The organism is Streptomyces sp. LS-MS-L19, from assembly GCF_058382285.1.
In genome coordinates, this window is record NZ_JBYCLL010000001.1 from 8078435 (window position 1) to 8309120 (window position 230686).

A 230686-nucleotide genomic window follows, 5' to 3' on the forward strand; every position below is an offset into this window, starting at 1 on the left:
GTCCCCCTTGAGGATCGCGGCGGCCGTGGCCTCCAGCTGCTCCCAGGTCGCGTGCGGCGGGATCGGCGGCACGGCCGGATCGGTCAGGAACTCCAGGACCGCGGGCCCGTCCGCCGCGAGACCGGCCCGCCAGGCCGCCTCGACGTCCTCCGGCTTCTCCACCCGGATCCCGGTCAGCCCCAGCGAGCGGGCGAACGCGGCGTACTGCACGTCCGGCAGCTGCTGCGAGGGCAGGAACGAGGGGGCGCCCTCCATGGCCCGCATCTCCCAGGTCACCTGGTTGAGGTCGTGGTTGTTCCAGATGGCGATGACCAGCCGCGGATCCTCCCACAGCTCCCGGTACTTGGCCGCCGTGATCAGCTCCGCCATGCCGTTCATCTGCATCGCCCCGTCCCCGACCAGGGCGATCGCCGGCCGGTCCGGATGCGCGAACTTCGCGCCGATCGCGTACGGCACCCCGGGGCCCATCGTCGCCAGCGTGCCGGAGAGCGAGGAGCGCATCCCGGGCCGCATGGTCAGGTGCCGGGCGTACCAGTTGGCGGTGGACCCGGAGTCGGAGGTGACGATCGCGTTGTCCGGCAGCAGCGGGTCCAGCGCACGGGCCACGTACTCCGGGTTGATCGGGTCGGCCGACTGCTGCGCCCGCCGGTCCATCACGTCACGCCAGCGCTTGACGTTGTCGCACACCGTCGCGTACCACTCGCGCTCGCCGCGCTCCGCGTCCAGCAGCGGGATCAGCCTCTGGAGCGTGGCCTTCGCGTCGCCGACGAGATTCACCTCGTACGGATAGCGCATCCCGATCATGTGCGGGTCGATGTCGATCTGCACGCCCCGCGCCTTGCCGAACTCCGGCAGGAACTGCGTGTAGGGGAACGACGACCCGATGGTCAGCAGGGTGTCGCAGTCCCGCATGAGCTCGTACGACGGACGCGTGCCGAGCAGCCCGATCGAGCCGGTGACATACGGGAGTTCGTCGCTCAGGGCGTCCTTGCCGAGCAGCGCCTTGGCGACACCCGCGCCGAGCATCTCGGCGACCCGCTCCACCTCGGCCCGCGCCCCGGCCGCGCCCTGGCCGATCAGGATCGCGGGCTTGTCACCGGAGTTGAGGATCTCCGCGGCCCGCTGGAGCGACTCCTCGGAGGGCACCGCGGTCCAGGCACTGCGGTCCAGGCTGGACGGCACCATCTTGAACTCGTGGGTGGGCGGCGAGTAGTCCAGCTCCTGGACGTCCCCGGGCACGATGATCGCGGTGGGGCACCGGCGGGCGTACGCGGTGCGGATCGCCCGGTCCAGGACGTTCGGCAGCTGCTCGGGAACCGTCACCGTCTCCACGAACTCCGAGGCGACGTCCTTGAACAGCGTGTGCAGGTCGACCTCCTGCTGGTACGAGCCGCCCATCGCGGTGCGGTGCGTCTGGCCGACGATCGCCAGCACCGGCACATGGTCCAGCTTCGCGTCGTACAGGCCGTTGAGCAGGTGGATCGCGCCGGGTCCCGACGTGGCCGCGCACACTCCGATGCGGCCGCTGAACTTGGCGTAGCCGACCGCCTCGAACGCGGACATCTCCTCGTGCCGGGACTGCACGAACCGCGGCTTGTTGTCGGCCCGTCCCCAGGCCGCCAGCAGGCCGTTGATGCCGTCGCCCGGATAGCCGAAGACGTGCTCCACACCCCACTCGCGCAACCGTTCGAGGATGTGATCGGACACCTTGGTGCTCATGGGCTGACCTCCCGGACATGGATGGCACAGGCAGCCCTACGAGTCACCCTGCGGGCGCGCGGAAAACCTGCCCCCGGTGTTCGGCGCCTGCTCCCGGTGTTTGGCGCGCGGGGCCGGGGGCAGGCGCAGTCCCAGTGCTTCGGACCGGAGGCACGTCCGTGGGAGCGGCCCCCTGCCGCCACGGTCGCGTCTGTCCGGTCCCCCTCGCGGACGCGCTCCCACACCGATCGTCCAACCCAGAGCACGATCTAGGGAGTTGCGACGCACATGCCCACTTCAGTGAGCGCGAAGCACCACCCGCACGACGATGCCCCCGACACCGCCGAGGCCTTCCGCCGGCTCGCCGCACTGCCCCCGGGGCCCGAGCGCGACACCCTGCGCGGACAGGTCGTGGAGGCCTGGCTGCCCATGGCCGACCGGCTCGCAGGACGCTTCCGCAGCCGCGGCGAGAGCCTGGACGACCTGCGCCAGGTCGCCGCGCTCGGCCTGGTCAAGGCCGTCGACCGCTACGACCCCGCACGCGGCAACGCCTTCGAGAGCTACGCCGTGCCCACCATCACCGGTGAGATCAAGCGGCACTTCCGCGACCACATGTGGACGCTGCACGTGCCGCGCCGGGTCCAGGACCTGCGCAACCGGGTCCGGTTCGCCGTCCAGGACCTCACCCAGACGATTCCGGGGCGCAGGCCCACCGTCGCCGAGATCGCCGCGCAGGCGAACATGAGCGAGGAGGACGTCCTGGTCGGTCTGGAGGCACTGGAGAGCTTCACCGCCCTCTCCCTCGACGCCGAACTGCCCGGCAGCGAGGACGGCTACTCCCTCGCCGACGCCCTCGGTTCGCTCGACCCCGCGCTGGACACGGTCGTCGACCGCGAGGCCGTCAAACCCCGCCTCGCCGCGCTGTCCGAGCGGGAGCGGGCGATCCTCTACATGCGCTTCTTCGCCGACATGACCCAGAGCCGCATCGCCGAGCAGCTCGGCATCTCCCAGATGCACGTCTCCCGCCTGATCAGCCGCTGTTGCGGCCGACTGCGCGAGCAGATCATGCGGGACGCGGCCGTCTGAGGGTGGGGCGGGCCCTGTCCGCCGGATCCCCTGTCACCCGCTCGGCCCTCCCCGTCCCGCCAATGGCCTCGGCCGCGCGCGGCATGGGGAGGGGCGGGGTGTGATGGCTGTGGGTGCGACCGTCGTGCCCCCGGTCCGGTCGTCGTGGTCCCGATGCTCGACGGCGGGCCCCGCAGCCGTCGTCGGCCGAAGGAGTCCACCCCATGCGCCGCACCGCCCGTCTCCGGGCCCTGTCCGTCGTCCTCCCCGCGCTCGGGATCACCCTGGGCGTCGCCGCACCGAGCGCCTTCGCCGATCCGGCCGCCGAGGTCAGCCCCAGCAGTGTCCAGCCGGGCGGCAGCGTCACCGTGTCCGTCTCCTGCGATCCCGGTGGCGGTACGCCCCCCGCCACCCTCGACGCCACCTCCGAGGCCTTCGAGACGGAGACCGTACGGCTGCAACTGGTGACCGGCAACGAGGACGCGGTCTCCGGCCCCGCCTACAGCGGCACCGCGCGCGTCTCCACCGACCCGGAGCTCCAGGACGGCGCCGGAGGCGTCGGCCCGGACTCCGCGTGGACCGTCGACGGCACCTGCCCCACCGCCGACCGCGCACCGGGCAAGGCCTGGAGCGCCACCTTCACCGTCACCCGCGGCACCGGCACCGGCACTGGTACCGGCACGGGCACCGACAGCGGCGGCCGCCGCCCGTGCGCCGAACCGAGCGTCGAGCCGTACACCGAGCCGCGTACCGAGACCCGCAGCGAGACCTGCGCCACCGCCGTCATCCAGCGCCCGGTCCGCGCGGGCCAGGGCGGCTCCTTCACGGACAGCGTGCCCGCCCTGGTCACCGGCGGCCTGCTGATCGCGGGCGCCGCGGCCGGCGCCGTGTACCGGCTGCGCCGCCGGACTCCCGCAGCTCCCGCAGGTCCCGCGGGGGACGGCTGAGGCACATCGGCCGGGCCGGCGACCAGACGCCCGCACCGGCGCGAAACGTCAGGCCGGTGTGACGGGTGCAACCCGCACGGGTGGCCATGGGCCCACGACACCGTGGGTACTCAGACCGCGAGGAGTGTGCCGGCAGTGCCAGGCGTGGCAGAACGAGACGGCGAACCGGACCAGCCACCGCGGAGCGGCTGACGGAGGTGACCATGCGGACCGACCCGGAGGGCCACGGCCCCGTCCGCTACGGCCCCCCGCTCCCCGACGACGGCCTGCCCGTCCTGCCCGAGCTCACCGCCGTCCTCGCCGCCGCGGCCGCCCGCCCCCACGCCGAACCGGTCGGCGGCGGCACCCCGCTCCTGGAGGCCGCCTGCGACTTCGGCGCCCGGCGCGGCCTGCCCGCCCGGCCCGACCACGTGGCCGCCGCCCCCGGTGCCCCCGCCCTGCTGCTCGCCCTGACCGCCGTGCTCGGCGGCGACGTCCTGGTGCCCCGGCCCTGCGCCGCCTGGTGGGCGCCGTACGCACGCCTACTGGGACGACCCGTCTTCCATGTGGCGACGCCGGCCGAGTGCGGCGGTGTCCCGGACCCGTACGCCCTGCTGGAGACCGTGCGCCGGGTGCGCGCCGAGGGCGGTGACCCGCGGCTGCTGGTGCTGTCGGTCGCCGACGACCCCACCGCCACCGTCGCTCCGCCCGAGGTGCTGCACGAGACCGTCGAGGCCGCCGCGGGCGAGGGCCTGCACCTGGTCAGCGACGAGACCTGGCGCGACACCCTGCACGCGCCGCACGAGACGGTGCTGCTCAGCCCCGCCGACATGCTGCCCGACCGGGTCACCGTCGTCACCGACCTGGCCGGCGGCCTGCTGCCCACCGGCTGGCCGGCCGCGATCGCCCGCTTCCCGGCCAACGGCAGCGGCGACGGCCTGCGCGCACGCGTGCTGGACGTCCTCACCGCGCTCGGCGCCCGCATCGCCGCCCCGATCGCCGCGGTCGCCGCCCACGCCCTCACCGAGCCCGGACCGGTCACCGCCCACCGCGCGGCCGTCGTGGACCTCCACGCGCGCGTGGCCGCCGCCGCGCACGCCGCCGTCGTCGGCGCGGGCGCCCTCTCCCTGCCCCCGCGGGCCGGCCGCCACCTCTACGTCGACCTCGGCCCGCTGCGCCCCGCCCTCACCGCGCAGGGCGTCGGCGACGCCCAGGACCTCGAGGACCTCCTCACCGCCCGGCTGGGCATGCCCGCGCCCGGCGGCCACCGCTTCGGCGACGACCTCGGCGCGCTACGGGTACGGCTGGCCACCGGCCCGCTGCTCGGGGACTCCGACGAGGAACGCGCGGAATGCCTCAGGTCACCCACACCGTTGGAACTGCCACACGTGCAACGCGCGTTGACCACCTTGCAGACGGTCTTCGACGACCTCCGCGACGACGCTCAGCGATGGGAGCCTCCTCGATGACGCAGCAGTCCGAGTCGACCAGCACCCGCGTGGCCGACGAGTCCCCGGCCCCCTCCTCCGTCGCGCCCGTCCCCCCGCCGCCGCTCGCCGAACCGCGCCCGCTGGGGGAGCGCAGAGTGTGGCCGCGGTCCTTCCACGACCGGCTGACCGCCCCGCTGCCCGGCCTGAAGGCCATGGCCCGCTTCGCCCGCGAGGGCGCCGTACGCCCCGGCCCCGAGGGCCTCGCCGACATCCCGAACCTGCCCTACGCACCCGGCCCGTTGCCCGCCGTCGACGCCCGCACGGTCGCCGTCTCCTGGGCGGGACACGCGAGTTGGGTCGTGCGGATCGGCGGCCTGACGGTCCTCACCGACCCCGTCTGGTCCCGCCGCATCCTCGGCACCCCCGCCCGCATCACCCCGGTCGGCATCGACTGGCACGCGCTGCCGCGCATCGACGCCGTCGTCATCAGCCACAACCACTACGACCACCTCGACGCCCCGACCCTGCGCCGGCTGCCGCGCGACACCCCGGTCTTCGTCCCGGCCGGACTGGCCCGCTGGTTCCACCGCCGCCGCTTCACCGCGGTCACCGAGCTCGACTGGTGGGAGGCGGCCGAACTGAGCGGTGTCCGCTTCGACTTCGTCCCGGCCCACCACTGGTCCAAGCGCTCCCTCACCGACACCTGCCGCACCCTCTGGGGCGGCTGGGTCCTCACCGCCCAGGACGGACAGCGCGTCTACTTCGCCGGCGACACGGGCTACGGCCACTGGTTCTCCCGCATCGGCGACCGCTACCCGGGCATCGACCTCGCCCTGCTCCCCATCGGCGCCTACGACCCCCGCTGGTGGCTCAGCGACGTCCACTGCGACCCGGAGGAGGCGGTCCGGGCAACCCAGGACCTGGGCGCGAAGCGGATGGCCCCGATGCACTGGGCCACGTTCGTCCTGTCGGCGGAACCGGTACTGGAGCCACTCACGCGAGTGCGGGCGGCATGGGAGAATGCAGGCCTCGACCGCGAGAACTTGTGGGATCTGCCGGTAGGTGGTTCCAGGGTGCTGTCATAGCGCAGGGTGAGTGAGCCAACTCAGGGGCGCGGGGAACTGCGCGACAAGCCACGACGCACCCGCACCCCGCGACGAGACCTCACCCGGCAGAACGAACCCGCTTCCACACACTCGGCGCCGCACTGATCGCCACGGTCAGCACCACCGCCGCCAACACACCCTCCCAGGGCTCCTCGAACAACGAACCCCCAAGAATCCCGATCAACTGATACGTCACCGCCCACGCCAGACAAGCCGGCAGATTCCCCCGCACAAACCTCCGCAGCGGCCACTCCGCCATCAGACAGGCCAGCATCACCGGAATCCGCCCGGCCGGCACCAGGCGGGACAGCACCAGCACAGCCACGCCGTGGTCCGCCAACTTCCCCTGCGCCTGCGACAGCCGCTCCTCCGGCGCCCGGGACCGGATCGCCTCCAGCCACCGCGAGCCGTTCTTCGACTTCATCCCGCGCCGCCCCAGCCAGTACAGGGCGATGTCCCCGAGGAACGCGGCGAGCGAGGCGGTGACGAACACCAGCGTCAGACTCAGCGGCTCCGTCCGGTGGAAGGCCACCACGGCGGCCGAACTCACCAGCGCCCCCGTCGGCACCACGGGCACCAACGCCCCCAGAAACACCAGCAGGAACAGCGTCGGATAGCCGATCGCCTGTCCCGCCGCCCCCGTCGCCGCCCCCGTGGAGGCGGCTGCGAGCCACCTCACCGCGCGACCTCCAACCGCACACTCTCCCCGTGCCCCAGCCGGTGCACGTCCACCCCCGGCGCGAACTCCGCGGCCCACCGCACGAACTCGGCGCCCGGCGCGTGGAACTCGTGCGGCCGCACCGCGTCCATCCCGATCGGCCAGTACGTCCCGTAGTGCACCGGCACCGCGCTGCGCGGCGAGAGCTGCGCCAGCGCCCGGGCCGCGCGCCCCGCGTCGAGGTGCCCGTCCCCGAGATACGGCCCCCACCCGCCGACCGGCAGCAGGGCCACGTCGACCGGGCCGACCTCCTTGGCCATGTCGTCGAACAGCCCGGTGTCCCCGGCGAAGTACGTCCGTGCCGAGCCCTCGACGACGTAACCGAGCGCGGGGGAGCGGTGCGGGCCGACCGGCAGCCGCCGTCCGTCGTGCAGGGCGGGCACCGCGCGTATGAGGAGGTCGCCGACGCGCCGCTCGTCCCCGGGCGCCACCTCCTCCACCCGGAGATGGGTGAGCCGGCGCAGCCCCGGCACCTGGCGTGGTGCGCCCCGGGGCACCAGCAGGCGCGTGCCCGGCTCCAGCCTGGCCAGCGAGGGAACGTGCAGGTGGTCGGCGTGCAGATGGGAGACGAGCGCGACGTCCGCGTGCCAGGCGGCGGGCGGCGGAACCGCCCCGCGGCGCCGGCGCAGATGCGCGAGCCGGCGTGCGAACAAGGGGTCGGTGAGTACACGTACGTCCGAATCCGTGACCGTGCACGTCGCGTGACCCCACCAGGTGATCTCCACCGGCACCTCTTTGCCTCCTTCGCGCGACTCCCCGAAGCCTACGGGCTGGAGTAGGGTCGGCGGCGAAACCCGGAGGTGAGGGGGACACCATGGGACCGGTCCGTGTCACGGCGATCGCGAGTCTGACGCCGTTGGAAGAGCTGGACGCCGACCCCTTCCTGGTGGACTCCCGCAGCCAGCACGCGATGTGCGCGCGCTGGGCCGCGGAGCGCGGGTACACCGTGCGGCGGGAACTGCTGGTGCGGGGGCTCAGGGCCGACCACTGCGTGCTGTGGGACGGGGTACGGGCCGGCAGCGACCTCTTTGTCGCGCCGAGCCGCCGGGTCCTGGAGAGCGCCCTGTCCTCCGTGGACGAGTTCGTCGCCGAGTGCGCCCGGCGCGGGGTGCGGGTGGAGACGGTGGGCTTCGCCGAGCCCCGGTACGACGCCCAGATGAAGGCCAGCGTGCACCGCAGGCTGTCCATGCCCACGGCGGGATACGACGGACGCTGACTGTCCGACCCGTATGACACGCTGGTCCCAGCGCCCGCACCGACGACGGGCCAGGACGTGAGGTGTACGGGGCGTGGTGGCGGGGCGTTGGCGGCGGGTGGCCAGTCAGGTCGGGCGGAGCGTCACGGTGTGGGCCGTCTCGACGCTCACCATGCTCGTGCTGGCCGGCATCCTGCCGGACTTCCAGATCCAGTCCCCCGACGGGGACAGCGCCACCCGGATCGCCGTGACGGCCGCGTTCGGCGCGGGCGCCTTCGGTCTGCTGTCCGCCCTGGTGTGGCCGCTGCTCGTACGGCTCTTCCTGCTCGTGCCCACCCTCGTCCTCGGGCTGCTGGTCTTCGTGCTCAACGGCTCCCTGCTGCTGCTCGCCCTGCGGATCAACCCGTCGGGGCGGGGCGAGGTGGCCCCCGAGACGGCTGTCGTGGTGGCCGCCGTGATGTCCGCGGTGGCCTCCGCCACCGGCGGTGCGCTGGCCGTGCGCGACGACGACGCCTACCGGCGCCGGCTCTACCGGCTCGCCGACCGCCGCCGCAGAAACCGCCCGCCCGGCCCCGCCACCCCCGGCACGCTCTTCCTCCAGCTCGACGGCGTCGGCCACGACGTCCTGCTCGCCGCGGTCGACAAGGGCCTGATGCCCACCGTCGCCCGCTGGCTGGAGCGCCCCACCCACCGGCTCACCTCCTGGCGCACCGACTGGTCCAGCCAGACCGGCGCCAGCCAGCTCGGCATCCTGCACGGCAGCAACCACGACGTCCCCGCCTTCCGCTGGTACGAGAAGGACCGCGGCGAGGTGATGGTCTGCAACCGCCCCACCAGCGCCGTCGAGCTCCAGCGCCGGGCCGTGGAGCAGGCGGGACACGGCGGGCTGCTCGTCGTGGACGGGGCCAGCCGCGGCAACCTCTTCTCCGGCGGCGCCGAGGAACAGGCCCTCGTCCTGTCCATCGCCACCCGCCGCCGCAGCCGCGAGACCCGGTCCCGGGCGGGCTACTTCGCCTACTTCTCCGACCCCGCCAACGCCGTCCGCACCGCCTTGTCCTTCTTCGCCGAGGTCGGCCGCGAGATCGGCCAGTCGACCCGCGCCCGCGTCCGCAAGGAGCGCCCGCGCGTGGGCCGCGGGGGCCTGTACCCGCTCGTGCGGGCCTTCGCGACCGTCGTGGAGCGGGACGTCGTGGTCGCCGCCGTCATGGGCGACATGCTCACGGGGCACACCGCGATCTACGCCGACCTCGTGGCCTACGACGAGGTCGCCCACCACTCCGGGCCGACCAGCCGGGACGCCGCGAAGGTCCTCCAGCGCCTGGACCGCTCGCTCGCACTGATCGAGAACGTCGCCGAGCACGCCCCGCGCCGGTACCGGATCGTCGTTCTCTCCGACCACGGCCAGAGCCCCGGCGAGACCTTCCGCACCCGCTACGGCCTCACCCTCGGCGACCTGGTCCGGGCCGGCTGCGGACTGCCCGTGCCGCGCAAGGCCGACCGCACCCACAGCGGCGCCGAGGCCCGCGCCGCCGTCCGGGCCGCGCTGCGCAGGCCGGGCAAGGAGGGCCGCGAGCAGTACCGGCCCGCGCGGGACTCCGAGCCCATCGTGCTGGCCTCCGGGAACCTCGGGCTGGTGTCCTTCCCCGATGTGCACCACCGGATGAGCAAGGAGGAGATCGACGCGCGGCACCCGGCCCTGCTGACCACGCTCGCCAACCATCCCGGCATCGGGTTCCTCCTGGTGCGCAGCGAGGAGCACGGCGGGGTGGTCCTCGGACCGTTCGGCACGGAGATTCCGCTGGACCGACTGGACGAGAATCCCGGGCCGTTGGCCGACTTCGGGCCCGGCGCGGTGGAGGCGGTACGGCGTACGCACTCCTTTCCGCACACCGCCGACATCATGGTCAACTCCTGGTACGACCCGGCGGAGGGGGAGGTGCTGGCGTTCGAGGAGCAGATCGGGTCGCACGGGGGGCTGGGGGGTGCGCAGGGGAAGCCTTTCCTGTTGTCTCCGCTCGCTTTGTCCGCGCCGCCGGAGGGGCTCGCCGGCGCGGAGCAGGTCCACCGGGTGCTGCGTGGCTGGCTCGACGAAGCGGGGGGCCCTCAAGTGCCGGTGACTGCGCAAGAGGAGAAGGCCGCGTAGTTGTCTGGCCACGGGCCGGTGCGGGCTGGTCGCGCCGTTCCCCGCGCCCCTGGGTGGGTGCGGGCACCCCTGGAAAATCAGCTGCGCCTGTTTTGCCTGAGGCACACACTGTTCGAGCACCCTTTCTCGAACACTCCCTGGAGCCACCGCTTTGCAGGCTGCCGTCACCGTTTCGCCCTCCCGTATCCCCGAGCTTCTTCTCGGCCTCGCCACCGTGCGGCCCGTCTTCGTGTGGGGTGCCCCCGGCATCGGGAAGTCCTCCCTCGTCCGGGAGTTCGCCGCCTCGCTGGGACTGGAGTGCGTGAGTCTCATCGGTACGCAGCTCGCCCCCGAGGACCTGATCGGGGTGCCGCAGATCCGGGACGGCCGCTCGGTGTTCTGCCCGCCGGAGTCCATCGCCCGCGACGAGCCGTACTGTCTGTTCCTGGACGAGCTGAACGCGGCCACCCCGGATGTGCAGAAGGCGTTCTACTCGTTGATCCTGGACCGCCGGATCGGCGACTACGAACTCCCCAAGGGCTCCATCGTCATCGGCGCCGGCAACCGGGCCACCGACAACGCGCTGGCCCGCCCCATCGCCTCCGCCCTCGTCAACCGCCTCACCCACGTCCACCTGGAGGCCTCCGCGAAGGACTGGCTGGTCTGGGCCGGCGAGCACGGCATCCACCCCTGGATCGTCGACCACCTCACCGACCGGCCCGACCACCTGTGGTCCAAGCCGCCGAAGACCGAGGAGCCCTTCTCCACGCCCCGCTCCTGGCACATGCTCTCCGACGCGCTGCACTCCTTCGGCCGGGACCTCGACGAGGAGACCCTGAAGGTCCTCGCGCACGGCACCCTGACCCCCCGGCACGCCACCGCGTTCTGCGGCTACGTCAAGATCGTGCGCAGCCGGTTCGGCATCGAGGCGATCATCAAGGGGGAGGCCCGCTGGCCGAACCGCCTGGAGGACCGCGACCTGCTCTACTACCTCGCCGAGTCCTTCCGCGGCCGCCTGATCAAGGAACTCCCGGTCAGCAAGGAGCACATGTCGGCGAACGGCCGGCAGACCGCGTACCGCGCCAAGTCGCTGCTCGTCCAACTCGCCGAGATCTCCGTCGAGGTGGCCCAGACCGTCATCGCCTCCGACGCCGACGGCAATCCCGTCCTGCCGTCGTGGTTCCTCGTCGAGGCGGCCCGGGACATGCCCCGGCTGGTGGAGGCGCGGCGGTGAAGCAGCAACCCGCCAAGAAGAAGCGGGACCTCGCCGCCGAGGCCTTCGCCGAAGGGGTGCGGCTGCTGAAGGCCAACCCGGCGCTCGCGGCGGTCGAGTTCGACATCTGCCGTGACGAGAAGTGCGAGTACGCGCCCCGGGACGGGCTCGTGGCCGTCGACTCCCACGGCGAACTGCACGTCCACCCCCACCGGTTGGCCGAGCCCGCCGCCTGGGCCTGGGCCCTCGCACACGCCGTCCTGCACCTCGGCTTCGGACACGTGCCCGCGGCGAAGGGCGCGCGGGTCCAGCCGGACCGGTTCGAGCTCGCCGCCCGCTGCGTCGTCGTCAACCGCTTCCTGCTCGGCTTCCCGGTGGGCGAGACCCCCGAGCACCTGCCCGCCTCCTACCCCGACGGCGACGAGGAGCAGCTCGCCGCGCGCTGGCGGCGGGACGGGCTGCCCGTCGCGTACGAGCGCTGCGGCACCGCGCACGACCGTCCCGACCAGGTGCTCATGCCGTGGTACGGCTACTCCGTACCGCCCCCCGACCACCAGCTGGCGTTCGCCACCGCCCTCACCCGGACCGTCTCGGCCGCGATGGACATGGCCGGCGGCCGCCGGGACTCCCTGACCGGCGAACGGCCGCCGCGCCGCCCCTGGGAACGGGCCCTGAGCTGGTTCATCTCCTCCTACCCCCTGCTCGGCGGCATCGCGGCCGGCATCAAGCTGGTCGCCGACGCCGAACTCGCCCGCGCCCACGGCATCGCGATCGCCGCCGTCGACACCGGGGCCGCCGAGATCTACATCAACCCGCTGCGCCGCTTCGACGACGAGGAATGGCGGTTCATCCTCGCCCACGAGATGCTGCACGCCGCCCTGCGCCACGGCGACCGCTGCGGCCCCCGCGACCCCTACCTCTTCAACATCGCCTGCGACTACGTCATCAACGGCTGGCTGACCGAGATGCAGATCGGCACCATGCCCGAGGGCCTGCTGCACGACCCCGGGCTCAGCGGACTGTCCTCCGAGGAGGTCTACGACCGCATCGCCGGCGACCTGCGCCGCATGCGCCGCCTTGCCACCCTGCGCGGCAAGGGCGCCGGCGACATCCTCGGCGGACCGCTCGGCCCGCCCCGCGACTACGTCGACCTCGACGAGTTCTACCGCCGCGGCCTCGCCCGGGGCCTCGACCTGCACCAGCAGCAGGAGCGCGGCTTCCTGCCCGGCGGGCTCGTCGAGGAGATCCGCGCGCTCAGCCACCCGCCCCTGCCCTGGGACGCGCAACTGGCCCGCTGGTTCGACGAGTTCGTGCCGAGCCCGCAGCCCGTGCGCTCCTACGCCCGTCCCTCGCGCCGCCAGTCGGCCACCCCCGGCATCCCGCGCGCCGGACGCTACTTCCCGCCCGAGGAGCTCGCCCGCTGCACCTTCGGCGTCGTCCTGGACACCTCCGGCTCCATGAGCCACACCCTGCTCGGCAAGGCGCTCGGCGCGATCGCCTCCTACGCCGAGTCCCGGGACGTACCGGCCGCCCGGGTCGTGTTCTGCGACGCGGCCCCGCACGACGCCGGCTATCTGCCGGTGACCGAGATCGCCCAGCGGGTCCGGGTGCACGGCCGGGGCGGCACCGTCCTCCAGCCCGGCGTCGACCTGCTGCACCGCGCCGACGACTTCCCCGCGGGCGCGCCCGTACTGGTGATCACCGACGGCTGGTGCGACGTCCTGCGGGTCCGGCGCGAGCACGCCTACCTGATCCCGCAGGGCGCCAGACTTCCGTTCACCGCACGCGGGCCGGTCTTCCGGGTGAGCTGAGTCGTAGAGTGATCGAATGGATCCCGCACCCCCTACGCGGGACCATACGAAAGGACTGATCGTGGCTACCACGCGCTCCGCACACACCGTCTGGGAAGGCAACCTCCTCGAGGGGAGCGGTGTCGTCAACTTCGACTCCTCCGGTGCCATCGCGGCACAGCCGGTCACGTGGGCCTCGCGCTCCCAGGACGCCAACGGCAAGACCAGCCCCGAGGAGCTGATCGCCGCCGCGCACTCCAGCTGCTTCTCCATGGCGCTGTCGCACGCCCTGAACGGCGCGGGCACCCCGCCCACCAAGCTCACCACCTCGGCCGACGTCACCTTCCAGCCAGGCGAGGGCATCACCGGGATCCACCTCACCGTCGAGGGCACCGTGCCGGGTCTCGACGAGGAGGGCTTCGCCGCCGCCGCGGCCGACGCCAAGACCAACTGCCCGGTGAGCCAGGCCCTGAAGGCCGTACCGATCACCCTGGACGCGAAGCTCGCCTGAAAAACCCCCTCGCGCAGACCGCCCGTCGGGGCGGTCTGCGCGAAACGCGGTTCGGGCACCGGTGCGGTGGTGTGGGAGGCGGCACGATGATTCCGGGAACATCCGGCGGTACGGCGGCACTCGACTCCGGCACCCGTGAACGGACGCGTGTCGTGGTGCTGTTCAGCCTGACCGGACGGCTGGATCCGCGCGATCCGCACCTCCCCTCGCCGGGCAGCCTCGTCGACACCTTCGACTTCGGCCGCTTCGCCCTGCACCTGGCGTCCAGCGAGGCCGTCCTGCCCGTGCCGGTGCTCGTCGAGGACGTGGCTCCCGGGGAACTGCGGCTGCCGCACGGTGACCACGGCCTCGACCTCGTCTCCGTCCAGATCGCCGTCGTCGCCACGCCGCGCGGGGACGTCACCCTGGCGCTGGACTGCGGATTCGCGGGGCGGACGGCTCCCGAGGCCCTCGCGGCCTGGCTCGCCGACACCTGCTTCGACCGGGACCGGATCACGCTCGGCGAGAGGGGTCTGCTCGACGCGCTGGGCGGCCGGCTCGCCCCGCGCGAGCCGCTCGGCTTCGGCCAGAACGTCCACCAACTCGTCTTTCCCGGCGGGGACGTGAAGAGCGACCTGCTCGACGCCGACGAGACCCGGCTGCACAGCCTGCTCAACGAGATCGTGTACCGGGGCCGGCCGTCCCCGTCCGAGCCGCCCCACCTCCGGAGGAACGGCCGCACCCTCTCCGCGCACGGCCGCGGGGTCTCCGTGCACGCCGGCTGGGCCGAGCACGTGGAGAACGGCCTGACCCTGGTCGCCGTCGGCATGATCTCCGCGCTCGCCGTCCTCCAGCGCACCCGGCTGGCCGCCTTCGAGACCATGCGCGCCAACGAACGGGCCGCGGCCGAGTCGCCGTACGAGATCCGCAGGCTGATCTCCCGGCTCTCCGACGGGGTCAACGAACTCCAGCTGGACCTGGCCTTCGGTGTCGAGGCGTACGTCGACAGCCTGCTGATCCCGGAGACGGTCATGGAGACCTTCCAGTCCTCGCTGCGGGACGCCCTGGGCATCCCCGCCAGCCTGGACAACTCCGCCCGCATGGTCGAGCGACTCACCTCGGTGATCAGCGCCCGTTCCGCGGCCCTGGACGCCCAGCTCGCCGAGCGCGACGACCGCAGGGACCGTACCGTCTCGGCGCTCGTCGCCGTGGCCACCGGGATCGCGCTGCCGCCGACGCTGCTGCTCGCGTTCTTCGGGGCCAACGCCTCCAACGTGGACAACCGGCGCTCCATCTTCGACGCCCACTACCTCCCGGCCTACCTGCTGGCCTGGCTGCCCTTCATCGCCCTCGCCGTGATCGGATACCTGCTGCTCAGGCGGGTCAGCAGACGCTCCGGCCCGCTGCGGGTCACCCCGCCGGCGAACGGGTCCGCGCCGCTGCCGGCGCCCCGGTCGCCGGACGGGCGTCGCGAGGAGCGCCCGTCGGGGTACTCGTTCCCCTGAGCGGGGCCCGACGCGCCATTGACAAGAACGCACTCAAGTTTTGTGCTGGAGTGCGGGAAGGCTCCCTGGCGGAACTCCTGGGCGAAACTCCTGGACGGAACTCCTCGGCGAAACTCCGGGCGGAAGGGGACAGCGATGGGACGTGCGGTCGGGATCGATCTCGGGACCACGAACTCGGTGGTGGCCGTGCTGGAGGGCGGTGAACCCACAGTCGTCGCCAACGCGGAGGGGGCCAGGACCACACCGTCGGTCGTGGCCTTCGCCAAGAACGGCGAGGTGCTGGTGGGCGAGGTCGCCAAGCGGCAGGCCGTCACCAACGTCGAGCGCACCGCGCGCTCCGTGAAACGGCACATGGGCGACGGGAGCTGGCGCTTCCCGGACCAGGGCTCGATCGACGGCACCCGGTACCGGGCCCAGGAACTGTCCGCGCGGGTCCTCCAGAAGCTGAAGAGGGACGCCGAGTCGTATCTCGGCGAGGACGTCACCGACGCGGTGATCACCGTCCCCGCCTACTTCGACGACACCCAGCGCCAGGCCACCAAGGAGGCCGGGGAGATCGCCAGCCTCAACGTGCTCAGGATCATCAACGAGCCCACGGCGGCCGCGCTGGCGTACGGCCTGGACCGGGGCGAGGAGCAGACGGTCCTGGTCTTCGACCTCGGCGGCGGCACCTTCGACGTGTCCCTGCTGGAGATCGGCGACGGGGTCATCGAGGTCAAGGCGACCAACGGCGACACCCACCTCGGCGGCGACGACTGGGACCACCGGATCGTGGAACACCTGGTCAAGCGCTTCAAGGGGCAGTACGGCGTCGACCTCGGCAACGACAAGATGGCGCTCCAGCGGCTCCGCGAGGGCGCCGAGAAGGCGAAGATCGAGCTGTCCTCGTCGTCCGAGACCACGATCAACCTGCCCTACATCACCGCCTCCGCCGAGGGCCCCCTGCACCTCGACGAGAAGCTGACCCGGGCGCAGTTCCAGGAGCTCACCGCCGACCTCCTCGACCGCTGCAAGACGCCCTTCCACCAGGCGGTGAAGGACGCGGGCATCAAGCTGGACGTGATCGACCACGTGATCCTCGTCGGCGGTTCGACGCGGATGCCCGCGGTGACCGACCTGGTCAAGGAGCTCACCGGCAAGGACCCGCACAAGGGCGTCAACCCGGACGAGGTCGTGGCGGTCGGCGCGGCCCTCCAGGCGGGTGTCATCCGCGGTGACGTGAAGGACGTGCTGCTGCTCGACGTCACCCCGCTGTCCCTGGGGATCGAGACCAAGGGCGGCATCATGACCAAGCTCATCGAGCGCAACACCACGATCCCCACCCGCCGTTCGGAGATCTTCACCACCGCGACCGACAACCAGCCCTCCGTGGGCATCCAGGTCTACCAGGGCGAACGGGAGATCGCCGCGTACAACAAGAAGCTCGGCGTCTTCGACCTCACCGGTCTGCCGCCCGCGCCCCGGGGCGTCCCCCAGATCGAGGTGGCCTTCGACATCGACGCGAACGGCATCATGCACGTCTCGGCGAAGGACCTGGCCACCGGGCGCGAACAGAAGATGACGGTGACCGGCGGCTCGGCGCTCCCCAAGGAGGACATCGACCGCATGATGCGGGAGGCCGAGCAGTACGCCGAGGAGGACCGCAACCGCCGCGAGGCCGCCGAGACCCGCAACCAGGCGGAGCAACTCGTCTACCAGACCGAGAAGTTCGTCCGGGAGAACGGCGACAAGGTCCCCGCCGACACGAAGACGGAGGTCGAATCGGCGGTGGCGGACCTCAAGAGGCTGCTGGAGGAGAACGCCGACACCGCCCCGCTCCGCGACGGCGTCGAGAAGCTCGCCTCCGTCAGCCAGAAGATGGGCCAGGCCATGTACGCCCAGGCCCAGGCCGATCAGCAGCAGCCGCCGCCCCAGGACCAGCCGACGTCATCGCCCCAGGACGAGGAGGGGGTCGTCGACGCGGAGATCGTGGACGACGACCGGAGCGAGGGAGACGCGAACGACCGCAAGGGCGGGGCCGCCTGAGGAATCGGGGACCCAGAGCCTGTCCGACGATTCCCTAGCGCACCCTCGTCGGCAGTGCGGCGCACACGGCGTCCAGGACCGACGCGTACGGGGTGCCGACCGCGGTGAGCCTGGAGCGCAGTCGCTCCAGGCCCTCCCGGTGTCCGGTGAGAAGGTCCGTGTCCCCGGTCCGGGCCGTGAACTCCAGCACCGCGGGCAGGAAGTCCGGCACCTCCTCACCGGTCAACTCCAGCCCGGCCGCGCGGAACACCTCCTTGAACCGCTTCCGGGTGCCCCCGTCCTGCCACCAGCTCAGGTACAGACTGTGCCCGTTCCCGGAGCCGAAGACGTGGTCGTAGTGCGCCGCCAGTTCCCGCGCCGGCGTCACCGCCGCGTGGTCGACGAACGCCCGCAGCTGCGGGGCCGCCTCCCGCAGCAACGGCAGCCGGGCGCGGAAGTCGTCGTCGGGATACGTCAGGCAGAGCGCCGCCGCCTGGTACAGCACTGCGTCCGAGGGCATCAGGCCTCCTCAGCGTCGTCGGGGTCCTCTCCAGGCGCCCACCCGCCGCCGGCCGGTGTGGGGGTGCCGGTCACGTGCGCTCCCTGTCCGCCGGCCCACGGCTCCTTCGAACCTAGGGCGGGACGCGGGAGCGCACCCGTTCACGGCACCCGTACGGGTCAGACCTTGCGGGCGACCCCCGCGTACACCGGCACGATGCCTTCCGCCTGCGCCGCCACGTCCTCCGGCTCGGGACGCCAGCCGTGGACCGGGATCACCCCGGGGCCGAGCAGCTCCAGGCCCTCGAAGAACCGGGAGAACTCGGCCAGCGACCGCGGGAAGAACGGGGTACCGCCGGCGCGGAACTGCTGGGCGGCCTTCGCGATCGCCTCGGGGCTCAGATCGGGGGTGACCTGCGACAGGATCAGGTAGCTGCCCGGGGCGAGCGTGTCGACGTACCGCCCGACCAGCCCGTACACGTCGTCGTCGAGGTAGTGGGTGAGCGCGACCAGGGACAGGGCGACCGGCCGGGTGAAGTCCAGGGACTCGCGCGCCCGGCCCAGCAGGGTGTCGACGTCGCGGACGTCGGCCTGGACGTAGTCGGTGCTGCCCTCGGCGGAGCCGTGCAGCAGCGCCTGCGCGTGCCGGAGCACGATCGGATCGTTGTCCGCGTACACCACCTTCGCCTCGGGGGCGACACCCTGGGCGACCTGGTGCAGGTTGGGCTCGGTGGGGATGCCCGTGCCGATGTCCAGGAACTGCCGGATCCCGGCCTCCGCCGCGGTGCGCACGGCCCGGGTCATGAAACGGCGGTTGGCCCGCGCCCCGCGCAGCACCGTGCCGTCCACCTCCAGGATCCGGCGCGCCAGCGCCTCGTCCACCGGGTAGTTGTCCTTGCCGCCCAGCCACCAGTCGTACACCCGCGCCGGATGCGGGCGGCTCGTGTCGATTCTGGGCGCGTCGGATCCGGTCATACGGTGTGGTCTCCCCTGTGTCGTGGTGGTGCTCAGAAGTCCTCGCGGCGCTCCCGCAGCAGCTTCTTCGTGCGTTCGGCCGACGCGGCCCGCGCCGACATGTGGTCCAGGACCTCCAGGTGCGTGGCGACCTCCTGGCGGGAGTCGAGGTACAGCGCGCCGGTCAGGTACTCGGTGAAGACCATGTCGGGCAGCTCCGGTTCGGAGAAACGGAACAGCGAGAAGGGCGCGTACGTCCCCGGGTGCGGGCCCTCCTCGAACTCGCACACCTGGAGCGTGACCCGGTCCCGCTCGGCGAACTCCAGCAGTTTGTCGAGCTGTTCGCGCATCACGTGGGCGCGGATGCTCACCGGGCGGCGCAGCACCGTCTCGTCCATGATCGCCCACAGGTGGGGCGGGTTCGGGCGTTCGAGGAGCTTCTGGCGGGCCATGCGCAGCGACACGTGCCGCTCGATCGCCTCCGTACCGGACTGTCCGATCGTCCCGGCCTCCATGACGGCACGCGCGTAGTCCTCGGTCTGGAGCAGACCGGGCACGAAGTGCGGTTCGTAGGAGCGGATGATCCCGGCCGCGCCCTCCAGGCTCACGTAGAGGCTGAACCACTCCGGCAGCACGTCGTGGAACCGCTGCCACCAGCCCGGCCTGTTCGCCTCCTCGGCCAGCTGGACGAACGCCTCGACCTGGTCCACGGGGACGCCGTAGGTCTCCAGCAGCACCTGGACGTACGGGATCTTCAGGGCGACCTCGGCCATTTCCATCCGCCGTACGGTCGCCGGGGCCACCCGAAGGACCTGTGCGGCCTCCTCGCGCTTGAGGCCGGCGGCCTCCCGCAGTTCCTGAAGCCGTCTGCCGAGCACCACCTGGCCCACGGTCGGCGCAGGCCGCCGCTCACTCACGCCACGCCTCCCCTACGCGTCGAAGCTTGCGTGCAGTGTGCCATGTTCCGGTGGCGGGCTCACCGGTCACGCTCGCTTCCTCCTTACCTCCCGCGTCATCGACGGGCGGGCGGGGGAGCGGGATCGTGGTGCCCACGGGTCCCGGGCCGGCGCACTCCGGCCCGGGGCGCGCTCAGGGCAGCAGCGCGTGCAGGTGCTTGACCGTCGCCGGATCCGCCGGGAGGAAGGTCTCGATGGCCAGTTCGGCGACGGTCACGTCCATGGGGGTGTTGAAGGTGGCCGTGGAGGAGATGAAGGACAGCGTGCGGCCCTCGTGCTCGATCCGCATCGGGAGGGCGAAGTAGGGGACGGAGCCCGCCGGTTGAGGCTCTTCGTCCTCCGACGCGTCCGGCACCGGATAGACCGCCACCTCCTCGTACAGCGCACGCAGTCGCTCCGACCGGCGCAGGGCGATCTGCCGGCGCATCTGTTCCAGCAGATGCCCGCGCCACTCCCGCAGATTGCGGATCCGCGGGGCGAGGCCCTCGGGGTGCAGGGTGAGCCGCATGGTGTTGAGCGGGGGCCGCAGCAGGGACTCCGGGACGCCGTCGAGGAGCATCGTGATCCCGCGGTTCGCGGCCACGACGTGATAGGAGGCGTCGAACACCAGGGCGGGGTACGGCTCGTAGCCCTGGAGCAGCCGCTCGATCCCCTCGCGTACGGCGTTCAGGGCGGGGTCGTCCAGCGGGGTCTCGGGGAAGCGCGGGGCGTAACCGGCCGCCAGCAGCAGCGCGTTGCGCTCACGGACCGGCACTTCCAGATGCTCGGCGAGCCGCAGCACCATCTCCTCGCTCGGCCGGGAGCGTCCCGTCTCGACGAAGCTGATGTGCCGGGCACTGGAATCCGCCCGCAGCGCCAACTCCAGCTGACTGACCCGCCGTTGCTCACGCCAGGCACGCAGGAGGGGGCCGACGCCCTGGTCGGCGGGGGTGGCTGCGGCGGAGGGGGCGATCGACATACGGACGACCGTAGTCGAGGAGTGGACGCACGGAGTGGTGAAGGACGGGGCGGCTCAGTGCCGCGCCCGGGTGCGGGGCAGCCTCCTGGGAGGGGCGATCGGTGACGAGTGACCGACGCGGTGCCCGGCCCGCGGGGCGCGATCGGCCGGACCAGCGACGACACCCGGACGACCCGGCGGTCAACCGTTCCGGGGCACCGGGTCCGGATCGCCGTAGTCGCCGAGGTCCTCGCGGCCGTAAGGGTCGCCGGCCGGTTCTTCGGCCCGACGTGACCCGGCCGGGGCCGTGACCGAACCGGGCCCGGGCGGGGTCGCTGTGGCACGCTGAGGACATACCCGAATCTCAGGAAGGACCGAGGTCATGCCCGTCGAACCGCTGTCGCAGAAGGAGATCGAGGACCGGCTCGCGGAGCTGCCCGGCTGGTCGGTCGAGGACGGCCGCCTCGCCCGCTCGTACCGGCTCGCGGACCACTTCGCCGCGACCGCGATGGTCGTGCACGTCGCCCAGGTCCAGCAGGAACTCGACCACCACTCCGACCTCACCCTCGGCTACAACACGGTCGCGCTGTCCGTGCACACGCACAGCGCGGGCGGTGCCCTCACCGAGAAGGACTTCGAGCTCGCGCGGCGGGTGGACGCCCTCGCCGCCGGTCACGGAGCCCAGTGAGGCCGTGCTCGACTACGACAAGGAGGCCGACGCCTACGACGCCAGCCGCGGCGGTGAGCCCAGGGCCGCCGCGGCCGCCGACGCGGTGCTCGGCCTGATCCCCCCGGGCACCCGGCGCCTCCTCGACGTGGCCTGCGGCACCGGGATCGTCACCCGGAGGCTCGCCGCCGCCCGGCCCACGACCCGGGTCACGGGCGCCGACCTGACGTACGGCATGGCCCGCATGGCCGCCGTACGGCTGCCCGGCGCGGTGGTGCTGGCGGACGGGCGTGCGCTGCCGTTCCCCGACGGGGCGTTCGACGCCGTCACCAGCGTGTGGCTGCTGCACCTCCTCGACCGGGCCGAGGACGTCCGGGCCGTGGTCGCCGAGTGCGCCCGGGTGCTCCGACCGGGCGGGGTGTACGTCACCACCGTCGACAAGGCCGCCGCGCACGACGTCGGCAGCGACGTCGACGCCGTCCTCGCCCCCCGACCGCGCCGCCCGGCCCCGGACGCGGCACCGCTCGTGGAGTCGTACGCCGCCGCCCACCTTCTGCACCCGGTCGGACAGGCCCGTTTCCCGGGCCGCGGTCAGGGCCGCAGCCCCCGCCGCACCGCCGCCGACCTGCGCCGCGGCTGGTTCACCCAGCTACCACCCGGCACCCCCCTCACCGAACGCTTCGCGCAGCGCCTGGAGGCACTCCCCGACCAGGAACTCCCGCGCCCGGACCCGGTGTTCACCGTCAGGGCGTTCCGCAAGGCCGGGTGAAGTCCATGGTCCAGTTGGTCACCCAGGTCTCCCCGTGGTCCACGGAGAAGGCCTGCTCCCAGCGGGCACCGGCCGACGAGATGTCCGACCACACGAACCGCACCCGCACGTCCTTCCCGTCGTGCGTGTCGTCGCCGTAGAACTCACCGCGTCCGCCCTCGAACTGCCCGATCACCGGCGGGAACAGCGTCCCGGTGCGGCTCGCCGCCCAGTTCAGGGACCACTGCTCCGTCCCCCGGTCGAAGAGCCGCAGCGTGGCGCCCTTCGCCCCGAGGTGCGGCAGGTCGATCTCGTCGATGTTCGCCGCCCCGTCGAACAGCGGCCGGCAGCGGCTGGTTCCCGGGAACTCCTCCCAACTGCCCACCGGATCCAGGAAGTCGGTGCGGCGACGGTTCACGACGGCCCATGCGCCGTGGAAGAAGTCGAAGTCGTGCGGGCTGCTCATGAGCGGTCCCCCGTGGTTCCTTCGGGCAGCGAGTCGGTCAAGTAGGCGTCCAGGTCCGGGACTTCGGGCGTGAGCAGATGCCGTACCCAGGCGTCCCGTTCGTGCAGGATCGGCGGGAGCTCCCAGACGCAGCCGATCCAGGGCAGGTCGGGCCTGACGAAGTGCGTCGGGTCGAGGTCGGGGCAGTGGAGCGCCGGCTGGCCCGCCGATGCGCCCCGGAAGTGCAGCACGTTGTCCCACACCCAGCTGTAGGCGTTGAGGTAGGCGCCGGTGTCCGTGCCGCGGTGCAGCACGACGAAGGTCGCCGGCGGAGTGCCGTCCGGCTCCGGCAGCAGCGACGGGAGGATCTCGTACGCCGCCTTCTCGACGGCGGGTTCGATGCCGGCCGGGTCGGCGGTGACGTGGTAGCGCTTGACGTGCCGCCCGGCGACCTCGACGGGCGGCGGCACGGTGAGGAGTTTCTCGGTGAAGCTCATGACCGGACGCTAGGCCCGCTCCACTGACATCCTGTGGCAGTGAACTCTGGGATTCTGGGGCGGTGAGGTCCAGCCGTCTCGTCTCGATCCTGCTGCTGCTCCAGACCCGGGGCCGGATGACCGCCGCCCAGCTCGCCCAGGAGCTGGAGGTGTCGGTGCGCACGGTCTACCGGGACGTCGAGGCGCTGAGCACGGCCGGAGTCCCGCTGTACGGCGACGCGGGCCACGCGGGCGGCTACCGCCTGCTCGACGGCTACCGCACCCGGCTGACCGGTCTCACCGCGGCCGAGGCCGAGGCGCTGTTCCTGGCCGGAGCACCGGGGCCCGCCGCCGAGCTGGGCCTCGGTCCGGTCCTCGCGGCCGCCGAGCTGAAGGTGCGGGCCGCGCTGCCGGTGGAGCTGCGGGCGCACGCGGACCGGATCAGCGGACGCTTCCACCTCGACGCACCCGGCTGGTACGCGGCGGGCGAGGAGGTGCCGTATCTGCCGGAGGTGGCCGAGGCGGTGTGGGACAACCGCGTCCTGGATGTCGTATACCGGCGCTGGCGTGCGCCGACCGACGTCCGGCGCCGACTGGAGCCGTACGGGCTCGTGCTGAAGGCGGGCCGCTGGTACGTCGTCGCCGGTCCGGGACCGCGCACCTATCGTGTCGACCAGATCCTGGAACTCGCCGTCGTGGACCAGGAGTTCAGCCGTCCCGAGGGTTTCGACCTGGCCACGTACTGGACGGCGTACCAGCGGGACTTCCACGACCGGCTCCACCAGGGCGAGGCGGTCGTACGGCTGGCGCCGGGGGTGAAGCTGCCCGGAGCGGTACCGCACCCCACAGATCCGGACTCAACGGATCCGCACTCCACGGATCCCGACGGCTGGACCGTCGCCCGCGTCCCCATCGAGTCCATCGAGCACGCGCAGGGCGAGTTCCTGCGCCTGGGCACGGACGTCGAGGTGCTGGAACCGCCCGAGCTGCGCGCCCGGATGGCCCGAACCATCGCCGAACTGGCCGAAAGATACGGCAACTCGACCTCGTCCAGCGGCGACTGAGGGTGCGGAACCCGTCCGTCCCCACCGTTTCGGAGGTTCACCCCGTGCAGCACCCGCAGCCGCACCTGCCCCCACACCCGCCCGCCCATCGCAGACGCCGAGTCCTCCTGTCGGCGACCACCGCCGCCGTCGCCCTCGTGGCCGCCGGTCTGACCGCCCTGTCGCCCGGCACGGCCGAGGCCGCCACCGCCCGCCAGGTCGAGAAGCTCGACCGGGGCGTGGTCAGCGTCCACACCGACGCCGGCAACCTGGTCAGCTGGCGCTGGCTCGGCACCGACCCGAACGACGTGTCCTTCAACGTCTACCGGGCCGGCACCAAGGTCAACTCGACCCCGGTCACCGGCTCCACCAACTACTTCCACTCCGGCGCGCCCGCCCAGGCCGACTACACGGTCCGTGCGATCGTCGGCGGTGTCGAGCAGTCCGACTCGGTGCACGCGGTCCAACTCCGCACCGGCTACACGGACGTGCAGATCAGCCCGCCGGCCGGCGGCACGACCCCCGACGGGGTGGCGTACACCTACGAGGCCAACGACGCGTCCGTGGCCGACCTCGACGGGGACGGAGCCCTGGACTTCGTCCTCAAGTGGCAGCCCACCAACGCCAAGGACAACTCCCAGTCCGGCTACACCGGCAACACGATCCTCGACGGCGTCAAACTCGACGGCACCCGGCTGTGGCGCATCGACCTGGGCCGCAACATCCGCTCCGGCGCGCACTACACGCAGTTCCAGGCGTACGACTACGACGGCGACGGCAAGGCCGAGGTCGCCGTGAAGACGGCGGACGGCACGGTCGACGGAACGGGCGCGGTGGTCGGCAGTTCCTCGGCCGACCACCGCAACTCCAGCGGCTATGTCCTGTCGGGCCCCGAGTACCTGACGATGTTCAACGGCCTGACCGGCAAGGCGATGCAGAGCGTGGACTACGTCCCGGCCCGCGGCACGGTGTCCTCGTGGGGCGACTCGTACGGCAACCGCGTCGACCGCTTCCTCGCGGGGACGGCCTACCTGGACGGCGCCCGCCCCTCCCTGATCATGGCCCGCGGCTACTACACCCGTACGGTGATCGCGGCCTGGGACTGGCGGGGCGGCGCCTTCACCCGCCGCTGGACCTTCGACAGCAGCTCCTCGACGAACTCCGGCAAGGGGTACGACGGTCAGGGCTCGCACAGCCTGTCGGTCGGGGACGTCGACAACGACGGCAAGGACGAGATCGTCTACGGCGCGATGGCGGTCGACGACAACGGCAGCGGGCTGTGGACCACGAAGACGGGCCACGGCGACGCACAGCACCTCGGCGACCTCGACCCCGCCCACGCGGGCCTGGAGTACTTCAAGGTCTCGGAGTCGACCTCCCAGCCCGCGGAGCTGTACATCAACCCGGCCAACGGCACGGTGAACTGGAAACTGGCCGCGTGCTGCGACAACGGGCGGGGCGTCGCCGGTGACATCTGGGCCGGCAACGACGGCGCGGAGGTCTGGTCCGCCTCGGACTCCTCGATCCGCGACGAGGCGGGCGCGACGAAGGGCCGCGAGCCGTCCTCGGTGAACTTCCTGTCCTGGTGGGACGGCGACCCGGTCCGCGAACTCCTCGACGGCACCCACATCGACAAGTACGGCACCGCCTCGGACACCCGCCTGCTGACCGGCGCCTCGGTCCACTCCAACAACGGCACCAAGGCGACCCCGTCGCTGTCCGGCGACATCCTCGGCGACTGGCGCGAGGAGGTCGTCTGGCCGACCTCGTCCAACACCGCGCTCAGGATCTACTCGACCCCCGTCGAGACGACGACCAGGATCACCACGCTCCTCCACGACACGATGTACCGCACCGGCCTGGCCTGGCAGAACACCGCCTACAACCAGCCCCCGCACCCGAGCTTCTTCATCGGCGCCGGGATGCCCACGGCACCCAGGCCGACGGTGTACACGCCCTGAACACCGGTGGGTGCGTGCCCCTTTGGGGGGTCCTCTGGAACTCCTCGGCGCACGCACCCACCCGCGCGGCCAGCTGAAGCCGCCGCTGGAATCGCTGTTGAGCTGAGCGGTCACCTGGTAGGAGAAGGCGTCCTCGTCGACGCTCAGCGTCTTGTTCATCGGCAGCCCCTTGCCCTGGAGGTTGGTGCCGTCGCTGCCGTACGTGATGCCGACCCCGGCGGGAGCGGAGCCCCACACCTCGAACACCGCCTTGCCGCTGGGGGCGTTGTCGGAGTCGTCGGCCGTGTCCGCGGCCTTCTTCCCGCCGTCACCGTCACTGTTAGGCGGGCCGGGGAGCAGGCGGAACGGCCTCCGCCGCCCGGTTTCGGGTCCCCAGGGTGATCCAGTTGTGACGTGAACTTTCGTGGCGCGGGAGAGGGCGCGCACCCGGACAGGGGTGCGCGCCCTCGGTGTTCGGCTCAGGCGACCGTGCAGTTCTGGTCGCCCACCTTGAACGCGGCCGGCTTCCCGTTCGTCCCCGACCAGCTTCCCGTGAAGCCGAAGCTCACGGACGAGCCCGCGGCCACGTTGGCGTTCCAGCCGACGTTCTTCGCCGTCACCGCCGAGCCGGACTGGGCGGCCTCCGCGTTCCAGGCCTGGGAAATGGTCTGGCCGTTGGGGAAGGTCCAGCCGAGTGACCAGCCGGTCCAGGCACTTGACCCCGTGTTGGTCAGCTGGACGTCCGCCTGGAAGCCGCCCGACCACTGGTTGGTGATCTTGTACGTCACCGCGCAGGCGCCCGTCGGGGCCGGATCGGTCGGATCCGTGGGGCCACCGCCCCCACCCCCGGTGTCGGAGGTGTCGCCGTACACGACCCCCCGGCCGTTGGTCGAGACGTACACGCGCCCGTACACCCGGGGGTCGCCCGTGATCGCCCCGCCGGTCCAACCCCACTGGTGGGCGTCGTCGTTGATACGGGTCCAGCTCGCGCCCTTGTCCGTGGAGCGGAAGATGCCCCGGACCCCGCCGATCTTCGCGCTGGTGTAGAGCGTCTGGTACGACGCCCCCGGCGCCGCCTTCCCGAAGCCGATCGTGTCGGCCTGGCCGACGTTCGAGAGCTTGGTCCAGCTCGCACCGGAGTCGGTCGAGTGCCACAGGCCGTACGCCCCGTCGGCGGCACCGCCCGCGAGCCACACATCGCCCTTCACCCCGGGCAACGCCTTGAAGCGCACGGTGTCACCGCTCGGCAGACCCGTCGCGGCCGACGCCGTGAAGGTCGCGCCGCCGTCCGTACTCACGTAGAACTTCCCGGACTTGAAGCCGTAGAAGGTCTTGGCGTCCACCCGGTCCGACTCCACGATCGCCCCGGCCGGGATGCCGCTCGACGCCGACCACGACGAACCGAAGCCCGTTGCGTACTGCACCCCCGTGCCGTCCGGGCTCCACACGAACCGGCTGCCGTCCGACGCGGCGGCCACCGTCCCGCCCCCGCTGACGCCCGAAGGGTCGGTCCCCGCGAACCAGTTGGCCCCGTTGTCGGTCGAGAACGCGATGTGCGGTCCGGAGTCCAGGTTCCCCACCCGCACGACCGTGTTCGGGTTGGTCTCCGCGAAGTCCAGGCTCGTGGTCGTGGTGAAGTTCGGCTGGGTGTACATCATCGGCGGGACCTTGGTGAGGTCCGTGTGCCGGAAGCCGCCGATGTCCCCGAGCGCGCTCAGCAGCGGGGCTCCCGACGGCGGCGACGCCAGGTCCTGGACAGCTGTCTCCTCCAGGCCCTGCACCATCGGCCTGATGGTGAACTGGCTGCCGGAGTCCCAGTTCGTGAGGTTCTCCGTGCCGTAGACCGTCGCCCCCGTCCCGTACATCATCCGGTTCGAGTTGAACGGGTCGATCTCCAACGCCTCGGTCATCCAGCCGAGTTTGGGCGTCTGCTCGGGCGGCGACGGGTTCGCGCCCCAGGTCAGCCACGGGGAGGAGGAGACGTCCATGGTGTAGCGGTTCGCCCGGTTGGGGTACGACGTGTAGTCCCACGCCCGCGTCCAGGTCGCCCCGCTGTCCGTGGAGCGGAAGATCTGGGTGTCGGGCCACCAGGAGCTGTAGGCGGTGGCCATGACGGTCCCGGGCTTCTGCCGGTCCACCGTCAGACCGCTGAAGCCGTAGTAGGTGTCCGCCTCCGCGACCGGGCTGATGTTCGTCCAGGCACCGGTCGCCGTCGTGTACCGCCACACCTGGCCCTTGCCGCCGTCGTACGGCCCGCCCTTGTCGCTGTACGTGAGATACAGATAGCCGTTCACCGCGTCCAGGACGCCCTTGTGCGCCAGGTACCCCGTCGGCTGCCCGGCGAGCCTGCTCCAGGTCGCGCCGCCGTCCGTCGACCGGTACACCGAGTTCTGGAGGTCGGCGACGCCGACGTAGATCGTCTGCGTCGCGCTCCCGGACGTGCCCGTCCTCTCGTCGAAGGTGACCCAGACGACGCCCTGGTTGTCGCTCGCGTAGCCGCTGGTGTCGCTCGGATCCTGCTGGTAGTTGCCGACGTTGGGGAAGTTCGCCACCTGCGACCAGTTCACGCCCGAGTCGGTCGACCGCCACAGTCCCTTGCCGCTGGGCGCGCCCAGGTACAGCACGCTGTTCCTGTTCGGGTCGACGGCGAGCCGCTCACCCATGCCCCGCCCCGGCATGTTGCCGCCGAGCTTGAAGGGCAGCACGGTCTTCTGCCAGCTGGCACCCCGGTCCGAGGACCGCATGACGGCCCCGTTCTTCGGGTCCCAGCTGTTGGTGTACGTCCCGACGGCCGCGTACACCTTGTTGGGATCCACCGAGTCGGAGGCCAGGCTCACGACGCCCGTGTGCCCCCAGTCGTCCCACCCCACGGAGTCCAGCAGCGGCGTCCAGGTCTTCGAGGACTCCTGCCAGCGGTACGCACCGCCGATGTCCGTGCGGGCGTAGGCGAGGTTCTTCTCCTTGCGGTTGAAGACGATGCCCGGCACGAATCCGCCGCCGTCGATCCGGGCGTTCTTCCAGGTGTACGTGTCGGCGGCGAGCGAGACCTTCGCCGCGCCGCCGGCCGCCAGCGCGGGCGGTGTACCGGCGAGCAGCCCGGCCGCGAGCGCGAGCACGGCCGTGAGGATGCGGGTTCTTCGCACGGGGGGTCCTTTCCGGAAAGAGGGGAGAGAGCGTGGGGGGTAAGCGCTTTCCGAACGGCGCAAGAGGTGCCGGGCGACCCCAGTGCGGGAGGGGGCCGCCCGGCAGTTCGGCCCCGCCGTCAGGTGACGGGGCCTCGTACGCGGAGGCTTTCAGGCGGTTCCGGAGAAGGACGGGTGCCTGTAGCGCTTTTAGGGGCGCGGGGAACTGCGCGACCAGCCACAACGGACCCGCAGACGACAACCGGCCTTCTCGCGGAGCGCCCGGCGGGGGCTATTCCAGAAGCTCCGCGTACGAACCCATGGCCAGGGCGATGTCCGCCTGGGCCCAGAACCGGTGATACGTGAACGACGGCACCGCACCCCCGGCCAGATACGCCTCGATCTTCGACCAGGCAGGATCGTCCTCGTAGAACGACCGGATGGACTCGAAGGTGGAGGAGGAGCTGATGGCGTCGCCGTTGGGCATGGTCCCGGTCCACCCGCTCGGCACGTACACCGCGTCGTCGAACCGGTTGTAGTCCGCCCGGTTCTCCGGCACCGCGATCCCCAGCGCGTCCTGGTAGTTGTTCCACATGCCGTCCAGCAGGGACTTCGCGGTCGTGGCGGCGGCCGTGTCACCGGAGCGGTCCGCGTAGTACGTCAGCGTCTTGGCGTACGCGGCGGTCACGCCGACGTCGTTGGTGTAGTCGGCGACCGTGACGTGAAGTCCGCTGTTGGCGCCGGGACTCGACGCGTTCCAGGTGTCGGGCTGGCCCGACCACTGGAGGGTCGACGGGATCCGGTAGGTGCCGTCCGGGTTGATCGTGGTCTTGGACAGCGCCCACTTGACCCACTTGTCGAGGACGGCCTTGGCCTGCGCGTTCCCCGTCTGCTGGTACAGCTCGGCGACCCGCTCCATCGACCACGCCTGGAAGCCGAACCACTGGTTGGACGGCGGGTCGTGGTAGACGGGCTGCTGGTCGTAGTACATGCCGTAGAAGGTCGACTTCCCGGCCGGGGGAGGCGCGTAGCGGCCCGCCCAGCTGTTGGTCGCACCGCCCGCGATGGCGCCCTCGTCGGACTGGAGCCAGCGGTAGAACTCCAGCTGCCGCCCGAGGGACTTGGCCCAGTCCGCCTGCCCAGTCGCCGACTTCGGCTTCAGGTCGGCAGACGAGCTCAACGCATAGGCCGCGAGAGGGTTCTGATAGCCGCCGTGTGCGTGACTGGACCCGATGCGCCAGGCCCAGCCCGCCGAGGTGTCGGTCGCCCCGCCCCAGGCGTAGTACCAGGACAGCAGGTACATGGAGGCGTCCTTGCCGGTGCCGGCCTGGCAGGTGGACGGACCGACGCAGTTGCCGATCTTCTTGAAGTACTTGTCGTACATGGCGTAGCGCAGGTAGTCGCCCATCTTCGCGGCCTTGCCCACGGTCGCGGAGACGTCCGAGCCCTTGCCCTGCTCCTTCGCCCACTTGTCGGCCCAGTACGCGGCCTGCACGGCCCGCGCGTCGGCGTCGGGGGCGTTGGTGAACTTCCACTGCTTGGCGTAGGAGGCGTCACCGGTGAACAGGTCCAAGTACCCGTTCTTGCCGCCGTACTTGAAGGCGTCACAGGTCGGCTGCGGCACCGTCTCCCACACCGACTCCTGCGCGCCGCGCTGGAAGGTGTTGATGTACGACGGTCCGGTGTCCGCAGGCCCCGCCTCGCACTTGCCTGGCGAGTTGCCGTAGCCGTAGACGTTGTCGACGTCCTGGAGCCAGTGCATGCCGTAGACGTCGTCCGTGCCGTACGCGCTCTTCAGCTCACCGGCGATCGGGTCCGATCCCACCGACACCCCGGTGTCCAGCTTGGCCGGGTACTCGTTGGGGGTGTCCAGCTCGGGCGCGTAGGTGGCCGGCTTGGAGGCGTTGTAGAAGGAGTTGGTCGGCTGGTCGGCGTGCGTGGGGATCATGTACTTCTCCATGATGTCCCAGGCACCGTTGAACTTGGACCAGTCGCCGGTCACCTTGCCGTACATGGCCTGGAGCCACAGGAGGTAGCTGTACGCCTCCGACGTGGTCTCGTGGCCGTGGTCCGGCGCCTCGACGATCAGCGTCTCGACCGAGTGGTAGGGGATGCCCTCGGGGGAGAAGTAGCCGTTCGCCGGGTTGGTGATCTTGCCGTAGAGGTCCAGGAAGCGGGCGTTGTACGTGCCCGTCGCCGCGATCTGGGTGACGTTCACCGAGGCCTTGGCGTGTCCGGTGGCCGTCGACTCGAAGGTCGCGGCTCCCGTGCCGGAGGCGTTGGCGGTGATGGTCACCGTCTGCGCGGTGTTCCAGTTCGACGGCGTGAAGGTGAGCGAGGCGCCGCCGGTCACCGAGAGACCGGTGTTGCCGCTCGTGCGGGCGGTCGTGACGGTCACGTTGGCCGAGGGCTGCGTCGACAGCTTCACGGTGTAGGTGCCCGTCTTGCCCTGCTGGACGGCCAGTTGGGTGGCCGAGGCGACGATCGCGGGACCCGAGGCGACGGTGATGCCGACCGGGGTCGACTCGGCGGACGCGCCCAGACTGTCGTAGGCCTTCGCCAGCAGCGAATGACTGCCCACGGTCAAGCCAGAGGCCGAGAGTGAGTACGGCGATGTCGTGTCGGTGCCGAGCAGCGTGGTGTTGTCGTAGAACTCCACCTTGCTGATCGTCGCGTTGTCCGCGGCGGCGGCCGTCGCGGCGAGCGGCACCGCGGTGCCCTGGGTGTAGACCGCGCCCGCGGCCGGACTGGTCAGCACGGTGATCGGCGGCTGGTGCGCGCCGGTACAACTGGTGCCGTTGATCGCGAAGTTGGTGGGCGCGGCATTGGTGCCGCTGTAGGTGAACTGCGCCCCGGTGGAGACGGCGGCGCCCGCGGCGATCGTGCCGTTGTAACCGGCGTCCTTGACGCTGATGTTCTGGCCGGACTGGGACCAGGTGCCGTTCCAGCCGTTGCTCAGCTTCTGGTTGCCGGCGTAGCCGTACGTCAGGGTCCAGCCGTTGATGGCGTCCGTGCCGCGGTTGGTGATCGTCAGGTCCGCGGTGAAGCCGGAGCCCCAGTCATTGGTCTTGTAGTCGACACTGCACTGAACTGCCGCTGCCTGTGCGGGAGTTGAAGCCGCACTCAGCATCGCGAACGGCAGTGCCATGGCCGCCACGACAGCGGTCCACAATCGCCGGACGGCCCGGCGTCTCCTGGTGGGGGGCATTGCTGGTTCCTCCTTGTGCGGCTCGGAGAAGTCAAGGCTTGAACCAGTGGGAGCGCTCCCATAGTGAGGATGGGGGTACAAGGGGTCAAGGCTTGTGAACAGTCGAAAAGATTCGACGAACGGGGGTTGAGTAAAAGTCAGTGACCCCTCTGTTCTTTGCCGTCACTTGGCGCTACCTTCCTTGACACCAGTGGGAGCGATTCCATCAGTCGACGCGTCCGTCACGGCGCGCTGATCTGCAAGGAGTCGCTCATGCGACACCCCCCGCGTTCAGTACTTTTAGCCGTAGCCGGCGCGGTCGCCCTTGTGGGGTCCGTGATGGTTCCGGCGGTCACGGCGTCCGGCGCCGCACCTGCCTGCTCGGTGGAGTACACCGTCACCAGCCAGTGGGACAGCGGCTTCCAGGGGGCCGTGAAAATCACCAACAACAGTGCCGCCGTGAGCAGTTGGAGCCTCTCCTTCGGCTTCGCCGGCGGTCAGAAGCTCACCCAGGGCTGGAACGCGAAGTGGTCCCAGTCCGGTACGACGGTCACCGCGGCCAACGAGAGCTACAACGGCTCCCTGGCCACCGGAGCGAGCGTCAGCGCCGGATTCATCGCGTCCTGGTCCGGGAGCAACGCCGTACCCACGTCGTTCAAGCTCAACGGCACGGCCTGCAACACGGACACCGAACCCGCACCGGACCCCACGGACCCCCCGCCGGGACCCGGTGACGGCACACCCCCCGCACTGCGCGTGTCCGGCAACAAGCTCGTGGACGCGGGCGGCACCACCCGCCGGCTCCTCGGCGTGAACCGGTCCGGCGGCGAGTTCATGTGCGTCCAGGGCCGCGGCATCTTCGACGGACCGGTCGACGACGCCTCGGTGAAGGCGATCGCCGACTGGAAGGCCAACGCGGTCCGCATTCCCCTGAACGAGGAGTGCTGGCTGGGCCTCGCCAACATCAACCCGGCCTACGCCGGGGCGAACTACATCAACGCCGTCAAGGACCTGGTCGCCAAGGTCAAGGCGCACGGCATGACCCCCGTGGTCGAACTGCACTGGACCTACGGGCAGTACACCGGGAACTCCGCCGGCTGCACCGACGTGCACGCCACCTGCCAGAAGCCGATGCCCGACATGCAGTACACGCCCTCCTTCTGGGCGTCGGTGGCCAACACCTTCAAGAGCGACCCCACCGTCGTCCTCGACCTGTTCAACGAGCCCTACCCGGACCGCGCCACCACCACGACCACCCAGGCGTGGCAGTGCTGGCGGGACGGCGGCAGCTGCCCGGGCATCGGGTACGAGGTCGCCGGCATGCAGGATCTCGTCGACAGCGTCCGGGGCACCGGCGCCACCAACCTGATCCTGGCCGGCGGGATCACCTGGTCGAACGACCTCAGCCAGTGGCTGACGTACAAGCCCACCGACCCGGCGGGCAATCTCGCCGCCGCCTGGCACGTGTACAACTTCAACGCCTGCTCGAACGAGAGCTGCTGGAACTCCACGCTCGCCCCGGTGGCCGCGCAAGTGCCGCTGGTGGCGGGGGAGATCGGCGAGAACACCTGCTCCCACGGATTCATCGACCAGGTCATGAAGTGGTTCGACGCCCGCGGCCTGTCGTATCTCGGCTGGACCTGGAACACCTGGGACTGCTCCTCCGGGCCCGCCCTGATCAGCGGCTACGACGGCACACCCACAGCGTTCGGCACCGGGTTGCGTGACCATCTGCGTGCCCTGAACGGATAGCACCGCTCAACCGCACAGCACCCGCTCGACGCACAGCACCCGCTCGACGGACAACACCCGCGAACGAGAAGGAAACCCGCACTCATGAGTCGTACGAGAACAGCGCTCCTCGCTGCCATGGCGCTCGTCGCCGGGGCCTCCGGGACCGCCCTCGCCGTGGCCCCCGGGGAGGCCGGCATCGCCGCGATCCCCTGCACCGTGGACTACAAGGTGCAGAACCAGTGGGACACCGGCTTCACCACCGCCGTCACGATCACCAACAACAGCGCCGCCAAGTCGAGTTGGTCGCTGAAGTGGTCGTACGCCGGAAACCAGAAGGTCACCAACTTCTGGAACTCCAAGATGAGCCAGAGCGGTACCGCCGTCACCGCCACCAACGAGAGCTACAACGGCACGCTGGCCACCGGTGGTTCGGTCAGCTTCGGCTTCCAGGGCACCTACAGCGGCAGCAACGCCGTCCCGGCCACCTTCACCCTCGACGGCGTGACCTGCAACGTCGACGACGGCGGCAGCGGACCGACGAACCCACCGGACCCCGGCGGCGGCACCAAGGTCGACAACCCGTACGCGGGCGCCAAGGTGTACGTGAACCCCGAGTGGTCCGCGAAGGCGGCCGCCGAGCCCGGTGGCAGCAGGATCTCCAACCAGCCCACCGGCGTGTGGCTGGACCGGATCGCGGCAATCAACGGTGTCAACGGCGGGATGGGGCTGCGCGCCCACCTCGACAAGGCCCTGGAGCAGAAGGGCAGCGGCGAGCTCGTCGTCCAGCTGGTCATCTACAACCTGCCCGGCCGTGACTGCGCGGCGCTCGCCTCCAACGGCGAACTCGGCGCCACGGAGATCGACAAGTACAAGACGCAGTACATCGACCCGATCGCCGCGATCCTCGCCGACCCCAAGTACGCCTCGCTGCGGATCGTCAACACGATCGAGATCGACTCGCTGCCCAACCTCGTCACCAACGTGTCGCCGCGGGCCACCGCCACCGCCAACTGCGACACGATGAAGGCCAACGGCAACTACATCAAGGGCGTCGGCTACGCCCTGAACAAGCTCGGTGACGCCCCCAACGTCTACAACTACGTGGACGCCGGGCACCACGGCTGGATCGGCTGGGACGACAACTTCTCGGCGACCGTCCAGACCATCAAGCAGGCGGCGACCGCCGAGGGCGCCACCGTCAACGACGTGCAGGGCTTCATCACCAACACCGCCAACTACAGCGCGCTGAAGGAGCAGTACTTCACCATCAACGACTCCGTGGCCGGCAAGTCGGTGCGCGAGTCGAAGTGGGTCGACTGGAACCGCTACACCGACGAGCTCTCCTTCGCCCAGGCCTTCCGCCAGGAGGCCGTGAACCAGGGCTTCGCCTCGGGTGTCGGCATGCTGATCGACACGTCCCGCAACGGGTGGGGCGGTTCCGCCCGTCCGACCGGGCCCGGCGCCACGACGGACGTGGACACCTACGTCAACGGTGGCCGTATCGACCGGCGCATCCACGTCGGCAACTGGTGCAACCAGGCCGGAGCCGGTCTCGGTGAGCGTCCCAAGGCCTCCCCGGCCGCCGGGATCGACGCCTACGTGTGGATCAAGCCTCCGGGTGAGTCCGACGGGTCCAGCTCCGCGATCCCGAACGACGAGGGCAAGGGCTTCGACCGGATGTGCGACCCGACGTACACCGGCAACCCGAGGAACAACAACAACATGTCGGGTGCGCTGCCGAACGCTCCGCTGTCGGGGCACTGGTTCTCGGCGCAGTTCCAGGAGCTCATGAAGAACGCGTACCCCGCGCTCTGAGTGGATGCGGGGGGCTGTGCGATGTCGGCCGCGGGTCCGTTGTGGCTGGTCGCGCCCACGCGGCGGAGCCGCACATTGATACAGCCCCGCGCCCCTGAAAGCACTACGCCGCCCGGGGTCTGGTCAGTTCTCCTCGGCCAGGCCCCGGCGGATCGCGAACTCCACCGCCGAGTAGTCGCCGTCAGCGCGATCCAACTCGTAGGGCTCTGCCGGAAGAAGCGGAGGCTGCGCCATGAAGCGGGGCCTCGTGCCGTGGTGGGGCTGGGCCGCGTGGACCAGGAAGGGGTGGCAGAGGTAGACGTCGCCCGGGACACCGGTGGCGTGGGCGAGCGGACGGTGGGCCGAGGCTTGCTCCACCTTCGGGCCCAACTCCAGGAAGGACGCGCCCTGTTCGCCGTACGGCTCCAGGACCGGCGGTACGTCGAGATGGGAGCCGACGCGGATGCGGGTGGGGGCGTCCTGCTCGGTGACCTCGCTGAACAGGAACAGCATCAGCAACGCGCGGTCCCTGGAGCGCAGGTTGGTGTGGTACATCCCCGGCTGTGCGTCCTCGGGGAGATAGCTCCCCTCGATGTGCCAGCCCGCGTCGTCCGGTTCCTGCGCGTGCGGAAACCGCAACGGGAACGTGCCCAGGGAGTAGCGGGGCTGCCAGCGGTTCTCACCGACCAGGAGGTCGAACGCCTCGTGCAGGGCGGGTGAGTTGGCGGCGGCCGCGAACGGCCCCTGGGCCATACCGGGCACCCAGACCACCGGGTCCTTCCAGGAGGCCGGATCCTCACGGTCGTAGCCCGTCTCCCGCCACAGCAGCGACGCGCAGTGCTGGGCGACGCGGGGCGGGAAGGCGCCCTCGATCTTCACGAAGCCGTCTTCGAGGAAGCGCTCCACCAGTTCGTCGTGCATGCGGGTCATGGTGGTGGATGTGCCGCACCGGCGCATCCCATTTTCTTTGCGCCCGCTTTGCCGTCATTTTTGCTGTCACGGCAACATCGCTGGCTCTTCGCGGTGCGTCGGCGCACGCTGGTCGCATCCCGAGGAGAGGCTGGCCCCATGGCGCACAACCACCACCACAACGGCACCCACGACCATGGTCACGACCACACCGACATCGACTGGTCCAGGATGGCCGAGCACCTGGAGACCCAGGCGGAACTGTTCACGCCCCTGTACGAGCGGGCCCTGGCGTGGCTCGGGCACAAACAGACCGAGCCGGGGCTGATCGTCGACGCGGGGAGCGGGCCCGGGGTGCTCTCCTGTCTGCTCGCGGAGGCGTTCCCCGGGGCCCGCGTCGTCGCCGTGGACGGGGCCGAGCCCTTGCTGGAGCGGGCCCAGGACCGGGCCGCGCGACTCGGCCTCGCCGACCGCTTCGGCACCCTCGCCGGTGAACTGCCCGGGATCCTCGACCAGTTGGACTACCCCGCCGACCTGCTGTGGGCCAGCAGGAGCCTGCACCACCTGGGTGACCAGCGGGCCGGGATCGCCGCGTTCGCCTCACGGCTGGCGCGCGGGGGCACGTTGGCGCTGATGGAAGGCGGTCTGCCGGCCCGGTTCCTGCCCCGGGACATCGGCCTCGGGCGCCCTGGGCTCCAGGCGCGGCTCGACGCGCTGGAGGAGGAGTGGTTCGCCGGCATGCGGGCGGGCCTCGCCGACTCCGTCGCCGAGGTCGAGGACTGGCCCGCACTGATGGCGTCCGCGGGCCTCCGGCACACGGGCACGCGCAGTTTCATGCTGGACCTCCCGGCACCGACGACGGACCGGGCCCGGGCCTACATCGCCGCGTCGCTGGGACGGCTGCGGGAGGTCTTCGCGGAGCAACTGGACCCGGACGACCGGGAGACGCTCGACCGCCTGCTGGACCCCGAGGACGCGGCGAGCGTGCATCGGCGGGCGGACGTGTTCCTGCTGGCGGTGCACACGGTGCACACCGCTGTGCGGACCGGGTGAGGAGCGCACTCAACCCCTCACCTCCGTGGGGCGCGGAGGTACTCGGTGATCAGAGCGCCGTGGACCTGTCGGACCCGGACGGGCACGAAATGGTCCGCCAGGACCCGTCGTTTCGTCTCCTCCTGCGGGGTCTCGTCCAGCGGTTGGCCCACTGGGTCCGATACGGCGACGATGCGTTTCGTCGCCAGCATGCGGGTGCGGATCACCGAGGCCGGGACCTCCGTGCCGTACAGGGTTCCCGAGGCCGCGGGGGCGCGGTCCAGGGCCAGGTCGCGCAGGTGCGCTAGCGCCTCCGGGGTGGCCAGGGACCACACCCTGCGGCGGGACGGCAGGTAGAGGATGCCGTCGGACTGCGTGGCGCTGACCGCTCGGGTGACGGCCGTGGCGTCGTCGGTACGGCTCTCCGGGGTGCGCAGGTGGAGGGTGACGGGGAGCAGGGCGAGCGCGGCCGCTGCCACGGCCAGGGTTCGGGTTCGGCCCAGTCGGTCGAGGGCCGCACCGATCAGGAGGGCCGTGCCCGCGTGGCCGTAGAGGACGTAGCGGTCGACGTAGAGGGGCTTCAGGGGGGTCAGGAGGATCAGGGTCAGTGCGGGCAGGACGGTGAGGGGGAGGGCCAGGCGGGGGAGGGGGCCGTGGCGGAGCGGGGCGGTGCACGCCAGGGCCAGGGCGGTCACGCCGACGAAGCCGAGCAGCGCTCCCGTTCCCGGGCCGCCGATCCAGGACACCTGCTCGGACTGGCGCATGCTGACCGCGGCCAGGGGCGTGAGGGCGGCGCAGACCGCGAGCGCGACGCGGAGAGCCGGGCGGCGCGCCGGGCGCGGCAGGGCCCACAGGTGCGCGGGCAAGGCGAGAACCGCGAACTCGTGGAGCAGACAGGCGGTGAGCAGGACCGTCCCGTACGCCGTCCAGGCGCCGGGCGTCTGCCGGTCCGCCGCCCGTATCAGCAGGTAGGTCGCCCAGACGACCAGCGCGCAGACCAGCGCGTAGGAGCGGCCCTCCTGTGCGTACCGCTGCACCGGGGGGAGCAGTGCGAAGGCGATGCCGGCCGGCAGGCCCGCACGCGGTCCGGCGAGGCGGTGGCCCAGGAGGGTGAGGGCTCCGGTCGCCGCCGCGGTGGCGAGCACCGAGGGGAGGCGGAGCACGAGAAGCGGGTCTGCTTCGTCGAACACCCGGAACAGGACGTGCATGAGCAGGTAGTACAGGCCGTGGACGGCGTCGGCGTGCCCCAGTGCCGTCCACAGGTCGGGCAGGGAACGCCCCGCCATGTCGTACGTCACCACCTCGTCCCGCCAGATGCTGCCGCCGCGCCGCACGCCCCACAGACCGAGGGCGAGCGACAGGATGACCGGTGCGGCCGTGTGCCAGGGAACGTGCGTGGGCGTCGGGGCGGGTGGCAACCGGACCGGGCGCAGCAGGGGTCCTGATGAGTGTGTGGCGGTGATGGTCGACTCCGGTGCTGGGCGGGAGCACGGGCCCGTAAGTGGGCGTGCACCGACGAGTCCACGGGGCGGCGGATTGATGGGCAGCCCCGATCCGGCGGGCCAATCAATGCGCGAAGCCGGTGGCCGGCGCCTGGGACGGTCGCGAGTGAAGGGGGAGACGCACATGGGGCGCCGGGAGAAGCCGCTCGATCCGGGGGCGGGGACCGTGCAGCGGTTCGCGTACGGGATGCGCAGGCTGCGCGTCGAGGCGGGCAGTCCGACCTACCGGGCCATGGCGGCCCGCGCGGGCTACTCCGCGCCCACCCTGTCCGCCGCCGCGGCCGGTGAACGACTGCCGACCCTGCCGGTGCTCCTCGCCTACGTCACCGCGTGCGGCGGGGATCCGGGGGAGTGGGAGCGGCGCTGGCGGGAGGCCGTCGCCGGGTCGGCCGACGCCCGGGGCGTCGAGGAGCCCGGGGAGAGTCCCTATCCGGGGCTCGCCCGCTTCGGGACGGGGGACGGGGAGCACTTCCACGGGCGGGACGAACTGATCGCCGAACTCGTCGGACTCACCGCCAGGAAGCGGTTCGTGGCGGTCGTCGGCGCGAGCGGAAGCGGCAAGTCGTCCTTGGTGAGGGCGGGGTTGATTCCCGCGTTGCGGGGAGGGGAGGGCGCGCCGGCGGGGCCCGGTGGATCCGCGTCACGGGGAGGAGGGGGTGAGGCGGCGGGGTCCGGTGCGCCGCCCGCCGTCCCCCGTCTCGCCGCCATCCGCCTTCTCACCCCCGGCCCGCACCCTCTGCGCACCCATGCGGCCCTGTTCGCCCCGCACGACGGGGCCGGTGACACCCTTCTCGTCGTCGACCAGTTCGAGGAGGTCTTCACGCTCTGTTCCGACGTCGAGGAACGCGTCCGGTTCCTAAGGGAGTTGACCGCCGCGGCGGACCCGGCGTCCGGGCTGCGCGTGGTGATCGCCGTGCGGGCCGACTTCTACGGCCGGTGCGCCGAACACGGGCCGCTCGCCGAGGCGTTGCGGCACTCCGCGCTGCTCGTCGGGCCGATGCCGGCGGCCGCGCTGCGGGAAGCCGTGGTACGTCCGGCCGCCGCTCGACGGCTCGTGGCGGAACGGGCGTTGACCGCGCGGATCGTCGCCGACGTGGCCGGTGAACCGGGCGGACTGCCCCTGATGGCGCACGCGTTGCGGGAGGTCTGGCGCCGTCGCAACGGCAAGACCCTCACCCTCGCCGCCTACGAGGCCGTCGGCGGGGTCCGGGGAGCCGTCGCGCACACCGCGGAGGCCGTGCACGCCCAGTGCACCCCCGCCGAGGCCGCCGCCCTGCGTCGCCTGCTGCTGCGGCTGGTCAACCCCGGCGACGGCACCGAGGACACCCGACGGCCCGTGGACCGCGCGGAACTGGCCGCGGACCCCACGACGGCCCATGTGCTGGAGCTGATGGTGCGCGGCCGACTGCTCACCGTCGACGGCACCACCGTCGACCTCGCCCACGAGGCCCTGCTCGGCGCCTGGCCCCGGCTGCGCGCCTGGTTGGACGCGGACCGCGAGCGGCTGCGCCTGCACCGCGCACTCACCGAAGCGGCCCTCGGCTGGGACGCGTTGGGGCGGGACGCGGGCGCCCTGTACCGGGGCACGCGGCTGACCCTGGCCAGGGCGGCCTTCGGTGCGGAGCCCACTCGTGAGGGCGGTGAACTGAACCAGCTCGAACGGGACTTCCTGACGGCAAGCGTCGAGACGTACGAGCACGGTCGCCGTACCGCCGCCCGCGCCGCCCGTCGGCTGCGGGCCCTCACCGGTGCGCTCGCCGTCCTCCTGGTGCTCGCCCTGGTCGCCGGCGCGGCCGCCTGGCGGCAGAGCGGGGTCAGCGCACAGCAGCGCGACGAGGCCGAGGCCCGGAGCGCTGCTGCCCTGGTGGACACCCTGCGCCACAGCGATCCGCGCACCGCGATGCGTCTGGCCCTCGCCGCCTGGCGGACCGCCGACCTGCCCGAGACCCGCCAGGCGCTGCGGACGGCCGCCGCGCAGAGCGAACGGGACGTCTTCACCGAGCCCGAGGAGGGCGCACGGTCCCTGAACGCGCCCTCCTGGCTCAGCCGGAACGGGCGGATCCTGACGACGGTGGTGCACGACAAGGTCGTCCAGTGGGACGTGCCCGCACACCGTCGGCTGCGGACCGTGGCGCGCCCGGGGGTGTCCGAGGGGGTGGTGGACGTCAGCGGGGACGGCCGCTTCGTCGCCTACACGGCTCCAGGGGGCACGGGTCTGCTGGTCGTCGGGCTCGCGGACGGCAGGACGTACCGGCTGCCGGTCGGCTCGTGGCGGGACGTCGACGCGGAGTTCGCCCCGGACGGGCGCACCCTGCTCGTACGGCGGCTCGTCCACGGCGGGGGCGACTCACGGGCCACGCTGGAGGTGTGGGACGTGCCGCGGCGGCAGGTGCGGTTCCGCTACGAACGGGGCAGCGGCGACGGGGCGTTGCCCGCGCGGAGCCCGGACGGCCGCTATCTCGCCTGGTGCACGGACCACGGCGGCCGGCTGCGGGTTCTCGACACCGGGGCGCCTGCGGCCGACGGGACCGGCCGGGGGCACCCCGTCCTCACCCGAGTGCCCGCGGCCACCGGTGGTGCCCTGTGCCGGGGTGACGCACTCACCTTCACGGCGGACAGCAGGGCCGTGGCGAGTGCCACCTCCACCGGTGTCGTCACCTGGGACGTCCGGACCGGCCGGGAACGGCCCAGGCTGCCGCCGACCGGAGGTGGCCTTCGTGTCGAGTTCGCCGGTGACTACGCCCTGACCTGGACCCCCGGCTTCCTCGCCCTGTGGCGGCCCGGACTGCCGGACCCCGCGGACGACGGCACCCGTGAGCCGCTGCTGACCTTCCCCGTCGACTCCTCGGCGCTGGGCGACCTGCGTCTGGACCTCGACGCGGGCGTGCTGCGCTACCGCGAACAGGGACGGACCGACTCGGTGTACACCGTCTCGCTCCAGGGGCTGACCGGCGATGCCTGGCGGGACCGGGCGGCGGGGAACGCGGCCTTCGACGGTCGGGGGCGCCCGGCGAGGGCCGTACCGGCTCCGGTGGTCGGCGGGGAGCGGGCCGTGGCCGTCGACCCGGCCGGGCGCACCGCGCTGACCTCGGAGGGCACGCTAGTCGACGTCTCAACCGGCAAGCGGATGAGGGGAGTCGGGGGAGTCAAGGGCGAGGACTACCTCACCCGTGGCGTCTTCAGTTCCGACGGCCGGTACCTCGCCGCCGCCGACGCCCAGGGCCGCCTCACCCTGTGGGACGCGCGCACCTGGCGCAGACTGGCCGTCCTGCGGACCGGGGGCTCCAACCGGCACGATCCGGCGCTCGACTTCTCCGCCGACGGGTCCCTGCTGGCCGCGAGCGACCCGGAGGGGGTCGTGCACGTCTGGGAGACCGCCACGCCCGCGCTGCCCGCTGCCGCCCTGCCCGCCGGGGACGCCCCGGTCCTCGCCCTCGGATTCACCGCCGACGGCGGCGAGTTGCACATCGCCACACCCCATCTGGCCGACCGGACCCTCCTGTCGGCACCGGACCGCAGCGCGCGCCGGGTGTGTGCCCGGGTGTCGGCGGGCCTCACCGAGGCACAGTGGCGGCGCTGGTTCCCCTCCGCCGACCACCGCCGGACCTGCGGCACTTGACTTCGAGAACGCTCCAACTGATGTACTCCCCGCCATCCACAGGAGCACAGCGGAACACAGGGGGAAACCATGTCCGACGCACCGGTCGCGCTCATCACCGGCGGTGGCAGTGGTATCGGCGCCGCGGTCGCGCGGCAACTGCTCGACGCGGGGCACCGGGTGGCCGTCACCGGCCGGGGGGAGGCGCGGCTCAGGGGCTTCGCCGAGGAACTCGGTGAGCCGGACGGTCTGTTGACCTTCGTCGGCAACGCCGCCGAGTACGGGGACGTCAAGGCCGCCGTCGACGGCACGCTCAAGGAGTTCGGGCGGCTGGACACCGTCATCGCCAACGCCGGCTTCGCCACGCACGACACCGTGGCCGCCGGCGACCCGGCCGGCTGGAGCGAGATGGTGCTGACCAACGTCCTCGGCCCCGCGCTCCTCATCCGCGCCTCCATCGACGCGCTCAAGGAGACCCGCGGCCGGATCGTGCTGATCGGCAGCGTCGCCGGGTTCGTCCACGGGCCCGGCAACATCTACGGGGCGACGAAGTGGGCCGTGACCGGGCTCGCCGAGAACGCCCGGCGTGAGGTGACGGAGTTCGGCGTCGGGGTCACCCTGGTCGCCCCGGGGCGCGTGGAGACGCCGTTCTGGGACAGCTACGGCAGCCTGCCGCCCGGCCACCTGCTCACCGCGGACCAGATCGCCGACTCGGTGGTGTGGGCCGTACGGCAGCCGGAGGGCGTCGACGTCAACACCGTGGTCGTACGGCCGATCGGGCAGCCCGTCTGACCCGCGGGGTCATGCACAGGCCGGCTGACGCCGGACACACAACGGCCGGCGGTGGGCCCCTGGCACAGGGGCCCACCGCCGGCCGAACCGCTGTGCCGTCAGGCGGCGTTGAACGTCGACGGGTCCGGGCCGAGGCGCCGGTCCTCGTTGAGCGCGCTGATCGCCGCCAGGTCCTCGGTGTCCAGGCTGAAGTCGAAGACCTCGATGTTCTCCTTGATCCGCGAAGGGGTCACGGACTTCGGGATCACGACATTGCCGAGCTGGAGATGCCAGCGCAGCACGATCTGGGCCGGGGTGCGGCCGTGCTTCTGGGCGATGGCCACGATCGCCGGGACCTCCAGCAGGCCCTTGCCGGAGCCGAGCGGCGACCAGGCCTCGGTCGCGATGCCCTGCTCCGCGTGGTACTCGCGGGCCGCGTGCTGCTGGAGGTGCGGGTGCAGCTCGATCTGGTCGACGGCCGGGACGACGGACGTCTCCTCGATCAGCCGCCGCAGGTGTTCGGGCTCGAAGTTGGAGACACCGATCGCCTTGATCCGGCCGTCGGCGTGCAGCTTCTCGAACGCCTTGTAGGTGTCGACGTACAGGTCGCGGGAGGGCGTCGGCCAGTGGATCAGGTACAGGTCCAGATAGTCCAGGCCGAGCTTGTCCAGCGAGGTGTCGAAGGCGCGCAGAGTCGCGTCGTAGCCCTGGTCGCTGTTCCAGAGCTTGGTGGTGACGAAGATGTCCTCGCGGGGCACCCCGGACGCCGCGATGGCCTTGCCGGTGCCCTCTTCATTGCCGTAGATCGCCGCTGTGTCGATGCTGCGGTACCCGGCCTCCAACGCCGTGCTGACCGCGCGCTCCGCCTCGTCGTCCGGCACCTGCCAGACGCCGAAGCCCAACTGGGGCATCTCGACGCCGTTGTTGAGGATGATCGGGGGGACCTTGCTGCTCACGAGCTCTTGATCCTTACGGTTGTCGTCAGGTGGTACTCCCATCGTCAACGATCACGGGCCGTGATGCATTCCTGACCGCGGAATCCGTCCGAACTGACCCGCCGGTCAGCAGCCGATGGCTGAAATTGGCCGGAAATGCATCCGACCTCTTCGGTACAGACCATTGACCGCCGACGATCCTGCCGCGACTCTGGATCGCGCCAACCGAGCGGAATTCTGAACTCAGTTCACGTACATGAATCCGCGTTGGCTTTCATCCGATGTTTCCCGTGTCTCCTGACTCACGGAGAGGGAGGAACATGAGACGCCGTCGTCTGCGTACGGCACTGACGACCCTCGCGCTCGCCGCCGTGACCCTGGTCACCGTGCCGGCGGCCGCACCCCCGCCCACCGGCCCCTCCACCGCCCAGGGCCCGGACCGGGACTGGTCCGTCGCCATGGTCGACTCCACCATGGCCCGCTACACGCCGAGCACCATCGGAGGCTGGTCCTACCCGGTCGGCCTGTATCTCTACGGCCAGTACCTCACCTACCGGCGCACCCACGACGCCCGCTACCTCGGGTACATCAAGAGCTACGTCGACCGGTTCGTCGGCGCCGACGGCTCCATCGGCCAGTCCTTCAACAGCCTGGACAGCATGCAGGCGGGCCGGCTGCTGGTGATCCTCCACCACGAGACGGGCGAGGCCCGCTACCGGACGGCCGCGCGCAAGATCCTCGACCGCCTCGCCACCTACCCGCGCACGGACGACGGCGGCTTCTGGCACGCCGACACCGCGAGCCGCGCCCACCAGCTCTGGTCGGACGGCGTCTACATGGTGAACCCGTTCCTCGTCGAGTACGGCGCGGAGTTCGGCGGAAGCGCCGGCACGGACGCCGAGGCAGCGCGGCAGCTCGCCGTCTACGGCGGCCGGCTCCAGGTCGCGAACGGGCTGCTGCGACACGCCTACGACGAGTCGAAGAGCGTGAGCTGGGCCGATCCGGAGACCGGGCTCGCCCCCGAGCACTGGTGCCGGGCGGTCGGCTGGTACTCCATGGCGCTCGTGAATGTCCTCGACGCCGTCCCGGCGGACCAGCCGCGTCGTCCCCGGCTCCTCGCGATCCTGCGGAAACTGGCGGCCGGTCTGGAGAAGTACCAGGACCCGGCGACCGGCCGCTGGTTCCAGGTGATCGACAAGGGCGGCCGGAGCGACAACTGGACCGAGACGTCCTGCTCCAGCATGTTCACCTACGCCCTCTCGCGCGGCGCCGAGCGCGGCTATCTGGCCCCGCGCTACGCCGCCGTGGCCCGGCGCGGCTACCAGGGCGTGCTGGCGAAGCTGTCGGTCGGCTCCGACGGCCGTACCGAACTCGCCGACATCTCGGTCGGCACCAACGTCGGCGACTACGCGTACTACGTCGCCCGCACCCGGGCCGTCAACGACTTCCACGGCCTGGGCGCCTTCCTGATCATGAACGAACAACTGCGAGGTGATTAGTGTCATGAGCACATCACGAAGGGTGCTGTTGGGTGCCGCGCTGGGCGGAGCCACGGCCGCCGCGGTCGGTCTGCCGACCGCGACCACCGCCCACGCCGCCTCCTGGCAGCAGAAGTGGGCCCCGTCCGCGAGCGGTGACGGCCTGGGCGCCTTCGAGACGATCGAGGACGACCGCGCCGACTCGCACCCCGGCGGTCAGCCGCACATCTACGCCACCGGCAACAACTGGCGCTTCGACATGCACACCGTCGACCGCGACACCTCCACCGACCGCCAGCGCCAGGAGGTCACCGGGCTGCGCAACGGCAGCGGCAGCAACTACCTGAAGTGGACCAAGGGCCAGACCTGGCGGCTCACCTACTCGATGTACATCCCGAGCTCCCTGAAGGCGACCACGACCTTCACCCACATCATGCAGATGAAGCAGCCCGGCAGCGGCACCTCGCCGATCGTCGTGCAGTCCCTGCGCCGGGTGAACGGCAAACAGACCATCGAGCTGAAGCTCGCCATCGACGACATCCTCGTCGGCCGCACCGACCTGGACCCGCTGCACGACAGGTGGACCGACGTCGACTTCCAGATCAAGGTCGGCGACGGCTCGGCCGGTTCGGTCCGCTGGATCCTGAAGTCCGGCGGCTCGACCGTCATCGACGCGTCCAAGACCGGCGTCGACACCTTCCTGGCCGACCGCGTCCGCCCGAAGTGGGGCATCTACCGCTCCCTCGGCGACACCTCCGGCTCCCTCCAGAACACCTACCTGCTGCTCACCAACCTGCGCGGCTACCAACTCGTCTGAGGAGCCGGCACCTTGACACCCCCCACCACTGCTCCACGCGCGCGAGCGGCGGCGATCGTCCTCTTCGTCGTCGCCCTCGTCCTCGGACTCGGCCACCCTGCGGCCCCGGCCACCCCGCGGGACCCGTCCCGGGGCGCCGCCGTCTTCGACGTACGCGACTACGGCGCCAAGGGAGACGGCTCCGCCAATGACACCCCCGCCGTCAACAAGGCGATCACCGCGGCGAGTTCGGCGGCGGGCGGCGGAGTCGTCCGCTTCCCGCCCGGTGACTACACGTCGAAGAACACCATCCACATGAAGAGCCATGTGACGCTCCGGCTCGACAAGGGCGCCACTCTTCAGGGCTCCGGCGCCGACACCTACGACAAGGCCGAGTCCAACCCGTACGACGCCTACCAGGACTACGGGCACAGCCACTTCCGCGACGCGATGATCCACGGCGACCGGCTGACCGACATCGGCTTCGTCGGCGAGGGCGTCATCGACGGCATGGGCAACCTGATCACCGGCAACCCCAAGTCCGGCGAGGCCGACAAGATCATCTCGCTGACCCGGTGCGACGGACTCACGATCGGCGACGGCCTCACCCTCCGCCGCGGCGGCCACTTCGCGGCGCTCGTCAACGGCTGCACGAACGTGACGTCGGACCGCCTGACCATCGACACCGCGAGCGACCGCGACGGCTGGAACATCATCTCCACGACGAACGTCACGGTGACGAACGCGACCATCAGGGCCAACGACGACGCCCTGGTCTTCAAGAGCGACTACGCCCTCGGCGCCAAGCTCCCCAACGGCCACGTCCGCGTCGACGACAGCTTCCTGTCGGCCCGTTGCTGCAACGCCCTCATGTTCGGCTCGGAGACCTGCGGCGACTTCTCGGACTACCGGTTCGAGAACATCCGTATCGACGGCGCCGACAAGTCCGGCCTCGGCATGGTGTCGATGGACGGCGCGAAGATCTCCGACGTCCACTACCGCGACATCACCATGACGAACGTGCACTCGCCGATCCTGCAGAAGATCGGTACGCGAAAGCGGTGCGGAAACAGCCCCGGGGTCGGATCGATCAGCGACATCACGTACGACAACGTCACGGCCACCGGCAGCAGCCCGTCCTTCAGCCCGACCCTGTGGGGCGAGACCGGCCACCGCATCAAGGGCGTGACCTTCACCGACGTCGACATCACGGTCCCGGGCGGCAGCGGCACCATGTCCACCGGCGTGCCGGCCAACGACCCGAACGACTACAACCCCAAGGCCATCGGCACCCGTCCGGCCTACGGCTGGTACCTCCACAACGCCGACGACGTCCGGTTCACCGACAGCTCGGTGAAGTTCGCCGCGGACGACGGCCGGCCCGCGTTCATCGCCAACGCGGCCGACGGCATCCGGCTCACCCGCTTCACCGCGCAGAAGGGCTCCGGCTCCCCGTACGACGTGGGCCTCCAGGACGCCACCGGCGTCTGCCTGACGGACAGCCACACCACCTCCGGGGGCGCCCTGCGGGTCTCGGGAAGCCAGGACTGCGGCAGTACGGCGGTGAAGCCGCTCGACCTGGAGAACCCCCGCCAGGACTTCCTGCGCGACTCCGTCGGCGGCCTCTTCCTGCACTGGGGCCTGCGCACCGCACCCGCCCACACCAGCTGCACCGCCTGGGAGAACGATGTCACGAACGGGGGCTGGACACCCGACTACTGGGTCAAGGAGGCCCAGAAGCTGCACACCCAGTACCTCGTCCTCGCCAGCTTCCACAGCCGCCTGGGCTACGCCCGACCCTGGCCCTCCAAGATCCCCGGCTCCTGCTCCACCAAGAGGGACTTCCTCGGCGAGCTGATCACGGCCGCCAAGGCCAAGGGCATGAAGGTCATCCTCTACATGACCAACGACCCCCAATGGCACGCCGAGGGCGGCCACGAGTGGCTCGACTCCGCCGCGTACTCCTCCTACAAGGGCAAGAACGTCGACCTGACCACCAACGACGGCTTCGGGCAGTTCAGTTACGACAACTTCTTCGAGGTCATGGACCGCTATCCCGAACTCGGCGGCTTCTGGATCGACAACGACAGCTCCTACTGGGAGAGCCACGACCTCTACCGGCAGATCTACGACAAGCGTCCGAACTACACGCTCAGCAACAACAACGAAGACACGCCGATCATGGACATGATCAGCAACGAGCAGAAGACGGGCATGACCCCGGCCTACGACTACCCGCAGGCCGTCTACACCGCCCAACCCCGCCTCACCGAGGCCGACTTCAAGCTGCCCTCCACCGGCGCGTGGTGGTACGACGGCTCGAACCCCTCCGTCGACCGCGCGCTCACCCTCGGCCGCCTGATCACCAACGCGGGCTCCTCGGTGAAGGCGCTGATGGCCGAGACCGCCCAGGTCGACGGCACATTCCCGGCCAACCAGGCCGCCTTCAACACCTTCGCCGACTCCTACCTCGACCCCATCTGGGAGTCCCTGCACGGCACCGAGGGCGGCGGCTACCTGTACGGCGGCCTCAAACCCGGCGCCTGGAACGACGGCGCCTACGGCGTCACGACCATCGCGAAGGCCGACGCCGACCGGCAGTACGTGCACGTCCTGACCCCGCCGAGCACCAGCACCCTGCGCGTGCGGGACAACGGCTACCGCATCGCCTCGGTCACCAACCTCCGTACCGGCAAGGCGATTTCGTGGTCCCAGTCCGGTGGCGTACTCACCCTGACCGGCCTGGGTGACTGGGACCCGTACGACACCGTCTTCAAGGTCACCACCGCCGGCCGTCAAGGCATTCTCAGCGGCGTCAAGGTGAGCGCGAGCGCCTCGGCGAGCGGGCACACGGGCCAGGCCGCCGGTGACCGCGACTACCTCACCTACTGGGACAGCAACAAGACGCTGCCGGTGAACCTCACCTTCGACCTCGGCTCGGCGAAGAAGGTGCAGTACCTCGGCCTCAACCAGCGCGAGGACTCCGTCGCCTACGCCCGCTCGGACACCGAGCAGTCCGCGCGGATCAAGGACTACAAGGTGTACCTGAGCAACGACGGCTCGACCTGGGGGAGCGCGGTCAAGACCGGTCAGCTGCCAAGTCGCCGCGGAATCCAGGGCATTGACCTCACCGCGGCCAACGCCCGGTACGTCCGCCTGGAGGTCGACACCACCTGGGCCGCCGCCACCGACACCACCCGCTACAAGCGCCTGCGTATCGACGAGGCGTGGATCGGCACGTCGTACGCCACACCCGCGAACGGGGGACAGTCATGATCCGCATCAGATCGCTCACGGCCACGGTGGTCGGCCTGCTCCTCGCCGCGACGGTGCCGCTCATGAGCAGCGCCCATCCGGCGGCCGCCTCCGACAACGGGCAGTCCGTCCGGCCCGCCATGGGCTGGTCCAGCTGGAGTTTCGTGCGCCGCACGCCCACCGAGGCGAAGATCAAGGCGCAGGCCGACGCCCTGGTCGCCAACGGCCTCAAGGACCACGGCTTCGTGTACGTCAACCTCGACGACTTCTGGCAGAAGTGCGACTCCAACGGCTTCGTCGTCGACTCCTACGGCCGCTGGACCGTCGACTCCGCCAAGTTCCCCTCCGGCATCAAGGCCCTCGCCTACTACGTCCACTCCAAGGGCCTGAAGTTCGGCTTCTACGTCACCCCCGGCATCGCGAAGAACGCCGTGCTGAAGAACACCCCGATCGAGGGCACGCCGTACCACGCCAAGGACATCGCGGACACCTCGAAGACCGAGAAGAACTACAACTGCAAGAACATGTACTACATCGACTACTCCAAGCCGGGCTCCCAGGAATTCGTCAACTCCTGGGCCGAACAGTTCGCGTCCTGGGGTGTCGACTACCTGAAGATCGACGGGGTGGGCAGTGCCGACATCCCCGACGTCCAGGCCTGGGACAAGGCACTGCGCGCGAGCGGACGGCCGATCAACTACGCGCTCTCCAACAACCTCCCGATCGCCGACGCCACCACCTGGCGCAAACTGGCGAACAGTTGGCGCACCCAGGGTGACGTCGAGTGCTATTGCGGACCCGGCTCCAACGGCAGCGGCTATCCGCTCACCGACTGGTCCCACGTCTCCAAGCGCTTCGACTCGGCCGCCTCCTGGCAGCCGTACGCCGGACCGGGCGGCTGGAACGACCTGGACTCACTGGAGATCGGCAACGGCGACCAGGTGGGCCTGACCGCCGACCAGCGGCGCTCCCACTTCACCCTGTGGGCGATGGCGGCCTCGCCGCTGCTGCTCGGCACCGACCTCACCCACCTCGACTCCGTCGACAAGGCGATGCTGACCAACGACCGGCTGATCGGCGTCGACCAGGACGGGGTCGCGGCCAAGCGGATCGTCAACAGCGGTGTCCGGCAGGTCTGGAGCAAGAAGGAGAGCGACGGACAGTACGTCGTGGCCCTGTTCAACACCGGCACCTCGGGCAACGCGACGGTGAGCGTGGACTGGTCGCAGGTCGGCTTCACCGGCTCCGGTGACGTCACCGACCTGTGGTCCGGCGCGCACAAGGGCGTGATCGCGGACTCCTACAGCGCGACCCTGCGCCCGGGCGAGACCCGGCTCATCCGCGTCAAGCCCGTCAACTCCGTGAAGGCGGCGGCTGCTTCACCGGGCATGGCCGTCGCTCCCTACGAGTACCTCGGCTGGGGCAGCCCCCAGAATCCCACGGCCGTGATGTCCGCGACCGGCGTCAAGTGGTTCACGCTCGCCTTCATCCTCTCCGACGGCACCTGCAACCCGAAGTGGGACGGCTCCCGCCCGCTCACCGGCGGCGACGACCAGGCGAAGATCAACGCGATCCGAGGGGCCGGCGGGGACGTGATGGTCTCCGTGGGCGGCTGGAGCGGCGCGAAGCTCGGCGAGAAGTGCTCCAGCGCCTCGGCCCTCGCCGGCGCCTACCAGAAGGTGATCAACGCCTACCAGTTGAAGGCCCTCGACATCGACATCGAGAACACCGAGTGGTCCAACGCGACCGTACGGCAGCGGGTCGTCGACGCGCTGAAGACGGTCAAGGCGAACGACCCGGGCCTGAAGACCGTCATCACCTTCGGCACCACGACCAGCGGCCCCGACTCCACCGGCGTCGACATGATCAAGCGGGCGGCGAACTCGGGCCTGGCGAACGACGTGTGGTGCATCATGCCGTTCGACTTCGGCGGTGGCACCACGAACATGGGCACCCTCACCACCCAGGCCATGGAAGGCCTCAAGGCCCGCGTCAAGTCGGCCTACGGCTACGGCGACACCACCGCCTACGCCCACATCGGCCTGTCGTCGATGAATGGCAGGACCGACGACTCCGGTGAGCGTGTCCGCGTCGCCGACTTCAAGACCATGCTCGCCTACGCCCAGCAGCACCACATCGGGCGCCTCACCTACTGGTCCGTCAACCGCGACCGCCCCTGCGGCTCGGGCACCGACGGCGACGCGTGCAGCGGCGTGACGCAGCAGCCGTACGACTACCTCAAGGTCTTCACCCAGTACACGGGCTGAGGGGAACATCCGTGAAAAACAGCAGACTTCTGCCCTACGGCCTCGCCGCCGCCCTCGCTCTGCCGCTCGCCGGCCTGAGCCAGGGCAGCGCGCTCGCGGCCACCGACTACCAGGCCGAGGACGCGGCCGTCGTGCAGGGCACGGTGGCCACCAACCACACCGGTTACACGGGCACCGGCTTCGTCGACTACACCAACGTCCAGGGCTCGTACGTGGAGTTCACGGTGAGCGCGGCCTCCGCGGGCACCACGGCCGTCACCTTCCGCTACGCCAACGGGACCACCACCGACCGCCCCATGGACATCTCCGTGAACGGCACGGTCGTGTCGCCGGCCGTCTCCTTCCCGGCCACCGCCGACTGGAACACGTGGGTCACCAAGACCGTCAACCTTCCCCTCACCGCGGGCTCCGCGAAGATCCGCGCGACCGCCACCACCGCCGCCGGAGGCCCCAACCTGGACCGCATCGGCGTCGACGCGGCCACCGACTCCCAGGCCCCGAGCCGCCCCGGACAGCCCAGTTGCTCCGAGATCGGAGAGAACGCGCTCACGCTGGCCTGGGGCGCCGCCACCGACAACGTGAGCGTGACGGCGTACGACCTCTACGAACACGGCAACAAGATCGGTGAGGCGCCCGGCAGTTCGACCAGCAAGACGCTCACCGGCCTCACCCCCGGCACCACCTACAACCTGACCGTCATCGCCCGTGACGCGGCCGGCAACACCTCACCGGCGAGCCCCGTCGTCGACTGCACCACCGAGCCCAGCTCCGACACCACCCCGCCGACCAGACCCGGCACCCTGTCCGCGGCCGACGTCACGGCGAACAGCGCCGCACTGAGCTGGGGCGCCGCCACCGACGACCGGGCGGTCGCCGGCTACGACGTGCGCAGTGACACCACCGTCTACAAGTCCGTCACCGGCACCTCGACCACACTGACCGGGCTCGCCTGCAACAGCCCGTACAGCCTGAACGTCGTCGCCCGGGACGCGGCCGGCAACGTCTCCCAGCCGAGCAACACGGTCACCTTCACCACCAAGGCCTGCGCCACCGACGGCGGCGTCCCGTCCTCCGTCGCCACCCTCTCCTCCGGCTGGACCATCCCCTGGGGCGTCTTCTGGCTGCCCGACGGCAAGACCGCACTGGTCACCGAGCGGGACGACTTCCGGGTCTGGAAGGTGACCAAGGACGGCACGAGGACGCAGGTCGGAACCGTCCCCAACGCCGTCACCACCAACGGCGAGGGCGGACTGCTCGGCGTCGCCGTCGACCCGAAGTGGGAGACCAACCACCACGTCTACTTCATGCACACCGCGTCCGAGGGCAACCGCGTGGTCCGCATGACGTACGACGGGACCGCCCTGAGCGACTACACGGTCCTCCTGCAAGGCATCAAGAAGAACCGCTACCACAACGGCGGCCGCCTCGCCTTCGGCCCCGACGGCTACCTCTACGTCTCCACCGGCGAGGCACAGACCCCGGACCTGGCGCAGGACAAGAACTCCCTCAACGGCAAGATCCTGCGCATGACGACGGACGGGAAACCGGCCCCGGGCAACCCGTTCGGCAACCTCGTCTACAGCCTCGGCCACCGCAACCCGCAGGGTCTCGCCTTCGACCGCAACGGCCGTCTGTGGGAAGCGGAGTTCGGCAACAGCTCCAAGGACGAACTCAACCTGATCAAGCCCGGCGCCAACTACGGCTGGCCGACCTGCGAAGGCACCTGCTCCACCGCGGGGATGACCAACCCGAAGGCCACCTGGAACGTCTCGGAGGCCTCGCCGAGCGGCATCGCGATCGTGCGCAACGTCGTCTACATGGCCTCCCTGCGCGGGGAACGGCTGTGGCGCATCCCGATCAACGGGGACAACGAGAGCGTCGGCACGCCGACCGCGTACTACGTGGGCACCTACGGCCGGCTGCGCACGGTCACCAAGGTGCCGGGCGCCGACCAGCTGTGGCTGTCGACCACCAACTGCGACAACAACGGAGGAGCGGCGGACGGAGCGGACAAGATCTTTCGCGTGACGATCAGCTGACCGGACCGTCAGTGCAATCGCTGACAGGTCGTCGGAGTGCGGCAGCCTGACGACCCGTCAGGCCCGGTACAGGGCCTCGACCTCGTCCGCGTACGCCGCCTCGATCGCCTTGCGCTTCAGCTTCAGCGACGGCGTCAGCAGTCCGTGCTCCTCGGTGAAGGGCTGCGCGAGGATACGGAAGGTGCGGATCGACTCGGCCTGCGAGACCAGGGTGTTGGCGGCGACCACCGCGCGCCGCACCTCGGTCTCCAGGTCGGCGTCCCGCACCAGCTGGGCCGGGGACATCCGCGGCTTGTCGCGCATCCCCAGCCAGTGCTCGACGGCCTCCTGGTCGAGGGTGACCAGGGCGGCGACGTAGGGCCGGTCGTTGCCCACCACGATGCACTGCGAGACCAGCGGATGGTCGCGCACCCGCTCCTCCAGCACCCCGGGGGACACGCTCTTGCCGCCGGAGGTCACGAGGATCTCCTTCTTGCGGCCGGTGATGGTGAGATAGCCGTCCTCGTCGAGGGAGCCCAGGTCACCGGTGGCGAGCCAGCCGTCGTGCAGGGTCTCGTCGGTGGCCTTCTCGTTGTTGAGGTAGCCCTGGAAGATGTTGTTGCCGTACAGCCAGATCTCGCCGTCGTCCGCGATGTGCACGGTCATGCCGGGGATGGGCTGGCCGACCGTGCCGTAGCGGGTGCGCTCGGGCGGGTTGGCGGTGGCGGCCGCCGTGGACTCGGTGAGGCCGTACCCCTCGTAGATGTGCACACCGGCGCCGGCGAAGAACAGTCCCAGCTTGCGGTCCATGGCCGAACCGCCGGTCATGGCCTGCTTGATACGGCCGCCCATCGCCGCCCGCATCTTGGAGTAGACGAGCTTGTCGAAGAGCTGGTGCTGCATCCTTAGCCCCGCCGACGGGCCGGGCCCGAGCCCCCAGGCCTTGGCCTCCATGGCCTCCGCGTACTTCACGGCCACGTCGACGGCCTTCTCGAACGGCCCCGCCTTGCCCTCCTTCTCGGCCTTGCGGCGGGAGGCGTTGAAGACCTTCTCGAAGATGTACGGCACCCCGAGGAAGAACGTCGGCTTGAATGCGGCGAGGTCCGGCAGCAGGGCGGCCGCGTTCATCTGCGGCTGGTGGCCGAAACGCACCCCGCCGCGGATCGCGGCCACCTGCACCATCCGCCCGAAGACGTGCGCGAGCGGCAGGAACAGCAGGGTCGCCGCCTCGTCGCCCTTCTTCGAGTGGAACACCGGCTCCCAGCGGTCGATGACGGTGTCCGCCTCGTACATGAAGTTGCCGTGGGTGATCACACAGCCCTTGGGGCGGCCGGTGGTGCCCGAGGTGTAGATGATCGTGGCGACCGAGTCCGGGGTGACCGCCTGCCGGTGCCGGTGCACCACGTCGTCCTCGATGGCGGCCCCCGCGTCGTACAGCTCCTGCACCGCGCCGGAGTCCAGCTGCCACAGCCGGTGCAGCTGGGGGAGCCGGTCGATGACGGTGGCGATCGTCATCGCGTGGTCCTCGTGCTCCACGATCGCGGCCGTGCACTCGGCGTCGTACAGCGCCCAGAAACACTGCTCGGCGGAGGAGGTCGGGTAGACGGGGACGACCTGCGCCCCGATCGTCCACAGCGCGAAGTCGAACAGCGTCCACTCGTAGCGGGTGCGGGACATGATCGCGACCCGGTCGCCGAAGCGGATGCCCTGGGCGAGCAGTCCCTTGGCGAGGGCCATGACCTCGTCCCGGAACTCCGCGGACGTCACGTCCCGCCACTGGCCGGTTTCGTCCTTGCGGCCGAGGGCGATGTGCAGGGGATGGTTCTGGGCATGCTCGAAGACGACGTCGGCCAGTCCGCCCACGGGGGGTGCCAACGCCAACGGAGGGTTGGTGAACTCGCGCAAACCCCGCTCCCCGCTCTCCTTGGCGCTCAGTGACGCTCCGCACAGCGCCGTGAAAGCTACCCCACCCGGACAGACGGCGGGAGGGGGGCCGAAGCCGAGCGGTGCTCAGGTATGGCCTGGTCAGTACCGGAAAATGCGCTCACATAGGGAAGGGTCGGACACAGAACTGACGGTTTGAGAAAGGTTCGGAGCCGTAATCTCCACTGAATCTGTACGACCCGACTACGGCTCGCGATCTTGGTGAAACGGTTATGCCCTGGGCGCCGCCCCCTCTTCCCTCAGCGTCACCGGCGCGGAATCCGTCACTCCGATCCGTGTCGCGCGATCCGTCCGGACCAGGGCCAGCACCAGCGCCCCGGCGACCGTCGCGGTCAGTCCCGCGACCACGGCCGCGGAGTTCAGGCCCGAGGCGAACGCCGTCCGCAGCGTGTGTTCGGAAAGGGCGCCGCGCAGCGCGCCGGCCGCCCCGCCCGCCAGCGCGTGGGCCGCGTCCGGCGCCAGCGTGTCCCGCATCCGCGCGGTCACCACCGTGCCGTACCCGGCGATCCCGAGCGCGAAGCCGAGCTGCCGGAAGGCGTTGACGGCGCCCCCGGCCATCCCGGACCGGTCCTGCGGTACGGCGGCCAGCGCGGCGCCCGCGATCCCGGGCGCGACCAGCCCCGTACCGACCCCCAGCAGCACCATCCCCGGCACCAGCGCGGACGCCGTCGACCCCGCGTCCAGGCCCGTCATGCAGAACTGCCCCGTGCCGATCAGCAGCAGACCGCCCCCGACGGTGATCCGCGCCGGCACCCCGTGCAGCAGCCGCCCGCCGACGGCCGCCACCACGAACGACGACAGCGACAGCCACAGGAAGACCAGCCCGCCGCGCACCGGACTCATCCCGAGCAGCGTCTGCATCCAGATCGAGTCGTACGCCATCAGGCTGAACGCGGCCGCGTTGAAGGCGAGCGCACCCACCATCACTCCGGAGAACGCCGGCTTCAGGAACAGCCGCGGATCCAGCAGCGGGTCGGCACCGCGCCACTCCACGACCACGAAGGCGACCAGCGCGAGGAGGGCCGCGGCGAGCACCAGGAGGGTGCCCGTCTCGCCCCAGCCGTGCTGCCCGGCCCGCACCGCCCCGTAGGTCAGACCGCCCGCGAAGGCCGCGAAGGCCGCCGTGCCCGCCCAGTCGATCCGCCGCTCGCGCGAGCCGTGCGACTCCGGTACGACCCTCAGCGTCAGCCACACCGCGGCCACGCTCACCGGCAGATTGACGTAGAAGATCCACCGCCAGCCCGGCCCGTCCGTCAGCACCCCGCCGAGCAGCGGGCCCACCGCGGCCGCGGCGCCGCTGACCGCGCCCCACACGCCGATCGCCACCGAGCGCCGCCGGTCCCGGTAGACGGAGCCCAGCAGCGGCAGCGTGGTCGCGAGCATCGCGGCCGCCCCGAGCCCCTGGACCGCGCGCGCGGCGACCAGCAGCAGCGGACCGCTCGCCAGCCCGCACAGCAGCGAGGCCGCCGCGAACACCACGACCCCCACCACGTGCACGCGACGCCGCCCCAGGATGTCGGCCGCGGCGCCCGCGCCGAGCAGCAGCGCGGCCAGCGTCAGCGCGTACCCGTCCATCACCCACTGCAGATCGCTCAGCGACGCGTCCAGCGACCTCGCCATGTCCGGCAGCGCGACCACCGCGATCGTCACGTCCAGCAACAACATGAACGTGCTCAGACAGACGGCCGTGAGCGGCCCCCATGTGCGCATGTCCTCAACTCCTCACACTCTTCGTACGACGGATGCCGATGACTTCGTACGATGGGGCAGACCGGCCGATCAGCACGGCTGACCGCGCCCAGGTGCCGGAATCCGATACCGGAAGGCCGTATGCAGACGAAATCCCCCACCACGTCGCCCGGCTTCGACGGACTCGACCTGCGTCTGCTGTCCGCGCTGGCGCTCGACGGCCGGGCCTCCTTCAGCCGGATCGCCGCGGTGCTCGGCGTCTCCGACCAGACCGTCGCCCGCCGCTACCGCAGGCTGTGCGCCGAGGGCGGGCTGCGGGTCGTGCTGATGCGGGACGCCCACCGGCTCGGCGAGGACCAGTGGATGCTGCGGGTGCGCTGCGCCCCGGACAGCGCACCGGCCATCGGGGAGGCCCTGGCCAAGCGCTCCGACACCTACTGGGTGGGGCTCGCCTCGGGCGGCACCGAGGTCCTCTGCCTGACCCGGCCGCGAAGCCCCTTGGACCACGACGACCTCCTGCTCGGCAGGCTCCCGCGCACCCCCAGCGTGGTGGAGATCCGCGCCCACCAGCTGCTGCACCGCTTCTACGGCGGCGCGCAGAGCTGGGTCTCCAAGCTCGACGCGCTCACCGCCGCGGAGACCGAGGCGCTACGGCCCCGCCGCGCACCGGACCCGGCGCCCGCCCGGATCACCCCGCAGGACGGGCCGCTGCTCGCCGCGCTGGAGCGGGACGGCCGCGCCACCTACCCCGAGGTGCAGCGGGCCACGGGCCTCACCGAGTCCGCCGCCAAACGCCGGCTCACCGCCCTGCTCGCGTCGGGCGCCGTGTTCGTCGACTCGGAGTGCGACCCGGGGATCCTCGGCCGTCCGGTGGCCGCGATCCTGTGGATCACCGCGGCACCGGCCACGCTGCACTCCGTGGGGGAGGCGTTGGCCGGGCACACCCCGATCGCCCACGCGTCGGCGGCGACCGGACCGTGCAACATCATCGCCACCGCGCTGGCCGAGAGCACCGCCGACCTGTACGCCTACCTCAGCGGCCCGCTCGGCCGGCTGGAGGGCGTGCAGCACGTGGAGACCACGGTGTTCCTGCGACGGATCAAGCAGCTCACTTATCCGGCGCCGATGCGGTAGGGGGCAGCGGCGGTGGGTTCAGCGCCTCCGGTGGTGGGTGGGGTCACTGTCGGTGCAGGCGGTCACCGGCCGCCAGGATCGCCGCGGTCAGCGCGTCGGCCGCGCTCTGGGCGGGCGTGCGGCGTCGGCCGTGCACCAGTACGAAGTCCACCTGTCCCAGCTCCGGCAGCCCGAAGCGGTCCGGCACCCGCGCCAACCCGGGCGGCACCAGCCCGCGGGAGTGCGCCATCACTCCCAGTCCCGCCCGGGCCGCCGCGATCAGTCCGTTCAGGCTTCCGCTGGTGCAGACGATCCGCCACTCCCGCCCCTGCCGCTCCAGTGCCTCCAGGGCGAGCGCCCGGGTGATCCCCGGCGGCGGATAGACGATCAACGGCACGGGACGCTCCGCGTCCAGACGCAGCCGCTCCGCCCCGATCCACACCAGCCGGTCGTGCCACACCAGTTCACCGCGCGGGTCCTCGGGCCGCCGCTTGGCCAGCACCAGATCCAGCTTCCCGGCGGCGAGTTGCTCGTGCAGGGTGCCCGACAGCTCGACCGTCAGCTCCAGGTCCACCTCGGGATGGTCGTACCGGAAGCCCTCCAGGATCTCCGGCAGCCGGGTCAGCACGAAGTCCTCCGACGCCCCGAACCGCAGCCGCCCGCGCAGCCGGGTCCCGGTGAAGAACGCCGTCGCCTGGTCGTGCACCTCCATGATCCGGCGCGCGAAGCCGAGCATCGCCTCGCCGTCCTCGGTCAGCTCCACGGAGTGGGTGTCCCGGCTGAACAGCTGCCGGCCCGCGGCGTCCTCCAGACGCCGGACGTGCTGGCTCACGGTCGACTGGCGCACCCCGAGCCGCCGGGCGGCCTGCGTGAAGCTCAGCGTCTGCGCCACCGCCAGGAACGTACGCAACTGCGACGGGTCGTACACGCCCGTCAGGCTATCGCGAAACGTGATGACAGTCAGAGTGGTATGCGGGATTCCCGATCAAGAGGTGAAGGAGGACGATGGAGGGGGACCCCCCGTCCTGAGGGGAGGTGCCCTGCATGTCCGTACCACCGTCAACACGAGTAAGTGGAGCACCGTGAAGCGCCTGAAGTGGCCGGCCTGGATGCCGGTCGACCCGTACATCCTGTTGCTGCTCGGCACCGTGGGCCTGGCGGCCCTGGTACCGGCGCGAGGGACCTCGGCGGACGTGGCCTCCGGAGCCTCCACGGCGGCGATCGCCTTCCTCTTCTTCCTGTACGGCGCCCGCCTCTCCACCCGCGAGGCCCTGGACGGCCTCAGGCACTGGCGGCTGCACGTCACCGTCCTCGCCTGCACCTTCGTGGTCTTCCCGCTGCTGGGCCTGGCCGCCCGAGGACTCGTCCCGGTCTTCCTGACGGACCCGCTCTACCAGGGCCTGCTCTTCCTCACCCTGGTCCCCTCCACCATCCAGTCCTCGATCGCCTTCACCTCGATGGCCCGCGGCAACGTGCCCGCCGCGATCTGCGCCGGCTCCTTCTCCTCCCTGGTCGGCATCGTCGTCACCCCGCTCCTCGCGGCCGCCCTGCTCGGCAGCAGCGGCGGCGGGTTCTCGGCCGACTCGCTCCTGGAGATCGTGCTCCAGCTGCTCGTGCCGTTCCTGGCCGGGCAGTTGACCCGCCGCTGGATCGGCGGCTTCATCACCCGCCACAAGAAGGTCCTCGGGCTCGTCGACCGCGGCTCGATCCTGCTCGTCGTCTACACCGCGTTCAGCGAAGGCATGGTCCAGGGCATCTGGCACCAGGTGAGCCCGCTCAGGCTCGGCGGACTGCTGGTCGTCGAGGCCGTCCTGCTCGCCCTGATGCTCGCCCTGACCTGGTACGGCGCCAAGGCGCTCCGCTTCGGCCGCGAGGACCGCATCGCCATCCAGTTCGCCGGCTCGAAGAAGTCCCTCGCCTCCGGACTGCCCATGGCCAGCGTCCTGTTCGGCGCGCACGCCTCACTCGCCGTGCTGCCGCTGATGCTGTTCCACCAGATGCAGCTGATGGTGTGCGCGGTGATCGCCAAGCGCCGCTCCCACGACCCGGTCCCGGAGGACACCGCCGAGGAGACCAGGGGCGTCAGCGGCGCGGGACCAGCCGCAGCGTCACGAACCGCGGTCGGTACAGCGACACGTTCCGGTTGAGCTGCGCCGAAGCCCCCGCCGTCTCCAGCCAGTTGACGTCGTAACTGAGCACCAGCCGCCCGTCGCCGCCCCTGGACACCGCCGGATGCGCCTGCGGATTGTAGGCGGCGACCTGGCCCGCCGGCAGGGACGGGGTGAAGTCCCCCTCCGGGCCGTGCCAGGGACCGGCGGGGGAACACGCCCAGTAGGAGGTCACGGCCGCGAGTCCCTTCGTCCCCGCGGCCATGGTGAACAGCACGTACGTCCCGTCCTGCCGTACGACGGAGAAGGCGCTGCCGACCCCGGTGCGCCGCCCGTCCCCGAGCACCGGGCGGGGCCGGGCGCCCGTCGTCCAGGCCGAGCCGTCCCAGTACTCCCAGGCACCCGGCTCCGCGAGGCCGCCCACCGGCACCCGGGCCACATAGGCGGAGGAGGCGTCCCGGGACGCGGCCTGGCCGTCGTCGCCCCCGAAGACGTACGTCCACTCGCCCTGTTCGACCAGCGTGGTCCCGAACAGCACCCGCCGGGACGGGTCCTCGACCCGCTGCTCGTCCAGGACCTTCGTGATCGACTCGACGCGCAGGTCGGGCAGGGACAGCGTGGCGACCTCGGTGGCGGTCGGCACGCCGTAGATCCAGGGGTACTGGCCCGTCGTACGCACCCACAGCAGCACCCGGACGACCTGCTCGTCGGAGCCGGGGGAGCGGGGCTCGACGCGGGCCGCGACCGGCCAGCGCCACTGGTCCGGGGCCGGGTCCGGGAACAGCGGGGCGGGGAGGGTGGACTCCAGGCGGCCGTCGCGCATCAGCACCGCCGAGTTGCGCACCAGCGGGGCGGTGGTGTCCCGCCAGCTGTGCGGCTCCCCGAGCGGGTTGGGCGGGCCGTACACCGCGCCGAGGTAGGTGTCGGAGAACAGCCACAGCAGGCGGCCGTCCGGCAACCGCACCGAGTGCGTCCCGTCCCCGCCGGTCCAGTCGTCGCCGCGGCCGGCGTCGTCGCCGTAGCGGGCGAACTCGGCGGTGAGCCGGTCGTCGGCCGACCAGGAGCCGATGGTGCGCGGGGTGCAGTCGCCCTCGTCGCCGTCGTCGCGGCCGGGCAGCACGGTCACCACGACGGCCGCCAGCACCAGCGCCAGCAGCAGGCCGACACCGGTCCCGCTCCGCCGGCGCACTCGTCCGTCCTCGGGCACGGTTCGCGACGTTAGCGGCTGCCGCTCGGCTGGTCCATGGGGGGCCGGGGGGTGGTGGGGCGGAGGCGGGGACACCGGGGTCTCGGAAGCGATGTTCGTGGAGGCGTCGGGGCGGGGATCACGGATCTCCGGCACGGAGGGCTGACGGCGGATAACGTTCCGTCATGACCGCACCTCTCGCGCTCGACCCCGCCCGCACCGCCCTCGTGCTCGTCGACCTGATGGACCGCATCGTCGCGCTGCCCCTGGAACCCCGCAAGGGCACCGAAGTCCTGTCCGCCGCGGAGGAGTTGGCGACCGCCTTCCGGGCGGTCGGCGCACCCGTCGTGCTGGTGCGCGTGCAACGGCCCGGCGTCGCCGACCAACCGCCCGGCAGCGGACTCGTGGCCGGACTCGCGCAGGACGGTGACATCGAGATCGTGAAGCGGACCATCGGCGCCTTCCAGGGCACCGATTTGGACGCGCGACTGCGTGAACTCGGCGTCACCACGCTGGTGTTCGGCGGGATCGCCACCAACCTCGGTGTCGAGTCGACGGCCCGTGCCGCGGGGGACCTCGGCTACGACCTGGTCTTCGTCGAGGACGCCATGGCCGCCTTCACCGCGGCCGAGCACGAGGCGTCGACGCGGCTCGACTTTCCGCGCCTGGGCACGGTGGTGACGGTGGATCAGGTGCGCTTCACGACGGACTGAGCGGTGGACGTGGTCAGTTCGTGGCGGCCGTGGCCCGCAGGGCGAGCCGGTGTTCGCCCGCGTACACGTTCATGGAGCTGCCCCGCAGGAAGCCCACCAGCGTCAGTCCCGTCTCCGCCGCCAGGTCGACCGCCAGCGACGACGGCGCGGAGACCGCGGCGAGCACCGGGATGCCGGCCATCACGGCCTTCTGCGCGAGCTCGAAGGACGCCCGGCCGGAGACCAGCAGAATCGTGCGGGACAGCGGCAGGTCGCCGTTCTGCAGGGCGCGGCCGACCAGCTTGTCGACCGCGTTGTGCCGGCCCACGTCCTCCCGTACGTCGACCAGTTCGCCGTCCTCGGTGAACAGGGCGGCGGCATGCAGCCCCCCGGTCCGGTCGAACACCCGCTGGGCCGCGCGCAACCGGTCGGGCAGGGTCGCCAGCAGGTCCGGGTCCACGCGGACCGCGGGGGTGTCCGCTATCGGCCAGCGGGCCGTCGTGCGGACCGCGTCGAGGCTCGCCTTGCCGCACAGGCCGCAGGAGGAGGTCGTGTAGACGTTCCGCTCCAGCGTGATGTCGGGGATCACCACGCCCGGCGCGGTCTTCACGTCCACGACGTTGTACGTGTTCGAGCCGTCGACGGTGGCGCCCGCGCAGTAGACGATGTTCTGGAGGTCGCCCTGCTCGGCGAGCACCCCCTCGCTCACCAGGAAACCGGCGGCGAGCGCGAAGTCGTCGCCGGGGGTGCGCATGGTGATCGCGAGCGGCTTGCCGTTCAGCCGGATCTCCAGCGGTTCCTCGGCGACCAGGGTGTCCGGCCGGGACGAGACCGCCCCGTCGCGGATGCGGATCACCTTGCGTCGTTCCGTGACTCGTCCCATATGTGTCTCAGTCCCGGTTCTGTACGTGCTGGTGGCGACCTTCACGATCTCATTGTCCTGCACATGGAGTGTGAACTCACAGCCCATACTGTCTACAGTATGAAGCCTGGCTGAGGCGGAGCAAGAGGTCTGGTCCACCGGTTCGACCGTTCGTCGCGTGCTGGATACCGCTCATCGCATACGGTCGACGCGCCGCCTTTTCAACTTCCTTGTCAGTTCCTACCGTTCGGGATCATGAGTCCCCCTGTCGCGCCCCCGGGCTGGAGCCGCTGGCTCGTCCCCCCGGCCGCTCTCTCGGTCCATCTCTCCATCGGCCAGGCCTACGCCTGGTCCGTGTTCAAGCCGCCGCTCGAGTCCGCGCTCGGCCTCAGCGGCACGCAGAGCGCACTGCCCTTCCAGCTCGGCATCGTGATGCTCGGCCTGTCCGCCGCGTTCGGCGGCACCCTGGTCGAGCGCAACGGGCCCCGCTGGGCGATGACCGTGGCGCTGATCTGCTTCTCCTCCGGCTTCCTGCTGTCCGCGCTGGGCGCGGCCACCGAGCAGTACTGGCTGATCGTCCTCGGCTACGGCTTCGTCGGCGGCATAGGCCTCGGCATCGGCTACATCTCCCCGGTCTCCACCCTGATCAAGTGGTTCCCCGACCGGCCCGGCATGGCCACCGGCATCGCCATCATGGGCTTCGGCGGCGGCGCGCTCATCGCCTCGCCCTGGTCGGCGCAGATGCTGGAGTCCTTCGGCTCCGACAGCTCCGGGATCGCCCTCGCGTTCCTCGTGCACGGGCTGTCGTACGCCGTCTTCATGCTCCTCGGCGTCCTGCTGGTGCGCGTGCCGCGCAGCGAGAAGCCGGTCGAGAGTGCGCCGAGCGCCTTCGAGGGGCCGCAGGTCTCGGCGCGCAACGCCGTGCGCACGCCCCAGTTCTGGTGTCTGTGGGTCGTGCTCTGCATGAACGTGACCGCGGGCATCGGCATCCTGGAGAAGGCCGCCCCGATGATCACGGACTTCTTCAAGGACACCTCGACCCCGGTCTCGGTGTCGGCCGCGGCCGGCTTCGTCGCGCTGCTCTCGGCGGCCAACATGGCGGGCCGGATCGGCTGGTCCTCCACCTCCGACCTGATCGGACGCAAGAACATCTACCGCGTCTACCTGGGCGTCGGCGCGGTGATGTACGGGCTCATCGCGCTGTTCGGCGACTCCTCCAAGCCGCTGTTCGTCCTGTGCGCGCTCGTGATCCTGTCGTTCTACGGCGGCGGCTTCGCGACCGTACCGGCGTACCTGAAGGACCTCTTCGGCACCTACCAGGTCGGCGCCATCCACGGCCGGCTGCTCACCGCCTGGTCGACGGCCGGTGTCCTCGGGCCGCTGATCGTGAACTGGATCGCCGACCGGCAGGAGGACGCCGGCAAGAGCGGGTCCGCCCTCTACGGCCTCTCCTTCATGATCATGATCGGGCTGCTCGTCGTCGGCTTCGTCGCCAACGAACTGGTCAGGCCCGTCAACGCCCGCCACCACATCCCCGCCCCGAGGGAGGCCGCCGATGTCACAGCCCGACAGCAGCCAGAGTCCGCCTGACCGGCGCCCGCTGATCGCCCTCGCCTGGGTCTGGGTGGGCGCGCCGCTCGCCTACGGGCTCTACGAGCTCGTCCAGAAGGCGACCCAGCTGTTCACCGGGTAACTGTTCGGCAGGTGTTCGGGCGTCCGAGGGTGTGAGGGAAGCCGACAACTCGGGCGCCCGATTCCTGTGGCCTTACGTGCCCGCGTACCCGTGAGTCACTGATCAGACTGGTGGATCCCGCTACCCAAGGCAACGAGGGGGACCCCCATGAACGGCTCGCGGATCGCCGCAGTCGGCCACTACCAGCCCGCCAAGGTGCTCACCAACGAGGACCTGGCGGCTCTGGTCGACACCAGCGACGAGTGGATCAGGTCCCGGGTGGGCATCCGTACCCGCCACATCGCCGGTCCCGACGAGCCGGTCGACGAGCTCGCCGCGCACGCCGCCGCGAAGGCGTTGGCCGCGGCCGGGCTGGCGCCCGCCGACATCGACCTGGTCCTGGTCGCCACCTCGACGGCCGTGGACCGCTCCCCGAACATGGCCGCCCGGGTCGCGTCCCGGCTCGGCATCCCTTCGCCCGCCGCCATGGACGTCAACGTGGTGTGCGCCGGTTTCACCCATGCGCTGGCCACCGCCGACCACACGGTCCGGGCCGGTGCGGCGACCCGGGCGCTGGTCATCGGCGCCGACAAGATGTCCGCGGTGACCGACTGGAGCGACCGCACCACGTGTGTGCTCGTCGGCGACGGGGCGGGCGCGGCGGTCGTCGAGGGGGCCGACGTCCCCGGTATCTCGCCGGTGCTGTGGGGGTCGGTGCCGGAGATGGGGCACGCCGTGCGGATCGAGGGCGAGCCGGCACGGTTCGCGCAGGAGGGGCAGAGCGTCTACCGCTGGGCGACCACCAAGCTCCCGGCGCTGGCCCGGCAGGCCTGTGAGCGGGCGGGGCTCACCCCCGCCGACCTGGCCGCGGTGGTCCTGCACCAGGCCAACCTGCGGATCATCGAACCCCTCTCGGAGAAGATCGGCGCCGTCAACGCGGTGGTCGCCCGCGATGTGACGGAGTCCGGCAACACCTCGGCGGCGAGCATCCCGATGGCCTTCTCCAAGCTGGTCGAGCAGGGCGAGATCTCCACCGGGGACCCGGTCCTGCTCTTCGGCTTCGGCGGCAACCTGTCGTACGCGGGTCAGGTCGTCCGCTGCCCATGACCCACGGGATGTGAGGGGTCCTGGGGAGCCCTGGGGAGTCCGACGCACGGTTTACCTGTCGTCGCAACGCCGTAGACTGTAGACAAAACGCAATGGACAAGTCCGCCTGTCGAGGAGGGGGACCGCGATGCTGTCGACAGGACTGCCGCAGGGATCCGTGCCGAAACTCGAACGCCCCGGTCCGTTGCGGGATCGCGTGTACGAGGCGTTGCTGGAGCTGATCACCACGCGTGCGCTTCAGCCGGGTCAGCATCTGGTGGAGAGTGAGCTGGCCGGTCATCTGGGGGTGTCGCGGCAGCCGGTGCGGGAGGCGTTGCAGCGGCTGAACACCGAGGGGTGGGTGGATCTACGGCCCGCCCAGGGTGCGTTCGTGCATGAGCCGACGGACGAGGAGGCGGACCAACTCCTGACGGTCCGCACCTTGTTGGAGGCGGAGGCGGCCCGGCTGGCTGCCGCGAACGCGGGCAGTGCCGGGATCGCCGCCCTGGAAGCGCTGTGCGCGGAGGGCGAGGAGGCTGTGGCCGCGGATGACGTGGATGCCGCGGTCGCCCTGAACGCCCGCTTCCACGCGAAGGTCATGGAGTTGGCGGGCAACGCGGTCCTTGCCGAGTTGGCGGGGCAGGTGGATCGGCGGGTGCGGTGGTACTACACGCCGATCGCCCGGCAGCGTGGCCGGCAGTCCTGGATCGAGCACCGCGCGCTGATCGCCGCGATCGCCGACCGGGACCAGCGCCGCGCGACAGAGCTGATGCGGGAGCACACCGAGCACACACGGACGTCGTATCACGCGCGTCAGCGGTCGTAGCGCCTAGAACGCGTCGGCGTGGGCCTGCGCCCACTGGCTGAACGTGCGCGGCGGTCGACCGGTGACCTGCTCCACCGTGGGCAGCACCACCGACTCGTCCAGAGTGCCGTCGACGAAGAAGCTGAAGAAGGCGTCGACGTACGGCTTCGGCATGCCGGACGCCTCCAGTTCCGTGCGGGTCTCCTCGGGCGTCAGCCCCACGGCGCGCAGGTCCCGGCCCAGTGCCGCACCGAGGATCCGGACCCGGTCGCCGGGCAACAGCGCCTCGGGGCCGGTGAGTTCGAGCACGCGGTCCGCCCAGTCGTCCGACAGCAGTGCGCGCAGGGCCACCTGGGCGATGTCGTAGGGGTCGATGTCGGTGGTGTACACGTCGGGGAAGGGCACCCGGACGGTGTCGCCCTTGGCGATCTGGTCCGCCAGCCGGAACGCGTTGGACATGAAACTCGTGCAGCGCAGCGACGTCCAGCGCAGCCCCGACGCGCGTACCGCGTCCTCCGCGTCGATCAGATAGCCGGCGACCGCGTTGTCCCGGTCACCCGTGCCCGCGGACCGTCCCGACAGCAGGACCACCCGCTCCACCCCCGCGTCCCGCGCGTCCGCCAGGACCTGCCGCTGCCCGCCGTAGCCGGGCATCAGGAACAGCCCCTTCACGCCGTCGAGCGCGGCCCGCAAGGACTCCGGCCGGTCGAGATCTCCCGCTACGGCCGCCACGCCCGCCGGTAACCCCTCGATCCGTCCGGAACGGCTGACCGCCCGCACCCGCTCGCCGGACCCGGACAGCGCGCGCACCAGCTCGGTCCCCACGTTCCCCGTCGCGCCCGTCACCAGAAACATGTGCTCCCCCTTCGCCGGGCCCCTCTTTGTCGGGTGTGGGCGTCCGTGGCCCATCCTGCGGGGGCGGGCGTCGGGGCGCCAGTGGGCGAGGCGTCTTTGTCCTGTGAGTGGGGAAAGTCGGCATCAATCTGTGCACAGCTTCTTCCCAGGTTGGGCAGCCACTGCTACGTTCCCCTCGAAAGCAAGCCAACGGTGGCCGAATGAGGCGGGGAGGGGCTCGTGAGACGTATGACGGCTCGACCTGCGAACGCCCATCAGGCCAAGCTGCTCAAGCTGCTGCGCGACGGAGGTCCCAACTCCCGCGCCCAGCTGGGCGACCAGATCGACCTGTCACGGTCCAAGCTGGCCGTGGAGGTGGACCGGCTGCTGGAGACGGGCCTGATCGTGGCCGACGGACTCGCCGCCTCCCGCGGTGGCCGCCGCTCCCACAACATCCGGCTCGCCCCCGCCCTGCGGTTCCTCGGCGTCGACATCGGCGCGACCTCGGTCGACGTCGCCGTCACCAACGCCGAACTGGAGATCCTGGGCCACCTCAACCAGCCGATGGACGTCCGCGAGGGCCCGGTCGCGGTCTTCGAGCAAGTGCTGTCCATGGCGGCGAAGTTGAGGGCCTCGGGGCTCGCGGAGGGTTTCGACGGCGCCGGCATCGGCGTGCCGGGACCGGTCCGCTTCCCCGAGGGCGTACCGGTCGCTCCGCCGATCATGCCCGGCTGGGACGGCTTTCCCGTACGGGAGGCGCTCAGTCAGGAACTCGGCTGTCCGGTCATGGTCGACAACGATGTGAACCTGATGGCGATGGGGGAGATGCACGCGGGTGTCGCACGCTCCGTGGGCGACTTCCTCTGCGTCAAGATCGGCACCGGTATCGGCTGCGGCATCGTCGCCGGCGGTGAGGTCCACCGCGGGGTGACGGGCAGCGCGGGCGACATCGGGCACATCCAGGCCGTGCCCGACGGCCGCCCGTGCGCCTGCGGCAACCGGGGCTGCCTGGAAGCCCACTTCAGCGGCGCGGCCCTCGCCCGGGACGCCGTGGAGGCGGTCGAGCAGGGCCGGTCGGAGGAACTCGCCGCCCGGCTCGACGCGAACGGCGCTCTGACGGCCGCCGACGTCGCCGTCGCCGCTGCCGCCGGTGACGCCACCGCCCTCGACCTGATCCGCGAGGGCGGCAACCGGACCGGCCAGGTCATCGCCGGACTCGTCTCCTTCTTCAACCCGGGCCTGGTGGTGATCGGCGGCGGGGTGACCGGCCTCGGCCACACCCTCCTCGCCGCGATCCGCACCCAGGTCTACCGCCAGTCGCTGCCGCTGGCGACCGGCAACCTGCCCATCGTGCTGGGGGAGTTGGGACCCACCGCCGGAGTCATCGGCGCGGCCCGGCTCATCAGCGACCACCTCTTCTCACCCGCGTAAGCGCTCGCCTCGTCCACGGTTCACCTCCGCAAGACCCGGCTCACCAAGACCCGTCTCTTCCACGGCTCACCTCCGTAAGCACTCGCCTCCACCACGGCTCACCCGCACAGCGCCCTGCTTCGCCCTGCCCTGAAACCGGCCCGCACGCCCGCCAAGGGGACCTCATGGCACCAGAACCACCGCTGCTCAGCATGTCCGGCATCACCAAGTCGTTCCCCGGAGTCCGGGCCCTCGACGGCGTCGACCTCGACGTCCAGGCCGGTGAAGTGCACTGTCTGCTCGGTCAGAACGGGGCCGGCAAGTCCACCCTGATCAAGGTGCTGGCCGGCGCCCACCAGCCCGACACCGGCACCATCCGCTGGCGCGGCGAGGAGGTCACCCTCCGCTCGCCGATCGCCGCCATGCGCCTCGGCATCGCCACCATCTACCAGGAACTCGACCTGGTGGAGCACCTGTCCGTGGCCGAGAACGTCCACCTCGGCCATGAACCCACGGCCGCCGGGTTCGTCGTACGGGGAAAGCAGGCGAAGGCCGCAACCGCCCAGCTGCTGAAGCGCCTCGGTCACGCGGAGATCGATCCGGCGCGCCTGGTGGGGGAGTTGTCGGCGGCGCAGCAGCAGATCGTGTCCATGGCGCGGGCCCTCTCCCACGACGTACGGCTGATCGTGATGGACGAGCCGTCCGCCGCCCTCGACCCGGACGAGGTCGACAACCTGTTCCGGATCGTCGGCGACCTCACCGCCGAGGGGGTGGCCGTCGTCTACATCTCCCACCGCCTGGAGGAGATCCGGCGGATCGGCGACCGGGTCACCGTCCTCAAGGACGGGCGGGCCGTGGCGGTCGGGCTGCCCGCGAAGTCGACGCCGACGCGTGAGGTCGTGTCGCTGATGACCGGGCGCAACGTCGAGTACGTCTTTCCGGAGCGGCCTGTCGCGGCACCCGGTGGTCCGGCGGTTCTGGAGGTCCGAGGGCTGGCCCGCGACGGCGAGTTCGACGCGCTGGATCTCGCCGTCCACCCGGGAGAGATCGTCGGCCTCGCCGGACTCGTCGGCTCGGGACGCTCCGAGATCCTGGAGACGATCTACGGCGCCCGGAAGGCCACCGCCGGTCAAGTCGTGGTGGACGGAAAGGCGTTGAAGCCCGGCAGCGTCCGCGCCGCCGTCCGTGCCGGGATCGGGCTCGCCCCCGAGGAACGCAAGGCGCAGGCCCTGCTGATGCTGGAGTCGGTGACCCGCAATGTCTCCGTCTCCTCCATGTCCCGCTTCTCGCGCGGTGGTTGGATCGACCGGGGTGCCGAACTCGGCGCGGCCCGGGCGGCGACCCGTGAACTGTCGCTGCGCCCCGACAACCCCGCCGTACCGATCCGCACCCTGTCCGGCGGCAACCAGCAGAAGGCCGTCCTGGCCCGCTGGCTGCTGCGCGGCTGCCGGGTCCTGCTCCTCGACGAGCCCACCCGGGGCGTCGACGTCGGCGCCCGCGCCGAGCTGTACGCGGTCGTCCGGCGCCTCGCCGACGAAGGGCTCGCCGTGCTGCTGGTCTCCAGCGAGGTCCCCGAGGTGCTCGGCCTCGCCGACCGCGTCCTGGTGCTCCGCGAGGGCCGTGTCGTGCACACCGCGCCCGCCCGCGAGCTCGACGAACACCGCGTACTCGACCTCGTCATGGAAGGAAGCCCGGCGTCATGACGCAGCCCGTGTCCCCGCCCAGGGGAAGCGCCGACAAGGTGCCCTCGGTGAGCCAACCGTCCGCGTGGCGAGGGGTGTTCGCCCGCGCCGACGTCCGCACCCTCTCCCTCCTCGGCGTGCTCGCCGTACTGATCCTCATCGGCGGCATCACCAAGCCCGACGAGTTCCTCGACACCCGCAACCTCCAACTCGTCCTCACCCAGGCCTCGGTGATCGGTGTCGTCACCGTCGGCATGACCTTCGTCATCACCTCCGGCGGCATCGACCTCTCCGTCGGCGCGATCGTCGCCCTCGCCTCGGTATGGGCCACCACGGTCGCCACCCAGGAGTACGGCTTCACCGGCATCCTCTTCACCGCGGTGCTCGTCGGAGTCGGCTGCGGCCTGGTCAACGGACTGCTCGTCGCGTACGGCGGGATGGTCCCCTTCATCGCCACCCTCGCCATGCTCGCCTCGGCGCGCGGACTCGCCCTCCAGATCACCGACGGCCGCACCCAGATCGTCACCGTGCCCTCCGTGCTCGACCTCGGTGAACGCGACGCCTATGTCCTCGGCGTCCCGCCGCTCGTCATGGTCTTCGCGGTCGTGACGATCATCGGCTGGCTGGTGCTGAACCGCACCACCTTCGGCCGGCGCACCGTCGCGGTCGGCGGCAACGCTGAGGCGGCCCGCCTCGCCGGCATCGACGTCCGCCGCCAGCGCCTGTACCTCTACCTGCTGTCCGGGCTGTGCTGCGGCATCGCGGCCTTCCTGCTGATCATCCTGTCCGGCTCCGGCCAGAACACCAACGGCAACCTCTACGAACTCGACGCCATCGCCGCCGCGATCATCGGAGGCACCCTGCTCAGCGGAGGCCGCGGCACCATCACCGGTTCCGTGCTCGGGGTCCTGATCTTCACCACGATCACCAACATCTTCGCCCTGAACAACCTGCAGAGCGACGTCCAGCAGATCGCCAAGGGCGCGATCATCGTCGCCGCCGTGCTGGTCCAGCGCCGTACCGCAAGCACGACCTGAGGAAAGGGTTCACCGCCATGCCACAGCTCCCCACTCGCAGAGGACTGCTCTTCGGTACCGCCGCCGTCGGGGCCGGTGCCCTCCTCGCAGGTTGCACCAGCAACGACTCCGGTGACGACGAGCCGGCCGCGAACGACCAGCCGGCCGCCGACGACAAGCCCGGCAAGGCCGTCACCATCGGCTTCGCCGGACCCCAGGCCGACCACGGCTGGCTCAACGCGATCAACGACAACGCCAAGAACCGGGCGAAGAAGTACTCGGACGTCACCCTGGAGATCACCGAGGGCTCCAACGACACCGCCCAGCAGATCGGCCAGATCGAGACCCTCATCAACAAGAAGGTCGACGTCCTGGTCGTCCTGCCCGCCGACGGCAAGGCCCTCACCCAGGTCGGCCTCAAGGCCATGCGCGCCGGCATACCGGTGGTCAACCTGGACCGGATCTTCAACACCCCGCAGGCGTACCGCTGTTGGATCGGCGGCGACAACTACGGCATGGGCCTCAACGCCGGCCACTACATCGGCGAGAAACTCAAGGGCAAGTCCAACGCCAAGGTCATCGAACTGGCCGGCCTGGACAACCTGGAACTCACCAAACAGCGCACCCAGGGCTTCGACGACGCCCTGAAGAACTACCCCAACATCCGCAAAGTCGCCCGCCAGGCAGCCGAGTTCACCGTGGAGTCCGGGCAGGCCAAGATGGCCCAGCTGCTCCAGGCCCAGTCCAGCTTCGACGCGCTGTGGAACCACGACGACGACCAGGGCGTGGGCGCGCTGCGCGCCATCGACCAGGCCGGGCGCGACGACTTCCTCATGGTCGGCGGCGCGGGCGCCCTGTCCGCGTTCCAGGCCATCAAGCAGGACAACGGTGTCCTCAAGGCCACCGTCCTCTACCCGCCGACCATGGCCGCCTCCGCGATCGACCTCGCCCGCGCCCTCGGCCAGGCCAAGGGGGTCAGCGGTCTCGCCGAGTTCGAGATCCCGGCCTCCCTCACCCTCTACTCGGCCGTCGTCGACAAGACCAACGTCGACCAGTACATGTCCACCGGCTTCAAGTGAGGCGTACCGACCCAGGGCCGGTCCTCGCGACCGGACCGGCGGCGGCCAGCGATGCGCCGCGGCCGGTCCGGTCCACGGGACAGGCCCCAGGAGCCCGGTTCGTCGACGGACCGGGCTGCACCCCCCACCGCGCCACGACGACGAGGAGGACATCGCGCATGGCACAGCCGCAGCAGTCAGAAGAGGCCGAGGTGCCGCCTCTGCGGGTCGGCATGGTCGGCTACGCCTTCATGGGCGCCGCCCACTCACAGGGCTGGCGGACCGCCGGACGCGTCTTCGACCTGCCCCGCCGCCCGGTGCTCGCCGCGATCTGCGGCCGGGACGCGGACGCCGTGCGCCGGGCCGCGGACCGGCACGGCTGGGCTGCGGCCGAGACCGACTGGCGGGCCCTGATCGAGCGGGACGACGTCGACCTCGTCGACATCTGCACCCCCGGCGACAGCCACGCCGAGATCGCCGTCGCCGCGCTCGCCGCGGGCAAGCACGTGCTGTGCGAGAAACCCCTCGCCAACACCGTCGAAGAGGCCGAGCTCATGACCCGGGCGGCCGAAGAAGCGTACGAGCGCGGCCAGTTGGCGATGGTCGGCTTCAACTACCGCCGGGTGCCCGCCACCGCACTCGCCCGCCGCATGGTGGCCGAGGGACGGCTCGGCACGCTGCGCCACGTGCGGGTGACGTACCTCCAGGACTGGCTCGTGGACCCGCAGGCCCCGCTGACCTGGCGGCTGCGCAGGGAGAAGGCCGGCTCCGGCTCGCTCGGCGACCTGGGCGCCCACATCATCGACCTCGCCCAGCACCTGGCCGGAGAGCCGCTCGCCGGAGTGTCCGCACTGACGGAGACCTTCGTACGGGAACGCCCGCTGGCCGGCGCCGTCAAGGGCCTCGCCGCCGAAACCGCCACCGGCACCGGCCAGGTCACCGTCGACGACGCCGCCCTCTTCACCGGCCGCTTCACCTCCGGCGCCCTCGCCTCCTTCGAGGCCACCCGCTACGCCACCGGCCGCAAGAACTCCCTGCGCATCGAACTCAACGGCGAACGGGGCTCGTTGGCCTTCGACCTGGAGCGGCTCAACGAACTCGCCTACCACGACGGCACCGAACCGGGCACGCACGCCGGCTTCCGCCGCATCCTCGTCACCGAGCCCGAGCACCCCTACCTGGAGGCGTGGTGGCCGCCGGGCCACGGCCTGGGTTACGAGCACACCTTCGTCCACCAGGCCCGTGACCTCGTGCACGCCATCGCGTCCGGCACGGAACCGCGGCCGTCGTTCGCGGACGGGCTCCAGGTCCAGCGGGTGCTCGCGGCGGTGGAGGAGAGCGCGGAGAAGAACTCCGTCTATACGCCGATTGCCGTCTGAGGAGGTTTCGACACATGCCGCGTCAGTTCACGCTGTTCACGGGTCAGTGGGCCGATCTGCCGTTGGAGGAGGTCTGCCGCCTGGCCGCCGAGTTCGGCTACGACGGTCTTGAACTCGCCTGCTGGGGCGATCATTTCGAGGTCGACAAGGCGCTCGCGGACCCGTCGTATGTGAAGTCCCGGCATCAACTGCTGGAGAAGTACGGTCTGAAGTGCTGGGCGATCTCCAACCATCTGGTCGGGCAGGCGGTGTGCGATGCCATCATCGACGAACGCCACCAGGCGATCCTGCCGTCCGTGATCTGGGGCGACGGTGACCCGGAGGGGGTGCGGCAGCGGGCGGCGGACCGGATCAAGGACACCGCGCGGGCCGCGGCCGCCTTCGGTGTCGAGACCGTCATCGGTTTCACCGGCTCGGCGATCTGGCACCTGGTCGCGATGTTCCCGCCCGCGCCGGAGGCGATGATCGAGCGCGGCTACGAGGACTTCGCCGCCCGCTGGAACCCGATCCTGGACGTCTTCGACGCCGAGGGTGTGCGGTTCGCGCACGAGGTCCATCCCAGCGAGATCGCCTACGACTACTGGACAACCCAGCGCGCCCTGGAGGCCGTTGACCATCGTGCGGCGTTCGGGCTGAACTTCGACCCCTCGCACTTCGTGTGGCAGGACCTGGACCCGGTCGGCTTCCTCTACGACTTCCGTGAGCGGATCTACCACGTCGACTGCAAAGAGGCCCGCAAGCGCCTGGACGGCCGCAACGGCCGCCTCGGCTCCCACCTGCCCTGGGGCGATCCGCGCCGCGGCTGGGACTTCGTCTCCGCCGGCCACGGGGACGTGCCCTGGGAGGACGTCTTCCGCATGCTGCGCTCCATCGACTACCAAGGTCCGATCTCGGTGGAGTGGGAGGACGCCGGCATGGACCGGCTCCAGGGCGCACCGGAGGCGCTGAAGAGCCTGAAGCGCTACGACTTCGAGCCGCCGTCGGCCTCCTTCGACGCCGCCTTCGGAGGCGGCGAGTAGCCCCCACCGGCCAGTTCCGGGATGACAGCACATCCCCGCGTACCCGCACCCACCCGTACGACCGGCCCCACTCCGGAGGCATCCGTGCACGGGAACACAACTGGACGATGGACGACGGCTGTGGTGGGCACCGCCCTGCTGCTCGGCTGTGTCTCGCAGCCCGCCGCGTCCCACAGCTCCGACGACAGACGAGTCCTGGTCTTCTCCAGGACGGCGGGCTTCCGCCACGACTCCATACCCGAAGGGGTCGAGGCGATAAGGGACTTGGGCACGAGCAACGGCTTCACGGTCGACGCGACGGAGGACGCGAACGCCTTCACCTCGCGCAACCTGCGCCGGTACGACGCGGTCGTGTTCCTCTCCACCACCGGAGACGTCCTCGACCCCGCCGGACAGCGGGCCTTCGAGGGCTACATCCGGCACGGCGGCGGCTACGTCGGCATCCACGCGGCCGCCGACACCGAGTACGACTGGGCGTTCTACGGCGGCCTCGCCGGCGCCTACTTCCAGTCCCACCCGGCGATCCAGCCCGCCACGGTGGTCACCGAGGACCGTGCTCACCCGTCCACGTCGGGGCTGCCGCCGACGTGGAACCGGACCGACGAGTGGTACAACTACCGCTCCAACCCCCGCGAGCGAGTCCACGTCCTGGCCTCCCTCGACGAGTCCTCGTACACCGGCGGCACCATGAACGGCGACCATCCGATCGCCTGGTGCCAGGACTACCAGGGCGGCCGCGCCTTCTACACCGGCTTCGGCCACACGAAGGAGTCGTACACGGATCCGGCCTTCCGCGGACACCTGTTGGGCGGGATCCGGTATGCGATCGGTGACGCACAGGCCGACTGCCGACCGGAGAACGGCTACCGTCCCCTCTTCGACGGCACGGCGGCCTCGTTGGAGGGCTGGAAGCAGGCGGGCCCCGGCTCCTTCACCCTGTCCGACGACGGCACGCTCACCTCGTCCGGCGGTATGGGGATGCTCTGGTACGCCGGTCAGAGCTTCCGGTCGTACTCCGTGAAGCTCGACTGGCGCCTCGCCGTAGACGACAACTCCGGTGTGTTCGTGGGCTTCCCGCCCTCGGACGACCCCTGGTCCGCCGTGGACCACGGCTACGAGATCCAGGTCGACGCCACCGACGTACCGGAGAAGACGACCGGTTCCGTCTACGGCTTCCGCTCCGCCGACCTGAAGAAGCGCGACCGCGCGCTGAACCCGCCGGGGGAGTGGAACACGTACGAGATCCGCGTGGAGGGCGAACGGCTCCGCGTCTGGCTCAACGGCGTGAAGATCAACGACTTCACCAACACCGATCCGGCGCGGAGCCTGCGTGACGGACATGTCGGCATCCAGAACCACGGAGCCGACGACCAGGTGTCCTTCCGCGACATCCGGATCAGGGAACTGCCCGCCAAGGGCGACTGAGCGACGGCGGGCGGGGGACGCCGGACCTCCGCCCGCCGTCTTCACCCCCTGCCACGGCGCCGCGCACACCACGCGCTCGACCGTCCCAGGGGTCTGCGTACCACGCGTTCGACAAGGAGGCTGTCCATGTCCGCGTCCGTTTCCGTACCGCGGGTCGGTGTCTGGCTGATCGGGGCTCGCGGTTCCGTCGCCACGACGGTCGTCGCGGGCTGCGCCGCGCTCACCGCGGGGCTGCACCCGCCGACCGGCCTGGTCACCGAGACACCCCCCTTCACCGACAGCGGTCTGCCCACCCTCCCCTCCTTGGTCTTCGGCGGCCACGACACCGTGGACTGCCCCCTGCCCAAGCGGGCGGAGGCCCTGGCGGCCGGTGGAGTCCTGCCCCACGACCTGCCGCCCGCCGTGACCGCCGAACTCGCCGCCGCCGAACGGGAGATCAGACCCGGCGGTCCCCTTCCCGGCGACACCCGCACCGAGGAGGACCTCATCACCGCGTTCGCAGCGGACATCCAGTCCTTCGTACGACGGCGACGGCTGAGCCGCGCGGTGGTCGTGAACGTGGCCTCCACCGAGCCCGCCCCGACCGGCGACGCGCTGCCCCCGAGCAGCCTGTACGCCGCGGCGGCCCTGCGCGCGGGCTGCCCGTACGTGAACTTCACCCCCTCGACAGGCCTGCACCACCCCGCCCTCGCCGGGCAGGCCGAGTCCGTCGGTCTCCCTCACGCGGGCCGTGACGGCAAGACCGGCCAGACCCTGCTCCGCTCCGTCCTCGGCCCGATGTTCACCCAACGCGCTCTGGAGGTCCGCGCCTGGTCGGGCACCAACCTGCTGGGCGGCGGTGACGGGGCGGCCCTGGCCGATCCGGGCGCGGCCGCGGCGAAGAACGCCGGCAAGGAACGCGTCCTGGCCGACTCCCTCGGGCACACACCGCAGGGCGAGGTCCACATCGACGACGTCCCGGTGCTCGGTGACTGGAAGACCGCCTGGGACCACATCGCCTTCGACGGGTTCCTCGGCACGCGGATGATCCTCCAGACGACTTGGCAGGGCTGCGACTCGGCCCTCGCCGCGCCGCTCGTCCTGGACCTGGCCCGGCTGGTCGCCCGCGCCCACGAGGCGGGCCTGTCGGGGCCGCTGAGCGAGCTGGGCTTCTACTTCAAGGATCCGGTGGGGGAGGGGCCGTCGTCACCGGGGGAGCAGTACGCGGCGCTCGTGGGGTTCGCGGAGCGCCTGCGGGGGCGTGACGCTGCTGGTCGCTCCGGGGAGCAGCGGTGAAGGCGCGGGGGGCAACGGCGTCGCACGGCTCGTCCGAAGGCGGCGGCTCGGGAACGTCGTCGCCGAAGCCCACCGCACCTCCGTCGCAGGTGACTTCACACAGCCCAGTGCCGCAGAGCCGGGCCCGCAGGGACAGCACTGATCGCGCCGACCGCGCTGACCGAGCCCGGGCATGGGCCGAACTCCTGCGCCTCCCAGCCCTGTTCACGGTGCCCGGCGACGCCCTCGCCGGTGCGGCCGCGGCCTCCGCCCGCCCCACCCCCCGTACCTTCCTCGCCATCGCCTCCTCCCTCTGCCTGTACGAGGCCGGCATGGCCCTCAACGACTGGGCCGACCGCGAGGTGGACGCCGTGGAACGCCCTCACCGTCCCCTCCCGTCCGGCCGCATCCACCCCGCGGCAGCCCTCGGCGCGGCCTGCGTCCTGACCGGCGCGGGCCTCTCCTTCGCGGCCTGCGCGGGCCGCCCCGCCCTCACCGTCGCGGCACCCCTGGCGGCCACCGTGTGGGCGTACGACCTCGCCTTGAAGAACACCCCGCTGGGCCCGGTCGCGATGGCGACGGCAAGGGGCCTGGATCTGTTGTTGGGGGCGACGGCGACAGCCGGGGGAGGGGCAACGGCGCGCAGGAGGGGCGGCGGTGGTGCCGGGCGGGTGGTGGACGCCGGCGCCGACGACGTGCGTCGGGTGGGGGGTGCTGGCCGTGTGCGTCGGGTGGTCGGTGGGGGCGGCGGCCTGAGCCGGGTAGTCGGAGTGGGCGGTCTGAGTCGGGCGGTCGGCGTCGGCGACGTGGGGCGGACGGTCGGAGGCGTTGACGGCAGTCGGGTGACTGGAGTCGTCGGCACCGGCCGGCAGGTCGGCGTGGTCGGCTCTTCGGCCGCAGCTGTCGCCGACGAGGTGCGGGCGGCCCTGAGAGCGGGACGCACGCCGACCGCCTTCCACGGCATCCGACACGCCCTCCCCTCCGCCGCACTCCTCGGCGCCCACACCCTCGCGCTCACGACCGTGTCCCGCAGGGAGGCCCAGGGCGGAGCACCCCTGGCCCCGTTGACGGCGCTGGCCGCGACAGCCGCACTGACCCGGCTCGTGGCCCGCGGGCGCCCCCTCCCGACGGACCAGCTCGACGAAAGCCCAAGCCACACCGGAGGGCTCTCGGCCATACGGGGGATCGCTGCGGCTTTGTCCCGCTCGCCAGGTCCCTGCCCGCCCACCGGCGACCACACCTCGCAGCGCGGCTTCGGCCTCACGCTCCCGGCCCCGTCCGCCGCTCTGCGCATCGCCCTCGCCACGACCTACGCGGTCACCGCCGCCCGCCCCTACTTCCACGCCGCCCTCAACCCGTCACCCCCACTCACCCAACGCGCCGTCACCGGCGGCATCCGCGCCACGATCCCCCTCCAGGCCGCCCTCACCGCCCGCTCGGGCACGAAGGCAGCGACGCTCACCGCCCTCCTCACCACCACCCTCGCCCCACTGGCAGCCCGCTTCGCGAGAAAGGTGAGCGTCACATGACCGGCGCCCTCCCCGCCCCCCACCACGGCACCGACATGCCCGCCCCAGCCCCACAGCCCGAACCCACCTCCAGCACGACCGGCACTGCGCCCGCCTCCCACCCCTCCGGCAGGGCGCCCGCCCCCAGCACCACCGGCAGCGCGCCCACCCCGAACGCCTGCGACACCGGGCCGGCCTCCAACACCTCCAGCACCGCACCCACCCCCCTGGCCCACCCCCTCCCCACCCCACCCCCGCACACCCCGCAGACCCCCCAACTCCGCTTCGGCTACGGCACCAACGGTCTTGCCGACCTCCGTCTCGAAGACGCCCTCGCCCTCCTCGCCGACCTCGGTTACGACGGTCTCGGGCTGACGCTCGACCACATGCACCTGGACCCCCTCGCCCCCGACCTCGCCGCCCGTACCCGCCGACTCGCGCGGCGGCTGGACGTGCTCGGTCTGACGGTCACCGTCGAGACGGGGGCCCGCTATGTGCTCGACCCGCGTCGCAAGCACGGCCCCTCCCTGCTCGACCCCGACCCGGACGACCGCGCCCGACGTGTCGACCTGCTCGTCACGGCCGTCCAGGTCGCCGCCGACCTGGGTGCCCACGCCGTGCACTGCTTCAGCGGTGTCACACCGGAGGGCACGGATCAGGACACGGCGTGGAAGCGTCTCGCCGAAGCCCTCGTCCCGGTGCTGGACGCGGCCACCGCCGCCGGCGTCCCCCTCGCCGTCGAACCGGAACCGGGGCACCTGCTCGCCACCCTCGCCGACTTCCACCACCTCCGCACCACCCTCGGCAGCCCCCCGGCCCTCGGCCTCACCCTCGACATCGGTCACTGCCAGGTCCTCGAAGACCGGTCACCCGCCGAGTGCGTCCGCGCCGCGGGTCCCTGGCTGCGCCACGTCCAGATCGAGGACATGCGACGAGGTGTGCACGAGCACCTCCCCTTCGGTGACGGCGACATCGACTTCCCGCCGGTCCTCGCCGCCCTGGCCGACACCGGCTACCAGGGCCTGACCGTGGTCGAACTGCCCCGCCACTCCCACGCGGGCCCGCACTTCGCCGAACTCTCCCTCCCCTTCCTCCGACAGGCAGTGGCGCTCTCACAAGGAAGCACTCCATGACCCACCCCCAAGCCCACCAGGCAACCTCCGTGGCGGCCACCCCGGCCACCCCGGGTACCCCGGTCACCCCGGCGACCCCGGCCCCGGACACCGCGACCCCGAAAACCCCGGCCCCGAAAACCCCGGCCCCGGACACCGCGACCCCGAAAACCCCGGCCCCGGACACCGCGGGTCCAGAAACCCCGGCCCCGGCCACCCCGGCCCCCAACACCCCGGCCCCCAACACCCCGAACATCCCCCTCGCCCGCACCCCACCCACCACGCTGCACCGCCACCTCACCGCCCAGCTCGGCGAAGCCGCCCGTGCCTGGCTCGACCGGGCCCTCGAAGAGGCCGCCGCCCACCCCGGCGCCCACGGTCCCATTTCCGTATGGGAGTTGCGCCTCGCCGAGGCAGGGCGCCGGTGCGGGCCCGAACACGCCGACGCCGTCCGCGTGCTGATCCTGCACGCAGCCCGCGCCGACACCGACGCCCTCACCCGGGTCTACGCCCAGGGCACCGCCGCCGAACGCCGAGCCGTCCTGTACGCCCTGCCGCACCTGGTGCCCGGCCCGCAGGCACTCCCCCTGGTCGAGGACGCCCTGCGCACTAACGACACCCGGCTCCTGGCCGCCGCCGTCGGCCCCTACGCCGCCCGCCACCTCGCCGCCCACCAGTGGCGCCACGCCGTCCTGAAATGCCTGTTCACCGGCGTGCCCGTCACCGAGGTCGCCGAACTGGACCGGCGTGCCCGCGCGGACGCCGAACTCGCCCGCATGCTCGGCGACTACGCCGCCGAACGCACCGCCGCCGGCCGTCCCGTGCCCCAGGACCTGCACCGCGTCCTGACCCTGACCGACCCCGAGGCCACCCCACCCGCACCGGCCGCCGACCACGGCCCGAGCGGCCCCGACGGCGCCCCCGGCGTCGACGGCACCCACGGCAAGGAGTCCTGATGCGCATCTTCGACCCCCACATCCACATGACGTCACGGACCACCGACGACTACCAGGCCATGCACACCGCCGGAGTGCGCGCCGTGGTCGAGCCGGCCTTCTGGCTGGGCCAGCCCCGCACCTCGCCCGCCTCCTTCCTCGACTACTTCGACGCCCTGCTGGGCTGGGAACCCTTCCGGGCCGCGCAGTACGGCATCGCCCACCACTGCACGCTCGCCCTGAACCCCAAGGAGGCGAACGACCCCCGCTGCACCCCCGTCCTCGACGAACTGCCCCGGTATCTCGTCAAGGACCAGGTCGTGGCCGTCGGCGAGATCGGCTACGACTCCATGACCCCCGCCGAGGACACCGCCCTCGCCGCCCAGCTCCAGCTCGCCGCCGACCACGAACTGCCCGCGCTCGTCCACACCCCGCACCGCGACAAGCTCGCCGGCCTGCGCCGCACCCTCGACGTCGTGCGCGAGTCCGCCCTGCCGACCGAGCGGGTCCTGGTCGACCACCTCAACGAGACCACCGTCAAGGAGGCCAAGGACAGCGGCTGCTGGCTCGGCTTCTCCGTCTACCCGGACACCAAGATGGACGAGGAGCGGATGGTCGCGATCCTGCGCACCTACGGCCCCGAGCAGGTCCTGGTGAACTCCGCCGCCGACTGGGGCCGCAGCGACCCCCTCAAGACCCGCAAGGTCGGCGACCTCATGCTCGCCGAGGGCTTCAGCGAGGACGACGTCGACCGGGTGCTGTGGCGCAACCCCGTCGCCTTCTACGGACTCAGCGGCCGCCTGAACCTCGACGTCCCGGCCACCGACGTCACCCACGAGGGCAACTCCATCCTCCGCGGCCCGCAGAAGACGGAGGCGTGAGCCATGCGCTTCCGCCACCCCGACGGCACCATCGTCCACCTCGCCTACTGCACCAACGTCCACCCCGCCGAAACCCTCGACGGCGTCCTCGCCCAGCTCCGCGACCACTGCGAGCCCGTCCGCCGCCGCCTCGGCCGCGACCGCCTCGGCATCGGCCTGTGGCTCGCCCGCGACGCCGCCCACGCCCTGGTCAGCGACCCGTCCGCACTGCGCGACCTGCGCACCGAACTCGACCGCCGCGGCCTGGAGGTCGTCACCCTCAACGGCTTCCCCTACGAGGGCTTCGGCGCCGAGGAGGTCAAGTACCGCGTCTACAAGCCGGACTGGACCGACCCCGAACGCCTCGAACACACCACCGCCCTGGCCCGCGTGCTCACCGGACTCCTGCCCGACGACGTCACCGAGGGCAGCGTCTCCACCCTCCCGCTCGCCTGGCGCACCGGCTACGACGACGCGGACGCCGAGAAGGCCCGCACCGCCCTGCTCACCCTCGCCGAACGCCTCGACGCCCTCCAGGAACTGACCGGCCGCTCCATCCGCGTCGGTCTCGAACCCGAACCCGGCTGCGTCGTCGAGACCACCGGCGACGCCATCGCCCCGCTGACCGCGATCGCCCACGACCGCATCGGCGTCTGCGTCGACACCTGCCACCTCGCCACCTCCTTCGAAGACCCGCACACCGCCCTGGACGCGCTCACCACCGCCCGCGTCCCCGTCGTCAAGTCCCAGCTCTCGGCCGCCCTGCACGCCGAACACCCCCACCTCCCCGAGGTCCGCGAGGCACTCGCCGCCTTCGACGAACCCCGCTTCCTGCACCAGACCCGCACCTCCACCGCCGCGGGCCTCCGCGGCACCGACGACCTCGGTGAGGCCCTCGCCGGCGACGCCCTGCCCGACGGGGCACCCTGGCGCGCCCACTTCCACGTCCCCCTGCACGCGGCCCCCGCCGCCCCCCTCACCTCCACGCTCCCCGTGCTCAAGTCGGCCCTCGCCCGGCTCGTCGGCGGCCCGCACCCCCTCACCCGCCACCTGGAGGTCGAGACCTACACCTGGCAGGCCCTCCCACCCGCACTGCGGCCCCGCGCCCGCACCCAGCTGGCCGACGGCATCGCCGCCGAACTCACCCTCGCCCGTGACCTGCTGACCGACCTCGGCCTGAAGGAGCTGCCATGAGCGAACAGCCCCCGCGGACAGGACCGACGCCCCTCCTCGTCCTCGACGTCGTCGGCCTCACCCCCCGACTCCTGCACCACATGCCCCACCTCAAGTCCCTCGCCCAGTCCGGCTCCCACGCCCCGCTCGGGACCGTCCTGCCCGCCGTCACCTGCGCCGCCCAGTCCACCTTCCTCACCGGCACCCATCCCAGTGAGCACGGCATCGTCGGCAACGGCTGGTACTTCCGCGACCTCGGCGACGTACTCCTGTGGCGGCAGCACAACGGACTGGTCGCCGGCGACAAGCTCTGGGACGCCGCCCGCCGCGCCCACCCCGGCTACACCGTGGCCAACATCTGCTGGTGGTACGCCATGGGCGCCGACACCGACTTCACCGTCACCCCCCGCCCGGTCTACTACGCCGACGGCCGCAAGGAACCCGACTGCTACACCCGGCCCCCGGCCCTGCACGACGAACTCACCGACAAGCTCGGCACCTTCCCCCTCTTCCACTTCTGGGGCCCCGGCGCGGACCTGGTCTCCAGCCAGTGGATCATCGACGCCACCCGACACATCATGGGCACCCGCCACCCCGACCTGACGCTCTGCTACCTCCCCCACCTCGACTACGACCTGCAACGCTTCGGCCCCGACGACCCACGCTCCCTGAAAGCCGCCGCCGACCTGGACCGGGCACTGGCCCCGCTCCTGGACGACGCCCGCGCGGAAGGTCGTACCGTCGTGGCGCTGTCCGAGTACGGCATCACCCGCGCGGACCGACCCGTCGACATCAACCGCGCTCTGCGCCGCGCCGGACTCCTCGAGGTGCACACCCAGGACGGCATGGAGTACCTGGACCCGATGGCCTCACGGGCCTTCGCGGTCGCCGACCACCAGATCGCGCATGTCTATGTGCGCCGCCCCGAGGACCTGGACGCCACCCGCGCCGCTCTCGAAGGCCTGCCCGGCCTCGAACAGCTCTTCGACGACGAGGGCAAGAAGGCTCACCACCTCGACCACCCGCGCTCCGGCGAACTCGTCGCCGTCGCGGAACCGGACGCCTGGTTCACGTACTACTACTGGCTCGACGACGACCGCGCGCCCGACTTCGCGCAGCTGGTCGAGATCCACCGCAAACCCGGCTACGACCCGGTCGAACTGTTCATGGACCCGCTCGACCCCTACGTCAAGGTCAAGGCGGCCGGCGCGCTGGCCCGCAAGAAGCTCGGCATGCGCTACCGCATGGCGGTGGTGCCCCTCGACCCGTCACCTGTTCGCGGCAGCCACGGCCGCCTTCCCGAGAGCGACGACGACGGTCCGCTTCTCATCTGCTCCACCCCCCGCGTCGTCGGCGACCGCATCGAGGCCACCGACGTGAAGTCGCTCCTGCTCCGACTGGCCGGACTTTCCTGACTGGTCCCCAGTGAAGCACCCAGCACTGACAACGCCCTCCGACACCGAGGAGTCCCCGGCATGAGCCGCACCTCCCAGCCCGACCCCGAACTCACCCACCGCCTGACCAGACGAGGCATGCTCGGCGTGGCCGCGGGCGCCACCGCCGCCGCACTGCTGGGCGCGGCGGCCTCCCCGGCAGGCGCCGCCACCGACGCCGCGACCGGCACCACCGGCCACGGCCACGGCCGCGGCCGCCCCGTGCTGCCCCCCGGCCGCCTCGGCATCCAGCTCTACAGCCTCCGCGACAAGGTCTCCACTCTCGGCTTCGCTCCCGTCTTCGCCGAACTGGAGAAGTACGGCTACGACGAGGTCGAGTTCGCCGGCTACACCCAGGGCTCGGCCGGACCGATCACCCTCGCCCAGCTCAGGCGGCTGGCCCGCGACCACGGCCTGAACCCGATCGGCAGCCACGTCGGCTACTACTCGGACGACCCGAACGCCTACACCTTCGCCCAGAACCTCACCAAGGTCCTCGACGACGCCCAGGCCCTCGGCCTCAAGCACATCGGCACCGCCTCGGGCCCCTTCCGCTACGGCTCCACCGTCGACGCGTGGAAGCGCGCCGCCGAGGAGTTCAACACCTACGGCGCGGCGGCGAAGGCGCGCGGGATGAAGTTCTACCAGCACAACCACTCCGAGGAGTTCTCCTTCGCCACCGACAACCCCAAGGTCCGCCTCTACGACGTGCTCCTCAGGGAGACCGACCCCGACCTGGTGTTCCTGGAGATGGACATCTTCTGGGCGTACTCGGGCCAGTTCCGCTTCTCCAAGCGGCCCGACGGCACGCCGGCCCCCTTCGAACCCCTGAACTACGTCCTCAGGCAGCCGCACCGCTACCCGCTCTTCCACGTCAAGGACGGCGTGAGCGACCCGTCGAACACCTACGGCTACCGGATGACCGACGTCGGCGACGGAGACATCGACTACCAGAAGTTCATCTCCGCCGTGACCCGGCTGCGGGGCGAGCGCCTGGCCCACCACTGGCAGGCCGAGCACGACCAGCCCACCGAGTCCTTCACGTTCGCCCGGCGCTCCAGCGCCCACCTGCACTCACTGCGGGAGAAGTGCTGACCGAGCAGCACGACTGAGGCGGGACCCCGAGGGCGCAGGGGGCGCTCCCCGCCGGTCGGGGTCCCGCCGTCGTGTAAACGGGCTGACCGGTCGCCCCCGGCCGCCGCGGCGACCGTCGGGACGAGCCGGCGTACGCCCGCGTACACGTTCATGGAGCGCCCGCGCGCACAGCCGCGCGGGGGAAGGAGGCCCGGTCCGACACCCGAAGCGGTCGCCGGCGCACGGGCCCCCGGCCCGGTCGAAGGCCCGTGCCGCCAAGCGGACCCGGTCGGGGAGGCACGCGAGGAGACCGGTTCCGACACGGACCGGGGGAGTGTCGAGGGCGAGTCGCCGAAGCGTCGCGGGAACCGCGGGTACCGCGACGGCTACGGGTCCCGCGAGGGCTACGGGGACCGCGTCAGGACTCGCCCCACCCGCAGGGCCGCAGGGGGAGGCAGCCGTACGACCGCCCCCCAGCCGGCCCCCGGCCATGAGCGGATCCGGGTGAGACGAGCCGGCTCTGCCAAGAATGAGTCCCGCGGTCACCGACGCGACCGCGCCGCCGCGTCCGCGGATCACCCCACACGGCTCCGCAACTCGTCCCATCCCGGCTTCAGCCCCCCATCGCGCCGACGGGCGACTTCTCGATGCGGATCGCGGCCGCCTCGAACTCCACGGCACCCGCGATCGGACAACGGGCCCTGGCCGCCCACCCGTTCGCTCCGTCCGCGGCGTCCGACGGGCGCCCGGTCATGAACGCCAGGCCCGGCCGCAGCGCCGGATCGACCCACACCGGTGCCGTCGTCGCTGCGAGCCGGGTCACGACCCGCACCTCCTCGCCGACCACCACCCCGAAGCGCTCGGCGTCCTCCGGACTCAGCTCGACGCACTCCGCGCGCCGCAATGACGAGCCCGAACCGCCTCTCCGCGGCGGGGTGTTGTACGAGTCGAGGCGGCGCCCTCTGCTCAGCCGGACCGGATACCGCTCGTCCGTCAGATCGACGGGAGGTGCGTGCGCCACGAGCTGGAACGGCGTAGGACTGTCACGATCGCCCTGCCGTCGCCCGGTGAGCAGCTCCAGATTGACCCACGCCCGGACCTCGCCCGCGCCGTCCCCGGCGGCCCCCAGGGGCAGGCACGGTTCCCCGAGCGCCCAAGCCCTGGCCGACTCCCTTATGTACGCGGCCGGTACGCCCGTCACCTTCGCCGTGAGCGACAGCGTCCACGGCTCGACGAGCCTGCGGTACTCCTCGAAGCCCGAGGTGGCTCGCTCGACGAACTCCAGGTCGGCCAGGCCCGTTTGGATGATGTCCCGGCCGATGGCGTGAGCCATCGGGACCGCGGTGCCGGTGTTCGGCCGGACGCGTCCGCCGGATGCCAGGGTGTGGGCGCTCGGTTCCGTCATGCGGCGGACCGGAGGGCGAGGAGGTCGGACAGGGCGTGGACCGTGCGCAGGGTGGGCACGTCCACGCCGGTGATCTCCGCCAGCTCGATCACGGCGGTGAGCAGGACGTCGAGTTCGAGAGGCTTGCCGCGCTCCAGGTCCTGAAGGGTGGAGGTGCGGTGGTCACCGACGCGTTCGGCGCCGGCCAGTCGGCGCTCGATGGAGACGCCGACCGTGCAGCCCAGGGCCTCGGCGACGGCGAGCGTCTCGGCCATCATGGTCTCGATGACCTTGCGGGTGCCGCCGTGCAGGCACATCTGCCGCATGGTGGCTCGGGCCAGGGCGCTGATCGGGTTGAAGGAGATGTTCCCGAGCAGCTTGAGCCAGATGTCGTCGCGGAGATTCGCCTCGACCGGAGCCTTCAGGCCGCCCAGCCGCATGGCCTCACTGAACGCGAGACACCGCTCGGACAGGCTCCGGTCGGGCTCGCCGATGGAGAACCGGGTGCCTTCCAAGTGCCGTACGACGCCCGGGGCTTCGAGCTCGGTGGCGGCGTAGACGACACAGCCGATGGCCCGGGAGGGCGCGAGCACCGCACTGACCGCACCTTCCGGGTCGACGCTTTCGATGCGGTGGCCGTCGTAGGGGCCGCCGTGCCGGTGGAAGTACCACCAGGGGATGCCGTTCTGGGCCGCGATGACGGCGGTGGTGTCGTGGAGAAGGGGCTCGATGAGCGGCCCGCACGCCGCGTACGAGTTGGCCTTCAGTCCGAGGAAGACGTAGTCGACCGGGCCGATCTCGGCCGGGTCGTCGGTGGCGTGCACCTGGGCGGTGAAGTCACCGCGGGGGCTGAGGACTTGGACGCCCTGTCCGCGCATCGCCGCGAGATGGGGTCCACGGGCGACGAGATGCACATCCGCGCCGCCGCGGTGCAGTGCCGCACCTACGTAGGCGCCGATCGCACCGGCGCCGAGAACTGCGACTTTCATGATGAGGAAGCTCCGTTCGGTGAGGGTGACCGAGGAACTGTCGACTTTGTCGACTGGATATTGTCTACAGGATGGGATGAGTGCTCAGCAAGGGTCGTGACGTCACCAACCCCCGTGAGCTGCTGCTGAGCGCCGGTACGGACCGCGCTCCGGCGGTTGTGCGCCGTAGACTGTAGGCGAAAGCCAATTCGCCCTCGGCGCTCAGTTGCAGCGACGACGCTGTACAAGAAGGGACCGCGATGTTGCCGACCACAGGACTGCCGTACGGCACCGTGCCCAGGCTCGAGCGCCCCGGACCCCTGCGCGACCGTGTCTACGGGGCGTTGCTGGAGCTGATCACCACGCGTGCGCTTCAGCCGGGTCAGCATCTGGTGGAGAGTGAGCTGGCCGGTCATCTGGGGGTGTCGCGGCAGCCGGTGCGGGAGGCGCTGCAGCGGCTGAACACCGAGGGGTGGGTGGATCTACGGCCCGCCCAGGGCGCGTTCGTGCATGAGCCGACGGACGAGGAGGCCGACCAACTCCTCACGGTCCGAACCTTGTTGGAGGCGGAGGCGGCCCGGCTGGCCGCCGCGAACGCGGGCAGTGCCGGGATCGCCGCCCTCGAAGCGCTGTGCGTGCAGGGCGAGGAGGCTGTGGCCGCCGACGACGTGGATGCCGCGGTCGCCCTGAACGCCCGACTCCACGCCAAGGTCATGGAGTTGGCGGGCAACGCGGTCCTCGCCGAGTTGGCGGGGCAGGTGGATCGGCGGGTGCGGTGGTACTACACGCCGATCGCCCGGCAGCGTGGCCGGCAGTCCTGGATCGAGCACCGTGAACTGATCGCCGCCATCGCCGACCGCGACGAACAGCGGGCCACCGCCGTCATGCGGCAACACACCGAACACACACGGAAGATGTACCAGGAACGCGAGAAGTAGCCCGCCACGCACCCTGGTTCACCGAAGCGACCGCATGCCGGATGAGGCGGCCCTTCCCGGCCAACGGCACGGGGAAGGGCCGCCTGATGTCCGAACGGCCCTGCTCAGGCCGCGGCTTGCGGTTGCGGCGCCGCCACCCCGCTCCGGGGCCGCCCCGGCTGCCGTAGCAGCAGGGCGATCGCCGCCGCCAGCATCGAGGTGGCGCCGGCCAGGGCGTACGCCCCGTCGTAACCCCAGGCCGCGACGACCATGGAACCGAGGCCGCCGCCGAACAGACCGCTGATCAGCTTGCCGCTGTACACCAGCCCGTAGTTGGACGCGTTGTAGTTCTCCCCGAAGTAGTCCGGGGTGAGCGCCGCGAACAGCGGGTAGAACGCGCCGCCGCCGAACCCGGACAGGAACGCGAAGAACAGGAACAGCGACTCGCTCTTGACGTCACCCGCCCAGATCACGCCGAACTGCGCGAGCCCCAGGACGACGATCACGAACACCAGCGTGGACTTGCGGCCCCACTTGTCGGACAGCCAGCCCACCACTCCGCGCCCGATGCCGTTGATGACCGCCATGACACCCATCGAGGAGGCCGCCACCAGCGGGCCGAAGCCCACCTCCTTCGCGTAGTCGACCTGGAAGGAGATGCCGAAGATCGACACTCCCGCGGTCATCACGAGGGCGACCCACATGAGGGGAAGCATGCCGGTCCTGACGGCCTCCTTCGGCGTGAACTGCCGTACCGCGGGAGGGTTCTTGGCGAGCGCGACGGCACCCTTCCCGCTGCCGCCGTAGGTCAGCGGGTCGATGTCCGCGGGCCACCAGTTCTTCGGCGGGTCCTTGAAGAAGAACGCGCAGCCCACGACCACGATCAGGATGTAGCAGCCGATGAGGTCCAGGACACGGTGGTAGTTCGCCGTGTCGAAGCCGTAGTTGAAGATGAAGATGAAGGGCAGAGATCCGTACGCGAAGCCGCCGTTGACGAACCCGGTCCTGGCGCCCCGGCGTTCGGGGAACCATTTGCCGACCATGTTGATGCAGGTCGCGTAGACCAGTCCGGCGCCGATTCCCCCGATGACGCCGAATCCCAGGATCGCCAGCAGGACGTTGCTGAGGTGCGACAGGGCGAGGAACCCGACCAGACACATGCCCGAGCCGATGTACATGGCGCTGCGGGCGGTCAGGATGCCCTTCTCCCGGAGCCAGCCCGCGGGGAAGGCGATGCCGGCCTGGAAGAAGACCCAGACGCTGAGGATCCAGAAGGTGTTGCTCTGCGTCCAGCCGTGGGCGTGGGACAGGGTGTCCTCGGCCGAGCCGTACGCGTACTCGAAGACGCTGATGGCCATCATGGTGATCCACGGGAGGTACACCATGAGCTTGCGTGAGTGGCCGAGGATGTCCCGGTCGGTCTCACCGATGCGGTAGACGCGGCCGCCTGCGTCGGTCACTTCTCGGTAGGGACGTGGTGCGGCGGTGGAGTGTGCGGTCTTGTCGGTGTCGCTGCGTGCTGCGTACGGATCTGCCGTCATGTCAGGCCATTTCCTCGCCGAGCGGTTGCGGGTTGGGTACGGTCCGACGGCTGGTCTGGGGCCTGCCGGGGGCCTTGAGGAACAGCGCGAGCACCGCGGAGCTCAGGCCGATGCAGCCGGCCAGGACGAACGCGCCCTCGTAGTCCCAGGCGCCGACCACGATCGAGCCCACGCCGGAGCCCACCAGGCCCGAGATGAGCTTCGAGCTGTAGACCATGCCGTAGTTGGAGGCGTTGTTGTTCTCACCGAAGTAGTCCGCGGTCATCGCGGCGAAGAGCGGGAAGATCGCGCCGCCGCCGAAACCGGAGACCATGGAGCAGAAGAGGAAGAACGGCATGCTGCCCATCTGGCCCGAGACCAGCACCCCGAACTGCGCGGTGCCCAGCACCAGACACACGATGATCAGCGTGTTGCGGCGGCCGAACTTGTCGGAGATCCAGCCGATCACGCCGCGCCCGGTGCCGTTGACGATCGCCTTCAGCGACATCGCCGTGGCCACGATCCCGCCGGCGAAGCCCATGTCCTTGCCGAACGGCACCTGGAAGGCGATGCCGAAGATGTTGATGCCGGCCGTGCACAGCAGGCAGAACCACATCATCCACAGGACGGGCGTGCGCGCGGCCTCCTTGGGGGTGTACTGCTTGACGGCCGGCGGGTTCTTCTCCAGCGCGCGCCGGATCTTCGGGTCGTCGGTCATCTTCAGCGGGTCGACGTGCGGCGGCCACCAGTTCTTCGGCGGGTCCTTGAAGAACCAGCCCGCGAACGCCACCACGGAGCAGCAGACCAGGCCGACCGTCACCAGGACGCCCTTGTAGTTGCTCAGGTCCATGTACGAGGTGAACAGGAAGACGAAGGGCACCGAGCCGTAGGCGAAACCGCCGTTGACCATGCCGGTCTTGCCGCCCTTGCGCTCCGGGAACCACTTGCCGACCATGTTCACGCAGGTCGCGTACACAAGACCGGCACCGATACCGCTGCACACACCGAAGCCCAGGTAGGCGACGATCACGTTCGGCGCGAACGCGAGCGACAGATAGCCGAGGACGGTGCCCAGCGCGCCGAGCATCATCGCGTAGCGGGCCGGAAGCCGCCCGCTCTCCCGCAGTTGCCCGGCGGGGAAGGCCACGGCGGCCTGGAAGAACACCCAGACGCCCATCAGCCAGAAGATGTGCCCACTGCTCCACAGATGCGCCTCGTGCAGGGTGTCCTCGGCGGACGTGAACGCGTACTCCGAGGAACTGATGCCCAGCATGCCCATCCACGGGAAGAGCACCATGGTCCATCGTGGCCGCCCCATGATGTTCCGGTCGGTCTCACCGATCCGGTACACGCGGCCGTTGCGGTCCGTCACCTCCCTGAAGGCGGCGGACGACGAGTAGTCGAGTGTTGTCATAGCTCAAGCACTCCTTGCGTCGAAAGATCTGGCCAGCGCCCCCTGTCCAAATGCCTTTCGTGCGCGCACGGAACCCCGGGGCCGGTCGACGCGCACCGTCGCCGGACCCCGTGCTCGATCACGTCATGGATCACCGCCCGAAGACCCGGCGGTGCGGCCCCGGTTCACCACGTCAGATCACCCCTCCCGACTTCATCAGCCTCAACTCCTCGTCACCGAGACCCAGTTCGCCGATGTAGATCTCTTCGTTGTGCTGGCCGAGGAGGGGTGGGGTGGTGATGGTGGTGGGGGAGTCGGAGAGTTTGAGGGGGTTGCCGACGGTGGTGAAGGCACCGCGCTGGGGATGCTCGACCTCGACGATCATGTCGTTGTCGGCGAGGGAGCGGTCCTCGATGATCTCCCTGGTGGACAGGATCGGCCCGCACGGGATGTTGTGGCGGTTGAGCTGTTCCAGGACCTGCCATTTGGGCAGCGTGCTGGTCCATTCCTCGATCAGCTGGAACATCTTCGCCAGCTTCGGCAACCGGGCCTGCGGGGTGGACCATTCGGGATCCTCGGCCAGCTCCGGCCGGCCCATCAACCCGGCCAGCGGGGCCCAGCCGACAGGCTGGACGATCACGTACACGTAGTCATTGGGCCCGCCGGGCGCGCACCGCACGGCCCAGCCCGGCTGCCCGCCACCGGAGGCGTTCCCGGAGCGGGGGACCTCGTCGCCGAAGTCCTCATTGGGGTATTCGGCCAGCGGCCCGTGCGCGAGGCGTTGCTGGTCACGGAGCTTGACCCGGCACAGGTTCAGCACCGCGTGCTGCATCGCCACGTTCACCCGCTGGCCCTTCCCTGTCCGTTCGCGCTGGAAGAGAGCGGCCAGGATGCCGGCCACAGCATGCACTCCGGTACCGGAGTCACCGATCTGCGCACCGGTTGCCATCGGCGGCCCGTCCGGGAAGCCGGTGGTGGCCATCGAGCCGCCCATCGCCTGTGCCACCACCTCGTACGCCTTGAAAGCGGTGTACGGGCCGTCCCCGAACCCCTTGATCGACGCGTACACCATCCTGGGGTTGATCTCCCGGATCCGCTCCCATGTGAACCCCATCCGATCCACCGCACCCGGCGCGAAGTTCTCCACCAGCACATCCGCACCCCGGATCAGACGGGTCAGGATCTCCCGGCCCCGCTCCGTCTTCGTGTTCAAGGTGATGCTGCGCTTGTTGCAGTTGAGCATCGTGAAGTACAGCGAGTCCGCCCCCGGCACATCCCTGAGCTGCCCCCGCGTGACATCCCCGCCCGGCGCCTCCACCTTCACCACATCCGCCCCCAGCCACGCCAGCAACTGCGTCGCCGACGGACCCGACTGCACATGCGTCATGTCCAACACCCGCACACCATCAAGCGCCAACGTCGTCACGGATCACCTCACCGTCAGCAGGTTTGGCACATTGCATACAGTCGACGAATACTGTATGAAGATTGTTATCCCGCATCCCGTGGGTGATGTCCAGGGGGCGTGCAGCACTTTTAAGTCGTGCACTTTTGAGACGGGAGCCGAACCATGGACCTGTACGAGCACGAAGCCCGGGCCCTCTTCGAGGAACACGGGATCCCGGTGCCGAGGGCGGAGGTCACCGACTCGCCCGAGGAGGCCCGGGTCATCGCCCGCCGACTGGGCGGCAGCGTCGTCGTGAAGGCGCAGGTGAAGACGGGAGGCCGGGGCAAGGCGGGCGGTGTGCGGCTCGCCGCCGATCCCGCCGAGGCCGAGCGGACGACCCGCCGCATCCTCGGCACGGACATCAAGGGGCACCGGGTCCGCAAGGTCATGCTGGCCCAACCCGCCGACATCGAGCGCGAGTTCTACGTCGCCTACGTCCTCGACCGTGCCGCGGGCCGCTTCCTCGCCATCGCCTCGGCGGCGGGCGGCATGGACATAGAGGAGGTCGCCGCCACTCGCCCCGAGGCGGTGGTCCGGATGCCCGTCGACCCCGCCGAGGGCGTCACGTCGGCGAAGTCGGGCGCGATCGCCGATGCGGCCGGGCTGCCGCCCCGGACCGTCGACGTCCTCGTACGGCTGTGGGAGGTGCTGGTCCGCGAGGACGCGGTCCTCGTGGAGGTCAACCCGCTCGTGCGCACCCGCCAGGGACAGCTCCTCGCCCTCGACGGAAAGGTCACCCTCGACGACAACGCCCGCTTCCGGCAGGCACGTTGGGGCAACGACAGCATTGCGTACGACGATCCGCTGGAGGCGGCCGCCGCCGCGAAGGGCCTCAACTACGTCAAGCTCGACGGCGAGGTCGGCATCATCGGCAACGGCGCCGGCCTGGTCATGTCGACCCTCGACGTGGTCGCCGGCTGCGGCGCACGGCCCGCCAACTTCCTCGACATCGGCGGCGGCGCCTCGGCCCAGGTCATGGCGGACGGACTGTCGGTCGTCCTGTCCGACCCGGCCGTCAAGTCCGTGTTCGTCAACGTCTTCGGCGGGATCACCGCCTGCGACGCGGTGGCCGACGGCATCGTCAAGGCCCTCGACGAGGTCCGGCCGACCAAGCCGCTGGTCGTGCGCCTCGACGGCAACAACGCCGCCCGCGGGCGGACCGTCCTCGACGAGCGCGCCCATCCCCTCGTCCAGCAGGCCACCACCATGGACGGCGCCGCCCGGCGCGCCGCCGAACTCGCCAACACCGGCTGAAGGAGCGGGACATGGCCATCTTCCTGACCAAGGAGTCCAGGGTCCTCGTCCAGGGCATGACCGGCGGCGAGGGCATGAAGCACACCCGGCGCATGCTCGCCGCCGGCACGAACGTCGTCGGCGGCGTGAACCCGCGCAAGGCCGGCCGGGCCGTCGACTTCGACGACCGGGTGGTGCCCGTCTTCGGATCGGTCGCCGACGGCATCCGGGCCACCGGAGCCGACGTCACCGTCGTCTTCGTGCCGCCCGCCTTCGCCGAAGCGGCCGTTGTGGAGGCCGTCGACGCCGGGATCGGTCTCGTCGTCGTCATCACCGAGGGCATCCCCGTCCACGACACCGTCGCCTTCACGTCGTACGCGAAGAAGAAGGGGACACGGATCATCGGTCCCAACTGTCCGGGCCTGATCACCCCCGGCCAGTCCAACGCGGGCATCATCCCGGCGGACATCACCCGGTCCGGCCGGATCGGGCTGGTGTCCAAGTCCGGCACGCTCACCTACCAGCTCATGTACGAGCTGCGGGACATCGGATTCTCCACCTGTGTCGGCATCGGCGGAGACCCCGTCGTCGGCACCAGCCACATCGACTGCCTGGCCGCCTTCCAGGACGACCCCGACACCGAACTCGTCGTCCTCATCGGGGAGATCGGCGGTGACGCGGAGGAGCGGGCCGCCGCCCACATCCGGGATCACGTCACCAAGCCCGTCGTCGGCTACATCGCCGGCTTCACCGCGCCCGAGGGCCGGACCATGGGCCACGCCGGCGCCATCGTGTCAGGTTCCGCGGGCACGGCCCAGGCGAAGAAGGCGGCGCTGGAAGCGGTCGGCGTCAAGGTCGGCGCCACCCCGAGCGAGACGGCCCGCCTGGTGCTCTCCCTGCTGGACACCGTTCGCAAGGCCCCTCAGGCCTGACCCGAACCACGCGACGCGTACGTGGAACCGTCCGTCGCGTTTCCCTCAACACCCCGCCCCCGACTGTGCACCGAGAGCGGAGACATCGCATGACCACCACCCTCAACTCCAGCCACCTCGTGGTGAAGTCCGGCACCTCCTGGAACGACGCCTGGCAGCGCTGCCTCGCCGTCGCCCCCGAGGCCTTCCGCGACGACCGCGTCCTCAACCTCTGGGACTCCGCCTGGCGGGCCGACGGCCGGGCGCTGCCCGCCACCAGCCCTGTCGACGGCAGCCCCATCGCCGGCCCGCCGCGCCTGGACCGGGAAGCCGCCCACCAGGCCGTTCGCGCCTCCCTCGACCAGCACCGCGCCTGGCGGCACGTCCGCCTCGAAGAACGCCGGGCCCGCGTCGCAGCCACCCTCGACGCCCTCACCCAGCACCGCGAACTCCTCGCGCTGCTCCTCGTCTGGGAGATCGGCAAGCCGTGGCGGCTCGCGCAGGCCGACGTCGACCGGGCCATCGACGGCGTGCGCTGGTACGTCGACGGCATCGAGCCGATGGTCGAGGGCCGGGCCCCGCTCGACGGCCCGGTGTCCAACATCGCCAGCTGGAACTACCCGATGAGCGTGCTCGTCCACGCCCTGCTGGTCCAGGCACTGGCGGGCAACGCGGTCATCGCCAAGACCCCCACCGACGGCGGCGTCGCCTGCCTCACCCTGGCCTGCGCGCTCGCCGCCCGCGAGGGCATCCCCGTCACCCTCGTCAGCGGCAGCGGGTCAGAGCTGTCCGAGGCGCTGGTGCGGGCGCCCGAGATCGGCTGCGTCTCCTTCGTCGGTGGCCGCGACACCGGGGCCGCCGTCGCCACGGCCGTCGCCGACCTCGGCAAGCGGCACGTCCTCGAACAGGAAGGCCTCAACACCTGGGGCATCTGGAACTTCACCGACTGGGACGCGCTCACCGCCGTCATCCCCAAGCTCTTCGACTACGGCAAGCAGCGCTGCACCGCCTACCCGCGCTTCGTCGTCCAGCGCGAGCTGTTCGACGAGTTCCTGGCCGCCTACCTCCCCGCGGTCCGCACCCTGCGCCTCGGACACCCCCTCGCCGTCGCGCACCCCGACGACCCCTACCCGTCCCTCGACTTCGGCCCGGTGATCAACGCGGCCAAGGCGAAGGAACTCCGGGACCAGGTCGCCGAGGCCATCAACCGGGGAGCCGTCCCCGTGCACCGCGGCAGCGAGGCGGACGCCCGCTTCCTGCCCGGCCAGGACACCTCGGCGTACGTCCAGCCGGTCACCCTCCTCAACCCACCCCCCTCCTCGCCCCTGCACCACGCGGAACCCTTCGGCCCGGTCGACACCATCGTCCTGGTCGACACGGAAGCGGAACTCCTCGCCGCCATGAACGCCTCCAACGGCGCCCTCGTCGCCACCCTCTCCACCGACGACCGGGCGACCTTCGACCGACTCGCCCCGCAGATCCGCGCGTTCAAGGTGGGACACGGCACCCCGCGCTCCCGCGGCGACCGCGACGAACTGTTCGGCGGGTTCGGCGCCTCCTGGCGCGGCGCCTTCGTCGGCGGCGAACTCCTCGTGCGCGCCGTCACCCAGGGCCCCGCCGGCGAGCGGCTGCCCGGCAACTTCCCCGAGTACCAGCTGATGCCGTGAGGCACCGACGTACACACGACGACGCAGGGATGAGGTGGCGAACATGACGTTGGCGCTTGATGGTGTGCGGGTGTTGGACATGACGCATGTGCAGTCGGGTCCGTCGGCGACGCAGTTGCTGGCGTGGCTGGGGGCGGATGTGGTGAAGGTGGAGGCGCCGGGCGGGGATGTCACGCGGGGGCAGCTCAGGGATGTGCCGGGGGCGGACTCGCTGTACTTCACGATGCTCAACTGCAACAAGCGCAGCATCACCTTGAACACGAAGACGGAGCGGGGCCGGGAGATCCTGACCCGTCTGATCCGGGGTGCGGATGTGCTGGTGGAGAACTTCGCGCCGGGTGCGGTGGATCGGATGGGGTTCACATGGGAGCGGATCCGGGAGATCAACCCCAGGATGGTGTACGCGTCGATCAAGGGGTTCGGGGACGGCCCGTACACCGCTTTCAAGGCGTACGAGGTGGTGGCACAGGCGATGGGCGGCTCGATGGCCACCACCGGCTTCCCGGACGGGCCGCCGATGGCAACCGGTGCGCAGATCGGTGACTCCGGTACCGGAGTGCATGCTGTGGCCGGGATACTCGCCGCACTCCTGCAAAGGGAGAAGACCGGGCGCGGCCAGCGGGTGAACGTGGCGATGCAGCACGCGGTGCTCAACCTGTGCCGGGTCAAACTCCGTGACCAGCAACGCCTGGCCCACGGACCATTGGCCGAATACCCCAACGAGGACTTCGGCGACGAGGTCCCCCGCTCCGGCAACGCCTCCGGTGGCGGGCAGCCGGGCTGGGCCGTGCGGTGCGCGCCCGGCGGGCCCAATGACTACGTGTACGTGATCGTCCAGCCTGTCGGCTGGGCCCCGCTGGCCGGGTTGATGGGCCGGCCGGAGCTGGCCGAGGATCCCGAATGGTCCACCCCGCAGGCCCGGTTGCCGAAGCTGGCGAAGATGTTCCAGCTGATCGAGGAATGGACCAGCACGCTGCCCAAATGGCAGGTCCTGGAACAGCTCAACCGCCACAACATCCCGTGCGGGCCGATCCTGTCCACCAGGGAGATCATCGAGGACCGCTCCCTCGCCGACAACGACATGATCGTCGAGGTCGAGCATCCCCAGCGCGGTGCCTTCACCACCGTCGGCAACCCCCTCAAACTCTCCGACTCCCCCACCACCATCACCACCCCACCCCTCCTCGGCCAGCACAACGAAGAGATCTACATCGGCGAACTCGGGCTGTCCGAGGACGAGTTGCCGCACCTCCAGGCGCACGGCGTCATCTGACCGACACGACCGGAGCGAGGTAACCCCGAATGTCGACTTCAGCACCCCGAACCGCGACGGTCACCGACCGGCTCGTCGCAGCCAACCGTGCCTACGCCGCCGGATTCACCGACCCCGGCATGGGCGCGCGCCCAGTCCTGCGCGTCGCCGTCGTGGCCTGCATGGACGCCCGGCTCGACCTGCATGCCGCGCTGGGCCTGCAACTCGGTGACTGCCACACCATCCGCAACGCCGGGGGAGTCGTCACCGACGACACCATCCGCTCCCTGACGATCAGTCAGCGCGCGCTCGGCACCCGCAGTGTGGCACTGATCCACCACACCGGCTGCGGACTCCAGACCCTGACCGAGGACTTCCGGCACGAACTGGAGCTGGAGGTGGGCCAGCGCCCCGCCTGGGCGGTGGAGGCCTTCCGGGACGTCGACCAGGACGTACGGCAGTCCATGCAGCGAGTGCGCACCTCGCCGTTCCTGCCGCACACCGACGATGTGCGCGGCTTCGTCTTCGACGTGACGACGGGGTTGTTGCGGGAGATCGCCCCGAACTCCTAGCGGGTCCACGCCCGTTGGCGGGCGCAGGGCCGGTCGGCCGGGGTCAGTCGCCCCGGCCGGCCACCGCGGCGAGCTGCTCGCAGTAGAAGTCGGTGGTGTTGCGGGTGTGCCGGCGCATGAGAGCCTCGGCGCGGTCGGGAGCGCCCTCGCCGATGGCCTCGATGATCCTCGCGTGCTCGTTCCAGGCGTCCTTGCCGCGGGGCTTGGCGATGGGCATGTAGTACCAGCGCACCCGCCGGTCCACCTGTGGGATGAGTTCGGCGAGGACCGCGTTGCGGGACAGGTGGGTGATGTGGCCGTGGAGGGCGGCGTTCGCCTCCACGATGGCCCGGGCGTCCCCGGCCGCCAGAGCCGTCAGCCCCGTCTGCTGGAGCTCCCACAGCCGGGCGACGTCCCGAGGAGTTGCGTGCTGGGCGGCGCCGCGAGCCGAGTGGGTCTCCAGGAGCGCCCGGACGCTGAGGAGTTGGGCGCACTCCTCGGTGGTGGGGGAGTGGACGAACGCGCCCTGGGAGGGGCGCAGGTCGACCCAGCCGGCCGTCTGGAGTCGTTGGAGCGCCTCTCGGATCGGCTGCCGGCTCACCCCGAGGCTCTCGGCCAGCTCCGCCTCGACGAGGTGCTGGCCGGGGGTGAGCGAGCCGTTGATGATCAGCTCGGTGAGGGCCTCGTAGACCGCCTGGCGCAGCGGGGTGGGCCTGCTGATCGCTCCGCGGGTCGTCGTGGTGGGTGTGTCGGGCATGGGTCCCGTCTCCCTCGTTCGACTGGTGGGTCGAGCCGTCCGGCGATCGCCTGACCTTGTGCGGTCACCTTCCCATGCAGAATACTGTATGCAATCATCGATCGACAGTGGACCATCAGCCACTCCCGAGGGGGTCGCCCCGTGTCGTACCGCACCGCTCTCTCCGAAGTTCTGACCGGCACAGTCGGACCAGTCGCCGAAGCGACGGCCGGCCAGGGCCGGTTCCCCCGCGGCGCCGTGACGGCTCTCGGTGGCGCGGGACTCCTCGGGCTCACCGTCTCCACCGCATTCGGCGGCGGAGGCCGGGGGTTGGCCGAAGCCGCGGACGTGGTCGCACGGACCGCGCGCGTCTGCCCGGCCACGGCGGCCGTGCTCCAGTCCCACTACGCGGCCGTCGCCGTCGTCGAGGCACACGGCGGCCCCTGGCTGCGCACCGAGATCGCCGCCGGACGCCACCTCGCCAGCCTCGCCCTCGCGGAGTCGGAGGACGGGGCCCCGGAGGGGGCGGCGGCGGAGGCCCGGCTCCTGGCGCCGCGCTCCGTCGCCACCGGCTCCGGGGGCGTCGTCGCCCTGCGCGGCCGCAAGCGCCCGGTGCTCGCGGCGGGGGAGGCCGACACCTACGTCTGGTCCTCCCGGCCGCTCGCCGCCCCGGACGGGCTGACGCTCTGGGCGGTACCGGCGCACGCCCCCGACCTGTTCGTCCCGGCCCGCCCCGGCGCCACGGGCCCCCGCGGCAGCGCGACGTCCACCGTCCTCGCCGACCCGGTGCTGGTGCCGGCCGAGGCGATGCTGGGCACCGACGGCGCCGGTCTCGACCTGGTGCTGCGCACGGTCCTGCCGTGGCTGCTCGAACTGCGGGCCGCCGCGGAGACGTTCCGCCCGCCGACCCTCGACCCGGAGGGCCCTCGCCGCCGGGCCGACTCCCTCGCCGCGTCCTGAACCGCCCACTGTCGGCGCCCGGTTGGCCTTAGGGCCTGATGTCGGCCGGTTGTGTATACAGAAGTCTGTATGGAGTATTAACTAGGTCTCCTGCACCCCTCGCCGGGGAACCGCGTGACGGAAGGCGAAGCGATCATGACGACCAGCGGCAGTGATGGGACGGTCGAGAGCGTGGTCCGGAGGGTGGTGGCCCGGCACCGCGGCGAGCGCGGACCGCTGCTGCCCGTACTGCACGCCCTCCAGGCCGAGTTGGGCCATGTGCCGCAGGAGGCGGTGCCGGTGCTCGCCGAGGAGCTCAACCTCTCCCGGGCGGACGTCCACGGAGTGGTGACCTTCTACCACGACTTCCGCCGCGAACCCGCGGGCCGCACCACCGTGCGCATCTGTCGCGCCGAGGCCTGCCAGGCCCTGGGCGCCGACCAACTGGTGCGCTACGCAAGCGAGTCCGGGCTTCGGCTCGGCGAGACGACGCCCGACGGCTCGGTCACCGTCGAGCAGGTCTTCTGCCTCGGCAACTGCGCGCTCGGCCCGTCCGTCGAGGCCGGCGGACGGCTCTACGGCCGAGTCGGCTCCGCCCGACTGGGCGCGATCCTCAACGGGACGGTCTCCTCATGAACACCCCTTCGCCCTCCACGGCCACGGTCTACGTCCCCCGCGACTCGGCGGCCAGGTCGGTCGGCGCCGACGAGGTCGCGCGGGCACTCCAACAGGCGTCCGAACGCGGCGACTTCGCCCTGGACGTCGTACGCAACGGATCACGCGGCATGCTCTGGCTGGAGCCCCTCGTCGAGGTGGCGACCCCCCAAGGACGTATCGGCTACGGCCCGGTGGCCCCCGAGGACGTCGACGACCTCCTGGCCGCAGGCATGCTCGACGGCGCCGACCACCCCCTCCGCCTCGGTGTCGTCGACGAACTCCCCTGGCTGGCACGCCAGAACCGGGTCACCTTCGCCCGGGTCGGCGTCACCGACCCCCTGTCGACCGAGGACTACGAGGCGCACGGCGGTCTCGCCGGACTGCGCGCCGCCCTGGGGCTGGCCCCCGCGGACGTGGTCGCGGAGGTCACCGCGTCCGGACTGCGCGGCCGCGGCGGCGCCGGATTCCCGGCCGGCATCAAGTGGAAGACCGTCCTGGACTGCACCGACGAGCTGAAGTTCGTCTGCTGCAACGCCGACGAGGGCGACAGCGGCACCTTCGCCGACCGCATGGTCATGGAGGGCGACCCCTTCATGCTCATCGAGGGCATGACGATCGCCGCCCACGCGGTCGGGGCGAGCGAGGGCTACCTCTACATCCGCTCCGAGTATCCCGACGCGATCGCGACGATGCGCCAGGCCATCGGGATCGCCCGCGAGCACGGCTGGCTCGGCCGGAACATCCTCGGCTCCGCCCTCGACTTCGACCTGCACGTCCGCGTCGGCGCCGGGGCGTACATCTGCGGCGAGGAGACCTCCATGCTGGAGAGCCTGGAGGGCAAGCGGGGCATGGTCCGCGCGAAACCGCCGATCCCGGCGATCGAGGGCCTGTTCGGCAAACCGACCGTGGTCAACAACGTCCTCACCCTCGCCACCGTGCCCGTCGTCCTGGCCGAGGGCGCGCAGGCGTATCAGCGCCTCGGCGTCGAACGCTCCCGCGGCACCCAGGTGTTCCAGCTCGGCGGCAACATCGCCCACGGCGGCATCGTGGAGACCGCCTTCGGCATCACCCTGCGTGAGCTCATCGAGGAGTACGGCGGCGGCACCCACTCCGGACGCCCGATCCGCACCGCGCAGGTCGGCGGCCCCCTCGGGGCCTACTTGCCGGAGTCGATGTTCGACCTCCCCATGGACTACGAGGCGTTCGCGGCCGCCGGTGCGATGGTCGGCCACGGTGGTGTGGTCGTCTTCGACGACACCGTCGACATGGCCGCGCAGGCCCGCTTCGCGATGGAGTTCTGCGCCGAGGAGTCGTGCGGCAAGTGCACCCCGTGCCGGGTCGGCGCGGTGCGCGGTGTCGAGGTGATCGACAAGATCGTCGCCGGTACGCACCGCGACGAGAACCTCGCCCTGCTCGAAGACCTCTGCGACCTGATGACCGAGGGCTCGCTGTGCGCGATGGGCGGGCTGACCCCGCTGCCCGTGCGCAGCGCCCTCACCCACTTCCCCGACGACTTCCTCGGCGGCCGTCGACTCCTGGAGATCCACCCCGTACGAGCGACGGAGGGCACGGCATGAGCCTGCTCAAGGAACCCGACTTCGGAACCCCTGAACGGCCGGGCCCGGCAACGGTGTCGGTCGAGATCGACGGCTTCCCGGTGACCGTCCCCGAGGGCACCTCGGTGATGCGGGCCGCGGCCCAGGCGGGCGTCGACATCCCCAAGCTGTGTGCCACCGACAGCCTGGAGGCGTTCGGCTCCTGCCGGCTGTGCGTGGTCGAGATCGACGGCCGCCGCGGCACCCCGGCCTCCTGCACCACCCCGTGCGCCGACGGCATGAAGGTGAGCACCCAGACCCCGAAGGTGGAGAAGCTCCGCCAGGGCGTCATGGAGCTCTACATCTCCGACCACCCCCTGGACTGTCTGACCTGCCCGGCCAACGGGGACTGCGAACTCCAGGACATGGCAGGGGTGGTGGGCCTGAGGCAGGTCCGCTACGGCTACGAGGGCGCCAACCACCTCGACGCCGAGAAGGACACCTCCAACCCCTACTTCGACTTCGACCCGTCCAAGTGCATCGCCTGTTCCCGCTGCGTCCGCGCCTGCGGCGAGGTCCAGGGCACCTTCGCGCTCACCATCGAGGGCCGCGGCTTCGACTCCAAGGTCTCACCGGGCGCGGGGGAGTCCTTCATGGACTCCGAGTGCGTCTCCTGCGGCGCCTGCGTCCAGGCCTGCCCGACCTCCACGCTCCAGGAACGCTCGGTCGTCGAACTCGGCATGCCCACCAGGTCCGTCGTGACCACCTGCGCGTACTGCGGGGTCGGCTGCTCCTTCAAGGCCGAACTGCGCGGCGACGAACTCGTGCGCATGGTCCCGTACAAGGACGGCGGGGCCAACGAGGGCCACTCCTGCGTGAAGGGCCGCTTCGCCTTCGGCTACGCCACCCACCCCGACCGCCGGCTCAAGCCCATGGTCCGCGAGCGCATCACCGACCCCTGGCGGGAGGTCGAGTGGGACGAGGCGATCGGCACCGTCGCCCGCCGGATGCGCGAGATCCAGGACCGGCACGGGGCGAGCGCGATCGGCGCCATCACCTCCTCGCGGTGCACCAACGAAGAGGTCTACGTCGTACAGAAGATGGTCCGCGCGGCCTTCGGCAACAACAACGTCGACACCTGCGCCCGCGTCTGCCACTCCCCGACGGGCTACGGCCTCAAGCAGACCTTCGGCGAGTCGGCCGGCACCCAGGACTTCCGCTCGGTCGCCGAGGCCGACGTCATCATGGTGATCGGCGCCAACCCCACCGACGGACACCCGGTGTTCGCCTCCCGGATGAAGCGACGGCTGCGCGAGGGCGCGAAGTTGATCGTCGTCGACCCGCGCCGCATCGACCTCGTCCGCTCCCCGCACATCGAGGCGCAGCACCACCTCCAGCTCCGCCCCAGCACCAATGTCGCCGTCGTCAACGCGATGGCCCATGTCGTGGTCACCGAGGGCCTCACGGACCGGGACTTCGTGGCCGCTCGCTGCGAAGGCTTCGCCGAGTGGGCCGAGTTCATCGCCCGCCCCGAGAACAGCCCGGAGGCCGTCGAGGAGATCACCGGAGTCCCGGCCGCCGAACTCCGCGCCGCCGCCCGCCTGTACGCCGAGGCACCCAACGGCGCCATCTACTACGGCCTCGGCGTCACCGAGCACAGCCAGGGCTCCACCATGGTGATGGGAATGGCCAACCTGGCGATGGCGTGCGGCAACATCGGCCGCGACGGTGTCGGCGTGAACCCCCTGCGCGGCCAGAACAACGTCCAGGGCTCCTGCGACATGGGTTCCTTCCCCCACGAACTCCCCGGCTACCGGCACGTCTCCGACGACGCCGTCCGAACCGTCTTCGAGAACCTCTGGGGCGGAACCCTCCTCGCCGAACCGGGACTTCGCATCCCGAACATGTTCGACGCGGCCATCGACGGCAGCTTCCGCGGACTCTTCGTGCACGGCGAGGACATCGCCCAGTCCGACCCCAACCTGGGACACGTCACCGCCGCCCTCGAAGCCATGGAACTCGTCGTCGTGCAGGACCTGTTCCTCAACGAGACCGCCAAGTTCGCCCACGTCTTCCTGCCCGGCGCCTCCTTCCTGGAGAAGGACGGCACCTTCACCAACGCCGAGCGCCGCATCAACCGGGTGCGCGCGGTGATGAAACCGAAGACCGGCAAGCACGAGTGGCAGATCGTCAGCGAGATCGCCACCGCCATGGGCTACCCGATGTCCTACGACCACCCCGGCCGGATCATGGACGAGATCGCGTCGGTCACCCCCACCTTCACCGGGGTCTCCTTCGAGCTCCTCGACAAGCTCGGCAGCGTCCAGTGGCCCTGCAACGAGCAGGCACCCGAAGGCACACCCATCATGCACGTGGACGAGTTCACCCGCGGCAAGGGCAAGTTCGTGGTCACCTCCTACGTGCCGACCAACGAACGCAGCACCCGGCGCTTCCCGCTGGTCCTCACCACGGGCCGGATCCTCAGCCAGTACAACGTCGGCGCCCAGACCCGCCGCACCGGCAACGTCGCCTGGCACCCCGAGGACATCCTGGAACTGCACCCGCACGACGCCGAGGTCCGCGGCATCAACGACGGCGACATGGTCACCCTGGCCAGCCGCGTCGGGCGGACCACCCTGCGCGCGGAGATCTCCGACCGGATGCCGACCGGGGTCGTGTACACCACGTTCCACCACCCCGTCACCGGCGCCAACGTGGTCACCACCGAGAACTCCGACTGGGCCACCAACTGCCCCGAGTACAAGGTGACCGCCGTCCAGGTGGCCCTGGCCCGCCCCGACCGGTCGAGCGACACCGCGGCCACCGGGACCGACCTCGTGACGGCGGGGGACTGAGATGACAGCGACCGTGCCGTCGGAGTGCCGGATGGCCAACGACATCGCCAGGAACCTCGGCCATCTGCCGGGGGAGGAGGCCGCCGAGGCGATCGCGGGGCACATCGGCAGGTTCTGGGACCCGCGCATGCGCACTCGGCTCCACGAGTTCGTCGACGCCGGCGTGGAGGGGCTCGACCCGCTGGTGGTGGCCGCCGTGAGGCTTCTGCACTGACCGGTGGCGTCTCCTCCCTGTACATCACTCCGCACTGCATACAGTATGGAGTCAGTGATCCCACGGGCAGGGAGGAGCCGCTCATGCTGTTCCGGCAGCTCGAGTACTTCGTGGCGGTGGCGAGGGAACGGCACTTCGCCCGGGCGGCGGAATCCTGCTACGTCTCCCAGCCCGCGCTCTCGGCGGCGATCGCCAAACTGGAGCGAGAGCTGAACGTCACGCTGATCAACCGCGGCCACACCTACCAGGGCCTCACCCCGGAGGGCGAGCGGCTCGTCGTCTGGGCCAAACGGATCCTGGCCGAGCAGGACGCCTTCAAGGCCGAGGTCGCCGCCGTGCAGTCCGGCATCACCGGCACCCTGCGGCTCGGCACCGACCCCACCGCGTCCACGACACTCGCCCTGCCCGTGGCCGCGTTCTGCGCGGCGCACCCGTTGGCGAAGGTCCAGGTCCGCTCACGGCTGTCGACGAAGGAACTCCACCGCCAGCTGCGCGACTACGAACTCGACGTGGCCATCGCCCACTTCGACCCCGACGACCAGGAAGGACTCCAGGTCGTCCCGCTCTACCAGGAGCGGTACATGCTGCTGGTCTCCGACGACCAGCTGGTCTCCCAGAGCCCCACCATGACCTGGGCGGACGCGGCCGAGCTGCCCCTCGCCCTGCTCACCCCCGACATGCGGATCCGGCAGATCGTCGACACGGTGTTCGCGGAGAAGGGCTTCGTGGTCACCCCGCAGGTCGAGACGGACTCGATCGCCTCCCTCTACGCGCACGTGGGCGGCGGCGGCTGGGCGAGCATCGTGCCGCACACCTGGCTGCGCGCCATGCCGGTCGTCGGCCGGACCCGGGCACTGCCCCTGACCGACCCGGAGGCGGGCGCCCAGGTCTCGGTGGCCATCCACGCGGCCACCCCCGGATCGGTCGCCGCGCGGGCGTTCGTCAACGCGGCGACGGGCCTGTCCCTGGACGACTTCTTCGCCCGCCCCCTGCCGGCCGAGCACCTGGTGCACTGAACCGGACGGACGACCGCTCCCGCGACCCCCGCGCCCCTCCCGTCACCGCGCGTACCGCGCCTGTACGGCCTTCCGGTCCAGCCCGCCCTTCGCCGTGTACGGCAGCGCGGTGACCACCTCCAAGCGGTCCGGCACCTCGAAAGGGGCCAGGTGGTCCCGGCAGTAGCGCAGGATCTCCGCGCGCCCGGCGCCGTCCCCGTCCCGCACCACCACGGCCGCGCCGACCCGCTGCCCGTACACCGCGTCCGGCACCGCGAACACCGCCGCCTCCGCGACCCCCGGGCACCCGGCGAGGATGTCCTCGACATGTTCGGGTGAGATCTTCTCGCCGCCCCGGTTGATGAGGTTCTTGAGCCGCCCGGTCAGCGACAGATACCCGTCCCCGTCCAGGGTGCCCAGGTCACCGGTGCGCAGCCAGCCGCCGACGAAGGTCCGGGCCGACTTCTCGCCGTCGGCCAGATAGCCCCGGGCGACCGTGGGCCCCTGCACCCACACCTCGCCCTCGACACCCGCCGGACACGGTCGCCCGTTCCCGTCCGTGACCCGCACCGCGACACCGGTCGGCCGGCCCACCGACCCCTGCCGGAGCGCTCCCCGCTGCGGCAGCGGTTCGCTGGTCGCCTGGTGCGAGGACTCGGTCATCCCGTACGCGGACAGCAGGGGTGCCCCGAACGTCCGCTCCAGCGCCCGCTGTGTCGCGGTGTTCAGGGGCGCGCTGCAACTCCGTACGAACTTCAACCGCGGTGCCCGCGGCCCCGGGTGCTCCCGCTCCGACCGGTCGAGGAGGATCTCGTGGATCGCCGGCACCGCCGTGAACCAGGTGGCGTCCGCCGCCCGCATGTCGTCCCAGAACGTGCCCGCGGAGAACCGCCCCCGCTCCGGCAGCAGCACACAGCCCCCGCTCGCCAGGGAGGCCAGCAGCGCCGCGAACAGCCCGTGGCCGTGGAAGAACGGCATCACCGCGACCGTCGCGTCCCCCGGGCCCAACTCGTAGGTGGCGCAGATGTTCTGGACGGAGGCGGCCACGTTGGCGCGGGTCAGCGGGACCATCTTCGCCCGGGCGGTGGTGCCGGCGGTGAACAGCACGAGGGCGTCCCGCTCCGACAACTCAGCGGAAGCAGTGGTGACGTGGGGGTCACCGCACGCCGAGGTCTCCAGCACCACCGTCGCCGTACCGGCACGGGAGGCGTCCACCCGCAACGGCCACGCGGGCACGGGCAGCACGACGGCACCGGACACGGCGGTGTCGAAGAGGACGGCCCGTGCACCCAACCCCGCCAGTCTCGCCGCGAGTTGAGGCTCCGGCAGTGCCGGGTCCAGCGGAGCCACCACCGTCCCGGCCCGCGCCGCACCGAGCAGCCCCACGACGAACTCCGCCGTGTTGGCACAGATCAGCCCGACGGCGTCCCCGCGGCGCAGCCCCGCCCCGTCGAGCCGCGCGGCCACGTCGTCGGCGAGGGCCGCGAGTGCCCGGTACGACAGCTGCACGCGCTCGCCAGTCACCACCAGGGCCCGGGCGGAAGGGCGTTCACGCACCTGCCGGTCGAGGAGATCGGCGAGGCCCGAGACCTGCGGAGGTCGGTACCGGTTCGCGTCGCGCACGGATGCCGCGGCCGGAACGGCCATGACCCCACCCCCTCGCACAGCTCCGTTGAAACGTCCTCTGCGAGCGTGCGGTGACCCCCGGTGCGCGTCCAATACCCGCTGGCGAACGCCCGATAGCAGCTGTCTATCAAGGGAGTTGCGAGGCCTCCCACCTGCTGTCGATAGACGCCGTTTATCGGCTGGTCGCCGATGGGTCTTGGACGCGGGCGAACGCGCTGCGGATGGTGAGAGAAGTAGCCGCTCCGGCAGGACCTGCCCAAGGAGGACCTCGGACCATGACCGCTCCCTCGACCCTGGAGACCGCGGCAGCAGCCGACGTTCCGACCGAGCTCACCGACGGGTACCACCTGGTCGTCGACGCGCTCAAGCTGAACGACGTCGACACCATCTACGGCGTCGTCGGCATCCCGATCACCGACCTGGCCCGTCTCGCCCAGGCGCAGGGCATCCGCTACATCGGCTTCCGCCACGAGAGCAACGCCGGACACGCGGCCGCCATCGCCGGCTACCTCAACAAGAAGCCCGGCGTGGCCCTCACGGTCTCGGCCCCCGGCTTCCTCAACGGCCTGGTCGCCCTCGCCAACGCGACCACCAACTGCTTCCCCATGGTCCAGATCTCCGGCTCCAGCGAGCGCCACCTCGTCGACCTCAAACAGGGCGACTACGAGGAGATGGACCAACTCGCCGCCGCACAGCCCTTCGTGAAGGCCGCCTACCGGGTCAGCCGCGTGGAGGACATCGGCCGCGGCATCGCCCGCGCCCTGCGCACCGCGATCTCCGGGCGTCCCGGCGGTGTCTACCTCGACATCCCCGCCGCGGTCCTCGGCGCCATCATGCCCAAGGCGGAGGGCGACCGGACGCTGAGCCGCCTCGTCGACCCCGCCCCGCGCCAGCTCCCGGCACCGGAGGCCGTGGACCGCGCGATCGAGCTGCTGGCCTCCGCCGAGCGCCCGCTGATCGTGCTGGGCAAGGGCGCCGCGTACGCCCAGGCGGACGCCAAGGTACGGCAGTTCGTCGAGTCGACCGGCATCCCCTACGTACCGATGTCGATGGCCAAGGGCCTGCTGCCCGACGACCACCCCCAGTCGGCGGCCACCGCCCGTTCCCTCGCCCTGAAGAAGGCCGACGTCGTGATGCTGATCGGCGCCCGCCTCAACTGGCTTCTGGGCCACGGCCAGACGGGCTGGAACCCCGACGCCAAGTTCGTCCAGATCGACATCGACCCCAAGGAGATGGACAGCAACCAGCCCATCGCCGCGCCGCTCGTCGGCGACATCGAGTCGGTGCTCGACGCGCTCGCCGAGCGCACCAAGCCCGGCCAGATCCAGGCGCCTTCGGCCTGGCGCGAGGAGCTCGGGGCGCGCTCGGCGCAGAACGTCGCCAAGATGGCCAAGCGGCTGGAGGCCGACCCGCACCCCATGCAGTTCATGGGCGCCCTGAAGGCCGTACGGGACGTCGTGCACCAGCACCCGGAGACGTACATCGTCAACGAGGGCGCCAACGCCCTGGACATCGCGCGCAACGTCATCGACATGCACGTCCCGCGCCACCGCCTGGACAGCGGCACCTGGGGCGTCATGGGCATCGGCATGGGGTACGCCATCGCCGCCGCCGTCGAGAGCGGCGCACCGGTCGTGGCCATCGAGGGCGACAGCGCCTTCGGGTTCAGCGGCATCGAGATCGAGACGATCTGCCGCTACAAGCTCCCCGTCGTCACCGTGATCATGAACAACGGCGGGGTCTACCGCGGCGACGACACCAACCCGTACGACGACGAACCCGCGCCCACCACCCTCATGTCGGCGGCCCGTCACGACCTGCTCATCGAGTCGTTCGGCGGCAAGGGCTACCGCGCCACCACCCCCGCCGAGGTCACCGCCGCCCTGACCGAAGCCCTCGCCCTGGGCGGTCCGGCGCTCATCGACTGCGTGATCGACCCCTCGGCCGGCACCGAGAGCGGCCACATCTCGCACCTCAACCCCAAGGGCATCACCGTCGGCAACATCACGCCGGCCGCCAAGTGACCACGTAACTTCACGAAAAGGAAGCACACATGAGTGAAAAGCCGCTCGCCGGAATCAAGGTGATCGACTTCACCGGGGTCCAGGCCGGTCCCGCCTGCACGCAGATGCTCGCCTGGTTCGGCGCCGACGTCCTCAAGGTCGAGCGCCCCAACGGCGGCGATGTGACCCGCCGTCAGCTCCGGGACATCGAGGACCTGGACGCGCTCTACTTCACGATGCTCAACAGCAACAAGCGCTCCCTCGCCATCAACACCAAGACCAGCGAGGGCAAGGAGGTCCTGGAGAAGCTCATCAAGGACGCCGACGTGCTCGTGGAGAACTTCGCCCCGGGCGCCCTGGACCGCATGGGCTTCACCTGGGAGCGCATCCAGGAACTCAACCCGCGCCTCATCTTCGGCTCGGTGAAGGGCTTCAACGACCAGTCGTCCTGGAACGACCTCAAGGTCTACGAGAACGTCGCCCAGTGCGCGGGCGGCGCCGCCTCCACCACCGGCTTCTGGGACGGCCCGCCCACCATCTCCGGCGCCGCCATCGGCGACACCAACACCGGCATGCACCTGGCGATCGGCATCCTCACCGCGATCATCGACCGGGGGAGGACCGGCCGGGGCCAGAAGGTCTCCGTCTCCATGCAGGACGCCGTCCTCAACCTCTGCCGCGTCAAGCTGCGCGACCAGCAGCGGCTGGAGCGGGTCGGCTACCTGGAGGAGTACCCGCAGTACCCGAACGGCGAGTTCACCGATGTCGTACCGCGCGGCGGCAACGCGGGCGGCGGCGGACAGCCCGGCTGGGTCCTCAAGTGCAAGGGCTGGGAGACCGACCCGAACGCCTACATCTACTTCACTGTCCAGGAGCAGAACTGGAAGCGCACCGCCGAGGTGATCGGCCACCCCGAGTGGGCCGAGGACCCGGAGTACGCCACCGCGCGCGCCCGCCAGTCGCACATCTTCGAGATCTTCGAGGAGATCGAGAAGTGGCTCGCGGACAAGACGAAGTACGAGGCGGTGGACATCCTGCGGGAGTGGGAGGTGCCCTGCGCCCCGGTGATGAGCATGAAGGAGATCGCCTACGACGAGGACCTGCGCAACAGCGGCACGGTCGTCGAGGTCGAGCAGAAGGGCCGCGGCACGTATCTGACCGTCGGCAGCCCCGTGAAGTTCTCCTCCTTCAAGCCGGAGATCGTCGGCGCGCCGCTGCTGGGCGAGCACAGCTCCGAGGTGCTGGTCGAGCTGGGCTACGACGAGGAGACGATCGGCCGGCTGAAGGAGAGCGGGGTCATCGTCTGAGGGATGCGCCGAAGGGGCCGTGACCTTGATGGTCACGGCCCCTTCGCCGTGGGGTGGGCGCTCAGACCGACGCCTCGGCCCGCCGCCGCATCAGCTCCCGCTCCCGCTCGCGCCGCGCGGTGACGTCCCGGATGACCGCACCGCAGTAGCTGCCGCCGTCGGGTCCCGACAGCAGCACCACGCTGAACTCGATGGACAGCTTGCGACCGTCCGCCGCCAGTGCCGGCACGTTCAGCAGGTCCGCCTCGCCGTACTTGCTGTAGCCCCGCTCCATGGCCGCGTCGAAGCCCTCCTGGTGCCGCTTGCGGTGCCGCTCGGGGATGATGATGTCCAGGCTCCGCCCCACCGCGTCGGCCGCGGGGAACCCGAAGATGCGCTCCGCACCCCGGTTCCAGTAGCGGATGAGACCTTCGCTGTCGGTGATCACTATGCCGTCGGGCGCCTGGGCCGCCATGCCCATTACCACCGCGGAATCCAGATCTTCCATGTCGCCTCCGAGCCGGGGCCGTTTGGGTGACGACAGTATACAGAATACTGTCGTCACAGCTCCTGGTCGGACGGATATGCAGGTGAAGGGCACTGCGAAAGCTTGGTATTGTTGTCCGTGTCGCCGCGGGGAACACCCCTGTCAAGGCGGCAGACACCTGGTCCGGGTGGCGGAATGGCAGACGCGCTAGCTTGAGGTGCTAGTGCCCTTTATCGGGCGTGGGGGTTCAAGTCCCCCCTCGGACACTGACGAAGACCCCCGCTGAGCGGGGGTCTTTCGCGTGTCAGGGCTCCTCTGGTACCACCGGGCCATGGGAATGCAGCGGTTCGTCGGCGTCGACCTCGCCTGGGCCCCGACCGGCACCCGGATCGGTCCGCGCGAGACCGGTGTCGCGATCATCGACGGAACCGGCACGGTGATCGACTGCGGCTGGACCCGAGGGGTCGAGGACACCCTCGCGTGGATCGCCGAGGTGACCGTCGACGGATCGACCCTGGCCTTCGTCGACGCTCCCCTCGTCGTCGACAACCCCACGGGCCAGCGACCCTGCGAGCGCGAGGTCGGCCGCCGGTACGGCCGCTGGAAGGTGAGCGCGAACAGCACCAACCGGAACTCCCGCCACCAGGCCGGAGTCCTGCTGCGCGAACGGCTCCAGGAATCCGGCTGGACGTATCACGACGGCCTCGACGGTCCGCCGGCCGACGGGCTCGTCCTGTCCGAGTGCTACCCGTACACGACACTCGTCGGCGCCGCCGAGCTCGGCTACGACCAGGAGCGCCCCCGGTACAAGCGCCCCGGGCGGCGGCCGCCGCAGGGCTGGCGGTCCGCACGCGCCCGGGTGTGCGACGAACTGATCGCCCGCCTCGCGGGTCTGGCCGAGGCCGATCCACCGTTGCGGCCGGCGTCCCACCCGGTTTCCCGGCAGCTCCTGACCGAGCCCTCACCCGAGCGGGACGCCCCCTACAAACATCGCGAGGACCTCGTCGACGCGCTGCTCTGCGCGTGGACGGCCGCCCTCTGGTCCCGGCACGGACTCGCGCGCTGCCAGGTACTCGGCGAAGAAGTTCCGGAGAGGCCCGGGACGGCTCCCACGATCATCGCGCCCGCCCGCCCCGAACAGCGCCGCGAGCCGGTTGCCGTACAGCCGTTGTCCGGGCACAGCCGGCTCCCCGAGCGGCGGACGCCCGCCCGTACGCCGTAATTCGGTTGACCCGGCCCCCGCACCGGGGGCTCAATACCCGGCATGGCCGACATCCAGGGCACGTACGACGATCTGTTCTCCGCGGTCCCCAACGGACTGGCCGCGCTGCTGGACGAGGGGGACGTCGGCGGCTCGGTGGCCGTCTTCGTGGACGGTGAACCGGTGGTGGACGTCTGGGGCGGCTTCGCCGACGCCGACCGGACCGTCCCGTGGACGCACGACACGATCACCAACGTGTTCTCCACGACCAAGACGATGACGGCCCTGTGCGCGCTGATCCTCGCCGACCGCGGCGAACTCGACCTGGACGCCCAAGTCGCCCGCTACTGGCCCGAGTTCGCCGCCGCGGGCAAGGAAAAGGTGCTCGTACGGCACCTGCTGTCGCACACCGCCGGACTGCCCCACTGGGAGGGCCCGGTCGAAGAGATCTACGACTGGCCCGCCGCCACCGCCCGGCTCGCCGCCCAGCCGCTCCTCTGGGAGCCCGGCACGGCGGCCGGCTACCACTCGCTCACCCAGGGATTCCTGGTCGGCGAGGTCCTGCGCCGGATCACCGGCCGTACCGTCGGTGAGTTCCTCGCCGACGAAGTCACCGGGCCCCTCGGCGCCGACTTCCACATCGGGCTCCCCGCCGAGCACGACCACCGGGTCGCCCGGACCCTCCCGCCGCCCGGCCGGGACGAGGACTACACCGCGGCTTCCGCCAACCGCGACGCCGCACCCACCCCCGGCACCGCGATGCGCGTGCGGGACGCCAACAGCACGGCGTGGCGGCGCTCGCAGATCCCCGCCGCCAGCGGCTTCGGCAACGCCCGTTCCATCGCGCTCGTACAGTCCGCCCTCGCCTGCGGAGGGACGGTCGGCGGCGTACGGCTGCTGTCGGCGGCGGGCGCCGCGCGCGCCCGCGAGGAGCAGTTCAGCGGCGAGGACCGCGTGATCGGCATGACCCAGCGCTACGGCCTCGGGTACGGCCTCTTCGGGAACTCCTTCGGCTGGGGCGGCTGGGGCGGCTCGCTCGTCATGATCGACCCCGACGCCCGCATGGTGGTGGCGTACGCGACCGACCAGATGCGTGAACCCGCCGAGGACACCCGGGGGTTGGACCTCGTCATGTCCGCCTACGACGGTCTCCAGGGCCTGCGCCGCTGACCGGCCGAAAACCCCGTGCGCCACCGTGGCCCGCTCCCTACACTCACCATGACCAGGAACGACGAGTGAGGGGAGTACGGCCATGTGCGCACGCACCGCTGTCGCCGTCCCCCGGGCGTCGTACGACGTGATCCTCGTGTCCTCGCCCCTCCGGTGCCCGCTGCGCGGCCGGCACCGGACACCCGTCACGCCTGTCTGAACGGCCCTTTCACCGCCGTAGCACGTCCTTTTGACGTGCCGTCATGCCGTACGGGTCATCGCGCTGCCCTGTCATCACAGCACCGAAAGGCCCTGGGCCGTGCGCACCAACCACCTCAACCCGCTCGCCGTCGTCCGCAATCTCGGCATCCTCGCCCACGTCGACGCCGGCAAGACCACCGTCACCGAGCGGATCCTGTTCGCCACCGGGACCACCCACAAGCGCGGCGAGGTCCATGACGGCACGACCGTCACCGACTTCGACCCGCAGGAGCGGGACCGCGGGATCACCATCTTCGCGGCCGCCGTCAGCTGCGCGTGGGACGGGCACCGGATCAACCTGATCGACACCCCGGGACACGTCGACTTCGCCGACGAGGTGGAGCGCTCGCTCCGGGTGCTCGACGGGGCGGTCGCGGTGTTCGACGCGGTCGCGGGCGTGGAGCCGCAGAGCGAGTCGGTGTGGCGGCAGGCCGACCGGCACGGCGTGCCGAGGATCGCGTTCGTCAACAAGCTGGACCGCGCGGGCGCCGACCTCGACACGGCCGTCGAGTCGATCCGCCGGCGACTGCATCCGGCCCCGCTGGTCGTGCAGTTGCCCATCGGCCGCGAGGACGGCTTCACCGGAGTCGTCGACCTGCTGAGGATGCGGGCGCTGACCTGGTCCGAGGACACCTTCGCGGAGGGCCCCGTGCCCGACGGTCTGCGCGAGGAGGCGCTCAGGCGACGCCGGATCCTGGAGGAAGCCGTCGCCGAACGGCACCCGGCCGCGCTGGAGGAGTTCTGCGACCGGGAGACGCTCTCCGCGGACACCCTCACGGCGGCGCTGCGGGATCTCACCCGCAGCGGCGACGGCGTGGTCGTGCTGTGCGGCTCGGCCTACCGCAACCGCGGGATCGAGCCGCTGCTGGACGCGGTGGCGGCGTACCTGCCCTCGCCGCTGGACGTCCCCGCCGTGCGGGGCGAGCAGGGCGAGGAGCGGCCCTGCGATCCGGCGGCGCCGCTCGCCGCCCTGGCGTTCAAGGTGAACGCCACCCCGACCGGACGGCTGACGTACGTGCGGGTGTACTCGGGAACGATCGAGAAGGGAGCCACCGTGTGGGACGCGGGCGCGCGGCGCACCGAGCGCGTCGGACGGATCCTGCGGGTCCAGGCCGACCGGCACGCCCCGCTGGAGCGGGCGGTCGCCGGAGACATCGTCGCCGTCGTCGGGCTGAAGTCGGCCCGGGCGGGCTCGACGCTGTGCGCACCGGACGCCCCGCTGGTACTGGAACCGCCGAGCGCGGCCGAACCGGTCGTGTCCGTGGCGCTCGAACCCCAACGCTCCGTCGACACCGACCGGTTGGCGTCGGCGCTCGCCCGGCTGACCGAGGAGGACCCCTCGCTCGTCGTCCGCACCGACGCCGAGACCGGCCAGACCCTGCTGTCCGGCATGGGGGAACTGCATCTGGAGGTGGCGGTGGAGAAGGTACGGCGTGAACAGGGCCTCGCCCTCAACGTCGGCCGTCCGCGGGTCAGTTACCGCGAGACGGTCGGGCGCGGGGTGTCCGGGCTGGTCTTCCGGCACGTCAAACAGGACGGCGGGGCAGGGCAGTTCGCGCACGTCGTGCTCGACGTCGAACCGGCCGAGGAGGGCTTCGCGTTCCGCTCGGCGGTCGTCGGCGGGCGCGTCCCGCAGGAGTACGTCCGCGCGGTCGAGGCCGGCTGCCGGGACGCCCTGGCCGAGGGACCCCTCGGCGGGCACCCGGTGACCGGGCTGCGCGTCACCCTCACCGACGGGGCGACCCATGTGAAGGACTCCTCGGACACGGCCTTCCGCACGGCCGGCCGGTTCGGCCTGCGGGAAGCCCTGCGCGCCTGCGCGATGGTCCTCCTCGAACCGGTCGTCGAGGTCACGGTCACCGTGCCCGAGGATGCGGTCGGAGCCGTGCTCGGCGATCTCGCCGCGCGCCGCGGCCGGGTCTCGGGCTCGGTCACGCGCGGCGGTTCGGCGATCGTCACGGCGACCGTGCCACTGGCCGAACTCTTCGGCTACGCGACGCGGCTGCGCAGCCGCACCCAGGGCCGCGGCACGTTCACGGCCCGGCCCACGGGGTACGCGCCGGCGCCGGCCGAGACGGCGGCACGGCGGTAGCCGACGGTGTGGCCCTCCCGGCTCCGGGAGGGCCACACCGCACACCGGGTTCAGCAGTCCCGGAACTCCGGCGACTGGTTCAGCACCTGTGAGCGCACCGATGTGAAGCGGGCGTACGTCTCACCCGGGAGCGATTCCGGGCGGAACGCCGCCACCCGGTGGCAGTTCTGGAAGGCGAGTGCCACGCCGAAGTGGCGTTCCAGGCTGCCGCGGATGGCGTCGCTGGCGAGGGCGCGCAGGAGCTGGCCGCGCTCCTTCTCCGACGGGGGAGGGGTCTGGTTGTCGGTGAACTCGGCGGTGCCGCCCTTGAGTTCGCCGGCAAGGGAGGCGATCAGGTCATAGGCGTAGGGGAGGGACGTGCGGACGGTGTCCACGAAGTCCTCCTCGCGGATGTCGCCCTGTTCGGCTTCGGCGAGGAGCTTCGGGGAGACGTCGAGAGACATGTGCGGGGGGTTCCTGTCCTGTTGTCGTGAAGGGAGTGAACTGAAAGGGGGAGGGTCAGTCGAGGGAGGCCGGGCCCGGGACGAAGTCCGGGTCCACCTGGGCGGTCAGGTCCAGGCCGGTCGCCTCGTTCGCCCAGGAGCGGGCGTTGCGGAGGTGGAACTCGACCGTGTGGCGGTGCAGGGCGGCCCAGTCGCGGCGGTGGGCGTCCACCGTGTCGCGCAGGATCGACAGGGCGTGCCGGTTGTGGGGTTCGAGCGACTCCAGGTCGCCTTCCGCACGGCCCTGTTCGGCCGCGCGTACCCAGGGCGACTGGACCAGGTGGGTCAGCAGGTCGTCGCCGACCTGCTCCTTGAGGAAGAGCAGGTCGTCCTCGCCGGTCACCTTGTTGCCGACCACGGCGATCCGGATCCCGAACTCCCGTGCGTGGTCCCGGTACTGGCGGTAGACCGAGACGCCCTTGCGGGTGGGTTCGGCCACCAGGAAGGTCAGGTCGAAGCGGGTGAACAGGCCGGAGGCGAAGGCGTCCGCGCCCGCCGTCATGTCGACGACGACGTACTCGCCGGGACCGTCGACCAGATGGTTGAGGTACAGCTCCACGCCACCGAGCTTGGAGTGGTAGCAGGCCACCCCCAGGTCGCTCTCGTCGAACTCGCCCGTCACCATCAGCGGCACGTCACCCACCCGCCGGACATGACGCGCGTGGAGTTCGTCGTCGCCCAGCAGGCGCAGCAGCCGTGAGCCCCGGCCCGGCGGCGTCGTCTTGATCATCGCCTCGCGGGAGGCGATGCGCGGATTGGCACCGCGCAGGAAGTCCTTGATGTCGGCCACGTGCGCGCCCAGCGGAGGGGCGTCCCAGGTGCCGGACCCGTCGTGGCCCAGGGCCTCGGCCAGGTGCTGGTTGATGTCGCCGTCCACGGCCAGCACCGGCGCGCCGGAACGGGCCAGATGGCGGGAGAAGAGCGCCGACAGGGTGGTCTTGCCGCTGCCGCCCTTGCCGACGAACGCGATGCGCACTACCGCTCCATCTTTTTGAAAATGGATGTCATGTCGGTATGTTCTATGGCGCGCATTCGATCACTGTCAAATCACCCCGCGATCAAGCTGGAAGGCTTAATGCATATGATGTGCAAGTGCGTGACTACAGCATCAAGACGGCCGGCCCGGACGACCTCGACGGTGCGCGAGCCGTGATGCTCGACACCGTCTACCGCGACTTCGGGACCGGGTACGTGCCCCGCTGGCACGGCGACATCATCGACCCGGCGGCCGCCTATCTGGTCCCGGCCCGCCACACCCTCCTCGTCGCCCTCGACCCGGACGACCGGGCCGTCGTGGCCACCGCCGCGCTCGACTCCCGCGGTCCCGCCCATCCGCCGAACCCGCGCGAGCTGGCCGAGCGCTACCCCAGCGGCGAGACCGCGCAGCTGCGCCGGATCTACGTCCGCCCCGAGCACCGCAGGCGCGGCCTCGCCCGCCGCATGGTCGACCGACTGCTCGCCTTCGCGGCCGCGGACGGCGGCTACCGCTCCGTGTACCTGCACACCGACCCGGCGGTCCCGGGCGCCGAACCCTTCTGGCGTTCGCTCGGCAAGGTCGTGCACGACGAGCGCGAGACCACGGGGGGCGCGAGCAGCGTCGTCCACTTCGAGATACCGATGGAGCGATAGAACCACCATGCGACGCCGTCACCTCCTGGGCGCCCTGCTGCTCACCCCCGTCCTCACCGCCTGCTTCGCCTCCTCCGGCGACGACTCCCCGAGCGCCGCGAGCGACGGTTCACGGCTCCGGGTCGCCCTCGCCTTCCCGCCCGCCGAGAACCTCTCGCCGTACGGTGCCGACGCCACCCTCCTCAGCCGCCTCGGTGTCACCGAGGGGCTCACCGCGCTCGACGCCAACGGCGCCGCCGCCCCCGCGCTCGCCGAGTCCTGGCGCCGTGAGAACGACCGCAGTTGGCTCTTCACCCTGCGCGAGGCCACCTTCCAGGACGGCTCGGACGTCACCCCGGCCGCGGTCGCCGCCGCCCTCACCCACGCCACCGAGGCCAAGCCCGCCCCGGCCGCCCTCTCCGGCGTCACGCTGACGGCCGAGCCCGCCGGGGACGCCGTACGCATCACCACGAAGACGTCCGATCCCGTGCTGCCGCTGCGCCTGTCCAGCCCCAACCTCGCCGTGTTCGCGGCCAAGGCGTACTCCCACGACGGAGTCGATCCGGTCGGCACCGCCACCGGACCCTTCGAGCTCACCAAGGTCACCGGCTCCACCTCCGCCGCCCTCGACCGCTTCGACGACTACTGGGGCGGCCGCGCCCAGGCCCCCGGCATCGACGCCCGCTTCATCGCCGACGGCACCGCCCGCGCCAACGCCCTGCGCACCGGCCAGGTCGACATCGCCGAGGCGATCCCCGTCGCCCAGGCCGCCTCCCTCGACAAGGCCACCCTCGAGGAGACCGCGACCACCCGCACCACCAGCCTCCAACTCAACACGAAGTCAGGCCCGTTCAAGGACCCGAAGCTGCGCGCCGCCGCCCACCAGGCCGTCGACGGCTCGGCCCTCGTCAAGGGCGTCTTCGAGGGGTACGCCGACCCCGGCGCCGGCATCTACGGACCGGCCGTGACCTGGGCCGCCGGCAAGCGCGTGGAGCCCACCGGACGGGCCGCCGCGGCGCGGCCGAACGGCACCGCCGTCACCCTCGCCACCTACGACAACCGGCCCGAACTCCCCGAGGTCGCCCAGGTCCTCCAACAGCAGCTCCAGAAGGCCGGGTTCAAGGTCACCCTGGAGGTACGCGAGTACTCACGGCTCGAAAGCGACGCCTTGGCGGGGAAGTTCGACGCGTTCATCGGCGCCCGCAACAGCCTCGTCGACACCGGTGACCCCGTCGGCGTCCTCGCGAGCGACTACACCTGCGACGGCGGCTACAACCTCGCCCGACTGTGCGACCAGAAGGTCGACAAGGCGGTCGCCGAGGCCGACGAAGCCACCGACACCAGCCGACGTCAGGACGCGGCCATGCGCGCCGAGGCGGCGATCCTCGGCACCGACGCCGTGGTCCCGCTGGCCCACCAGAGCATCATCGTCGGCGTCGGCACCGAGGTCCGAGGGGTGCTCCTCGACCCGTACGAGCGCACCCTCGTCGGCACCGGAACGCGACGCTGACCCATGCGGCACCGCATGGCCACCCTGCTGTGGCGGGCCCTGCTCGCGGCGGCCCTGGTGTGCGGGATCGGCCTGCTGCCGTGGCTGACCCGCACCGACCCGGCGCTCACCGTGCTCAAGGCCCGCTCCGCGGACCGGGACCCCGACCCCCGGGTCCTCGCCGACATCCGGTCCCAACTCGGGTTGGACCAGGGCCCCTTGCACCTGCTCGGCCAGTGGCTCGGCGGGCTGCCCCGCGGGGACGCGGGCCGGTCGTGGCTGAACGGCACCGAGGTCACCCCCGCGGTCGTCCAGGCCCTCGGGGCGTCCCTGCTGCTGGTGACGGTGGCGCTCGTGATCGCCGCCGGCACCGCCGCCCTGGTGTGCGCCCGCACCCTGTGGCTCGGCGCGCACCGGCGCCTCGACGGGCGACGGACCGGCGGCGGCGCCTCGGCGATGCTCGCCGCGCTGCCCGAGTTCCTCACCGCCTCCGTGCTCGCCACCGTCGTCGGCGTACAGCTCGGCTGGCTGCCCGCCCTCGGCTGGTACGGCCCCCAGTGGACCGTCCTGCCCGCCCTCGCCCTCGGCCTGCCCGCCGGGGCGGTGCTCGGGCGCCTCCTGGACGACCTGTTGCCCGGCGCCTTCGCCGAACCCTGGGCGCTGGCCGCGGACGCCCGCGGACTGCCGGGCCGCGCCGTCGCCGCGAAGGCGGTCCGCCGCTGCCTCCCCGCCCTGCTGCCCAACCTGGGCCTGTTCGTGGTCGGCCTCACCGCCGGGTCCGTCGCGGTCGAGCAGATCTACGACATCCCGGGCCTCGGCCGCACCACCCTCCAGGCCGCCCTCGCCCAGGACCTGCCCGTCCTCCAGGCCGGCACCCTCGCCCTCCTGCTCCTCGCGGCCGCCGCCACCGGCCTCGCGGCACTCGCCGTCCGCCTCCTCGTCGGCCCGGCCCTGCGCGACGGCGCCCTGGACTCCCTGCACCGGCCGCGCCGGACCGCCCGCAGCACCCTGCCCTTCGTGTACGGCGGCCTCCTGACCGCAGTCGTCGCCCTCGGCCTGGTCCGCGACCCGCTCGCCCTGGACACCGGAGCCCGTCTCCAACCCCCGTCCCCGGCACACCCGTTCGGCACCGACGCGCTCGGCCGGGACCTGCTCGCCCGGGTCGGGCACGGGGCCCTCGACACGCTGCTGACCGCCCTCGCCGTCAGCGTCTGCGCACTGGTCGTCGGGGTCCTGCTCGGGCTGCTGCCCCGGCTGTCCGGGCCGCTCGTCGACACCGTCAACGCCGTACCCCCGGTGCTCGCCGCACTGCTCGTCACCGCCGTCGCCGGGAGCGGCACCACCACGCCCGCGATCGCCGTGGCCGCGGTCTCCTGGGCGGCACTCGCGGCCCACACCTCGTCCCTGCTCCGCCAGGAACGCGCCACCTTGCATCTCGCGGTCACCCGAGGCCTCGGGGCAAGCCGCTGGTACCTCCTGCGGCACGAAGTGCTGCCCGCGATCCTGCCGCCCGTCACCCGGCACGCCCTGCTGCGCCTGCCCGGCGTCGCCCTGGCCCTCGCCTCCCTCGGCTTCCTCGGGCTCGGCACCCAACCGCCCTCCCCGGAATGGGGGTTGCTCCTCGCCGAGAACCAGCCCTACGCCGAGCGCGCCCCCTGGGCCGTCCTCGCCCCCGCCGCCGTACTGGCCCTGCTGGGCGCGCTCGCCGTGAGTGCGGCGGGCGGAGTGCGGTGGCCGCGACGGCGCGCGAGTCGTCGTACGGCCGCGATCCGGACCGAAGTGGCAGCGCCCGCACGGGAGTTGGTGCGCAGCGGATGACCTCGACGACCGTCGGGACCGGGAGGGCGGCGGGGCTCACACCCCTGCTGCGGCTGCTCATCCTCACCCAACTCGCTTTCAACGTCGGCTTCTTCGCCGTGCTGCCCTTCCTGGCCGCACACCTGGGACAAGCCGTCGGGATGGCGGGCTGGCTGGTCGGCTTCGTGCTCGGGCTCAGGACCTTCAGCCAGCAGGGGCTGTTCGTGGTGGGCGGGGCGCTCGCCGACCGGTACGGGATCCGGCCCGTCGTCCTCGCCGGGTGCGTGCTGCGGATCGCCGGGTTCGCGGGGCTGGGGTACGCCGAGCGGACGGGGGCGGTCATCGGGGCCGTCCTGCTCATCGGGTTCGCGGCGGCGCTGTTCTCGCCCGCCGTGGAGTCGGAGGTGGCGCGGCAGGCCGTCCTCCACGAGGAGGCGGGTGGCCAACGCACGCGCGTGCTCGCGCTGTTCACCGTCGCCGGGCAGGCGGGCGCGTTCGTGGGGCCGTTGCTCGGCGCGCTGCTGCTGTCGGTGGACTTCCGCACGGTGTGCCTCGCGGGTGCCGGGATCTTCGTGCTCGTCCTCGCCGGACACGCGTGGCTGCTGCCGCAGCGCATTCCGGGGCGGCGGCGAGTACAACTCGGGGGCGGCCTCGGGGCGTTGGTGCGCAACCGGCGCTTCCTCGCGCTGTGCTGCGCGTACGGCGCCTATCTGCTGGCCTACAACCAGCTCTACCTCGCCCTCCCCGAGGAGGTGGAGCGTGTGACCGGCTCGCAGTCGGCGCTCGCCTGGCTGTTCGCGCTGTCCTCGCTGCTGGTGGTGACCGCCCAGCTCCCGGTGACCCGCTGGGTCGGCGCCAAGCTGTCGCTGCGGCGCTCCGTCGTGGCCGGACTGCTGCTGATCGGCACCGGGTTCGCGATCGTGGCGGCGGCGCGGCCCACGGGCCTGACCGGCACGGCCGGGCTGGTGCCCGCGGCCGGGTTCGTCGTCCTGCTCACCCTCGGGCAGATGCTCGTCGCACCCGTGGCCCGGGCCTGGGTCCCCGACCTCGCGGAGGAGGGCCGGCTCGGCCTCTACACCGGGGCGCTGTCCTCGGTCTCCGGCCTGATCGTCCTGGTCGGGAGCTCCGTCACCGGCTCCCTCCTGGACGTCGGACTGCCGCCCGCGGTGCCGTGGCTGCTGCTGGCCGCCGTACCGCTCGCGGCGATCGGGCTGCTGCCGCGGGAGGAGGACACCGACCGCCCGGCCGGGACGCCCGGTTCGTGAGGCCGTAGGGCGGAAGGGGCCGACCGGTGGGGAGCGTGCGAGTGCCCGCGACGGGGCTAGGCACGGTTCCGTTGCAGCGCGCGTCGACTGCGACTCCCCAGGGGCGCGGGGCTGTATCGATCTGCGGCTCTGCCGCGTGGGCGCGACCAGCCCCGACGCACCCGCACGCGCCCCACAACCTCACCCGGCACCCCCGTAGGCGACCGTCACCCTCGGCAGGACCCCGTGAGACCGCCGACCCGGACATCCGCCCCATCCCCCCGATCCGCCGAAGCCAGACCCCTCCCCGGCGATAAGGTCCCGCCATGGAGACTCAGGACATCCGGGTGGAGATCGCCCGGGAGGCGGACCAGGAACTCGTCGACGCCTTCGCGCGGATGCTGCCTCAGCTGTCCTCGACCGCCGAGGCGCTCGACCTCGCCGCGCTCGACCGCATCCTGGCCTGCGACGCCAACACCATGCTGATCGCCAGGTCGGCGGCCGGAGCGATCCTCGGCACCCTCACGCTGGTCATGTTCCCCGCCCCGGCCGGACTGCGGGCCCGCATCGAGGACGTGATCGTCGATCACGCGGCGCGCGGGCAGGGGGTCGCCGGACTGCTGATCCGGGAGGCGATCCGGCTCGCCCGGGAGGCCGGGGCCCGAACCGTCGACCTCACCTCGCGCCCCGACCGGGCGGCCGCCAACCGGCTGTACGAACGGCAGGGGTTCCGGCAGCGGGAGTCGACGGTGTACCGGGTGCCACTGAAGGGCTGAGCCCCCTTCAAGCCCCCTTCAGGAGGCGACGGCCTGCCGTGCCGGCACCAGTTCCAGTTCCAGCAGCTCCTCCACCGCGGCCTGGTCCGCGCGGTGCGTGCGCCACAGCCACAGGATGTCCCGGCCGAACGACCAGACCAGCGTGCCCAGGGCGAGCGCCACGACCCCGAAGGTCGCCGTGAACGGCAGGTAGCCGGACGCGGCCACCAGCAGCAGGATCCCCTGGAGCGCGGCCACCGTCTTGCGGGCCATGCTCGGCGGCAGCGGGGCGTTCAGCCAGTTCCAGACGCGGGCGGCGGCGACGAAGCCGTAGCGCATGGCGCCGATGAGAAGGACCCACGGGCCCTGCGACATCGACACGTACACGCTGAGCACCAGGATCAGGAACGCGTCGACCTCCATGTCGAACCGCGCGCCCAGCGGTGTCGAGGTGCCGGTCGCGCGGGCGACCTTGCCGTCGACGCCGTCGAGGATGAGGGCCACCGCCGTCAGGCCGACGAAGAGCGTGACCGGCGGGGAGTCCTGGAAGGAGTCGGCGACCAGCGCCGTCACTCCGCCGACCAGGGTGGCCCGGCCGAGCGTCACCCGGTTGGCCGGACCGAAGGACCGCGGCCGGGTCCGGTGCAGCGCCCTGGAGAGCACGGCCCAGGTGGCCACGGCGAAGGCGAGGCCGGTCAGCCAGCCCGCCGGCCCCATGCCGATCGCCGTGCCGAGCAGGGCAAGCAACAGGATCTGAACGCCCGCTCCGACAGCGGTCTCCTGCTGGACCAGCCTTGCTTCGTAAGTGTTGTTCAGGGCCACCGCAGATTCCTCCGGCCAGATGACAGAGTCGATCAAGGCCGCGTACTGTGCGCGGCCTGTGCACACCTCGGTTACGTGAACGAGGTACGTGCCCGAGTTGCCGATCGTTCAGGAGGTTCTCGATGAAGGCCGCCGCACGTGCGTTCTGGCTCCGCTCCCCGGGGGAGGGCGAGATCCGGGAACTCACCCTTCCGGCCCCCGGCGAGGACGAGGTGCTGGTCCGCTCGCTGTACTCGGGAGTCAGCAGGGGCACGGAGACACTCGTGTTCCGCGGCCAGGTCCCCGAGAGCCAGCACGCGGCCATGCGGGCACCGTTCCAGGAGGGCGACTTCCCGGGACCGGTGAAGTACGGCTACCTCAGCGTCGGAGTGGTGGAGGAGGGGCCGTCCGCGCTGAAGGGCAGGACCGTCTTCTGTCTGTACCCGCATCAGACGCGGTACGTAGTCCCCGCGAGCGCGGTGACGGTCGTACCGGACGACGTGCCCCCCGCCCGGGCCGTCCTCGCCGGCACGGTCGAGACCGCCGTGAACGCCCTCTGGGACGCGGCCCCCCTCATCGGCGACCGGATCGCGGTGGTCGGCAGTGGCATGGTCGGCAGCTCGGTCGCCGCCCTCCTCGCCCGCTTCCCCGGCGTCCGCGTCCAGCTGGTCGACTCCGACCCGGCCCGCGCCGCGACCGCCGAGGCCCTCGGCGTGGGCTTCGCGACCCCCGCGGACGCCCTCGGCGACTGCGACCTCGTCGTCCACGCCAGCGCCACCGAACAGGGCCTCGCCCGCTCCCTGGAACTCCTCCGCGCCGAGGGCACGGTCGTCGAACTGAGCTGGTACGGCGACCGCCGCGTCAGCCTGCCGCTCGGCGAGGCCTTCCACTCCCGGCGGCTGACGGTCCGCAGCAGCCAGGTCGGCACCGTCTCCCCGGCCCGTGCGCACCGCGGCTACGACGGCCGGCTCGCCCTCGCGCTGAAACTGCTCGCCGATCCGAGGCTTGACTCCCTCATCACGGGGGAAAGCGCGTTCGAAGAACTGCCGGAGGTGATGCCCGCGCTGGCCAGTGGGGAGATTGCGGCCCTCTGTCACCTCGTGAGGTACGGCAAGAGCGCCTGACCTGAGAAAAGAGTGAGATCCGGCTGAACACGGGGAAGCGGGGAGCCGTACTACACGGCATCCACCGGCAGGGATCAGCCGGGGGACCAGACGCGCCGCACCTGGAGGGTCGTCCGTTGTTCAGCATCACCGTCCGCGATCACATCATGATCGCCCACAGCTTCCGCGGCGAGGTCTTCGGCCCCGCGCAGCGACTGCACGGAGCGACGTTCCTGGTGGACGCCACGTTCCGGCGCGAACAGCTGGACGACGACAACATCGTCGTCGACATCGGACTGGCCACCCAGGAACTCGGTGCCGTCGTCAGCGAGCTGAACTACAGAAACCTCGACAACGAACCCGACTTCGCCGGGATCAACACGTCCACGGAGTTCCTGGCGAAGGTCATCGCGGACCGGCTCGCCGAGCGCATCGAGAAGGGCGCCCTCGGCGAGGGGGCCAAGGGCCTCGCGGGCCTGACCGTCACCCTGCACGAGTCGCATGTCGCCTGGGCGAGTTACGAGCGTGCCCTGTGACCGACCTGACCACCGGGCGGGCGGCCACGCTGGACTACGTGCCCGTGCAGCACTCCGCCCTCAAGAAGGCCGAGATCATCCCGATGTCCCTGCGCTCCGTGCACTTCGTGATGCCGGGCGGCGTGGACGACCCGACCGCACCGAGCGGCGGCAACGCCTACGACCGGCGGGTCTGCCTGGACCTGCCCGGCTTCGGCTGGCAGGTCGAGCGGCACGCGGTGCCCGGCAGCTGGCCCCGCCCGGGAGCGGCGGCCCGCACCGAACTGGCCCGCACCCTGCGCGACCTGCCCGACGGCACCGTCGTCCTCATCGACGGCCTGGTCGCGTGCGGGGTCCCGGAGATCATCGTCCCGGAGGCGGAGCGGCTCGGCATCGCCGTCCTCGTCCACCTCCCGCTCGGCGACGAGACCGGCCTCGAACCCGGCCTCGCCCTCGAACTCGACGCCAAAGAGCGCGAGGTGCTGCGGGCCGTGCCCGCCGTCGTCGCCACCAGCGACTGGGCCGTACGGCGACTGGTCTCGCACCACGGCCTCGCCCCCGAGCGGGTCCATGTCGCCACCCCCGGTGCCGACATCGCCCCGCTCGCCTCCGGCACCGACGGCCTGTCCCGGCTGCTGTGCGTGGCCGCGGTGACGCCCCGCAAGGGCCAGCACCGGCTGATCGAAGCCCTCGCCGGCGCCCAGGACCTGCCCTGGAGCTGCGTCTGCGTCGGCGGGATCACCCAGGACCCCGAGTACGTCGCGCACCTGCGGATGCTCATCAAGAAGTACGGCCTCCAGGACCGCCTGCACCTCGCGGGACCGAAGGCCGGGGCCGAGCTCGACGCCAGCTACAACGCCGCCGACCTGATGGTCCTCACCTCCTACGCCGAGACCTACGGCATGGCGGTCACCGAGGCCCTCGCGCGCGGCATCCCGGTGCTGGCCACCGACGTCGGCGGAGTCGCCGAGGCGGTCGGCCGCGCCCCCGACGGGGGAGTGCCCGGCATCCTCGTCCCGCCGGAGGACCCCGCCGCCCTCGCCGCCGAACTGCGCGGCTGGTTCGGCGAGGCAGATGTACGACGCAGGCTCAAGGCGGCTGCCCGGGGCCGGCGGGCCGCCCTGGACGGCTGGGCGACCACGGCCCGCAGCCTGGCCGGAGTTCTCGGCCGACTCCCGAGCGAGCCCAGGAGGGCGGCATGAGGAAGACGGCGACCAAGCAGAGCGGCAAGATCCCGGCACAGCCGGGGCCTCGAGAGGTGACGTCGGTGAAGCCCGCTGTCCCGTCCGACGCAGAATCGGTCATCCCCGGTGCCGGGCCCAGCACCCACCCCGGTGAGCGGCCCACCGTACGGCTCAGGGACGCCGGTCCCGACGACGCGCCCCGCTACGCGCCCGAGTGGCTGGAGCTGCGGGAAGGGCCCGACGCGGCCGCGCGCGCGGCCGACCTGCTCGACCCGCTGCGGATCCGGCTGGCCAACCTGCCCGGCAAGGCCGGTCTCGTCATCCACGACCTGGGCTGCGGCACCGGCTCCATGGGCCGCTGGCTCGCGCCCCGCCTGGACGGCCCCCAGCACTGGATCCTGCACGACCGGGACCCCTACCTCCTGCACTTCGCGGCCGTCGCCTCCCCGCGCTCCGCCGCCGACGGCAGCCGCGTCACCGTCGAGACCTGCCGCGGCGACGTCGGCCTGCTCACCCCGGACGCCCTCGCCGGCGCCTCCCTGGTGACCGCCTCCGCGCTCCTGGACGTCCTCACCCGCGAGGAGATCGACACCCTCGCCGCCGCCTGCACCGGCGCCGGCTGCCCGGCCCTGCTCACGCTGTCCGTGGCCGGCCGCGTCGAACTCACCCCGTCCCACCCGCTGGACGAGGAGATCGCCGACGCGTTCAACGCCCACCAGCGGCGCGGCGGACTGCTCGGCCCGGACGCCATCACCGTGGCCTGCGAGGCGTTCTCCGAGCGGGGCGCGACAGTACGGCTGCACCCGAGCGCCTGGCGCCTGGGCCCCGCCGACTCCGCGCTCACCGTCCAGTGGCTGCGCGGCTGGGTCGGCGCGGCGGTCGAGGAGCGCCCCGAGTTGAAGGAACGCGCCGACCGCTACCTCCAGGACCGCCTGGAGGCCTGCCGCGCGGGCGAGTTGAAGGTCGTCGTCCACCACAGCGACCTGCTGGCGCTGTCCCGGCCGACGGGCGGAGCGTCATGAGCGTGGAGACGGTGCGACCGAGCCTGCCCGTACGGCGGCCCGCGGAACCGGTCGAGTCGCGCCCCGTCTCCGACCGGGCCCGCAGGCTGCGGGCCGAGGTGGTCCGGACACGGGACGAGGTCCTCACCGCGCGCGCCGAGGCGCTGGTCGCCCGGGCCCAGATCCTCGAGACGGCCGGACAGCCCGCCCAGGACCTGCGGGACGCCGCCGTCTCCCGGGACCGGATCGGTGTGATCGTGACCGAGGCCCGCCCCCTGCCCGCGCAGGCCCCCAGGTGGCGCACCGCACTGCGCGCGGTCCTCAACTCCCGCGCCCTGCGCACCCACTTCGGCACCGTCGCCGGTGTCACGATCCTCGCTCTGCTGCTGTGGCGGCTGGGCACCGGCGTCTTCCTGGACGGACTGCGCCGCATCGACACCGTCGCCCTGCTCGCGGCGCTCGCGATCGGCGCGCTGACCACCGTGTTCAGCGCCTGGCGCTGGCAGTTGGTGGCCCGCGGGCTGCGCATCCGGCTGCCGCTCGGCCCCGCCGTCGCCGACTACTACCGCGCCCTGTTCCTGAACGCGGCCCTCCCTGGTGGCGTCCTCGGCGACGTGCACCGCGCGGTGCGGCACGGACAGAGCGCCGGGGACATGGGCCGCGGAGTGCGCGCGGTCGTCCTCGAACGGGCCGCCGGGCAGATCGCGTTGGCGATCGTCGGCGGTGCCGTCCTGCTCACCATGCCGTCCCCGGTACTGGCCGACGCCCGCCACCTCGCCCCCGCCGTCGGCCTCGCCGCCCTCGGTGCGCTCGCCGTCGTCGTGGCCCTGCGCATGAACCGGGCCCCCTCCTCGCGCCGGGGCCGGGCGCTGCGCGCGACCCTCGCCGAGGCACGCGAGGCACTGCTGTCCCGCCGCAACTGGCCCGGCGTCACGCTCTCCTCGGCCCTCGTCCTCGCCGGCCACCTCGGCATGTTCGTGCTCGCCGCCCGCATCGCGGGCTCCGACGCCTCCGTCGCCGCGCTGCTGCCGCTGGCGGTGCTCGCCCTGCTCGCGATGGGACTGCCCCTGAACATCGGCGGGTTCGGCCCCCGGGAGGGCGTCACCGCCTGGGCGTTCGCCGCGACGGGCCTCGGCGCTGAGGCCGGGCTCGCGACCGCGATCGTCTACGGCGTCCTCAGCTTCGTGGCGAGCCTGCCGGGCGCGGCCGTCCTGGTCGTCCGCTGGTACCAAGGACTGCGGCGCCCGGCGACGTCCTACTCGGCGCCGGAGTCGGCACCGGCGGCGGATTCGGTCAGCATCGAGAAATACGTTCCGAAGGAAGCCGCGAGGCTCTCCAGCAACGCTTTCCCTTTTTCCGCGGAGCCCAGCGAAGGGCGCCCGATGACACCGGAATCGGTGTAACCGGACATACCGAGGGTGAGGAGATGACGACGGTCGTCCGCGACGAAATCGGAGGTCTCGTAACCGGGGCGGAGGGATTCCGGGTGCGCGTGCAGAAGAATGGAGGTCTCGATTTCTCCCGCGTGCATGTCGGTGAGCAGCGAGGTGACCACTCCCGCGTCCAGCCGGGCCGCCTCCCAGTCCTCAGCGGCCGGGAACAGCGCCGTCCGCTCCCCGCGGGCGGACGCCTCCTGGACGACGTTGCCCAGCACGTAGTTGCCGCCGTGTCCGTTGACCACCACCAGGGCCTCGACGCCCGAGCGGCGCAGCGAGTCCGCGATGTCCCGTACCACCGCGTGAAGGGTGACGGAGGAGATGCTGACGGTCCCCGGCCAGGCCGCGTGCTCGTGCGAGCAGGAGATCGTCACCGGGGGGAGGAGGTGCACCGGGTACGCCGCGGCGATCTCCCGCGCGACGGCACACGCGACGAGCGTGTCGGTCGCGAGCGGCAGGTACGCACCGTGCTGTTCGAAGCTTCCGACCGGAAGGACGGCGACCTGTGTTGAGACGCCCGCCCCCCGCGTCCGTACGTCTTCCGTAGTGTCCGTCGGCAACAGACCGTACGCCGCCGACCGTATTTCCGAACCACTCATCTTTTCTCGGCCTTTCGTCTCTGCTTAGGAACCAGATCATGACAGACAAAGTTGGCGTACTCGGCAAGAAGGCCCCTCAGCGTACGGGTGTGGAGCGCGTGGTGAATGCCCCGCTGCCCACCGTGTACGGGAAATTCCAGGCGGTCGGCTATCTCGATCACGACCGCGGTGACGAACAAGTCGCCCTGGTGCACGGTGACATCGGCTCGGACGACGTACTCGTCCGGCTGCATTCCGAATGCCTGACCGGTGACGCGTTCGGTTCCCAGCACTGCGAGTGCGGCGACCAGCTCGACGCCGCGCTGCGGGCCGTGGTCAAGGCGGGCAGCGGGATCGTCGTCTACCTGCGCGGCCACGAGGGCCGGGGGATAGGCCTGCTCGCCAAGTTGCGCGCGATGGCGCTCCAGGCGGAGGGCCTGGACACCGTGGAGGCGAACCTCGCGCTCGGCCTGCCCGTCGACTCCCGCGACTACGGCGTCGCCGCCGGGATCTTCCACGACCTGGGCGTGAACTCGGTGCGGCTGATGTCCAACAACCCGCGCAAGCGCGAGGCCCTGGAGAGGCACGGCATCGAGGTCACCGAGACGGTGCCGCTGCTGATCACCCCGTGCGAGAGCAACATCACCTATCTGCGCACCAAGCGGGAGCGCCTCGACCACGTCCTGCCGCATCTGGACGCGGTGGCCCACCTGTCCTGATCGCCGGGCGGATTCCGGCGCGGGAAATCCGGACAGGAAGAGGGAATGACCGACGACGTCCTCTTCCTCTCCGGAGAGCAGGTCACCCACCTGCTCGACGTGGACACGCCCATCGCCTCGCGGCGCGCGGCCTCCACCGCGCTCGGGCGAGGGCAGCGCGCATGAGCCCGGTCGTGATCGGCGGCGGGGTCATGGGCACGAGCATCGCCCGCCACCTGGCCCGGGCCGGCGTACCGGACGTGGTCCTCGTCGAGCGGGACGAACTCGCCTCCGGCTCCACCTCGAAGGCGGCGGGCGGGGTGCGGGCGCAGTTCTCCGACGAGCTCAACATCCAGCTCGGGGCACGCAGCCTGGAGGCGTTCGCGCGGTTCGAGGAGGAGACCGGGCAGGACATCGGACTGCACCGGGTCGGTTACCTCTTCCTGCTGTCGACACCGGAACAGGTCGCCTCCTTCGAGGCAGGCGTGCGGCTCCAGAACTCCTTCGGCGTCCCGAGCCGCATGATCGACCCGGCCGAGGCCCAGCGGCTCTCCCCGCTCATCACCACGGACGGTCTGCTCGCCGCCGCCTTCTCGCCCGCCGACGGCCACTGCACCCCCGAGTCGGTGGTGTACGGCTACGCCGCCGACGCCCGCCGCCACGGCGCGACGATCCTGCGGCACACCGAGGTCACCGGCATCGAACTGCGCGGCGACGCCGTCACGGCCGTGGTCACCACCAAGGGCCGGATCGCCACCGACACGGTGATCTGCGCGGCCGGGGCCTGGTCGCGGGCCGTCGGCGCGATGGCGGGCGTCGACCTGCCGGTGGAGCCGCTGCGCCGGCAGATCGCGGTCACCGAACCGGTCCAGGGCCTGCCGCCCGACCTGCCCATGACGATCGACTTCACCAGCAGCCTCTACTTCCACGGCGAGGGCCCGGGCCTCCTCCTCGGCATGTCCGACCCCGACGAGAGACCCGGCTTCGACACCGCGACCCACGACCGCTGGGTCCCCCGTCTGGCCGAGGCCATGGCCCACCGCGCCCCCGCCCTCCTCGACCTGCGCCGCACCGGCGGCTGGGCCGGCCTCTACGAGCTCACCCCCGACCACAACGCCCTGATCGGCGAGGCGACTTCGGTCTCCCGCTTCCTGTACGCGACCGGCTTCTCCGGCCACGGATTCCTCCAGGGACCGGCCGTCGGCGAGGTCGTCCGCGACCTGTACCTGGGCCGCGTACCCTTCGTGGACATCAGCCCGCTCAGCGCCGGCCGGTTCGCGGCCGACGCCCCGCGCCCGGAGGCCAACCGCGTATGACCGAGCTCCATCTGTGGCTGCGCCACGAGGTCCGCTCCACCGAGCGACGCACGCCCCTCGTACCGTCCGACGCCCGGCGCCTCGTCGACGCCGGAGTGACGCTGACCGTCGAGGAGTCCCCGCAGCGGATCTTCCCGATCGAGCAGTACGAGGCAGCCGGCTGCGCGGTCGCACCCATGGGCTCGTGGAGTTCGCGGGCCCCGCGGGACGCCGTGGTCGTGGGTCTCAAGGAGCTCCCCGACGAGCCCGCCACCCTGCCGCACCGGCACATCTTCTTCGGGCACGCCTACAAGCAGCAGCCCGGCGCCGCGGAACTGCTGCGCAGGTTCGCCGCCGGGGGAGGGGCCCTGCTCGACCTGGAGTACCTCGTCGACGACCAGGGCCGCAGGCTCGCCGCGTTCGGCTACTGGGCCGGCTACCTGGGCGCCGCCCTGGCCGTCCTCCAGCACCGGGGCAGGCTCTCCGCCCCGCTCACGCCCACCTCGCACGAGGAGCTGGAGGAGTCCCTGCGGCCCGCCGCCGGGGACGAGGAGTTCACGGCCCTGGTGATCGGAGCCCTGGGCCGCAGCGGAAGGGGCGCCCGCGTCGCGCTCGGGGCCGCCGGGGTCGAACCGACCTGCTGGGACCTCGACGAGACCCGGAACCTGGACCGGCCCGCGCTGCTCGCCCACGACGTGCTGGTGAACTGCGTCCTCGCGACCAGCCCGATCCCGCCCTTCGTCCGCGACACCGACCTGGACGACCCGGCCCGCCGGCTGCGCACCCTCTCCGACGTCACCTGCGACGTCGGCTCACCGCTGAACGTCCTGCCGGTCTACGACCGCGTCACCGAGTGGACCGAACCGGTCCGCCGGCTGCACAAGGAGCCCCCGCTCGACCTCATCGCCATCGACAACCTGCCCTCCCTGCTCCCGGAGGAGTCCAGCACCGGCTTCTCGGGCTCGCTGCTGCCCCTGCTGCTGGAGTTCGGGACCGGTGGGCCGTGGGGGCGCTGTCTGGAGCGGTTCCATCAGGCGTGCCGTGAACTCGGCATCACAGAAGGGGGATCCTCCCGTGTCTGACCTGGTTCCCGCGACCGGCACCGTGCACTGGATCGGCGCCGGGCTCTCCACCGGCAGCGGTCTGGCCGAGCTGTGCGACAGCGCCGACCGCGTACTGCTGTGGCACCGCACCGAGGAACGGGCCGAGGAGGCCCTCGAAGCACGGGGACTCAACGGCCGGGCCGCGCCGCGCGCCTACACACCGGCCGCGCTGAACGCCGAACTGGCGCCCGGGGACGTCGTCGTGTCGATGCTGCCCGCGTCCGAGCACCCCGGCATCCTCGCCGCCTGTGTGCGCGAGCGGGCCCACTTCGCCTGCTCCAGCTATGTGTCCGACGCCCTCCTCGCACAGGTGCCCGAAGCGGAGAAGGCCGGAGTCGTCGTCCTCACCGAGGCCGGCCTGGACCCCGGGATCGACCACCTCTTCGCGCACAGCCTCGTCGCCAGGGCCCGCGCGGCGATCGGCGACACCACACCGGCGTCGTACGCCCTCACCTCCTACTGCGGCGGGGTCCCCGCCGTCCCGAACGACTTCAGGTACCGCTTCAGCTGGGCGCCGCTCGGCGTCCTCAACGCCCTGCGCTCGCCCGCGCGTTACCTCGACGACGGCACCCCGACCACCGCCGAGCGGCCCTGGGAGGCGACCCGGCGCCATGTCGTGGACGGCGAGACCTTCGAGGTCTACCCCAACCGGGACAGCGTGCCCTTCGTCGAGCAGTACGGACTGCCGGCCGCCTGGACCCCGCGGACCTTCGTGCGCGGCACCCTGCGCCTGGACGGCTGGCTGCGCGCCTGGGAGCCGGTCTTCGATGAGCTGAGGACCGGCGACGACGCCCGGATCGCCGCCCTGGCCCAGGAGTTGGCGGCCAGGTACCCGACCACGGACGCCGACCGCGACCGGGTCGTCCTCGTCGTCTCCCTCGACGTGCGCGCCCAGGACGGCCGCACCTGGTCCGGCGGCTACCTCCTCGACCTGGTGGGCGACGAGGAGGACAGCGCGATGGCCCGCTGTGTCTCCCGCACCCTCGCCCTGGGCATCGGGCACATCCTCGACGGCTCCCTCCCGGCGGGCCTGCAGCGCGCCGCCGAGACCGCCGACCGCTCGGAACAGTGGCTGGGCGAACTGTCCCGGGCGGGCGTGCACTTCACCCTGCGGGTGGACCGGGAGTCCTAGGCTCTGTCGTGAAAATCACCCGGCGACGACCGCCTCGTCGACCAGGCGCTTGAGGTCCGGGAAGACCTTCAGCGTCCTCGGCCGGACCTGGGTGTAGAACTGCACGCTCAGATCGCGGACCGGGTCGACCCAGAAGGTCGTGGACGCGGCCCCGCTCCAGCCGAACGTGCCCAGGCCCGCGGGGGCCAGGGTGCGGGCGGGGTCGATCACGACGGAGACGCCGAGGCCGAAGCCGACGCCGTCGTTGCCGGGCTCGTCGTGGGCGGGCTTCGTGCCGAACGCGCGCAGGTCGGCGCCGCCCGGCAGGTGGTTCGACGTCATCAGGTCGACCGTCTCGGGGGACAGCAGCCGGGTGCCGTCCAGTTCGCCCCGGCGGCGCAGCATCTCGGCGAAGCGGTGGACGTCGTACGCGGAGGCCGCCAGTCCGCCACTGCCGGACAGCAGCCGGGGCCGGCCCCTGAGCGGCAGCCCGGGGACCGGCTCGATCGTGCCGTCCTCCTTCTCGCCGTACAACTCGCTGAGCCTGTGCGCCTGTTGGTCGCTCACCCAGAAGCCCGCGTCGGTCATCCCGAGGGGGCCGAAGACGCGCTCGGCGAAGAAGGTGTCGAGCGAGGTGCCGGACACGATCTCGATGACCCGGCCCAGCACGTTGGAGGCGACCGAGTAGTTCCACTGCGTGCCCGGCTCGAACTGGAGGGGCAGGCTCGCGTACACGGAGACCGTCTCGGCGAGGGTCGAGCCCGGCAGCACGGACGACTCCAGGCCGGCCTCGCGGTACAGCGCGTCGACCGGGTGGGAGTGGTAGAAGGCGAAGGTCAGGCCCGCGGTGTGGGTCATCAGGTGCCGGACCCGTATCGGACCCTCGGCCGGACGGGTCGTGAGGGTGTCGCCGGCCCCGTCCACGTACACGCGCGGTTCGGCGAACTCCGGGAGGTACGCGGCGACCGGGTCGTCCAGCGACAGCCGCCCCTCCTCCACCAGCAGCAGGGCCGCGACCGCGGTGACCGGCTTGGTCATCGAGTAGATCCGCCACAGCGTGTCGGTCTCCACGGGCAGCCCGGCCGCGAGGTCGCGCCGGCCGTGCGTGGTGAGGTGGGCGACGCGGCCGCCGCGGGAGACGCACAGCAGGAAGCCGGGCATCCGCCCTTCGTCGACGTAGTGCGCCAGGTGCTGGTCGAGGCGGTCGAGGACCTTCCCGTCCAGCCCCACCTCACCGGGATCGACCTCTTGCCGCAGCTGTGCCATCGCTCTCCTCCGTACGTCCGTCGAGGCGCGGACCGGTCCACCCGGCCCGGACCACCTCAGACATCATCGTCGCTCAGGAAACCGCGACCGGCTGCGGGTCGGTCGGGACCGTTTGTCGCGGGAATGCGGGGCGCGGGCGGGGCCGTTGATCGTGGCATGACTCAGGACGCGACCCAGGACGCACTGCTCCGGCTGCTCTCGGAAGGCCACGGCGGGGTGCTGACCACGCTCAAGCGCGACGGCCGCCCTCAGCTGTCGAACGTCACCCACGTCTACTACCCCGAGGAGCGGATCATCCGGATCTCCCTCACGGACGACCGCGCCAAGACCCGCAACCTCCGTCGGGACCCCCGCGCCTCGTACCACGTGACCACGCGGGACCGCTGGGCCTACACGGTCGCCGAGGGCACCGCCGACCTCACCCCGGTGGCGAAGGACCCCCACGACGACACGGTCGAGGAACTGGTCCGCCTGTACCGCGATGTCCAGGGCGAACACCCGGACTGGGACGACTACCGGGCAGCGATGGTCCGCGACCGGCGACTGGTCCTGCGCCTGCGGGTGGAGCGGGCGTACGGGATCCCCGCCCAGGACAAGAAGGGCTGAGCCCGGAGGGCCCCTCCCGGCGGCGGCGCGGGGTCCGCGTGCCCCGGCCGCCCCTGAATCCGGCCGGAGCACGCGGTGGTAGACGCCAGGGCCGTCGCCCCCTCGCGCGTCGTACCGTGCCCGTGAGGCTGTTCTTTTCTGCTTGTTCCGGCCGATTTTCTTGCTCGAAATGTCACCTGTCAACGGGGTCTCGACACCGGGAGAGGTCCTACGTCCCAGGGTGCAGGGCGGACGGCCGATGTGCCGGAGATCATCGGCTGCCTACGCTGACCGGCACACCGACACCGGACGAAGAGGTCACCATGCCCGTGAACGGCCGCAGCCACATCCGCATCGCCCGCCCTTCCCGGGACCTGGCCGCCGCCGAGCGGTTCTGGGTCGAGGGTCTCGGCCTCGGTGTCGTATGGCGTGCCGAGGGCGGCCCGGAACCCGGCGAGCACGATCTGCTGATGCTCGGCTGGCCGGACGCCGGCTGGCACCTGGAACTCGTCCACGAACAGGGCCGGCCCGTCGAACCCCGCCCCACGGAGGAGGACCTCCTGGTGGTCTACGTCGACGGCCCGGTCCCGGACGACCTGGTCGCCCGCCTGGAGGCGCACGGCGGCAAGCGCGTCCCCTCGCCGAACCCGTACTGGAACGAGTGGGGCGTCACGGTCGAGGACCCGGACGGGTACCGCCTGGTGCTGTGCACCCGGGGGTGGAGCAACACGTGAGGGCCCCCGGTCCCGCCAGGGGATCCGGGGGCCCGGGGGCTCGGAAGGTCGCGGGGGCTCAGGCCGTCACCGTCTCCGGGCGGGCGGCCTCCCCGGCGGTGCGTGAGCCCAGGTCCTCCGTGGCGACCTTGTGGGTCTCGCGGGCGGTCAGGGCGGCGATCACCGGCGGGACGCACAGGGCCGCCGTGAACAGGGCCACCGACGACCAGTCCGTACCGTCGGGTCCCGCGATCTGCGCCGCGAAGGTCACCGCGAAGCCGGCCACGGCGAAGCCGATCTGCGTGCCGATCGCCATGCCGGACAGCCGGACCCGGGTGGAGAACATCTCGCCGTAGAAGGACGGCCACACCCCGTTCGCCGCGCTGTAGACGACGCCGAAGGCGAAGATGCCGAGCAGCAGCGTCAGCGGGTAGTTGCCCGTGGAGATCGCCCACAGGTACAGGAACATCGTCACCGCGCTGCCCACCGCGCCGATCAGGAAGACCGGGCGCCGGCCGACGCGGTCCGACAGGGTGGCCCACAGCGGGATCGCGGCGAGCGCGACCAGGTTGGCGAGCGCGCCCACCCACAGCATCGAGGAACGGCTCATCCCGACCGCGTCGCTCGTCGCGTACGCCAGCGCCCACACCGTGAAGATCGTGGACACCGAGGCGATGACCGCGCCGCCGATCACCCGCAGCACATCCGCCCAGTGCTCCCGCAGCAGCACCGCCAGCGGCAGCTTCACGACGCCCTCGGAGGCCGCCTGCTGCTCGAAGGCCGGTGTCTCGTCCAGCTTGCGGCGGATCACGAAGCCGACCACGGCGACCGCGACGCTCAGCCAGAACGGCACCCGCCAGCCCCAGGACAGCAGTTGGTCCTCGGGCAGCGCGGCGACCGGCAGGAAGACCAGCGTGGCGAGCAGCTGCCCGCCCTGGGTGCCGCTGAGCGTGAAGCTGGTGAAGAAGCCCCGCCGGTGCGGCGGCGCGTGCTCCAGGCTCATGGAGTTGGCGCTGGCCTGTTCGCCGGCCGCCGAGATGCCCTGGAGGACCCGGCACAGCACCAGCAGGACCGGGGCCAGGGTGCCGACCTGGTGACGGGTCGGCAGACAGCCGATGAGGAAGGTCGACAGGCCCATCAGGATCAGCGTGAAGACCATGATCTTCTTACGGCCGACCCGGTCGCCGAAGTGCCCCATGAAGAGCGCGCCGACCGGCCGGGCCGCGTAGGCGACACCGAACGTGGCCAGCGACAGCAGGGTCGCGGTGGCCGGATCGGACTCGTCGAAGAACACCTTCGGGAAGATCAGGGCGGCGGCGCTGCCGTAGATGAAGAAGTCGTAGTACTCCAGGGCGCTGCCGATCCAGGCGGCGGTGGCGGCCTTTTTCGGTTGCCCGACGGCTTCGGCAGGGTCGCGGGGTGCGACGGTGGGCGTCACGGGTGCTCCTTCGGGGGGACTCCGGGAGCTATCCAGTTAATTAACCCACTGGATAGTTAATGAGCGGTTGCCAGGGATGTTGCGCCCGCGTTTCCCGGGTGTCAAGAGCTGCGGTCCGCCGAAGTCAGTCCGCCGCCCGCTCCGCGGTCAGATACGCGATCACCATGTCGCCGAGCATGGCCCGGTAGTGCTCGCGCTGCTCGGGGGCGACCAGGTCGCGGCCGAACAGTGCCCCGAAGGTGTGCCGGTTGGCCACCCGGAAGAAGCAGAAGGAGCTGATCATCGCGTGCAGGTCGACCGCGTCCACCTCGGCCGTGAACAGGCCGGACTCCCGCCCCGACGCCAGGATCCGGCGGATCACGTCGAGCGCGGGGGAGCCGATCCTGCCGAGCTTCTCCGAGGCGGCGATGTGCTCGGCGCCGTGGATGTTCTCGATGCTGACGAGCCGGATGAAGTCGGGGTGCTGCTCGTGGTGGTCGAAGGTCACCTCGGCGAGGCGCCGGATCGCCGCGACCGGGTCCAGGTGCTCGACGTCCAGCTCCTGCTCGGCCTCGCGGATCACGGAGTACGCCCGCTCCAGCACGGCCGTGAACAGCTGTTCCTTGCCGCCGAAGTAGTAGTAGATCATCCGCTTGGTGGTGCGGGTGCGGGCGGCGATCTCGTCGACCCGGGCGCCGTCGTAGCCGGCCCGCGCGAACTCCTGCGTCGCCACGTCCAGGATCTCGGCCTGGGTGCGGGCGGCGTCGCGGATCCGCCCGTTGGGTCGTGCCGGTTCGTCGACGCTGGTCATCGGGTTCCTTCGGGAGTACGGCCGGTGCCGCAGATTCTAGAAGGCGCGGCCGGGCTCTTCCCCGGCGGCGGTCCGGCTGATATAGCTAACGTACTGGTTCGTACATTAGCGGCCCACACATTGATCGCTCAGGAGGTCCGCGTGGCCAAGGACTCGTTTCTCGTCGGACTGATCGGCGCGGGCATCGGACCCTCGCTGAGCCCGGCGCTGCACGAGCGGGAGGCGGACCGGCAGGGCCTGCGCTATCTGTACCGGCTGATCGACATCGACGTCCTCGGCACGCGTCCCGAGGCGGTCGGCGACCTGGTGCGGGCCGCCCGCGACCTGGGCTTCGACGGGCTGAACATCACCCACCCGTGCAAGCAGCTGGTCCTCGGACACCTGGACGCGCTCGCCCCGCAGGCCGAGGCGCTCGGCGCGGTGAACACCGTGGTCTTCGAGAACGGCCGCGCGACCGGCCACAACACCGACGTCACCGGCTTCGCCGCGTCCTTCGCGCGCGGGCTGCCCGACGTGCCCCTGGAGCGGGTCGTGCAGCTGGGCGCCGGCGGCGCGGGCGCGGCGGTCGCGCACGCGACGCTCACCCTGGGCGCCGGGCGGGTCACCGTCGTGGACGCGCTCGCCGACCGGGCCGCCGATCTCGCGGCCGCCCTGAACCGGCACTTCGGCGAGGGGCGCGCGGCCGCGGCCGGCCCGGAGCGGCTGCCCGGGCTGCTCGCCGAGGCCGACGGCGTCGTGCACGCCACCCCCACCGGCATGGCCGCCCACCCCGGCCTGCCCTTCCCAGCCGACCTGCTCCGCCCCGAACTCTGGGTCGCCGAGGTGGTCTACCGCCCGCTGGAGACCGAACTGCTGCGCACCGCCCGCGCGTTGGGCTGCGCCACCCTCGACGGCGGCGGCATGGCGGTCTTCCAGGCGGCGGACGCCTTCCGGCTGTTCACCGGCCGGGAACCGGACGCGGCGCGGATGCTGGCGGACATCGCCGAGCTGGCGGGCGTGGTCGGGGCTCCCAAGTGACCGGCGATCACTGACGGTTGACGGTCCGGGTGACACCCGCGAAGACCGTGGTGGCCAGGACCCACCCCGCGATGACCAGGGCGTACGACAGCCACTGGTATCCCCCTCGGGGCGCGAAGGCGCTCTCCTGACCGAAGGAGATCACCGGCAGCAGCAGGTCGAGGGTGTAGAAGAACGGGTTGAAGCGCGGGGCCTCGTCCGCCTTGAGCGGCGGGGGATGGTGGAGGCCGTAGGCGATCGTGCCGATCGCGAGCAGGGAGACCAGCCAGACGCCGGCGCGCAGCGGGTGGAAGCCGTAGCCGACGGTGGCGTCCTGGACGTGGCCCCACACCCGGCCGTACCAGGGCAGGGTGGCCCGGCGCCGGCGCTGCTTGGCGAGCTGGACCTGCCGGGCCGCGTAGTCGTCGCCGATCCTGCGGTACGCGGCGGTCAACTGCTCGTAGGCGTGCGGGACATAGCCCTCGCGGTCCCGCTCCAGCATGGGCAGCCGACGTGCGGGGGGTTCCTGCGGGGTGAGCGAGGTGTAGACGAGCCCGTTGAACTGCACCTCGTCCGGCACCGACTCCGGCTCCAGGAACAGCTCGTCGATCTGGGCGCGGCGCAGGGTGAGGGTGCCCTCCATGGCCGGGCCCTTGCGGATCCACAGTTCCCCGATGGTGCTGCTGCTCGCCCGCAGGGCCGCGTCGCCCGGGTTCGACAGGTGGGCGTACGACAGGTCGAGCCGGCCCGCGACCCGGGCGCCGCGCAGCCCGATCCAGCCGAAGGTCTGCACCCGCCGCAGGTGGACGTCGCCCTCCACGCTCAGGGTCTGCGCGTCGAGCACGAGGTCGCCGGGGTGGCTGAGCCGGGCGTCGTTGAGGTTGACGGAACCGGCGACGGACGCGCCGTTGAGCCGCACCTCGCCGTGGGCGCGCAGTCCCGGCGCCCACAGGTCGTCGCCGATGCTCATGTGGTTGAGCTGGAGCGCGGGCTCCCCGGCGTCGTCCGCGACGATCTCGGCACGGTCCATGAACACCGCCCCGGCGACCTGCGCCCCACCGAGCCGCACCGGGCCGTTGACCCGGCAGTCCGTCAGCCGCAGCACCGCCTCGACGTGCAGGGTGGCGGCGGTGAGGCCGGGCAGCACGGAGTTGCTGAGGTTCAGCTGACGCAGCCGGCAGCCGTACAGCAGCGGTACGTCGTCGAAGTGGCAGTGGCTGAGGCGCACCGCGTGGTCGACCGTCCCGTACTGGAGCGCGAGCACACCGGTGATCCGGGCACCCGCCAGCTTCAGGGCGGGTATCTCCCCGTCCTCGTGCGGTCCGTTGAGCATCAGGGCCCGCAACACGGCGGCCCGCACGGTGCGTTCGGCGCCCCACCCGGCACCGTCCGCCACGTCCTCGTCGTCCGCCGCCCGGAAGTCCACGGCCTCGCCCCGCGGATAGGCGTGCCACACCCGCAGTTCGGCCGGTGTCAGGTTGTTGATCTCCATCAGCGGTGACTCTCCAACGCACGCGCCACGCTGTCAACAGGCACCGGGGACGACGACGGCCCGGGAGCCTGTGCTCCCGGGCCGTCACCTCGACTGCCGTGCTACGCCCTGGTGTTCCACTCCGCGATCACCGGCCGGTCGTGTTCCGTCGACAGTCGGCTGACGGTACCCGTGGCCAGTTGGAACAGGCGGCCCTCCGCGGGCGGCAGCCCCAGTCGACGGGCCGTCAGGACCCGCAGGAAGTGGCCGTGCGCCACCAGGAGCACGTCGCCGTCCGGCAGCGCGGTCCCGACGCGGGCGAGGACCCGGTCGGCGCGCCGTCCGATCTCCTCGGGCGACTCGCCGGGGTGTCCCTCGGGGCCGGCCGGTACGCCGTCGGTCCACAGGTCCCAGTCGGGCCGGTCCCGGTGGATGTCGACGGTGGTGACGCCCTCGTAGGCGCCGTAGTCCCACTCGTGGAGCTCGGGGTCGGTCAACGCCCCGGTGACGCCCGCCAGTTCGGCGGTGCGGATCGCGCGGTCCAGCTCACTGGTGAGCGCGAGCGAGAAGGTCCGGCCCGACAGGAGCGGAGCGAGGGACTTGGCCTGTTCCTCACCGTGCCGGGTGAGGGGCAGGTCGGTCCAGCTGGTGTGCTGGCCCGACACGCTCCACTCCGTCTCGCCGTGGCGGACCAGAAGAAGATCCCCCACGACGCGCCTACTTCTTCGCTTCCACGGCGTGCCCGCCGAACTGGTTGCGCAGCGCCGCGATCATCTTCATCTGCGGGGAGTCGTCCTGGCGGGACGCGAACCGCGCGAACAGGGAGGCGGTGATCGTGGGCAGCGGCACCGCGTTGTCCACGGCGGCCTCCACGGTCCAGCGGCCCTCGCCGGAGTCCTGCGCGTAGCCCTTCAGCTTGTCCAGGTGCTCGTCCTCGTCGAGGGCGTTCACCGCGAGGTCCAGCAGCCAGGAACGGATGACGGTCCCGTCCTGCCAGGAGCGGAACACCTCCCGGACGCTGTCCACCGACTCGACCTTCTCGAGGAGCTCCCAGCCCTCGGCGTACGCCTGCATCATGGCGTACTCGATGCCGTTGTGGACCATCTTGGAGAAGTGCCCGGCGCCGACCTTGCCCGCGTGGACATAGCCGTACGGCCCCTCGGGCTTGAGCGCCTCGAAGATCGGCTGGAGACGCTCCACGTCCTCCTTCTCACCGCCGACCATCAGGGCATAGCCGTTCTGGAGGCCCCACACACCGCCGGAGACACCGGCGTCGATGAAGCCGATGCCCTTGGCGCCCAGCTCCTCGGCGTGCTTCTCGTCGTCCGTGTAGCGGGAGTTGCCGCCGTCGACCACGGTGTCACCGGGGGACAGGAGCTCGCCGAGCTCGTCCACGACGGACTGGGTGGCGGCGCCGGCCGGCACCATCACCCACACCGTGCGCGGGGCTTCGAGCTTGTCGACGAGTTCGGCGAGGCTCGCCACGTCGGAGACCTCGGGGTTGCGGTCGTAGCCGATGACGGTGTGGCCGGCGCGGCGGATCCGCTCGCGCATGTTGCCGCCCATCTTGCCCAGGCCGATGAGTCCCAACTGCATGTCAGTGCACTTCCTTCAGTTCACGGTAGGCGGCCACCAGGGCGGTGGTGGAGGGGTCGAGACCGGGGACGTCGGCGCCCTCGGTCAGGGCGGGTTCGACGCGCTTGGCGAGGACCTTGCCGAGCTCGACGCCCCACTGGTCGAAGGAGTCGATGTTCCAGACCGCGCCCTGGACGAACACCTTGTGCTCGTACAGGGCGATGAGCTGGCCGAGGACGGAGGGGGTGAGTTCCTTCGCGAGGATCGTGGTCGTCGGGTGGTTGCCCTGGAAGGTGCGGTGGGCCACCTGCTCCTCGGTCACGCCCTCCGCGCGCACCTCCTCCGCGGTCTTGCCGAAGGCGAGCGCCTGCCCCTGCGCGAACAGGTTGGCCATCAACAGGTCGTGCTGCGCCTTGAGTTCGTCGCTCAGCTCGTCCACCGGACGGGCGAAGCCGATCAGGTCGGCGGGGATGAGCTTGGTGCCCTGGTGGATCAACTGGTAGTAGGCGTGCTGGCCGTTGGTGCCGGGCGTGCCCCACACCACCGGACCGGTCTGCCACTCCACCGGACGCCCGTCGCGCTGCACCGACTTGCCGTTGGACTCCATGTCCAGCTGCTGGAGATAGGCGGTGAACTTCGACAGGTAGTGGGAGTACGGCAGCACCGCGTGCGACTGGGCGTCGTGGAAGTTGCCGTACCAGACGCCCAACAGGCCGAGCAGCAGCGGGGCGTTGGCCTCGGCGGGCGCGTTCTGGAAGTGCTCGTCGACGATCCGGAAGCCGTCGAGCATCTCCCGGAACCGGTCCGGGCCGATGGCGATCATCAGGGAGAGACCGATCGCCGAGTCGTAGGAGTAGCGGCCGCCGACCCAGTCCCAGAACTCGAACATGTTGTCCGGGTCGATGCCGAAGTCGGTGACCTTCTCGGCGTTCGTCGACAGGGCCACGAAGTGCTTCGCGACGGCCTTGTCCTCACGCAGACCGCCCGGGCCCTCCAACAGCCAGGAGCGGGCCGAGGTGGCGTTGGTGATCGTCTCGATCGTCGTGAACGTCTTCGACGCCACGATGAACAGGGTCTCCGCCGGGTCGAGGTCGCGTACCGCCTCGTGCAGGTCGGCGCCGTCCACGTTGGACACGAAACGGAACGTCAACTCCCGTGCCGTGAAGGCCCGCAGGGCCTCGTACGCCATCGCGGGACCGAGGTCGGAGCCGCCGATGCCGATGTTGACGACGTTCCTGATCCGCTTGCCGGTGTGGCCGGTCCACTCGCCGGAGCGGACCCGGGTCGCAAAGTCGCTCATCTTGTCGAGCACGGCGTGCACGCGGGGCACGACGTTCTCGCCGTCGACCTCGACGACCGCGCTCGCGGGAGCGCGCAGCGCGGTGTGCAGGACCGCCCGGTCCTCGGTGAGGTTGATCCGCGCACCGCGGAACATGGCGTCCCGCAGCCCGAACACGTCGGTGGCGGTGGCGAGTTCCTGGAGCAGGGCCAGGGTCTCGTCGGTGATCAGGTGCTTGGAGTAGTCGATGCGCAGATCGCCGACGCGCACGACGTACCGCTCGGCGCGTCCGGGATCGGAGGCGAACAGCTCGCGCAGACGGGGGGTCCCCTCGGCGCGGTGGTCCTCCAGGGCCGTCCACTCGGGGCGGCGCGTGAGCTCGGGAGAGTCAGACATGAGCAGGGGTCTCCTTGCCGGTCGCAGGGGGTGTCTGATGGATCTTGGCGGCGTCGCGGGCCCTGGCACGCACATCTGCAGCGTTGTCGTCGGTCGCCGACGCTCCGCGTCGACTCCCTCCTCCGCCTTGCAGCTGCACGCTCCCCCACGCTCGGCTTCGCTCGCGCGGGGGGACCCCCATGACCCCGCTCGGCTCGGTCAAGATGTGCTGCGCATCAGAGCCGACCTGATCCATCAGACACCCCCTCACCCCGCAGGGCGACGGCGTACATCTCGTCGGCGTCGAGGCGGCGCAGTTCCTCGGCGATGAGTTCGGAGGTGGAACGGACCTTGAGCGCCAGGGTCCGGGAGGGCTGGCCCGGCAGGGACAGCGTGGCCAGCGGGCCCTCGGGGCGGTCGATGACGATCTCGCCGTTGGCGGTGCCCAGGCGGACGGCCGTGACGACCGGACCGGCGGTGACGACCCGGTCGATCTTCACCTTGAGCCGCGCCTCCAGCCAGCGCGCGAGCAGTTCGGCGGCCGGGTTGTCGGCCTCCGCCTCCACGGCCCCGGAGATGATCTGCGCACGGGCCTGGTCGAGGGCCGCCGCCAGCATCGAGCGCCACGGGGTGAGCCGGGTCCAGGCGAGGTCGGTGTCGCCCGGCGCGTAGGACCGGACCCGGGTCTCCAGCACCGCGAGGGGGTCCTCGACGGCGTACAGGTCGGTGATCCGGCGCTGGGCCAGCGCGCCCAGCGGGTCCTTCGCCGGGTTCTCCGGCGCGTCCACCGGCCACCACACGACCACCGGCGCGTCCGGCAGCAGCAGCGGCAGCACCACGGAGTCGGCGTGGTCGGACACCTCGCCGTAGGTCCGCAGGATGACCGTCTCGCCGGTGCCGGCGTCGGCGCCCACCCGGACCTCGGCGTCCAGCTTGGACGACATCCGGTCGCGGGCGGTGCGGGCGTGCCGCTTGATGACGACCAGGGTGCGCGAGGGGTGCTCGTGCGAGGCCTCCTCGGCCGCCTTGATCGCGTCGTAGGCGTTCTCCTCGTCCGTGACGATCACCATCGTCAGGACCATGCCCACGGCGGGGGTTCCGATGGCGCGGCGACCCTGCACCAGCGCCTTGTTGATCTTGCTTGCCGTGGTGTCGGTCAGGTCGATCTTCATGGCCTGCGCCAGCTCCGTCCGTCTCGTGCGAGCATCTCGTCGGCTTCCTCGGGTCCCCAGGTACCCGACGCGTACTGCGCCGGACGGCCGTGGTTGGCCCAGTGCTCCTCGATCGGGTCGAGGATCTTCCAGGACTCTTCCACTTCCTGGTGACGCGGGAACAGATTGGCGTCACCGAGGAGGACATCCAGGATGAGCCGCTCGTAGGCCTCCGGGCTGGACTCCGTGAACGACTCGCCGTAGGCGAAGTCCATCGTCACGTCCCGGATCTCCATCGAGGTGCCCGGCACCTTCGACCCGAACCGGACCGTCATGCCCTCGTCCGGCTGGACGCGGATGACGATGGCGTTCTTGCCGAGCTCCTCGGTCGCGTTGTGGTCGAAGGGGGAGTGCGGGGCGGTCTGGAAGACGACCGCGATCTCGGTGACGCGACGGCCGAGGCGCTTGCCGGTCCTGAGGTAGAACGGCACACCCGCCCAGCGGCGGTTGTCGACGTTCAGCTTGATGGCCGCGAAGGTGTCCGTCGTGGAGGCCCGGTCGATGCCCTCCTCCTCCAGGTACCCGAGCACCTTCTCGCCGCCCTGCCAGGCGCCGGCGTACTGCCCGCGCACGGCGTGCTTGCCGATGTCCTCCGGCAGCTTCACGGCCCTGAGGACCTTCAGCTTCTCGGTGAGCAGCGACTCGGCGTCGAACGCGGCCGGCTCCTCCATGGCGGTGAGCGCCATCAGCTGGAGCAGGTGGTTCTGGATGACGTCACGGGCCGCGCCGATGCCGTCGTAGTAGCCGGCCCGGCCGCCGATGCCGATGTCCTCGGCCATCGTGATCTGCACGTGGTCGACGAACGACCGGTTCCAGATGGGCTCGTACATCTGGTTGGCGAAGCGCAGCGCCAGGATGTTCTGGACGGTCTCCTTGCCCAGGTAGTGGTCGATCCGGAAGACCTGGTCCGGCTCGAACACGTCGTGCACCAGGGCGTTGAGCTCCCGGGCGCTCTTCAGGTCGCGGCCGAACGGCTTCTCGATGACCGCCCGCCGCCACGACCCCTCGGGCGCGTCCGCGAGGCCGTGCTTCTTGAGCTGCTGGACGACCTTCGGGAAGAACTTCGGCGGTACGGAGAGGTAGAAGGCGTAGTTGCCGCTGGTGCCGCGGGCCTTGTCGAGGTCCTCGACGGTCTGGCGCAGCTGCTTGAACGCCGTGTCGTCGTCGAAGTCGCCCGGGATGAACCGCATCCCCTCGGCGAGCTGCTGCCACACCTCCTCGCGGAACTCGGTCCGGGAGTGCTCGCGCACCGAGTCGTGCACGATCTGCGCGAAGTCCTCGTCCTCCCAGTCCCGGCGGGCGAACCCGACGAGCGAGAAGCCCGGCGGGAGCATGCCGCGGTTGGCGAGGTCGTAGATGGCGGGCATCAGCTTCTTGCGGGACAGGTCGCCGGTGACACCGAAGATGACGAGACCGGAGGGCCCGGCGATCCGCGGGAGACGCCGGTCGCGCTCGTCGCGCAGCGGGTTCTCCCAGTCGGCGGTGATGGTCATTCCGCGTCAACTCCCTTGCTGTCCATCGACTTGGTGACGGCGTCCAGCAGGTCCTGCCAGGCCGCCTCGAACTTGGCGACGCCCTCGTCCTCCAGCTGCCGCACGACCTCGTCGTAGGAGATCCCGAGCGCCTCCACGGCGGCCAGGTCGGCGCGGGCCTGCGCGTAGCCGCCGGTCACCGTGTCGCCGGTGATCACGCCGTGGTCGGCGGCGGCGTTCAGGGTGGGTTCCGGCATGGTGTTGACGGTGCCGGGCGCGACCAGGTCGTCCACGTACAGGGTGTCCTTGTACGCCGGGTCCTTGACGCCGGTCGAGGCCCACAGCGGGCGCTGCTTGTGGGCGCGGGCGCCGCCGAGGGAGTTCCAGCGAGCCGAGGAGAAGACCTCCTCGTACGCCTCGTAGGCGAGTCGCGCGTTGGCGAGCGCCGCCCGGCCCTTGAGCGCCAGGGCCGCGTCCGTGCCCAGGACCGTCAGCCGCTTGTCGATCTCGGAGTCGACCCGGGAGACGAAGAAGGAGGCGACGGAGTGGATCGTGGAGAGGTCGAGGCCCTTCTTCGCGGCCTTCTCCAGGCCGGCGAGGTAGGCGTCCATGACCTCGCGGTAGCGCTCCAGGGAGAAGATCAGCGTGACGTTGACGCTGATCCCGAGGCCGATGACCTCGGTGATGGCCGGGAGGCCCGCCTTCGTCGCCGGGATCTTGATCATGACGTTGGGGCGGTCCACCAGCCAGGCGAGCTGCTTGGCCTCGGCGATCGTCACCGCCGTGTCGTGGGCCAGACGGGGGTCGACCTCGATGGAGACCCGGCCGTCCCGCCCGCCGGTCGCGTCGTGCACCGGACGCAGCACGTCGGCGGCGGCACGGACGTCGGCCGTGGTCATCATCCGTACGGCCTCGTCGACCGTCACACCGCGGACGGCGAGGTCGGTCAGCTGCTCCTCGTAACCCGCCCCCGAGCCGATGGCGGCCTGGAAGATGGAGGGGTTGGTGGTGACGCCGACGACGTGCTTCGTGGCGACGAGCTCGGCGAGGTTCCCGGACTCGATCCGCTTGCGCGACAGGTCGTCCAGCCAGATGGAGACGCCTTCCTCGGACAGGCGCTTGAGTGCTCCCGCGGTCGCGGTTGCTTCGGTCACTGTGATCATCTTCTTTCTGGCGGTCGGATCAACCACGCGCGGCGGCGAGGGATTCCCTCGCGGCTGCGGCGACGTTCTCGGCGGTGAAGCCGTACTCGGCGAACAGGGTCTTGGCGTCGGCGGAGGCGCCGAAGTGTTCGAGGGAGACGATGCGTCCTGCGTCACCTGTGAACCGGTACCACGTGAGACCGATACCGGCCTCGATTGCGACGCGGGCTCGCACGGACGGCGGAAGGACCCGCTCCCGGTACTCCCGCGGCTGCTCCTCGAACCACTCCACGGACGGCATCGACACCACCCGGGTGCCGACCCCCTCGGCCTCCAGTTGCTCCCGCGCGGCGACGGCGAGCTGCACCTCGGAACCGGTGGCGATCAGGACGACGTCGGGGGTCTCCTTGGACGACTCGGCAAGGACGTACCCGCCCTTGGCCGCGTCCGGGTTCGGCGCGTAGGTCGGTACGCCCTGGCGGGTGAGCGCGAGGCCGTGCGGGGCCGGGTTCGTGGCGTGCCGCTTGAGGATCTCGGCCCAGGCGATCGCGGTCTCGTTGGCGTCGGCCGGGCGCACCACGTTCAGGCCCGGGATGGCGCGCAGCGACGCGAGGTGCTCGACCGGCTGGTGGGTCGGACCGTCCTCGCCGAGACCGATGGAGTCGTGCGTCCAGACGTAGGTGACGGGCAGCTGCATCAGCGCGGACAGCCGGACCGCGTTGCGCATGTAGTCGGAGAACACCAGGAAGGTGCCGCCGTAGATCCGCGTGTTGCCGTGCAGCGCGATGCCGTTCATCTCGGCGGCCATCGAGTGCTCGCGGATGCCGAAGTGGACGGTACGGCCGTACGGGTCGGCCTCCGGCAGCGCGTTGCCCTCCGGCAGGAAGGAGCTGGTCTTGTCGATGGTGGTGTTGTTGGAGCCGGCGAGGTCGGCGGAGCCGCCCCACAGCTCGGGCAGCACCGGGCCGAGGGCCTGGAGGACCTTGCCGGAGGCGGCGCGGGTCGCGACGGACGCGCCCTCCTCGAAGACGGGGATCGCGGACTCCCAGCCCTCGGGGAGCTGGCCGGCGACCACCCGGTCGAAGAGCCGCGCCCGCTCGGGCTGCTCACCGCGCCAGGCCGCGATCTGCTTGTCCCAGGCCGTGTGCGCCTCGGCGCCCCGGTCCAGGGCCAGCCGGGTGTGGGCGAGGACCTCGTCGGCGACCTCGAAGCTCCGCTCGGGGTCGAAGCCGAGGACGCGCTTGGTGGCGGCGACCTCGTCGGCGCCGAGCGCGGAGCCGTGGGCGGCCTCGGTGTTCTGCGCGTTCGGGGCGGGCCAGGCGATGATCGTGCGCATCGCGATGATCGAAGGCCGCTCGGTCTCGGCCTGGGCCGTCTTCAGGGCCGCGTACAGGGCGGGTACGTCGATGTCGCCGTCGGCGGCCGGTTCGATGCGCTGGGTGTGCCAGCCGTAGGCCTCGTAGCGCTTCAGGACGTCCTCGGAGAACGCGGTCGCGGTGTCGCCCTCGATGGAGATGTGGTTGTCGTCGTAGAGGAAGACCAGGTTGCCGAGCTTCTGGTGGCCGGCGAGGGAGGAGGCCTCGGCGGAGATGCCCTCCTGGAGGTCGCCGTCGGAGACGATCGCCCAGATGGTGTGGTCGAAGGGGGACTCGCCCTCGGAGGTCTCCGGGTCGAAGAGTCCGCGCTCGTAGCGGGCCGCCATCGCCATGCCGACCGCGTTGGCGACACCCTGGCCGAGCGGACCGGTGGTGGTCTCGACGCCCGCGGTGTGCCCGTACTCGGGGTGACCGGGCGTCTTGGAGCCGTGGGTGCGGAAGGCCTTCAGGTCGTCGAGCTCCAGCTCGTACCCGGAGAGGTAGAGCTGGGTGTAGAGCGTCAGCGAGGTGTGGCCGGGGGAGAGGACGAAGCGGTCACGACCGGTCCACTCGGGGTCCGCCGGGTCGTGACGCATCACCTTCTGAAAGATCGTGTACGCCGCCGGGGCCAGGGTCATCGCGGTGCCCGGGTGTCCGTTGCCGACCTGCTGCACGGCATCGGCCGCCAACAGGCGGGCGGTGTCGACGGCACGCCGGTCGAGTTCGGTCCATTCGAAGGTGTCCGGTGTCTGCGTGCTCATCTTCAAGAAGTCCTCGATCGGAGCGGGTTTGCTGGTCTGACGTGTTCGAACTTAAAAGTCTGACTTTTACGGGGGAAGGTCGCGGTGTGCCAGCCTGTGGTGAAAGTGGGACACGGAACGCTCCAGCTAGGCGGCACGAGAAGGACATGGCGGACAGAACAACCCAAGGCTCCATCCAAGGCGGAGCCGGTGACGGCGGAGTGGACGGGATCAGAACGTTCCCCTTTCCCGTCGAGCAGAGCGTGGGCGGAGTGGGCATGCAGGTCGGCGCCATGGGAGCCGGCCGCACCTGGCATGCGGATGCCCCGCTGGAGCGCGTGCACCGCATCGACTTCCATGTCGTGATGCTCTTCGACGGCGACCCCGTCCGCCACATGGTCGACTTCGCCGAGTACGAGGCGACGGCGGGCGACCTGCTGTGGATCCGCCCGGGCCAGGTCCACCGTTTCGCACCGAGCGGGTACCGCGGAACCGTGCTGACCATGCAACCCGGCTTCCTGCCCCGGGCGACCGTCGAGGCGACGGGGCTGTACCGCTACGACCTGCCGCCCCTGCTGCGGCCCTCCGGGCCCCAGTTGGCGGGCCTGAAGGCGGGGCTGGCCCAGCTCCAGCGGGAGTACGAGGACACGGCGACCCTTCCGCTGAGCCTGCACACCGCGGTCCTGCGGCACACCCTGACCGCGTTCCTGCTGCGGCTCGCCCATCTGGCGGCGAGTGCGGCGGACGCGGGGCGGCGGACGGAGTCGACGTTCACCCTGTTCCGGGACGCCGTGGAGAAGGGCTTCGCCACCAATCACAGCGTCAGCGCCTATGCCGACGCGCTCGGTTACTCCCGCCGGACCCTGGTGCGCGCGGTGCGCGCGGCGACCGGGGAGACCCCCAAGGGGTTCATCGACAAGCGGGTCGTCCTGGAGGCCAAGCGTCTGCTGGCCCACACCGACCTGCCGATCGGCCGGGTGGGCGCGGCGGTCGGCTTCCCGGACGCGGCCAACTTCTCGAAGTTCTTCCAGCAGCACACGGAGCTGACCCCGGCGGCCTTCCGCGCGGAACTGCGCTGAGAACCAGGTTTGTCATGTCCATTTGACGAGCTCTTTGCTGTGCATGACCTGTGCGTGGGGTGATCTTTGCCCGGCGTGGCCCGCGGTTCGTCCGGCCGTCACTCGGGGCCGGCCGGACCCCCCTAGTGTTGCCGCGCCGCCTCCCCACGAACGTCCGTCACCTCTGTCCGGAGGACAGTCATGGCCGCCGTCAAGGCACGCTCGCGCAACCGACGTTCCCTCTCCGCGCTCGCCGGAGCCGTCGCCCTCACCGCCACCTCGATCGGTGTGTGGGCCGCCACGGCCACCACCGCACAGGCCGCCGCTCTCCCCACCCCCGACCACGTGGTCGTCGTGGTGCTGGAGAACCACGCCTACGCGCAGGTCATCGGCAGCTCCAGCGCCCCGTACCTCAACAACACGCTCAAGGCGGGAGGCGCCGACCTCACCCAGTCCTACGGCCTGACCCACCCGAGCGAGCCGAACTACTACATGCTGTTCTCGGGCTCCAACCAGGGCCGCACCGACGACAGTTGTGTGGGGGTGGGGTCCATCTCCGCCCCCAACCTCGCCTCCGAGCTCATCGCCGCCGGCAAGACCTGGGCGAGCTACAACGAGTCACTGCCCAGCCAGGGCTCGACGACGTGCAGCAGCGGCAACTACGCCCAGAAGCACAACCCCTGGTTCGGCTTCTCCAACGTGCCGACCAGTACCGCCAAGACGTTCGCGCAGTTCCCGACCGACTACACCACCCTGCCGAAGGTCTCCTTCGTCACCCCGAACCTGTGCAGCGACATGCACGACTGCTCGGTCTCCACGGGTGACACGTGGATCAAGAACAACCTGGGCGCCTACGCCACCTGGGCCAAGACCCACAACAGCATCCTCGCCGTCACCTTCGACGAGGACAACAAGCTCTCCGGCAACCGCATCCCCACCCTCTTCTACGGTCAGCACGTCACGCCGGGCAGCACGAGCTCCACCACCTACAACCACTACAACGTGCTGCGCACGGTGGAGGACCTGGCCGGTCTGAGCACCCACGCGGGCAACGCCGCCGCCGCCTCCGACATCACCGGCATCTGGAACTGACGCCGGTGTATCTCGCGGACTCCCGCCGCACGGACGCCCGCGGTACCCAGGCCGCCGCCGCCCCGGACACCCGTCCGGGGCGGCGGCCGGCCGCCGTGCCCGCCACCGTGCTGGCCCTGGGCGCGGTCAGCCTGATCACGGACGTCTCCTCGGAGATGGTGACGGCCGTCCTGCCGCTGTACGTGGTCGCCGGCCTCGGCCTCTCCCCGCTCGGCTTCGGCCTCCTCGACGGCATCAACAACGGTGTCGGCGCGCTGGTCCGGCTGGCCGGCGGTCATCTCGCCGACCGGGGCGGCCACCGGCACAAGCTCGTGGCGGGCCTCGGCTACGGCCTCTCCGCCCTGTGCAAACCGTTCCTCCTGCTCGCCCACACCCTCCCCGTGCTCAGCGCGGTGCTCGCGGTCGACCGCACCGGCAAGGGCCTGCGCACGGCCCCGCGCGACGCGATGATCTCGCTCGCCACCGAACCCGCCCACCGGGGGCGGGCGTTCGGCGTCCACCGCGCCATGGACACCACCGGCGCCCTGCTCGGCCCCCTCGCCGCCTTCGCGGTCCTGCGGGCCACGGTCGACGGCTACGACGCGGTCTTCGCGGTCAGCGCCTGCGTGGCCACGCTCGGCGTCCTCGTGCTGGTGCTGTTCGTGCCCCGACACCTCGACACCCCCATGGGGGCCGTACGACCGTCCCGGGCCCCGGATGCCGTACGACCACCCCGGCCACCCGAGCCGCCCCGGCCCCCGGCGCTGCGTGACGCGGTCGGGCTGTTGCGGCGGCCGGAGTTGCGGCGGCTCACGGTGTGCGCGGCCCTGCTCGGGCTGACCACCGTCAGCGACTCCTTCCTGTACCTGCTGCTCCAGCGCGAGGGTGACCTGCCCGCGCACCTCTTCCCGCTGCTGCCGCTGGGCACCGCGGCCTTCTTCCTGTTGCTCGCCGTCCCGCTGGGGGCGCTCGCCGACCGGGTGAGCCGCCGCCGGCTCTTCCTGGCCGGACACGGGGTCCTGCTGCTGGGCTACGGCCTGGTGCTCTCCCCGTGGCACGGCGTCCCGGCGGTGGTCGCCGTGCTCGTCCTGCACGGCACCTTCTACGCGGCCACCGACGGAGTCCTCGCGGCCGCCACCGCCGCGGTCGTCCCGGCGAGGCAGCAGGGTGCCGGGCAGGCGCTGGTCGGCACGGGCCAGGCGCTGGCCCGGTTCGTCTGCTCGCTCGCCTTCGGCGCCGCCTGGAGCCTGTGGGGCGGCCGGACCGCGCTCGCCGTGACCGCGGCCGGGCTGGCGGTCAGCGCCGTCGTGGCCGCGTTCGTGCTCCGTACCGGCGACGAGACCACCCAGGAGGGGCGCGCATGACCCGAACGACCCGTCTCATCACCCTGCTGGTCGCGGTCCTCCTGCTGGCCGCGGTCGGCACCGGGGCGGTGCTGCACGCCGCCCACCGCTCAGGGATGAAGGACGAGCAGCAGGCCGACGGCCCCACGGTCCGGGCCGGCACCGTCTCGCTGCGGCCCACCGGCACGCGCCGCCTGCTGGTCCGCAACCTGGCCTGGGGCCCGCACCGCGACGAGATCGCCACCGTCCCCGCCGACAACCCCGAGGGCCCGCGCACCGCGTCCGGCGTGAAGTGCCTGCGCTTCCACGCGGCGGCCGGCACCGGCATCTGCCTCCAGGCGGTGCACGGCGCCCTGGAGGACACCTACCGCGCGGTGGTGCTCGACTCCCACCTGCGGGTACGGCACCGCTTCCCGGCCGCGGGCATCCCCACCCGGGCCCGGGTCTCGCCCTCGGGGCACATGGTCGCCTGGACGGTGTTCGTCAGCGGTGACTCGTACGCCGGAACGAACTTCTCCACCCGCACGGCCGTCGTCGACACCCGCACCTGGACGATCGACGACAACCTGGAGACCTTCCACGTCGTCAAGGACGGCCGTACCTACCATGCGGCGGACACCAACATCTGGGGCGTCACCTTCGCCGACGACAACCGCTTCTACGCCACCCTCGCCACCGGCGGCCGGACCTACCTGGTGCGCGGCGACGTCGGCGCGCACACCCTCACCACCCTGCACGGCAACGTCGAATGCCCCTCGCTCTCCCCGGACGGCACCCGCGTCGCGTACAAGAAACGCGTCAAGGGCGCCTCGCCGGACGCCCCTTGGCGGCTGTACGTCCTGAACCTGCGGACCATGAAGGAGACCGCGACCGCCGAGCGCCGCAACCTCGACGACCAGGCCCTGTGGTCCGACGACCACACCCTCGTCTACGCCCTCCCCGGCGACTACGGCTCCGACCTGTGGACCGTCCCCGCCGACGGCACCGGCACGGCCCGCCGCCTGATGAAGTCGGCGGTCGCGCCCGCCTACCTCTGACCGGCACCGACTCGCGAGACCGTGTGTGCCGAAGCTCAGCCTTCAGCGAGGGGTGCGCTGCCGGAGGCGTTCTCCCTGCGGCCCGAACAGGACCAGGTACTCGACCGGTCCGTCGGGTCCGGGGTTCGCGACTCCGTGGGGGACGCGGGTGTCGAACTCGGCGGCGTCCCCGGCCGCCAGGACGAGGTCCTGGTCACCGAGTGCCAGCCACAGCCGCCCGTACAGGACGCACAGCCACTCGTAGCCCTCGTGGGAGACCTGCCGTGGCCGCGCGGCCGGCCCCTCGGCAGCAGGCAGGACATGCTTGTGGGCGTGCAGGCCGCCGACGTACCGGGTGAGCGCCAGCACCACCTTGCTGTCACCGAAGCTCAACGGCGCCGAGGCGCGCGGCCCGGCCGCCGGGGCGGGTGCGGTGCCGGCCAGTTCGTCCAGGGAGACGCCGTACTCCTTCGCCAGCCGCAGCACCACCTCCAGGGTCGGCCTGCGCCGGCCGGTCTCGATCCGCGACAACGTGCTCGACGAGATGCCGGTCGCGCAGCTGACACCGGCGAGCGTGGCGCCGCGTTGCTCGCGTGCGGCCCGCAGCCGGGGCCCCATCGCCGCCAGCGTGCCGTCCACCTCGTCGACTGCCACCGTGACCGTCCTTCCGACCGCGCCGCTCCCCGTCCGTCCTGCGAGTTTGCCAGGACGGCAAGAGCGATCGCGTCGGGCGGGCCTCGGGCCGCATGATCGGTGGGTAGCCGCGTCCGCCCGCGAACCGAGGAGAGCCCCCATGCGATCCGAGCCGACCGCCGCCCTCCGCCACCGCACCGTCGAGGCCCCGGCCGGACGCCTGCACCTGGTCGAGCAGGGCACCGGTCCGCTGGTCCTGCTCGTGCACGGCTTCCCCGAGTCCTGGTACTCCTGGCGCCGCCAACTCCCGGCCCTCGCCGCGGCCGGGTACCGGGCGGTGGCGATCGACGTACGCGGCTACGGCCGCTCCTCCAAGCCGGCCGCGACCGACGCCTACCGCATGCTCGACCTGGTGGCGGACAACGTCGCCGTCGTGCGCGCCCTCGGCGAGGAGAGCGCGGTGGTCGTCGGCCACGACTGGGGCTCCAGCATCGCCGCCGCCTCCGCCCTGCTCCATCCGGAGACCGTCCGCGCCGTCGGCCTGCTGAGCGTCCCCTACGCCCCGCCCGGCGGCCCCCGGCCCACCGAAGTCTTCGACCAAGTCGGCGGCCCCGAGCAGGAGTTCTACGTCTCCTACTTCCAGGAACCCGGCCGCGCCGAGACGGAGATCGAGCCCGACGTACGGAGCTGGCTCGCCGGTTTCTACGCCGCGTTGTCCGCCGACACCATGCCCGCCGATGACGAGCCCGACCCGCACTTCGTCGCGCCGGGCGGCCGGCTGCGCGACCGTTTCCCCACCGGCCCGTCCCCGGCCTGGCTGACCGAGGAGGATCTCGACGTCTACGCCGGGGAGTTCGAGCGCACCGGCCTGACCGGCGCCCTCAACCGCTACCGCAACCTGGACCGCGACTGGGAGGACCTCGCCCCCTACCGCGGAGCCCCGATCACCCAGCCCGCCCTGTTCGTCGGCGGCACCCGGGACGCCTCCACCACCTGGATGGCCGACGCCATCGACGCCCACGCCACCACTCTCCCCGCCTTGTCCGCCTCCCACCTCCTGGACGGCTGCGGCCACTGGGTCCAGCAGGAACGCCCCGACGACGTCAACCGCCTGCTGACCGACTGGCTGGCCACCGTCCACGGCTGAACCAGGCGGGCTGTCCGGGGAGTCCGGCGGCGCGATCCGTGGTCATTCCACCGTCAGCAGGAAGACCCCTGTGCCCAGGAGGAGGAGGACCCCGCCCAGGAGGGCCAGGAGCATGAGCGTGCCGGCGACACGGGCGGTCAGGTTGCCCCAGAACTCGGTCCGCCGACCGTCGGGCGTGTCGGTGCGCCATTTCGACGGGATGTCGACGTGTCCCTCGGCGATGGCCGGCGCGGCTCTGCGCACGTCCCCCGGGTGGAAGGAGTGGAAGGTCGGCTCCGCCCCCCACGTGCCCCGGCTCGCCCCGCCGTACGTGCGGACGCGGACGTCCGCACGACGGGCGACACCGGGCAGCCAGTCCTTGCGCACCGGCCAGAGCTTCGCGACCTCGTCACTGCTGAGCCAGGGCTCCTCCTCCTCGTGCGCTGACTCCGACGTTCCCGGCTCCGGTGTGCTGGACATGGCTCCCCCTCGACGCAGCAGGGATCCAGTACACCTCAGCCGCCCTCCACGCCGATAGGGCACCTGCGGCACGGCAGGACACGGGACATGGCCGGTGCCGGGCTCAACCCGAAGGTCAGTGACCGAAGTTGAACCAGTTCACGTTGACGAAGTCCGCCGGCTGGCCGCTGGTGAAAGTCAGGTACACGTTGTGCGTGCCGGTGACGGAGCTGATGTTCGCCGGGACCGTTCTCCAGGACTGCCAGCCGCCCGTGTTGGCGATCGAGAAGCTGCCGACCGGAGTGGCCGTCGGGCTGTCAAGACGCACCTCGACCAGACCGCTCACCCCGCCCGCCGCGCCGCTCGCGACCCGGGCGACGAACTGAGTGGCCGCCGTGGAACCGAAGTTGACGTTCTGGTAGAGCGCCCAGTCGCCGTTGGCCAGCGAGGCGATGTTCTGGCCGCCGCCGGTGTCGGTCGTGGTCTCGGTGCCGACGCCGTTCTGGCCGTTGTAGGACTCCGCCTGGATCGTGCTGTACGCGTCCCGGCCGCCGGTCGGCGGGGGCGTGGTACCGCTCCCGGCAGCCGACAGCACCTGGACGTAGTCCACGACCATGGGCACGCCGGACTGGGTGCCGGAGTCCAGCCCGCCGCCGAACGCGTCCGGGAAGGCGCCGCCCATCGCCACGTTCAGGATGATGAAGAACCCGTGGTTGGTGGCGTTGGTCCAGGTCGTGGCGTCCACCTGGCTCGCGTTGACCGAGTGGAACTGTGTGCCGTCCACGAGGAAGCGGATCGTCTCGGGGCTCACCGAGCGGTCCCACTCCATGGTGTACGTGTGGAAGGCGGACTGGCAGGTCGAGCCCGGGCAGGCGACGTTGTTGCCGATGCCGGTCGTCTCGTTGCAGGGGCCGCCCGGGTTGGTGCCGCAGTGCATGGTGGCCCACACGCGGTTCATGCCCTGGACGTTCTCCATGATGTCCAGCTCGCCGACGCTCGGCCAGTTCTGGTAGTTGCCGCGGTAGGGGGCGCCCAGCATCCAGAAGGCGGGCCAGTAGCCCTCGGCCGCGGTGCCGGTGACGTTCGGCATCTGGATGCGCGCCTCGACCCGCAGCTTGCCGCCGGCCGGGGGCTGGAAGTCGGTGCGGTTGGTCTCGATGCGGCCCGAGGTCCAGTTGCCGGACGCGTTGCGCAGTGGGGTGATGCGCAGGTTGCCGTTGCCGTCCAGCGCCACGTTGCTGGTGCTGTTCGTCATCGTCTCGACCTCGCCGGTGCCCCAGTTCGCGGGGCCGCCCGGGTACGAAGTGCCGGTGGCGTACTGCCAGTTCGAGGTGTTGACGCCGGTACCGGCGGTGCCGTTGAAGTCGTCGACGAAGACCTGCGACCAGCCGGTCGGCGGGGTGGGGGCGGAGGCGTCGGCGGGAAGGGTGGCGGCGGTCGCCAGGGCGGCGGCCAGACCGAGGGCGCTCAGGACGGCGACGAGGGCCCGCCGTCGTCTGGGGATACCGGAGGTTTCACTCATGGGGGTGCCTCTCGGGTACGGGGAGAAGTGAGCGCGGGTGCCTTCGAGAGCCTTTGAGAGCGCTCTCAAAGTGGGCCCAATGTGCTCGCAGTCGCTCCGGTCGTCAAGAGGTTGAGCCGTGAAAGTCCTTTCGGGCCTGGTGAGTTCACCCCTTGAAACCGGGCATACCCGCTAAAGCGCGCTGCCCGCCTTCCAGTCCGCCCACGAGAGGTTCCAGCCGTTGAGTCCGTTCGACGCCTCCACGGTCCGCTCGCCGGAGTTCCTCACGATCACGACGTCGCCGAGCATGGAGCTGTCGTAGAACCTGTAGCCGTCCACGGAGGTGTCGTTGGCGCCCTTGGCGTCGTGCAGGCCGACGCAGCCGTGGCTGGTGTTCTCGTGCCCGAACACCGCTGTCGAGGCCCAGTAGTTGCCGTGCACGAAGGTGCCGGAGGTGGTGAGCCGCTGGGCGTGCGGCACGTCGGGGATGTCGTACTCGTCGCCGAGACCGACCGTCGAGGAGTCCATGTGGGTCTGCTTGAACCGCTCGCTGATCACCATGATCCCGGACCAGGTGGTGTGGTCGGGGTCGCCGCCGGAGACCGGGTAGGTGGCGATCGTCCTGCCGTCCCGCCTCACCACCATCTCCTTGGTGGACAGGTCGACCGTGCTGATCTGTTCGCGGCCGATGTGGAAGGTGACGTCCTTGGACTGCACGCCGTAGACGCCGTCCGTGCCCTGGACGTCCTTGAGCCGCAGGCCGAGTGTGATCCTCGTGCCGGGCGCCCAGTAGGTCTCGGGCCGGAAGTCGAGCCGGGTGTCGCTGAACCAGTGGCCGACGATCTCCACTTCGGGCTCGGCGGTGACGGTGATCGCCTTCTGGACGGCGGCCCTGTCGGAGACGGCGTGGGTGAAGTTGATCGACACCGGCATGCCGACGCCGGAGGTGGAGTTCGCCTCGGGGGTGAAGTAGCCCACGAAGGTCTCGCCGGGAGACCTGGTGGTGAAGGTCGCGGTCTGCGCGGTGCCGCCCTCCGCGGTCGCCGTGACCGTGTACTTCGTGCCCGAGTAGGGGTTCCTCGCCGAAGTCCACTCGGTCTTGGTGCCGTTGAGGGATCCGGCCAGGGTGGAGCCGTCGTTGCCGGTCACCCTCACGGAGGCGAGGGTGCCGTCGGTGACGGTGACCCGGACGGGACTGGAGAAGTCGGCCTTCGCGGTCCCGTCGGCGGGGGTCACGGCTATCGTCGCCTTCTTCGCCGCGGCCCGCGCGGACGGGGTGGAGGAGCCCTCCGAGGCGTCGGCGGAGCCGCTGCATCCCGTCAGGACGACGGCGGCCGGCACGGCACCCAGAGCGGCGAGCATCCCGCGCCGGGACCACCTCTGCGGCTGTCGCCCGGACCGGTTCGATATGTGCGGGACGCCCACGGCACACCTTCCTGAGATATCCACCTTCGCCGGGTGCATGCTGCCTCGCGCACATGTGCTGCTCCTTGGAATCACCGGGCCGTTCCCTGAGATTCCGGTGAGGACTGCCCCTGCGGAGGGGCACGGAGAGGAGGCCGGCCAGTCGGCCGGCCCCCTGATCCGTCGGGATCCTCAGGCGTTGCTCGGTACGGGCGGCTCCGGTGCCGGCTCGCGCAGACCGAACCGTTCGTGTGCCGCGCGCAGCGGCTTCGGGGCCCACCAGGCCCGCCTGCCGAGCAGGGCCATCGTCGCCGGGACCAGCAGCATCCGTACGACCGTCGCGTCGATCAGCACGGCCAGGGTCAGTCCGAGACCGATCTGCAGGATGGGCGAGAACCCACCGGTCATGAAGGCGCCGAAGACCACCGCGAGCAGCAGCGCGGCACACGTGACCACCCGCCCCGACCGGCGCAGCCCGGTGACGACGGCCTCCTGCTCGTCCCCGGTGTGCTGCCGCGCCTCCGGCATCCGGGCAAGGATGAAGATCTCGTAGTCCATGGCCAGCCCGAAGGCGATCGAGACGATCAGCGGGGGCGCCGTCAGGCTCAGCGCGCCCAGCCCCTCCCCGCCGAGCAGCCCGGCCCCGTGGCCGTCCTGGAAGACCCACACCACCACACCGAGCGCGGCGCCCAGACTGAGCAGGGTGGTCGCGATCGTGCGCAGCGGGATCAGCACCGAGCCGGTGAAGGCGAAGAGCAGGACGAAAATGCCGGCCAGGACGGTCAGGGCCGCCCAGGGTGCCCGCTCGGCGAGCATCGCGCGGAAGTCGACCAGCCGGGCCGCGATCCCGGTGACCTCGACGGGTTCGTCGCCGCGCACCTCCCGGACCCGCTCGACCAGGCCGGTGGCCGCCCCGCCGTCCACGCTGCCCGGCGGCCGCAGCTCCACGACCGTGGTGCCGCCCGGCAGGTCGCGGGACTCGGCGTGCGGGACCAGGGCGCGGACGCGGTCGGCGGTCGCGGGGTCGGTGCCGGGCCTGAGGACGACCACCACGGGGGAGACGCCGGTGCCCTTCGGGAAGTGCGCGTCGACGGTGTCGTACAACTGCCGTGCCTCGGTGCCGGCGGGCAGCTGGCGGGCGTCGCCGATGGCGATGCGCAGGCCGGTCACGGGCAGGGCCAGGACCAGCAGGGCCGGAACCACGGTCACCAGGACGGCGATCCGGCGGCGCTGCGCGAAGCGGGCGAGGCGGGCGAAGACGCGGCCCTCCTCGTCCTCGGTGCGCGCCTTCGACGGCCGGATCCGCCCGCCGAACTTCGTGAGCAGCGCGGGCAGGAGGGTGACCGCGGCGAGCATGTCGACCACGACCACGGCGGCCACGGCCAGACCCATGCTGCGCAGGAACACACTCGGGAAGACCAGCAGTCCGGTGAGGCTGACGGCGACGGTGAGCCCGGAGAACAGGACGGTCCGGCCGGCCGCGGCGACCGTACGGTGCACGGCCTCGACCACGTCGTCGGTGTGCCGGCGTTCCTCGCGGAAGCGGACCAGCGTCAACAGGGCGTAGTCGACGGCGAGTCCGAGGCCCAGCATGGTGGTGACCTGGATCGCGTACACCGAGATGTCGGTGACCTGGCTGAAGACGAACAGGCCGAGGAACGCGCCCGCGATCCCGCTCACCGCGATCACCAGCGGCAGCGCGGCGGCGCGCAGTCCGCCGAACACGACGAGCAGCAGGGCGAGGACGACCGGCAGGGAGATCAACTCGGCGTTCTTCACATCCTGTTGGGCCCGCTCGCCGAGCTGCCTGCCGAGGAGTTCGCCGCCGCTGACGTGGACGTCGGGCGCGTCGATCCGTTTGACGGTCTCGACGGCCGTGTCCGTGGCCTCCTCCTCGGCCTCGTCGCTGAGGCCGCCGTCGAAGGTGACGGGGATGACGAGGGCCTGTCCGTCCCGGGCGGTGAGACCGGGGGTGGTGTACGGGTCCGGTACGTCGGCCACCCCGGCGATCTCGCGGACCTCGGCGACGGTCCGTTCGACCTGGGCGCGCAGGGCCGCGTCGGAGACGGCCTCGCCCGCGACGACCGCGGTGACGGACTCGCCGGTCGGGTCGATGCCGGAGAGGTAGTCGTCGGCCAGGTCGGACTCGGTGCCGGGGACGTCGGGCACGTCGTCGGAGAGGTCGGCGAAGACGCCCGTCCCGAGGCCGAAGCCGAGCAGCAGGAACGCCGCCCAGAGTCCGATGACGGTCAGCGGGCGGCGGGTCGCCGCCCGGGCGAGTGTGGAGAGCACGGGGGCCTCCCGGCGGGTTGGCGGTGGTCGATGGCACCCTCAGGCTCCTGCGGCCGGCGTGATCACCGGATCGCCGTCGCGGGCGGTTTCCAGGACTCCGTCGTACGGGTGAGTCCGGGTGCCGGCTCACTCCCGCGGGGGAGGAATCTTCGGTACCGGTCGGGGAGTTGACCTTGGAGACAGCTACAAGGAGGCCGTATGTCCGAGGTACCACCCACCGTCCGTGAACTCCGGCTCGTCGTCACGGCGGAGGACTACGACGAGGCGCTGCGTTTCTACCGGGACGTCCTGGGGCTGCCCGAACGGGCCGCGTTCTCCTCGCCGGACGGCAGGGTCACCATCCTGGAGGCGGGGCGAGCCACGCTGGAACTGACCGACCCGAACCACGCGGCCTTCATCGACGAGGTCGAGGTCGGCAGGCGGGTCGCCGGGCACATCCGGGTGGCGTTCGAGGTGGACGACTCGACGGCCACCACGACGAGGCTGGCCGAGGCCGGCGCGGAAGTCGTCGCCGAGCCGACCCGCACACCGTGGAACTCCCTCAACTCCCGTCTGGAGGCGCCGGGTTCGCTCCAGCTCACCCTCTTCACGGAACTCGACGGCTAGGCGGACCCCGGCGTCACCAGGCCCGTCTCGTACGCGCAGATCACCGCCTGGACCCGGTCCCGCAGGCCCAGCTTGCTCAGGACGTTGCTGACGTGGGTCTTCACCGTGTGCTCGCTCACGAACAGGGTCGTGGCGATCTCGGCGTTGGACAGGCCCCGCGCCAGCATGCGCAGGGTCTCCACCTCGCGGGCGGTCAGGACGTCCAGGCGGTCGGGGGCGGGCTCGGTGGCCGCCTCCTCGCGGCGCCGGCGCACGATGTCCGCCACCAGGCGGCGGGTGATCGCCGGGGCGAGGAGGGAGTCGCCGCCCGCGACCACCCGGACCGCGTGGACGAGGTCGTCGCGGCGGACGTCCTTCAGCAGGAAGCCGCTGGCGCCCGCGTACAGGGCGTCGTACACGTACTCGTCGAGGTCGAACGTGGTCAGCATGACCACCTTGCAGCCCGACTGCGCGCACACCCGCCGGGCCGCCTCCAGACCGTCCATGACCGGCATCCGGATGTCCAGGAGGAGCACGTCGGGCGTGTGCCGGCGGACCGCGTCGACCGCCTCGGCGCCGTTCCCCGCCTCGGCGACCACCTCGATGTCCGCCTGCGCCTCCAGGATCATGCTGAAGCCGCTGCGGACCAGTTCCTGGTCGTCGGCGACGACCACCCGGATGCTCACCCGAGGGCCGCCTCCCGGTCGGCGCCGGCGGGCAGCCGTACGACCACCCGGAAGCCCCCGTCCGGACCCGGCCCGGTCTCGGCGCTGCCCCCGCACGCGGCCGCCCGTTCCCTGAGGCCGATCAGCCCGTGCCCGCCGTCCGTCCGCGCGGGCCCGCTGCCGTCGTCGGTCACCGTGAGTGTCAACTCGTCCTCCGCCCAGTCGAGTTCCACCTGTGCGCAGGAAGCGTACGCGTGCTTCACGGTGTTGGTCAGGGCCTCCTGCACCGCGCGATAGGCGGCGACCTCGGTGTCCGGGGGCAGCGGGCGCGGCCGGCCGCGGATGCTCAGGTCGACGCGCAGCCCGGTCGATGCGGCGACCTGGCGGACCAGGGACGGGAGTCCGGTGAGGTCGGGCTGCGGCAGCCGGGCGGCACCGCCCCGGCGCTCCTCCTCCTTCAACACCCCGAGAATCCGCCGCAGTTGGGCCATCGCGTCCCGGCCGCTGGTCGCGATCGCGTCGAACGCGGCCTCGGCGCGGGCCGGATCGCTGCGGACCACGACCGGTCCGGCCTCCGCCTGGACGACCATCAGGCTCACCGCGTGCGCGAGGATGTCGTGCATGTCGCGGGCGATCCGGGAGCGTTCCTGGGCGATGGCCTTCGCGGTCTCCGCGGCCCGTTCCCGTTCCAGCCGGGCGGCCCGGTCCTCGACGGCCGCGGTGTACGCGCGCTGGACGCGGGCCAGCACACCGAGGCCGTACGCGCTGATCATGCCGGTGATGTGGAAGGCGTACTCGAAGGGCTGGGAGTGCTCCTTGTGCTGCATGGTCAGCACGGCCCCGAGCAGCCAGCTCGCCAGCATGCTGCGGCGCTGCCAGGGCAGGCCCTGGGCGGCCATGGTGTAGAGGACGACGAGGCCGCCGTAGAGCACGTCGGGCGGTGGGGCGTGGTAGTAGGCCATCGCGGTGGTGGCCGCAGAGACCGCCAGGGCGGACGCGTAGGGGGAGCGGCGCCGCCACACCAGGGGGACGGCGGTGGCGGCTCCCAGCAGCCAGCCCGTCAGGGTGAGCCGGTCGTCCCCCTCGTCCGGGAACATCCACTGGAGCGACGCGGCGAACAGCACCAGCACGGCGAGCGCGCCGTCGACGACGTACGGGTTCGTCGTCCGCAGGCGGGTCGCGACGAGGTCGTACAGGGACCGTGCGGCGGGCATGAGCGGCTCCTCGGGGCCGGGGCCGTTCCAGTATCACGACGCCGGCGCGGCCGGGGCCTCACCGGTGCGAGGGATATCCGGCGCCCGAACGGGGCGTCACAGTGGGCTGCCAGCCCAGCGCCCGCGAGATCCCCAGCGCCGCGAGCCGTACCGCCGGGATCAGCGCTGGCACCTGGGCGTCGGCCTCGGGGACGACGACGGAGACGGCCGCCACCACCGTGCCGTCCGGACCGCACACCGGGGCCGCCACCGACAGGGCGTCGTCGGTGACCTGACGGCTGCTCACCGCCACGCCCGTGCGCCGGACCTCGGCCAGGACCCGGCGCAGTTTCGCCGGTTCGGCGATCGTGTACGGCGTGAAGATCGCGAGCGGACTCGCGCAGTACTCCTCCTGCTCCCGCGGGTCGCAGTGCGCCAGCAGCACCAGGCCGACCCCGGTCGCGTGCAGCGGCCAGCGCGCGCCGACCCGGATGTGCACGCCGACCGACGAGCGCCCCGAGATCCACTCGATGTAGACGACGTCCGAACCGTCCCGTACCGCCAACTGCACGTTCTCGTGGGTGGCTTCGTACAGGTCCTCCAGGTACGGCAGCGCCAGCTGCCGGAGGGCGACCCCGCGCGGCGCGAGCGCGGCCACCTCCCAGAGGCGGAGCCCGACGTGGTAGACCCCGGCGTCGTCCCGCTCCAGCGCGCCCCAGTCGGTCAGCGCGCCCACCAGGCGGTGGGTCGTGGTCAGGGTCAGGCCCGCGCGGCGGCTGATGTCGGTCAGGGAGAGCGCGGGGTGCTCGTGGTCGAACGCGGCGAGCACGGACAGCAGCCGGTCCGGCGCGGAACGCACGGTCATGGCTGGTCGGCGACTCTCAGCAGGAGGGCCTGGAGGGTCTCGCGCTCGGCCGGGTCGAGCGGCGCGAGCAGGTCGTTGGTGACCCGTCTGCCCGCCTCGTCGGTGCCGCGCAGGAAGGCGCGGCCGTCCTCGGTCAGCACGACGATCTTGCTGCGCCGGTCGTCGGGGGAGGGCCGGCGCTCGGTCATCCCCAGCTTCTCCAGGTCGTCGACCAGGCCGACGATCGCGCTCGGGTCGTAGCCGAGCCGGGTGCTCAGCTCGCGCTGGAGGGCGCCCTCGGACCCGGCGAGATAGCGCAGCACCGCGTAGTGCCGCAGCCTCAGGCCCGACTCCTGGAGGAACGTGTTGAACAGCTGACCCGAGCGCAGGCCGAGGCGGTACAGCAGATAACCGGTGTCCGCGTGCAGCCCGCGCATCCACGGCTCGTCCGAGTCGATGGGGTTCGGGTTCGTGACGTGCTGGCGTGTGATGGCGGGCTCCCCGGGTCGGTGCGTCAGGAGAATTCCAGCATGACGCACCCGTAGGTCGCGAACAACTATTGACGTCAACAATTATTGCTCTTAGCTTCGATCTCGAAGCCGCGCTCCCCGTGACCCCGGGGAAGCACTCCATGTGAAGGGACCCGCTCGTGCCCAGCATCGATCTCTCCGGCAAGGTCGCCGTCGTCACCGGCAGCGGCCGGGGCCTCGGCCTCGCCTACGCGCACGCCCTCGCCGCCCACGGCGCCTCCGTGGTCGTCAACGACGTCGACGAGGCGGTCGCCGAGCAGGCCGTGAAGTCCATCGCCGAGGCCGGCGGCACCGCCGTCGCCGAGGTCGTCCCGGTCGGCACCACCGAGGCCGCCGAGCGGCTGGTGAACCGGGCCGTGGAGGAGTTCGGGCGGCTGGACATCCTGGTCACCAACGCCGGCATCCTGCGCGACAAGGTGCTGTGGAAGATGACCGACGACGACTTCGACGCGGTGATCACCACCCACCTCAAGGGCACCTTCACCTGCGCCCGCGCCGCGGCCGTACGGATGCGCGAGCAGGGCGAGGGCGGCTCCCTGATCCTGGTCGGCTCCCCGGCCGGGCAGCGCGGCAACTTCGGGCAGACGAACTACGCCGCCGCCAAGGCCGGCATCGCCGCCTTCGCCCGCACCTGGTCCATGGAGCTGGGCCGCGCGAACATCACCGTCAACGCGATCGTGCCGGTGGCGGCCACCGCGATGACCGAGACCATCCCCGCCTTCGCCCCGTACATCGAGGCCATGAGGAACGGCGAGCCGCTCCCCGACTTCCTCCGCAAGGGCGAGGGCTTCGGCACCCCCGAGGACTGCGCGGCCCTGGTCCCCTTCCTCGCCTCCGAGGCCGCCCGGGGCATCACCGGGCAGGCCATCGGCATCGGCGGCGACAAGGTGGCACTCTGGTCCCATCCGCAGGAGATCAGGACGGCGTACGCCGACGGCGGCTGGACCCCCGACACGCTGGCCGACGCCTTCCCCACGTCGGTCGGCGCCGAGCTCCAGACGGTCGGCATCCCGGCGCCGAAGTTCCCGGAGGCCTGATGAACATCGAGGACCTGGTCGCCATCGACGTCCACACCCACGCGGAGGTGTCCTCCAAGGGCCACTCCTCCCTGGACGACGACCTCCACGACGCCTCCTCGGCCTACTTCAAGGTCGAGGGCAAGCGGAAGCCGACCCTGGAGGAGACCGCCGCCTACTACCGCGAGCGGAAGATGGCCGCCGTGATCTTCACGGTCGACGCCGAGTCCGCGACCGGCACCGCCCCCGTCCCCAACGAGGAGGTCGCCGAGGCGGCCGCCGCCAACTCCGACGTACTGATCCCCTTCGCCTCCATCGACCCCTTCCGCGGCAGGGCCGGCGTGAAGCAGGCCCGCCGGCTGGTCGAGGAGTACGGGGTGAAGGGCTTCAAGTTCCACCCCAGCATCCAGGGCTTCTTCCCCAACGACCGCTCGGTTGCGTACGACCTCTACGAGGTCATCGAGGAGACGGGCACCATCGCCCTCTTCCACACCGGCCAGACGGGCATCGGCGCCGGGGTCCCGGGCGGCGGGGGGATCAGGCTGAAGTACTCGAACCCCCTCCACGTGGACGACGTCGCCGCCGACTTCCCGCACCTGAAGATCATCCTGGCGCACCCGTCCTTCCCCTGGCAGGACGAGGCCCTCGCCGTCGCCACCCACAAGCCGGGCGTGCACATCGACTTGTCCGGCTGGTCGCCGAAGTACTTCCCGCCGCAGCTCGTGCAGTACGCGAACACGCTGCTCAAGGACAAGGTCCTCTTCGGCTCCGACTTCCCCGTCCTCACCCCCGACCGCTGGCTCGCCGACTTCGAGAAGCTGTCGATCAAGGACGAGGTGAAGCCGAGGATCCTCAAGGAGAACGCCGCCCGCCTGCTCGGGCTGACCAAGCCATAAGGGGCCCCAGATGCGCAACGAGGGACTGGGCTCGTGGCCCGCACGCCGGGCCCGCAAGACCCCGCACCGCACCGCCCTGATCCACGGCGACACGACACTCTCGTACGCCGGACTGCACACCCGTGTCACCCGCCTCGCGCACGCCCTGCGCGCCCGGGGCATCCGGCGCGGCGACCGGGTCGCCTACCTGGGCCCCAACCACCCCTCCTATCTGGAGACGCTGTTCGCGGCCGGAGTCCTCGGCGCGGTCTTCGTCCCGCTCAACACCCGCCTCGCCGGGCCGGAGATCGCCTACCAGCTCTCCGACTCCGGGGCCAGGGCGCTGGTCTACGGCCCCTCGCACGCGGGCCTGGTCGCCGGACTGCCGGGCAGCACCGACGTCCGGACGTACGTCGAAGTCGGCGCCGAATACGAGCAGTTGCTCGCCGAGGCGCCGAGCGAACCCATCGACGAGCCGGTCATCCCCGACGACACCTGCATCATCATGTACACCTCGGGCACGACAGGGCGTCCCAAGGGCGCCATGCTCACCCACGGCAACCTGACCTGGAACGCGATCAACGTCCTCGTCGACCACGACCTGATCGCCGACGAACGCGCCCTGGTCTCCGCCCCGTTGTTCCACACGGCGGGCCTGAACATGCTGACCCTGCCGGTGCTGCTGAAGGGCGGCACCTGCGTCCTGGTCGAGGCCTTCGACGCCGACGCGACCTTCGACCTGATCGCCCAGCACCGGATCACCTTCATGTTCGGGGTGCCGACGATGTTCGAGCAGGTGGCCAGGCACCCGCGCTGGGCGGACGCGGACCTGTCCTCCCTGCGCATCCTGACCTGCGGCGGCTCCCCGGTGTCGACCTGGCTGATCACCGCGTACGGGGAGCGGGGGCTCACCTTCCTCCAGGGCTACGGCATGACCGAGGCGTCCCCCGGCACCCTGCTGCTGGACGCCGAGCACTGCGCCAGCAAGGTCGGCTCGGCGGGCGTGCCGCACTTCTTCAGCGACGTCCGGGTCGTACGGCCGGACCTGGCACCCGTCGACATCGGCGAGACCGGCGAGGTCGTGCTCCGGGGCCCGCACGTCATGTCCGGCTACTGGGGGCTCCCCGAGGAGACCGCCGCCTCCTTCACCGACGGCTGGTTCCGCAGCGGGGACGCGGCCCGGATCGACGAGGACGGCTATGTCTACATCGTCGACCGCATCAAGGACATGATCATCTCCGGCGGCGAGAACATCTACCCCGCCGAGATCGAGGACCTCCTCCTCGGCCATCCGGACATCGCCGAGTGCGCGGTCATCGGCGTCCCGGACGAGAAGTGGGGCGAGGTGCCGAGGGCGGTCGTCGTCCCGCGCGAGGGCGCCACGCCCGACCCCGACGAGATCCTGGCCTCCCTGGCCGGACGGCTCGCCAAGTACAAGATCCCCAAGTCGGTGGTGGTCGCGGACGAACTCCCGCGCACCGCCTCCGGAAAGCTCCTCAAGTCCCGGGTGCGCAAGCGCTACGGCAACAGTTAAGGAACCCCATGAGCCTCACCGTGAACGGCCTCGACGAACTGAAGAAGCTCGCGGGCAGCGACCTCGGCACCAGCGAGTGGATCGAGGTCACCCAGGAGCGCATCGACACCTTTGCCGACGCCACGGGCGACCACCAGTGGATCCACGTCGACCCGGCGCGCGCCGCCGAGGGCCCCTTCGGCGCCCCGATCGCCCACGGCTACCTCACGCTGTCGTTGTTCATCCCCCTGTTCACCGAGCTGCTGGACGTCCAGGGCGTCACCACGAAGGTCAACTACGGCCTGAACAAGGTCCGTTTCCCCTCGCCGGTGAAGGTCGGCTCCCGCATCCGCCTGGTCGCGAAGCTCACGGAGGTCGAGGAGGTGCCGGGCGGTGTCCAGATCACCGTCGACGGGGCGATCGAGATCGAGGGCGGCGCGAAGCCGGCGGCGGTGCTGCAGAGTCTTTCCCGGTTCTACGCCTAGGAAGTGCCGGCCGTGGGGAACCGCGGGACCGTCGTGGCTGGTCGCGCAGTTCCCCGCGCCCCTTCGGGGCGCTTGCCTCAGCCGGTGACGTCGACGAAGACCGGGTTCGAGTAGAACCACGTGTCCGCCCACGGGTCCCCGTCGCCGGGCTCGTGCGGAATCGGGCCGTGCGGGTCGACCGAGGCACCCAGGTATCCCGTACCGTGCCGCTGTCCGTCGCTGCCGCGCAGGCGGACGTAGAAGGACTCGTCCCCGGCGGTCAGCGGGATGCGCAGGGTGTACGTGCCCTTCCGGCCCGTCACGTCCTTCGTCGCCACGACCCTGGTGTCGGGCGCCCGCCAGGTGTCCCGGTCGGCCACCGGGCCGCGCACCGCGCCCCGGATGACGTCCACGTGCGCCAACTCGGGCAGGATTCCCTGCGGGTTGGGGCGGGAGGCGGACGTGACCGTCACGTTCAGCGTGATCCGCTCGCCCTTGCGGACCCGCAGCCGGCCGCCCAGCGTCACACCGCGCCCGGAGTCGCAGTCCCGCTTCACACGGACGTCGAGCCCGTCGAGCAGGTGCCCGTGGTCCACCCAGACCCGGCCCGCGCGCAGGCCCGCCATCACCGAGCGGTAGCCGTAGCGGGTCACGCCGACGTGGGTGCGGCTGAACTCGCCCGGCCAGAAGTCGCTGCCGGGCTGCGGGGTGTCGGTGTTCACCGGGTCGGGGAGCTTGCCGGTGTTGTCGAAGTTCTGCCCGGCCGGCCAGTCGCCGTTCTTCCAGGTGTCGAAGACCGTGCGGTGGTTGTCGGAGTTCGTGGTGATCGAGTACAGGCTGCCCTCGGCCAGCATCGAGTCCCACAGACCGCCGACGGTCGCCGTCGCCCAGTCGAAACCGCCGTAGGTCACATACGCCTCTGCGGGATAGCCCGTCCAGGACTGCGCCGACGGCTTGTTCTCGTACTCGCCGCGGATGGAGGTCGGGGAGCGCCAGCCGGGGAGCGCGGCGCCCTGGGCGCCCGGTGCGCCCTCCATGCCGATCATGATCTCGGGGGCCGCGTCCCGCCAGGCGCGCATCTCGTGCGGGGAGTCGATGCCGAGCCGCAGCGGGTGGTTGGCGATGACGAGGACGTCGTCCACGTAGCCCGAACGGCGCTGCTCCGCGAGCCACTTGATGGCCTTGACGGCGTGCGCCTCGTTGCGGGCGGTGTCCGTCGCGCCCGCGGCACCCTCGGTGTAGCCGAGCAGTTTGCCGTCGTACGCGAGCTCGAACTGCGTGAGGAGGTCGGTCTCGTGGGGACCCGGCGCGGCGAACACCGTGCAGTGCTCGGCGGCCGGGATGTACCACTCCAGGCCCTGGAAGATCAGCTGACGCGGGTTCGCCGCGCGGGCCTTGACGATCTCCGCGTGCTCCAGCTTCGCGCCGTAGTTCGCGTGCCCGAAGTTGGAGTGCTCGTTGAACACCATCCAGTCCAGGCCGTACCGCGCGGCGGCCTGGGCCAGTTGGGAGAAGGTGTACTTCGCGTCGTGGCTGTAGACGGAGTGCACGTGGTGGTCGCCGACGAGGTAGGCCAGCTGGGGGTCGTCGCCGCCGAAACCCGGCCCGCGAGAAGAGGCGAAGGCGGGAGTGGCGGCCGACCCGAGGGCGAACGCGGCGCCGAACAGGCCCGCGCGGCGCAGGAGTCCGCGTCTGGACACGCCCTGGGCGTCGAGGTCGGCGGGGGAGACGGAGGGGTCGGCCCAGGAGGGCAGCTGCTGCTCGGTCATGGTGGTCTCCATCAGTGGGTCATGAAGGACGAGACGGGCAGCGCCCGCGACACGATCCGGACGTCGCCGAGGCGGCCGTAGAAGATCTGGTCGATCTTGTCGGCGTACGTGTAGCCGCCCAGCAGCCACGGCTCGCCGACCGAGGTGATCCCGACGGCGGACGCCTTCGGGTTACGGACGACCGGGCAGCCCTGGACGTACAGCGTGGTGTGCTTGCCGTCGTTGACGACGGCGAGGTGCCACCAGGTCTCCAGCGGTGTCTCCTGGCCCCAGTTGGTGGCGATGCCCTCCTGGTTGAGCGGGCGCATGGCCCACTGCGGCTCGCGGTCGTTGGACAGCGACAGCGTGGCGAGCGGCTCGTCGGGGTCGTCGCCGGTCTTGCCCGCCGCCCCGCCGGTGCCCCGCCGACTGACCAGTCCCGCCCAGGCGTTGTGGTCCGGGTCCCAGTCGGCGGGCATCCGGTAGAACACCTCGATGGTGTAACCGTCCTTGAACACCGCCGAGTTGAGCGGCGCGTTGTCGACGGTCCGGAGATAGGCGCCCTTCAGCGGCGACTTGAAGCCCTGGAACTCCAGGCTGCCGTGGCCGGGCTGGTCGGGGTGGTGGTCCGCGGACCAGCCGAGCGCGCCGCCGCCGACCGAGACGACGGTGAGGTCGTTGCCCTTGCCGGAGAGGTCGCGGACCGTGCCGGAGACCGCCGAGTCGAAGCGCCAGTACGCGGCCGTACCCGGTATCAGCATCTTCGAGGCCGGACGGGCCGGGCGCGCGGGGACGGGGTCGAAGCCGGCGAAGCGCTCCGCGAAGTCGATCTCGACCGTGAACCGGTCGGCGTCACCGCTGAGTTCGATCTCCTGCCGCTCCAGCTCGTTGAGGCCCTTCGCGGCCCGGCCGAGGATCCACGGGGAGACCGTCTCCACGTCGATCACGCCCCGGTCGAGGTCGAAGCGGTACAGGCGGATCATGGCCGCGCCGCCGAAGTACCGGTTCTGGTAGTTCGTCAGGTGCAGGTGGACGTCGTTGCCCGCGGTGTTCTTCCGGGTCGCGCGGCCGGCCGGCCAGTAGTGGCCGTTGAGGGTGAGGAAGATCTGGTCGTGGTCCTTGACCAGCTGGTCCCACAGCTGCTGCCCGTAGTCGGACAGGGTGTCGTCCGCTACGACCAGCTCGTGCGTGGTCAGGACCACCGGGGTCTTCGGGTGGGCGGCCAGGACGCTCTTCGCCCAGGCGTACCCCTGGTCGGACAGCCGCCAGTCCAGGGCGAGGACCAGCCACTCGCGCCCCGCGGCCCGGAACAGGTGGTAGGTGTTGTAGCCGTCGGCGGAGGCGCCCCCGAAGGTCTGGTGTCCCTTGAACCGGGACGGCCCGAACGCGTCCAGGTACGGCGTCGCACCGCGCTGGTCGGTGGTGGACGACTTCACGTCGTGGTTGCCCGCGAGGACGCTGTAGCCGACGCCCCGCCGGTCCAGCAGCCCGAACGCGGCGCTGATCGCGGCGAATTCGGGCGCGGCGCCGTTCTGGGTGAGGTCGCCGAGGTGGGACAGGAAGACGATGTTCTCGTCCTTGCCGTGCTCCAGCAGATACCGCAGTGAGGCCTCGACGGGTGCCTTGTCGATGCTCGGCCCGTCGAAGAGGTACTGCGTGTCGGGCATCACGGCGAGCGTGAAGCGCCGGCTCTCGGCGTCGGGACGCCGGACGGACACGGAGTCGGGGGCGGCCTCCGCCACGGCGGGCAGGGCGACCCCGGCGGTGGCCGCGGCGCCCAGCAGTGCCGTGGCCCGCAGGAAACTGCGCCGGCCGGCACCGGCCTGTGCGGCCTCCTGGCCGTGGTCGTGCTCATGCGAAGTACACACGTGTGCTCCCAGCGGGACGTGAAGCTCGGTGAGGGGGTGGTTCAGAGGGCGCGCAGCGTCCAGCTCCAGCGGTGGACGCCCGGCGTGACGAGGCAGGAGGCGGTGGTGTCGGGCCCGCAGGAGGCGGTGCCGAGACCCCGGTGGGCCGCGTCGATGTGCACCACGCAGCCCGGCCTCGGGACGAGCTCGTCGTGGTGCGCCACCGCGGTGAGATCCGCGGCGCGGTACCGGCTCACACCGACCTGGCGCGGTTCGTCCAGGACGACCGAGAGGCCGGTGGCGTCCGGTGCCGAGAGCCTGAAGTGCCGTACGCCATGACGGCCGCCGCTCTCCTGCGGACGCAGATAGGGGGTGAACAACTCGTCCACGGGCACGGAGTGATGGCCGACCGGAGCCCCGAACGCCCGGTCCGGATACGACTCCCAGGGACCCTGCCCGAACCACTCCATCAGGTCGAGCCCGGCGACCGTCTCGAACACGGAGCCGACCCGGGCCACGTCGTCGAGCTCCTCGGGCAGCTCGGCCGACTCCTCGACGTGGATGCCGCCCTCGACCGCGGTGAGTACCTGCACATGACGCACCGCACCCGCCGCGCACGCGTACTCGGCGTGCACGGTGACCCGGCCCTCGGCCCGGCGCACGTCGGCGACCTTGCGCACCATCGCGTCCAGACCCCAGTCACGCCAGCGCGGGGCCATGCCGCCGAGTTCGTCGTTGTCGGTGGGTGCCCGCCACAGGGACAGGGTGGGGGCGGCGGTGAGCAGCGGGTGGATCAGGAGGCCCTCGTCGTCCACCTCGACGAAACGGTTCCGCACCGGCGCCGGCTGCGGCTGGGGCGGTGCCTTCCGCAACCGCACCTGCGGTACGCACACCACCGTGCCGCGCGGCGCCCAGGGCTCGTCCCCGGCGGTCGTCACTCGCAGCGTCAGCCAGGCCTCGCCGCCGTCCTCGGGCAGCTGGAACGGCAGCGGTACCGCCGCCGTCTCCCCGGGCCGCAGATCGGGCAGTTCGACGGGTGCGGTGAGCGTGCGGCCGTCGGCCAGCGACAGCTCCCACTCGGCGGCGAGCCAGGCGAGGCCCCGGAAGTGCTGGTGGTTGCCGAGCACGATGCCCTCGTGCCGGAAGCACTCGATGCGCACCGGCGCGGAGATCTCCCGGTGCTCGTACATCGCCGGCTTCGGGGTGCGGTCGGGGAAGACCACGCCGTCCGCGATGAAGGCGCCGTCGTGGTCGGGCTCGCCGAAGTCGCCGCCGTACGCCCACCGGTGCCCGGGCGCGGCGACACCGTTGTCATAGAGCCCGGCGCCCCCACGCCCGACCGGTCTGCCGTCGTTCACACGCTGGAGGATGCCGTGGTCCCAGAACTCCCAGATGAACCCGCCCTGAAGTCCCGGCGTGGACTCGATGGCCGCCCAATGGTCGGCGAGGGTGCCGTTGCTGTTGCCCATGGCGTGGGAGTACTCGCACCAGATCAGCGGCTTGGTCTGGCGTCCGGAGAGGGCGTGCGCCACGCACTCCTCCAGCGGGGCGTACATGGGGCAGGCGATGTCGGTGGCGTCGCCGGCCGCCGCCCAGTCCAGCTTGGCGGCCCCCTCGTACTGGACGGGCCGGGTCGGATCGTGCCGCCGCACCCAGCCCGCGGCCGCGTCGTGGTTCGCGCCGTAGTCGGACTCGTTGCCCAGCGACCAGACGATGACCGACGGGTGGTTCTTGTCCCGCAGCACCATCCGCGCGACCCGGTCCACGAAGGCGTTCAGATAGCGCGGGTCGTCGGCGATCTCATGGGCGTGGTCGTGCGACTCGATGTCCGCCTCGTCGACGACGTAGAACCCCAACTCGTCGGTGAGGTCGTAGAGGGAGGGGTCGTTGGGGTAGTGGCTGGTGCGGATCGCGTTGAACCCGAAGCGCTTCAGCGTGATCAGATCCGCGCGCATGTCGTCGTACGACACCGTCCGCCCGGTCAGCGGGTGGAAGTCGTGCCGGTTCACGCCCCGGATGAACACCCGCTCCCCGTTGACCAGCAGGTCCCGGCCGGAGATCTCGACGTCCCGGAAGCCGATCCGGTGCCGTGAGGTGTCGGCGACCGTGCCGTCGGCGCGGTGCAGCCGGACGGTCAGGTCGTACAGCTCGGGCGTCTCGGCGTTCCAGGTCCTGACGTCCTCGACGACCGTCTGGAGCCGGGCCTCACCGAGGAAGTCGGAGACCCGCTCGTCCTCGGCGTTGAACCGGTCGAACTCTACGTCCTGGGTGAGCAGTTGACCCTCCAGCTCGCCGCTGACACACCACCCCTCGGGCAGCGCCCCGCCCGTGTCCCGCACCCGGCAGTCGACCCGCAGCAAGCCGTCGGAGCGGGCCCGCACGGTCACGTCCGCCAGATGCAGCGGATCCGTCGCGTACAGCAGCACCGACCGCGTGATCCCGCCGTGCCACCACTGGTCCTGGTCCTCGAGGTGCGAGGCGTCCGACCACTTGACCACGGTCAGCCGTAGGACGCTCCGCGCGCCGGGGCGCACCAGTCCTGTCAAGTCGAACTCGGCCGCGAGGTGGGAGTCCTTGGAGATCCCGACGGGCTGTCCGTCCACGTGCACGAGCAGCACGCTCTCGGCGGCCCCGACCTGGAGCACGATCCGGCGTCCGGCCCACTCGGCGGGCACGTCCACGTCACGCTCGTGGACCCCCGTCGGGTTGGCGGCGGGCGAGTGCGGCGGGAACTCCGGGAACGGCATGCGGACGTTGAGGTACTGCGGCAGGTCGTCCGTGTCCTGCATGGTCCAGACACCGGGCACGTACGCCGAGGACCAGGCACCGCCGACCGGCGCGTCCGGAGTGGGCAGCAACTGGAAACGCCAGTCGCCGTCCAGGGGGAGTGCTCCGGAGCGCCGGTCGACGGCGTTCATGGGCAGGCGACCCCAGGAGGTCACCTCGGGTGCCTCCCAGGGGCGCAGGGCGACGAGGGGGTCGGTGGGGCGGGGTCCGCGGGGTGCGTCGGTCATGGCCGTTCCGTGGTCGGTGGTGCGGGGGCGTGGCAGGACTGACCGAGGCCGTGCAGGACCCGGCCCTGAAGGCCCCAGGCCGGGTCGACGCGGACGCCGAGCCGGTCCAGGACGGTGGGGGCGATGTCGATGAGACGAGGGGTGTCGAGCCGGGTGCCGCCCGGCATGCCGGGCTCGGCGAGCACGACGAACACCTCCCGCTCGGCCCGGGTGTCGCCGCCGTGACCGCCGGTGTCGAGGTGCCCGTGGTCGGTGGTGACCAGCACGGTCCAGCGCTCCCGGGCGCGGGCGGGGTCCAGCCGCCGGGTGTTGACGGCCGCCAGCAGCCACCCGAGGTGGGTGTCCTGGGTGAGCAGGGCGCGGTCGTAGGCGGGGCTGTGCGGGCCCATGGCGTGGGCGGCCTCGTCGGTGGCGCCGAAGTACACGAACACGGCGTCGGGATCGTCCTGGCTCAGCCAGCGCTCGGCGGTGCGGGCGACGAGCCGGTCCGCGGTGCCGTAGCCGTCCGTCTCACCGTCGTAGCGCACCCGGCGGCCGATGGCGGGGCCGAGGGTGCCGCGCCGGATCAGCTCCGGCCAGGACACCGCGGCCGCGGTGCGCAGCCGGCGCCGGGCGGTGCCGGCCCGGCTCAGGAAGTCGGGGTAGCGGGCGTAGTCGGCACCGGCGAAGTCGTTGCCGCGCACGCCGTGCCGGTCCGGCCACACCCCGGTCAGCACACTCGACCAGCCGGGCCCGGAGTCGGTGTACGCCATGCTCGTGGACGGCCCGTCCGGGGCCTGGCCGTCCACCTCGCCGTAGGGCAGCAGGCTGGTGCCGTGGGCGCCCGCCGCCATGAGTCCGTGCAGCACGGGCGCCACGGCCGGTGAGCGGGTGAGCAGGTCGTACCGCAGCCCGTCCATCCCCACCACGAGCACCTTGCCGACGTCGTACGTCACCACGCACCCCTCTCTCCCGGCACCCGGTCAGCTGCCCTGGACCGCGCCCTCGGTGGCGCCCGCGATGAAGCCGCGGGCGAAGATGCTGAACACGATGACCAGCGGAAGTGCCGCCATCAGCACACCGGCCATCACCATGCTGTAGTCGGTGGTGTGGCCGACGTTGAGCTGGGCGAGCTCCACCTGGAGCGTCACGTGGCCCGGGTCGGTGAGCACGACGAGCGGCCAGATGTAGTCGTTCCAGCAGTTGACGAACGCGTAGATGGCGAGGAACGACAGCGCGGGCCTGATCATCGGCAGCGCGATGTTCCAGTACTGCCGGAAGAACCCGGCGCCGTCGATGCGCGCGGCGTCGAGGAGTTCGTCGGGCACGCCGTTCTGGATGTACTGGTGCAGCCAGAAGATGCCGAAGGCGTTGGCGAGGGAGGGCAGGGCCAGCGCCTTGAGCATGCCCACCCAGCCGATCTTCGACATCAGGATGAACTGCGGCAGGATCGCCAGCTGGAGCGGCAGCATCATGAACAACAGCAGTGTGCCGAAGAGGATCTTGCGCCCGGGGAAGTCGAACTTGGCGAAGGTGAAGGCCGCCAGGGAGTCGATGAACAGCACCAGGGCGGTGGTGACGGTCGCGACGATCACCGTGTTGAGCATCGACCCGAAGAAGTCGATGGTGTTGAGCACGTGCCGGATGTTCTCCAGCAGATGCGAGCCGAAGGTGAACTTCGGCGGGCTCTTGTAGATGTCCTGCGTGGTGTTGGTCGCCATGATGATCGTCCACGCGAACGGGAAGACCGAGACCAGGACGGCCACGACGAGGATGATGTGCGCGGTGAGGCCCCTGGGGCGGCGCAGTCGCCTGCCGCCCGTGGCCGGCCGCGCGGTGTCGACCGCGGTCATGCCTTCCTCCCTCGTGTGGTGAGACGCCAGTTGACGGCGACGAGGATGATGATCAGGACGAAGAAGGCCCACACGATGGCCGCGCCGTAGCCGTAGTCGTTGTTGAGGAAGGCCGACTGGTAGAAGTACAGCAAGGTCGTCAGACCCGCCTGGCCCGGTCCGCCGAGGTTGGCGTTGGCGGCGTTGCTGGCGAACAGGACCTGCGGTTCGCTGAAGCTCTGGAGCCCGTTGATGGTCGAGATGATGACCGTGAACAGGATGATCGGCCGCATGATCGGAATGGTGATCTGGAAGAACGTGCGGATCGGACCCGCGCCGTCCATCTTCGCCGCCTCGTAGATCGAGGTCGGGATCGCCTGCAGGCCGGCCAGATAGATGATCATGTTGTAGCCGGTCCACTGCCACGTCATCAGCAGCGAGATGACCACCTTGATCAGCCACGGATTGCTCAGCCACGGAACCGGCGAGATGCCGACCACGCCGAGGATCGCGTTGACCAGACCGAAGTTGTTGCTGAACACCGCGCCGAAGAAGATCGCCACAGCGACGATCGAGGTCACGTTCGGCACGTACAGCGCGATGCGGTAGAAGCCCTTGAAGCGGCGCACCGAGTGCAGCAGCGTCGCCAGCATCAGGGCGCCGAAAAGGGTCGGCACCGTGGACAGCACCCAGATCACCAGGGTGTTGCGGATCGACAGCCAGAAGACCGGGTCGTCCCACAGGAACCGGAACTGCTGGAGCCCCACGAACTGCATGGTGCCCATGCCGTCCCAGCGCTGGAAGGCCAGGTACAGCGAGTAGAAGACCGGGAAGAACGAGAACGCGGCGAAGATCAGGTAGAACGGCGAGATCGCCAGGTACTGCCGCCAGTACGCCAGCGGCCCACGCCGCTTGGGCCGAGCTGTGCCCGCGGGCGCGGTGCGCCGCGGGCGGAACCGGGCCGGGCCCGGCCCGCCGCGGTGCTTGGACACCACGGCGGGACCGGTGACCGGAGGGGACGTCACCTCAGCTCACCCCCTGCCGCCGGGCGATCTGCTTGGCCTGGCTGACCGCGTCCTTGAAGGCGTCGTCGGGCTTCTTGCCCTTCGCCTCGATGTTGGTCAGCTCCGTCATGAAGGGGGCCATGACGGCGGCGTCCGCGGGCGCCTCGTAGGCCACCTTGATGGCCTTGGCGGCCGGGCCGAAGACCTCGATGACCTTCTGGCCGCCGAAGAAGGCGTCGGGACCGGTCATGGCCGGCATGGCGTACGCGGCCGGCGCGGCCGGGAAGATGGCGGCGTCCGTGAACCCGCGGGCGTCGTTGGCGGGGCTCAGGATCCAGCTGATGATCTTGAACGCCTCTTCGGGGTTGCGGCACTGCTTGGGCAGCGCCAGGTAGGAACCGCCCTGGTTGGCCGGTCCGACCGGGTTGGCGCAGACCCGCCACTTGCCCTTGGTCTGCGGCGCCGCCTGCTCGATGTCCAGCGCGTGCCAGGCGGCACCGAGCTCGGTGAGCAGGTTCTTGCCGACGGCGGCGTTCCAGGTGTTGTCGTTGATCTTGGCGTCGATGCCCAGGGTGTACGGGCGCACCGCCGTGGTCCACGCGGCGCGGATGTGGTCCCCGTCGCCGATGAAGTGGTTGTCCTTGTCGATGAACCGCTGGGTGCCCTGGCCGACCGCGATGTTGAAGACGGAGCTGATGTTGTTGACCAGGTAGGTGCCGGGGTTCTTCTTCTGGAGCTCGACACCGAGCTGGAAGTAGTCCTCCCACGTGCTGACCAGCGCGGCGACCTTGGCCGGGTCGGTGTCCACGCCGGCCTTGGCGAAGAAGTCCTCGCGGTAGAACATCGCGGTGGGGCCGATGTCGATCGGGAAGCCGATCTGCTTGCCGTCCTCGGTCTGGGCGAGCTTGGTCTTCCAGTCCAGGTACTGCGAGGAGATCTTCTTGAAGCCGAGGTCGTTCAGGTCGAGGAAGCGGTTGGCGTTGGGCAGGAAGGACGCGATGTCCTCGCCCTTGATGCCGGTGATGTCCGGCACCGAGGTGCCCGCCGCGAGGGTGGTGGTGAGCTTCTGCTTGAAGTCGCCGCCGATGGACGCCGTGGTCAGCTTGATCTCGCTGCTGAAGTGGGTCTTCGCCTCCGCGACCACCTTGTCGCTGAGCGCGCCGCCCCAGTACCACAGGGTGAGGTTCTTGCCGTTCTTGGTGCCGCCCGAGCCCGAGCTGCCGCCGCAGGCGACGGTCAGTCCGGACGCGGCCGCGGTCAGCGCGGCGGCCTGGAGGAAGCCTCTACGTGAAAGGTCCACGGGTCACTCCTGTTGTTCCTGTTCGTGGTGCTGAGGGGTGTCGGACTGTGGGGGCGTTGTGAGGGTCAGTGGGGCCGGGGCGGGGTGACCGGGGCGTGCCGCACCGGCGGACCGACGTCCGCCGGCAGCCGGTCGGCCAGGAAGCCGTACGCCGTGCGCAGCTCGGGATCGGTCAGGGAGCGCCACCAGCGGTCGATGCCGTACCAGCCGGGGGCCGCGAGGGCGCCGCCGTGGTGCTGTACGGACAGTCCGGCCGCGAGGACGGCGAACCGCAGCCGTTCCTCCAGCGGCCAGCCGCCCAGCGAGGCGGCGACGAACGAGGCGCCGAAGACGTCACCGGCGCCCGTGGCGTCGAGCACGTCCACCGCGAGAGCCGGGACGTCCGCGTACTCGCCGGTGATCTGGTCGACGGCGACCGCGCCGTCGCCGCCGCGGGTGACGACGGCGACCGGCACCAGCTCGGAGAGCGTCCCGAGGGCCGCCACCGCGCTGTCGGTGCGGGTGTAGGCCATCGCCTCGCCCTCGTTGGGCAGGAAGGCGTGGCACAGGGCCAGCTGGTCGAGGAGGTCGGTGGACCACTCCTGGGTGGGGTCCCAGCCGACGTCGGCGTAGATGTGGGTGCCGTTCGCGGCGGCCTTGGCGAGCCAGGCGCGCGGCTCGGCCTCCAGGTGGACGAGGGCCGTGCGCGCCTCGGGCGGGTCGCCCATCAGCACGTCCTGGGAGTACGGCGGCTCCTGGCCGTGGGTGACCAGGGCCCGGTCGGAACCGTGGGCGAGCGCGACGGTGACGGGGGTGTGCCAGCCGTCCGCGATCCGTGAGAGCGAGAGGTCGACGCCTTCCTGACCTGCGAGGACCTCCTGGCAGTAGGCGCCGTAGAAGTCGTCGCCGAAGACCGTGGCCAGGGAGGTCCGAAGGCCGAGACGGGACGCGGCGACGGCCAGGTTGGCGATGCCGCCGGGGCCGCAGCCCATGCCGGCCGTCCAGATCTCCTCGCCGGGCGTCGGGGGCTTCCCGAGCCCGGTGAGGACGAGGTCGTAGAAGAGCAGCCCGGTCAGGAGCACGTCGGGCCTGTCGTCGTCCACGCGAAGAGCCTCTCGTCAAAACTCGTCAATTTCGATGACGGGAATCGTGCGCTGCTCCGAGAGATTGGTCAATACCCGAGCAGAACTGAGCATGGATTTGATTGAAGATGACGAGTAGTGTTCACGCCGTGCTGGCAGAACGACGACACCAACTCATCCTGCGGGCCCTGCGCTCCGGTGGTCCCGCGTCCGTGACCGATCTCTCCGAGCAGCTGGGTGTGAGCCCCGCCACGATCAGGCGCGACCTGGTCAAGCTCGAGGAGGACGGCCTGCTCACACGTGTCCATGGCGGCGCCGTCGTGGAGGAGGGCGACCAGCCCTTCGCCGAGGTCGCCGAGGTGCGCGTGTCCGAGAAGGACGCGATAGCCGAGCGGGCCGCCGCCATGGTCGCCGACGGCCAGTCGGTGCTGCTGGACATCGGCACCACCGCGTACCGGCTGGCCCGCCAGCTGCACGGCCGCCGCCTCACCGTGATCACCAGCAACCTGGTGGTCTACGAGGAGCTCGCCGACGACGAGGGCATCGAGCTGGTGCTGCTCGGAGGGATGCTCCGCCGCGAGTACCGCTCCCTGGTCGGCTTCCTCACCGAGGACAACCTGCGCCAGCTGCACGCCGACTGGCTCTTCCTCGGCACCAGTGGAGTGCGTCCGGGTGGGCAGGTGATGGACACGACGGTCGTCGAGGTGCCGGTGAAGCGAGCCATGATCAACGCCAGTGACAAGGTCGTCCTGCTCGCCGACGCCGCCAAGTTCCCGGGTACGGGCATGGCGAAGGTCTGTGGTCCCGAGGACCTGGACATGGTGGTCACGAACGCCCCGGCCGACCCCGTCACCCGCTCCTCCCTGGAGGAGGCGGGCGTCGAGGTGGTCGAGGCAGGAAAGGTGCAAGAGTGAAGCTGACGATTCTGGGCGGCGGCGGGTTCCGCGTGCCGCTGGTGTACGGCGCCCTGCTGGGCGACCGCGCCGAGGGCCGGGTCACCGAGGTCGTCCTGCACGACCTGGACGCCCGCAGGCTCTCCGCGGTGACCCGGGTGCTCGCCGAGCAGGCGGCGCGGGTCCCCGACGCCCCCTCGGTGACCGCCACCACCGACCTCGACGAGGCTCTGCGCGGCGCCGACTTCATCTTCTCGGCGATCCGCGTCGGCGGCCTGGAGGGCCGCGCCAACGACGAGCGGGTCGCGCTCGCCGAGGGCGTCCTCGGCCAGGAGACCGTCGGCGCGGGCGGCATCGCCTACGGCCTGCGCACGGTCCCGGTGGCCGTCGACATCGCCCGGCGGGTGGCCCGGCTCGCCCCGGACGCCTGGGTCATCAACTTCACCAACCCGGCGGGACTGGTCACCGAGGCCATGTCCCGCCACCTCGGCGACCGCGTCATCGGCATCTGCGACTCCCCGGTCGGCCTCGGCCGCCGTATCGCGCGCGTGCTCGGCGCCAACCCCAACGAGGCGTGGATCGACTACGTCGGCCTCAACCACCTCGGCTGGGTCCGCGGCCTGAAGGTCGCGGGCCGGGACGAGCTCCCGCGGCTGCTCGCCGACCCCGACCTGCTCGGCTCCTTCGAGGAGGGCAAGCTCTTCGGCGTCGACTGGCTCCAGTCCCTGGGCGCGATCCCCAACGAGTACCTGCACTACTACTACTTCAACCGCGAGGCCGTCCGCGCCTACCAGCAGGCCGAGAAGACCCGCGGCGCCTTCCTCGCCGACCAGCAGGCGCACTTCTACGACCAGGTCGCCGACCCCGGTGTGAAGGCCCTGGACGCCTGGGACCGCACCCGCGCCGAGCGCGAGGCCACCTACATGTCCGAGAACCGGGAGACCGCGGGCGCCGGTGAGCGCGACGCCGACGACCTCTCCGGCGGCTACGAGAAGGTCGCCCTCGCCCTGATGCGGGCCATCGCCCGCGACGAGCGCACCACCCTGATCCTCAACGTCCGCAACCAGCGCACGCTCTCCGTGCTCGACGACGACGCCGTGATCGAGGTGCCCTGCCTGGTCGACGCCAACGGCGCCCACCCGGTCGCCGTCGCCCCGCTGCCCGACCACGCCACCGGCCTGGTCTGCTCGGTCAAGGCGGTCGAGCGCGAGGTGCTCGCGGCCGCCGAGTCCGGTGCCCGGACGACCGCGGTGAAGGCCTTCGCCCTGCACCCCCTGGTCGACTCCGTGGGCGTCGCCCGCAGGCTGGTCGAGGGCTACACCTCGGTCCACCCCGGCCTCGCGTACCTTAAGTAGCGCCCGCTTCCTGGAAAGCGCTTTCTCGAAGCTCTTCCGCCCTCTCTGGAGACCTTTCATGCACGACGAACGCACCCGCATCGAGGAGCGCGTCCAGCGCGCGCACGACCAGCGCATCAAGCCGGCGATCTACGCGGCCACCGTCCCCTTCGAGGTCGAGGCGTGGCAGGCGCCGGGCGAGCCGGTCTCCTTCGAGGAGGCCGCGGCGGCCCGCTACGAGCCCTTCGCGATGAACACCCCGTGGGGCCCGCCCTGGGGCACCACCTGGTTCCGGATGCGCGGCCAGGTGCCCGCCGAGTGGGCCGGAAAGCGCGTCGAGGCCGTCATCGACCTCGGCTTCGTCGGCGACTGGCCCGGAAACCAGGCCGAGGCCCTGGTCCACCTGGCCGACGGCCGCCCCCTGAAGGCCGTCAACCCCCTCAACCAGTACGTCCCCATCGCCAACCCGGCGACCGGCGGCGAGCAGATCGACTACCTGGTCGAGGCCGCCTCCAACCCGGACATCCTCAAGGACAACTTCTCGAAGACCACGCCGATGGGCGACAAGCTCACGGCCGGCTCCGCGCCCCTCTACACCTTCCAGCGCGCCGACCTCGCCGTCCTCGACGAGGAGGTCTTCCACCTCGACCTGGACCTCCAGGTGCTGCGCGAGCTGATGGTCCACCTCCCCGACCACGAGCCCCGCCGCCACGAGATCCTGCACGCCCTGGACCGCGCCATGGACGCCCTCGACCTGGACGACGTCTCCGGCAGCGCCACCGCCGTCCGCGAGGTGCTGGCCCCCGTCCTGGCCAAGCCCGCGCACGCCAGCGCCCACACCGTCTCCGGTGTCGGCCACGCCCACATCGACTCCGCCTGGCTCTGGCCGATCCGCGAGACCAAGCGCAAGACGTCCCGCACCTTCTCCAACGTCACCGCGCTCGCCGACGAGTACGAGGACTTCATCTTCGCCTGCTCGCAGGCCCAGCAGTACGAGTGGGTGCGCGACAACTACCCGCACGTCTGGGCCCGCATCCAGGACTCCGTGAAGAAGGGCCAGTGGGCCCCCGTCGGCGGCATGTGGGTCGAGGCCGACGGCAACCTGCCCGGCGGCGAGGCCATGGCCCGCCAGCTCATCCACGGCAAGCGGTTCTTCATCGAGCACTTCGGCATCGAGACCAAGGGCGTCTGGCTCCCGGACTCCTTCGGCTACACGGCCGCCTACCCGCAGCTCGCCAAGCTCGCCGGCAACGACTGGTTCCTCACCCAGAAGATCTCCTGGAACCAGACCAACAAGTTCCCCCACCACACCTTCTGGTGGGAGGGCATCGACGGCACCCGGATCTTCACGCACTTCCCGCCCGTCGACACCTACAACGCCCGCTTCAGCGGCGAGGAGATGGACCGCGCGGTCCGCAACTACTCGGAGAAGGGCGGCGGCACCCGCTCGCTCGCCCCGTTCGGCTGGGGCGACGGTGGCGGCGGCCCCACCCGCGAGATCATGGAACGCGCCCGGCGCCTCGCCGACCTGGAGGGCTCGCCCAAGGTCGTCGTCGAGCACCCGGACGACTTCTTCGCCCAGGCCCGCGCCGAGTACCCGGACGCCCCCGTCTGGGTCGGCGAGCTCTACCTGGAGCTGCACCGCGCCACCTACACCTCCCAGGCCCGCACCAAGCAGGGCAACCGGCGCTCCGAGCACAAGCTGCGCGAGGCCGAGCTGTGGGCGACCACGGCCGCGCTGCACGCGCCGGGCTACTCCTACCCGTACGAGAAGCTCGACCGCCTGTGGAAGACGGTCCTGCTCCACCAGTTCCACGACATCCTGCCGGGCTCCTCGATCGCCTGGGTGCACCGCGAGGCCGAGGCCGAGTACGCGCGCGTGGCCGAGGAGCTGGAGGCGCTGACCGCCGAGGCGGTGGCCGCGCTCGGCGCCGGGAGCACCCGGGTCTTCAACACCAGCCCGTTCGACCGCTCCGAGGTGGTGCGTACGGCGGACCGGGCGCTGGCGTACGTCGAGGTGCCCGCGAACGGCAGCGCCCCGCTGGCCGACGCGGAGCCCGCGCAGCCGGTGCGGGTCTCCGGGCGAGTGCTCGACAACGGCCTGGTGCGGGTGTCGGTCGCCGAGGACGGCACCCTCGAGTCCGTCCATGACGTGCGCGCGGGCCGCGAAGTCCTCGCCTCCGCGGGCAACCTGCTCCGCCTGCACACCGATCTCCCCAACTACTGGGACGCCTGGGACATCGACAGCCACTACCGGAACCGGTACACGGACCTCCTGGAGGCCTCGTCCGTCGAGGTCGTCTCCGAGGACCCGCTGGAGGGCGCGATCCGTGTGACCCGCTCCTTCGGCAAGGGCTCGACGATCACCCAGACGATCTCCGTGCGCGCCGACAGCCCCCGCATCGACTTCGCGACCGAGATCGACTGGCACGAGGCCGAGAAGATCCTCAAGGCGGCCTTCCCGGTGGACGTGCGCGCCGCGCACTCCTCCGCCGAGATCCAGTTCGGCCACGTCCAGCGGCCCACCCACACCAACACCACCTGGGAGTCGGCCCGTTTCGAGGTCTCCGGCCACCGCTGGGTGCACGTCGCCGAACCGGGCTACGGCGTCGCGGTCCTCAACGACTCCACCTACGGCCACGACGTCTCCCGCACGGTCCGCGAGGACGGCGGTACGACCACCACGGTCCGCCTGAGCCTGGTCCGCGCCCCGCGCATCCCGGACCCGGAGGCCGACCAGGGCAGGCACCGCTTCACCTACTCGCTGCTGCCCGGCGCGAGCATCGAGGACACCGTCGCCGAGGGCTACTCCCTCAACCTGCCCCTGCGGGTGGCGGACGCGGCCGGTGCCCCCGAGCCGGTCGTCTCGGCCGCCGGCGAGAACGTCACGGTCGAGGCGGTCAAGCTCGCCGACGACGAGTCCGGCGACGTGGTGGTCCGGCTCTACGAGTCCGGCGGCGGCCGCGCGACGGGCGTCCTGCGCACCGGCTTCCCGCTGGCCGGAGCCCAGATCACCGACCTGCTGGAGCGCCCGCTGGAGGACGCCCCCGTCGAGGACGGCGGCGTGCCGGTCGCGCTGCGCCCCTTCCAGGTGCTGACGCTCCGGTTGCGGAGGGGCTGACGCATGGCCATGCAACCCTGGTTCACCGACGCCAAGTTGGGGATCTTCATCCACTGGGGCATCTACGCCGTCGACGGCGTCCAGGAGTCCTGGTCGTTCTACGACGACATCGTCCCGCACGACCGGTACATGTCCCAGCTGGAGCGCTTCACGGGCGCCACGTACGACCCGCGCGAGTGGGCCGACCTGTTCGCCCGCGCGGGCGCGAAGTACGCGGTGCTGACGACCCGGCACCACGACGGAGTCGCCCTGTGGGACACCGAGTTCGGCGACCTCAACCTCGGCAAGGACTACGTCGGCCCCTACGCCGACGCCCTCCGGGAGAAGGGGCTGAAGGTCGGCTTCTACTACTCCCACTCGGACTGGAACCACCCGGACTACGCCTCCACGCGCAAGCCGGGTCGTCCGCCGGAGCAGGAGGACAACCGCTACTCCGAGGTCGCCGCCGAGGACGAGGACCTGGACGCCTGGGAGCGGTTCATCGCCTACCGGGACGGCCAGATCCGCGAGCTGGCCTCCCGGTACCGGCCGGACCTGATGTGGTTCGACGGCGAGTGGGACCGCAGCGAGGAGCAGTGGCGCATCCCCGAACTCGCCGCGCTGATCCGCTCGTACGTGCCGGACGTCGTCTTCAACGCGCGCATGCTCAGCGAGGGCGACTACGCCACCCCCGAGCAGGGCGCTCCCATCGCACCGCCGGACGGCCCCTGGGAGTTGTGCCTGACGATCAACGATTCGTGGGGGTACCAGCACCAGGACCACAACCACAAGTCGCTCGCCCAGATCATCCGCTACTTCACCGAGACCATCGGCGGGGGCGGCAACCTGCTGCTCGACGTCGGTCCGATGGAGGACGGGACCATCCCGCAGCCGCAGGTCGAGCGGCTGGAGGGGCTGGGGGAGTGGATCGGCAGGCACTCCGAGGCGGTGTACGGGAGCCGGCGCGGACTGCCCGCCGGGCACCACTACGGTCCCAGCACCCTCTCCGCGGACGGCCGGACGCTCTACCTGGTCCTCTTCGACGCGCCGCGCGCCGAGATCGGCCTGCGCGGACTGGTCACCCCGGTCCGCAGGGTCACCGTCCTCGGCACCGGCACGGAACTCGGTCACCGGGTCGTCGGCGGACTCCACGAGGCCGTGGGCATCGTGTGGATCGACCCGCCGGCCGCGGCGGACCTCGACCCGTACGCCACGGTCCTCAAGGTCGAGCTGGACGGGGAGCTGGAGCTGTACCGGGGCTCGGGCCGGTTCTGACCGGTTCCGACCATGCTGGGCGGGTGCCTGCCGGTTGAGGGACCGGCAGGCACCCGTCTGCACAGCCGGTCCGTCGGTCCGGCAGGCACCTTTCTGTTCAGCCGGTGAAGCCGGCCGTGATCGAGGTGAACTGCCAGTTGCTCTGGCTGATCCCGGAGCAGTTGCTGACGACTCCACCGCCCGGGCAGGGCCGGTCGCGGTTGACCGACCAGAACGCGAGCCGGGCGATGTGGTGGGAGTTGGCCCAGTCACGGATCTGGGTCCAGATCGCCGGGGTCGTGTTCTCCTGCTGGTCGGAGAGGCCGTTCATGCCGGAGATGCCGATGTGGGAGTACGCGGTGGCGTCGTCCCAGCCGAAGGTCGACTTGAGCTTGGCCTTCAGCCCCTCCGTGGCGTTCACGGTGTTCCCGTACATGTCGGAGCCGCCGCCGAAGTCGAACGGCATGATGGTGAAGACGTCGATGTTCGCGCCGAGCGACTGCGCCTGCTCGATGAGCCGGTTGCCGTAGTAGGTCGGCCCGGTGGTCGAGGTGCCGAAGGTGACGATGGTCTTCAGGCCCGGGTTGTTGGCCTTCACCGTCTTCAGAGCGGTGAGGATCCGCGCCTGCACGGCCTCGTTCTCGAACTCGTCGGTGTTCTCGATGTCCATGTCGATCGCCTTGAGCGAGTAGGCGTCGATCACCTTCTGGAGGGCGGCCGCGAGGGCGCTCGCCGAGGAGCAGTTGGCGCCGAGCTTGCTGCCCTGCCAGCCGCCGAAGGACGGCACGATGTCACCGCCGGCCGCGCGGATCTGGTTGATGGCGGTCTGGTCGACACCGCCGGTCAGCGGCCGGGTGCTGTCCCAGGCGGGGTTGCAGCCACCGGAGTCCAGCATGAACGCCATCGTGAACCACTTGACGCCGGTCGCGCTCATCACGGTCGCCGGGTTCGGCGGATCGCCCCAGCCCTCGTACAGATAGGGCGCGGCCTGCTTGAAGCCGCTGCCGCCCCCGCCGCCCGCGTCCGTCGTCACGCTCACGGAGTTCGAGGCGCCGGAGGTGTTGCCGGCGGCGTCACGCGCCTTGACGGTGAAGGTGTACGCCGTGCTGGGCGAGAGCCCGCTCACCGTGGCGGACGTACCGGAGACGGTCAGGACGTTGTTGGCGCCGCTGTAGACGTCGTACGCCGTCACCCCCACGTTGTCCGTCGAGGCGTTCCACTTCAGCGACACGCTGGAGGAGGTCTTGCCGGTGGAGGTCAGCCCGGTCGGCGCGCTCGGCGCCTGGGTGTCCGAACCACCGCCACCGCCGGGGCCGTCGAGGCTGATGTCGTCGGCGTAGTAGCTGCCCTGGGCGTACCAGCCGTGGACGTAGATCTGTGCGCTGGTCTGGGTGGAGCCGGTGGTGAAGCTCGTGGTGAGCTGGGCGTACGCCGACGGCGAGGTCGTCCAGGTGGAGGGGCCGCCGTTCACGCCGAGATACACGTACGAGCCGCGCACCCAGCCGCTGAGCTTGTACGTGGTGTTCGGCTGCACGGCGACGGTCTGGCTGCACTGCGCGTTGTCGCTCGAACTCACCGCGCCCTGAAGGGCCTTGGAGCCCCCGTGCACGGGAGAGGAGACGACGGAGCCGAGATTGCCGGTGCAGGTCCAGGGGGAGAGGGAGCCCGACTCGAAGCCGGGATTGCCCAGGATGTTGGCCGCCTGGGCCGTACCCGGAAGAGCGACGGCTCCACCGAACGCGAGGCCGACGGCACCGAGGAACGCGAGAACTCTGGAACGTCTGAGTGGGTTGCGCACGCGATCTCCCTGAAGAAATGGGGGTGTTCGGGAGTGCAGAGACGTGATGCAGGGTGCGCAACCAAGTTGGTATGGACCAATGCCCCTGTCAAGATGAGCGACGGGATTGGTCCATACCGGTGCAGGGAAAGTGCTTTGGGGGCGCGGGGCTGTGCTGATTTGCGGCTCCGCCGCGTGGGCGCGACCAGCCACAACGAACCCCGCACCCGGCAGGCAACCTAAAGCGGCAGTACCTCCGCCGCAGCCTCGACCGCGGGGGCCGGTGCAGGAACGGACGGCAACAACGGCTCGACCTCCATCCGCTGATGCGGAACCGACACCGGCCGCAACTGCCGCGGCCCCGACACCACCGTGTAGTCCTGTCCCAGGAACGGCGGCTCGATCACCCCGGTCTCCTCCCCGAGCGCCAACTGCACAGCGGCCCACGGCACGTTGACCCCGCACAGGGACAGCTGGTGCAGTCCCCCGGCGGGCCGCGTGTTGACATCCATCAGCACCGGACGGTCACCGAACATCCGGAACTGGATGTTGGACAGGTAGTGCAGCCCGAACCCCTCGGCGATCAGCCGCGCCGGCTCCAGCCACTGCTCGTGCTGCGTGAACCCGCGCCGGCGCCCGTTCTTCGTGCGGCCGATCGCCAACCGCACCCGGTTGTCGGTCCCGGTGAGCGTGTCCACCGACACCTCCGGCTGCTCAAGACGCGGCATGACCAGCCAGTCCACCGGCTCGTCGGCCTGCTGAAGCGCCTCGACGACCATGTCGAGCGACACGTACGGGCTGGGGAAGCCGTTGAGCTGCGCGAGCGAGAAGGGGGCGCGCGTGATGACCCGGAAGCCCACCCCGCCCGCGCCGGACGCCGGCTTGAAGCACGCCTTGTGCCCGTCCGCCTCCAGCTGCTCCACGGCCGTGACCAGCTCGTCCGCGGTCCGCACCCGCCACCACGGCGGCACCGGGACGCCGATCGCCTGGACCGCCTCGTAGGCGACGACCTTGTCGTGGAAGACGGCCACGCCCTCCGGCGGCGGCGCCAGCAGCGCCGTACCGACCGCGGCGAAGTCGGCCCGGTGGGCCACGATCGCCGCCTGGTGCAGCCGGGGCACGAACACGTCGATGCCGCGCCGCTGGCACTGGTCGAGGGCGAACTCGACGTAGGCGGCGGGGGACAGGCCCTCCGGCTCCAGCTCGGCGGTGTCCGCGGCGGCCAGCACGGGCGAGTCGGGGTCGCCGTGCGTCGCGTGGATCTCGACGGCGCGATCGCTGGGATTTCGCCGCAACTGATCCATGAAGAACACGTTCTCCGCGTACGTGCGGTTGAGCCAGACGCGTACGCGAGAGAGCATGCAGGCCGCCTTTCGGGCATTTTCGGGCAGGGCGAAGCGGGCCCGTGCCCGGGCAGGGTGAATGGAGGGACACCAAACCGCCCCTTGCGAAGGGAAGTTCCATGCGGTGGTGTTGGGGCGATCATACGGCTTTCCAGGGGTCCCGCGTGCAACGCCCGTGTTACGGATTCCCCGATCATGGAGCCGCCCCGGGGCGATCCACTCTTGTACCGGACAACCAAATGTGCTGTCGTGGTCCCACCCGGTGCTCGGAGGGGGCGAGAGGTGACGTCTACGGCCGGTGCCGCGGCACAGCTCCTGGCCATCAGCGACCTGCACATCGGCTACCCCGAGAACCGCGCCCTCGTCGAGCGGCTGCGTCCCGGGACCGACGAGGACTGGCTCCTGGTGGCCGGTGACGTCGCGGAGACCGTCGCCGACGTCCGCTGGGCCCTGGAAACCCTCGCCGGCCGCTTCCGCAAGGTCGTCTGGGCGCCCGGCAACCACGAACTGTGGACCCATCCGAAGGACACCGTCACCCTGCGCGGGGTCGCCCGCTACGAGCACCTCGTCGCGATGTGCCGGGACCTGGGCGTCCTCACCCCCGAGGACCCCTACCCCGTCTGGGACGGCCCCGGCGGTCCGGTCGCCGTCGCCCCGCTGTTCCTGCTGTACGACTACTCGTTCCTGCCGGCCGGCTGCACCACCAAGGACCAGGGCCTGGAGTACGCGCACGGCACCGGCATCGTCTGCAACGACGAGTTCCTGCTGCACCCCGACCCGTACCCGACCCGCGAGGCCTGGTGCCGGGCCAGGGTCGCCGAGACCGAGCGCCGGCTCGACGCCCTCCCCGACGGCCTGCCCACCGTCCTCGTCAACCACTACCCGCTGGACCGGCACCCCACGGACGTCCTGTGGTACCCCGAGTTCGCCATGTGGTGCGGCACCACGCTGACCGCCGACTGGCACCGTCGCTTCCGCGTCGAGACGATGGTCTACGGCCATCTGCACATCCCCCGCACCACCTGGCACGAGGGGGTCCGCTTCGAGGAGGTGTCGGTGGGCTACCCACGGGAGTGGCGCAAGCGGCCGGAGCCGCCGGGCCGGCCGCGCCGGATCGTGCCCGGGGAGGTCGGCGCACGATGATCGGGGAACTCCTGCCGGACTCGGTGGTCGCCGTCGAGGCGTACGGCGCCGACGAGCCGGAGAACGCCTGGCTGTACCCCGAGGAGGCCGAGCTGATCGCGCTCGCCGTCCCCAAGCGGCGCCGGGAGTTCGCCCAGGTGCGCGCCTGCGCCCGGCGCGCCATGGAGAAGCTCGGTGTGCCGCCGCAGCCGCTCCTGCCCGGCGAACGCGGTGCTCCCCAATGGCCGGCCGGACTCACCGGCAGCATGACCCACTGCGACGGCTACCGCGCCGCGGCCCTGGTCCGGGCCGCCGACCTGGCCTCCCTCGGCATCGACGCCGAACCGCACGGGCCGCTCCCGGAGGGCGTGCTGGAGAGCGTCTCCCTGCCGGGCGAGCGGGTCCGGCTGAGCGAGCTCGCCGGCACGCACCCCGCCGTCCACTGGGACCGGCTGCTGTTCAGCGCCAAGGAGTCCGTCTACAAGGCGTGGTTCCCCCTGACCGGCAAATGGCTGGACTTCTCCGGGGCGGACATCGCGATCCACGTCGACCCGGGCAAGGCCCTCGGCGGCACTCTGCGCGCCGAACTCCTCGTGCCCGGCCCGCTGGTGGGCGGTGTGCGCCGAGGCGTCCTCGAGGGCCGCTGGACGGTCCGGGACGGGCTCGTCGCGACCTCGATGACGGTGCCGCACGCCTGAGCGCGCGGCACGCTCCCCGGCACCCCCTATGGCTCCGGCGGGCACCAGCTCCGCAGCAGCCGGAAGAACCCCTCCTCGTTGCCCGCGAGGCCCGCGTCGGCCAGGGCCTGTTCGGCCTCGGCGAGGACCGCCGGCGGGACCACCGGTGGCCGGGCGGTGTCGGGCGGACCCGACGCGGTGTCGAAAGCGGCTCGGACCGTGTGCAGCAGCCGCAGATACGCCTGGACGGCGGTGCGCTCACGGTCGGTCAGTACGGCGGTGGGCATCGGCGGCTCTCCCCAAGTCGGCGTCGGTCGCGCCCCCGGTCGGGGCACGTGGGTCGCACCCCGCACGGGTGTGCATCTCCAGCTTGCCGTCCACCACTGACAATCCGGCTTCCGCGCCCTCGCGTTCGCCCGCTTAGCGGAGGCGAAACCTCCTCGAAACCACCCTGGGGAAACCGGTCCTACGCTGGGAGGAAGGGCTTTCGGCCGCCTTGTCGCGGCCGGAGAACGAGGAGGAGGTGAGCGCGTGGTCGAGAACCCGCGCGGGCGGCCTGCGCGCGCCGTCCGGCTGCGCCCGGTGGACGACGCCGAACTGGAGCTGCGGTACCGCGTGGTGCACGGTTACCGCCGTGCCTACCGCATGGCCGGAGAGGGCCCGGCGCTGGTGCTCGTGCACGGCATCGGGGACTCCTCCAGGACCTGGGCCGACCTGATCCCCGACCTCGCCCGCACCCACACCGTGATCGCCCCCGACCTGCTCGGCCACGGCGACTCCGACAAGCCGCGCGCCGACTACTCGGTGGCCGCGTACGCCAACGGCGTGCGGGATCTGCTCACCACCCTCGGCATCGAGTCGGCCACCCTGGTCGGGCACTCGCTGGGCGGGGGAGTGGCGATGCAGTTCGCCTACCAGTTCCCCGAGCGCACCGAGCGGCTCGTCCTGGTCGGCGCGGGCGGTGTGGGCCGCGAGGTCAACCCCGTGCTGCGGCTGGTGTCGCTGCCCGGCGCCCACCTGATGCTGTCCGCGCTGCGGCTGCCCGGCATGCGGCTCCAAGTGGGCCTCGCCGTCCGCCTGATGAAGCTCCTCGACACCGACCTCGGCCAGGACGCCCCGGACCTCCTGAACCTCGTCGACGCGCTCCCCGACGAGACCTCCCGCAACGCCTTCGTCCGCACCCTGCGCGCGGTCGTCGACTGGCGGGGACAGGTCGTCACCATGCTCGACCGCTGCTACCTCACCGAGGGCATGCCGACCATGCTGCTGTGGGGCGACCGTGACAGCGTGGTGCCCGTACGGCACGCCTTCGGCGCGCACGAGGCGATGCCCGGCAGCCGGCTGGAGATCTTCGAGGGCGCGGGCCACTTCCCGTTCCACACCGATCCCGCGCGGTTCGTGTCGCTGATCGAGGAGTTCACCGCCACGACGGCCCCGGCGCACTGGAGCCGGGACCGCTGGCGGGACCTGCTGCGCGAGGGGCGGCCGGACGGCACGCGTGCGCGTGCCGTGGAGCGGGACCTGAGGGAGGCGAGTGAACGCAGCGCCACCTGAGGGGCGCTGCTCAGCCCTGCGGTCCGCGGTACCCGAGCGACGCCTCGATGCGCCCCGCCAGATGGTCCCGCTGCGCAGGCCCCCGCAGCGCCGAACCGGCCAGCAGCGTCCGGCACTTGCTGGCCAGCAGCAGACCGAAGCTCTCCGCGTCCCGCTCGTCGGCGAGCTCGAAGCGGCTGCGCGCGGCGACCTTGCGGACCGTGGCCTGGAGGTCGGCGTCGTCGTGGAGGAGACGGGCGGCGACCGCGGCGCCCTCGACGTGGTGGGAGCAGTGACCGGCGTTCATGTGCCACAGCTCGTGGCCGAGGATCACCAACTGGTGGTCGGGCGCGGTGCGTTCCTCGATCACGACGAGGTCCTGGTCGGCCATGTCGAGCCACAGTCCGCTCGCGGTGCCGGGCGGGAAGGGTGCCGTACGGAAGTGGACCGGGCGGCCCCGGCGTCTGCTCATCGCCTCGCACAGGGCGCCGTACAGGACCTCGGGCCGGGCCGGCGCGGTCAGCTCCAGCTCCGCCACCAACTCGCCGCTGAGGCGGCGCATGTGCTTACCGATGCCCACAGTTGTCTCCCGGATCAGGACTCGGGTCGCTTGACGCTCTCCAGGAGCATGTCCAGCCACTCGGCGACCTTGTCACGGTGCTGGTCGGTGGGCAGCTGCGCGGCCCGCCAGGCGATCCCGCGGACGCCGTGGTCCTGGAGCAGCCGCTCCAACGGGTCGTGGGCGGCCGCCGCGGCCTCCCGCTCCCGGTCGGCGAGCTTGTGCAGCAGCTCCTGCTCGGTGTGCTGGAGGGCACCCGCGAGCGCCTCGGGGTCCTCGGCCGTGAGGAAGCCCGCGTGCACCCGGAAGAACCGCTGGATGGCGTCGCAGTGCTCCATGGTGGGACGGCGGTCGCCGTTGATGAGGGCGCCCGCCTGCTGCCGGGACATGCCCGCCCCGTCGGCGATCTCCTGCTGGGTGTACTTGCGGCCGCCCGGCTTGAGCCGGGTGCGGCGCAGCAGGTCGAGCCGCTGGAGGAAGCGCGCCTGGACGTCGGGTTCACCCGCCGGGCGTCCGCTCAGCAGGGCCTTGACCACGGGTTCGGGGACACCGGAGGCGACGGACAGCCGGCCGGTGTCGAAGACCTGCGCGTGCGGCACGCCGAGCCGGTCGGCGAGTGCGGTGACGCGGGCGACGACGGCCGTCAGCACGACCGTTGCCGCGTCGTCCGGGCTCTCGAAGCCATCCGACACCGACAGATCTCCTACGTCTCTCACCCGACTTCTCACAGGCGGTCGCCGTGAACTTCCCGGAGAGTAGCCCCTTGTTCGAACTCACATCCAGGTCTCGCCACAACTGTGGCCAATTTCAGCCGTCAACCGCCATGGAATGCCACGATAGTTGACACGCCTCGCTTCGGGGAAGCAGGATCAAGGCGCCGCGTGAAGGCCGCATAGGCAAGAGGGGTGACCTCCCGATGGCATATCAGGCAGGTGGGCAGCCGTCGGAACTGCGGCCCGTCCCCGCGGGACCTGAAGCCCAGGCGTATCTTCAGGACTACGCCACGCTCCTGGAAGCCGTCCCCTTCCCGTCCGTCGTCCTCGACCACCGCTGGGACGTCGTCCTCGCCAACACCGCTTTCGCGTCACTTTTCCGTGCCGTGGGCCCGCATCCGACGGCCATGCCGGGCGACAACTTCCTCCGCTTCGTCCTCTTCCATCCCGATGCGAGCAGCGTCCTCGGTGAGCACGAGTCGCGCTGGTGCCTGCCGATGCTCGCGCACTTCGCGGCCGCGGTGGAGCGGCACGGTCATGACCACGGCCTCCAGGCGATCCGCCGGGACATCGCCCAGGACCCGATCATGGAGGCCGCCTACCGGCACGGCCTGCCGCACTGGATCCGCGCGGTCGGCGAACAGGCCGTGGAGCACGACGGCTCCGTACGTCCGCTGGTGCATCCGGACCCGCGCTGGGGCGCCACCGACTGCCGGGTCGTCGACGAGACCCCGCGCACCCTGCGCGACCTCGGCTACACCAGACTGACCCTGGTGCTCCGCCCGCCCACCGCCCGGCGCCGTCAGCGGCGCACCGCGAACCACCTCACGGTGGTACCCACCCCCGAGGCCTGACGGGCACCGTCGGCGTTCAGGTCGTCGACGGCGCCTCGTCAGTAATCGTCCGCCCCGTGGAGCCACGGCGTTCCACGGGGCCGGCCCGGCGTCCTGCACGCAAGCAGCTTGCATTTCTTGCGCTATTCTTGCGCTCATGACGCGACGACTTGCCGAGGTGGCGCAGAAGGTCGGGGTCAGCGAGGCCACGGTCAGCCGGGTGCTCAACGGCAAGCCGGGGGTGTCCGAGGGCACCCGGCAGGCCGTGCTGTCCGCGCTGGACGTGCTCGGCTACGAGCGGCCCACCCAGCTGCGGGGGGAGCGGGCGCGGCTGGTGGGGCTGGTGCTGCCCGAGCTCCAGAACCCGATCTTCCCGGCGTTCGCCGAGGTCATCGGTGGGTCGCTGGCCCAGCTCGGGCTGACGCCGGTGCTGTGCACCCAGACCAAGGGCGGGGTCTCCGAGGCCGACTACGTGGACCTGCTGCTGCAACAGCAGGTCTCCGGAGTGGTGTTCGCCGGCGGGCTCTACGCCCAGGCGGACGCGCCCCACGACCACTACCGGCGGCTCGCCGAGCGCAACATCCCGGTGGTGCTGGTCAACGCGGCCATCGACGACCTCGGGTTCCCGGCCGTCTCCTGCGACGACGCGGTCGCCGTCGAACAGGCCTGGCGGCACCTGGCCTCCCTCGGCCACGAGCGGATCGGGCTGGTGCTCGGGCCCGCGGACCACGTGCCGTCGGCGCGCAAGCTGAGCGCCGCCCGGCAGCTGGGCGACCTGCCCGAGGAGCGGGTCGCGCGGGCCATGTTCTCCATCGAGGGCGGCCACGCGGCGGCCTCCCGGCTGATCGACCGCGGAGTCACCGGGTTCATCTGCGCCAGCGACCCCCTCGCGCTCGGCGTCGTCCGGGCCGCCCGCCGCAAGGGCCTCGACGTGCCGGGGCAGGTGTCGGTGGTCGGTTACGACGACTCCGCCCTCATGAACTGCACCGAGCCCCCGCTGACCACCGTCCGCCAGCCCATCGAGGCCATGGGGCGCGCGGCCGTGGAACTGCTGAACGCGCAGGTGGCAGGTGCCGCCGTAGCCGCCGATGAGCTGCTCTTCGAACCCGAACTCGTGGTCCGGGGGTCCACCGCGCAAGCGCCGCGCGGTTGAGATCCAACCGACTGTCGAATAATTACAGATTCTGCGCGACATCTTGCGGACCGATGTCGGCGGTGCTTGAGTGTGCGGCGCCCACCGCTCCTGCCACGAGGGGTCCACCGATGAGAAGCACCGGGTACCGCCGTACCTTCGCCGCGCTCACTGTCTGCTCCCTTGCCCTCGCCGCCTCCGCCTGTGGATCGGGCGACGACTCGGCGAGCGGCAAGACCCGCATCACGGTCAACTGCATGCCGCCCAAGAGCGCCAAGGTCGACCGCCGGTTCTTCGAGCAGGACATCGCGTCCTTCGAGAAGCAGAACCCGGACATCGACGTCGTCGCACACGACGCGTTCCCCTGCCAGGACCCCAAGACCTTCGACGCCAAGCTCGCCGGCGGGCAGATGGAGGACGTCTTCTACACGTACTTCACCGACGCCCGGCACGTCGTCGACATCAACCAGGCCGCCGATCTCACCCCGTACGTCAAGGAGTTGAAGAGCTACGGCACCCTCCAGCGGCAACTCCGCGACATCTACACGGTCGACGGGAAGATCTACGGCATCCCCCGCACCGGCTACTCGATGGGACTGATCTACAACAAGAAGCTCTTCGAGAAGGCCGGCCTCGACCCCGAGCAACCCCCGGCCACCTGGGCGGAGTTGCGCGAGGACGCCAAGAGGATCGCCGCACTCGGCGACGGCACCGTCGGGTACGCCGACTACAGCGCCCAGAACCAGGGGGGCTGGCACTTCACCGCCGAGCTGTACTCCCAGGGCGGCGACGTCGTCAGCGCCGACCGGAAGAAGGCCACCGTCGACACCCCCGAGGGCCACGCCGTCCTCCAGAACCTGCACGACATGCGCTGGACCGACGACTCGATGGGCAGCAAGCAGCTCCTCGTCATCAACGACGTCCAGCAGCTGATGGGTTCGGGCAAGCTCGGCATGTACCTCTCCGCCCCCGACAACATCCCGATCCTGGTCAAGGAGAAGGGCGGAAACTACAAGGACCTCGCCCTCGCCCCGATGCCCGGCGGCAAGGGCACGCTCATCGGCGGCGACGGCTACATGATCGACAAGAAGGCGAGCCCCGACCAGATCAGGGCCGCCCTCAAGTGGCTCGACCACATGTTCCTCACCCCCGGATCAGGCTTCCTCGGCGACTACGCCCGCGCCAAGAAGGCCGACGCCCCGGTCGGCCTGCCCGAACCGCGCCTGTTCACCGGCGCCGCCGACACCAAGGACCAGCAGGTCAAGAAGGCCAACGCCAATGTGCCGGTGGAGAACTACCAGGCCTTCCTCGACGGCAACCAGAACCTGGACATGAAGATCGAGCCGCCGCACGCCCAGCAGATCTACTCCGTCCTCGACGGTGCCGTCTCCGCCGTCCTCACCAAGAAGGACGCCGACATCGACCAGCTCCTGAAGGACGCCTCGACGAAGATCGACGGCATCCTGGCCAGGGGCTGACCGGCCATGCCGAAGACGGCCGAGCGGCTCCGCGAAGTCGCCGTCCACTCGGTCCAGGCGCCGCCTCCCGCAGGGGACGGGAGGCGGCGCCGCCTCGCCGACCAGGCCCGCGCCTACGGCTTCCTCCTCGGCGGCCTGCTCTGCTTCGCCCTGTTCTCCTGGTACCCGGCGATCCGCGCCGTCGTGATCGCCTTCCAGAAGTACACGCCCGGCTCCGACCCCGAATGGGTCGGCACCGCCAACTTCACCCGCGTCTGGCACGACCCCGAGTTCACCGCCGCCTGGCGCAACACCCTCACCTTCACCCTGCTGGCCCTGCTCATCGGCTTCGCGATCCCGTTCGTCATGGCACTCGTCCTCAACGAACTACGGCACGCCAAGGCGTTCTTCCGGGTCGTGGTCTACCTCCCGGTGATGATCCCGCCGGTGGTCAGCGCGCTGCTGTGGAAGTGGTTCTACGACCCGGGAGCCGGCCTCGCCAACGAGGCGCTGCGCTTCCTCCACCTGCCCACCTCGAACTGGTCCAACGGCGCCGACACCGCGCTGGTCTCCCTCGTCATCGTGGCGACCTGGGCCAACATGGGCGGCACCGTCCTGATCTACCTCGCTGCCCTCCAGGCCATCCCCGGTGAGCTGTACGAGGCCGCCGAACTGGACGGCGCGAACCTCCTCCAGCGCATCCGGCATGTGACGATCCCGCAGACCCGGTTCGTCATCCTCATGCTGATGCTCCTTCAGATCATTGCCACCATGCAGGTCTTCACCGAGCCGTTCGTGATCACCGGCGGCGGACCCGAGAACGCCACGGTCACCGTCCTGTACCTGATCTACAAGTACGCGTTCCTCTACAACGACTTCGGCGGCGCCTGCGCGCTGAGCGTCATGCTCCTGCTGCTCCTGAGCGCCTTCTCCGCCGTGTACCTGCGTCTGACCCGGTCCGGAGAGGGGGACCTGGCATGAGCACCCGCACGCTGGTCTCCCCGGCGGCGCTCGCCCGCCCGCGCGGCAGGGCGGCCTACTGGACCGTCTTCACCATGGTCGTCGTCCTCTTCGCGCTCGCCTTCCTCTTCCCCGTGTACTGGATGGTCACCGGCGCGATGAAGTCACCGGACGAGGTGACCCGCACTCCACCCACCCTCCTCCCCGAGCAGTGGCACCTCGGCGGCTACACCGACGCCTGGGACCTGATGCAGCTCCCGCAGCACCTGTGGAACACCGTGGTCCAGGCCGCCGGCGCCTGGGCGTTCCAGCTGGTCCTGTGCACGGCGGCCGCCTACGCCCTGTCCCGGCTGAACCCCGCCTTCGGCAAGGTGATCCTCGGCGGGATCCTCGCCACGCTCATGGTCCCGGCCCAGGCCCTGGTCGTACCCAAGTACCTGACCGTGGCCGACCTGGGCCTGCTCAACGACCCGCTCGCCATCTGGCTGCCGGCCGTCGCCAACGCCTTCAACCTGTATCTGCTCAAGCGGTTCTTCGACCAGATCCCGCGCGACGTGCTGGAGGCCGCCGAGATGGACGGGGCCGGGAAGCTGCGCATCCTGTGGTCGATCGTGCTGCCCATGTCGAGGCCGGTCCTCGGAGTGGTGTCGATCTTCGCGCTGGTCGCCGTGTGGCAGGACTTCCTCTGGCCGCTGATGGTCTTCTCCGACACCGACAAACAGCCCATCGGCGTGGCACTCGTCCAGCTGTCGCAGAACATCCAGCTCACCGTGCTCATCGCCGCGATGGTGATCGCCAGCATCCCGATGGTCGCCCTCTTCCTCGTCTTCCAGCGGCACATCGTCGCCGGGATCAGCGCGGGCAGCACGAAGGGCTGACCTCCTTCCCGCAGAAAGGCAGGCTCCGTGGCACAGCAGGACTGGTGGCGCTCCGCCGTCATCTACCAGGTCTACGTCCGCAGCTTCGCCGACGGCGACGGGGACGGCACCGGCGACCTCGCCGGGGTCCGCGCCAGGCTGCCGTATCTCGCCGAACTCGGCGTGGACGCTCTGTGGTTCAACCCCTGGTACCTCTCCCCGATGAAGGACGGAGGCTACGACGTCGCCGACTACCGCGCGATCGACCCGGCCTTCGGGACCCTCGCGGAGGCGGAGAAACTCATCGCGGAGGCACGGGAGTCGGGCATCCGCACGATCGTCGACATCGTGCCCAACCACGTCTCCGACCAACACCCCTGGTTCCAGGCCGCCTTGAAGGCGGGCCCCGGCAGCCCGGAACGCGAGCTGTTCCACTTCCGGTCCGGCCGTGGGGAGCGCGGCGAACTCCCGCCCAACGACTGGCCGTCCCAGTTCGTCGGCTCCACCGAGCCCGTGTGGACCCGGCTGCCCGACGGCGAGTGGTACCTGCACCTGTTCACCCCGGAGCAGCCCGACCTCAACTGGGCCCACCCGGCGGTCCGCCAGGAACACGAGGACATCCTGCGCTTCTGGTTCGAGCGGGGCGTGGCGGGCGTCCGCATCGACTCCGCCGCCCTGCTCGCCAAGGACCCCGAGCTGCCCGACCTCGCCACCGACCCCCACCCGCACCCCTTCGTCGACCGCGACGAACTCCACGACATCTACCGCTCCTGGCGGGCCGTCGCCGACGAGTACGACGGCGTCTTCGTCGGTGAGGTCTGGCTCCCCGACACCGAGCGCTTCGCCCGCTACCTGCGCCCCGACGAGCTGCACACGGCGTTCAACTTCTCCTTCCTGTCCTGCCCCTGGGACGCCGAGCGACTGCGCACCTCGATCGACACGACCCTCGCCGAGCACGCCCCGGTCGGCGCCCCCGCCACCTGGGTCCTGTGCAACCACGACGTCACGCGCACGGTGACCCGCTACGGCCGCACCGACACCGGCTTCGACTTCGCGACCAAGGCCTTCGGCACCCCGAGCGACCTGGCCCTCGGCACCCGGCGCGCCCGCGCGGCGGCCCTGCTCTCGCTCGCGCTGCCCGGCGCCGTCTACGTCTACCAGGGCGAGGAGCTGGGCCTGCCCGAGGCGGACATCCCCCGCGACCGCATCGAGGACCCGATGCACTTCCGCTCCGGAGGCACCGACCCGGGGCGGGACGGCTGCCGGGTGCCGCTGCCGTGGACGGCCGAGGCACCCCACGCGGGCTTCGGACCGCACGAGGAGCCCTGGCTGCCGCAGCCGGCCGGCTGGGCGTCGTACGCGGTGGACCGGCAGGCCGTGGATCCCGGGTCGATGCTCAGTCTGTACCGGGAGGCGATCAGGACCCGACCGGTCTTCGGGGACGGCCCGCTCACCTGGCTGCCCGCCCCCGAAGGCGTCCTCGCCTTCGCCCGGGCCGGTGGCGTCCTGTGCGTGGTGAACCTCGCCGAGACCCCCGCGGACCTGCCCCTACCCAGCGAACTGGTCCTCGCCAGCGGCCCGTTGGACCCCGCGGGCCGACTCCCGAAGGACACCGCGGTCTGGCTGCGGAGCTGAGACCGCAGCACCCCCACACGAAGGGATCAGCACATGCACAGATCTGTCAGGAGCATGTCAGCGATGTTCGCGGTGGCACTCACCACCGGCCTCCTCACCGCGGCCGCCCCCACCGCCCACGCGGCCGCCGGCGCCACCCTCCCCTTCACCTCCGTCGAGGCCGAGTCCGCCACCACCAGCGGCACCAGGATCGGCCCGGACCACACGCAGGGCACGCTCGCCTCCGAGGCCTCGGGCCGGCAGGCCGTACGGCTCACCGCAGGTCAGCGCGTCGAGTTCACCGTGCCCCGCGCGGCGAACGCCGTGAACCTCGCCTACAGCGTCCCCGACGGCCAGTCGGGCACGCTGAACGTCTACGTCAACGGCACCAGGCTCGCCAGGACGCTGCCGGTGACCTCCAAGTACTCCTACATCGACACCAGTTGGATCCCGGGCGCCAGGACGCACCACTTCTTCGACAACGCCCGCCTCCTGCTCGGCCAGAACGTCCAGGCGGGCGACAAGGTCGCCTTCGAGTCGACCGGCACCCAGGTCACCGCCGACGTGGCCGACTTCGAGCAGGTCGCGGGAGCCGCGGGACAGCCCGCCGGATCCGTGTCCGTGACCTCCAGGGGCGCCGACCCCACCGGCAACGGCGACTCCACCCAGGCCTTCCGGGACGCCATCTCCGCAGCTCAAGGGGGAGTGGTGTGGATCCCGCCGGGCGACTACCGGCTGACGTCCTCCCTGAACGGGATCCAGAACGTCACCCTCCAGGGCGCCGGCAGCTGGCACTCGGTCGTGCACACCTCCCGCTTCATCGACCAGTCCGGCTCCGCCGGAGGCGTCCGCACCAAGGACTTCGCGGTCATCGGCGAGGTCACCGAGCGCGTCGACTCCAACCCGGACAACTTCGTCAACGGCTCGCTCGGACCCGGCAGTTCGGTCTCCGGGATGTGGCTCCAGCACCTCAAGGTCGGTCTCTGGCTGACGGGCAACAACGACAACCTCGTCGTCGAGAACAACCGCTTCCTCGACATGACGGCCGACGGCCTCAACCTCAACGGCAACGCCCGCGGAGTCCGGGTGCGCCACAACTTCCTGCGCAACCAGGGCGACGACGCGCTCGCCATGTGGTCCCTGTACGCGCCCGACACGAACAGCAGCTTCGAGAACAACACCATCACCCAGCCGAACCTGGCCAACGGCATCGCGATCTACGGCGGCACCGACATCGCGGTCAGGAACAACCTGGTCTCCGACACCAACGCCCTCGGCAGCGGCATCGCGATCTCCAACCAGAAGTTCCTCGACCCCTTCTTCCCCCTCGCCGGCACCATCACCGTCGACGGCAACACCCTCGTCCGCACCGGCGCGATGAACCCCAACTGGAACCATCCGATGGGCGCGCTCAGGGTCGACTCGTACGACAGCGCCATCAACGCCACCGTGAACATCACCAACACGACGATCACCGACAGCCCGTACAGCGCCTTCGAGTTCGTCTCCGGCGGCGGACAGGGCCACCCGGTCCGCAACGTCACCGTGGACGGGGCGACCGTCCGCAACACCGGGACGGTCGTCGTGCAGGCGGAGGCCCAGGGCGCCGCCACCGTCCGCAACGTCACGGCCACTTCGGTGGGCGCCGCGGGCGTCTACAACTGCCCCTACCCGGCGAACTCCGGCACCTTCGCCCTCACCGACGGCGGCGGCAACTCCGGCTGGAACACCACCTGGTCGGACTGCTCGACCTGGCCGCAACCGGGCCAGGGCAACCCCGACCCGGACCCGAACCGCAACCTCGCCAAGGGCCGCCCGGCCACCGCGACCGGGTCCCAGGACGTCTACACGCCGGGCATGGCCGTGGACGGTGACGCGAACAGCTACTGGGAGTCGGCCAACAACGCCTTCCCGCAGTCGTGGACCGTGGACCTCGGCGCGAGCGAGGCCGTACGGCGTCTTGTGCTGAAGCTGCCCCCGTCCCCGGCGTGGGGTGCGCGCACCCAGACCGTCACCGTGCTCGGCAGCACCGACGGCGCCACCTACTCCGCGGTCGTCGGCGCACAGGGCTACCGCTTCGACCCGGCGACCGGCAACACGGCCACCGTCTCCCTGCCCGGCGGCACCAGCCTCAGGTACCTCCGCCTCTCCGTCAGCGCCAACACCGGCTGGCCCGCGGGGCAGTTCAGTGAAGTGGAGGCGTACTCGACTTCGTGACCACGGCGTCCTGCACGGTCCCGCGTTTCGCCGCCTGGATCTGCTCGTACACATGGGTGCGCAGTTCGGCGAAGCGCGGGGCCACACGGGTGTGCAACTGGTCCCGCTCGGCGGGCAGATCGACCTTGAGCTGCTCCTGCACGACCGTGGGGGAGGCCGAGAGCACGATGACCCGTTCGCCCAGGTAGACCGCCTCGTCGATGTCGTGGGTGACGAACAGGATCGTGATACCGCGCTCGCGCCACAGCCGTCGTACGAGATCCTCCAGGTCGGCCCGGGTCTGGGCGTCCACCGCGGCGAACGGCTCGTCCATCAGCAGGACGTCCGGCTCGTACGCCAGGGCACGGGCGATGGCGACCCGCTGCTGCATACCCCCGGAGAGCTGCCACGGGTAGGCGCCGGCGGCATCCGAGAGGCCGACCGACTCCAGCGCGTCGGTGACCAGTTCACGCCTGCGCGCCCTGCTCAGGTTCTTCTGCTTCAGGGGGAGTTCGACGTTCTCGGCGACCCGCATCCACGGGAACAGGCTGCGCCCGTACTCCTGGAAGACGAACGCCATCCCGGGCGGGGGTCCGCTCACCTTCCGTCCGCCCAGGTGGACTTCGCCGTCCGTCGGAGTGAGTAGACCGCCCATGCACTTCAGCAGGGTCGTCTTGCCGCAGCCCGACGGGCCGACGAGACACACGAGTTCACCCGCCTCGACGGTGAAGGTGAGGTCGCGGACCGCCTCCACCCGGCGCCCTGACCCCTCGTAGACCTTCTTCAGGCCACGTACGTCCAGCATGGACCGCCCTTTCGCGTTCGGGTGACTCATGGGGACCGCCGGGCCGAGGCGCGCAGGCTGTGGTACCAGGCGAGGACCCGCCGCTCGACCAGGTGGAAGACGACGGAGAGGAGACAGCCGAGCAGACCGAGGACGATGATCCCGGTCCACATGTCGGGGACCGCGAAACTGCGCTGGAACTGGACGATGGTGAAGCCGATGCCGCTGCTGGCCGCGAACATCTCGCTGATGACCATCAGGATGATGCCGATCGACAGGGCCTGCCGCAGCCCCGCGAAGATCTGCGGACTCGCCGAGCGCAGCACCAGGTGGCGCAGGCGCGAGGGCCCGGAGATGCCGTAGGAGCGGGCGGTCTCCAGCATCACCGGGTCGACCGCGCGGACGCCCTCGACCGTGTTGAGCAGGATCGGCCAGACGCAGCCGCTCGCGATGACCGTGACCTTCATGGTGTCGCCGATGCCCGCGAACAGCATGATGACCGGGATCAGCACGGGCGGGGGGATCGCCCGCAGGAACTCCAGGACGGGTTCGCACACCGCCCGCACCCGCCGGTAGCTGCCGATGACGGTGCCGACCGCCACGCCGACCACGGCGGCCAGCGCGTAACCGGCCGTGAGCCGCCAGATGCTGGGCAGCACGTCGTCGCGCAGCCGTTCGCCGGTCCACACGTCCGGGAAGGTCTCGAGGATCGTGCGCAGCGGCGGCCAGAAGACGTCGGTGCTGTCGGCGGAGGCCAGCCACCAGCCCGCCACCAGCAGTGCGGGCAGGGCGAGCACGAAGAGAAGCTGAAGGGCGAGCCGTTTCACACCGCCACCTCCCCGCGCACCGACTGGTGCCAGGCCAGCGCCCGTCGCTCCACGGTACGCGCGCCGACGTTGATGAGCAGCCCCAGCAGACCGGTCACCACGATCAGCGCGTACATCTCCGGCACCGCCTGCGAGTTCTGCGCGACCGCGATCCGCGCGCCCAACCCCGGTGCCCCGATGACGAGTTCACCGGTGATGGCGAGGATCAGCGCGACGGCCGCGGCCAGCCGGACGCCGGTGAAGACGTACGGCAGCGCGGTCGGCCACAGCACGTGCCGGATCCGCGCCCAGGTGCCGAGACCGTACGACCGCGCGGTCTCGTCGGCGACGGGGTCGACGTCCTGGACGCCGTAGAGCGTCTGGATGAGGACCTGCCAGAAGCTCGCGTACACGACGAGCAGCAGCACCGAGCGCAGTTCGCTGCCGTACAGCAGGACGGCCAGCGGGATGAGGGCGACCGAGGGGATCGGACGCAGGAACTCGATCGTCGAGGCGGTCGCCTCGCGCAGGTACGGCACGACCGCGACGAGCACGCCGATGACGATGCCCGCCGAGGCGGCGATGGCCAGGCCGAGGGCCCAGCCGGTGAGGGTGTCGCCGAGGGCCGTCCAGAAGGCGCCGTCGGAGAGTTCGTCGGCGAGGGCCCGGACGATCCGGCTGGTCGGCGGGAAGTACTCCTCCTTGACCAGACCGAGCCGGGGCACCGCTTCGCCCAGGGCGAGGAAGACCGCGAGCCCGGCGGCGCCCAGCGCCGCGTTCTGGAGTCTCACGGAAGCAGCGCGTCGACGTCGGGGGTCTTCTTGAAGAACCCGTCCTCCTCGCCCAGCTTGGCGAGTGCCTCGATGGACTCCTTGTTCGGCTCCGCCGGCCACTTCGGCAGGGTGACCTGCGCCAGGACCGACGCGGGGATCTTGGTGTACGTCGTGATGATCTGGCGGGCCTCGTCCGGGTGGGCGTCGGCGTAGGCGAGGGACTCGGCGGTGGCCTCCTGGAACCTCTTCACCACGTCGGCGTTCTGCTGCTGGTACCGCGTCGAGGTGAAGTACATGGCCACCGTGGTGTTCGCGGCCACGTCCACCATCGGGGAGGCGATCACCCGGCCGCCCTGGCCCTTGATGGTGGCGAGGGCGGGCTCGACCGCGCAGGCCGCGTCGACCTGGCCGCCGTCGAGCGCGGCCGGCATCTGGTCGAAGGCCAGCTCCACGAACTTCACCTTGTCCGGGTCGCCGCCGTCCTTGCGGACCGACTCGCGCACCGCCGACTCGTTGATGTTCTTGAGGGTGTTGATGGCGACCTTCTTGCCCTCCAGGTCCTTCGCGGATGTGATCGCGCTGTCCTTCTTCACCGCGATGCCCGCGAAGTCCTTGCCGGCCACGCCTGTCGATGCGATGCCGTTCGAAACCGCCTTGATCGGCACGCCGTTGGTCTGGGCGAGGAGCAGGGAGGTGACGTTGGAGAAGCCGAACTGGAACTGCCCGCTGGCGACTCCGGGCACGATGGCCGCGCCGCCGGACGCCGTGGAGATCTCGAGCTTCAGCCCGTGTTTGCCGTAGAAGCCCTTCTTCTGGCCGAGATAGATCGGTGCGACATCGACGATCGGAATGAGCCCGAGCTTGACGGTGGTGGTGCCCCCGGACGACGGTCCCGAGCCCGAGGCCCCCGAGTCGCCGGAGGAACCACAGGCCGACGCGGTGGCGAGTAACGCTCCGGCCGCGAGGGTGACGAGCAGACGACGCATGGCTCCTCCTGTGCAGACTTCGTTGTTCCGACAGGCTGTGCGCGCGGATCCGCACAGTGGTGCTCAGCGCGAAAGGTAGGTGGCTCGCGGGTACTTGGTCAACACCTTTGGCTGACAATATTGTTGACAGTTACTCGGTGTCGCCTCCGGGTCAACTCGTCGACTGCTACAGGTCCAGCACGAGCCTCTTCCCCCGGCACCGGGACACACAGATCATCATGGTCTCCCCGGCCTCCCGCTCCTCGTCCGTGAGCACCGAGTCCCGGTGGTCGGGGGTGCCTTCGAGGACGTCGGTCTCGCAGGTGCCGCAGGTCCCCTCGGTGCAGGAGAACAGCACCTCCACACCGGAGGCCCGCACCGCGTCCAGCACGGAGACGTCCGGGGCGACGGTGACCGTGGTGCCGGTCTGCGCCAGCTCGACCTCGAACTGCGTGTTCTCGCCTTCGGGTTGCTCCTTCGGCGCGAACCGTTCCACGTGCAGCAGTCCGGCCGGGCAGCGCGCCTCCACCGCGTCCAAGAGCGCGCCGGGACCGCAGCAGTAGACCAGCGTGCCCTCGGGGACGCCGTCGAGCACCGACGGCAGGTCCAGCAGGCCGGTCTCGTCCTGGGGCGCGATGGTGACGCGATCGCCGTAGCGGCTCAACTCCTCGGTGAACGCCATGGATTCACGCGTCCGCCCGCCGTAGAGCAGCGTCCACTCGGCACCTTCGGCCTCCGCCGCCGCGAGCATGGGGAGGATCGGGGTGATGCCGATGCCGCCCGCGATGAAGCGGTAGCGCGGTGCGGGCCGCAGGGCGAAGTGGTTGCGCGGACCGCGCACCCTGACCTTGTCGCCCTGCCCCAACTGCTCGTGCACATGGGCCGATCCGCCGCGCCCAGCGGGCTCGCGCAGCACGGCGATCCGCCAGCCGGTGCGGTCGGCGGGGTCGCCGCACAGGGAGTACTGGCGCTCCAGGCCCGGCCCGAGCACCACGTCGATGTGGGCGCCGGGCCCCCAGGCCGGGAGCTGCTCGCCCAGCGGGTGGCGCAGGGTGAGGGCCAGCACGCCGTCGGCGGCCGACTCGCGGCGGTCGACGACGAGTTCGGCTTCGTACGCGTCACTCATGAACGGATCCCTCGGGCTCGTGTCCTTGCGGATGGGCGAGCATCCACTCCCACATCTCGATCGGGTCCTGCGAGGTGTGCTCGCGACCGCAGTGACAGGTGCCGTGCAGGGTGTCGGTGCCCGGCAGCCAGTCGATGCGGTAGATCTCCCCGGTGGGTCCGGCACTCACAGGACCTTCTCCACGGGCTTGTCGCCCTCCTCGACCAGACGGGCGAGGATGCGGCGGGCGGCGAGGCCACCGGTGTCGATGTTGATGCTGAGCTCCTGGTAGCCGGCCCGCTCGGTGCCGAGCGTCCTCTGGAGCAGGTTGAGCGCGTCCACGTCCTGCATCACGACCGTGTGGTTGTTGCCCCGCAGGAACTCGGTGACCTCGGCGTCCTCGGTGGCCCAGTCGCGGGAGACCATCCAGAAGTCGTACACCTTGCCGTCGGCGGACGGCGTGATGGCGTACGTGATCTCGGTGTGGAAGCCGTTCGGGTCGCTGCCGTCGGCCTCGGGGAGCACGCCGACCGGGGCGATACGGCTGTGCAGCAGGTACAGGCAGGGCGCGTGGTACTCGATGTCCTGCCAGCGGGTGATCCGGCCCTCGATACCGGTCGACTTGGCGTAGAAGGGCGGGCACTCGGCGTCGTCCATGTGCCGGCTCACCCGGACGATGCCGGCGCCCTCGTCGACCTCCGTGGTGATCGGCGTCTCGGCGACCTCGGGGGTGCCGATGTAGCCGCCGTGCAGATAGGTCTCGTGGGAGAGGTCGAGGAGGTTGTCGACCAGCAGTCCGTAGTCGGCGTCGATGGGCTCCATGCCGCGCACGGTGACCCAGCCGGGGGAGTCGAGGTGGCGGGCGCGCGGGATGGTGTCCGCGTCGGCGAGGGCCGGGTCGCCGATCCACACCCAGACCAGGGAGTCGAGTTCGACCACGGGGTAGGAGGCGACGCGCGCGGTGCGCGGCACGCGCTTCTGTCCCGGCACGTACACGCACGTACCCGAGGTGTCGTACGTGAACCCGTGGTAGCCGCACACGAGTTTGTCGCCGTCGAGCCTGCTGGGCTTCTCGTGCAGCGGGAACCGGCGGTGCACACAGCGGTCGGCGAGCGCGACGGGCGTGCCGTCCTCCTCGGTCCGGTAGAAGACGAGCGGTTCACCGAGGATCGTCCGTCCGAGCAGCTCCTCGCGCCCGACCTCGTGGCTGTAGGCGGCGACGTACCACTGGTTCCTGGCGAAACTCGTCATGTGCGGCATGGCTTCGGCTCCCGTCGTTGGGTGATGGCGACATCGTCCGGAAGGGCGTCGCGGCGCCGCAATACCCCTTCCGCCTCACGGAAGCAGATCGGCAAAAGGCCTGTTCACGGCACTGTGTCCGGCGCGTCGCCGTGAATTGGGTTGTGGGGTCGAACCCGGGTCGAATTGGCCGCTCTTTGGGCCCTGTAGCACATAAGTGCAGGCCAAAGGGGTGACGGACTTATATGAAGCCGTTGTCGTCGAATTGGCAGCTGTTATGGGTGGCTGCGTTATGGCGCGTACAAATTGGGCACTGGTGAGCGCCGGGGCAGCCGATTAGGGAGGTCCGGTCATGCGGGAGTCGTCGCAAAGCGTCACGGTCGTTGCTCTCCTGGCGGATCCGGACGCGCCGACGGAGATCGCGCAGCACATGGCCCGGATGCTCCCTGCTCGGCTGGCCGACCGGTCAGGCCAGGGGCGCCGGTTCGACGTCGAGGTGGTCAGTGAGCCCTTCAGCGCGGGGACCGAGGACCTGTCCACGCTCACGCGCCGGATCATGGACCGCGGACGTGCGGAGCGTTGGGACCTGGTCGTGGCCCTCACCGACCTTCCGGTGCACTCGCACGGTCGCAAACTCGTCGTGGATCTGAGTCATGATCACGGCTTGGCGCTGATCTCCCTTCCGTCATTGGGGGGCCTGCGTTTTGAGAGAAGGGCCCTGCGGGCGGTGGAGGAGGCCGTTCTCAGCTTGGCGGGTGCGCGAGCCGCCGGAGCCGACCAATCTGCTCGGCGTCCGTCGTCGGAACGTTTCGCCGGTCGTCTTGCGTCTGTTCGCCCGGGCCCGATCGGTGAGGAGGAGACCGCTGACCTCCGGTACGTCGTCGGTGGGCCGCGTGGTCACCTGAGGGTGCTCTTCGGCATGGTTCGCGCCAACCGGCCGTGGCGGTTGGTCCCGGGTCTCTCGAAGGCCCTGGCGGCCGCACTCGCCACAGGAGCGATTGCCACCGTGAACTCCACCGTCTGGAACCTGGCCGCATCCCTCGACACCTCACGGCTCGTGATCGCCACGGTCGGGTCCGTCACCCTCATGATCGGCTGGCTGGTCGTGGACGCCCACCTGTGGCATCGAACGGCGCAGGACTCGCCGGAGGCGAGGAAGCGCGCGGCTCTCTACAACGCGTCGACGGTCGTGACCGTCGGCATCGGGGTGCTCGTCTGCTATGCGGGGCTGCTGGTCATCAACCTGGTCTGGGCGCTCTTCATCCTCAACGGCCAGGTGTTCGCCTCCATGACGCGAACTCCGCTGCACGCCGCGGAGTACTGGACGCTGGCGTGGTTCGTCGCTTCGGTTGCCACGGCCGGTGGTGCGCTGGGGTCGGGCCTGGAGAGCGACGAGGCGATCCGGGCGGCCGCCTATTCCAAGCGCGAACAGGACCGTCGTCGCATGCTCGCCGATGACGGTGACGAGTAGACGGCCGAAGGCGGAGATGCCGTCTCCGATCGGTGGCCGTCGCCCTGACGAGAATGCCGCGGATTCGTACGACAGGCGCCGTTTCAGCCGCGGGTGGGCGGAGACTCGCACCGCACGCCGCAGGAGCACCGAGGCTCCGCCCGGCGGACCGGGTGAAACAACCGTTCTCCCTGATCCAGGCGAACGGCTCGCGCAGGCGTGCCGACACCACGGACTCCCCCCTCGCATGGTCGAGAGTCAGGCTCCTTGCGCCGTCTCCATCACCGCCATGCAGTGACAACCAGGGAAGTCATCATGAAAGCAGCGGTATACGAAGGACCGCGAACCATCACGGTGAAGGACGTGCCGGACGCGAAGATCGAGCACCCCTGCGACATCATCGTCAAAATCACCGCCACCAACATCTGCGGTTCGGACCTGCACATGTACGAGGGCCGTACCTCGTTCGAGTCCGGCCGCACGCTGGGGCACGAGAACATGGGCCAGGTCGTGGAGGTCGGCTCGGCCGTGCGCAAGGTCCAGGTCGGCGAGTACGTGGTCCTGCCCTTCAACATCGCCTGCGGCTTCTGCAAGCAGTGCGAGCGGGGGCTGACCAACTACTGCCTGACCATGCAGCCGGAACCGGCCCTCGCCGGAGCCGCTTACGGCTTCGCCGAGATGGGCCCCTACCAAGGCGGCCAGGCAGAGCTGTTGCGTGTGCCCTACGGCGACTTCAACGCGCTGCGACTGGGCGAGGACGCGGCCGAGCGGCAGACGGACTACGTGATGCTCGCCGACATCTTCCCCACCGGCTACCACGCCACCGAGATGGCCAACGTCAAGCCGGGCGACCAGACAGTCGTCTTCGGGGCCGGCCCCGTCGGGTTGATGGCGGCCTACTCCGCCCTGCTCAAGGGCGCCGGCCGCGTCTGGGTGGCCGACCACCAGCCCGACCGGCTGGCCAAGGCGGAGGAGATCGGGGCCATCCCCATCAACACCGCCCATCAGGACCCGGCGGAGGTCGTCAAGGAAGCCACCCTCGGCCTGGGCGCCGACAACGGGTGTGAGTGCGTCGGGTACCAGGCACACGACCACGAAGGACATGAGGACGCCGGCCTCACGCTCAACGGACTGATCGACTCGGTCAGGTTCACAGGCGACATCGGCGTGGTGGGCGTGTTCCTGCCCCAGGACCCCGGAGGCGAGGAGGCGCAGGGCGAGTGGGAGGCCCAGGGCAAGGTCCCGATCGACTTCGGGCTGATGTGGTTCAAGGGCCAGCGCATGGGGACCGGCCAGGCGCCGGTGAAGAAGTACAACCGCGCGCTGCGCGACCTGATCGCCGGCGGGAGGGCGACGCCGAGCTTCATCGTCTCCCACGAGCTCAGCCTGGACGAGGCCCCCACCGCCTACGAGCACTTCGACGCCCGTGACGAGGGCTGGACGAAGGTGGTGCTGCATCCCGACGGCCACGGCAACGGCCACAAGCAGTAAGGAGGCCGGGCCGGGGTCGTCGGCCGCTTGCGTCACCATACCGAGCGGGCGACGACCCCCGTCCTGTCCCGGCTTCCCCGCACGCCAGGAGCACTGACGACGACAGGAACCCGCTCCACCTCCGCCTGCGACACGATCCGCTCGTCGGTGGTCCTGGCCGGGCAAGAGCGCTCCTGGGCGTGCCCCAGGTCGTAGCCCCGTCGGGCTTCGCACGGGCTCCGGGCGTGGGCGACGCCCCCGGCATCCATCGGCCACGACGGCCGTCGGCGTGCGCGAACTGCCGGCGGCGACCGGCCCGCTGGGACGGCCGCACCCCCGTCGCCGCCCCCAAGGCGGCGCTCGGCCAGGCATCGGCCTCGGGGGCCTTGGGTACATCGGCGCGCGCATCGCCGTAGAGCAACCCGCGCGTGCAGCGCACCCGCAACCGCGTGCTGGCCGGCGCCCGGGAGTTGCTGCCGCAGGTCGGACCGGGCGGGCTGACCCACGCCCTGCCGGGTTGGGCGGTCGGACGTCACCCGCCAGATCCTCTACCGGCACAGGCCGACCCGAGCCGCGCTGCTCTTCGACCTCGTCTGCGCGCCGGCGTCAGCGTGCCGGCCGGGCGAGCCGCGGCCCTGGCTGTCATCGCCCAGGCCGACCACGCTCCCGAGAGCGCCCGGGCGCTCGCCCGGATCGGCGAAGACCGCTACGTCGGCTTCAACAGGCTGCTGGAGCCTGCGGGCGTGCAGATCAGCGAGGACGAGTTCAGCCTGCTGTACGAGCCTGTCCTTGCCCGGCTCTTCCACGACCGCGGCCGGGTCACCGGCGCCTTCATCCACGCTGTCGTGGCCCAGTGCCTCCTGAACAGGCCAACGTCAGGCTGCCCGGCTGTCCATCCCGCCCCGGGAGATACAGCGAAGTGTCACCCAGTGACCACCTGGTGACCGCTGTCCGCTCGGCGATTCACCGAAGTCCGGGCAATGCTTGGGGAGCGTCCCCGCGAGCGATCAGCCGCGCCGCGCCAACCGCCCCGACCGCACCCGAAGGAATCGCACGCCATGACCGCCACAGCGCCCAAGGCTCCGACTGCACCAGGGGTGCGGTCCTGGTGGGGAATCCCCTACGCCACCGCCGAGCGATACCGTCGCCCCGCGATCGTGGACTTCGATCCGGACCGCCCCTACGACCGCAAGGGCGTTGCCTCCGTCCAGCCCGACAGCGGCGACTGGCTCGAAGCGGACAGCGGGACGGGCGAGGACTGCCTGAACCTGAACGTGTGGGCTCCCGAGCAGCCGGCCGGGACGGCGCTTCCGGTGGCCGTCTACATCCACGGCGGCGGATTCGAGTACGGCGCGAACACGCAGACCACCTCGAACGCCGCCGGTCTCGCCGCGTCGGGGCGCGTGGTGAGCGTCTCGGTCAACTACCGGCTCGGCGCACTGGGCGCGCTCTCGCTCTCCCAGTACGGCGGGCGGCTCGCCGAGGCCAGCAACCTCGGACTGCAGGACGTCATCGCCGCGCTCACCTGGGTCAAGCACAACATCGCCGCCTTCGGTGGCGACCCCGACCAGGTCACCGTCTTCGGCCACAGCGCCGGCGCCTACTCCACCCTCGGGCTGCTCGGGGCCTCCTCCGCGGACGGCCTGTACCGGCGGCTGGCCGGGTTCTCCGGCGCGCCCTCGCGTATCGTCCCCGCCTGGTGGGCCGAGGAGCTCGCGGAGCGGTTCGTCACCGAACTCGGTGTCGCGGGCGACCCCGACAAGCTGATCGATCTCGACGCGGTCTCGCTGGTGGCGGCCCTGAGCAAGGTCTGTCCGACGGATCTCGGAGTCCGTGGCGGCATGGACAACCAGAGCCTCGGCGTCGTCCTGGACGCCGGACAGCCCGGTGGGGTGGTGCACGCCCACCCCCTGGACGTCCTGGCCTCGGGCTCGCACCGGAACATCGACGTCCTGTTGAGCACGGCCGGCGACGAGATGGGCTGGTGGGTGGCGAACGACCACGACCGCTTCGACCCGCACACCGTCGAGCGCGTCATCGACGAGTTCGCGGGGTGGCGCATTCCCCGCTCCCGCGCCAGGAAGATCGTCGACCTCTACGACCGGGGCGGCCGTACCCCTGCCGAGGTCCGCGCCGCGTCCCTGACGGACTACATCTTCACGCTCCCCGCAGCCCGCGGCGCTCTGGCCCACGCCACCGCGGGCGGCACCGCCCATCTCCTCATGATCGGACCCGCCGAGGGCGCGCCCGCCGTGCACGGCACCGAGATGTACGCCCTGGTAGGCCAGGAAAAGCCGGGCCGCAGCCCCGAACAGGCCGACCGTGACACGCGTGTCCGCGACACCGTCCTCGACTTCGTCACCGGCGAGCACACCCGCCTGTGGCCCGCCGTCTCGGACCGGCCCACCTCGGGAAGCGTCGGCAACCCTCCCCACGAGCCCAGCGCCCACTACCAGGAGGTCCTCGACCTGTTCGAGAACATCGCCCGCCCCTGACGACCGTCGGACGACACGCAACAGCGCACCAAGGGACGAACAGAGCAAGGAGCTCGACATGAGCCATCCGTCAGCAGGCGGTGACCCCACGCCCGGGACGATGCGGGCCGTCGTCGTCACCCGGCCCGGCGGCCTCGACGCACTGGAGATCAAGGATGTTCCGGTGCCCGTACGCAAGCCCGGCTGGGTGCGGATCAGGGTGAAGGCGTTCGGCGTCAACGAGTCCGAGGTCACCACCCGCAAGGGCGAGTCGGACGCGGAGGTCACCTACCCGCGTGTGCCCGGCATCGAGGGCGTCGGCGTGGTCGACGAGGCCGACGAGGACAGTGGGCTGCGGTCGGGACAGCAGGTGGCCACGATGATGGGCGGCATGGGCCGCTCGTACGACGGCGCGTACGCCCAGTACCTGACCGTCCCGGCGGCGCAGGTCATCCCGTTCGAGTCCGGCCTGCCGTGGGAGGTCGTCGGTGCGCTGCCGGAGATGTTCCAGACCGCCTACGGATCGCTGACCACCGGCCTGGACCTCAAGGCCCGGGAGACGCTGCTGATCCGCGGCGGCACCTCCACGGTCGGACTCAGCGCGGCCACGATCGCGAAGGACCTCGGAGCCACCGTGCTGTCCACCACCCGCAGTCCGGAGCGGGTCGGGGACCTGCGGGCCGCGGGCGTCGACCATCCCCTGGTCGACAACGGCACCGTCGCCGACCAGGTGCGCGAGCTGATGCCGGACGGCGTCGACGCCGTCCTGGAACTGGTGGGCTGCTCGGTCCTCGCCGACAGCCTCCGCACGGTCCGCCGGCACGGCACGGTCTGCTTCACCGGAGCCCTCGCGGGCCAGTGGACGATCCCGGACTTCACCCCGTTCATGATCCCGGGCGGGGTGCGGCTGACGTCCTACGGCGGTCAGGCCGCCGACCTCCCGGCCGACGTCTTCGCCCGCCAGCTCCAGGCCATCGCCGCAGGGAGCCTCAAAGTCCCGGTCGCGAAGGTCTACCACGGCCTGGACCAGGTCGGTGACGCTCAGGCAGACGTCGAGTCCGGCACCACACCGGGCAAGCACGTCGTCGTCCTGGCGGACTGAGACCTGGGGGACTGAGACCTGGGCAGCTGAGAACAACTACGAGGCACTGGAACAGGAGTTGGGGAACTCCTCGCTGGACGGCCCAGCCAGGGCATCCAGTTCAGCAGCGAGGCCATCGACTGAGCCCGCCCCGAAGCCACCGTGACCCGTCAGCCCAGGGGAGGAGGGGGGAGGCGCGTTTCGCCGGCCGCGAAGGCGGCCGGGGTGAGACCGGTGCGGTCGCGGAAGAAGCGGCCGAAGTTCGCGGGGTCGGTGAAGCCGAGGTGGACGGCCACCGTCCGGGCGTCCCACCCGGCAGCTCCCAGCAGGCGCCGGGCTTCCAGGAGGCGCCGCTCGTCGATGAGTTCGCGTAGCCCCTTGCCGGTGGCCTCCCGGGCGGCGCGGCTGAGGGTGCGGACCGAGCAGTCGAGCAACTCGGCGTAGTCCGCGGCTTGGTGCAGCTCGCGAAAGTGCAGCTCCAGGGCGTCCAGGAAGCGACGGTACCGGTCGGCACGGCCCGTGTGGGCTGTGGCCGTGCCGACGGGGGCGATGCCCGGGGAGTTGGCCAGGCGCAGCAGCAGCGATTCGAGCAGGCTGCGCCGCAGCGCGTGGTGGATGTCGAGGGGGCGGCGCCCCAGTGCGCGGTGTTCGTCCAGGAGTTGGAGTGCCGTCTGTTGGAGCCAGGCGGTGTCGTCGGGGTGCGGGGTGAGCACGGCAGGGGCCTCGTGCGCGGTGAGTGGGGCCAGGAGCCGGGCGAGGTCGGGCCGCAGCACGTCCGGTTCGAACAGGATGAACGGGCCGCGGGCCGCGCCGGGCGGATGCCAGCACTGCGCGTGCCCGGGACGCACCCACAGCCACTGGCCGGGGGCGACAGTCCGCGTCACGTAGTCGACGTCATGCCGCAGCTCACCCTCGGTGACCGCGATGAGGTAGTGGAAGGTGGCACGGCCGGGACGGGGCGGGTTCCACGGCCAGTCGTCGTGCTGGACGAAGAAGTCCTCGACGGTACTCACCTCAAGGCCGTACGGCGTACCGACCGGGGGCTGGAAACCGAACAGCGGTACCGCCGCCGGACCGGCCACGCTTCCCCTCGGGCCTTGGTGTCCCTTGTCGACCATCACGTGTCCGGAGCCTAGCGCCCTTCCGGCCGGTAGCGGCGGAAGGATGGGGCGAGCCACCGGGCCCGCGCGGCGCGCCCTCCACATTCCTTGATGCCACAGTCCGTCACACCTGAGGAAGGGAACGCCCCATGAACGGATCGGCCCTGCACAAGTCCGCCGCCGACTGCGCGGAGGAACTCCCCGGAGCCCGGCTGGAGCACCCTTTCGGCCCCGACTGGGAGGTCTTCAAGGTGCGCGGCAAGGTGTTCATGCTGATGACCGAGGTCCCGGGACGTCCCGTCGTGATCCTCAAGGCGGACCCCGGTGAGGCCCACGCCCTGCGGGAGCAGTACAGCCAGATCACTCCCGGCTACCACATGAACAAGAAGCACTGGATCACCGTGGAGGGCGGAGAAGGTGTCGACAAGGAGCTCGTCAGGGAGCTCGTGACCGACTCCTACCGGCTCGTCGTCGCCCAACTCCCTCGCGCCGAACAGCCCGTCGACCCGCACACTTACGGCACCGGCACGCGGGCGGCCCGGTGACTGCGGCCGGTGACCGCCTTCAGGACACCGCCCGCCAGGCGGCCCTGGCCCTCCCCGGCGTCAGCCACGGCCACCCCTTCACCCCGGGGCTCGACGTGTACAAGGTCGCCGGCAAGGTGTTCCTGATCGTCACTGACGACCCGGACGACCAGATCGTCACGGTCAAGTGCGAGCCCGAGCACGCGCGGGCGCTGGAGCGCGGCTACGCCTCGATCACCCCGGGCCGCTACCTCGACAAGAAGCACTGGATCTCGATCGGCCCCGGACGAGGCATCACCGAGCGCCTGGTCGACGAAGCGGTCGGCCACTCCTACGACCTGGTCGTCGACCGTCTGCCCCACGACAAGCGCCCGCCCAGGCCCACAGGGGCGCAGCGGGCCGGCGCCTGAATCCCGCACCGCCTCCGTCGCACGGAAGAGGAAGGGCGGACAGCGAGTCGGAAAGGGCTCGGCAAGCTAACTGTAAAGAACCTTGACAGTTAGCTGGTCTAGTCCAATTATGGGCACGGTTCGCCCCGCGGTTCTGTCATTCCGCAGTTCCCGCGTGCCCTTTCCCCCTGGGAGCGTCAGTGAGACGACCTGGTCATTTCCGCGTGTTGCTGTCCTGTCTGAGCGTGAGCGCCCTGTCCGCCGGGCTCGTCGGACTCGGGGGAGGGAGCGCGCTCGCGGCGCCCTCGTCCCCCTCGCTCACGGCCTTCGGCAAGCCCCTGCCGGCCCAGGTGGCCGCGCCCTACTTCGAGTCCTGGACCGGCGAGAGCCCGGCCGACCTCGCCGCCGCCTCCGGCAACAAGTACCTCACCCTGGCCTTCCTCCAGACGGCCGCGCCCGGGTCCTGCACCGCCTACTGGAACGGCGACAGCACGCAGCCGATCTCCAAGGCGACCTTCGGCCGGGACATCGCCACCCTCCAGGCCCGCGGCGGCAACGTCATCCCCTCCTTCGGCGGCTGGTCCGCGGACACCACCGGCACCGAACTGGCCGACAGCTGCACCGACGTCGACGCCATCGCCGGCGTGTTCAAGAGCCTCGTCACGACGTACGGCATCACCCGCATCGACCTCGACGTCGAGGGCGACTCGATCAACAACACCGCCGGGATCGACCGCCGCAACAAGGCGATCGCCAAGGTGCAGCGCTGGGCCGAGCGCACCGGCCGCACCGTGCAGTTCTCCTACACCCTGCCGACCTCCACACACGGCCTGGAGGCCAACGGGCTCGCCGTGCTCCAGAACGCCGTCGCGAACCACGCGCGCGTGGACGTCGTCAACCTCATGACCTTCGACTACTACGACGGCGCCACGCACGACATGGCGACCGACACGGAGACGGCCGCCGAGGGTCTGCACGCCCAACTGGCCGCGCTCCACCCGGACAAGAGCTCCGCGAAGCTGTGGAGCACGATCGGGATCATCGAGATGCCCGGCATCGACGACTACGGCCCCGAGGAGACCTTCACCGTCGAGAACGCGGCCGCGGTCGAGGAGTGGGCCGAGGCCAAGAGGATCAACACGCTCTCCTTCTGGGCCCTCCAGCGTGACAACGGCGGCTGCCCGGGCACCGGCGGCTCCGACTCCTGCTCCGGCATCGCCCAGGACACCTGGGCCTTCAGCCACACCTTCGAGAAGTTCACGAGCGGCCGGCGCCAGTAGCGGCACACCCGCCGGACACCACGGGGAGGCGAGGGCCCGGTGCGCAGCACGCGCGCCGGGCCCTCGTGGCGTCGAGGAGCTCAGTGGGCAGGCGCGCCGATTTCGCTACAAGTTCCGAAATTATTCGGGGCGAGGACCGCCACGTGGCCGAAACACGCGGTTCATAGCGTCGGGACACACCACGCCACAGCCCTCCGCACTCGTGAGGCATCCCGTGTCACAGGAGTCCCCGTGCCCCCTCTCTCCCGCCGCACCGCCCTGCGGCTGACCGCCGGAATGGCGCTCGGCGCCGCGCTTCCCCTGGCCGGCTGCGGGCGCGACAACGACGCGGCCGCGGCTTCCGCGGCCAAGAAGAGCGCCGAGAAGATCGACGCGTCCCCGGCCACCGGAACCGTGAACCTCTGGGCCGCCCAGGGCGACGCCGACGTGCTCGGCACGGTGGTCAAGCCGTTCAAGGCCGCCAACCCCGACCTGGTCGTGAAGACCACGCTGATTCCCAACGCCGAGTACTACACCAAGCTCCAGGCGGCGATCGCGGCGGGCAAGGGACCGGACGTCGCCCAGTTCTTCCCCGAGTCGCAGGCACAGTTCCTCGACTCCTCGACCCTGCTCCCGGTGCCGGACGGACTGGTCGATCCGGACAGGTTCTTCAAGAGCCTGTGGGCCGCCGGGGTCGTGGACGACGTGGCCTACACGGTCCCCTGGTACGCGTACACCTACGCACTCGTCTACCGATCGGATCTGGCCAGGAAGGCGGGCGTCGAGGCACCGACCGCCTGGGCCGACATGGAGCCCTTCCTCAAGGCGCTCCAGGGCGCCGGCGCGGCCCGCGGGCTCGGGGCAGACATCGGGTGGGACATCTTCAACGGCCAGGACGTCGCCATGTACGCCTGGCAGGCCGGCGGCTCCCTCGTCGGCGACGACGGCAAGTGGAACCTGAACACGCCCCAGATGGTCGACGCCCTCCAGTACAACGCGGCCTTCTTCACCGCCGGGACCGCCGACACCGCCGGGCCGACCTTCCTCGACGCACAGCCGTACTTCGTCTCAGGCAAGACGGCGAGCATGATCACCGGGCCCTGGGTGATCGGCCAGCTCGACACCGCCGCCAAGAAGACCGGCTGGACCGCCTCGCATGTCGCCACCGCCCCGCTGCCCGCCGGAGCGTCGAGCAGCGTCTCCTTCTCCGCGGGCGGCACCTGGGGCGTCCTCGCCGGGAGCGGCAACACGGACTCCGCCTGGAAGCTCGTCCGGTATCTGGCCGAGCCGAGCACCCAGGTCGCGCAGTACAAGGCGTACAGCTCACTGCCCGCGGTCATCTCCGCCTGGGACGACCCGGCCATCAAGGGCCGGCCGCTCCTGGACGCCTTCTTCACCCAGCTCAAGAACACCCGGGCGTTCCCGCAGGTCAGCACCTGGCAGCAGGTGGCGACCCGGCTGGGCAAGGAGATGGAGGCCGTCGCGAAGGGCAAGGAGAGCGCGGCGAAGGCGGCCGCGAACATCCAGGCGTACGCCGAGAGCGTCGGCACCGGTACGAAGTGATGGCCACGACTCTCGTCAGGGCGCCGCGGGAGACCGCGGCGGCCCCGAAGCCGGCCTCGCCCAGGAGGTCCCGGGCCCGGCGTACGGCCGTCGCCTGGCTCTTCCTCACCCCCTTCGCCCTCGTCTTCCTGGTCTACACGGCGATCCCCACCGTCGCCGCGCTCGCCCTGAGCCTCACCGACATCCGCGGCGCCGACCTGCGCACCCCGTTCGCCGTCGACTTCACCGGCGTCGACAACTACCTGAGGCTGTTCCAGGACGACACCTTCGTACGGGACATCCTCAACACGGCCCTCTTCGTGGCCGTCGGCGTACCCCTGACCATGGGCGTCGGCTTCACGCTCGCCCTCGCGCTGAACTCCGGCATCCGACGGCTGCGCGGGGTCCTGCGCACCGTCTTCTTCGCACCCGTCGTCACCAACGTCGTGGCCGTCGCGCTGATCTGGCAGTACGCCTTCCACATCGACGGCACCGTGAACAAGCTGCTCGGCGCGGTCGGCTTCGCGGGACCGAACTGGCTGGACGACCCGAACCTGGCCATGCCGGTCGTCATCCTGCTCGGCGTCTGGCGCAACTTCGGCATCGCGATGGTGCTGTTCCTCGCCGGCCTCCAGGCGGTCCCGCAGGACGTCTACGAGGCCGCCGCCCTCGACGGGGCCGGCCGCTGGCGCCAACTCCGGCACATCACCCTGCCGTTGCTGCTGCCGACCACGCTGATGGTCTCCGTCCTGCTGACCGTCTTCTACCTCCAGGTCTTCGACGAGCCCTACCTCCTCACCGGCGGCGGCCCGCTCGGCTCCACCGAGTCGGTCGCGCTCTACACCTACCGGCAGTTCGGGGCGGGCGAGTTCGGGATGTCCTCGGCGGCTTCCTTCGTGACGCTCGCCCTGGTGACCGTGGTCAGCGTCGTCCAGTTCCGGCTGCTGAGGTCCCGCACATGAGCCGTGTCTCCCGCCCCCTGCTGTACACCGCCCTGCTGCTGTGCGCCCTGCTCACGACGCTGCCCTTCGCGTGGGGCGTGAGCGGTTCGCTGCGCAGCCTCGACGAGATCCGCTCCGACCCCGGCGCCCTGCTCCCGCACCACCTCACCTTCGGCAACTTCACGCGGCTGTTCGAGACCCAGGGCTTCGGCCGGTTCCTCGTCAACAGCGTCGTCGTCGCGCTGATCGTGGTGGCCGGGAACATCGTGGCGGCCTCGGCGGCCGGATACGCCCTCGCCAAACTCGACTTCGCGGGCCGGAAGTTCGCCTTCGGGGCGGTCATGGCGGCGATGATGGTGCCGTTCACCGCCGTGTTCGTCACCCAGTTCGTGATCACCGTCGACCTGGGGCTCGCCGACACCCTCGCCGGAATCGCCCTGCCCGGCGCGGCACTTCCGCTGTCGGTGTTCATCATGCGCCAGTACGCCCTGTCGGTCCCCGACGAACTCCTCGAAGCGGCCCGGATCGACGGCGCCGGCGAGTTCCGGATCTTCTTCAGAGTCTTCCTGCCACTGGCCGGACCCGCCGTGGCCACCATCACGATCATGTCGTTCCTCAACTCCTGGAACAACTTCATCTGGCCGCTGGTCGTCGCCCAGAGCATGTCCACCTACACCCTCCCGGTCGGCCTCGCCGCCACCAGCCAGGCCGCCGCCCACGTCACCGACTACGGCCTGCTGCTCGCCGGAGCGATCGTCGTGATGCTGCCGGTCCTCGTGCTCTTCCTCTTCCTCCAGCGGTACTTCGTGCAGGGCATCGCCGGAACGGGGCTGCGATGAGTACGACGGTCACGGTCCGGACTCCGGCGGGCACGGTCGTCGGGCGTCAACACCAGGGCGTACGACGGTTCCTGGGCATCCCGTACGCCGAAACACCCACCGGTGCACGGAGGTTCGCGGCGCCGGTCCCCCGCGGGCGCTTCACACAGCCGTACGACGCCACGCGCCCCGGCGCCACCGCGCAACGCGTGCCCCTGTTCGCCACGACCACGATCCCGGAGCCGTCGGTACCCGGCGACGACGTGCTGAACCTCTCCGTCACGGCACCCGGGGCGGACGGCTGCCCGGTGCTCGTGTGGATCCACGGCGGCGGATTCCTCGCCGGGAGCCCGGCCAGCCCCTGGTACGACGGCCGGGCCTTCGCGCGCGACGGCGTGGTCACCGTCACCGTCGGCCACCGGCTCGGCGTCGACGGGTTCGCCGTACTGGACGACGTCCCCACCAACCTCGCGCTGCGGGACCTGCTGCTCGCGCTCGACTGGGTGCGGGAGAACATCTCCGCGTTCGGCGGCGACCCGGACCGGGTCACCGTCGCGGGACAGTCGGCCGGGGGAGCGGCGGTGCTCGCGCTGCTCTCCTCGCCTGCGGGGCGGGGCCGGTTCCAGCGGGCGGTCAGTCTGTCCGGCGGCCTCTTCGAGGTGGACTCGTCCACGGTGCGCGGCTTCCTCGCACGGCTCGCGGAGCGACTGGGCGTGCCGCCGACACGGGCCGGATTCGCCGCCTGCGACCCGGAGCCGGTCCAGCGAGGCGTACTCGACCTGAGGAACGGCGACGACGCACTCGTGCTCGGCCCGGTCGTCGGCGACGACATCCTGCCGGTGCCGCTCGCCGAGGGGCTGGCTGTGCACGGGCAGGATGTTCCACTGATGCTCGGCACGACAGGCGACGAGTTCGACGGCGAAGGCGAGCCGGAGAAGCGAGCCGGCGGTACCCGGATCACGGACCTCCTGTTCCGCTCCGCCTGCCCCCGTGTCGCCGCCGCCCGGCGCGACGCCCCGGCCGGTACCTGGCTGTACTCCTTCGAATGGCCCTCCCCGACCCTCGGCGGCGCCGTCCACTGCGTCGACCTGCCCTTCTTCTTCGACCTGCTCGACGCACCGGGCGTCCCGGAGGCGCTCGGCGCGAACCCGCCCGCGGACCTCGCCACCCGGATGCACGCCGACCTGGTCGCCTTCGTCCACGGGCGGACGCCGGCCTGGGGGAGGGCGACCGGGCGGCTCGGCGACCCGGCCCGCGAGTACGGCCGACCCCTCGCCGCCGACACCCGGGGCGTCTACGACCCGGTGACGGGAGCGACGGCATGACGGGAGCGACGGCATGCTGACGGCGGGGATGAACCAGAGCGCCGTACGCCGGGTCAACACCGCAGTGATCCTACGGGCGTTGGCGGTGTCGGCCGGACCGCGCAAACTCACCGAGCTCGCCGGACAGACCGGCCTGTCCCGTCGCACGATCGAGCAGATCCTGGAATCGCTCGTCGAGGCGGGCTGGGTCGCGGAACTGGACCGGATACCGATCAGCGGCTCGGCCGGACGCCCCGCCCGGCGCTACGAACTACGCGCGGAACGCGCCCTGCTGGCCGCCGTACGCATCACCACCGTGGAGGTCTCCGCGGTCGTCGCCGACGTACGCGGCCGCGTCCTGGGCCGGGCCCTCCGGCCGCTGCGGGCCTACCAGGACCCGTCCACCACGCTCGACGACGCCGCCGACCTGGTCATGGAGGCCCTCGACGACGCCGGCGGCTCGGTGGACCGCCTGCGGGCCGGGGCGATCGCGGCCGGCGGTGCCATCGACGACGAGGGAGTCGTACGGCGCCTGGTGCACACCACCCGCTGGGAGGGGGTGCACCTGCCCGGCGAACTCAGCAGACGCGTACCCGTGCCGTGGTTCGCCGACAACGACACCAACCTCGGTGCGCTGGCGGAGCGTTGGCGAGGTGTGGCCGGCGACCACGACAACGTCGTGTGGGCGATGCTCGGTAACCGCACCGGACTGGGCATCCTCATCCGAGGGGCCGTGCACCGTGGTCTCGACGGGGCCGCGGGTGAGATCGTCGAGGCGCGCTCGATGCCCGCGGGCTCGGTGGAGGACCGTCCCGTCGCCGCACTGACCTCTCCGGTGGCCACCCAACGCGCCCTGGCCCTCGCCCGGTTCGAGTCGGCCCGGGCCGGTGACACCGCAGCGCTCGCCGAGGTCGACGAGTTCGTGGAGAACATCGCATCGATCCTCATCACCCTGTCCTGGACGATCGCCCCCTCGCTGATCGTCCTCGGCGGCGGTCTGGAGGACGCGGCCGACATGCTGCTGCCCCGGGTGCGGGACGCGCTACGGGACGCCCGCGCCCCTGCGGTCGAACTGCGCGCGACCGCGCTCGGCCATGACGCCCCCCTCGTCGGCGCGGTGAAGCTCGCCCTGGACCGCATGGACACCGAGCTGTTCGGCCCGCTCGCCCCGGGCGAATGAACACCGGACGCGTGAGCCCCGGGCGAGTGAACCCCGGACGCGCGATCCGCCGGCGAGTGGCACCCCCACAACTCCCCCCGATGGAGCCTGACTTGACGCACCACCCCCGCACCGACGTCCTCGTCGTGGGCAGCGGCATCATGGGATCCCTCGTGGCCCGCCTCCTGCGCGAGAGCGACCCCGCGCTGCACATCACCATGGCCGACGGCGGTGCCCCGATCGGCGGCACGCCCGGCCGGCACCTGCACGACCTCGACGACCCGGAGCTGTGGTCCCGCTACAACGAGAAGGTCGCCACCGGCATCCAGGGCATGTACACCGGCGCCGAGGTGGTCCGCGAGGTCGCGGACAGCCTCACCGCCCTCACCCCCGGGATGTTCCACGCGCTCGCCTTCGGCCAGGACGCCGAGGCCATGCCCCAGGCCGCGCTCGCCTGGAACGCGGGCGGCATGGGCGTCCACTGGACCGCCGCCACCCCCTGGCCCGCCAAGGAGGAGGCCTTCGACTTCGGCGACCCGGACACCTGGGCGGCCGACCTGGACACCGCGCGCCGACTGCTCGCCGTCACCCCGGCCCCGATCGGCCCGACCAAGGTCGGCGCACTCGTCCTCGACGTCCTGCGCCGACGCTACGGCGGCATCGGCCCCGCCGACCGGGACCCGCAGCCCATGCCCATGGCCGTCACCCCCACACCGTCGGGCCCCATGCCCCGCACGGCACCCGGGACGATCTTCCCCGCGCTCGCCGCGGGCGGCGACCCTGCCTTCACCCTCCTCACCGGCACACTCGTGACCGCCCTCGTCCGGGACGCCGGCCGGGTCACGGGCGCCCGCCTGCGGCACGTCGCCGACGGCACCGAGTGCGAACTCCGCGCCGACACCGTGGTGGTGTGCGCCGACGCCCTGCGCACCCCGCAACTCCTGTACGCGTCCGGCATCAGGCCCGAGGCCCTGGGCCGTCACCTCAACGAGCACGCCTTCGTCACCGCCCGCGTCCTGCTCGACCTCGACCGCTTCGGCCTCGACGTCGACGCCCTGCCCCTGCCACGGCCCGGCGAGTTCAGCACGGACTCGCTGTGGCTGCCGTGCAACGGCCCCGCCCAGCCCTTCCACGGCCAGATCATGAACCGCACCTACGTCGACGAGGGCGGCCGCCCCCTCGCGCACTCCGTGGGTCTGTCGCTGTACGTCACCGTCGAGTCCCGCCCGGAGAACCGGCTGGCGTTCTCGGCGACCGCGACCGACCTCGCCGGGATGCCCCGCATCCGCGTCGAGTTCGGCTACTCGGACACCGACCGCACGCTGATCCGCCGGGCACTGGACGAAGTCCGTGCCGTGGCCGAGGAGCTCGGGCCCTTCGACCCTGTGACCGAGTCCGCCGTGCTTCCCCCCGGCTCGTCGCTGCATCTCACCGGTACCGTCCGGGCAGGCGTCACCGACGACGGCACCAGCGTGGTCGATCCGGACGGAAGGGTGTGGGGCTTCGACAACCTGTATCTGGCGGGCAACGGAGTCGTTCCCACGGCGATGGCCGCCAACGTCACCCTGACCGGCGCCGTCACCGCGGTACGGGCCGCACGCGCCGTCATCCGCACCCACCTGAACCACCCGAGAGGAACAGCACAGTGATCGACATCGCCAAGGAATACCGTGTGGCCCTTCCGGCCTGGATCGACGACGAGCTCGCCGACGTGCCCGCGGCACTTCCCACCCGCGAGGACCGGATGCATCTCGTGCACCGCCTCGCCGACCGCAACTGGCGCGAGGGCAACGGCGGTCCGTTCGCGGCGTTGGTCGCCGAGCGCGAGTCCGGACGGATCGTCTCCGTCGGCGTCAACGTCGTCCTGTCCACCGGCGTCTCCAGCGCCCACGCCGAGGTCGTCGCGCTCGGCCTCGCCCAGACGGCCACCGGCAGCTGGGACCTCGGCGGCGAGGGCCTGCCCGCTCACGAACTCGTCGTCAACTGGCGCCCCTGCGTGCAGTGTTACGGCGCCACGATGTGGTCCGGGGTACGCGGCCTGGTGGTCGCAGGGGAGGGGCCGGAACTGGAGGAGATCACCACGTTCGACGAGGGCCCGGTCCGCGACGACTGGGCCGAGCAGTTCGAGGCGCGTGGCATCGAGGTCGTGGGGGACGTCCTGAGGGACGAGGCGCTGGCGGTGTTCCGCGGCTACCGCAAGGCAGTTGACGAGTCCGACGGAGTCGTCGTCTACAAC

General features: G+C 71.2%; 192 protein-coding genes, 1 tRNA gene and 2 pseudogenes (2 of these 195 cut by a window edge). 122 read left to right on the forward strand and 73 right to left on the reverse strand.

Features of this window, described 5'->3' with window-relative positions; translation table 11 throughout:
* Positions 1–1719: the 5' portion of a thiamine pyrophosphate-requiring protein gene (locus AC2XR2_RS36055; protein ID WP_491517341.1), read on the reverse strand. 78 nt of this gene lie to the left of the window's left edge; the window shows 1719 of its 1797 coding nt (coding positions 1–1719); the start codon lies at positions 1717–1719; its stop codon lies beyond the left edge, outside the window.
* Positions 1720–1986: 267 nt separating this feature from the next.
* Between AC2XR2_RS36055 and AC2XR2_RS36060 the strand changes: the two genes are divergently transcribed.
* From AC2XR2_RS36060 to AC2XR2_RS36075, 4 genes are all read left to right on the forward strand, one after another.
* Positions 1987–2784, forward strand: a complete 798-nt coding sequence (locus AC2XR2_RS36060) for an RNA polymerase sigma factor SigF (protein WP_491517342.1) — start codon at positions 1987–1989, stop codon at positions 2782–2784.
* A 203-nt stretch (positions 2785–2987) separates the two neighbouring features.
* Positions 2988–3710: a hypothetical protein gene (locus AC2XR2_RS36065; RefSeq protein ID WP_491517343.1), complete on the forward strand. Its 723-nt coding sequence runs from the start codon at positions 2988–2990 to the stop codon at positions 3708–3710.
* A 203-nt stretch (positions 3711–3913) separates the two neighbouring features.
* On the forward strand, positions 3914–5158 hold the full coding sequence (locus AC2XR2_RS36070; RefSeq protein ID WP_491517344.1) for an aminotransferase class I/II-fold pyridoxal phosphate-dependent enzyme: 1245 nt from the start codon (positions 3914–3916) through the stop codon (positions 5156–5158).
* The gene (locus AC2XR2_RS36075) at positions 5155–6204 is read left to right on the forward strand and encodes an MBL fold metallo-hydrolase (RefSeq protein ID WP_491517345.1); all 1050 of its coding nucleotides are present in this window, start codon (positions 5155–5157) and stop codon (positions 6202–6204) included. Before AC2XR2_RS36070 ends, AC2XR2_RS36075 begins: the two co-directional genes overlap by 4 nt.
* A gap of 79 nt (positions 6205–6283) precedes the next feature.
* Here AC2XR2_RS36075 and AC2XR2_RS36080 read toward each other — a convergent pair whose 3' ends face one another.
* On the reverse strand, positions 6284–6904 hold the full coding sequence (locus AC2XR2_RS36080; protein WP_381306923.1) for a DedA family protein: 621 nt from the start codon (positions 6902–6904) through the stop codon (positions 6284–6286).
* Complete coding sequence (locus AC2XR2_RS36085; RefSeq protein ID WP_491517346.1) at positions 6901–7674, reverse strand: MBL fold metallo-hydrolase; 774 nt, start codon at positions 7672–7674, stop codon at positions 6901–6903. Before AC2XR2_RS36085 ends, AC2XR2_RS36080 begins: the two co-directional genes overlap by 4 nt.
* An 83-nt stretch (positions 7675–7757) precedes the next feature.
* On the opposite strand from AC2XR2_RS36085, the gene AC2XR2_RS36090 reads away from it, so the two are divergent.
* The 7 genes from AC2XR2_RS36090 to dnaK all read left to right on the forward strand — a co-directional run bounded on the left by AC2XR2_RS36090 (position 7758) and on the right by dnaK (position 17283).
* Positions 7758–8159, forward strand: coding sequence for a hypothetical protein (locus tag AC2XR2_RS36090; RefSeq protein WP_330263451.1), 402 nt, complete (start codon positions 7758–7760; stop codon positions 8157–8159).
* 73 nt (positions 8160–8232) lie between these two features.
* Positions 8233–10281, forward strand: a complete 2049-nt coding sequence (locus AC2XR2_RS36095; protein WP_491517347.1) for a phage holin family protein — start codon at positions 8233–8235, stop codon at positions 10279–10281.
* A gap of 151 nt (positions 10282–10432) precedes the next feature.
* Positions 10433–11494: an ATP-binding protein gene (locus AC2XR2_RS36100; RefSeq protein WP_449349229.1), complete on the forward strand. Its 1062-nt coding sequence runs from the start codon at positions 10433–10435 to the stop codon at positions 11492–11494.
* Positions 11491–13284, forward strand: a complete 1794-nt coding sequence (locus AC2XR2_RS36105) for a vWA domain-containing protein (RefSeq protein WP_491517348.1) — start codon at positions 11491–11493, stop codon at positions 13282–13284. The genes AC2XR2_RS36100 and AC2XR2_RS36105 overlap by 4 nt, the downstream gene beginning before the upstream one ends.
* Before the next feature lie 61 nt (positions 13285–13345).
* Positions 13346–13774, forward strand: coding sequence for an OsmC family protein (locus AC2XR2_RS36110; RefSeq protein ID WP_330263447.1), 429 nt, complete (start codon positions 13346–13348; stop codon positions 13772–13774).
* An 86-nt stretch (positions 13775–13860) separates the two neighbouring features.
* Positions 13861–15258: a hypothetical protein gene (locus AC2XR2_RS36115; protein ID WP_491517349.1), complete on the forward strand. Its 1398-nt coding sequence runs from the start codon at positions 13861–13863 to the stop codon at positions 15256–15258.
* A gap of 135 nt (positions 15259–15393) precedes the next feature.
* Positions 15394–17283 carry a molecular chaperone DnaK gene (dnaK, locus tag AC2XR2_RS36120; protein WP_491517350.1) on the forward strand — a complete coding sequence of 630 codons (1890 nt, stop codon included), beginning with the start codon at positions 15394–15396 and terminating at the stop codon, positions 17281–17283.
* Positions 17284–17317: 34 nt separating this feature from the next.
* Here the strand turns inward: dnaK and AC2XR2_RS36125 are convergent, their stop codons facing one another.
* The 4 genes from AC2XR2_RS36125 to AC2XR2_RS36140 all read right to left on the reverse strand — a co-directional run bounded on the left by AC2XR2_RS36125 (position 17318) and on the right by AC2XR2_RS36140 (position 20628).
* Positions 17318–17782, reverse strand: a complete 465-nt coding sequence (locus AC2XR2_RS36125) for a nitrate reductase molybdenum cofactor assembly chaperone (protein ID WP_381307546.1) — start codon at positions 17780–17782, stop codon at positions 17318–17320.
* A 158-nt stretch (positions 17783–17940) separates the two neighbouring features.
* Complete coding sequence (locus tag AC2XR2_RS36130) at positions 17941–18735, reverse strand: SAM-dependent methyltransferase (RefSeq protein ID WP_491517351.1); 795 nt, start codon at positions 18733–18735, stop codon at positions 17941–17943.
* Positions 18736–18767: 32 nt separating this feature from the next.
* On the reverse strand, positions 18768–19631 hold the full coding sequence (locus tag AC2XR2_RS36135; RefSeq protein ID WP_330263442.1) for a Sco1979 family transcriptional regulator: 864 nt from the start codon (positions 19629–19631) through the stop codon (positions 18768–18770).
* A gap of 172 nt (positions 19632–19803) precedes the next feature.
* Positions 19804–20628, reverse strand: a complete 825-nt coding sequence (locus tag AC2XR2_RS36140; RefSeq protein WP_491517352.1) for a helix-turn-helix domain-containing protein — start codon at positions 20626–20628, stop codon at positions 19804–19806.
* A gap of 108 nt (positions 20629–20736) precedes the next feature.
* Here AC2XR2_RS36140 and AC2XR2_RS36145 point away from each other — a divergent pair, with 108 nt between their 5' ends.
* The 3 genes from AC2XR2_RS36145 (at position 20737) to AC2XR2_RS36155 (ending at position 22043) form a co-directional block, all read left to right on the forward strand.
* Positions 20737–20901: a hypothetical protein gene (locus AC2XR2_RS36145; RefSeq protein WP_491517353.1), complete on the forward strand. Its 165-nt coding sequence runs from the start codon at positions 20737–20739 to the stop codon at positions 20899–20901.
* An 88-nt stretch (positions 20902–20989) separates the two neighbouring features.
* Positions 20990–21295 carry a 4a-hydroxytetrahydrobiopterin dehydratase gene (locus AC2XR2_RS36150; protein ID WP_381307559.1) on the forward strand — a complete coding sequence of 102 codons (306 nt, stop codon included), beginning with the start codon at positions 20990–20992 and terminating at the stop codon, positions 21293–21295.
* Between the two features lie 4 nt (positions 21296–21299).
* Positions 21300–22043 (forward strand): class I SAM-dependent methyltransferase, encoded by a 744-nt coding sequence (locus tag AC2XR2_RS36155; RefSeq protein WP_491517354.1) that lies wholly within the window; start codon positions 21300–21302, stop codon positions 22041–22043.
* On the opposite strand, the gene AC2XR2_RS36160 is transcribed toward AC2XR2_RS36155, so the two are convergent.
* Both AC2XR2_RS36160 and AC2XR2_RS36165 read right to left on the reverse strand, forming a co-directional pair.
* Entirely contained in the window at positions 22018–22488 is a 471-nt protein-coding gene (locus AC2XR2_RS36160) for a hypothetical protein (RefSeq protein ID WP_491517355.1), read from the reverse strand. The genes AC2XR2_RS36155 and AC2XR2_RS36160 overlap by 26 nt on opposite strands.
* Entirely contained in the window at positions 22485–22964 is a 480-nt protein-coding gene (locus AC2XR2_RS36165; RefSeq protein WP_381307566.1) for a hypothetical protein, read from the reverse strand. Before AC2XR2_RS36165 ends, AC2XR2_RS36160 begins: the two co-directional genes overlap by 4 nt.
* 62 nt (positions 22965–23026) lie before the next feature.
* Here AC2XR2_RS36165 and AC2XR2_RS36170 point away from each other — a divergent pair, with 62 nt between their 5' ends.
* Positions 23027–24007 (forward strand): helix-turn-helix transcriptional regulator, encoded by a 981-nt coding sequence (locus tag AC2XR2_RS36170; RefSeq protein WP_491517356.1) that lies wholly within the window; start codon positions 23027–23029, stop codon positions 24005–24007.
* Between the two features lie 44 nt (positions 24008–24051).
* A complete protein-coding gene (locus tag AC2XR2_RS36175) occupies positions 24052–25947 on the forward strand; it encodes a rhamnogalacturonan lyase (protein ID WP_491517357.1) in 1896 nt (631 codons plus the stop codon).
* 458 nt (positions 25948–26405) lie between these two features.
* On the opposite strand, the gene AC2XR2_RS36180 is transcribed toward AC2XR2_RS36175, so the two are convergent.
* Both AC2XR2_RS36180 and AC2XR2_RS36185 read right to left on the reverse strand, forming a co-directional pair.
* Complete coding sequence (locus AC2XR2_RS36180) at positions 26406–29069, reverse strand: cellulose binding domain-containing protein (RefSeq protein ID WP_381307572.1); 2664 nt, start codon at positions 29067–29069, stop codon at positions 26406–26408.
* Between the two features lie 271 nt (positions 29070–29340).
* Entirely contained in the window at positions 29341–32256 is a 2916-nt protein-coding gene (locus AC2XR2_RS36185; RefSeq protein ID WP_491517358.1) for a glycoside hydrolase family 48 protein, read from the reverse strand.
* Between the two features lie 252 nt (positions 32257–32508).
* On the opposite strand from AC2XR2_RS36185, the gene AC2XR2_RS36190 reads away from it, so the two are divergent.
* Together AC2XR2_RS36190 and AC2XR2_RS36195 are read left to right on the forward strand one after the other, a co-directional pair.
* On the forward strand, positions 32509–33987 hold the full coding sequence (locus AC2XR2_RS36190; RefSeq protein WP_491517359.1) for a cellulase family glycosylhydrolase: 1479 nt from the start codon (positions 32509–32511) through the stop codon (positions 33985–33987).
* An 84-nt stretch (positions 33988–34071) separates the two neighbouring features.
* Positions 34072–35784: a glycoside hydrolase family 6 protein gene (locus AC2XR2_RS36195; RefSeq protein WP_491517360.1), complete on the forward strand. Its 1713-nt coding sequence runs from the start codon at positions 34072–34074 to the stop codon at positions 35782–35784.
* Positions 35785–35907: 123 nt separating this feature from the next.
* Here AC2XR2_RS36195 and AC2XR2_RS36200 read toward each other — a convergent pair whose 3' ends face one another.
* Entirely contained in the window at positions 35908–36684 is a 777-nt protein-coding gene (locus AC2XR2_RS36200) for a phytanoyl-CoA dioxygenase family protein (RefSeq protein WP_491517361.1), read from the reverse strand.
* A gap of 147 nt (positions 36685–36831) precedes the next feature.
* Between AC2XR2_RS36200 and AC2XR2_RS36205 the strand changes: the two genes are divergently transcribed.
* Positions 36832–37725 (forward strand): class I SAM-dependent methyltransferase, encoded by an 894-nt coding sequence (locus AC2XR2_RS36205; protein WP_491517362.1) that lies wholly within the window; start codon positions 36832–36834, stop codon positions 37723–37725.
* A gap of 17 nt (positions 37726–37742) precedes the next feature.
* Here the strand turns inward: AC2XR2_RS36205 and AC2XR2_RS36210 are convergent, their stop codons facing one another.
* Positions 37743–39122, reverse strand: coding sequence for a glycosyltransferase family 39 protein (locus tag AC2XR2_RS36210; RefSeq protein WP_491517363.1), 1380 nt, complete (start codon positions 39120–39122; stop codon positions 37743–37745).
* A gap of 208 nt (positions 39123–39330) precedes the next feature.
* On the opposite strand from AC2XR2_RS36210, the gene AC2XR2_RS36215 reads away from it, so the two are divergent.
* On the forward strand, positions 39331–42825 hold the full coding sequence (locus AC2XR2_RS36215) for an nSTAND1 domain-containing NTPase (protein WP_491517364.1): 3495 nt from the start codon (positions 39331–39333) through the stop codon (positions 42823–42825).
* Positions 42826–42894: 69 nt separating this feature from the next.
* Positions 42895–43596, forward strand: a complete 702-nt coding sequence (locus tag AC2XR2_RS36220) for an SDR family oxidoreductase (RefSeq protein ID WP_381307591.1) — start codon at positions 42895–42897, stop codon at positions 43594–43596.
* 98 nt (positions 43597–43694) lie between these two features.
* Here AC2XR2_RS36220 and AC2XR2_RS36225 read toward each other — a convergent pair whose 3' ends face one another.
* Positions 43695–44531, reverse strand: a complete 837-nt coding sequence (locus AC2XR2_RS36225; protein WP_381304363.1) for an aldo/keto reductase — start codon at positions 44529–44531, stop codon at positions 43695–43697.
* 299 nt (positions 44532–44830) lie between these two features.
* Between AC2XR2_RS36225 and AC2XR2_RS36230 the strand changes: the two genes are divergently transcribed.
* The 5 genes from AC2XR2_RS36230 to AC2XR2_RS36250 are packed head-to-tail and all read left to right on the forward strand — an operon-like array spanning position 44831 to position 54345.
* Positions 44831–46009, forward strand: a complete 1179-nt coding sequence (locus AC2XR2_RS36230; RefSeq protein WP_491517365.1) for a glycoside hydrolase family 88/105 protein — start codon at positions 44831–44833, stop codon at positions 46007–46009.
* Positions 46010–46013: 4 nt separating this feature from the next.
* Positions 46014–46805 (forward strand): polysaccharide lyase family protein, encoded by a 792-nt coding sequence (locus AC2XR2_RS36235; protein ID WP_449349213.1) that lies wholly within the window; start codon positions 46014–46016, stop codon positions 46803–46805.
* A gap of 12 nt (positions 46806–46817) precedes the next feature.
* On the forward strand, positions 46818–50060 hold the full coding sequence (locus AC2XR2_RS36240; RefSeq protein ID WP_491517366.1) for a glycosyl hydrolase family 28 protein: 3243 nt from the start codon (positions 46818–46820) through the stop codon (positions 50058–50060).
* A complete protein-coding gene (locus AC2XR2_RS36245) occupies positions 50057–52306 on the forward strand; it encodes an alpha-galactosidase (RefSeq protein WP_491517367.1) in 2250 nt (749 codons plus the stop codon). The genes AC2XR2_RS36240 and AC2XR2_RS36245 overlap by 4 nt, the downstream gene beginning before the upstream one ends.
* Positions 52307–52317: 11 nt before the next feature.
* The gene (locus AC2XR2_RS36250; RefSeq protein WP_491517368.1) at positions 52318–54345 is read left to right on the forward strand and encodes a PQQ-dependent sugar dehydrogenase; all 2028 of its coding nucleotides are present in this window, start codon (positions 52318–52320) and stop codon (positions 54343–54345) included.
* A gap of 57 nt (positions 54346–54402) precedes the next feature.
* On the opposite strand, the gene AC2XR2_RS36255 is transcribed toward AC2XR2_RS36250, so the two are convergent.
* Together AC2XR2_RS36255 and AC2XR2_RS36260 are read right to left on the reverse strand one after the other, a co-directional pair.
* Positions 54403–56229 carry an AMP-dependent synthetase/ligase gene (locus tag AC2XR2_RS36255; protein ID WP_381304377.1) on the reverse strand — a complete coding sequence of 609 codons (1827 nt, stop codon included), beginning with the start codon at positions 56227–56229 and terminating at the stop codon, positions 54403–54405.
* Positions 56230–56478: 249 nt separating this feature from the next.
* Positions 56479–57978, reverse strand: coding sequence for an MFS transporter (locus tag AC2XR2_RS36260; RefSeq protein WP_491517369.1), 1500 nt, complete (start codon positions 57976–57978; stop codon positions 56479–56481).
* A gap of 120 nt (positions 57979–58098) precedes the next feature.
* Here AC2XR2_RS36260 and AC2XR2_RS36265 point away from each other — a divergent pair, with 120 nt between their 5' ends.
* Positions 58099–59091 carry an Lrp/AsnC family transcriptional regulator gene (locus AC2XR2_RS36265; RefSeq protein ID WP_491517370.1) on the forward strand — a complete coding sequence of 331 codons (993 nt, stop codon included), beginning with the start codon at positions 58099–58101 and terminating at the stop codon, positions 59089–59091.
* Positions 59092–59134: 43 nt separating this feature from the next.
* On the opposite strand, the gene AC2XR2_RS36270 is transcribed toward AC2XR2_RS36265, so the two are convergent.
* Positions 59135–59998 (reverse strand): LysR substrate-binding domain-containing protein, encoded by an 864-nt coding sequence (locus AC2XR2_RS36270; protein WP_491517371.1) that lies wholly within the window; start codon positions 59996–59998, stop codon positions 59135–59137.
* A 181-nt stretch (positions 59999–60179) separates the two neighbouring features.
* Between AC2XR2_RS36270 and AC2XR2_RS36275 the strand changes: the two genes are divergently transcribed.
* A complete protein-coding gene (locus AC2XR2_RS36275; protein WP_381304445.1) occupies positions 60180–61217 on the forward strand; it encodes a bile acid:sodium symporter family protein in 1038 nt (345 codons plus the stop codon).
* Here AC2XR2_RS36275 and AC2XR2_RS36280 read toward each other — a convergent pair.
* Entirely contained in the window at positions 61153–62385 is a 1233-nt protein-coding gene (locus AC2XR2_RS36280) for a DUF5005 domain-containing protein (protein WP_491517372.1), read from the reverse strand. The genes AC2XR2_RS36275 and AC2XR2_RS36280 overlap by 65 nt on opposite strands.
* A gap of 164 nt (positions 62386–62549) precedes the next feature.
* On the opposite strand from AC2XR2_RS36280, the gene AC2XR2_RS36285 reads away from it, so the two are divergent.
* A complete protein-coding gene (locus AC2XR2_RS36285) occupies positions 62550–63077 on the forward strand; it encodes an isochorismatase family protein (RefSeq protein ID WP_381304386.1) in 528 nt (175 codons plus the stop codon).
* 13 nt (positions 63078–63090) lie between these two features.
* Here the strand turns inward: AC2XR2_RS36285 and fdhD are convergent, their stop codons facing one another.
* A complete protein-coding gene (fdhD, locus tag AC2XR2_RS36290; RefSeq protein ID WP_381304389.1) occupies positions 63091–63939 on the reverse strand; it encodes a formate dehydrogenase accessory sulfurtransferase FdhD in 849 nt (282 codons plus the stop codon).
* Positions 63940–64173: 234 nt separating this feature from the next.
* Here fdhD and AC2XR2_RS36295 point away from each other — a divergent pair, with 234 nt between their 5' ends.
* From AC2XR2_RS36295 to AC2XR2_RS36310, 4 genes are all read left to right on the forward strand, one after another.
* Positions 64174–65508 carry an OFA family MFS transporter gene (locus AC2XR2_RS36295; protein ID WP_449349204.1) on the forward strand — a complete coding sequence of 445 codons (1335 nt, stop codon included), beginning with the start codon at positions 64174–64176 and terminating at the stop codon, positions 65506–65508.
* Positions 65474–65611, forward strand: coding sequence for an MFS transporter small subunit (locus AC2XR2_RS36300; protein ID WP_330263411.1), 138 nt, complete (start codon positions 65474–65476; stop codon positions 65609–65611). The genes AC2XR2_RS36295 and AC2XR2_RS36300 overlap by 35 nt, the downstream gene beginning before the upstream one ends.
* A gap of 147 nt (positions 65612–65758) precedes the next feature.
* Positions 65759–66697 carry a beta-ketoacyl-ACP synthase III gene (locus AC2XR2_RS36305; protein ID WP_491517373.1) on the forward strand — a complete coding sequence of 313 codons (939 nt, stop codon included), beginning with the start codon at positions 65759–65761 and terminating at the stop codon, positions 66695–66697.
* A gap of 127 nt (positions 66698–66824) precedes the next feature.
* Positions 66825–67502, forward strand: coding sequence for a GntR family transcriptional regulator (locus AC2XR2_RS36310; RefSeq protein ID WP_330263409.1), 678 nt, complete (start codon positions 66825–66827; stop codon positions 67500–67502).
* Between the two features lie 3 nt (positions 67503–67505).
* Here the strand turns inward: AC2XR2_RS36310 and AC2XR2_RS36315 are convergent, their stop codons facing one another.
* Complete coding sequence (locus AC2XR2_RS36315; RefSeq protein WP_491517374.1) at positions 67506–68336, reverse strand: NAD(P)H-binding protein; 831 nt, start codon at positions 68334–68336, stop codon at positions 67506–67508.
* A gap of 228 nt (positions 68337–68564) precedes the next feature.
* Between AC2XR2_RS36315 and AC2XR2_RS36320 the strand changes: the two genes are divergently transcribed.
* From AC2XR2_RS36320 to AC2XR2_RS36390, 15 genes are all read left to right on the forward strand, one after another.
* Positions 68565–69746: an ROK family transcriptional regulator gene (locus AC2XR2_RS36320; protein WP_330263407.1), complete on the forward strand. Its 1182-nt coding sequence runs from the start codon at positions 68565–68567 to the stop codon at positions 69744–69746.
* 164 nt (positions 69747–69910) lie between these two features.
* Entirely contained in the window at positions 69911–71428 is a 1518-nt protein-coding gene (locus AC2XR2_RS36325) for a sugar ABC transporter ATP-binding protein (protein WP_449349202.1), read from the forward strand.
* Positions 71425–72444 carry an ABC transporter permease gene (locus AC2XR2_RS36330; protein ID WP_381304404.1) on the forward strand — a complete coding sequence of 340 codons (1020 nt, stop codon included), beginning with the start codon at positions 71425–71427 and terminating at the stop codon, positions 72442–72444. The genes AC2XR2_RS36325 and AC2XR2_RS36330 overlap by 4 nt, the downstream gene beginning before the upstream one ends.
* Positions 72445–72461: 17 nt before the next feature.
* Positions 72462–73502, forward strand: a complete 1041-nt coding sequence (locus tag AC2XR2_RS36335; protein WP_123764120.1) for a substrate-binding domain-containing protein — start codon at positions 72462–72464, stop codon at positions 73500–73502.
* Between the two features lie 158 nt (positions 73503–73660).
* Positions 73661–74860 carry a Gfo/Idh/MocA family protein gene (locus AC2XR2_RS36340; RefSeq protein ID WP_381304407.1) on the forward strand — a complete coding sequence of 400 codons (1200 nt, stop codon included), beginning with the start codon at positions 73661–73663 and terminating at the stop codon, positions 74858–74860.
* 14 nt (positions 74861–74874) lie between these two features.
* Complete coding sequence (locus AC2XR2_RS36345) at positions 74875–75879, forward strand: sugar phosphate isomerase/epimerase family protein (RefSeq protein WP_491517375.1); 1005 nt, start codon at positions 74875–74877, stop codon at positions 75877–75879.
* A gap of 123 nt (positions 75880–76002) precedes the next feature.
* Positions 76003–77304 (forward strand): ThuA domain-containing protein, encoded by a 1302-nt coding sequence (locus AC2XR2_RS36350; protein ID WP_491518563.1) that lies wholly within the window; start codon positions 76003–76005, stop codon positions 77302–77304.
* A gap of 126 nt (positions 77305–77430) precedes the next feature.
* Positions 77431–78579, forward strand: coding sequence for an inositol-3-phosphate synthase (locus tag AC2XR2_RS36355; protein WP_491517376.1), 1149 nt, complete (start codon positions 77431–77433; stop codon positions 78577–78579).
* 209 nt (positions 78580–78788) lie between these two features.
* Positions 78789–80087 carry a UbiA family prenyltransferase gene (locus AC2XR2_RS36360; protein ID WP_491517377.1) on the forward strand — a complete coding sequence of 433 codons (1299 nt, stop codon included), beginning with the start codon at positions 78789–78791 and terminating at the stop codon, positions 80085–80087.
* Positions 80084–81199, forward strand: coding sequence for a sugar phosphate isomerase/epimerase family protein (locus AC2XR2_RS36365; protein WP_491517378.1), 1116 nt, complete (start codon positions 80084–80086; stop codon positions 81197–81199). Before AC2XR2_RS36360 ends, AC2XR2_RS36365 begins: the two co-directional genes overlap by 4 nt.
* 233 nt (positions 81200–81432) lie before the next feature.
* Positions 81433–82134: an EboA domain-containing protein gene (locus tag AC2XR2_RS36370; RefSeq protein WP_491518564.1), complete on the forward strand. Its 702-nt coding sequence runs from the start codon at positions 81433–81435 to the stop codon at positions 82132–82134.
* Positions 82134–82994 (forward strand): TatD family hydrolase, encoded by an 861-nt coding sequence (locus AC2XR2_RS36375; RefSeq protein WP_330263398.1) that lies wholly within the window; start codon positions 82134–82136, stop codon positions 82992–82994. The genes AC2XR2_RS36370 and AC2XR2_RS36375 overlap by 1 nt, the downstream gene beginning before the upstream one ends.
* A 3-nt stretch (positions 82995–82997) precedes the next feature.
* On the forward strand, positions 82998–84167 hold the full coding sequence (gene eboE, locus AC2XR2_RS36380) for a metabolite traffic protein EboE (RefSeq protein WP_449349199.1): 1170 nt from the start codon (positions 82998–83000) through the stop codon (positions 84165–84167).
* The gene (locus AC2XR2_RS36385; RefSeq protein ID WP_491517379.1) at positions 84164–85561 is read left to right on the forward strand and encodes an alkaline phosphatase family protein; all 1398 of its coding nucleotides are present in this window, start codon (positions 84164–84166) and stop codon (positions 85559–85561) included. Before eboE ends, AC2XR2_RS36385 begins: the two co-directional genes overlap by 4 nt.
* A 60-nt stretch (positions 85562–85621) precedes the next feature.
* A complete protein-coding gene (locus AC2XR2_RS36390; protein ID WP_381304431.1) occupies positions 85622–86674 on the forward strand; it encodes a sugar phosphate isomerase/epimerase family protein in 1053 nt (350 codons plus the stop codon).
* A 592-nt stretch (positions 86675–87266) separates the two neighbouring features.
* Here AC2XR2_RS36390 and AC2XR2_RS36395 read toward each other — a convergent pair.
* Both AC2XR2_RS36395 and AC2XR2_RS36400 read right to left on the reverse strand, forming a co-directional pair.
* Positions 87267–87701, reverse strand: a pseudogene (locus tag AC2XR2_RS36395) (molybdopterin dinucleotide binding domain-containing protein); the annotation flags it as partial.
* 353 nt (positions 87702–88054) lie between these two features.
* Positions 88055–89026 carry a 2-dehydropantoate 2-reductase gene (locus tag AC2XR2_RS36400; RefSeq protein WP_381304434.1) on the reverse strand — a complete coding sequence of 324 codons (972 nt, stop codon included), beginning with the start codon at positions 89024–89026 and terminating at the stop codon, positions 88055–88057.
* 242 nt (positions 89027–89268) lie between these two features.
* Here AC2XR2_RS36400 and AC2XR2_RS36405 point away from each other — a divergent pair, with 242 nt between their 5' ends.
* Entirely contained in the window at positions 89269–89943 is a 675-nt protein-coding gene (locus AC2XR2_RS36405; RefSeq protein WP_330269547.1) for a GntR family transcriptional regulator, read from the forward strand.
* A gap of 104 nt (positions 89944–90047) precedes the next feature.
* Here the strand turns inward: AC2XR2_RS36405 and AC2XR2_RS36410 are convergent, their stop codons facing one another.
* The 3 genes from AC2XR2_RS36410 to frc (AC2XR2_RS36420) all read right to left on the reverse strand — a co-directional run bounded on the left by AC2XR2_RS36410 (position 90048) and on the right by frc (AC2XR2_RS36420) (position 94261).
* Positions 90048–91463 (reverse strand): OFA family MFS transporter, encoded by a 1416-nt coding sequence (locus AC2XR2_RS36410; RefSeq protein ID WP_381304437.1) that lies wholly within the window; start codon positions 91461–91463, stop codon positions 90048–90050.
* A 1-nt stretch (position 91464) separates the two neighbouring features.
* Positions 91465–92856: an OFA family MFS transporter gene (locus AC2XR2_RS36415; RefSeq protein WP_491517380.1), complete on the reverse strand. Its 1392-nt coding sequence runs from the start codon at positions 92854–92856 to the stop codon at positions 91465–91467.
* 172 nt (positions 92857–93028) lie between these two features.
* Positions 93029–94261, reverse strand: a complete 1233-nt coding sequence (gene frc, locus AC2XR2_RS36420) for a formyl-CoA transferase (protein WP_491517381.1) — start codon at positions 94259–94261, stop codon at positions 93029–93031.
* A gap of 144 nt (positions 94262–94405) precedes the next feature.
* Here frc (AC2XR2_RS36420) and sucC point away from each other — a divergent pair, with 144 nt between their 5' ends.
* The 5 genes from sucC (at position 94406) to AC2XR2_RS36445 (ending at position 99917) form a co-directional block, all read left to right on the forward strand.
* Entirely contained in the window at positions 94406–95536 is a 1131-nt protein-coding gene (gene sucC, locus AC2XR2_RS36425) for an ADP-forming succinate--CoA ligase subunit beta (RefSeq protein ID WP_491517382.1), read from the forward strand.
* 11 nt (positions 95537–95547) lie between these two features.
* Positions 95548–96447, forward strand: a complete 900-nt coding sequence (gene sucD / locus AC2XR2_RS36430) for a succinate--CoA ligase subunit alpha (protein WP_381309163.1) — start codon at positions 95548–95550, stop codon at positions 96445–96447.
* A gap of 89 nt (positions 96448–96536) precedes the next feature.
* Positions 96537–98093: an aldehyde dehydrogenase family protein gene (locus tag AC2XR2_RS36435; RefSeq protein WP_449349194.1), complete on the forward strand. Its 1557-nt coding sequence runs from the start codon at positions 96537–96539 to the stop codon at positions 98091–98093.
* Between the two features lie 43 nt (positions 98094–98136).
* Positions 98137–99366: a formyl-CoA transferase gene (gene frc, locus AC2XR2_RS36440; RefSeq protein WP_491517383.1), complete on the forward strand. Its 1230-nt coding sequence runs from the start codon at positions 98137–98139 to the stop codon at positions 99364–99366.
* A gap of 29 nt (positions 99367–99395) precedes the next feature.
* The gene (locus AC2XR2_RS36445; protein ID WP_491517384.1) at positions 99396–99917 is read left to right on the forward strand and encodes a beta-class carbonic anhydrase; all 522 of its coding nucleotides are present in this window, start codon (positions 99396–99398) and stop codon (positions 99915–99917) included.
* Between the two features lie 43 nt (positions 99918–99960).
* Here AC2XR2_RS36445 and AC2XR2_RS36450 read toward each other — a convergent pair whose 3' ends face one another.
* Complete coding sequence (locus AC2XR2_RS36450) at positions 99961–100653, reverse strand: GntR family transcriptional regulator (protein ID WP_491517385.1); 693 nt, start codon at positions 100651–100653, stop codon at positions 99961–99963.
* Between the two features lie 141 nt (positions 100654–100794).
* Here AC2XR2_RS36450 and AC2XR2_RS36455 point away from each other — a divergent pair, with 141 nt between their 5' ends.
* From AC2XR2_RS36455 to AC2XR2_RS36480, 6 genes are all read left to right on the forward strand, one after another.
* Positions 100795–101592: an acyl-CoA dehydrogenase family protein gene (locus tag AC2XR2_RS36455; protein ID WP_491517386.1), complete on the forward strand. Its 798-nt coding sequence runs from the start codon at positions 100795–100797 to the stop codon at positions 101590–101592.
* A gap of 114 nt (positions 101593–101706) precedes the next feature.
* Complete coding sequence (locus AC2XR2_RS36460; protein WP_491517387.1) at positions 101707–102207, forward strand: NAD(P)H-dependent oxidoreductase subunit E; 501 nt, start codon at positions 101707–101709, stop codon at positions 102205–102207.
* The gene (locus AC2XR2_RS36465) at positions 102204–103805 is read left to right on the forward strand and encodes a formate dehydrogenase beta subunit (RefSeq protein ID WP_491517388.1); all 1602 of its coding nucleotides are present in this window, start codon (positions 102204–102206) and stop codon (positions 103803–103805) included. Before AC2XR2_RS36460 ends, AC2XR2_RS36465 begins: the two co-directional genes overlap by 4 nt.
* A complete protein-coding gene (fdhF, locus tag AC2XR2_RS36470) occupies positions 103802–106618 on the forward strand; it encodes a formate dehydrogenase subunit alpha (RefSeq protein ID WP_491517389.1) in 2817 nt (938 codons plus the stop codon). Before AC2XR2_RS36465 ends, fdhF begins: the two co-directional genes overlap by 4 nt.
* Position 106619: 1 nt before the next feature.
* A complete protein-coding gene (locus AC2XR2_RS36475) occupies positions 106620–106832 on the forward strand; it encodes a formate dehydrogenase subunit delta (protein ID WP_330263380.1) in 213 nt (70 codons plus the stop codon).
* 83 nt (positions 106833–106915) lie between these two features.
* Positions 106916–107848: a LysR family transcriptional regulator gene (locus tag AC2XR2_RS36480; protein ID WP_381305488.1), complete on the forward strand. Its 933-nt coding sequence runs from the start codon at positions 106916–106918 to the stop codon at positions 107846–107848.
* Positions 107849–107890: 42 nt separating this feature from the next.
* On the opposite strand, the gene AC2XR2_RS36485 is transcribed toward AC2XR2_RS36480, so the two are convergent.
* Complete coding sequence (locus AC2XR2_RS36485; RefSeq protein ID WP_491517390.1) at positions 107891–109474, reverse strand: FadD7 family fatty acid--CoA ligase; 1584 nt, start codon at positions 109472–109474, stop codon at positions 107891–107893.
* A 254-nt stretch (positions 109475–109728) separates the two neighbouring features.
* On the opposite strand from AC2XR2_RS36485, the gene oxc reads away from it, so the two are divergent.
* Positions 109729–111477: an oxalyl-CoA decarboxylase gene (gene oxc, locus AC2XR2_RS36490; RefSeq protein ID WP_491517391.1), complete on the forward strand. Its 1749-nt coding sequence runs from the start codon at positions 109729–109731 to the stop codon at positions 111475–111477.
* A gap of 29 nt (positions 111478–111506) precedes the next feature.
* Positions 111507–112763 (forward strand): formyl-CoA transferase, encoded by a 1257-nt coding sequence (gene frc, locus AC2XR2_RS36495; RefSeq protein ID WP_381305459.1) that lies wholly within the window; start codon positions 111507–111509, stop codon positions 112761–112763.
* Between the two features lie 61 nt (positions 112764–112824).
* Here frc (AC2XR2_RS36495) and AC2XR2_RS36500 read toward each other — a convergent pair whose 3' ends face one another.
* On the reverse strand, positions 112825–113250 hold the full coding sequence (locus AC2XR2_RS36500; protein WP_491517392.1) for a PAS domain S-box protein: 426 nt from the start codon (positions 113248–113250) through the stop codon (positions 112825–112827).
* Positions 113251–113410: 160 nt separating this feature from the next.
* Between AC2XR2_RS36500 and AC2XR2_RS36505 the strand changes: the two genes are divergently transcribed.
* From AC2XR2_RS36505 to fusA, 4 genes are all read left to right on the forward strand, one after another.
* Positions 113411–113495: transfer RNA gene (locus tag AC2XR2_RS36505), tRNA-Leu, on the forward strand.
* Between the two features lie 65 nt (positions 113496–113560).
* Positions 113561–114451: a DUF429 domain-containing protein gene (locus AC2XR2_RS36510; RefSeq protein WP_491517393.1), complete on the forward strand. Its 891-nt coding sequence runs from the start codon at positions 113561–113563 to the stop codon at positions 114449–114451.
* 42 nt (positions 114452–114493) lie between these two features.
* Entirely contained in the window at positions 114494–115600 is a 1107-nt protein-coding gene (locus AC2XR2_RS36515; protein WP_491517394.1) for a serine hydrolase domain-containing protein, read from the forward strand.
* Between the two features lie 298 nt (positions 115601–115898).
* Complete coding sequence (gene fusA, locus AC2XR2_RS36520) at positions 115899–117932, forward strand: elongation factor G (protein WP_381305448.1); 2034 nt, start codon at positions 115899–115901, stop codon at positions 117930–117932.
* Positions 117933–117982: 50 nt separating this feature from the next.
* On the opposite strand, the gene AC2XR2_RS36525 is transcribed toward fusA, so the two are convergent.
* Both AC2XR2_RS36525 and AC2XR2_RS36530 read right to left on the reverse strand, forming a co-directional pair.
* Entirely contained in the window at positions 117983–118375 is a 393-nt protein-coding gene (locus tag AC2XR2_RS36525) for an SCO5389 family protein (protein ID WP_449349163.1), read from the reverse strand.
* A gap of 55 nt (positions 118376–118430) precedes the next feature.
* Positions 118431–119390 (reverse strand): ATP-binding protein, encoded by a 960-nt coding sequence (locus AC2XR2_RS36530; protein WP_491517395.1) that lies wholly within the window; start codon positions 119388–119390, stop codon positions 118431–118433.
* A 116-nt stretch (positions 119391–119506) separates the two neighbouring features.
* Between AC2XR2_RS36530 and AC2XR2_RS36535 the strand changes: the two genes are divergently transcribed.
* The 5 genes from AC2XR2_RS36535 to AC2XR2_RS36555 all read left to right on the forward strand — a co-directional run bounded on the left by AC2XR2_RS36535 (position 119507) and on the right by AC2XR2_RS36555 (position 125328).
* Complete coding sequence (locus tag AC2XR2_RS36535; protein ID WP_123764151.1) at positions 119507–120043, forward strand: GNAT family N-acetyltransferase; 537 nt, start codon at positions 119507–119509, stop codon at positions 120041–120043.
* A gap of 7 nt (positions 120044–120050) precedes the next feature.
* On the forward strand, positions 120051–121532 hold the full coding sequence (locus AC2XR2_RS36540; RefSeq protein ID WP_491517396.1) for an ABC transporter substrate-binding protein: 1482 nt from the start codon (positions 120051–120053) through the stop codon (positions 121530–121532).
* A 3-nt stretch (positions 121533–121535) separates the two neighbouring features.
* Positions 121536–123329, forward strand: coding sequence for an ABC transporter permease subunit (locus AC2XR2_RS36545; protein ID WP_491517397.1), 1794 nt, complete (start codon positions 121536–121538; stop codon positions 123327–123329).
* Entirely contained in the window at positions 123326–124573 is a 1248-nt protein-coding gene (locus tag AC2XR2_RS36550; RefSeq protein ID WP_491517398.1) for an MDR family MFS transporter, read from the forward strand. The genes AC2XR2_RS36545 and AC2XR2_RS36550 overlap by 4 nt, the downstream gene beginning before the upstream one ends.
* Positions 124574–124878: 305 nt before the next feature.
* Positions 124879–125328 (forward strand): GNAT family N-acetyltransferase, encoded by a 450-nt coding sequence (locus AC2XR2_RS36555; protein WP_381305432.1) that lies wholly within the window; start codon positions 124879–124881, stop codon positions 125326–125328.
* Between the two features lie 18 nt (positions 125329–125346).
* On the opposite strand, the gene AC2XR2_RS36560 is transcribed toward AC2XR2_RS36555, so the two are convergent.
* Positions 125347–126129 carry a CDP-alcohol phosphatidyltransferase family protein gene (locus AC2XR2_RS36560; protein WP_330269546.1) on the reverse strand — a complete coding sequence of 261 codons (783 nt, stop codon included), beginning with the start codon at positions 126127–126129 and terminating at the stop codon, positions 125347–125349.
* Positions 126130–126251: 122 nt separating this feature from the next.
* Here AC2XR2_RS36560 and AC2XR2_RS36565 point away from each other — a divergent pair, with 122 nt between their 5' ends.
* The 5 genes and pseudogenes from AC2XR2_RS36565 to AC2XR2_RS36585 form a co-directional block, all read left to right on the forward strand.
* Positions 126252–127232 (forward strand): zinc-dependent alcohol dehydrogenase, encoded by a 981-nt coding sequence (locus tag AC2XR2_RS36565; RefSeq protein ID WP_491517399.1) that lies wholly within the window; start codon positions 126252–126254, stop codon positions 127230–127232.
* Positions 127233–127348: 116 nt separating this feature from the next.
* Positions 127349–127747 carry a 6-pyruvoyl trahydropterin synthase family protein gene (locus AC2XR2_RS36570; RefSeq protein WP_046728401.1) on the forward strand — a complete coding sequence of 133 codons (399 nt, stop codon included), beginning with the start codon at positions 127349–127351 and terminating at the stop codon, positions 127745–127747.
* On the forward strand, positions 127744–128928 hold the full coding sequence (locus tag AC2XR2_RS36575; protein WP_330263364.1) for a glycosyltransferase family 4 protein: 1185 nt from the start codon (positions 127744–127746) through the stop codon (positions 128926–128928). The genes AC2XR2_RS36570 and AC2XR2_RS36575 overlap by 4 nt, the downstream gene beginning before the upstream one ends.
* Positions 128925–129932, forward strand: a complete 1008-nt coding sequence (locus AC2XR2_RS36580; RefSeq protein WP_491517400.1) for a class I SAM-dependent methyltransferase — start codon at positions 128925–128927, stop codon at positions 129930–129932. Before AC2XR2_RS36575 ends, AC2XR2_RS36580 begins: the two co-directional genes overlap by 4 nt.
* Positions 129929–131101, forward strand: a pseudogene (locus AC2XR2_RS36585) (lysylphosphatidylglycerol synthase transmembrane domain-containing protein); the annotation flags it as partial. The gene AC2XR2_RS36580 and the pseudogene AC2XR2_RS36585, both read left to right, overlap by 4 nt.
* A 65-nt stretch (positions 131102–131166) precedes the next feature.
* On the opposite strand, the gene AC2XR2_RS36590 reads toward AC2XR2_RS36585, so the two are convergent.
* On the reverse strand, positions 131167–131946 hold the full coding sequence (locus AC2XR2_RS36590; RefSeq protein ID WP_491517401.1) for a creatininase family protein: 780 nt from the start codon (positions 131944–131946) through the stop codon (positions 131167–131169).
* A 38-nt stretch (positions 131947–131984) separates the two neighbouring features.
* Here AC2XR2_RS36590 and ribA point away from each other — a divergent pair, with 38 nt between their 5' ends.
* From ribA to AC2XR2_RS36610, 4 genes are all read left to right on the forward strand, one after another.
* Positions 131985–132644, forward strand: a complete 660-nt coding sequence (gene ribA, locus AC2XR2_RS36595) for a GTP cyclohydrolase II (RefSeq protein ID WP_123764162.1) — start codon at positions 131985–131987, stop codon at positions 132642–132644.
* A 161-nt stretch (positions 132645–132805) separates the two neighbouring features.
* Positions 132806–133939 carry an NAD(P)/FAD-dependent oxidoreductase gene (locus tag AC2XR2_RS36600; RefSeq protein WP_491517402.1) on the forward strand — a complete coding sequence of 378 codons (1134 nt, stop codon included), beginning with the start codon at positions 132806–132808 and terminating at the stop codon, positions 133937–133939.
* Positions 133936–135000, forward strand: coding sequence for a saccharopine dehydrogenase (locus AC2XR2_RS36605; RefSeq protein ID WP_491517403.1), 1065 nt, complete (start codon positions 133936–133938; stop codon positions 134998–135000). Before AC2XR2_RS36600 ends, AC2XR2_RS36605 begins: the two co-directional genes overlap by 4 nt.
* Complete coding sequence (locus tag AC2XR2_RS36610) at positions 134993–136153, forward strand: saccharopine dehydrogenase family protein (protein ID WP_491517404.1); 1161 nt, start codon at positions 134993–134995, stop codon at positions 136151–136153. Before AC2XR2_RS36605 ends, AC2XR2_RS36610 begins: the two co-directional genes overlap by 8 nt.
* 15 nt (positions 136154–136168) lie before the next feature.
* On the opposite strand, the gene AC2XR2_RS36615 is transcribed toward AC2XR2_RS36610, so the two are convergent.
* Positions 136169–137398, reverse strand: coding sequence for a serine hydrolase domain-containing protein (locus AC2XR2_RS36615; RefSeq protein ID WP_491517405.1), 1230 nt, complete (start codon positions 137396–137398; stop codon positions 136169–136171).
* 156 nt (positions 137399–137554) lie between these two features.
* Between AC2XR2_RS36615 and AC2XR2_RS36620 the strand changes: the two genes are divergently transcribed.
* Complete coding sequence (locus AC2XR2_RS36620; RefSeq protein ID WP_330263357.1) at positions 137555–138004, forward strand: PPOX class F420-dependent oxidoreductase; 450 nt, start codon at positions 137555–137557, stop codon at positions 138002–138004.
* A 302-nt stretch (positions 138005–138306) separates the two neighbouring features.
* A complete protein-coding gene (locus tag AC2XR2_RS36625) occupies positions 138307–138717 on the forward strand; it encodes a VOC family protein (protein WP_381305410.1) in 411 nt (136 codons plus the stop codon).
* 58 nt (positions 138718–138775) lie between these two features.
* Here the strand turns inward: AC2XR2_RS36625 and AC2XR2_RS36630 are convergent, their stop codons facing one another.
* Positions 138776–140134 carry an MFS transporter gene (locus AC2XR2_RS36630; protein ID WP_491517406.1) on the reverse strand — a complete coding sequence of 453 codons (1359 nt, stop codon included), beginning with the start codon at positions 140132–140134 and terminating at the stop codon, positions 138776–138778.
* A gap of 124 nt (positions 140135–140258) precedes the next feature.
* Positions 140259–140924: a TetR/AcrR family transcriptional regulator gene (locus AC2XR2_RS36635; RefSeq protein ID WP_381305404.1), complete on the reverse strand. Its 666-nt coding sequence runs from the start codon at positions 140922–140924 to the stop codon at positions 140259–140261.
* 141 nt (positions 140925–141065) lie between these two features.
* Between AC2XR2_RS36635 and AC2XR2_RS36640 the strand changes: the two genes are divergently transcribed.
* Positions 141066–141941, forward strand: a complete 876-nt coding sequence (locus tag AC2XR2_RS36640) for a shikimate dehydrogenase (RefSeq protein WP_381305401.1) — start codon at positions 141066–141068, stop codon at positions 141939–141941.
* Between the two features lie 7 nt (positions 141942–141948).
* Here AC2XR2_RS36640 and AC2XR2_RS36645 read toward each other — a convergent pair whose 3' ends face one another.
* The 8 genes from AC2XR2_RS36645 to tkt form a co-directional block, all read right to left on the reverse strand.
* A complete protein-coding gene (locus tag AC2XR2_RS36645; protein ID WP_449349513.1) occupies positions 141949–143412 on the reverse strand; it encodes a translocation/assembly module TamB domain-containing protein in 1464 nt (487 codons plus the stop codon).
* A 101-nt stretch (positions 143413–143513) separates the two neighbouring features.
* Entirely contained in the window at positions 143514–144101 is a 588-nt protein-coding gene (locus tag AC2XR2_RS36650; RefSeq protein ID WP_381296358.1) for a histidine phosphatase family protein, read from the reverse strand.
* A gap of 7 nt (positions 144102–144108) precedes the next feature.
* Positions 144109–144987, reverse strand: a complete 879-nt coding sequence (gnd, locus tag AC2XR2_RS36655; RefSeq protein WP_449349512.1) for a phosphogluconate dehydrogenase (NAD(+)-dependent, decarboxylating) — start codon at positions 144985–144987, stop codon at positions 144109–144111.
* Between the two features lies 1 nt (position 144988).
* Entirely contained in the window at positions 144989–146641 is a 1653-nt protein-coding gene (pgi, locus tag AC2XR2_RS36660; protein WP_491517407.1) for a glucose-6-phosphate isomerase, read from the reverse strand.
* Positions 146642–146856: 215 nt separating this feature from the next.
* Positions 146857–147792, reverse strand: a complete 936-nt coding sequence (gene opcA / locus AC2XR2_RS36665) for a glucose-6-phosphate dehydrogenase assembly protein OpcA (RefSeq protein ID WP_381296364.1) — start codon at positions 147790–147792, stop codon at positions 146857–146859.
* Positions 147789–149324, reverse strand: coding sequence for a glucose-6-phosphate dehydrogenase (zwf, locus tag AC2XR2_RS36670; protein WP_330263348.1), 1536 nt, complete (start codon positions 149322–149324; stop codon positions 147789–147791). Before zwf ends, opcA begins: the two co-directional genes overlap by 4 nt.
* On the reverse strand, positions 149321–150466 hold the full coding sequence (gene tal / locus AC2XR2_RS36675) for a transaldolase (protein WP_491517408.1): 1146 nt from the start codon (positions 150464–150466) through the stop codon (positions 149321–149323). The genes zwf and tal overlap by 4 nt, the downstream gene beginning before the upstream one ends.
* A gap of 19 nt (positions 150467–150485) precedes the next feature.
* The gene (tkt, locus tag AC2XR2_RS36680; RefSeq protein ID WP_491517409.1) at positions 150486–152561 is read right to left on the reverse strand and encodes a transketolase; all 2076 of its coding nucleotides are present in this window, start codon (positions 152559–152561) and stop codon (positions 150486–150488) included.
* Between the two features lie 146 nt (positions 152562–152707).
* Between tkt and AC2XR2_RS36685 the strand changes: the two genes are divergently transcribed.
* The 4 genes from AC2XR2_RS36685 to AC2XR2_RS36700 all read left to right on the forward strand — a co-directional run bounded on the left by AC2XR2_RS36685 (position 152708) and on the right by AC2XR2_RS36700 (position 157049).
* Complete coding sequence (locus AC2XR2_RS36685) at positions 152708–153619, forward strand: helix-turn-helix transcriptional regulator (protein WP_449349509.1); 912 nt, start codon at positions 152708–152710, stop codon at positions 153617–153619.
* A 180-nt stretch (positions 153620–153799) separates the two neighbouring features.
* Positions 153800–154690, forward strand: coding sequence for an alkaline phosphatase family protein (locus tag AC2XR2_RS36690; protein WP_381296371.1), 891 nt, complete (start codon positions 153800–153802; stop codon positions 154688–154690).
* A gap of 5 nt (positions 154691–154695) precedes the next feature.
* Positions 154696–156033 carry an MFS transporter gene (locus AC2XR2_RS36695; RefSeq protein ID WP_381296373.1) on the forward strand — a complete coding sequence of 446 codons (1338 nt, stop codon included), beginning with the start codon at positions 154696–154698 and terminating at the stop codon, positions 156031–156033.
* Entirely contained in the window at positions 156030–157049 is a 1020-nt protein-coding gene (locus tag AC2XR2_RS36700; protein WP_491517410.1) for a TolB family protein, read from the forward strand. The genes AC2XR2_RS36695 and AC2XR2_RS36700 overlap by 4 nt, the downstream gene beginning before the upstream one ends.
* Before the next feature lie 42 nt (positions 157050–157091).
* Here AC2XR2_RS36700 and AC2XR2_RS36705 read toward each other — a convergent pair whose 3' ends face one another.
* Complete coding sequence (locus tag AC2XR2_RS36705) at positions 157092–157682, reverse strand: helix-turn-helix domain-containing protein (protein WP_491517411.1); 591 nt, start codon at positions 157680–157682, stop codon at positions 157092–157094.
* Positions 157683–157821: 139 nt separating this feature from the next.
* On the opposite strand from AC2XR2_RS36705, the gene AC2XR2_RS36710 reads away from it, so the two are divergent.
* Positions 157822–158808, forward strand: a complete 987-nt coding sequence (locus tag AC2XR2_RS36710) for an alpha/beta fold hydrolase (RefSeq protein ID WP_491517412.1) — start codon at positions 157822–157824, stop codon at positions 158806–158808.
* Positions 158809–158850: 42 nt separating this feature from the next.
* Here the strand turns inward: AC2XR2_RS36710 and AC2XR2_RS36715 are convergent, their stop codons facing one another.
* From AC2XR2_RS36715 to AC2XR2_RS36730, 4 genes are all read right to left on the reverse strand, one after another.
* A complete protein-coding gene (locus tag AC2XR2_RS36715; RefSeq protein WP_491517413.1) occupies positions 158851–159267 on the reverse strand; it encodes a hypothetical protein in 417 nt (138 codons plus the stop codon).
* Positions 159268–159382: 115 nt separating this feature from the next.
* A complete protein-coding gene (locus AC2XR2_RS36720) occupies positions 159383–160768 on the reverse strand; it encodes a glycoside hydrolase family 16 protein (protein ID WP_491517414.1) in 1386 nt (461 codons plus the stop codon).
* 171 nt (positions 160769–160939) lie between these two features.
* Positions 160940–162172 (reverse strand): L,D-transpeptidase, encoded by a 1233-nt coding sequence (locus AC2XR2_RS36725; RefSeq protein WP_381296384.1) that lies wholly within the window; start codon positions 162170–162172, stop codon positions 160940–160942.
* Positions 162173–162343: 171 nt separating this feature from the next.
* Positions 162344–164443: an MMPL family transporter gene (locus tag AC2XR2_RS36730; RefSeq protein WP_491517415.1), complete on the reverse strand. Its 2100-nt coding sequence runs from the start codon at positions 164441–164443 to the stop codon at positions 162344–162346.
* Between the two features lie 198 nt (positions 164444–164641).
* Here AC2XR2_RS36730 and AC2XR2_RS36735 point away from each other — a divergent pair, with 198 nt between their 5' ends.
* On the forward strand, positions 164642–165049 hold the full coding sequence (locus tag AC2XR2_RS36735; RefSeq protein ID WP_381296388.1) for a VOC family protein: 408 nt from the start codon (positions 164642–164644) through the stop codon (positions 165047–165049).
* On the opposite strand, the gene AC2XR2_RS36740 is transcribed toward AC2XR2_RS36735, so the two are convergent.
* From AC2XR2_RS36740 to AC2XR2_RS36755, 4 genes are read right to left on the reverse strand one after another with little or no spacing between them, the layout of a single operon-like run.
* Positions 165046–165714 carry a response regulator gene (locus AC2XR2_RS36740; RefSeq protein ID WP_381296390.1) on the reverse strand — a complete coding sequence of 223 codons (669 nt, stop codon included), beginning with the start codon at positions 165712–165714 and terminating at the stop codon, positions 165046–165048. The two genes, AC2XR2_RS36735 and AC2XR2_RS36740, sit on opposite strands and share 4 nt — an antisense overlap.
* Entirely contained in the window at positions 165711–166907 is a 1197-nt protein-coding gene (locus AC2XR2_RS36745) for a sensor histidine kinase (protein ID WP_491517416.1), read from the reverse strand. Before AC2XR2_RS36745 ends, AC2XR2_RS36740 begins: the two co-directional genes overlap by 4 nt.
* A 58-nt stretch (positions 166908–166965) precedes the next feature.
* On the reverse strand, positions 166966–167751 hold the full coding sequence (locus AC2XR2_RS36750) for an IclR family transcriptional regulator (RefSeq protein ID WP_449349499.1): 786 nt from the start codon (positions 167749–167751) through the stop codon (positions 166966–166968).
* On the reverse strand, positions 167748–168167 hold the full coding sequence (locus AC2XR2_RS36755; RefSeq protein ID WP_185093282.1) for a MarR family winged helix-turn-helix transcriptional regulator: 420 nt from the start codon (positions 168165–168167) through the stop codon (positions 167748–167750). Before AC2XR2_RS36755 ends, AC2XR2_RS36750 begins: the two co-directional genes overlap by 4 nt.
* Positions 168168–168379: 212 nt before the next feature.
* Between AC2XR2_RS36755 and AC2XR2_RS36760 the strand changes: the two genes are divergently transcribed.
* From AC2XR2_RS36760 to AC2XR2_RS36775, 4 genes are read left to right on the forward strand one after another with little or no spacing between them, the layout of a single operon-like run.
* Complete coding sequence (locus AC2XR2_RS36760) at positions 168380–169297, forward strand: SDR family NAD(P)-dependent oxidoreductase (RefSeq protein ID WP_491517417.1); 918 nt, start codon at positions 168380–168382, stop codon at positions 169295–169297.
* A complete protein-coding gene (locus tag AC2XR2_RS36765) occupies positions 169297–170172 on the forward strand; it encodes an amidohydrolase family protein (protein WP_381296396.1) in 876 nt (291 codons plus the stop codon). The genes AC2XR2_RS36760 and AC2XR2_RS36765 overlap by 1 nt, the downstream gene beginning before the upstream one ends.
* A 10-nt stretch (positions 170173–170182) precedes the next feature.
* Positions 170183–171685: an acyl-CoA synthetase gene (locus AC2XR2_RS36770; protein WP_491517418.1), complete on the forward strand. Its 1503-nt coding sequence runs from the start codon at positions 170183–170185 to the stop codon at positions 171683–171685.
* Between the two features lie 8 nt (positions 171686–171693).
* Positions 171694–172149 carry a MaoC family dehydratase gene (locus AC2XR2_RS36775; protein WP_123764195.1) on the forward strand — a complete coding sequence of 152 codons (456 nt, stop codon included), beginning with the start codon at positions 171694–171696 and terminating at the stop codon, positions 172147–172149.
* Between the two features lie 77 nt (positions 172150–172226).
* On the opposite strand, the gene AC2XR2_RS36780 is transcribed toward AC2XR2_RS36775, so the two are convergent.
* The 8 genes from AC2XR2_RS36780 to AC2XR2_RS36815 all read right to left on the reverse strand — a co-directional run bounded on the left by AC2XR2_RS36780 (position 172227) and on the right by AC2XR2_RS36815 (position 183934).
* Positions 172227–173897 (reverse strand): PHP domain-containing protein, encoded by a 1671-nt coding sequence (locus AC2XR2_RS36780; RefSeq protein WP_491517419.1) that lies wholly within the window; start codon positions 173895–173897, stop codon positions 172227–172229.
* A gap of 11 nt (positions 173898–173908) precedes the next feature.
* Positions 173909–175744, reverse strand: a complete 1836-nt coding sequence (locus AC2XR2_RS36785) for a LamG-like jellyroll fold domain-containing protein (protein ID WP_491517420.1) — start codon at positions 175742–175744, stop codon at positions 173909–173911.
* A gap of 41 nt (positions 175745–175785) precedes the next feature.
* Positions 175786–178737 (reverse strand): glycoside hydrolase family 2 TIM barrel-domain containing protein, encoded by a 2952-nt coding sequence (locus AC2XR2_RS36790; RefSeq protein ID WP_491517421.1) that lies wholly within the window; start codon positions 178735–178737, stop codon positions 175786–175788.
* The gene (locus tag AC2XR2_RS36795) at positions 178734–179672 is read right to left on the reverse strand and encodes an alkaline phosphatase family protein (RefSeq protein ID WP_449349495.1); all 939 of its coding nucleotides are present in this window, start codon (positions 179670–179672) and stop codon (positions 178734–178736) included. The genes AC2XR2_RS36790 and AC2XR2_RS36795 overlap by 4 nt, the downstream gene beginning before the upstream one ends.
* A gap of 27 nt (positions 179673–179699) precedes the next feature.
* Positions 179700–180569: a carbohydrate ABC transporter permease gene (locus AC2XR2_RS36800; RefSeq protein ID WP_381296408.1), complete on the reverse strand. Its 870-nt coding sequence runs from the start codon at positions 180567–180569 to the stop codon at positions 179700–179702.
* On the reverse strand, positions 180566–181540 hold the full coding sequence (locus AC2XR2_RS36805; protein ID WP_449349515.1) for a carbohydrate ABC transporter permease: 975 nt from the start codon (positions 181538–181540) through the stop codon (positions 180566–180568). The genes AC2XR2_RS36800 and AC2XR2_RS36805 overlap by 4 nt, the downstream gene beginning before the upstream one ends.
* 34 nt (positions 181541–181574) lie before the next feature.
* Entirely contained in the window at positions 181575–182852 is a 1278-nt protein-coding gene (locus AC2XR2_RS36810) for an ABC transporter substrate-binding protein (RefSeq protein WP_381296410.1), read from the reverse strand.
* Positions 182853–182917: 65 nt separating this feature from the next.
* Positions 182918–183934 (reverse strand): carbohydrate kinase family protein, encoded by a 1017-nt coding sequence (locus tag AC2XR2_RS36815; protein WP_381296412.1) that lies wholly within the window; start codon positions 183932–183934, stop codon positions 182918–182920.
* Between the two features lie 128 nt (positions 183935–184062).
* Here AC2XR2_RS36815 and AC2XR2_RS36820 point away from each other — a divergent pair, with 128 nt between their 5' ends.
* The 4 genes from AC2XR2_RS36820 to AC2XR2_RS36835 are packed head-to-tail and all read left to right on the forward strand — an operon-like array spanning position 184063 to position 190515.
* Positions 184063–184827, forward strand: a complete 765-nt coding sequence (locus AC2XR2_RS36820) for a DeoR/GlpR family DNA-binding transcription regulator (RefSeq protein ID WP_123764202.1) — start codon at positions 184063–184065, stop codon at positions 184825–184827.
* Entirely contained in the window at positions 184824–186161 is a 1338-nt protein-coding gene (locus AC2XR2_RS36825) for a 6-phospho-beta-glucosidase (protein ID WP_381296414.1), read from the forward strand. Before AC2XR2_RS36820 ends, AC2XR2_RS36825 begins: the two co-directional genes overlap by 4 nt.
* Positions 186162–186219: 58 nt before the next feature.
* Positions 186220–189261 (forward strand): alpha-mannosidase, encoded by a 3042-nt coding sequence (locus AC2XR2_RS36830; RefSeq protein WP_491517422.1) that lies wholly within the window; start codon positions 186220–186222, stop codon positions 189259–189261.
* Positions 189262–189264: 3 nt separating this feature from the next.
* On the forward strand, positions 189265–190515 hold the full coding sequence (locus AC2XR2_RS36835) for an alpha-L-fucosidase (RefSeq protein ID WP_491517423.1): 1251 nt from the start codon (positions 189265–189267) through the stop codon (positions 190513–190515).
* A 97-nt stretch (positions 190516–190612) separates the two neighbouring features.
* Here AC2XR2_RS36835 and AC2XR2_RS36840 read toward each other — a convergent pair whose 3' ends face one another.
* Both AC2XR2_RS36840 and AC2XR2_RS36845 read right to left on the reverse strand, forming a co-directional pair.
* Positions 190613–192292, reverse strand: a complete 1680-nt coding sequence (locus tag AC2XR2_RS36840) for a carbohydrate binding domain-containing protein (RefSeq protein WP_491517424.1) — start codon at positions 192290–192292, stop codon at positions 190613–190615.
* A 218-nt stretch (positions 192293–192510) separates the two neighbouring features.
* Positions 192511–193632 carry an ATP-grasp domain-containing protein gene (locus tag AC2XR2_RS36845; RefSeq protein WP_491517425.1) on the reverse strand — a complete coding sequence of 374 codons (1122 nt, stop codon included), beginning with the start codon at positions 193630–193632 and terminating at the stop codon, positions 192511–192513.
* A 264-nt stretch (positions 193633–193896) separates the two neighbouring features.
* Here AC2XR2_RS36845 and AC2XR2_RS36850 point away from each other — a divergent pair, with 264 nt between their 5' ends.
* Together AC2XR2_RS36850 and AC2XR2_RS36855 are read left to right on the forward strand one after the other, a co-directional pair.
* Positions 193897–194757, forward strand: a complete 861-nt coding sequence (locus tag AC2XR2_RS36850; RefSeq protein ID WP_491517426.1) for a metallophosphoesterase family protein — start codon at positions 193897–193899, stop codon at positions 194755–194757.
* Positions 194754–195434 carry a 4'-phosphopantetheinyl transferase family protein gene (locus AC2XR2_RS36855; RefSeq protein WP_449353082.1) on the forward strand — a complete coding sequence of 227 codons (681 nt, stop codon included), beginning with the start codon at positions 194754–194756 and terminating at the stop codon, positions 195432–195434. The genes AC2XR2_RS36850 and AC2XR2_RS36855 overlap by 4 nt, the downstream gene beginning before the upstream one ends.
* A 26-nt stretch (positions 195435–195460) precedes the next feature.
* Here the strand turns inward: AC2XR2_RS36855 and AC2XR2_RS36860 are convergent, their stop codons facing one another.
* Entirely contained in the window at positions 195461–195700 is a 240-nt protein-coding gene (locus AC2XR2_RS36860) for a hypothetical protein (protein WP_330263314.1), read from the reverse strand.
* 244 nt (positions 195701–195944) lie between these two features.
* Here AC2XR2_RS36860 and AC2XR2_RS36865 point away from each other — a divergent pair, with 244 nt between their 5' ends.
* Complete coding sequence (locus AC2XR2_RS36865) at positions 195945–196967, forward strand: alpha/beta fold hydrolase (RefSeq protein ID WP_491517427.1); 1023 nt, start codon at positions 195945–195947, stop codon at positions 196965–196967.
* Between the two features lie 10 nt (positions 196968–196977).
* Here AC2XR2_RS36865 and AC2XR2_RS36870 read toward each other — a convergent pair whose 3' ends face one another.
* Together AC2XR2_RS36870 and AC2XR2_RS36875 are read right to left on the reverse strand one after the other, a co-directional pair.
* The gene (locus tag AC2XR2_RS36870) at positions 196978–197508 is read right to left on the reverse strand and encodes a toxin-antitoxin system, toxin component (RefSeq protein WP_330269543.1); all 531 of its coding nucleotides are present in this window, start codon (positions 197506–197508) and stop codon (positions 196978–196980) included.
* Between the two features lie 32 nt (positions 197509–197540).
* Positions 197541–198197, reverse strand: a complete 657-nt coding sequence (locus AC2XR2_RS36875) for a helix-turn-helix domain-containing protein (protein WP_330263312.1) — start codon at positions 198195–198197, stop codon at positions 197541–197543.
* A gap of 224 nt (positions 198198–198421) precedes the next feature.
* Between AC2XR2_RS36875 and AC2XR2_RS36880 the strand changes: the two genes are divergently transcribed.
* The 7 genes from AC2XR2_RS36880 to AC2XR2_RS36910 all read left to right on the forward strand — a co-directional run bounded on the left by AC2XR2_RS36880 (position 198422) and on the right by AC2XR2_RS36910 (position 207288).
* A complete protein-coding gene (locus AC2XR2_RS36880) occupies positions 198422–199072 on the forward strand; it encodes an MmyB family transcriptional regulator (protein ID WP_491517428.1) in 651 nt (216 codons plus the stop codon).
* Positions 199073–199208: 136 nt separating this feature from the next.
* Positions 199209–200204 carry a LacI family DNA-binding transcriptional regulator gene (locus AC2XR2_RS36885; protein WP_330263310.1) on the forward strand — a complete coding sequence of 332 codons (996 nt, stop codon included), beginning with the start codon at positions 199209–199211 and terminating at the stop codon, positions 200202–200204.
* Positions 200205–200314: 110 nt separating this feature from the next.
* Entirely contained in the window at positions 200315–201661 is a 1347-nt protein-coding gene (locus tag AC2XR2_RS36890; RefSeq protein ID WP_491517429.1) for an ABC transporter substrate-binding protein, read from the forward strand.
* Between the two features lie 6 nt (positions 201662–201667).
* Complete coding sequence (locus tag AC2XR2_RS36895; RefSeq protein ID WP_449349486.1) at positions 201668–202621, forward strand: carbohydrate ABC transporter permease; 954 nt, start codon at positions 201668–201670, stop codon at positions 202619–202621.
* The gene (locus tag AC2XR2_RS36900; protein ID WP_491517430.1) at positions 202618–203478 is read left to right on the forward strand and encodes a carbohydrate ABC transporter permease; all 861 of its coding nucleotides are present in this window, start codon (positions 202618–202620) and stop codon (positions 203476–203478) included. Before AC2XR2_RS36895 ends, AC2XR2_RS36900 begins: the two co-directional genes overlap by 4 nt.
* A gap of 27 nt (positions 203479–203505) precedes the next feature.
* Complete coding sequence (locus AC2XR2_RS36905; protein ID WP_491517431.1) at positions 203506–205092, forward strand: glycoside hydrolase family 13 protein; 1587 nt, start codon at positions 203506–203508, stop codon at positions 205090–205092.
* Positions 205093–205146: 54 nt separating this feature from the next.
* Positions 205147–207288 carry a galactose-binding domain-containing protein gene (locus AC2XR2_RS36910; protein WP_491517432.1) on the forward strand — a complete coding sequence of 714 codons (2142 nt, stop codon included), beginning with the start codon at positions 205147–205149 and terminating at the stop codon, positions 207286–207288.
* Here the strand turns inward: AC2XR2_RS36910 and AC2XR2_RS36915 are convergent.
* From AC2XR2_RS36915 to AC2XR2_RS36945, 7 genes are all read right to left on the reverse strand, one after another.
* Entirely contained in the window at positions 207257–208072 is an 816-nt protein-coding gene (locus tag AC2XR2_RS36915; RefSeq protein WP_491517433.1) for an ABC transporter ATP-binding protein, read from the reverse strand. The genes AC2XR2_RS36910 and AC2XR2_RS36915 overlap by 32 nt on opposite strands.
* A 26-nt stretch (positions 208073–208098) precedes the next feature.
* On the reverse strand, positions 208099–208878 hold the full coding sequence (locus AC2XR2_RS36920) for an ABC transporter permease (RefSeq protein ID WP_491517434.1): 780 nt from the start codon (positions 208876–208878) through the stop codon (positions 208099–208101).
* A complete protein-coding gene (locus AC2XR2_RS36925) occupies positions 208875–209648 on the reverse strand; it encodes an ABC transporter permease (RefSeq protein WP_381296447.1) in 774 nt (257 codons plus the stop codon). Before AC2XR2_RS36925 ends, AC2XR2_RS36920 begins: the two co-directional genes overlap by 4 nt.
* Complete coding sequence (locus tag AC2XR2_RS36930) at positions 209645–210616, reverse strand: ABC transporter substrate-binding protein (RefSeq protein ID WP_491517435.1); 972 nt, start codon at positions 210614–210616, stop codon at positions 209645–209647. Before AC2XR2_RS36930 ends, AC2XR2_RS36925 begins: the two co-directional genes overlap by 4 nt.
* A gap of 166 nt (positions 210617–210782) precedes the next feature.
* Positions 210783–211721: a PDR/VanB family oxidoreductase gene (locus tag AC2XR2_RS36935; RefSeq protein ID WP_491517436.1), complete on the reverse strand. Its 939-nt coding sequence runs from the start codon at positions 211719–211721 to the stop codon at positions 210783–210785.
* Positions 211714–211890, reverse strand: coding sequence for a hypothetical protein (locus tag AC2XR2_RS36940; RefSeq protein ID WP_185093134.1), 177 nt, complete (start codon positions 211888–211890; stop codon positions 211714–211716). The genes AC2XR2_RS36935 and AC2XR2_RS36940 overlap by 8 nt, the downstream gene beginning before the upstream one ends.
* On the reverse strand, positions 211887–212960 hold the full coding sequence (locus AC2XR2_RS36945; protein WP_381296453.1) for a Rieske 2Fe-2S domain-containing protein: 1074 nt from the start codon (positions 212958–212960) through the stop codon (positions 211887–211889). Before AC2XR2_RS36945 ends, AC2XR2_RS36940 begins: the two co-directional genes overlap by 4 nt.
* A gap of 331 nt (positions 212961–213291) precedes the next feature.
* Between AC2XR2_RS36945 and AC2XR2_RS36950 the strand changes: the two genes are divergently transcribed.
* From AC2XR2_RS36950 to AC2XR2_RS36970, 5 genes are all read left to right on the forward strand, one after another.
* The gene (locus AC2XR2_RS36950; RefSeq protein ID WP_491517437.1) at positions 213292–214410 is read left to right on the forward strand and encodes a hypothetical protein; all 1119 of its coding nucleotides are present in this window, start codon (positions 213292–213294) and stop codon (positions 214408–214410) included.
* A gap of 294 nt (positions 214411–214704) precedes the next feature.
* Positions 214705–215880, forward strand: coding sequence for a glutathione-independent formaldehyde dehydrogenase (locus AC2XR2_RS36955; RefSeq protein WP_491517438.1), 1176 nt, complete (start codon positions 214705–214707; stop codon positions 215878–215880).
* 407 nt (positions 215881–216287) lie between these two features.
* On the forward strand, positions 216288–216803 hold the full coding sequence (locus AC2XR2_RS36960; protein WP_491517439.1) for a TetR/AcrR family transcriptional regulator: 516 nt from the start codon (positions 216288–216290) through the stop codon (positions 216801–216803).
* Positions 216804–216917: 114 nt separating this feature from the next.
* Positions 216918–218354 carry a carboxylesterase family protein gene (locus tag AC2XR2_RS36965; protein ID WP_381296461.1) on the forward strand — a complete coding sequence of 479 codons (1437 nt, stop codon included), beginning with the start codon at positions 216918–216920 and terminating at the stop codon, positions 218352–218354.
* A gap of 58 nt (positions 218355–218412) precedes the next feature.
* Complete coding sequence (locus AC2XR2_RS36970) at positions 218413–219435, forward strand: alcohol dehydrogenase catalytic domain-containing protein (protein WP_381296463.1); 1023 nt, start codon at positions 218413–218415, stop codon at positions 219433–219435.
* Positions 219436–219584: 149 nt separating this feature from the next.
* Here AC2XR2_RS36970 and AC2XR2_RS36975 read toward each other — a convergent pair whose 3' ends face one another.
* Positions 219585–220535: a helix-turn-helix domain-containing protein gene (locus AC2XR2_RS36975; protein WP_491517440.1), complete on the reverse strand. Its 951-nt coding sequence runs from the start codon at positions 220533–220535 to the stop codon at positions 219585–219587.
* 128 nt (positions 220536–220663) lie between these two features.
* Here AC2XR2_RS36975 and AC2XR2_RS36980 point away from each other — a divergent pair, with 128 nt between their 5' ends.
* The 10 genes from AC2XR2_RS36980 to AC2XR2_RS37025 all read left to right on the forward strand — a co-directional run.
* Positions 220664–221059 (forward strand): MmcQ/YjbR family DNA-binding protein, encoded by a 396-nt coding sequence (locus AC2XR2_RS36980; RefSeq protein WP_381296467.1) that lies wholly within the window; start codon positions 220664–220666, stop codon positions 221057–221059.
* The gene (locus tag AC2XR2_RS36985) at positions 221056–221448 is read left to right on the forward strand and encodes an MmcQ/YjbR family DNA-binding protein (RefSeq protein ID WP_491517441.1); all 393 of its coding nucleotides are present in this window, start codon (positions 221056–221058) and stop codon (positions 221446–221448) included. Before AC2XR2_RS36980 ends, AC2XR2_RS36985 begins: the two co-directional genes overlap by 4 nt.
* A 224-nt stretch (positions 221449–221672) precedes the next feature.
* Positions 221673–222707 carry a chitinase gene (locus tag AC2XR2_RS36990; protein WP_381296471.1) on the forward strand — a complete coding sequence of 345 codons (1035 nt, stop codon included), beginning with the start codon at positions 221673–221675 and terminating at the stop codon, positions 222705–222707.
* Between the two features lie 231 nt (positions 222708–222938).
* Complete coding sequence (locus AC2XR2_RS36995; protein ID WP_491517442.1) at positions 222939–224249, forward strand: extracellular solute-binding protein; 1311 nt, start codon at positions 222939–222941, stop codon at positions 224247–224249.
* Positions 224249–225190, forward strand: a complete 942-nt coding sequence (locus AC2XR2_RS37000) for a carbohydrate ABC transporter permease (RefSeq protein WP_381296475.1) — start codon at positions 224249–224251, stop codon at positions 225188–225190. The genes AC2XR2_RS36995 and AC2XR2_RS37000 overlap by 1 nt, the downstream gene beginning before the upstream one ends.
* Positions 225187–226008: a carbohydrate ABC transporter permease gene (locus AC2XR2_RS37005; RefSeq protein WP_381296477.1), complete on the forward strand. Its 822-nt coding sequence runs from the start codon at positions 225187–225189 to the stop codon at positions 226006–226008. The genes AC2XR2_RS37000 and AC2XR2_RS37005 overlap by 4 nt, the downstream gene beginning before the upstream one ends.
* Positions 226005–227312, forward strand: a complete 1308-nt coding sequence (locus tag AC2XR2_RS37010) for a carboxylesterase family protein (RefSeq protein ID WP_491517443.1) — start codon at positions 226005–226007, stop codon at positions 227310–227312. Before AC2XR2_RS37005 ends, AC2XR2_RS37010 begins: the two co-directional genes overlap by 4 nt.
* A 13-nt stretch (positions 227313–227325) precedes the next feature.
* Complete coding sequence (locus AC2XR2_RS37015) at positions 227326–228471, forward strand: ROK family transcriptional regulator (protein ID WP_491517444.1); 1146 nt, start codon at positions 227326–227328, stop codon at positions 228469–228471.
* 92 nt (positions 228472–228563) lie between these two features.
* Positions 228564–230099: a GMC oxidoreductase gene (locus tag AC2XR2_RS37020; RefSeq protein ID WP_491517445.1), complete on the forward strand. Its 1536-nt coding sequence runs from the start codon at positions 228564–228566 to the stop codon at positions 230097–230099.
* On the forward strand, positions 230096–230686 hold the 5' portion of the coding sequence (locus AC2XR2_RS37025; protein ID WP_381296485.1) for a nucleoside deaminase. It continues 21 nt past the right edge of the window; 591 of the gene's 612 nt are visible here — the first part of the coding sequence; its start codon is at positions 230096–230098; its stop codon lies beyond the right edge, outside the window. Before AC2XR2_RS37020 ends, AC2XR2_RS37025 begins: the two co-directional genes overlap by 4 nt.

Bases quoted from the DNA above. Each gene is read 5' to 3' on its own strand.
- AC2XR2_RS36070 (WP_491517344.1), top strand. From the start codon at position 3,914: ATGCGGACCGACCCGGAGGGCCACGGCCCCGTCCGCTACGGCCCCCCG.
- AC2XR2_RS36275 (WP_381304445.1), top strand. From the start codon at position 60,180: ATGCCGGTCGACCCGTACATCCTGTTGCTGCTCGGCACCGTGGGCCTG.
- AC2XR2_RS36980 (WP_381296467.1), top strand. From the start codon at position 220,664: ATGAACGGATCGGCCCTGCACAAGTCCGCCGCCGACTGCGCGGAGGAA.
- AC2XR2_RS36305 (WP_491517373.1), top strand. From the start codon at position 65,759: ATGAACGGCTCGCGGATCGCCGCAGTCGGCCACTACCAGCCCGCCAAG.
- sucC (WP_491517382.1), top strand. From the start codon at position 94,406: ATGGACCTGTACGAGCACGAAGCCCGGGCCCTCTTCGAGGAACACGGG.
- AC2XR2_RS36600 (WP_491517402.1), top strand. From the start codon at position 132,806: ATGAGCCCGGTCGTGATCGGCGGCGGGGTCATGGGCACGAGCATCGCC.
- AC2XR2_RS36550 (WP_491517398.1), top strand. From the start codon at position 123,326: ATGACCTCGACGACCGTCGGGACCGGGAGGGCGGCGGGGCTCACACCC.
- dnaK (WP_491517350.1), top strand. From the start codon at position 15,394: ATGGGACGTGCGGTCGGGATCGATCTCGGGACCACGAACTCGGTGGTG.
- AC2XR2_RS37000 (WP_381296475.1), top strand. From the start codon at position 224,249: ATGGCCACGACTCTCGTCAGGGCGCCGCGGGAGACCGCGGCGGCCCCG.
- AC2XR2_RS36580 (WP_491517400.1), top strand. From the start codon at position 128,925: ATGAGGAAGACGGCGACCAAGCAGAGCGGCAAGATCCCGGCACAGCCG.
- AC2XR2_RS36365 (WP_491517378.1), top strand. From the start codon at position 80,084: ATGACCGGCGCCCTCCCCGCCCCCCACCACGGCACCGACATGCCCGCC.
- AC2XR2_RS36915 (WP_491517433.1), bottom strand. From the start codon at position 208,072: ATGCTGGACGTACGTGGCCTGAAGAAGGTCTACGAGGGGTCAGGGCGC.
- tal (WP_491517408.1), bottom strand. From the start codon at position 150,466: ATGATCACAGTGACCGAAGCAACCGCGACCGCGGGAGCACTCAAGCGC.
- frc (WP_491517383.1), top strand. From the start codon at position 98,137: ATGACGTTGGCGCTTGATGGTGTGCGGGTGTTGGACATGACGCATGTG.
- AC2XR2_RS36465 (WP_491517388.1), top strand. From the start codon at position 102,204: ATGAACACCCCTTCGCCCTCCACGGCCACGGTCTACGTCCCCCGCGAC.
- AC2XR2_RS36945 (WP_381296453.1), bottom strand. From the start codon at position 212,960: ATGCCGCACATGACGAGTTTCGCCAGGAACCAGTGGTACGTCGCCGCC.
- AC2XR2_RS36200 (WP_491517361.1), bottom strand. From the start codon at position 36,684: ATGCACGACGAACTGGTGGAGCGCTTCCTCGAAGACGGCTTCGTGAAG.
- AC2XR2_RS36895 (WP_449349486.1), top strand. From the start codon at position 201,668: ATGCCGAAGACGGCCGAGCGGCTCCGCGAAGTCGCCGTCCACTCGGTC.
- AC2XR2_RS36510 (WP_491517393.1), top strand. From the start codon at position 113,561: ATGGGAATGCAGCGGTTCGTCGGCGTCGACCTCGCCTGGGCCCCGACC.
- AC2XR2_RS36690 (WP_381296371.1), top strand. From the start codon at position 153,800: ATGGCCGCCGTCAAGGCACGCTCGCGCAACCGACGTTCCCTCTCCGCG.
- AC2XR2_RS36320 (WP_330263407.1), top strand. From the start codon at position 68,565: ATGACGGCTCGACCTGCGAACGCCCATCAGGCCAAGCTGCTCAAGCTG.
- eboE (WP_449349199.1), top strand. From the start codon at position 82,998: ATGCGCTTCCGCCACCCCGACGGCACCATCGTCCACCTCGCCTACTGC.
- AC2XR2_RS36860 (WP_330263314.1), bottom strand. From the start codon at position 195,700: ATGCCCACCGCCGTACTGACCGACCGTGAGCGCACCGCCGTCCAGGCG.
- AC2XR2_RS36565 (WP_491517399.1), top strand. From the start codon at position 126,252: ATGAAGGCCGCCGCACGTGCGTTCTGGCTCCGCTCCCCGGGGGAGGGC.
- AC2XR2_RS36265 (WP_491517370.1), top strand. From the start codon at position 58,099: ATGCAGACGAAATCCCCCACCACGTCGCCCGGCTTCGACGGACTCGAC.
- AC2XR2_RS36335 (WP_123764120.1), top strand. From the start codon at position 72,462: ATGCCACAGCTCCCCACTCGCAGAGGACTGCTCTTCGGTACCGCCGCC.
- AC2XR2_RS36205 (WP_491517362.1), top strand. From the start codon at position 36,832: ATGGCGCACAACCACCACCACAACGGCACCCACGACCATGGTCACGAC.
- AC2XR2_RS36830 (WP_491517422.1), top strand. From the start codon at position 186,220: ATGCACGACGAACGCACCCGCATCGAGGAGCGCGTCCAGCGCGCGCAC.
- AC2XR2_RS36735 (WP_381296388.1), top strand. From the start codon at position 164,642: ATGTCCGAGGTACCACCCACCGTCCGTGAACTCCGGCTCGTCGTCACG.
- AC2XR2_RS36515 (WP_491517394.1), top strand. From the start codon at position 114,494: ATGGCCGACATCCAGGGCACGTACGACGATCTGTTCTCCGCGGTCCCC.
- AC2XR2_RS36230 (WP_491517365.1), top strand. From the start codon at position 44,831: ATGAGACGCCGTCGTCTGCGTACGGCACTGACGACCCTCGCGCTCGCC.
- AC2XR2_RS36160 (WP_491517355.1), bottom strand. From the start codon at position 22,488: ATGAGCAGCCCGCACGACTTCGACTTCTTCCACGGCGCATGGGCCGTC.
- AC2XR2_RS36300 (WP_330263411.1), top strand. From the start codon at position 65,474: ATGTCACAGCCCGACAGCAGCCAGAGTCCGCCTGACCGGCGCCCGCTG.
- AC2XR2_RS36625 (WP_381305410.1), top strand. From the start codon at position 138,307: ATGCCCGTGAACGGCCGCAGCCACATCCGCATCGCCCGCCCTTCCCGG.
- AC2XR2_RS36150 (WP_381307559.1), top strand. From the start codon at position 20,990: ATGCCCGTCGAACCGCTGTCGCAGAAGGAGATCGAGGACCGGCTCGCG.
- AC2XR2_RS36190 (WP_491517359.1), top strand. From the start codon at position 32,509: ATGCGACACCCCCCGCGTTCAGTACTTTTAGCCGTAGCCGGCGCGGTC.
- AC2XR2_RS36125 (WP_381307546.1), bottom strand. From the start codon at position 17,782: ATGCCCTCGGACGCAGTGCTGTACCAGGCGGCGGCGCTCTGCCTGACG.
- AC2XR2_RS36385 (WP_491517379.1), top strand. From the start codon at position 84,164: ATGAGCGAACAGCCCCCGCGGACAGGACCGACGCCCCTCCTCGTCCTC.
- AC2XR2_RS36900 (WP_491517430.1), top strand. From the start codon at position 202,618: ATGAGCACCCGCACGCTGGTCTCCCCGGCGGCGCTCGCCCGCCCGCGC.
- AC2XR2_RS36635 (WP_381305404.1), bottom strand. From the start codon at position 140,924: ATGACCAGCGTCGACGAACCGGCACGACCCAACGGGCGGATCCGCGAC.
- AC2XR2_RS36700 (WP_491517410.1), top strand. From the start codon at position 156,030: ATGACCCGAACGACCCGTCTCATCACCCTGCTGGTCGCGGTCCTCCTG.
- fdhF (WP_491517389.1), top strand. From the start codon at position 103,802: ATGAGCCTGCTCAAGGAACCCGACTTCGGAACCCCTGAACGGCCGGGC.
- AC2XR2_RS36410 (WP_381304437.1), bottom strand. From the start codon at position 91,463: ATGACGGCAGATCCGTACGCAGCACGCAGCGACACCGACAAGACCGCA.
- AC2XR2_RS36715 (WP_491517413.1), bottom strand. From the start codon at position 159,267: ATGTCCAGCACACCGGAGCCGGGAACGTCGGAGTCAGCGCACGAGGAG.
- pgi (WP_491517407.1), bottom strand. From the start codon at position 146,641: ATGTCTGACTCTCCCGAGCTCACGCGCCGCCCCGAGTGGACGGCCCTG.
- gnd (WP_449349512.1), bottom strand. From the start codon at position 144,987: ATGCAGTTGGGACTCATCGGCCTGGGCAAGATGGGCGGCAACATGCGC.
- sucD (WP_381309163.1), top strand. From the start codon at position 95,548: ATGGCCATCTTCCTGACCAAGGAGTCCAGGGTCCTCGTCCAGGGCATG.
- AC2XR2_RS36545 (WP_491517397.1), top strand. From the start codon at position 121,536: ATGCGGCACCGCATGGCCACCCTGCTGTGGCGGGCCCTGCTCGCGGCG.
- AC2XR2_RS36065 (WP_491517343.1), top strand. From the start codon at position 2,988: ATGCGCCGCACCGCCCGTCTCCGGGCCCTGTCCGTCGTCCTCCCCGCG.
- AC2XR2_RS36445 (WP_491517384.1), top strand. From the start codon at position 99,396: ATGTCGACTTCAGCACCCCGAACCGCGACGGTCACCGACCGGCTCGTC.
- ribA (WP_123764162.1), top strand. From the start codon at position 131,985: ATGACAGACAAAGTTGGCGTACTCGGCAAGAAGGCCCCTCAGCGTACG.
- oxc (WP_491517391.1), top strand. From the start codon at position 109,729: ATGACCGCTCCCTCGACCCTGGAGACCGCGGCAGCAGCCGACGTTCCG.
- AC2XR2_RS36185 (WP_491517358.1), bottom strand. From the start codon at position 32,256: ATGCCCCCCACCAGGAGACGCCGGGCCGTCCGGCGATTGTGGACCGCT.
- AC2XR2_RS36620 (WP_330263357.1), top strand. From the start codon at position 137,555: ATGACTCAGGACGCGACCCAGGACGCACTGCTCCGGCTGCTCTCGGAA.
- AC2XR2_RS36480 (WP_381305488.1), top strand. From the start codon at position 106,916: ATGCTGTTCCGGCAGCTCGAGTACTTCGTGGCGGTGGCGAGGGAACGG.
- AC2XR2_RS36165 (WP_381307566.1), bottom strand. From the start codon at position 22,964: ATGAGCTTCACCGAGAAACTCCTCACCGTGCCGCCGCCCGTCGAGGTC.
- AC2XR2_RS36485 (WP_491517390.1), bottom strand. From the start codon at position 109,474: ATGGCCGTTCCGGCCGCGGCATCCGTGCGCGACGCGAACCGGTACCGA.
- AC2XR2_RS36355 (WP_491517376.1), top strand. From the start codon at position 77,431: ATGTCCGCGTCCGTTTCCGTACCGCGGGTCGGTGTCTGGCTGATCGGG.
- AC2XR2_RS36745 (WP_491517416.1), bottom strand. From the start codon at position 166,907: ATGCCCGCCGCACGGTCCCTGTACGACCTCGTCGCGACCCGCCTGCGG.
- AC2XR2_RS36835 (WP_491517423.1), top strand. From the start codon at position 189,265: ATGGCCATGCAACCCTGGTTCACCGACGCCAAGTTGGGGATCTTCATC.
- AC2XR2_RS36115 (WP_491517349.1), top strand. From the start codon at position 13,861: ATGATTCCGGGAACATCCGGCGGTACGGCGGCACTCGACTCCGGCACC.
- AC2XR2_RS36345 (WP_491517375.1), top strand. From the start codon at position 74,875: ATGCCGCGTCAGTTCACGCTGTTCACGGGTCAGTGGGCCGATCTGCCG.
- AC2XR2_RS36645 (WP_449349513.1), bottom strand. From the start codon at position 143,412: ATGGAGATCAACAACCTGACACCGGCCGAACTGCGGGTGTGGCACGCC.
- AC2XR2_RS36775 (WP_123764195.1), top strand. From the start codon at position 171,694: ATGAGCCTCACCGTGAACGGCCTCGACGAACTGAAGAAGCTCGCGGGC.
- fdhD (WP_381304389.1), bottom strand. From the start codon at position 63,939: ATGGGACGAGTCACGGAACGACGCAAGGTGATCCGCATCCGCGACGGG.
- AC2XR2_RS36500 (WP_491517392.1), bottom strand. From the start codon at position 113,250: ATGGAAGATCTGGATTCCGCGGTGGTAATGGGCATGGCGGCCCAGGCG.
- AC2XR2_RS36965 (WP_381296461.1), top strand. From the start codon at position 216,918: ATGACCGCCACAGCGCCCAAGGCTCCGACTGCACCAGGGGTGCGGTCC.
- AC2XR2_RS36315 (WP_491517374.1), bottom strand. From the start codon at position 68,336: ATGTTTCTGGTGACGGGCGCGACGGGGAACGTGGGGACCGAGCTGGTG.
- AC2XR2_RS36930 (WP_491517435.1), bottom strand. From the start codon at position 210,616: ATGCGTCGTCTGCTCGTCACCCTCGCGGCCGGAGCGTTACTCGCCACC.
- AC2XR2_RS36885 (WP_330263310.1), top strand. From the start codon at position 199,209: ATGACGCGACGACTTGCCGAGGTGGCGCAGAAGGTCGGGGTCAGCGAG.
- AC2XR2_RS36400 (WP_381304434.1), bottom strand. From the start codon at position 89,026: ATGAAAGTCGCAGTTCTCGGCGCCGGTGCGATCGGCGCCTACGTAGGT.
- AC2XR2_RS36260 (WP_491517369.1), bottom strand. From the start codon at position 57,978: ATGCGCACATGGGGGCCGCTCACGGCCGTCTGTCTGAGCACGTTCATG.
- AC2XR2_RS36330 (WP_381304404.1), top strand. From the start codon at position 71,425: ATGACGCAGCCCGTGTCCCCGCCCAGGGGAAGCGCCGACAAGGTGCCC.
- AC2XR2_RS36685 (WP_449349509.1), top strand. From the start codon at position 152,708: ATGGCGGACAGAACAACCCAAGGCTCCATCCAAGGCGGAGCCGGTGAC.
- AC2XR2_RS36540 (WP_491517396.1), top strand. From the start codon at position 120,051: ATGCGACGCCGTCACCTCCTGGGCGCCCTGCTGCTCACCCCCGTCCTC.
- AC2XR2_RS36880 (WP_491517428.1), top strand. From the start codon at position 198,422: ATGGCATATCAGGCAGGTGGGCAGCCGTCGGAACTGCGGCCCGTCCCC.
- AC2XR2_RS36195 (WP_491517360.1), top strand. From the start codon at position 34,072: ATGAGTCGTACGAGAACAGCGCTCCTCGCTGCCATGGCGCTCGTCGCC.
- AC2XR2_RS36910 (WP_491517432.1), top strand. From the start codon at position 205,147: ATGTCAGCGATGTTCGCGGTGGCACTCACCACCGGCCTCCTCACCGCG.
- AC2XR2_RS36755 (WP_185093282.1), bottom strand. From the start codon at position 168,167: ATGCGCGGGCTGCACGCGGACACCGGTTATCTGCTGTACCGCCTCGGC.
- AC2XR2_RS36435 (WP_449349194.1), top strand. From the start codon at position 96,537: ATGACCACCACCCTCAACTCCAGCCACCTCGTGGTGAAGTCCGGCACC.
- AC2XR2_RS36605 (WP_491517403.1), top strand. From the start codon at position 133,936: ATGACCGAGCTCCATCTGTGGCTGCGCCACGAGGTCCGCTCCACCGAG.
- AC2XR2_RS36765 (WP_381296396.1), top strand. From the start codon at position 169,297: ATGAACATCGAGGACCTGGTCGCCATCGACGTCCACACCCACGCGGAG.
- AC2XR2_RS36295 (WP_449349204.1), top strand. From the start codon at position 64,174: ATGAGTCCCCCTGTCGCGCCCCCGGGCTGGAGCCGCTGGCTCGTCCCC.
- AC2XR2_RS36590 (WP_491517401.1), bottom strand. From the start codon at position 131,946: ATGAGTGGTTCGGAAATACGGTCGGCGGCGTACGGTCTGTTGCCGACG.
- AC2XR2_RS36970 (WP_381296463.1), top strand. From the start codon at position 218,413: ATGAGCCATCCGTCAGCAGGCGGTGACCCCACGCCCGGGACGATGCGG.
- AC2XR2_RS37010 (WP_491517443.1), top strand. From the start codon at position 226,005: ATGAGTACGACGGTCACGGTCCGGACTCCGGCGGGCACGGTCGTCGGG.
- AC2XR2_RS36955 (WP_491517438.1), top strand. From the start codon at position 214,705: ATGAAAGCAGCGGTATACGAAGGACCGCGAACCATCACGGTGAAGGAC.
- AC2XR2_RS36845 (WP_491517425.1), bottom strand. From the start codon at position 193,632: ATGCTCTCTCGCGTACGCGTCTGGCTCAACCGCACGTACGCGGAGAAC.
- AC2XR2_RS36060 (WP_491517342.1), top strand. From the start codon at position 1,987: ATGCCCACTTCAGTGAGCGCGAAGCACCACCCGCACGACGATGCCCCC.
- AC2XR2_RS36525 (WP_449349163.1), bottom strand. From the start codon at position 118,375: ATGTCTCTCGACGTCTCCCCGAAGCTCCTCGCCGAAGCCGAACAGGGC.
- AC2XR2_RS36855 (WP_449353082.1), top strand. From the start codon at position 194,754: ATGATCGGGGAACTCCTGCCGGACTCGGTGGTCGCCGTCGAGGCGTAC.
- frc (WP_381305459.1), top strand. From the start codon at position 111,507: ATGAGTGAAAAGCCGCTCGCCGGAATCAAGGTGATCGACTTCACCGGG.
- AC2XR2_RS36720 (WP_491517414.1), bottom strand. From the start codon at position 160,768: ATGAGTGAAACCTCCGGTATCCCCAGACGACGGCGGGCCCTCGTCGCC.
- AC2XR2_RS36325 (WP_449349202.1), top strand. From the start codon at position 69,911: ATGGCACCAGAACCACCGCTGCTCAGCATGTCCGGCATCACCAAGTCG.
- AC2XR2_RS36450 (WP_491517385.1), bottom strand. From the start codon at position 100,653: ATGCCCGACACACCCACCACGACGACCCGCGGAGCGATCAGCAGGCCC.
- AC2XR2_RS36800 (WP_381296408.1), bottom strand. From the start codon at position 180,569: ATGACCGCGGTCGACACCGCGCGGCCGGCCACGGGCGGCAGGCGACTG.
- AC2XR2_RS36130 (WP_491517351.1), bottom strand. From the start codon at position 18,735: ATGACCGGATCCGACGCGCCCAGAATCGACACGAGCCGCCCGCATCCG.
- AC2XR2_RS36140 (WP_491517352.1), bottom strand. From the start codon at position 20,628: ATGTCGATCGCCCCCTCCGCCGCAGCCACCCCCGCCGACCAGGGCGTC.
- zwf (WP_330263348.1), bottom strand. From the start codon at position 149,324: ATGACCATCACCGCCGACTGGGAGAACCCGCTGCGCGACGAGCGCGAC.
- AC2XR2_RS36780 (WP_491517419.1), bottom strand. From the start codon at position 173,897: ATGACCGAGCAGCAGCTGCCCTCCTGGGCCGACCCCTCCGTCTCCCCC.
- AC2XR2_RS36615 (WP_491517405.1), bottom strand. From the start codon at position 137,398: ATGGCACAGCTGCGGCAAGAGGTCGATCCCGGTGAGGTGGGGCTGGAC.
- tkt (WP_491517409.1), bottom strand. From the start codon at position 152,561: ATGAGCACGCAGACACCGGACACCTTCGAATGGACCGAACTCGACCGG.
- AC2XR2_RS36285 (WP_381304386.1), top strand. From the start codon at position 62,550: ATGACCGCACCTCTCGCGCTCGACCCCGCCCGCACCGCCCTCGTGCTC.
- AC2XR2_RS36375 (WP_330263398.1), top strand. From the start codon at position 82,134: ATGCGCATCTTCGACCCCCACATCCACATGACGTCACGGACCACCGAC.
- opcA (WP_381296364.1), bottom strand. From the start codon at position 147,792: ATGAAGATCGACCTGACCGACACCACGGCAAGCAAGATCAACAAGGCG.
- AC2XR2_RS36475 (WP_330263380.1), top strand. From the start codon at position 106,620: ATGACAGCGACCGTGCCGTCGGAGTGCCGGATGGCCAACGACATCGCC.
- AC2XR2_RS36770 (WP_491517418.1), top strand. From the start codon at position 170,183: ATGCGCAACGAGGGACTGGGCTCGTGGCCCGCACGCCGGGCCCGCAAG.
- AC2XR2_RS36235 (WP_449349213.1), top strand. From the start codon at position 46,014: ATGAGCACATCACGAAGGGTGCTGTTGGGTGCCGCGCTGGGCGGAGCC.
- AC2XR2_RS36415 (WP_491517380.1), bottom strand. From the start codon at position 92,856: ATGACAACACTCGACTACTCGTCGTCCGCCGCCTTCAGGGAGGTGACG.
- AC2XR2_RS36220 (WP_381307591.1), top strand. From the start codon at position 42,895: ATGTCCGACGCACCGGTCGCGCTCATCACCGGCGGTGGCAGTGGTATC.
- AC2XR2_RS36750 (WP_449349499.1), bottom strand. From the start codon at position 167,751: ATGACCGTGCGTTCCGCGCCGGACCGGCTGCTGTCCGTGCTCGCCGCG.
- AC2XR2_RS36950 (WP_491517437.1), top strand. From the start codon at position 213,292: ATGCGGGAGTCGTCGCAAAGCGTCACGGTCGTTGCTCTCCTGGCGGAT.
- AC2XR2_RS36790 (WP_491517421.1), bottom strand. From the start codon at position 178,737: ATGACCGACGCACCCCGCGGACCCCGCCCCACCGACCCCCTCGTCGCC.
- AC2XR2_RS36340 (WP_381304407.1), top strand. From the start codon at position 73,661: ATGGCACAGCCGCAGCAGTCAGAAGAGGCCGAGGTGCCGCCTCTGCGG.
- AC2XR2_RS37005 (WP_381296477.1), top strand. From the start codon at position 225,187: ATGAGCCGTGTCTCCCGCCCCCTGCTGTACACCGCCCTGCTGCTGTGC.
- AC2XR2_RS36555 (WP_381305432.1), top strand. From the start codon at position 124,879: ATGGAGACTCAGGACATCCGGGTGGAGATCGCCCGGGAGGCGGACCAG.
- AC2XR2_RS36245 (WP_491517367.1), top strand. From the start codon at position 50,057: ATGATCCGCATCAGATCGCTCACGGCCACGGTGGTCGGCCTGCTCCTC.
- AC2XR2_RS36870 (WP_330269543.1), bottom strand. From the start codon at position 197,508: ATGCGCCGCCTCAGCGGCGAGTTGGTGGCGGAGCTGGAGCTGACCGCG.
- AC2XR2_RS37015 (WP_491517444.1), top strand. From the start codon at position 227,326: ATGCTGACGGCGGGGATGAACCAGAGCGCCGTACGCCGGGTCAACACC.
- AC2XR2_RS36310 (WP_330263409.1), top strand. From the start codon at position 66,825: ATGCTGTCGACAGGACTGCCGCAGGGATCCGTGCCGAAACTCGAACGC.
- AC2XR2_RS36090 (WP_330263451.1), top strand. From the start codon at position 7,758: ATGGGACCGGTCCGTGTCACGGCGATCGCGAGTCTGACGCCGTTGGAA.
- AC2XR2_RS36215 (WP_491517364.1), top strand. From the start codon at position 39,331: ATGGGGCGCCGGGAGAAGCCGCTCGATCCGGGGGCGGGGACCGTGCAG.
- AC2XR2_RS36710 (WP_491517412.1), top strand. From the start codon at position 157,822: ATGCGATCCGAGCCGACCGCCGCCCTCCGCCACCGCACCGTCGAGGCC.
- AC2XR2_RS36075 (WP_491517345.1), top strand. From the start codon at position 5,155: ATGACGCAGCAGTCCGAGTCGACCAGCACCCGCGTGGCCGACGAGTCC.
- AC2XR2_RS36390 (WP_381304431.1), top strand. From the start codon at position 85,622: ATGAGCCGCACCTCCCAGCCCGACCCCGAACTCACCCACCGCCTGACC.
- AC2XR2_RS36935 (WP_491517436.1), bottom strand. From the start codon at position 211,721: ATGAGTGACGCGTACGAAGCCGAACTCGTCGTCGACCGCCGCGAGTCG.
- AC2XR2_RS36890 (WP_491517429.1), top strand. From the start codon at position 200,315: ATGAGAAGCACCGGGTACCGCCGTACCTTCGCCGCGCTCACTGTCTGC.